The following is a 229,271-nucleotide window of genomic DNA, read 5'->3' as shown; positions in this document are numbered from 1 at the left end:
TTTGCCTCTTTTTAATGGTTACCACTGGTGCCAGGAGATTCGCAAGATTTCTCAGGTACCTATCATGTTTCTGTCTTCGAGAGATCAGGCGATGGATATTGTCATGGCGATCAATATGGGTGCGGATGATTTTATAACCAAACCTTTTGACCAGCAGGTGCTCCTTGCCAAGGTTCAGGGCTTGTTGCGCCGTTCCTATGAGTTTGGACGGGATGAAAGTCTGCTGGAGTATGCGGGTGTGATCCTCAATACCAAGTCTATGGACCTGCACTATCAGGGGGAAGTCCTGAGTTTGACCAAGAATGAATTTCAGATTTTACGCGTTTTATTTGAACATGCGGGTAATATCGTGGCGCGTGATGACCTGATGCGGGAACTCTGGAACAGCGACTTTTTCATCGATGACAATACCCTGTCTGTCAACGTTGCTCGCTTGCGCAAAAAGTTGGAGGAGCAAGGCTTGGCAGGATTTATCGAAACCAAGAAGGGAATAGGGTACGGACTGAAACATGCTTGATTGGAAACTATTTTTTCTGGCCTATCTGCGTTCTCGCAGTCGTCTTTTTGTCTATATTTTTTCATTGGGTTTTCTTGTTTTTCTCTTTCAGTTTTTATTCGCTAGTATAGGATTTTATTTCTTCTATTTTTTCCTCCTCAGTAGCTTTTTAACCCTTTTATTTTTGGTTTGGGATATTTTTGCAGAAGCTCAGATTTACCGGCAGGAAGTACTCTATGCTGAAAGAGACCCAAAGTCTCCTTTGGAATGTGTGCTAGCGGAAAAACTCGAAGAGCGTGAGTCTGAATTGTATCAAAAGAAGTCAGAAGCCCAAAGTAAACTGACGGATTTGCTTGACTACTACACCTTGTGGGTTCATCAGATAAAGACTCCTATTGCAGCGAGCCGTCTCTTGGTAGCAGAAGTATCTGATCGTGAGGTCAAGCAGCAACTGGAACAGGAAATCTTTAAGATTGACTCCTATACCAATCTGGTGTTGCAGTATCTTCGTTTGGAAAGCTTCCACGATGACTTGGTCTTTGAAAAGGTTCAAGTGGAGGATTTGGTTAAGGAAGTGGTTCGTAAGTATGCTCTTTTCTTTATCCAAAAGGGACTGACGGTCAATCTACATGACCTTGACAAAATCATCGTGACCGATAAGAAGTGGCTGTTGGTCGTCATTGAACAAATCCTCTCAAACAGCCTCAAATACACCAAGAAAGGTGGACTAGAGATTTATATGGAAGGCCAGGAGCTCTGTATCAAGGATACGGGGATTGGGATTAAAAACAGTGATGTACTCCGAGTCTTTGAACGTGGTTTTTCAGGCTACAATGGGCGTTTGACCCAGCAGTCGTCTGGACTTGGCCTCTACCTATCCAAGAAAATTTCTGAAGAACTGGGTCACCAGATTCGTATCGAGTCTGAGGTCGGAAAAGGAACGATAGTGCGGATTCAGTTTGCTCAAGTGAACTTAGTCCTTGAGTGAGAAGAGTAGATAAGAGCCCAGGATAAGACAACTGGGCTTTTCTATCTTTAACCGTGTAGCCTAGTAAATTATTTTATCTACTATAAACAAATCTCTGAGGGATATGAAGACCACGAACGAAAAGGTAGGTCTAGATCAAAAGCAGATTAAGCAAACCATTAACAAGCAAATCTTGACAGTTTTCTTCCTTCCTGTAATTTTTGCATTTCTCCATTGGCCTTTGCTTATCATATGCTTAGTTTAGTTCTCGAGGTCATTGAAGTAGTCGATGATACCATGAGGTTGACGATAACTTTCTATATCTGTTCAATTGATAGATTTCTTCAGATAAAGACTGTAAAATTTTTGATATAATATCAATGATGGACTGATGGATATTTAAAAGATAATCTTCAATAGAATGACAGATGAGGATTAAAAATATGTAAGATTGGACAGAAGTCTCTCTACCATCATCCATGCAGAAACAAAATTATATGAAATAAAAGGAGTAACCAATGATCAGAAACTATTCAACACGGGAATACCGTGAGAAATTATATGATGACCTTCATGTTCGATTAAGTAATATATTGATTTTAATGTGTTCGATTTTTATTGCCTCTATCGGCCTAAATATGAATTCAACAGCTGTCGTTATTGGAGCTATGCTGATTTCCCCTCTTATGACACCGATTGCTGGACTGGGGTTTGGTTTAGCTATTTTTGATACGCGTTTAATCGAGCAATCTCTAAAGGTTTTATTTACTCAAGTATTGGTTAGCTTGCTTGTCTCGGCTCTGTATTTCTGGATTTCTCCCTTATCTTATGCAAGTAGCCAGTTGATTGCACGAACCTCTCCAACCATTTGGGATATTCTCATTGCTATTGCGGGTGGGATAGCAGGTGTCATTGGTTCAAGGAAAAAAGAAGCAAACAATATCGTGCCAGGAGTAGCCATTGCAACAGCTCTGATGCCACCTATCTGTACTGCGGGTTATGGCTTAGCTATTGGAAATGTACGATTTTTATTTGGGGCTCTTTATCTTTTTTTGATCAACTGTGTCTTTATCATGCTAACCAACATTGTTGGAACAAAAATTATGATGAAAAAATCTGCCTTAAGTTCATTTAAAGAGCTAAACATTAAAATGAAAATTGGCTTGATATCCTTGATTGTATTATTGGTTCTTCCAGCCAGCTATTCAGCAGTCACTCTGACGATGAATGAAAAACGAAAACAAGAGATCAAACAGTTCGTAGGAAAAGAGTTCGCCAATTATACGGTCATTAATCAAGTTTACAAGTCAAAGAAAAATGAATTGGTCTTGACGGTTGTTGGAGATCCGATTTCAGAAGAAGAATTAGAAACAATTCGCCAAAAACAAGCCTCTTACGGTATTGAATCTGTTCAATTGAAAGTCAATCAAGTCAATAATTCGCAAAAATTAGATAGTGAGATGACCAAGGAATTTTATGAAACCATTGACAAGTATATCGATCAAAAACTCTCTGAAAAAGATTCACAAAAAGATCTCGTAAAAGAAAATGAGGCAGACAAGGATTGAGGATAGTCAACTTATCTAACTCATGAAAGCAAATCCCTATATCCAGCAGTTAGTGGATAGAAAGGATTGTTTATGAGGATACCATTTGTGCTGGTTTAACCAGTCACTACTAGCTCAGATTAAATAAAATATAAAAAGCAACAGCTGAAATAGTTGTTGCTTTTTCTGGCTCTGAAAAATGTTTCTCAGACTGTGATTGTTTTATTTCTCAACGCGTGATTTGTTGGCGATATCAGCTAGGATAGCTTGAACAAAGTCATCAACTGAGACAGTTTGTGTTTCTTTTTGGCCATAGCGACGAACGTTGACTGTTCCGTCTTCCATTTCCTTGTCCCCAACGATCAATTGGTAAGGAATCTTGCTAGTTTGTGAAGCACGAATCTTGAACTGCATTTTTTCATTGCGCTCATCCACATCCGCACGGACACCACGGTCACGGAGTTTCTTGGCTACTTCCCATGCGTAGTCCACGTGTTTTTCGTTAGAAACAGGGATGAGGGTCACTTGATGTGGTGCAAGCCATGTTGGGAAGGCGCCCTTGTAGTTCTCAATCAAGATAGCTGTAAAGCGTTCCATAGTTGAGATAACCCCACGGTGGATCATGACTGGACGGTGTTCCTCACCATCTGCTCCAACATATTTGAGGTCGAAGCGTTCAGGAAGCAAGAAGTCGAGCTGGATAGTAGAAAGGGTTTCTTCTTTTCCAAGGGCAGTTTTAACCTGGATATCCAATTTTGGTCCGTAGAAGGCTGCTTCACCTTCAGCTTCAAAGTAGTCCAGTTCCATATCATCCATAGCTGCCTTCAACATGCGTTGTGCATTTTCCCACATTTCATCGTTGTCAAAGTATTTGTGTTTATCTTCAGGATCGCGGTAAGACAAGCGGAAACGGTAATCTGTCAAATTAAAGTCTTCATACACGTCGATAATCAATTGAAGAATTTTCTTGAATTCTTCCTCAATTTGTTCTGGAGCTACAAAAGTATGACCATCATTTAGGGACATTTCACGTACACGTTGAAGGCCAGTAAGGGCACCAGATTTTTCATATCGGTGCATCATGCCAATCTCAGCGATACGGATTGGTAATTCACGGTATGAGTGTACATGGTGTTTATAAACTTCGATATGGTGAGGACAGTTCATTGGGCGGAGGACAAACTCTTCACCGTCTCCCATGTCCATAGTTGGGAACATATCTTCACGGTAGTGATCCCAGTGACCAGAAGTTTTATAGAGTTCCACTGAGGCAATTGGTGGAGTGTAGACGTGTTGGTAGCCTGCAGCGATTTCCTTGTCGACAATGTAGCGTTCCAATTCACGACGGATAGTCGCTCCGTTTGGTAACCAGAATGGTAAACCTTGTCCGACTTCTTGTGAAATCATGAAGAGGTCAAGCTCTTTACCGAGTTTACGGTGGTCACGTTCCTTGGCTTCTTCACGCATTTGAAGGTAGTTCTTTAAGTCTTTCTTGTCAAACCAAGCTGTACCGTAGATTCGTTGCATCATCGCGTTGTCGCTATTTCCACGCCAGTAGGCACCAGCTACGTTGAGCAGGTGGAAGATTTGGATACGACCTGTTGATGGGACGTGAGGACCACGGCAGAGGTCCACGTATTCGCCCTGACGGTAGATAGTCAAACCACCTTCGTCTTCTGAGTGTTCTTCAATCAATTCCAATTTGTAAGGGTCGTTCTTGAAGATTTCACGGGCCTCGTCTTTGGTAACTTCCTCGCGAATAGATGGGAAGTTTTCTTTGACGATTTTCTTCATTTCTTCTTCGATACGAGGAAGGTCTTCATTGGAGATTTGACCAGCAGCATTGTCCGTATCGTAGTAGAAGCCATCTTCGATAGCTGGACCAACCCCCAAGTGAATGTCTGGGAAAAGGCGACGAGCTGCTTGGGCGAACAAGTGGGCAGCTGAGTGACGCAAGATTGAAAGGGCATCTTCGTGGTCAGGTGTCACGATTTCGATGCTTCCATCCTCGGTGATAGCACGAGTCGTGTCGATGAGTTTGCCGTTGAATTTACCAGCGAGAGCTTTTTTAGCTAGGGAATTGCTGATGCTTTGCGCAATTTCAAAAGTTGTCACGCCAGATTCGAATTCACGAACAGCGCCATCTGGGAAAGTAATCTTAATCATGGTTTTCTCCTTATAAAGTTTTTATTAGCCTAGTTATGGTGAAGGTGCCCTTGAAATATAAATAGAAATTCCTTTTGATTTTTTCGTTAATAAATCAAAAAGCGACATCCTTAAAAGGACGTCGCAACGTGGTTCCACCTTCATTTATGTTCCTCAAAAAAGAGGGACACCTCAGATTGGCTTTAACGTGGCCACCGTTTTATGTTTGCATAAAAATCAGTAGAGTAGTATCAGTTTAGGCTTTCTATGCGTTTCCAGCAACCACGCACTCTCTAGTAGAAAGGGACTAAGTGACTTGTCTCTATGCATTATTATAGCATGATTGCGAGAATTTTCAAGGTTTTTGTATAATTTTTTTGTTTTTCTCTCTTTGGAAGACATGCTTGATACCCATGCCAGCAGCCAATCCAAGTAGGGCAAAGAGTTCATAGGCTAGGAAGTAAAGCAGGATGAACTCACCAAAGGTGATGATGGTAAAGCAAAAGACCAGACCAATACCGAGTAGCCACCAAAGTGAGAAACGAAATCGATAGCTATAAAGTAGCGATACGATAAAGGTTACTAGGGGAGAAAAGAGGAGGATGTTATAAATGTAAAGTCCCTTCAGCGTATAAGAATCAGATATCAGCAGTAAAAGCAACTCATAGAGGGGCCAGTAAAAGAAGAAAATGACAAGGTAGTATGGAATATACTTAAGATATTTCCGCATGGCAATAGTCCTCCAATCTACAAAAATTGAGAGATGTTGAAGACCACATAATCCTAAATGAAGGGGAACTCTCTGCTTATATTATAGCACGTCTTGGAAGCCTTTACAAGTTAATCCAGTGAGTAGTGATAGTGCTCTTTTTGAGTGTTTTCTGCTATAATACTAACAAAAGAAGTAAGAGGAAATGAGGAGAAAGAATGACCAAAATAGCAGTTCTTTCAGACATACATGGGAATACGACAGCCCTGGAAGCTGTGCTGGCTGATGCTAAAAAGGCAAATGTAGATGAGTACTGGCTTTTGGGGGATATTCTTATGCCAGGAACAGGACGTAGAAGGATCTTGGATCTTTTAGCAAGTTTGCCTATTACAGTAAGAGTTCTGGGAAATTGGGAAAATAGTCTCTGGAGAGGCTTGCATCGTAAGCTAGATTTGACAAAAGCTAGTCATCGCTACCTCCTACGTCAATGTCAGTATATATTAGAAGAAATCAGCCCTGAAGAAATCGAAGACCTCCACAATCAACCCGTGCAAGTTCATCGTCAGTTTGGTGATCTGACGGTAGGAATCACTCACCATCTCCCTGATAAAAACTGGGGTAGAGAATTGATCCATACGGGAAAACAAGAAGATTTTGATAGATTAGTGACGAATCCACACGCCTCCATCGCAGTGTATGGTCATATCCACCAACAGTTGCTTCGTTATGGGAGTGATGGACAGTTGATTCTTAATCCAGGTTCGATTGGGCAACCCTTCTTTCTAGATGCGAAGTTGCGTAAGGACCTGCGGGCCCAGTATATGATCTTAGAGTTTGATGAAGCAGGTTTGGCTGATGTTGATTTTCGTCGGGTGGATTATGATGTAGAAGCTGAATTGCAGTTGGCTAAAGATTTAAAGCTCCCTTATTTCCAGGTCTATTATGAAAGTTTGGTAAATGGGATTCACCACACTCATAACCAGGAACTTCTGTATGAGATTGCTCAAAAACAGGGGCATGATATTGAGTTGGATGCATGGTTAGATGGTAGTAATGATTGACATGACATCAAAAAGGGGTATAATGAGTATGAGAAGAGAGATGATGAGAATCTCAGGTGAAAGGAGAAGAAGATGCAAATTTCAAGCCGATTTACAATTGCGACTCATATGATGATTATTATTGCAATGCAGGATACAGATAGTAAGGTAACCAGCGATTTTCTTGCGGCCAGTGTCGGAGTCAATCCAGTCATTATCCGTAAGACTTTATCGCAACTCAAAAAAGCTGGATTGATTTCAGTTGCTCGTGGTACGGGAGGAACTGAGATAATAAAAGACCTTCAGGATATCAGTTTGTTGGATGTCTACCAAGCTGTGGAGTGTTTAGGAAAATCCGGTAAGCTCTTTAGTTTCCATGACAATCCAAATCCTAATTGCCCAATTGGTGCTAATATCCATGCAGTCTTGGACCAAAAGTTGTTCGATGTTCAAGCAGCTATGGAGAACCAACTTCGTCAGACAAGTCTGGCTCAGGTTGTAGCAGATGCTCAGAATAAACTCTCTAAGTAAGAGGACTAAGGTTCTCTTTTTCTATTGCTATAATTATGGTACAATGTAGTCATCAAAGGAGGAGACTATGTACTTTATCACAGGATTTTTTGTCTTACTTTTTCTCGTTTCGTTTTTAAGGGACAATCGCAGTCTCTGGAATCCAGCTCTCTTGCTTTTGTCTCTGCTCTTTTCTTATATGTCCATTGCCAATCTTTTTTACGAAGCTGGGCAGAAAGAAGTGCACATGGTTTTCTTTGCAGGGATTTTTCTCCTGCTGCCTCTTTTAGTTTTTCTAAGTGGTTTTTTCCTTATTTATAATGGATTTGTGTTATTGAAAAAAGAAGGAAAATCCAAGGCAAATTATTTGTCTCTAGGATTAGGGTGCGTGATTCTATTCTTTTTTGTAATCATGGCGATTCGAGTGAGCGATACTAAGGGCTTGTTCTATACCAATCATCTAGTGAATATTATCTTTTTCTTTTTGATTTATTCGTATTTGATTTTTGGTTTTGCCTTTGCAGGATTTCTGCTTTATTCTATCCTGTATCTTTTTATTCCTAAGAAAAAATATTATGATTTTATCATCATTCACGGAGCAGGCTTGTTGAATGGAGAAAGAGTCACTCCCTTACTGAAGAGTCGCATTGACAAGGCAGTAGAAGCCTATCACCAGTCTCTCAATCCCAATGTTAAAATCATCGCAAGTGGTGGTCAAGGTGGGGATGAGAAGATTTCCGAGGCTCAGGCAATTTGTAATTATTTGCTGGAAGAGACGGATGTTCCGAGAGAAGCGATTCTCCTAGAGGAAGACTCAACGACAACCTATGAGAATCTTCTCTTCTCAAAAGAAATGGGAGAGAAGCTGGTGGCCAGTCCACGTTTTCTCTTTGTGACAAATGATTACCATGTTTTTCGTACCAGTACCTATGCTCGACGTATTGGGATGAAGGGAGATGGTCTTGGTTGCCGTACAGCCGCCTACTATATCCCATCGGCCTTTATCAGAGAATATATTGCTCTATGTGTGAAGATGAGATGGCTTTTTCTCGCTTTCTATGTTTTATTGATTTTAGCTCTGATTTTCTCTTACAGAGGTATTTTATGGTAATCAGAAAGATGGAGCCTGCCCCAGTAATAGTTGAATTTAAGCCACGATACATATTTGGTCAAGCGCTTCCTAAAATAGCATCAGGTAAGCCTAAACTAATAAAGGCCAGATAGATGACTGCCAACAATAACGAAATCATTTAATTCTCCTTTTCAGATTGTTCTTCTTTTGATTCTTAGAATCTTGTTTTTTCCAATTGATTGAACTCCGTTCAGTATGAATGGGTCTATTTCAGTCAATCTTTCAAGGATTGGGTGGGATTCTTTAGGAAGATAGGTGTCGGAAATTTTTATATTTTCTTTTAAAGATGGACAATAATATGGAATAGCATCCGGAGCAATGACTGATGTTAGTGCTGTTATTTGATTTAACAAAAGAAATGTGAAGTCATTTGAACGTGATTGGAGATTTGGAGGTTTATATCCATTAATGAGATAGCCGACTTCCCCTGCAAAACCATTTCTTCCACGATACAATCTTTTATTGATGATAATATCAGAACCGGCAAAATCTGTATCTAGCTGGTAGAGAAGGGCCAGTGTTCTAAATTCTGGGTGAATACTACAATAACCAAGAGAAGCAACATTAACATCATTCTCTAATATTTGTAAGATATAGGTAGTTCCTGCCAGAGAAATCCCTGTTTGACAGGATAACTGATTCTTGGTCCATGTTCCTCCTTGATAAAAACAGGATCGTACTTTGTGAATATTTTCTTGCCTTAAATCAATTATTTTTGCCATCTTTCTACCTTTCGACACGTTTTGTCAAAAGCGTTGTAGCATATTATATTTTTGTTTGCAATAAGATATTTTTAAAAATCTTAGTTTCGCTTTCCTGATTTTAGGAGTGTCCTCTCTTATAGGAGAGAATAATGCTGTTTTTGATTCATGGCATCAATGTGCTTATGAATTTTTTTAATCCTCAATTTTGTTTGTAGTCACATATTTTCTAGAGAGAGTAGTTAATGAATAAGCACCACTTACAAAAAGTTAGGGTTAAGATGTCTAAGATTCTTAGTTTTGGGATGAGTGGTACAGATTTTAACGAGCATTTTATTATGATGGCAACTGGATGTAGCTTGCACTTGTATTATTTAGGATAAGTGGTATAATTAGTTATACAAATCATACCATAAAGGAGGTAACAGTTATGAAAGCACCAAAAGGTAAATATGCTTGGACAGCTACAGTTGGAGAAAAAGGTCAAATAGTAATACCAAAACAGGCGCGCGATGTCTTTAATATCAAACCTGGCGATACGATTCTGCTTCTTGGTGATGAAAAGCGTGGAATTGCCATACCGCCGAAGGGAGCCTTTGCACACTTGATGGAAATTGCTTTTGAAGAGAAGGAGGATGAATAAAATGAAGTATGTTTTAGTGGTAAATGATATTACAAAAAAATATTCAGCATTTGAATTGAAACCTATAAGTTTTCATATTAAATCAGGTGAGGTTATGGGATTTATCGGTAGGAATGGAGCAGGTAAGACTACAGCGATTAAATCCATTCTAAATCTTGTTCATCCAGATGCAGGGAATGTCCGTATTCTTGGAATGGATTATCTGGATAATGAAGATGAAATCAAACAACGAATTGGTTATGCAGTGGGAGGAACCAATTATTATAAAAGAAAAAAATTAAAGGATATTGTCGCCATTACTCGTATTTTTTATGATAACTGGGATGATGAATCGTATCGTCATTATCTTGATGCATTTAAGCTTGATGAAAATAAGAAAATTATGGAACTGTCTGAGGGGATGAAAGTAAAATTTTATCTTACTTTAGCTCTTTCTCATCATGCTAAGCTTTTGATTTTAGATGAGCCAACCAGTGGACTTGATCCAGTATCTAGAGATGAGATGAATGAAATCTTTCGAAAACTAGCAGAAAAAGGAGTAGCAATCTTGTTTTCTACTCATATTACTAGTGATTTAGAGAAGTGTGCAGATACTATTACTTATATAAAAAATGGTGAATTGCTTTTATCTGAGAGAAAAGAGGATTTTATCAGTCATTACACGAAAGAAATAGGGCAGAAATCCACACTTGAAGATATTATGGTGCATATTGAAAGGGAAGAGGTGAATTTGTGATGAGAAAACTTCTCTATAAAGAAATGAAACTAACAGCAAATCCTTTGAGCTATTGGTTTATAACTTTTTCAGCTATTACGATGATTCCAAGGTATCCTATTCTTGTCGGTTCCTTTTTTATCTGTCTTGGTATTTTTTATACTTATCAACAAGTTCGAGAATGTGATGACATCACCTACACGGTCATGTTGCCAGTTAGAAAACAAGATGTGGTTACGTCTAAATATTTATTTGTTTTATCTATCGAGTGCATAGCTTTCATATTATGTCTTTTTCTGACGATTATTCGGATGAGACTCTTAGGAGATGCCACACCGTATGTGACAAATCCGTTGATGAATGCAAATGCTGCATATCTTGGCTATATAATGCTTGTATTTGCAACCTTTAACAGTGTTTTTCTCGAAGGCTTTTTTAAAACAGCTTATAAGATTGGGAAGCCTTTTATCCTATTCTGCGCAGTCGCAACTGTTATAATATTCATGGGAGAGATATTACACCATATTCCTGGATTAGAAAGTTTGAATGATTCTTCAAATTTGAACGTACCACAGATAGTAATATTACTTTTTGGTGTTGCCATATTTAACTTATGCACCTGGTTTTCTTATCAGAAAGCTATAAAAGACTTCGAAAGAATTGATTTATAAAATTGAATACATTAAGTGTCCGTATTTTGTCGGAGAAAATCCAATAGAAAATGGTACTGATAAAGAATTAAAAGTTGTGGAGCTGTTAGAACAGTGTTTTATATGGAAAAAATGTATGGGAAATACCAAAATTGTAGGTATCAGAGTAGCAAAATAAATTTTTATTTCCGTTTGGTACCTATGATGGTGAAATTCCTGTTGGATTTATTATGATTGGCTATGATGTTGACGATTATTGGGACAATCCGCCTGAATGAAAATATAAAAATGTGAACGAAAAATAGACGTTCACATTTCTTTTTTTATTCTGCAGCTTGTTGCCAACGTTTTGCTAGCATATGAGACAGGCTAGAAATGGCAAAGTTAAAGATAAAGTAAATCAAGGCAATCAGGATATAAAGACTGAAGACCTGCTCTGGTTCGAAATAGCGTCCCATGAGAATTTGGCTGGCGCCAAAGAGTTCTTGTAGGGCGATAACAGAGTAGAGAAGACTGGTATCCTTGATCACAGTTACAAATTGTGAAATGATAGCTGGCAGCATTTTGCGGATCGCTTGTGGGAGAATGATATAGTAGAGGATTTGCGCAGAAGTGAATCCTTGCGACATTCCTGCTTCGTACTGACCCTTGTCCACAGCATTAAGACCACCTCGGATAATCTCAGCCAGGGCTGCTGAGGTAAAGAGGGTAAAGGCAGTAATACCAGCTGGTGTGGACTTCATCTTAAACACCAAAAAGATGGTGAAAATCCAGAGGAGGTTGGGAACGTTACGTACAAACTCGATATAAATGCTGGAGATGATCCGTAAAACAGGATTTTTCCCATTTCTCATAACAGCTAGCACAGTTCCGATAAGGGTAGAGAGAATGATAGCAATCAAAGAGATGTAAAGGGTTAAGCCAAATCCTTTAAAGATAAAGACTAGGTTATCTGGGGTCAAAACTTCTAAAATAGATTCCATAGTAACCTCCTAAAGTGAATAGGCTTTTTTGTTGGCTTGCTCCATCTTGCGACCAAACTGGGCAACAGGGAAGCATAGGGAAAAGTAGAGAAGAGCAGCACCTAAAAAGGCTGGAATATAATTTCCGTTGAGAGCAGACCAAGATTTAGTCACAAACATCAAGTCCACTCCAGAGATGATGGCAACTGTAGAGGTGTTCTTGATGAGGTTAACAATTTGGTTGGTCAATGGAGGGAGAATGATACGGAAGGCCTGAGGCAAGATAATCAAGCGCATGGCATTGATATAGGTAAAACCTTGGGACAAGGCGGCCTCCATCTGACCGCTAGGAATAGACTGAATCCCTGAACGAATCACCTCAGCGATATAGGCGCCGTGATAGAGTCCCACGCAGAGAACGGCTGTCCAATAAATGGGAATCATGATGGTGTGGTCACTGATAAGAGGCAAACCATAAAAGACGATGACAAACTGCACCAAGAGGGGAGTATTTTGGTAAAATTCGACAAAGATACGAGCCAAAACACGCAAGAATGGGCGTTTGCTGGTTGACATGGCCCCGAAGAAGATGCCCAAAAGCATGGCGAGGATAAAAGATCCAATCGCTAGGGCAAGGGTGAAGAGGAAACCATTGAAAAATTGTCCAAAATCCTGAAAATAGGCTGTCCAAGATGATAAATCTGTCATAGGGTGTCCTCCTTAATCTGCAGTATGGCTAGATGGTTTGAGCTTGTAGCGGTCATAGAGTTTCTGTAAACTACCATCCTTGCTCCATTTAGTGACCAAGGTATCAAGATAGTCGTTTAGCTCGGTATTTGCTTTCTTGGTGACGATACCGTAGTCAGATGGCTTGAAACTATCATTTAGTAGTTCTGTCCGTTTGCTGATGTAGCCAGATAGGATAGAACGGTCTACAGAAAAGGCATCAATACGGTGAGCGTGAAGGGAAGTAATCAATTCTGGGTAGGAACCAAGTTCGACGAATTTAAAGGTTAGACCTTTCTTTTTACCCAGTTCAGTAATCAGGCGTTGGGTGATGGAGCCTTGAGCAACCCCAATGGTTTTACCGTTTAGGTCCTCAATGCTTTTAATGTTGGCAGATTTATTGACCAAAAAACCAGAAGCATCCGTATAGTAGGGACTGGTGAAGTTGTATAATTTTTTACGCTCGTCTGTGATAGTGAAGGTCGCGATATCCAAATCGACCTGTTCATTGTCTAGTAGTGGACCGCGGGTTTGAGCGGTAACCGGAACGTAGCGAATCTTGACCTTGAGTTCATCTGCAATCATCTTGGCCAAGTCGGTTTCGATACCAGAATAGGTCCCTGTCTTGGGGTCCTTGTAGCCAAAATTGGGAACGTCTTGTTTCACACCGACAACTAGTTCGCCTCTTTTTTGAATATCTGCGACGCTGGTATCGGCTTGTACTGGTTTGGCAGCAGCAAGACCGAAAAGGCTAATCAATAATGCTGATAAAAAGAATTTCTTTTTCATAGGCGCCTCCTTATTTGACTTTGTCACTTTCGTGGTTGATAATTTTGCTGAGGAATTGTTGGGCACGAGGTTCGCTTGGATTGTCGAAAAAGTCGTCGACATCTGTCGTATCCACCAAAACTTCTCCGTCAGCCATAAAGATAATGCGATCTGCAACCTCTCGAGCAAATCCCATTTCGTGGGTAACGATGATCATGTTCATCCCGTCATGTGCCAGCTTCTGCATAACTGCTAGAACATCGCCGATGGTTTCAGGGTCAAGAGCCGATGTTGGCTCATCAAAGAGGAGTAGTTCCGGATGCATGGCAAGACCACGAGCAATGGCGATCCGCTGTTTTTGACCACCAGATAGCATGGCGGGATAGGAATCTTTCTTGTCCCACATATTTACAAATTCCAGATATTTTTGGGCTGTTTTTTCAGCTTCTTTTTTATCAATTCCTAGAACTTTAACGGGCGCAAGTGTCACGTTTTCTAACACTGTTTTGTGTGGATAAAGGTTAAAATGTTGGAAAACCATGCCGACTTCCTTGCGAAGAGGAACTAAATCTTTCTGACTAGCACCTGCTACTTGGTGTCCATTGACTAGGAGACTTCCTTTGTCAACAGCCTCTAAACCATTGATCGTACGGATAAGAGTGGACTTTCCAGAACCAGAAGGTCCAAGCAAGACAACGACTTGTCCTTTTTCAAAACGGAGATTGATATCGCGGAGTGCGTGGTAGTCTCCGTAATATTTTTCGACGTGTTTAAATTCTACTAAAGCCATGAGAGATCTCCTTTGTGTTAGATTTTATAACATGATTCTACATCAAAAGAATGTTCTTGTCAAATCATATCTGAAAAAATTCACTAAAATGTTATAAAAAAGCAATCTGGATAGAGAAAATGCCTAAATCATGTTATAATGAAACGATAGAATTCTTAGAAAGAGTGGATGTTTTTTTGATAACTCCTACTTATGAATGGCAGTTTGCCCCGCAGGTAGAAGATGCGGATTTTACAAAGATAGCCAAGAAGGCTGGGCTGGGTCCTGAGGTGGCTCGGTTATTATTTGAAAGAGGGATTCAGGATGAGGAAAGTCTAAAGAGGTTTTTAGAACCTTCTTTAGAGGACTTGCATGACCCCTATCTGCTCCATGATATGGACAGGGCAGTGAAAAGGATTCGTCAGGCTATTGAAGAAGGGGAGAATATTCTCGTCTATGGAGACTATGATGCGGATGGTATGACTTCAGCTTCGATTGTGAAGGAAAGTTTGGAACAGCTTGGCGCGGAGTGCCGAGTTTACTTGCCCAACCGTTTTACCGATGGCTATGGTCCAAATGCCAGTGTCTATAAATACTTTATCGAGCAAGAGGGAATTTCCCTGATTGTGACAGTGGATAATGGGGTTGCAGGTCACGAAGCCATTGAATTGGCCCAGTCTATGGGAGCGGATGTCATTGTGACTGACCATCATTCCATGCCTGAAACCCTTCCTGATGCCTATGCGATTGTTCACCCTGAGCATCCAGATGCGGACTATCCCTTCAAATGTTTAGCTGGTTGTGGAGTGGCTTTCAAGCTGGCTTGCGCCCTTTTAGAAGAAGTGCAAGTGGAATTGCTTGATTTGGTCGCTATCGGTACCATTGCAGATATGGTGAGCTTGACAGATGAAAACCGTATCATGGTTCAATATGGTCTGGAAATGCTGGGGCATACTCAGCGTATTGGCCTACAAGAAATGCTGGATATGGCTGGGATTGCTGCTAATGAAGTAACAGAAGAAACGGTTGGTTTCCAGATTGCCCCTCGTTTAAATGCCTTGGGGCGCTTGGATGATCCTAATCCTGCCATTGATTTGCTGACTGGATTTGACGACGAGGAAGCGCATGAGATTGCCCTCATGATTCACCAGAAAAACGAAGAGCGCAAGGAAATCGTTCAGTCAATCTATGAAGAAGCTAAGACCATGGTGGATCCTGCGAAGAAGGTCCAGGTTTTGGCCAAGGAAGGCTGGAATCCTGGCGTTCTGGGTATCGTTGCTGGTCGTTTGTTGGAAGAACTGGGTCAGACAGTCATCGTTCTGAATATAGAAGACGGTCGTGCCAAGGGTAGCGCTCGTAGTGTGGAAGCGGTCGATATTTTTGAAGCCTTGGATCCCCATCGCGATCTCTTCATAGCCTTTGGAGGCCATGCTGGTGCAGCAGGAATGACGCTGGAAGTGGAGAAGCTTTCAGATTTATCTCAGGTTTTGGAAGACTATATCCGTGAAAAAGGCGCAGATGCTAGTGGTAAGAACAAGTTAAATCTAGATGAAGAGCTAGATTTGGAGACACTTAGCTTGGAAACGGTTAAAAGCTTTGAACGCTTGGCACCCTTTGGGATGGATAATCAGAAACCTGTCTTTTATATCAAGGATTTTCATGTCGAAAGTGCTCGTACTATGGGAGCAGGCAATACCCACCTCAAACTAAAAATTTCCAAGGGTGAGGCGAGTTTTGAAGTGGTAGCCTTCGGACAAGGTAGATGGGCGACAGAGTTTGCTCAAACAAAAAAACTAGAATTGGCAGTCACCTTGTCTGTCAATCAATGGAATGGCCAAACTGCCCTCCAGTTGATGATGGTGGATGCGCGTGTGGAAGGTGTTCAACTCTTTAACATTCGTGGGAAGAATGCAGTCTTGCCAGAAGGGGTTCCAGTTTTGGATTTCTCTGGAGAGTTGCCAGATCTAGCGGCCAGTGAAGCGGTTGTTGTGAAGAATATTCCTGAGGATATTACCTTGCTGAAGGCCATTTTTCAGGAACAACATTTCTCTGCTGTCTATTTCAAAAATGACATTGACAAGGCCTACTATCTGACAGGTTATGGAACTAGAGAACAGTTTGCAAAATTGTACAAGACCATTTACCAGTTCCTAGAGTTTGATATTCGCTACAAGCTCAAAGATTTGGCAACTTATCTCAATATTCAACAAATCTTGCTGGTCAAGATGATCCAAGTGTTTGAAGAGCTGGACTTTGTGACGATCAAAGATGGTGTCATGACAGTCAATAAAGAAGCACCAAAAAGGGAAATTGGAGAAAGTCGGATTTACCAAAATCTCAAACAGACCGTTAAAGATCAAGAAATGATGGCGCTGGGTACGGTGCAAGATATCTATGACTTTTTAATGGAAAAAGAATAGAAGTTAGGAAAGAGTTGGGTAACCAACTCTTTTTTGAAAACAAATCTTCGTTTTGAAAATCATCAAAAAAATGGTATAATGGTAGGAAAAGATTCGGCTGAAAGTTTTAGAACTTTTAGAATAAGAGGGTAAACCTACCCTATAATCAAGATGAATTAAGTTTCGGAGGGAAAATGAGTAATATCAGTTTAACAACGCTAGGTGGTGTACGAGAAAATGGGAAAAATATGTACATCGCTGAAATCGATGAATCTATTTTTGTTTTGGATGCAGGGCTTAAATACCCTGAAAATGAACAACTAGGGGTTGATGTCGTCATTCCAAACATGGACTACCTTTTTGAGAATAGCGACCGTATCGCAGGGGTCTTCTTGACCCACGGGCATGCGGATGCCATTGGTGCCCTGCCTTATCTCTTGGCAGAGGCTAAGGTGCCTGTGTTTGGTTCTGAGTTGACCATTGAGTTGGCGAAACTCTTTGTCAAAGGAAATGATACGGTTAAGAAATTCAATGACTTCCATGTGATTGATGAAAACACGGAGATTGACTTTGGGGGAACGGTGGTTTCCTTCTTCCGTACGACTCACTCTATCCCAGAAAGCCTGGGAGTTGTGTTAAAAACACCAAAAGGGAACATTGTTTACACAGGCGACTTCAAATTTGACCAGACGGCTAGTGAATCCTATGCGACGGATTTTGCGCGTTTAGCCGAAATCGGCCGTGACGGTGTCTTGGCACTTCTCAGTGATTCTGCAAATGCAGACAGCAATATTCAGGTGGCGAGCGAGAGTGAAGTTGGGGATGAAATTACCCAAACCATCGCTGACTGGGACGGTCGTATCATCGTTGCAGCAGTTGCCAGCAACCTTTCTCGTATCCAGCAGGTTTTTGATGCAGCTGCGGAGACTGGCCGCCGAGTCGTTTTGACTGGATTTGATGTTGAAAATATCGTTCGTACAGCGATTCGTCTCAAAAAATTGTCCCTAGCTAATGAAAGCCTTTTGATTAAACCAAAAGAAATGTCTCGTTTTGAAGACCATGAGTTGATTATCCTAGAGACAGGTCGTATGGGTGAACCTATCAATGGACTTCGCAAGATGTCTGTTGGGCGCCACCGTTATGTAGAAATCAAGGATGGGGACTTGGTTTATATTGTAACAACTCCATCCACCGCCAAAGAAGCAGTTGTGGCTCGCGTTGAAAATATGATTTACCAAGCTGGTGGTGTGGTAAAACTCATTACCCAGAGTTTGCGAGTATCAGGACACGGGAATGCGCGTGATTTGCAGTTGATGATCAATCTTTTGCAACCGAAATATCTTTTCCCTGTCCAAGGGGAGTACCGTGAGTTGGATGCGCATGCCAAGGCTGCCATGGCAGTTGGAATGTTGCCAGAGCGCATTTTCATCCCTAAAAAGGGAACAATCATGTCCTATGAACATGGAGACTTCGTCCCAGCTGGCGCAGTTTCTGCAGGCGATGTCATGATTGATGGAAATGCCATTGGTGATGTTGGGAATGTCGTTCTTCGCGACCGTAAGGTCTTGTCAGAGGATGGAATCTTTATCGTGGCGATTACTGTTAACCGTCGTGAGAAGAAGATTGTGGCTAAGGCTCGTGTTCATACGCGTGGATTTATCTACCTTAAGAAAAGTCGCGACATTCTCCGTGAAAGTTCAGAATTGATTAACCAAACGGTAGAAGAGTATCTTCAAGGGGATGACTTTGACTGGGCAGATCTCAAAGGCAAAGTTCGTGACAATTTGACCAAGTACCTCTTTGATCAAACCAAGCGTCGCCCAGCAATCTTGCCAGTCGTGATGGAAGCAAAATAATAAGCAGAATACCTACAGAAAAAGTCGAAATTCGGCTTTTTCTTATAAATAGTAAAAGGAGAAAATCATGGCAGTTATGAATATTGAGTATTACTCTGAAGTTTTGGATATGGAGTGGGGTGTTACCGTACTCTATCCAGATGCTAGTCGAGTGACTGAACCAGATTGCACAGATATTCCTGTGCTTTACCTTTTGCACGGAATGTCAGGAAATCAAAATAGCTGGCTCAAACGTACCAATGTCGAACGCTTGTTGCGTGGGACCAATCTCATTGTCATCATGCCCAATACAAACAATGGCTGGTACACAGATACCCAGTACGGTTTTAACTACTTTACTGCTCTAGCAGAAGAACTCCCCCAAGTCATGAAACGTTTCTTCCCCAATATGACCAGTAAGCGAGAAAAAACCTTTATTGCAGGTCTCTCCATGGGAGGCTATGGTTCCTTCAAGCTGGCTCTCGCAACCGATCGTTTTTCTCATGCGGCTAGTTTTTCCGGTGCACTCAGTTTTCAAGAATTTTCTCCTGAAAGTCAGGATTTGGGATCACTTGCCTACTGGCGAGGAGTTTTTGGAGAGATTAAAGACTGGACAGCTAGTCCTCATTCGCTTGAAAGCATGGCTGCAAGATCCGATAAAAAGACCAAACTATGGGCTTGGTGTGGGGAACAAGACTATCTTTACTCTGCCAATAACCTCGCAGTGAAAAACCTCAAAAATCTTGGTTTTGAGGTGACCTATAGTCATAGTCCAGGTAAGCACGAGTGGTACTACTGGGAAAAACAATTGGAACGTTTTTTAGCTACTCTACCAATTGACTTTGTCTTGGAAGAACGTTTATCTTAGTTTTAGGTTTCTTTCAGCTTTCTTCAGTAAAATAGAGAATCTATCTTGATCAAGGAGAATGTGATTTCAAGATAGGTTCTTATTTTTATGAAAGGTGGGGCGTCATGTTCTGGATTATTCGATTATTCTTCCGATTTCTTTTGGGAATTTGGCGTTTCTTCTGGCGTCTGGTTTGGACTGTGGCCATTCTACTGCTTATTGCCTTTGGAGTGCTTTGGTACCTGACTGGTGATTTTCATTCTGCGGTCAATCAGGTTGAAAAAATGAGCAAGATAGGTCAAGGTGGCTGGAATCAATGGAAGGAGACGGGAACGCTGGAAGTCTTGTCTCAGACAGACAGTCACCAACATGCAGAAGGCAAGTGGGCTCAGGCCTCAGCTCGCATCTATATTGAACCTCAAATGGATGAGACCTTCCAAGGTGCCTATGCAGAAGCTATAAAAAACTGGAATCAAACGGGATCCTTTACCTTTGAGGTGGTTGCGGATCCTAGCCAGGCAGATATTGTGGCAAGTGAGATGAATGATGGATCGACCGCTGTAGCTGGTCAAGCCGAGAGTCAAACCAATTTGTTAACCAAACAATTTATATCTGTAACGGTTCGCCTGAATCACTATTATCTATCCAATCCAAACTATGGATATTCTTACGAACGGATCGTGCACACGGCAGAACATGAGCTGGGGCATGCCATCGGATTGGATCACACCAGCGAGATTTCTGTCATGCAGCCGGCAGGTTCCTATTGTGGGATTCAGCCTCGGGATGTGAAGGCTGTTCAAGAACTCTATACCAGTAGCGACTAGCTGAAGTCGGTGCAATCCGAAAAGAAATTAAAGCTCCTCCATTAAGCGGTTGGTGGGGCTTTTTGTTCGTCCTGTTACGGCCTTTTTGCTATAATGGAACTATGAATAACTTGATCAAATCAAAACTGGAGCTCTTGCCGACCAGTCCTGGATGCTACATTCACAAGGATAAAAATGGCACCATTATCTATGTAGGAAAGGCTAAAAATCTGCGCAATCGCGTGCGTTCCTATTTCCGTGGAAGTCATGATACCAAGACGGAGGCTCTGGTATCTGAGATTGTAGATTTTGAATTTATCGTTACCGAGTCTAATATCGAGGCCCTTCTGCTGGAAATCAACCTCATCAAGGAAAACAAGCCCAAGTACAATATCATGCTCAAGGATGATAAGTCCTATCCTTTTATCAAAATCACCAATGAGCGCTATCCACGGCTTATTATCACCCGTCAGGTCAAAAAGGACGGTGGTCTTTATTTTGGCCCTTATCCCGATGTGGGGGCAGCTAATGAAATCAAGCGACTACTGGATCGGATTTTCCCTTTTCGTAAGTGTACCAACCCACCCTCTAAGGTTTGTTTTTACTATCATATCGGCCAATGTATGGCCCATACCATCTGTAAAAAAGATGAGGCCTATTTCAAGTCCATGGCTCAGGAGGTTTCTGATTTTCTAAAAGGACAGGATGACAAAATCATAGATGACCTCAAGGACAAGATGGCAAAGGCAGCCAAAAGTATGGAGTTCGAACGTGCGGCTGAATACCGTGACCTGATTCAGGCGATTGGAACGCTTCGGACCAAGCAACGGGTCATGGCGAAAGATTTGCAAAATCGGGATGTCTTTGGCTACTATGTGGATAAGGGCTGGATGTGTGTCCAGGTTTTCTTTGTCCGTCAAGGCAAGCTCATTGAGCGGGATGTCAATCTCTTCCCCTACTACAATGATCCGGATGAGGACTTCTTGACCTATGTGGGACAATTCTATCAAGAAAAATCCCACCTGGTTCCCAATGAGGTGCTGATTCCGCAGGATATTGACGAAGAAGCCGTCAAGGCCTTGGTGGATACCAAGATTCTCAAACCCCAACGTGGAGAAAAAAAGCAACTGGTCAATCTAGCTATAAAAAATGCCCGTGTTAGTCTGGAGCAGAAGTTCAATCTGCTAGAGAAATCAGTTGAAAAGACCCAAGGGGCTATTGAAAATCTAGGTCGTTTACTCCAAATCCCGACTCCAGTCCGTATCGAATCCTTCGATAACTCCAATATCATGGGAACCAGTCCTGTTTCAGCCATGGTGGTCTTTGTCAACGGCAAACCAAGTAAGAAGGATTATCGTAAGTACAAAATCAAGACTGTGGTTGGACCAGACGACTATGCCAGTATGCGTGAGGTTATTCGCAGACGTTATGGTCGAGTTCAACGTGAGGGCTTAACCCCTCCAGATTTGATTGTCATTGATGGGGGACAGGGTCAAGTCAATATTGCCAAGCAGGTCATTCAAGATGAACTAGGCTTGGATATTCCAATTGCAGGTCTGCAAAAGAATGACAAGCACCAAACCCATGAATTGCTCTTTGGAGATCCGCTTGAGGTGGTCGAGCTGTCTCGCAATTCTCAGGAATTTTTCCTCCTCCAACGCATTCAGGATGAGGTGCACCGCTTTGCCATCACTTTCCACCGTCAACTGCGCTCTAAAAACTCCTTTTCATCTCAATTGGATGGGATTGAAGGTCTGGGACCTAAACGCAAGCAAAATCTAATGAAGCATTTCAAGTCTCTCACTAAAATCAAGGAAGCCAGTGTGGATGAAATTGTCGAAGTTGGTGTGCCAAGGGTAGTCGCAGAAGCTGTTCAGAGAAAGTTGAACCCGCAGGGAGAAGTGGAGTTGGCTCAAGTAGCGGAACCATTAAAAGAATTAGAATAAGTATCTAGATAGAAAGTAGAAGAAATGAATAGGATTGAGATTGACAGAGATATACTCCTTTTTTTACGATTTGCTTACTTTGGGAATTCAAAAGATTTATTTTTAGCTGCAACTACTCGAGCCTATCTTGATTTTAATCGAACCTTGCGATTTCATGGCATGCCAGATAAACAGCGCTTGGAGATGAGAAATCGGGCCTCTAAGTGTATCAAAGAAGCGATTTTAAATCTCTTGAATCGGGACAAGCTGTGTCAAACTGATTTTGATAGTTGGCATCATAGGACTTGTGATGCTCTGATAGATTGCTATCGCTCAAATGGGATTCGATTCACTTATGGTCATGCTCAAAAGTGGATTAATATGACTTTCAAGTATCTCTATATGCTTGAAGCTGTAACCCTAGACTCCGTTTTTCCTTTTTTACACGTACCGATAGATAACATCGTGTTAGAGAGGGCGAACAAACAGTTGTGTATCCCAAAACCTTCTCAAGTGTGGAGTAGTTGGGGAGATTACGCTTTCTATCTTCAATATCAAGAACATTTGAGGCAAAGAATAGGCAAGGAAGCTCCTCTTCGTTGGGAGTTTCACAATTGGCTAGATGAAATAGAAAAAGGAAAACCATCATGAACCATAAAATCGCAATTTTATCAGATATTCATGGCAATGTGACTGCACTAGAAGCAGTGATTGCAGATGCTAAAACTCAAGGAGCCAGTGAATATTGGCTTCTGGGAGATATTTTTCTACCTGGTCCAGGTGCAAATGACTTGGTCGCTCTGTTAAAGGAACTTCCTATCACAGCAAGTGTTCGAGGCAATTGGGATGATTGTGTCTTAGAGGCTTTAGATGGGCAATATGGCTTAGAAGACCCACAGGAAGTCCAGCTCTTACGTATGACCCAGTTTTTGATGGAGCGAATGGATCCTGAAACGATTGTCTGGCTACGAAACTTACCTATGCTAGAAAAGAAAGAAGTTGATGGACTGCGCTTTTCTATCTCTCATAATTTACCTGACAAAAACTATGGTGGGGATCTACTGGTTGGAAATGATACAGATAAATTTGACCAACTCCTAGATGAGGAAACGGACGTGGCAGTCTATGGTCATGTCCACAAGCAGTTGCTTCGTTATGGAAGTCAAGGGCAACAAATCATCAATCCAGGTACGATTGGCATGCCCTATTTTGATTGGGAGGCGTTAAAAAATCACCGTGCCCAGTATGCCGTGATAGAAGTAGAAGATGGGGAATTGGTAAATATTCTATTCCGAAAAGTTTCTTATGATTATGAAGCGGAGTTAGAATTGGCCAAGTCCAAGGGTCTTCCCTTTGTCGAAATGTATGAAGAACTACGCCGAGATGACAATTATCGGGGGCACAATCTGGAACTCTTAGCTAGTTTAATCGAAAAGCATGGGTATGTAGAGGATGTGAAGGATTATTTTGATTTTTTGTAAAGTTAGAAATAAAATGGACGCTCTTATTTGGAAGTGAGGTTTGTAGTCGAATTGCTTAGAAAAGATGGTTTAGCTAAAGTTTGACATTGAAATTATTTTGTTATAAAATGGACTCAATTCTTAATAAAAAGGAGAACATTATGAAGAAAATTATTACAGCCAGTATGGCTCTTTTATCTGTTGTTGTTTTAGCAGCATGTTCAGGGAAAACAACGTCTGAATCTTCGACTAAAAATTCAAGTTCTGTAGAGCAAACTTCTTCTTCAGAGATCTCATCAACAACGTCTAGTTCAAAGACAGAAAATAATGAGGTTGTTTTGATCACCGATGAAGAAATTGATAATGCTAAAACTGTTGGAGATGTGAAGAAAGTCTTTGGTAAACTAGTTGACAATTATAAAAAGCATGCAGTTGAAATTGGGGAGAAAATTCCAGAGAGTGGAAAAGAAGCATATAACGCCCAAGTTGAACCAGCGCTTAAGTCTATGGAGACTGTAAGAGAGTCATTTAACGAAAGCCTTTCAAGTATTGGTTCTGATGATACAGTAGTGCCAGAACAAACTCGTACTCTATTTGTTCAACAGTTGAAAACTGGACGTGATACAATGAAGAAAGCACTGGAGTCAGCGTATAAAGCAGTTGCTCCATACACATCTGGTCAATAATATGAGAAAGTAGGTGAATTATCACCTGCTTTTTGATTTGTTTAAATCCAAAACGATACCTACATAAAAAGCTACAAGTGGATAGTAGAGAGTCTGAAAGAAGTACTAACTCTATGAAAAATCTCTGCAAGCTCTTTCAAATTATGGTAGAATGGAAGCAGTAGAATTAGAAAAGGAAATCGATTATGAAATTTCTTGAATTAAATAAAAAACGTCATGCGACCAAGCATTTTACTGATAAACCGGTAGATCCCAAAGATGTGCGTACGGCTATCGAAATCGCAACCTTGGCCCCAAGTGCCCACAATAGCCAGCCATGGAAGTTTGTGGTTGTTCGTGAGAAAAATGCTGAATTGGCAAAATTAGCTTATGGTTCGAACTTTGAGCAGGTATCATCAGCGCCAGTGACCATTGCCTTGTTTACAGATACAGATCTTGCCAAACGTGCTCGCAAGATTGCCCGTGTTGGTGGCGCAAAGAATTTCTCAGAAGAGCAACTTCAATATTTCATGAAGAATTTGCCTGCCGAGTTTGCGCGTTACAGTGAACAACAAGTTAGCGACTACCTAGCCCTCAATGCAGGTTTGGTTGCCATGAACTTGGTTCTGGCTCTTACAGACCAAGGAATCGGTTCTAACATTATCCTTGGATTTGACAAATCAAAAGCCAACGAAGTTTTGGACATTGAAGACCGTTTCCGCCCAGAACTCTTGATTACAGTGGGTTACACAGACGAGAAATTAGAACCAAGCTACCGCTTGCCAGTAGATGAAATCATAGAGAAAAGATAGAAGGAAGAAAAAATGACAGCAATTGATTTTACAGCAGAAGTAGAAAAACGCAAAGAAGACCTCTTGGCTGACTTGTTTAGCCTTTTGGAAATCAACTCAGAACGTGATGATAGCAAGGCAGATGCGCAGCATCCCTTTGGACCTGGTCCAGTAAAAGCTTTGGAGAAATTCCTTGAAATCGCAGACCGCGATGGCTATCCAACTAAAAATGTTGATAACTACGCAGGACATTTTGAGTTTGGTGAAGGAGAAGAAGTTCTCGGAATCTTTGCTCACATGGACGTGGTGCCAGCTGGTAGCGGTTGGGACACGGACCCTTATACACCAACTATCAAAGATGGTCGCCTTTATGCGCGCGGAGCTTCAGATGACAAGGGACCTACAACAGCTTGTTACTATGGTTTGAAAATCATCAAAGAATTGGGTCTTCCAACTTCTAAGAAAGTTCGTTTTATTGTCGGAACAGACGAAGAATCAGGCTGGGCAGATATGGACTACTACTTTGAACATGTAGGACTTGCAAAACCAGACTTTGGCTTCTCTCCAGACGCTGAATTCCCTATCATCAATGGTGAAAAAGGAAATATCACAGAATACCTTCACTTTGCAGGTGAAAATGCAGGTGCTGCTCGTCTTCACAGCTTTACAGGTGGTTTGCGTGAAAACATGGTACCTGAATCAGCAACAGCAGTCGTTTCAGGTGTCTTAGCTGACTTGCAAGCTAAACTAGATGCCTTTGTTGCAGAGCACAAACTTAGAGGAGAACTCCAAGAAGAAAACGGTCAGTACAAGGTGACTGTGATTGGTAAATCTGCCCATGGTGCTATGCCTGCTTCAGGTGTCAATGGGGCTACTTACCTAGCATTCTTCCTCAGCCAATTTGACTTTGCTGGACCAGCCAAAGACTACCTCGACATTGCTGGTAAGATTCTCTTGAATGACCATGAGGGTGAAAATCTCAAGGTTGCTCATGTGGATGAAAAAATGGGTGCCCTTTCTATGAATGCGGGTGTCTTCCGCTTTGACGAAGCAAGTGCTGACAATACCATTGCCCTCAACTTCCGTTATCCAAAAGGAACAAGCCCAGAGCAAATCAAGTCAATCCTTGAAAACTTGCCAGTTGCTTCTGTTAGCCTCTCTGCCCATGGTCATACACCTCACTATGTACCGATGGAAGATCCACTTGTGCAAACCTTGTTGAATGTCTATGAAAAACAAACTGGTCTTAAAGGTCACGAGCAAGTCATCGGTGGTGGTACCTTTGGTCGCTTGCTGGAACGTGGGGTTGCCTATGGTGCGATGTTCCCGGACTCAATTGACACCATGCACCAAGCCAATGAATTTATCGCCTTGGACGATCTCTTCCGAGCAGCAGCAATCTATGCAGAAGCTATCTATGAATTGATCAAATAAAACGATAGAAGTCTGAGATTTTATGCTTGGACTTCTTTTTGGAGGGAAAACAGATGTCTCAAATCGAAAGAATCAAGCAAGCTATTATGGCGGATTCGCAGAATGCCAGCTACACAGAACGTGGAATCGAACCTCTCTTTGCGGCGCCAAAAACTGCTCGCATCAATATTGTCGGTCAAGCTCCGGGGTTTAAAACGCAAGAAGCTGGGATTTATTGGAAGGATAAGAGTGGTGATCGTCTGCGTGAGTGGCTAGGTGTAGATGAAGATACATTTTACAATTCGGGCTTGTTTGCAGTTATTCCCATGGACTTTTATTTCCCAGGACATGGCAAATCAGGCGACCTTCCACCCCGTAAAGGCTTTGCCGAAAAATGGCACCCACAACTCTTGCAAGAGTTGCCCGATATTCAATTAACTCTCTTGATTGGGCAATATGCCCAAGCCTATTATTTACAGGAGAAAGTTAGTGGCAAGGTGACAGAGCGGGTGAAACACTACAAAGACTATCTACCAGAATTTTTCCCTCTGGTGCACCCGTCACCACGTAATCAAATCTGGATGGCTAAGAATCCTTGGTTTGAGTCAGAAGTGGTGCCAGATTTGAAAAAAAGAATTAAAACGATTTTATAGTCAATGAAAATCAAAGAGCAAACTAGGAAGCTAGCCGCAGGCTGCTCAAAGTACAGCTTTGAGGTTGCAGATAAAACTGACGAAGTCAGCTCAAAACACTGTTTTGAGGTTGCAGATAAAACTGACGAAGTCAGCTCAAAACACTGTTTTGAGGTTGTGGATAGAACTGACGAAGTCAGTAACCATAACTACGGTAAGGCGACGCTGACGTGGTTTGAAGAGATTTTCGAAGAGTATTAGGAGAAAAAGAATGAAAGAAATAGCCTTCGATGAATTTTACCAGCTCTATCAGAAAGAGTCCCTTTCAGTCTTAGACGTGAGAGAAGTAGAAGAGTTCGAGGCGCTTCATTTAGAAGGTGCTCAGAACCTACCACTTGGTCAATTAGCTGATATCTTTGATCGATTGGATAAGGACCTCTTGTATTATGTCATTTGTAAATCTGGGATGAGGTCAGCGCGTGCTTGTCAATTTCTAGCTGAAAAGGGTTATGACGTTATCAATGTCCAAGGTGGAATGACGGCCTTTGAAAATCTTTAAACCTATATGGCGATAGATCCTAGTTTTCCCTTGCTCGGCTCCAACTGAGTAAGGGATTTTGTTTTTAGATAATTCTTATTTTTAAAAATATTGAAAACATTCAATATTTACTTCGTGATGCTTTTTTCATACTCTTATTCGTGATATACTAGGTCAGTATTTTAGAAATATGAAGGAGATTCTTTATGGCTAAAAAAGGTGCCCTAACAGGTTTGCTCCTGTTTGGAATATTTTTTGGTGCGGGGAACTTGATTTTTCCGCCTTCTCTAGGTGCCCTATCTGGAGAACATTTTCTTCCTGCCATTGCAGGTTTTGTCTTTTCAGGCGTCGGTATCGCCGTTTTGACTCTCATTATTGGAACACTAAACCCGAAAGGATACATTCACGAGATTTCTAAGAAAATCTCACCTTGGTTTGCGACGCTTTATCTTGCAGTCCTCTATCTATCGATTGGTCCCTTCTTTGCCATTCCACGTACTGCCACAACAGCTTATGAAGTTGGGATTAGCCCCCTCTTGTCTGAAGCAAATAAAGGCCTAGGATTGATTATCTTTACTGTGTTGTATTTTGCAGCAGCCTATCTGATTTCGCTTAATCCATCAAAAATCTTGGATCGAATCGGACGTGTTTTAACGCCAGTCTTTGCCTTGTTGATCGTTATCTTGGTTGTACTAGGTGCCTTCAAATATGGTGGAACAAGCCCTCAAGCGGCCTCAGAAGCCTATCAATCCTCTGCTTTTGGGACAGGTTTCCTAGAAGGGTATAATACCTTGGATGCCCTTGCCTCAGTTGCCTTTAGTGTGATTGCAGTTCAAACCTTGAAACAACTTGGATTCTCCAGTAAGAAAGAATACATTTCAACTATTTGGGTGGTTGGTATCGTTGTAGCTCTTGCCTTTAGCGCTCTTTATATCGGTTTAGGATTCCTTGGAAATCATTTCCCAGTACCAGCAGAAGCGATGAAGGGTGGAACACCAGGTGTTTATATCTTGTCACAAGCAACTCAGGAAATCTTTGGTTCAACAGCTCAACTCTTCCTTGCTGTTATGGTAACTGTAACCTGCTTCACAACGACAGTTGGATTGATTGTGTCGACAGCAGAGTTCTTTAACGGACGTTTCCCACAAATCAGCTACAAGGTCTATGCAACTGCCTTTACCTTGATTGGATTTGCTATTGCAAATCTTGGTCTTGATGCAATCATTAAGTATTCAGTTCCAGTACTAGTAATCTTGTACCCAATCACCATCGCCATTGTGATGATTGTGATTGTTAATAAGTTTGTCGCCCTATCAAAACCAGGTATGCAGTTAACTATTGGGCTTGTTACAGCGATTGCTCTTGCAAGCGTCCTTGGAAGTTCTTTTAAGATTGAGTTCCTAGCAAATCTCGTCAATGCTCTTCCGTTTGCAGCTGCCTCTCTACCATGGCTAGTGCCAGCTATTATCGGAATCTTGCTTTCACTGGTTTTACCAAACAAACAAGAGAGTGACGTTTTTGAGATGGAATAAAAAAATTCTTGGTCATCAACCAAGAATTTTTTGTATGAGCACGACTCATTAGTTGGTTTGTTCAGTATAACCAGCTTCTTTAAGCATTTTTTTCGAGGCAGCAAAGCTTACACGGTTTCCAATACCAGAATATTCGTTCGGCATTGCTTTTTTCAATTCGTCAAGACTCGCGACAGTCATGTCAACCTCGATGTTTTGGATAACTTTTTCGTCTTGAATTTCAACTTTTTGTGTAACCCCTTTGACCCCTTCATAACCTTTATAAGTATCGTCAACAATTTCCTTAATACCTTCCGCGGTATTATTAAGTTTTTCAGGGTCAAGTACATTATGAACAGTTTGTTTTACAACGTCATCTCCCTTCACAGTATAAGTCAAGGTAGAATGAATCCCAGGTTTGCTATTGTGGACAAATGTGTGAGTTTCTGTCTCATCTTTCTTTTCAGATGATTGTTGACTGCTTTGTTTGGTCTCGCTTGACTGAGTTGTTGTGTCTTCTTTGCTACTGCTGCTAGCAGGTGTTGATGCCTGTTTGGAACATCCGAGTAGGAGGACAAGTGAAGCCACAAGGGCTAGTGATACTTTAAAGTATGATTTCATATTTTTACTTTCCTTTCATAATCAAAGTATTTGTATTATAACATGGATCTATAGTGAAAACAACTAAACATAGTTTTTCTCCTTTTGAGAAGGAGTCTGACTAGAAAAATGTTATAATGGTAGGAAAGAGGTGAAGAAATGAATCAAACTGTAAACTATATCAAAGAATTAACCGCTATTACATCTCCAACAGGCTTTACTCGTGAGATTTCAGACTACCTAGTCCATACTTTAGAAGAGCTTGGTTACCAGCCGGTTCGTACAGCCAAGGGCGGTGTCAATGTGACCATTAAAGGTCAAAATGATAAGCAACAACGTTATGTGACTGCCCATGTGGATACGCTAGGAGCTATTGTTCGTGCAGTCAAACCAGACGGTCGTCTCAAAATGGACCGTGTCGGTGGTTTCCCTTGGAACATGATTGAAGGGGAGAACTGTACGGTTCATGTGGCTAGCACAGGTAAAAAGGTATCTGGAACCATCCTCATCCACCAGACTTCTTGTCATGTCTACAAGGATGCAGGAACTGCAGAACGCACACAGGACAATATGGAAGTGCGTTTGGATGCAAAAGTAACCAATGAAAAAGAAACTCGTGCTCTTGGGATTGAGGTCGGTGATTTTATCAGCTTTGATCCACGGACAGTCGTGACAGAGACTGGTTTTATCAAGTCCCGTCACTTGGATGATAAAGTCAGCGCAGCGATTTTGCTCAATCTTCTTCGTGTTTATAAGGAAGAGGGGATTGCATTGCCCGTAACAACTCATTTTGCCTTTTCAGTCTTTGAAGAGGTTGGTCACGGTGCAAACTCCAATATTCCAGCTCAGGTAGTGGAATATCTAGCAGTAGATATGGGAGCAATGGGAGATGACCAACAGACAGATGAGTACACAGTATCTATCTGTGTCAAGGACGCTTCAGGTCCCTATCACTACGACTTCCGTCAACATTTAGTGGCTTTGGCAAAGGAGCAAGATATTCCATTTAAGCTCGACATTTATCCATTTTACGGCTCGGATGCTTCCGCAGCTATGTCAGCAGGAGCCGAGGTCAAGCACGCCCTCCTTGGAGCTGGTATTGAATCCAGTCACTCTTACGAACGAACACACATTGATTCGGTCGTGGCGACTGAGCGTATGGTCGATGCCTATCTCAAGAGCGCATTGGTAGACTAATATGTGCTTGATTTGTCAAAGAATTGAATGGATAAAGGCAGGGAAGAATCCCTACTTTGTAAAAGAACTAGAAACAGGCTATGTTGTTATTGGAGACCACCAATACTTTAAGGGCTATACCTTATTTCTAGCAAAGGAGCATGTCACAGAACTCCACCATATGGAGACTTCTGTAAAACTTCGTTTTCTTGAGGAAATGAGTTTGGTCCAAGAAGCTGTTGCCAAAGCATTTGAGGCTGAAAAGATGAATATTGAACTCCTAGGAAATGGCGATGCCCACGCTCATTGGCATCTTTTTCCGCGAAGAGCAGGTGATATGAATGGTCATGGTCTTAATGGTCGTGGTCCAGTCTGGTGGGTGCCCTGGGAAGAAATGGCGGCAGAAGATTGCCAAGTGCAATCCCGTGAGTTGGAACAAATGATTAAAGCCTTATCCGATGAATTAGAGAAGCATGTGATTTAAGAGAGGAAGAAAAAAATGAAAAAAAGATACATCGTTTTATCCGGTTTGCTAGCAGTAACCCTAGCAGCATGTTCTCAAGAAACACCTAAAAATGAAGAGAATACTCAAAAAATGGAACAAACTAGTCAACCTGAGGGTACTGTAGGGAGCAAATCTCAAGCTTCTAGTCAGAAGAAGGCAGAAGTTGTCAATAAGGGAGATCACTATAGTATACAAGGGAAATACGATGAAATCGTCGTAGCTAATAAGCACTATCCTTTGTCAAAAGACTACAATCCAGGAGAAAATCCAACAGCCAAGGCGGAGTTGCTGAAACTCATTGCAGCAATGCAAGCAGCTGGCTACCCAATCAGCGATCATTACAGTGGCTTTAGAAGTTATGAGACTCAAACCAAACTTTATCAAGACTATGTGAATCAAGATGGCAAGGAAGAGGCAGATCGCTACTCAGCCCGCCCTGGATACAGTGAACACCAAACAGGTCTTGCTTTTGATTTGATTGGGACTAATGGAGAATTGGTGACAGAGGAGAAGGCAGCTCAGTGGCTCTTGGATCATGCGGCTGACTATGGCTTTGTTGTTCGCTATCTCAAAGGCAAGGAAAAAGAGACTGGCTACATGGCGGAAGAATGGCATCTTCGCTACGTTGGAAAAGAAGCCAAAGAAATTGCTGCAAGTGGTCTTAGTTTGGAAGAATACTATGGCTTTGAAGGCGGAGATTACGTCGATTAAAAAAGAAATTTTTCTCTTGCATTTTTAGATAAATAGTGTATAATAGAAAGGTATGCGTAAAGTGTACTTGTGGGAGGTAAAAATCTCTAATTACCGCCAAAACCACAAAGGAGGATTTAAAAATGGCTAAAAAAGTCGAAAAACTTGTAAAATTGCAAATCCCTGCTGGTAAAGCTACACCAGCTCCACCAGTTGGACCTGCTCTTGGTCAAGCTGGTATCAACATCATGGGATTCACAAAAGAGTTCAACGCTCGTACAGCTGACCAAGCTGGTATGATTATTCCAGTTGTTATCTCAGTATACGAAGACAAATCATTTACTTTCGTTACAAAAACACCACCAGCTGCTGTTCTTTTGAAAAAAGCTGCAGGTGTTGAAAAAGGATCAGGTACACCTAACAAAACTAAAGTTGCTACAGTTACTCGTGCACAAGTACAAGAAATTGCAGAAACTAAGATGCCAGATTTGAACGCAGCAAACATTGAGTCTGCAATGCGTATGATCGAAGGTACTGCTCGTTCTATGGGATTCACTGTTGTTGACTAATCAATAACACAGTAGAAAATCTCACAGCAGTCTATTAGTTGCTTTTCATACTAGGCAAGTGACTGACGCTTGTACTTGGGTACAGCAAAGGAACTGAACGAAGTAGAAAAGGAAAATAATAGACTGAAAACCCGCAAGACTTCATCATTTCGAGAAGTGACGTGGGAGATGAAAATCGATTGAACCACTTACAAGGAGAATAGAAAATGGCTAAAAAAAGCAAACAACTTCGTGCTGCTCTTGAGAAAATCGACAGCACAAAAGCATACAGTGTAGAAGAAGCTGTAGCACTTGCAAAAGAAACTAACTTTGCAAAATTTGACGCAACTGTAGAAGTTGCTTACAACTTGAACATTGACGTTAAAAAAGCTGACCAACAAATCCGTGGCGCAATGGTATTGCCAAACGGTACTGGTAAAACTTCACGCGTTCTTGTTTTCGCACGTGGTGCAAAAGCTGAAGAAGCAAAAGCTGCTGGTGCAGACTTTGTTGGTGAAGATGACCTTGTTGCGAAAATCAACGACGGTTGGTTGGACTTCGACGTAGTTATCGCTACACCTGATATGATGGCTCTTGTTGGACGTCTTGGACGTGTCCTTGGACCACGTAACTTGATGCCAAACCCTAAAACTGGTACTGTAACAATGGATGTTGCTAAAGCAGTTGAAGAGTCTAAAGGTGGTAAAATCACTTATCGTGCTGACCGTGCAGGTAACGTTCAAGCAATCATCGGTAAAGTATCATTTGAAGCTGAAAAATTGGTTGAAAACTTCAAAGCTTTCAACGAAACAATCCAAAAATCAAAACCAGCTACAGCTAAAGGAACTTACGTAACAAACTTGACAATCACAACTACTCAAGGTGTTGGTATCAAAGTTGACGTAAACTCACTTTAATCAGTAGTTTATAAAAGAGAAGACGAGTACGAAAGTGCTCGTTTTTTTGATGAGTATTACCTTTTAGAAAAATCAGTTCATTGATCAGCTTTGTAGCAATAGTGCGTTTCCTCTTCTTCTTTCACAGAAAATATGCTATAATAGAGAGTAAAAAACTTTGAAAGAAAGAAAAAGATGAATTTAAAAGATTATATCGCAACGATTGAAAATTATCCTAAGGAAGGTATTACCTTCCGTGATATCAGCCCTTTGATGGCAGATGGAAATGCTTATAGCTACGCTGTTCGTGAAATTGTTCAGTATGCAACTGATAAGAAAATCGACATGATCGTGGGCCCAGAGGCTCGCGGCTTTATCGTGGGCTGTCCTGTTGCTTTTGAGTTGGGAATTGGCTTTGCACCTGTTCGTAAACCAGGGAAATTGCCACGTGAAGTCATTTCTGCTGACTATGAGAAAGAGTACGGTATTGATACCTTGACCATGCATGCTGATGCGATTAAGCCAGGTCAACGTGTTCTCATCGTAGATGATCTTTTGGCAACAGGTGGAACTGTCAAAGCAACCATTGAGATGATTGAAAGACTTGGTGGAGTTGTAGCCGGTTGTGCCTTCTTGATTGAGTTGGATGAGCTTAAAGGCCGTGAAAAAATCGGAGATTACGATTACAAGGTACTTATGCATTATTAATGAAAAACAGTCCTTGGGGCTGTTTTCTCTTCATCTGCTATATAAACAAACTATAGCTAGTTAGAGAAAAACTATAATTGAAAACTATATCTTCTTGCAGTATAATAAAAGGACTAAGTGTTTGAAATTTGACTTCAAACACATTCAATTATTTCTAAAAGAGTACAGTTAGGAGAAGGTTATGCCGATTAGAATTGATAAAAAATTGCCAGCTGTTGAGATTTTACGGACAGAGAATATCTTTGTCATGGATGATCAACGTGCGGCCCACCAAGATATCCGTCCCTTGAAAATTTTGATTTTAAACCTAATGCCCAAAAAAGTGGTCACAGAGACCCAGTTGTTACGGCATTTAGCAAATACTCCTTTGCAATTGGACATAGACTTTCTCTATATGGAGAGCCACCGTTCCAAGACGACTCGTGCAGAGCATATGGAGACTTTTTATAAAACTTTTCCTGAAGTCAAGGACGAGTATTTTGATGGGATGATTATCACAGGGGCTCCGATTGAGCATTTACCATTTGAGGAAGTGGACTATTGGGAGGAATTCAGTCAGGTGCTTGAGTGGTCCAAGACCCATGTCTATTCGACCCTTCATATCTGCTGGGGTGCCCAAGCAGGTCTTTATGCTCGCTATGGTGTTGAAAAGCACCAGATGGATCGGAAGCTATCAGGTATTTACCCACAGGATACCTTGAAAGAAGGGCACCTTCTTTTTAGAGGTTTTGATGATCGCTATGTAGCTCCTCATTCTCGTCACACTGAGATTTTAAAAGAAGAAATCTTAAACAAGACCAATCTAGAGATTCTGTCAGAAGGTCTTGAGGTTGGTGTTTCTATCTTAGCTAGTCGAGATTTGCGTGAGATTTATAGTTTTGGTCATTTGGAGTACGATCGTGACACTTTAGCAAGAGAGTATTTTCGTGATTATGAGGCGGGGCTCGACCCTCATATCCCAGAGAACTACTTTAAAAATGATGATGTGAATGAGACACCGTGTCTCTGTTGGTCTTCATCAGCTGCCCTCTTTTTCAGCAATTGGGTGAACTATGCAGTTTATCAGGAAACCCCTTTTGACTGGAAAAAGGTAGAGGATGATGCGGCTGCATTTGGATATTTATAAGAGGAATTATGACATATTTTGACGCTTTTAAATCAGGGAACTTGGTTTTACCAAGTGCCCTGCTCTTGCATTTTAAGGAACTCTTTCCTTCCAGCGAAGATTTTCTCGTCTGGCAATTTTTCTATTTACAAAATACCACAGCCTTAGGAGATGTTTCGCCTAGCCAAATAGCTGAAATCATTGGGAAAGAAGTGGCAGATGTCAACCAATCCATTTCGAATTTGACTGAAAATGGTTTGCTACAATATCGGACCATTGAACTAAATGGGGAAATTGAGCTGATTTTTGATGCTAGTCTGGCTTTTGAACGCTTGGATAGCTTGCTAGATACCCAAGCTCCAGCTACAACTGCCCCAAACTCCAAAAATCAATTGAAGGATCTGGTTGAAACCTTTCAGCAGGAATTGGGGCGCTTGTTAACACCATTTGAAATCGAAGATCTTTCCAAGACTGTCAAAGAAGATGGAATCAAGGCGGATTTGATCAAGGAAGCTCTCCGAGAGGCGGTTTTTAATGGCAAACCAAACTGGAAGTACATTCAGGCAATCCTTCGTAACTGGCGCCATGAAGGTATCCAGTCTGTGGCTCAGGTGGAGGCCAAACGAGCAGAGCGAGAAGCGAACAATCCCAAACAAGTTCAGGCTTCAGCTGATTTCCTCGATGCCATGAATTTGTGGCAAGATTAGTCGCTTGAAAAATCTTGAAAATTAGAGTAAGATTTGCAAGCTCCTTATAAATATGATAGAATAATAGTGAATAAAATGAAAAAAGAGGTATGTGAAATGTCACGTAAACCATTTATCGCTGGTAACTGGAAAATGAACAAAAATCCAGAAGAAGCAAAAGCATTCGTTGAAGCCGTTGCATCAAAACTTCCTTCATCAGACCTTGTTGAAGCAGGTATCGCAGCTCCTGCAGTTGATTTGACAGCTGTTCTTGCTGCTGCTAAAGGTTCAAACCTTAAAGTTGCTGCTCAAAACTGCTACTTTGAAAATGCAGGTGCGTTCACTGGTGAAACTAGCCCACAAGTTTTGAAAGAAATCGGTACAGACTACGTTGTGATCGGTCACTCAGAACGTCGTGACTACTTCCATGAAACTGACGAAGATATCAACAAAAAAGCAAAAGCAATCTTTTCAAACGGTATGCTTCCAATCATCTGTTGTGGTGAGTCACTTGAAACTTACGAAGCTGGTAAAGCGGCTGAATTCGTAGGTGCTCAAGTATCTGCTGCATTGGCTGGCTTGACAGCTGAACAAGTTGCTTCAACAGTTATCGCTTACGAGCCAATCTGGGCTATCGGTACTGGTAAATCAGCTTCACAAGACGATGCACAAAAAATGTGTAAAGTCGTTCGTGACGTTGTAGCTGCAGACTTTGGTCAAGAAGTTGCGGACAAAGTTCGTGTTCAATACGGTGGTTCTGTTAAACCTGAAAACGTTGCTTCATACATGGCTTGCCCAGACGTTGACGGTGCCCTTGTTGGTGGTGCGTCACTTGAAGCTGAAAGCTTCTTGGCATTGCTTGATTTTGTAAAATAATCTCAGTTATTCCAGACAGTCTGCTAAGACTGTCTTTTTTTTAAAGACTGTATATTTTTCTTAAATTATCAGTCAATTACAACTTTTTTAATATGGGTTAATTTTCTTGCTTTTGTCTACTAGGAGTAGTATACTGAGATAGTAATCAATAAATATGGTTGCAAAAATAATATTATGAGGTGATCAATATGGTTGAATTGAAAAAAGAAGCAGTAAAAGACGTAACAACATTATCTAAAACAGCGCCAGTAGCATTGGCAAAAACAAAGGAAGTATTGAACCAAGCAGTAGCGGACTTGTATGTGGCTCACATTGCCCTTCACCAAGTTCACTGGTATATGCGTGGTCGTGGCTTCCTCGTATGGCATCCAAAAATGGATGAATACATGGACAGTCTTGATAGCTATCTTGACGAAATCAGTGAACGTTTGATTACTCTTGGTGGAAAACCTTATTCAACTTTGACAGAATTCCTTCAACACAGTGAAATCGAAGAAGAAGAAGGAGAATTCCGTAACGTTGAAGAAAGCTTGGAACGTGTTCTAGCAATTTATCGCTACCTCATCGCTCTTTTCCAAAAAGCTTTGGATGTAACTGACGAAGAAGGTGATGATGTTACAAACGATATCTTTGTTGGGGCTAAGGCTGAACTTGAGAAAACAGTTTGGATGCTTACAGCAGAACTTGGACAAGCTCCTGGTTTGTAAAATATAGTTGCTACCCCTTTTATCATGAGGCGCTTGATAAGTGCCCATGATCAATCATCTTTTAAAAGTCATGTAACTGTAAAAAGTTGCATGATTTTTTTGTCTGCTGGACTTAGGACACATTGTCAAAAGTAGGATTTTACGGTATAATAGTTGCTGTTCAATAACATATGAATTTTAAAGAATAATTGTTAGTTTAAGGAGGACTTATGAACAACTTACCAAATTGCCCAAAATGTAATTCAGAATATATCTACGAAGACGGAAGTCTCTTGGTCTGCCCAGAGTGTGCCTATGAGTGGAATCCTGCAGAAGTTGCAGAAGTAGAAGAAGGTGTTGTTGCTATCGATGCCAATGGAAATAAATTGGCTGACGGCGATACTGTAACCCTTATCAAAGACTTGAAAGTAAAAGGTGCGCCAAAGGATTTGAAACAAGGAACTCGCGTTAAAAATATCCGTATCGTAGAAGGTGACCACAACATCGACTGTAAGATTGATGGTTTTGGAGCTATGAAACTCAAGTCAGAATTTGTTAAGAAAATCTAGCCATGAAACTGAATTATAAATTTATCTTTTATAGTCGTGTCCTCTTGTTCTTAGCGGCATTTACAGGAGTTTATTTGGAGATTACCAAACACGGTGGCTTTGGTATGCTCCTTTACTATACAGTGTTGTCCAATCTTTTGGTAACGATTTTCACGGGTTATCTGCTCCGTGTGATGAGCCGTTCAGGTGAAAATTGGCAAAGTCCGACCTTGCTTCGTCTCAAGGGTGGTGTTACCATGAGTATCATGATTACCTGTGTGATTTACCATTTTATGCTTGCTCCGATTGCGACAGACTTTTACCGTGTGGAAAATTTCCTTTGCCACTATATCGTTCCACTCTGGTTTTTAGCTGACACCCTCTTCTTTGATAAACGGGGTCAATACAAGATCTGGGATCCAGTCTTATGGACCATCTTGCCCTTGGTTTATATGATTTTTGCCTTGTTTAACGGCCTGGTCTTAAAACTCAATATTCCGAATTCCAAGGACAATCCCTTCCCATATTTCTTTTTAAATGTGAACAAGGGTTGGGACGTGGTTATCAAATGGTGTTTGATCATTTTTGCAGCGTATATGGTTGCAGGCTTCATCTTCTATCTGATCAAGCAAATCAAGCGAAAATAGTCTTCCTATTAGGAAAGTTAGGACGGAGTCTCTAGTTCAATCGGGCTCCTTCTTTTCTTGCCATCTTCCTTTTAAAAGGATAAACAGTGAGAAATATACAGAAAGAAAATTCATGAAACAATATTTAGAACGGGCTAGTATTTTGGCCCTCTCCCTCGTTTTGATTACCTCCTTTTCCATCTCAAGTGCTCTGCCAGCCATGTTTGACTACTATCAAGGCTACCCCAAGGAACAAATCGAGCTCCTGGTCAGTCTCCCTTCTTTTGGAATTATGATCATGCTGGTTTTAAATGGGTTTTTGGAGCGGTTGTTTCCTGAGAGACTTCAGATTAGTCTGGGACTTCTCATCCTTTCTATCGGTGGGACAGCCCCTTTCTGGTATCAGGAGTACAACTTTGTCTTTGCGATGCGGATTTTATTTGGCTTGGGTGTTGGGATGATCAATGCCAAGGCCATTTCCATCATCAGTGAACGCTATCATGGAAAGACACGGATCCAGATGTTGGGTCTTCGCGGATCAGCAGAAGTTGTCGGGGCATCGATTTTGACTCTAGTTGTAGGTCAACTCTTATCCTTGGGATGGACAGTGACCTTCTTGGCCTACAGTGCGGGGTTTTTAGTATTGATCCTTTATCTGCTCTTTGTCCCTTATGGGAAAGAAAAGAAAGAAACAAAGAGAAAAGAGACCGAAACGACTCGTTTGACAGGACAGATGAAAGGCTTGATTTTTCTATTGGCTGTTGAAGCAGCAGTTGTTGTCTGCACCAATACAGCTATCACCATTCGTATTCCTAGTCTGATGGTGGAAAGAGGTCTAGGGGATGCCCAGTTATCGAGCTTGGTTTTAAGTATCATGCAGTTGATTGGTATCTTGGCAGGTGTGAGTTTTTCTTTCTTTATCTCTCTGTTTAAAGAAAGGTTGCTCCTTTGGTCAGGCATCACCTTTGGATTGGGGCAAATTGTGATTGCTTTGTCTCCGTCATTGGGTGTGATGGTAGTTGGAAGTGTTGTGGCAGGTTTTTCCTACAGTGTGGCCTTGACCACTGTCTTTCAGCTTCTTTCTGAAAGAATCCCAGCCAAGCTCCTCAATCAAGCAACTTCATTTGCGGTTTTAGGATGTAGTTTTGGAGCCTTCACGACACCTTTCATTCTTGGGGCGATTGGCTTGGTGACTCAAAACGGTATGTTAGTCTTCACTATTTTAGGATGTTGGTTGATTGTCACTTCTATCTTTGTTATGTACGCACTTCAAAAAAGAGCTTAGGATTGGTTTCCTAAGTTTTTCTTTTTGGGAATTTTGTACCCAGACAATTATTGGTTTTTAAACTTGTTTACACTTTTATTTCCTGATAAAATAGAAGTTATGACAAGATATAAAGCAACTATTTCTTATGATGGTTTTGCCTTTGCCGGTTTTCAGCGCCAGCCTCATGCGCGGAGCGTTCAAGAGGAAATCGAAAAAACGTTGACGAGACTCAATAAGGGGCAAGCCATCACTGTTCACGGTGCTGGTAGGACGGATAGTGGGGTTCATGCTCTTGGTCAGGTTATTCATTTTGACCTACCCTATCAGATGGATGAGGAAAAACTCCGTTTTGCTCTGGATACTCAGTCTCCTGAAGATATCGATGTGATTTCGATTGAGATCGTGGCAGATGATTTTCACTGTCGTTACGCCAAGCATAGCAAGACTTATGAATTTATCGTAGATAGGGGGCGTCCTAAAAATCCCATGCGCCGTCACTATGCTACTCACTTTCCTTATCCGCTTGATGTAGAGCGGATGCAGGAGGCTGTCAAGAAATTAGAAGGAACCCATGATTTTACCGGTTTTACAGCATCTGGGACTAGTGTAGAGGACAAGGTTCGTACCATTACAGAAGCTAGTCTTAGTGCTGATGAGACAGGCCAATTCTTGACCTTTACCTTTTCGGGAAATGGTTTCTTGTATAAACAGATTCGCAATATGGTGGGGACACTGCTCAAAATCGGAAATGATCGAATGCCAGTTGAGCAGATTGACTTGATTTTGGAGAAGAGGGACAGGCAACTTGCAGGTCCCACGGCTGCACCGAATGGCTTGTATTTAAAGGAGATTCGTTATGAAGAATAATCGTATTTTAGCCCTTTCTGGGAATGATATTTTTAGTGGTGGTGGTTTGTCAGCTGATTTGGCCACCTATACCTTAAACGGCTTGCATGGCTTTGTAGCTGTCACTTGTTTGACGGCCTTGACCGAAAAGGGCTTTGAGGTCTTTCCAACAGATGATACTATTTTCCAACATGAGTTGAATAGCTTGCGTGATGTCGAGTTTGCGGGGATTAAGATTGGCCTTCTCCCTACTGTTAGTGTGGCTGAGAAGGCCTTGGACTTTATCAAGCAACGTCCAGGAGTGCCTGTGATATTGGACCCCGTTTTGGTCTGCAAGGAAACGCACGACGTGGCTGTTAGTGAGCTCTGCCAAGAGTTGATTCGTTTTTTCCCTCATGTCAGTGTGATTACGCCAAATCTTCCTGAAGCAGAATTGTTAGCGGGTCAAGAGATCAAAACATTGGAAGACATGAAAGCTGCAGCTCAAAAATTGCATGATTTAGGAGCGCCAGCAGTTATTATCAAGGGAGGCAATCGCCTCAGTCAGGACAAGGCTGTGGATGTCTTTTATGATGGACGAACCTTTACTGTCCTAGAAAATCCCGTTATCCAAGGACAAAATGCTGGTGCAGGTTGTACTTTTGCCTCAAGCATTGCCAGTCACTTGGTTAAAGGGGATGAACTTTTCCCAGCAGTAGAGAGTTCTAAAGCTTTCGTTTACCGTGCTATTGCACAAGCAGATCAATATGGAGTAAGACAATATGAAGCAAACCAAAACAACTAAAATCGCCCTTGTATCTCTATTAACTGCCCTTTCTGTGGTTCTAGGTTATTTCTTAAAAATCCCGACACCAACAGGTATTCTAACTCTCTTAGATGCGGGTATCTTCTTTGCGGCCTTCTACTTTGGCAGTAAAGAGGGGGCTGTCGTTGGAGGTTTAGCAGGTTTCTTGATTGACCTCTTATCAGGCTACCCTCAGTGGATGTTCTTTAGCTTGATCAACCATGGCTTGCAGGGATTTTTCGCAGGATTTAAAGGGAAATCTCAGTGGTTAGGACTTATCTTGGCAACGATTGTCATGGTAGGGGGCTATGCCTTGGGTTCAACTTTGATGAATGGCTGGGCGGCAGCCCTACCAGAAATCCTACCAAATTTCCTGCAAAATATCGTGGGTATGGTTGTAGGATTTGTAGTCTTTCAGAGCGTCAAGAAGATAAAATAAAAAAGTCAGCTTCAATAGCTGACTTTTTGCTTGTCTAGATTTAATCAAAATAAAGCAAATCTTTGCTGGTGCTTGTAAAGAGGTCAAAGCCATCCTTGGTAACAACACCACAGTCTTCGATACGAACGCCGACTTTACCAGGGATATAGATACCAGGTTCAACAGAGAAGCACATGCCTTCTTCAATGACCATGTCGTTTCCTTCCATGATAGATGGAAATTCGTGGACATCCATACCGATACCGTGACCGAGACGGTGGTTGAAGTACTCACCGTAACCAGCTTTTTCAATGACTTCACGGGCAGCGCGGTCAACTTCATGTGCAGTCACACCTGGCTTGATGAAGTCAAGGGCAGCTTGTTGGGCTTCAAGGGTCAAGTTGTAAATATCTTTCTTGAATTGGTCTGGTTTGCCGACAGCGACTGTACGAGTCATATCTGATGCATAGCCATTGACCATAACACCCAGGTCAAAGAGGAGAAGGGCGTCTTTTTCGACCTTGTTTGCACCAGGAATTCCGTGTGGATTTGCAGCATTATCACCAGTCAAGACCATGGTATCAAAACTCATTTCATAGCCTTCACGCTTTAAGGCGAAGTCGATTTGGGCGATGATATCTGTCTCTGTTTTATCAAGAGAGATATTGTCAAAACCAACTTTTACAGCTTTATCAGCATAGAGACCTGCAACCATCATTTTTTGGACTTCATCGGCTGATTTGATGAGGCGCATGCGTTGGATGCGAGGAGTGAGGTTTTCAAACTCAGCCGTTTCAAAGACAGTTTTCAATCCATGGTATTTGGTCAAGATGAGATTGTCAAACTCAACAGCGACACGTTTGAAGTCGTGCTGTGGTAAGGCATTTTTGATTTTGTGCCATGGATTTTCAGAATCCACATAGCCCACAACTGGGAAGGAAACGGTGCTGGTTGCACGCTCCACTTCAAGGGCTGGGACAAAGAGGAGAGGTTCCCGATCCGCTAGAACAAAGAGGAACATTTGGCGTTCATGGGGATCACTGTAAAAGCCAGTGAGGTAATTAATAGTGACGGGGTCAGATACGACAGCGACGTCTAGTTTTTCTGATTCAAGATATGTTACGATTTGTTGTAATTTAGACATATACTACCTTCTTTCTACCCCTCTATTTTGGCAAAAAAAGAGAGAAAATGCAAGAGAGAAGGGTAAAAGGGCAGGCAAAAAGAACTCCGACAAGATAGCGGAGTTCTTTGATCTAGTTTTTCTTGGTTTAAGAAAAGTCTGCCTTGCTTTTTACGTCGCTGTATTCTTCAGCGATTTCTTGACTGAGAATGTCTTCATAGGCAGGGAGTTGGATATCCTGACCGTATTTCTTCTTGAGGGCAGTGGTGACTAGGCGATAAGCCAGATTGGCATTACGAGAGAGGATAGGTCCGTGGAAGTAGGAACCAAAGACATTCTTATAATGAACCCCTTCGCCGATCTTTTCTTCGTTATTTCCATTTCCATAGACAACCTGACCCAGCGGTTTTTGGTCATCAGAAAGGAAGGTACGGCCTTGGTGATTTTCAAATCCATAGTAGGTTTCGTCGAAGTCTTCATTATGGATCTTGATGTCACCGATAAAACGGTTATTGGTCTGGTTGAGGGTGTAGTGGCCCATGACCCCTAGCCCTTCGATACGTTTACCGGAAGCTTCAACATAATATTGCCCCAATAGTTGGAAACCACCGCAGATAGCCAGAACTACACCGTCGTTTTGGATGTAGTTGTCAATGCTCTCTTTTTTAGCAGGTAGGTCTCCTGCGATGATACTTTGTTCAAAGTCTTGACCGCCACCAAAAAAGGCAATGTCGTAATGCTTTTCATCAAAGTCATCATGGAGAGAAACGATGTCAACTGTTACATGAGCTCCGAGTTTCTCAGCCACATACTTGAGCATGAGGATGTTTCCATTGTCCCCGTAGGTATTCATGAGGTTCCCATAGAGGTGGGCGATGTTGAGCTGATAAGGGTAATTGCCAGCTTTTGAGGAAAGTGAAGTATAAACCATTAGTTCATCTCCTTTCTAACAATCTGACGACTAGCCAGCAGCTCGCGGAATTCCAGCATAGCCGTATAGGTCGCAAGGATATAAGCATGCTTGCAGTTTTGGGCTTCAATCGTGTTAAGAACTTGTTCCAGACTACTTGTTTCAGTGATTTTATCAGCTGGGTATCCTGTCACCCGTAGACGACGCGCGATTTCAGAATGACGAACACCACCAGCGTTGATTTCAGGGATATCCATGTCAGTGATTTGTTCAAAGTCAGCATCCCAGATCCAGCTAGTGTCAATTCCATCTGCATAGTTGGCATTGAGGAGGACAGATAGGCTAAATGGATAAGGAGCTAGTTTAATCATCTCGATGGCTTGAGTTGCACCGACTGGATTTTTAATCAAGACAAGGGTGCATTCCTTATCACCGATATGGAAGGTTTCCTGGCGTCCAAAGACAGCACGGCTCTTGTCAAATCCTTGCTTGATCCGTTGCGAATCAGCCCCGAGAAAACGAGCGATGGCAACCGCAGCAAGAGCATTGTAAATATTGTAGAGTCCACCGATTTGAATACCGTATTCTTGTCCGTCGATGACAAAGCGAGAGCGATTGTTGGTCAACTCAACCAGTTCTGTCAGACGGTAGTCCAAGTCAGGACGTTTACATCCACAGTTTTCGCAAATATAAGCTCCTAAATTGGCATAAGTATTAAGCTCATATTTCAAAATACCTTGACAGTCTGGGCAGAGAATCCCTTCGGTATTATAGTGAGCCAGTTTGGCAGGTCCTTTTTCCAAGTCAAAACCAAAATACTGTACTGGATTTGGAATAGCTGGCTTGTAGAAAAGGGGACTGTCACCATTTAGAAGAACAGTAGCCCTAGGCACCTTACGGATAGCATCCAAAATCATCTTATAAGTTGTGTAAATCTCACCGTAGCGGTCCATCTGATCGCGGAAGATATTGGTGATGACGAAAAGACTAGGATGGATGTAGTCACAGATACGTGAGAGACTAGCTTCATCGATTTCAAGTACTGCAATATTTTTTCCAGTTTTTGAAGATTTTGCAGTCAAGAAGGTTGTTGTAATCCCCGTAATCATGTTGGCACCACTAGGATTGGTCAGAACCTGACCATAGACCTCTTTTAAAATACCGACAGTGAGGGCAGTTGTCAGGGTTTTCCCGTTGGTTCCAGTGACCACGACAATCTCGTAGTTCTTAGCTAAATTTTGTAAAATATCTTTATCAAATTGAAGGGCAAGTTTTCCAGGGAGCGTACTTCCACGGCCAAGACGGCTCAAAACGAAGTGAGAAGAACGCCCAGCTAGGAGGCCCAAAGTAGTTTTTAATTTCATGTTTCTATTATATCATACTGCGCCCAGCAGTCCAATAACTAAAGTAACCTCTAAGATCAACTAAAGAAGTAACCTTAGAAGTGCTTTTTAGGTTCTGATTAAACCAAACCAATCAAATACAATATCTTTGGATTTGATAACTTTGGCAACTTTAAGAAATAAATCTTTCTCACTCTGAATATAAGAAAGGAGAGGACATTGATTATCCTCTACAGGTTTTAAAATTTTATTAATCCATTATAGTTGACAAAGATACCTAACTTTTGGGATTTAGATCATTTTTTGGAAAGTCTCTTTTATAATAAATTACGAATTTTTTCTTTTATAAATGCGTTAAGAGGATAGTGTTTATCAAGATATTCTAGGAGTGCCTGAGCAGATTCAGAAATTCGTTTGTAACCTTGCAAAAAGTGAGGCAATTGTTTGGCCTCGTTTGGATAACCTTTTTCAAATCTTCTGTTGCTGTTAAAAATATCTATAAAATCAGATTTAGAGGTTTTTTCCAAATTGATTAGTTCGGTCCAAAGCTTGACGGATCTGTTTTGGATGAAATCATAAGCAGCCAATTTTTCGCCTCGTTGATAGCGACCTAGTCCTATATATAGGTTGCATAAAATTTCTCCCAACAGCCATTCACGGTCTCTATTTTCTTTTGATGGCAATCTTTGTGGCTGGCAGATTGTTCCATCAAAACCGATCTCCTTCCAGATAATCTTGCCTTCAGCGAAGGGAATGTTTACTAGTTCATGCGCTTCAAAGACAGCAAATTCACAAAAAACATCATCTTCAAATAGAACTTTATGTCCGTCCACTGTATTTTGGTAGTGAAATGCAATTGGTTCTAGATTACTTAACCAAGTTAGATCCTGGATATAGGCCTGCTTGTAGCCATCTTTTACGATAACAAAAAAATCTAAATCTGAGTATTGATCCAATCGTTCTCTTTCTGCACCGCAAGAACCAAGTGCCAGTAAAGCTAGTGCTTGTCTAGAATCTTTTAGAGACTGACCAATATCATCTAGTCTTTGTAACAGTAATTCTGTTTTATTCATAATCGTTACCTCATTACTTCTTGTTTACAGACATTATATAGTTAATGTTTTCGAAAGTCAATTTCATCCCATACTAAATATATACTAATGTAATATGGGATTTCTTTCGATATTTTTTACAATGATAAAGTTTAAACATTTTGCAGGGTATTGCTCATATTTGAAAGAGTGACCTGAGACTCAATATATAATTAGGACTGCTAAGTAAAGTTTGGACATTATATCATAAAAGAGGGAAAAGACAGATTTGAGATTTCGCAGAAACAAAAACAGCCCGATGAGGGCTGTTGGTTAACGAATCAGTATCAACTTAGATCGCAAACAAGTCATTCAAGTTCTCGGCCAAGGTTGGGTGAGTGAAGATTTGTTTTGTGAAGTAAGTGTAAGGGATCTTGTTGTCCATCGCAACAGTGATGATGTTGATGATTTCTTGAGAACCTTCTGAGAAGATAGTTGCACCAATAATTTCTTTTGTTTCAGTATTGACAACAGCTTTGAAGGCCCCGCGAAGGTCTCCATTTACGTGACCACGAGGCATTGCTGCAACAGGAATTTCCTTCACTGCGTATGGAAGTTTCAACTCAGCTGCTTGGCTTTCAGTCAAGCCAACTTGAGAAAGTGCAGGTGTGATGAACATAGTGTTTGGTACATTGAGACGGTCTTCAAGAGTATAGCTACCATCTCCAGCAAGGTAACTATAGACAACACGGAAGTCATCAAGTGAAATGTAGGTAAATTGAAGTCCACCATTGACGTCTCCAACTGCAAAGACACCAGGAACATTTGTTTGGCAGTGTTTGTCGACCTTGATAGCACCACGCTCAGTTAGTTCAATATCTGTATTTTCAAGTTGAAGTGGTTCTACATTTGGTTTACGTCCAGTTGCGTAGAGAAGGGCATCGAAACGGTAAGTTTCCTTTTCAGTTACGACGAGGACTTGATCACCGTCGTTTTTGATTTCAGTAGTATGGATGTTTTGAAGCAATTCAATACCGTCTTCTTCCATGTATTGTTTAGCAAGAGCTGCGATGGAAGGTTCTGCACGAGGAAGGAATGTATCCAAGGCATCTAGGACTGTGACCTTGCTACCAAGTTTGTTGTAGAGTCCTGCAAATTCAAGACCGATGTTTCCACCACCAAGGACTCCAAGTTTTTCAGGCAATTTGTCCAAGTTTTGGATACCTGTTGAGTCAAAGACATTTTTACTTGTAGCAAGTCCTGGAATTGGCAAGACGTTTGAAACAGCACCAGTATTGATAACGATAGTTTCAGCAGTCAGTTCTTGTTTTTCATCACCAGCCTGGATCTCGATCACCTTATTTGACACGAAATGTGCCTCTGCATCAATGACATCAACGCCATTATCGGCCAACATTTTATAATTCTTAGCGTTAAGACGACCAGTCACCGCACCACGCTCTTTCATGGTATCGTCAAATGACCAACCCTTTTCAGCCGCTACAATCATAGTCTTGGTTGGGATACAAGCAATATTAATGCAAGTACCACCATACATCGCTTTACTGCGCTCGATGACAGCAACTTTTTTTCCAGCCGCATTCATCTTAGCAGCCAAAGTCTTACCAGCCTTACCAAATCCAATAACAATTAAATCGTATGTTAACATTTTTTAATCCTCCTGTTTGATTTCATTCTAGCACAAGAAAAAAACTTTTGCACAAATCTGCTACGGGAAAAAATATTGGACTAAAATAGTCTAACGAAAGCTTTCGGGAATCAAGTTCAAAAAATAGAAAAATCGTTTACATGATTTTCCTTAAAGATTCTACTATCTTTTACCCCGTTCTTGTGTTATACTAGATAGGTTGCAAAGAAACTCGTACTTTTCTTTCGTGGAAAAGAAGCAACACGGTATCTCGTTTTTTAAGAAGATACATCATGAAAAGAAAAGTATATACTAAGCGCTATAGGATGGCTTCGCACCATCTTTAGAAAGAAGAAAAACGTGAAATTTAATGAATTTAACTTGTCTGCTGATTTGTTAGCAGAGATTGAAAAAGCTGGATTTGTAGAAGCCAGTCCTATCCAAGAACAAACTATTCCCTTGGCTCTAGAAGGCAAGGACGTTATCGGTCAAGCTCAGACTGGTACAGGGAAAACAGCGGCCTTTGGCTTGCCAACCCTTGAAAAAATCCGTACAGAAGCAGCAACTATTCAAGCCTTGGTCATCGCTCCAACTCGTGAACTCGCTGTTCAAAGTCAAGAAGAACTCTTCCGCTTTGGTCGTAGCAAGGGAGTGAAAGTTCGCTCAGTATACGGTGGTTCAAGCATTGAAAAACAAATTAAAGCCCTTAAATCGGGTGCCCACATCGTGGTAGGAACACCAGGCCGTCTCTTGGACTTGATCAAACGCAAGGCCTTAAAATTACAAGATGTAGAAACCTTAATCCTCGACGAAGCGGACGAAATGCTCAACATGGGCTTCCTAGAAGACATCGAAGCTATTATCTCTCGTGTCCCTGAAAGTCGTCAAACCTTACTCTTTTCAGCAACGATGCCAGATGCTATCAAACGTATCGGTGTTCAGTTTATGAAAGAGCCTAAGCATGTGAAGACTGCTGCCAAGGAATTGACAACAGAGCTAGTGGACCAGTACTATATCCGTGTCAAGGAACAAGAAAAATTCGACACCATGACCCGTCTTATGGATGTGGAACAACCAGAACTTGCTATCGTATTTGGTCGTACCAAACGCCGTGTAGATGAATTGACTCGTGGACTGAAAATTCGTGGCTTCCGTGCAGAAGGAATTCATGGTGATTTGGACCAAAATAAACGCCTTCGTGTCCTTCGTGATTTTAAAAATGGGAATCTTGATGTTCTAGTTGCGACAGACGTGGCAGCACGTGGTTTGGATATCTCAGGTGTGACCCATGTCTACAACTACGATATTCCACAAGATCCTGAAAGTTATGTTCACCGTATCGGTCGTACAGGTCGTGCTGGTAAGTCAGGTCAGTCTATTACTTTCGTAGCTCCAAACGAAATGGGCTACCTTCAAATCATCGAAAACTTGACTAAGAAACGCATGAAAGGTCTCAAACCTGCAAGTGCAGAAGAAGCCTTCCAAGCAAAAAAACACGTAGCTCACAAGAAAATCGAACGCGATTTTGCGGATGAAACTATTCGTGGGAATTTTGAGAAATTTGCTAAAGATGCTCGTAAGTTAGCTGCTGAATTTAGTCCAGAAGAATTGGCTATGTATATCTTGAGTCTGACAGTCCAAGATCCAGACAGCCTTCCTGAAGTGGAGATTGCGCGTGAAAAACCACTGCCATTTAAACCATCAGGTAATGGCTTTGGTGGCAAAGGTAAGGGAGGTCGAGGAGGTCGTCGTGGAGACGACCGTCGAGATCGTGATCGCCGTGGCAATGGTCGCCGTGATGACTTCAAGAAAGGCAACCGTGGAAACGATCGTTTTGATAAAGACAGACGTTACCGTAATAAAGACAATAAAAAACCTCGCAACACTTCAAGCGAAAAGAAAACCGGCTTTGTTATTCGTAACAAAGGAGACAAATAGAAAAAAGCGATTCACACTGTGAATCGCTTTTATATATAAGGAGACCGATAGTAAAAGAAGATGGTGATAGTAAAGGATAGGTGAAACGGAAAGGGATTTATCATGTCATCTTCTTATAATATTATAATATCAAAAATAAAATAGGATGTCAATAAAAAATCGCTTTTTTCTAAAATATTTTTGCTGTTCAAAATTGCAATTAAATAAGCAATTTTCAGATAATAATTGAAAATTCACGCTCTTTATGTTATAATGGTAGCGATTAAATGCGAGGTAAAAAATGGCACACTTATTAGAAAAAACAAGAAAAATTACTTCTATTTTGAAACGCTCAGAGGAGCAACTTCAAGATGAACTTCCTTACAATGCGATTACACGCCAGTTGGCAGATATTATTGATTGTAACGCTTGTATTGTGAATAGCAAGGGACGCCTTTTAGGCTACTTCATGCGTTATAAAACGAATACAGATCGTGTAGAGCAGTTTTTTCAAACTAAGATTTTTCCAGATGATTATATTCAAGGTGCAAACATGATCTATGATACGGAAGCCAACCTTCCTGTTGAACATGATTTGACCATTTTCCCTGTAGAGAGCCGTGCGGATTTTCCGGATGGGTTGACAACGATTGCTCCGATTCATGTATCAGGGATTCGCCTAGGTTCGTTGATTATTTGGCGCAATGATAAGAAATTTGAAGATGAAGATTTGATCCTTGTCGAGATTGCGAGCACGGTGGTAGGGATTCAACTGTTGAACTTCCAACGTGAAGAGGATGAGAAAAATATTCGCCGTCGTACTGCTGTTACCATGGCGGTTAATACCCTTTCCTATTCAGAACTTCGTGCCGTATCAGCTATTTTAGCTGAATTGGATGGAAATGAAGGGCAGCTGACTGCATCAGTTATTGCAGATCGTATTGGCATTACGCGCTCAGTGATTGTCAATGCGCTTCGTAAATTGGAGTCGGCTGGAATTATTGAGAGCCGTTCACTCGGAATGAAGGGGACTTATCTCAAAGTTCTAATTGGTGATATTTTTGAGGAAGTGAAAAAGAGGGACTACTAATGGCAAAGGCTTTAATCTCGATTGACTATACAGAGGATTTCGTAGCAGACCATGGAAAGCTAACTGCTGGAGCACCTGCTCAAGCAATATCAAAAGCCATTGATCAGGTAACCAGACTGGCTTTTGAACGTGGGGACTATATCTTTTTCACCATTGATGCCCATGAGGAGAAGGATACATTCCACCCAGAAAGCAAGCTCTTTCCACCGCACAACATCATCGGAACTAGTGGTCGTAATCTCTATGGTCCCCTAGCTGACTTTTATGCTGAGCATGAGGCGGATAATCGCGTCTTTTGGATGGACAAGCGTCACTATTCAGCATTTTCAGGAACGGATCTTGATATTCGTTTGCGGGAACGTCGGGTTGATACTGTTATCTTAACAGGTGTTTTGACTGATATTTGTGTTCTTCATACGGCTATTGATGCTTATAATCTAGGTTATCAAATCGAGGTTGTCAAGCCTGCGGTTGCCTCTATCTGGCCAGAAAATCATCAGTTTGCTCTTGGTCATTTTAAGAACACTCTGGGAGCCAAGTTGCTGGATGAAAATCTGGCTGAAATCCAAGAATAATTCCCTTGGAAAAATGAAAAAAATCTGAAAAAAGTGTTGACAAAGATTTTGAAAGTTGATATACTAGTAAAGTAATCGACGCGGGGATGGCGGAATTGGCAGACGCGCAGGACTAAGGATCCTGTGACCGCTTTAGGTCGTGAGGGTTCAAGTCCCTCTCTCCGCATAGGGTAAGAGTTAGCTTTGGCTAGCTCTTTTTGTTATTCCAAAGAAGATTAGGGGCTGATTTTGAATGTCGAAAGATCGATATCAAAAGCTGTTATTTTATCAGAATAGTTGAATCGAGTTTCTCCATTTTCCTTATCAAGAATTTCCTCAAACACAAGTCAGGAAATTAAAAGCTGAAGAAATTAAGCAATACTTAGCTGAAAGATGATACCCATCATTTATAGAATGGTGTGGATTTTAGATTAGTAAATTGTTTGTTTATATAGGAAGAAAAGTTAGCGTTTGCTAGCTTTTTGTTTTTTAAAAAAAAGATAAATCAAAAATTTTTTTCGATTTCATAAACATTTCATATTTGGATTTTATAATAGTCTTACAAATATGGAGGTGACAAATGAATCCAATCCAAAGAGCTTGGGCTTATGTCAGCAGAAAACGACTGAGAAGTTTTATTTTATTTCTGATTTTATTTGTCCTTTTAGCAGGAATTTCAGCCTGTTTGACTCTGATGAAGTCCAACAAAACAGTAGAAACAAATCTTTACAAATCACTCAATACTTCGTTTTCTATCAAAAAGATAGAAAATGGACAGACCTTCAAATTGTCTAATCTAGCATCCGTGAGCAAGATTAAGGGGCTGGAAAATGTCTCTCCTGAACTCGAAATGGTCGCAAAACTGAAAGACAAGGAAGCGGTGAGTGGTGAGCAGAGCGTAGAACGTGATGATTTGTCGGCTGCGGACAAGAACTTGGTTAGCTTAACGGCTCTTGAAGATTCATCCAAGGATGTCACCTTTACCAGTTCGGCTTTCAATCTAAAAGAAGGGCGACACCTTCAAAAAGGAGATTCCAAGAAAATCCTGATCCACGAAGAGTTGGCTAAGAAGAACGCTCTTTCACTTCATGACAAGATTCGCTTGGACGCTGGTCAGTCAGAAGCTGGAAAAGGGCAAACAGTAGAGTTTGAGATTGTCGGCATCTTTTCTGGTAAGAAACAAGAAAAATTCACAGGCTTGTCCTCTGACTTCAGTGAAAACCAGGTCTTTACAGACTATGAAAGTAGCCAGACCCTTCTGGGAAATAGTGAACCTCAAGTCAGTGCAGCACGCTTCTATGTAGAAAATCCTAAGGAAATGGACGGACTCATGAAGCAGGTGGAAAACTTGGCTTTAGAAAGTCAAGGTTACCAAGTTGAGAAGGAAAACAAGGCCTTTGAACAAATCAAAGACTCAGTTGCAACCTTCCAAACCTTCCTCACCATCTTCCTTTATGGGATGTTGATAGCAGGAGCAGGAGCTTTGATTTTGGTCTTGTCTCTCTGGTTGAGAGAAAGAGTCTACGAAGTGGGAATTTTACTCGCACTTGGAAAAAGCAAGAGCTCGATCTTCCTACAGTTCTGTTTAGAGGTAGTGTTGGTATCTCTCGGAGCTTTGCTTCCATCCTTTATCGCTGGAAATGCCATCACATCCTATCTGCTCCAAACTGTACTAGCCAGTGGAGATCAGGCAAGCTTACAAGACACGCTGGCCAAAGCAAGCGGTCTATCAACTAGTCTCCTATCCTTTGCAGAATCCTATGTCTTTCTGCTCCTGATTGGTTGCTTGTCTGTAGCCCTTTGTTTCGTATTTCTATTTAGAAAATCACCGAAAGAAATTTTATCATCTATTAGTTAATACTCTTCGAAAATCTCTTTAGACCGTGTCGGCCTTATCTGCAACCTCAAAGCTGTGCTTTGAGCAACCTGCGGTTAGCTTTCTAGTTTAATCTTTGATTTTCATTGAGTATAAGAAGGAGAAATCATGACTTTATTACAATTGCAAGATGTTACCTACCGTTATAAGAACACTGCTGAGGCAGTTTTATATCAGATCAAGTATAATTTTGAACCCGGAAAATTTTATAGTATCATTGGTGAGTCAGGAGCAGGAAAATCCACTCTCTTGTCCCTACTGGCTGGTCTAGATAGCCCTGTTGAAGGTTCTATCCTTTTCCAAGGAGAGGACATTCGGAACAAGGGGTATTCATACCATCGCATGCACCATATTTCCCTGGTCTTTCAAAATTATAACTTGATAGATTATCTTTCTCCGCTGGAAAATATCCGCTTGGTCAACAAAAAAGCAAGCAAGGATACGCTTCTTGAGCTTGGTTTGGATGAGAGTCAGATCAAGCGGAATGTTCTCCAGTTATCAGGTGGTCAACAGCAACGTGTAGCCATCGCTCGCAGTTTAGTCTCAGAAGCTCCGGTTATTCTAGCTGATGAGCCAACAGGAAATCTGGACCCTAAAACTGCCGGAGATATTATCGAACTGCTCAAATCACTTGCCGAGAAAACAGGTAAATGTGTGATCGTCGTCACCCACAGTAAAGAAGTGGCACAAGCGTCAGATATTACACTTGAATTGAAGAATAAGAAACTAACTGAAACTCGCAATACTACAAAATAAGATGAGCTTGTTTTGATAGAATTATTAAATCAAATCTAGAAAGGGAACCTATGTTACACAACGCATTTGCCTATGTTACAAGGAAGTTTTTCAAATCGATTGTTATCTTCCTGATTATTCTCCTCATGGCGAGCTTGAGTTTGGTCGGATTGTCGATCAAGGGAGCTACAGCCAAGGCTTCTCAGGAGACCTTTAAAAATATCACCAATAGCTTCTCCATGCAAATCAATCGTCGCGTCAACCAAGGAACGCCACGTGGTGCTGGGAATATCAAGGGTGAGGATATCAAAAAAATCACCGAAAATAAGGCCATCGAGTCTTATGTTAAACGCATCAACGCTATCGGAGATTTGACTGGATACGACCTCATCGAAACGCCAGAAACCAAGAAAAATCTCACTGCAGACCGTGCCAAACGGTTTGGAAGCAGTTTGATGATTACAGGTGTCAATGACTCCTCTAAAGAAGACAAGTTTGTCTCTGGCTCATATAAGCTGGTTGAAGGTGAGCACCTAACCAACGACGACAAAGACAAGATCCTCATGCACAAGGACTTGGCAGCCAAACACGGATGGAAAGTCGGAGATAAGGTCAAACTAGACTCCAATGTTTACGATGCAGACAATGAAAAAGGTGCCAAGGAAACAGTTGAAGTGACAATCAAGGGACTCTTTGATGGTCACAATAAGACAGCAGTAACCTACTCACAAGAACTCTATGAAAATACAGCTATCACAGACATTCACACTGCTGCAAAACTTTATGGATACACAGAAGATACAGCTATTTATGGGGACGCAACCTTCTTTGTAACAGCAGACAAGAACTTGGATGACGTCATGAAAGAGTTGAATGGTATCAGTGGTATCAACTGGAAGAGCTACACACTTGTGAAGAGCTCCTCTAACTACCCAGCTCTTGAGCAATCCATCTCTGGTATGTACAAGATGGCCAACCTCCTCTTCTGGGGTAGCTTGAGCTTCTCAGTCCTTCTCCTTGCACTCTTGCTCAGCCTTTGGATCAACGCCCGTCGCAAGGAAGTGGGAATCCTCCTCTCTATCGGTCTCAAGCAGGCAAGTATCTTGGGGCAATTCATCACCGAATCGATCCTGATCGCTATCCCTGCTCTCGTTTCGGCTTACTTCCTAGCCAACTACACAGCTCGAGCAATCGGAAATACTGTTCTTGCCAATGTCACTTCAGGTGTTGCCAAGCAAGCCAGCAAGGCTGCTCAAACCTCTAACCTTGGTGGTGGTGCAGAAGTAGACGGCTTTAGCAAGACCTTGTCGAGCCTAGACATTTCCATTCAGACATCAGACTTTATCATCGTCTTTGTCCTTGCTTTGGTTCTAGTGGTTCTCGTTATGGCGCTTGCTTCAAGCAATCTCCTTAGAAAACAACCAAAAGAGCTCTTGCTCGATAGTGAATAAAAAACTTGCTACCTATTCTCTCCTAAATGGGGTATAATATAGGTAGCATTTTTATCTATTTCATCTTGATAATACTCTTCGAAAATCAAATTCAAACCACGTCAGCTTCACCTTGCCGTACTCAAGTACAGCCTGCGGCTAGCTTCCTAGTTTGCTCTTTGATTTTCATTGAGTATAAGGCCTCTTCCTATCAGGATGAAACAGAGAAGATTTACAAAAAATTTAAAGGAATGTGAAACGTTTTTTCTATGAAAATTTTAATTGTAGAAGATGAGGAGATGATTCGTGAGGGAATCAGTGACTATTTGACAGATTGTGGTTATGAAACCATTGAAGCAGCAGACGGTCAGGAAGCTCTGGAAAAATTTTCCAGCTATGAAGTTGCTCTAGTACTGCTGGATATCCAGATGCCCAAGCTTAATGGCCTCGAAGTCCTAGCTGAGATTCGTAAAAGCAGTCAAGTTCCTGTCCTGATGCTGACCGCCTTTCAGGATGAAGAATACAAGATGAGCGCCTTTGCCTCTCTGGCAGACGGCTATCTGGAAAAGCCCTTTTCTCTCTCTCTTTTAAAAGTGAGGGTAGATGCAATTTTCAAGCGCTACTACGATACGGGACGAGTCTTCTCTTATAAGGATACCAAGGTAGACTTTGAGAGTTATAGTGCAAGCCTCGCAGGTCAAGAAGTGGCTATCAATGCCAAAGAGTTGGAAATTCTGGACTATCTGGTGAAAAATGAAGGCCGGGCCTTGACTCGTTCTCAGATAATTGATGCGGTTTGGAAGGTGACAGATGAGGTTCCCTTTGACCGTGTCATTGATGTCTATATCAAGGAACTGCGGAAAAAGCTAGACTTGGATTGTATCCTCACTGTGCGCAATGTCGGTTATAAATTGGAGCGAAAATGAAACGAACAGGTCTATTTACAAAGATATTTATCTATACCTTCTCAATTTTTAGTGTTCTGGTTATTTGTCTTCATTTAGCCATTTATTTTCTCTTTCCGTCAACTTATCTGAGTCATCGTCAAGAAACCATTGGCCAGAAAGCGACAGCCATTGCCCAGTCCCTTGACGGAAAAGATAGGAAAAGTATCGAGCAAGTGTTAGATTTGTATTCCCAGACCAGTGATATCAAAGGGTCCGTTAAGGGTGAGATGACTGAGGACAAGTTAGAGGTTAAGGACAATTTTCCACTAGATACAGCTCGCCAGACAACTTCACTCTTCATTGAGGAACGCGAGGTAAAAACGCAAGATGATAGCACTATGACTCTTCAGTTTCTAGCTTCCATGGATTTGCAAAAGGAAGCAGAGCAGATCAGTCTCCAGTTTCTTCCCTATACTTTGTTGGCATCCTTTCTAATTTCCCTCTTGGTGGCCTACATCTATGCTCGGACCATTGTTGCCCCGATTTTGGAAATCAAGCGGGTGACCCGTCGGATGATGGACCTGGATGCTGAAGTACGGTTGCGTGTGGATTCTAAGGATGAGATTGGTGATCTCAAGGAACAAATCAATAGCCTTTACCAGCATCTTTTGACTGTCATTGCGGACTTGCATGACAAGAATGAAGCTATTCTCCAGCTGGAGAAGATGAAGGTTGAGTTCCTACGAGGGGCTTCTCATGAATTGAAAACACCTCTGGCTAGCTTGAAAATTCTGATTGAAAATATGAAAGAAAATGTCGGTCGTTATAAGGATAGAGACCACTATCTGGGAGTTGCCTTGGGAATTGTAGACGACCTCAGTCACCACGTTCTCCAGATACTTTCTCTCTCTTCTGTGCAGGAAATTCGAGAGGAGAAAGAAGAGGTTGACCTCCTTCAGATGACGCAAAGTCTGGTTAAGGATTATGCTTTGCTCGCCAAGGAGAGAGAACTTCAGGTAGACATTAGCCTAACCCATCAGCAGGCTTACATAAACCCATCTGTCATGAAACTAATCCTATCGAATCTCATCAGCAATGCTATCAAGCACTCCACTACAGGCGGCTTGGTCCGCATTGGCGAGAGGGAAGGGGAGCTCTTTATCGAGAATAGCTGTAGTCCTGAAGAACAAGAACAATTGGCCCAGTCTTTTTCTGGAAATGCTAGTCGCAAGGCCAAGGGTTCGGGGATGGGACTCTTTGTGGTCAAAAGTTTATTAGAACATGAGAAATTGCCTTATCGTTTTGTAAGGCAGGATGATCGCTTGACTTTCTTTATACGCTTTCCTAGAGTTAGCCAAGATTAAAAAGAAAAGGCTTACATCAATCGAATTAGAAGAAATTCAATCTAAAGTATGGGAAAAACTAGCTTTTTTTATCAAAAAGTGATAAAATGAACAATGTAAATGGGTTGACCCATAAAAATATACAGGAGGCCTGATAAAATGGCAATCGTTTCAGCAGAAAAATTTGTCCAAGCAGCTCGTGACAACGGTTATGCAGTTGGTGGATTTAACACAAACAACCTTGAGTGGACTCAAGCTATCTTGCGTGCAGCAGAAGCTAAAAAAGCTCCAGTTTTGATCCAAACTTCTATGGGTGCTGCGAAATACATGGGTGGTTACAAAGTATGTAAACTTCTCATCGAAAACCTTGTAGAATCAATGGGAATTACTGTACCAGTTGCTATTCACCTTGACCATGGTCATTATGAAGATGCACTTGAATGTATCCGAGTTGGTTATACTTCAGTTATGTTTGACGGCTCACACCTTCCAGTTGAAGAAAACCTTGAAAAAGCTCGTAAAGTTGTAGAATTTGCTCATGCAAACGGCGTATCAGTAGAAGCTGAAGTTGGTACTATCGGTGGTGAAGAAGACGGAATCATTGGTGATGGCGAATTGGCTCCAATTGAAGATGCTAAAGCAATGGTTGCAACTGGTATTGACTTCTTGGCAGCTGGTATTGGTAACATCCACGGTCCTTACCCAGCAAACTGGAAAGGTCTTCACCTTGATCACTTGCAAAAATTGACAGAAGCAGTTCCAGGCTTCCCAATCGTATTGCATGGTGGTTCAGGTATTCCTGATGACCAAATCCAAGCAGCTATCAAACTTGGTGTTGCGAAAGTTAACGTTAACACTGAATGCCAAATCGCATTTGCTAACGCAACTCGTAAATTTGTTGCTGAATACGAAGCAAACGAAGCAGAATACGATAAGAAGAAACTCTTTGACCCACGTAAATTCTTGAAACCAGGTTTCGAAGCAATTACAGAAGCTGTTGAAGAACGTATCGACGTATTCGGTTCAGAAGGTAAAGCTTAATTTAGCTGAACAATACAGATAGAACCTGCCATTGGGCAGGTTTTTTGTGTGGTAAAAATAAAATAAATGATATAGACTTTGTATTATGCCTTTGATATAATTAATTTAGATTAAAGGTAAATATCAAGTTATTTTAAAAATTTCGACTTTTAATGTGTGGTACTATATAGTTTTAAAACTTGATAAAGTTACTAGCTAGTTTTAGTATATTAGAATTATTGGAGTTTAGGTTAGAGATGAAAGATAATATTGTAAGTTTTTTTCAGTATTTTTTTTGGAAAAGAAAAATTAAAGAGGTTCATACTCACAGTGAGGATAGTGTTAGAAGAGTGTTTAGGTCTATTGCACAGAATGGATTTGATTATTATGGTGAGTCAGTACCTTATGGACGGGCTAAGTGGTTTATTGAGTCAGAAAAAGAATTTTATAATGAATTCTCTAATACTGAATTTGAATATTTTGGTTATTCTCCGGTTAGAAGTTTAAAGGAAGAAGATTTCAAAGAATATGGTTTACTCTTGACCCAGTATGGAATTTTCGAAAAAATGCAAATCAAGGATAAAGACTGGTGTAATGTACAATTTTTCCCTTTTTCAAATTTATGGAAAGTAGAGGTAGATGATAATGATCAGTTAGCATTTTACTATCCATATGGGATTATTAAGCGTTTGAATGTCTCGAATAGTTTGAACTATGTTGTTAGAGAATTGGATGAATTGATTGCTTCAGGTTATACAAATGATGTACAAGTTGAAAATTTAAACTCACAGTTATTAAAAATTGGTAAAAAGAATGTTAATTCAACTACCTTTAGAAGAGGAACTGAGATAGGAGCTGTTTCTTGGATTCTTTTAAAAACACGTACAGTATTTAAAGATATTCAATTAAATCGTATTGTTAACAATGATAAGGGAGGACATGGCTTTGCGGCTGAGTATGCCAACAATACAATTGATAAACTAAGATTTCCCTTTAAGAAAGTAGAACTGGTAGGGCAAGGAAATGAATTAAATGGAGCGGATAGAAGAGTTGGGAATCAATTAATCCAAACCAAGTATTATAAAGATGCAAGTCAGAGTGTAAATGCGGCATTTGATTCTAATAATGGAATGTACAAATATAAAGGTATGCAACTGGAAGTCCCTAGGGAACAGTATGATAGAGCGCTAGAAATATTTGCAGAAAAAATAAGACAAGGAAAAGTCGAGGGAGTCACTAACCCAAATGAAGCGAAAAATTACATTAGAAAGGGGCATATTACCCATAATGAGGCAAAGAATATTGCTCAGTCAAAAATTGTGACATCAATGAAATATGATGCAATAAATGGAGCTATTAATTCTTTACCGGGAGCAAGTATTAGTTTTGTAATTGTTTTTGCTCAAGCTAAATGGTCAGGCATTGAAACTAAGAAAGCTGCTCTAATGGCTGGTGAACAAGGGTTTCGAACACTTGTAATGGGTACAAGCATCTATTTTGCGTCACAGCAATTTGCAAGAATATTTACAAAACAAATTTATAAATATTTTGGAAAAAAAGTTACGGCTGAAGTGGTTGCAAAACGAGCTGCGCCAGTTATATCATTTGCTATTATTATAGCACCAGATGTATTTGATTCACTAGTTGGAAGAATTTCCTCACAACAACTCTTAAAAAATGTAGCAGTTGCTGGAGGTGGAATGCTTGCAGTTGCAGGTGCAGGTGCAGTTGGTGGTGCAATTGCTGGACCTTTTGGAGCAGCTGCAGGAGCAATTATTGGTGGTATTGCAGGAGGATTTGGTGTTAAACTCATTGCGGATCAATTCATAGAAGATGACCGTGTGGAAATGTTTGCTCAATTAAAAGAAGAGTTTATTGATATTGTGATGGTTATTTCGCTATCTCAGAAAGAGTTTAATAAAATCCAAGAAGATGTCTTTAATGAACAATTAGAAGGTTTATTGAAGGATATGTTCCAGAGAAAAGAAAATAGTCGAACGTATGCGAAAGAGTTTGTTGAGGAAAAAGTTAAGTCTGTCATAAAAGATAGAAAGCGGGTTGAGTTGGGGGAAATTATTGAGGCTGTCCAAGTAATAAATGATGTTCAAGCCTCATCGGAATCAGGATGGAATCAAAATAATGGTGCTTGGTACTATCTAAATAATAGCGGTTCATTAGCAAGGGGATGGATTCAAGATAATGAACATTGGTACTATCTAAGTGATGATGGCGTCCTAGTAACTGGTTGGTTAAAATATAACGATGCCTGGTATTACTTGAAAGATAATGGAGCTATGGCGACAGGTTGGATTCAAGATTCAGGAAAATGGTATTATTTAAAAGAAGACGGATCAATGGTAACTGGTTGGTACCAAATTGGCGAAAAATGGTATTATTCATATTCGTCAGGAGAACTCGCAGTTAGCACGACCATAGACGGGTATAGAGTTAATGAAAATGGGGAATGTATTGATTAAATTGAAAATTTGAGGTAAAATCATTTTTAATACAAACCTGCCCAATGGGCAGGTTTTTTGGTGTTTTAAGGAAAATATCAAACCAGAATTTTTGTTTAAAAGTATTATTTTAAGAGAGAAATCTCTAATTTCATAATCTATAGGCAAACGCTTGCATTCTAGTTTTTATTGGACTATAATAGGTTGGTATAAAGCCTTTTGTAATAATATTGAGAAGGTGTAGAAAGTAAGGATTTAGAATATTTGTAGTCAAAAATACAATGTTGCTATTCCTTGCGATAGGGAGAGATTTATGGTAATGATAGAAGTGGAACATCTTCAGAAAAATTTTGTGAAGACAGTCAAGGAACCTGGTTTGAAGGGGGCTTTGCGCTCCTTTATTCATCCTGAAAAGCAAACCTTTGAAGCGGTCAAGGATTTGACCTTCGAGGTACCCAAGGGCCAAATTTTAGGCTTTATCGGGGCAAATGGTGCTGGGAAGTCGACAACCATCAAAATGTTGACAGGGATTTTAAAGCCGACATTGGGTTATTGTCGGATCAATGGCAAGATTCCTCAGGACAATCGCCAAGATTATGTCAAGGATATCGGGGTTGTCTTTGGACAACGAACCCAGCTATGGTGGGATTTGGCACTGCAAGAGACCTACACGGTCTTGAAAGAGATTTACGATGTGCCAGACTCGCTCTTCCATAAGCGCATGGACTTTTTGAATGAAGTCTTGGATTTGAAGGAATTTATCAAGGATCCCGTGCGGACTCTTTCACTGGGTCAACGGATGCGGGCGGATATTGCGGCTTCCTTGCTCCACAATCCTAAGGTTCTCTTTTTAGATGAGCCGACCATTGGTCTGGATGTGTCAGTCAAGGATAACATTCGTCGCGCCATTACTCAGATCAATCAAGAGGAAGAGACTACCATTCTCTTGACCACTCATGACCTGAGTGATATTGAGCAACTCTGTGATCGGATTTTCATGATTGACAGGGGGCAGGAGATTTTTGATGGAACTGTTAGCCAGCTCAAGGAGACCTTTGGCAAGATGAAGACACTCTCCTTTGAACTGGTGCCAGGTCAAAGTCATCTCGTCTCTCACTATGAAGGCTTGCCCGACATGACCATTGATAGACAAGGAAATAGCCTCAACATTGAATTCGATAGTTCCCGCTACCAGTCAGCTGATATTATCAAGCAAACCCTGTCTGATTTTGAAATCCGTGATTTGAAGATGGTGGATACGGATATTGAGGATATTATCCGTCGTTTCTATCGGAAGGAGCTTTAAGATGGCCAAATTGTGGAGACGTTATAAACCCTTTATCAATGCGGGGATTCAGGAGTTGATTACCTATCGAGTCAACTTTATTCTCTATCGGATTGGTGATGTCATGGGGGCTTTTGTGGCCTTTTATCTCTGGAAGGCTGTCTTTGATTCCTCGCAAGAGCCTTTGATTCAGGGATTCAGTATGGCGGATATCACCCTCTACATCATCATGAGTTTTGTGACCAATCTGTTAACCAAGTCAGATAGCTCCTTTATGATTGGGGAGGAGGTCAAGGATGGCTCCATTATCATGCGTTTGTTGCGACCAGTGCATTTTGCGGCCTCTTATCTCTTCACCGAACTTGGTTCCAAGTGGTTGATTTTTATCTCTGTTGGACTGCCATTTTTAAGTGTCATTGTCTTGATGAAAATCTTATCTGGACAAGGGATTGTAGAAGTGCTGGGCTTAACTATCCTTTATCTCTTTAGCTTGATGCTGGCCTACCTGATTAACTTTTTCTTTAATATCTGCTTTGGATTTTCAGCCTTTGTATTTAAAAATCTATGGGGTTCCAATCTACTCAAGACTTCCATAGTGGCCTTTATGTCTGGAAGCTTGATTCCCTTGGCTTTCTTTCCTAAGGTGGTTTCAGATATTTTGTCTTTCTTGCCTTTCTCATCCTTGATCTATACTCCGGTCATGATTATCGTTGGGAAATACGATGCTAGTCGGATTCTTCATGCGCTTTTGCTTCAGTTTTTCTGGCTCTTAGTGATGGTGGGTCTGTCTCAGTTGATTTGGAAACGAGTCCAGTCCTTCATCACTATTCAGGGAGGTTAGTATGAAAAAATATCAACGCATGCATCTGATTTTCATCAGACAATACATCAAGCAAATCATGGAATACAAGGTGGATTTTGTGGTTGGTGTGCTAGGAGTTTTTTTGACCCAAGGTCTGAATCTCTTGTTTCTAAATGTCATCTTTCAACATATCCCATCACTAGAAGGTTGGACCTTTCAAGAGATTGCCTTTATCTATGGATTTTCCTTGATTCCCAAGGGACTGGATCATCTCTTTTTTGATAATCTCTGGGCACTGGGGCAGCGCTTGGTGCGAAAGGGAGAGTTTGACAAGTATCTGACCCGTCCTATCAATCCGCTCTTTCACATCCTAGTTGAGACCTTTCAGATTGATGCCTTGGGCGAACTCTTGGTCGGTGGCATTTTACTAGGGACTACGATGACTAGCATTGCTTGGACTCTTCCCAAATTCCTGCTTTTCCTAGTTTGTATTCCTTTTGCGACCTTGATTTATACTTCCTTGAAAATCGCGACTGCCAGCATCGCTTTTTGGACCAAGCAGTCAGGTGCCATGATTTACATTTTTTATATGTTTAATGACTTTGCTAAGTATCCGATTACCATTTACAATTCCCTTCTTCGTTGGTTGATTAGCTTTATCATCCCTTTCGCTTTTACGGCCTACTATCCTGCCAGCTATTTCTTGCAGGACAAGGATGGGCTCTTTAATATCGGTGGTTTGATGTTAATTTCCCTCGTCTTCTTTGTCATTTCTTTGAAACTATGGGACAAGGGCTTAGATGCCTACGAAAGTGCGGGTTCGTAAAAGGAAGAAACTCAAAGCCTTGTCTCAGGACAGGCTTTTTCTAATTAAGATGAAAATTTCTTGACATCTATTCTCAGAGTGCTATACTAAAAGGGTAATCGCCGATTTAGCTCAGTTGGTAGAGCAACGCACTCGTAACGCGTAGGTCACAGGTTCGATCCCTGCAATCGGCAGAATCAAGAAGCCTTAATTGGGCTTCTTTTTTTGTTGTCGGTAATATTCAACCACTTAGACTGAGATAGAGACCAGATAGGCAAAAGGGCTTGTTCTTGAAAAATTCCTCTGCTATAATGGTTCATGTAAGGGACGTGAGGGGTCAGTATCAGACAACTCAAGAACCTAAAAAAGAAAATGGAGACAAAAAAATGAAAAAATTATTAGGACTTGTATTTTTAGTAGCAGCAGCGCTAGTATTGTATTTCGGATCTGTTGGATGGCCAAGTTTGGATGTCAATCTCTGGTCACTCATTCCAGTAGGATTGTTCCTCTATTTTACACTAGAAAACTTTTTGAAAAAAGACTACAAGGCAAGCTTGATGTGCTTGATTATCGCCTTTATCATTGCAAATGCTATTTTTGATCTGTTGCCAATTTCAAGTGGTTTGGTGATTGGTGCCGGTGTGCTAGCTTGTGTAGGACTTGGCTACCTCTTTCCTGATAAAGATAAAAAAGAAGGCAAATAAAAAGTCTCGAGATTTCTCGAGACTTTTTTACTGACCAGCATAATATTTTTGGATCCCCTTTACGATGCCTGCGACCAGTTTATCTTGGTAGTGGCTATCTCTGATTTGTTGGTTTTCGGAGAAATTATCCATATAACCAAGCTCTAGGAGAACGGCTGGTTTGGCTGTTTCGCGTAGGACGGCATAGCTACTCTCCAACAGGCCAGCATCCTTAGCTCCTGTTTCTGCTAGAAGAGAGGAGTGGATGGCAGCGGCGAGGCGTTTGCTTTCACTCATACGATCTGGGTGATTGTGCCAGTATTGATTAATCTTACTTGGATAATCAGGTTCATCTCTATAGGAGTAGGTTTGAATACCGCTCGCTTTTGAGTAGGTATTACCAGTAGCGTTGAAGTGAATACTGATAAAAATATCAGAGTTGGTTTTATTAACCATACGAGAACGTTCGGTAACAAAGTCAACGTCAATATCACTATCACGAGAGGTGAGGACCTTGTAGCCCAGTTCCTCTAACTTAGCACGAAGTTTACGGTAAATCTGCATGTTGAGATCTTTTTCAGCTACATTGTAGTAAAAGGCACCTGAATCTTGACCACCATGCCCAGGATCTAGGAAGATAGTATTGCTGTATTGACCTTTTACAAATCCACCTTCTGTTGAAACTTCAGAAATCCATTGGCCGTATTTTTGGAACAAATGTTCCTTTCCGTCTATCTTGTAGGTCCCTGATACATAATGTCCACTATCGTCCAGATAGTAACGAGCCTTGTAATAGTCGTCGTAAATCCACTCATTCTTGGCCATATAACCGCCAGACTTGAGGTAGTATGCTCCAATCCACTCCTGATTTGCATAACGGCCATCCGCTTTTAGATAGAACCAGCTATTGTAGGATTTATCAAAAATCCACTCTTTTTCCGCCATGGCTCCACTGGCTTTTAGGTAGTAGCTTTCTTTCCATTTATTGGAAAGCATGACTCCATTTTGTTCAAAAGCATACCAATTTTCATTGATTTTCTCCCATTTGTCTTGGCTATATTTCCCATATTCATTAGCGTAATACCAATTTTCATTGATTTTCACCCAAGAGTTTTCTGCCATGGCCCCACTACCGTCTAGTAGGTAGGAACCAATGGTTGTCTGACTGAGCATCACGCCGTTTTTATCAAAGTAGTACCAAGAACCGTTGATTTTCTCCCATTTATTCTGCGAGATTTTTCCAGAAGGAGCGACATAGTACCAAATTTGGTCTAATTTAGTCCAGCCCTTTTCTGCCATAGCTCCGCTTTTTGTGAGCAGATAGCCGTCAACGGCAGTGTTGCTGAGCATACTTCCAGTTTGATCAAAATAGTACCAAGAACCATTGATTTTTTTCCAAGTGTTCAGAGCTAGTCGTCCAGAGGGATCAGCATAATACCATTGGTTGTCCAAATTGGTCCAGCTATTTTCTACCATAACCCCATCTTGGTCAAAGGCATAGCCTTTGTAGATAGTAGAATGAAGACGATTACCATCTTGATCGAAGTAGTACCATTTGCCTTGGATTTGTTTCCAGTTCAAAGCAGGTTTATCATCTTGGTAAAAACGCCAGTGGTGATTTTCTTGGTACCACCCTTCTTTTGGGGGCTTGTCTTCTTGCACATCTACTTTCGGAAGCACCTCTGATTTAGAGTTTTCCTCAACACTCGACTCTTTCTTTTCTTCTTTGGCAATTGATTCCTTGACAGCAGATGTGGATTGAGTTGTATTTTCTTCTCCTAAGACGGATGCGGGTGCTAATCCTGCGATTGAAAGGATTAAAGCACTAGTCAGTAGTATCTTTTTCACTTTCTATTTCCTAACTTTTTCGTTTTTCCTATTTATCAACTATCAAACTGAACTTCTTCTACTAAGTATTCGATAAAGCGTTCGCCCATCTTAGACAGGCTGGTTTTTTCATGCTGGATATAGACTAGTTCAATCGGGTCGTCAATGTCCAGTGGAATGGAAACGATATTGTCTCCGTTGAGGTTGCTATTCAAAATCCCTGTTGCAATGGTGTAACCATCCAAACCAATCAAGAGGTTAAAGAGGGTTGCGCGGTCACTAACCACGATGGATTTCTTGTGGTGCTCTTGTGAAAGAATCTCCTCTGAAAAGTAGAAGGAGTTGTGCGTCCCCTGGTCATAACTGAGGTAAGGAAAATCTTCCAAATCAGCCAGTTTGACCTTGTCTTTTTTAGCCAGAGGGTTGGTCTTGCTGACAAAGATATGGGGTTGGGCTGTGAAGAGGTGGTGCGCTAGCAGGTGATTGTCATCTAGCATTTTCGTTAAAACATCACGGTTGTAGCTGTTTAAAAAGAGGACACCGACCTCACTGCGGAAGTTCTTGACGTCATCGATAATCTCCCAGGTCCGAGTTTCACGTAGAAAAAGCTCGTATTTTTCCATATCACTTTTCTTGAGCAGGGAGACAAAGGCATTGACCACAAAGGCGTAGTGCTGAGAGGAAACGCTGAAAAGTTCGCGGTGGGCGACAGGATTTTTATAGCGCTCCTCCAGAAGTTGGGTCTGCTCAACGACCTGACGGGCATAGGAGAGAAACTCCATCCCATCACGGGTCAAGGTAATGCCCTTGGGATTGCGGATAAAGATTTCAATGCCCATTTCATTTTCCAAGTCTCGAACAGCATTAGAGAGACTGGGTTGGGTGATAAAGAGTTGCTTGGCTGCCTCATTCATAGAGCCAGTTTCGACGATTTTGATAATATAGTGTAGTTGTTGAATTCTCATGTTTTTATTGTACCACACTTGCGGAAGAATGGGCAATGAAGACGAAGAAAATAGGGGGAAAGAGCCGGTCCAGTATTGAAAAAAAGTCTAGAATCTGCTAAAATGGAAGCTATGAAAACATTCTATGATGTGCAGCAATTTCTCAAACAGTTTGGCATTATTGTTTACATGGGGAAGCGCTTGTATGATATTGAACTGATGAAGCTTGAACTCTCTCGGATCTATGATGCCGGTCTGATGGACAAGCTAGATTACCTAGAAGCGGAAGCTGTTCTCCGCAGGGAGCACAAGATAGAATTAGACTACATAGAGAAAAATGGAGATAAGAACTTATGACAATTTGGATTGTTTGGGGAATCGTATTGGCAATGGTGGCATGGATGGGTTATAACTACCTTCGTATTCGTCGTGCGGCTAAGATTGTGGACAATGCAGAATTTGAAGCCTTGATTCGGAAAGGGCAATTGATTGATGTCCGTGAACCAGCAGAATTTCACAGAAAACATATCCTCGGAGCTCGCAATATTCCTTCAAATCAGTTGAAGTCAAGCCTTGCAGCCCTTCGCAAGGATAAACCTATCCTTCTCTACGAAAACCAACGTGGACAACGAGTGACCAATGCAGCACTTTATCTGAAAAAACAAGGTTTTTCTGAGATTTATATCCTTTCTTATGGGTTGGATTCTTGGAAAGGGAAAGTGAAGACTAGCTAAGATTCTTTAAAAAACTGTCGAATGATAGATAAAGCTAGTATCTTAAGGTATCATCATTTATAATAAATTTAAGGAGATTTTATAATATGAATTCACAACAAAAGAAAAAACCTTCACTTATTTTAGGTATCTTATCTATCGTCCTTGGTTTGCTATTTCCAATAGTAGGTCTGATTTTGGGGATCATAGGATTGGTCTTGGCTTTTTCATACCAAAAAGAATCTGGACTAGACTATAAAACAGAAAAAATTCTCAATATCGTAGGACTTGTGGTTTCTGTACTTAACTGGATTGTAACTGTCGCAGTATTTTTTAGAATTGTAGCTGTCGCAGTATTTTTTAGATAAGCAATAAACAAAAAAGCTTTAAATTTAAAGCTTTTTTTCTTTTATCCACTTTTTTCTAAGTATTTTTTAATCATCTCTAATTCTTCTTGGTTTAAGAATCGGTATTGCCCTTCTGCAAGTTCTGAATCTAACGTAAAATCACCGAACTGAACTCGTTTGAGAGAGACCACCTTGACACCGACTGAGAGGAACATCTTTTTGACCTGATGAAATTTTCCTTCTGAGATGGTGATGGAGGCATGGCTCTCTGTTGGGCCTGCGGATAGAATATCTAGTTTTGCAGGTTTACAAGTGGTTCCGTCTAAAAAGACAATCCCCTCTTTGAATGACTGGATATGGTCTGGTGTGAGCAGACCGTTGACCACCACTTGATAGGATTTATCGACATGGTACTGGGGATGAAGGAGCTGAAAACCAAGAGGTCCATTGTCTGTCAGAAGGAGCAGTCCCGTCGTGTCACGGTCTAATCTGCCGACAGCATAGAGCTGGTCAGACTGGATGTCAGGTGGAAGGAGGTCCATGACGGTTGGTAGGTCCTTATCCTGACTGGCTGTCACCACTCCACCTGGTTTATGAAGCATGAGGTAGGTGTGCTCGTATCCTTGAATCTGCCGTCCTTGAAAGACTAGTTTCTGCAATCCAGTGTCGACATTTTGAGCGAGGGAGTTGGCTGGACAATCATCTACTAGGATTTCTTTTTTCAGAAGTGCCTGTTTCATAGCCTTGCGACTGATCATTTCTTGGGCTAATAATCTATCTAAACGCATACCAGCTTATCTTATCATAAGTCTCTGACTTTGAAAAGAGTTGCCTTGACTAGAAAAGCAGAGTGAAAACATTTACACTTAGCTGAACTGTGATTTTTGAATGAGACTGTGGTATAATTGTTCAGTTAGAAATAAAAATTTAAATATTAGAGGAAATCATGACAAAATTAAGAGAAGATATCCGTAACATTGCGATTATCGCCCACGTTGACCACGGTAAAACAACCCTCGTTGATGAATTGTTGAAACAATCTGAAACTCTTGATGCACGTACTGAATTGGCAGAGCGCGCTATGGACTCAAACGATATCGAAAAAGAGCGTGGAATTACCATCCTTGCTAAAAATACAGCCGTTGCTTACAACGGAACTCGTATCAACATCATGGACACACCAGGACACGCGGACTTCGGTGGAGAAGTTGAGCGTATCATGAAAATGGTTGACGGTGTTGTCTTGGTCGTAGATGCCTACGAAGGAACCATGCCACAAACTCGTTTCGTATTGAAAAAAGCCTTGGAACAAGACCTTGTTCCAATCGTGGTTGTAAATAAAATCGACAAACCATCAGCTCGTCCAGCAGAAGTAGTAGACGAAGTATTGGAACTCTTCATTGAGCTTGGTGCAGACGATGACCAGCTTGATTTCCCAGTTGTTTATGCATCAGCGATCAACGGAACATCTTCCTTGTCAGATGATCCAGCTGATCAAGAAAAAACAATGGCGCCAATCTTTGACACCATTATCGACCATATCCCAGCTCCAGTAGACAACTCAGATGAGCCTTTGCAGTTCCAAGTGTCACTTTTGGACTACAATGACTTCGTAGGTCGTATCGGTATCGGTCGTGTCTTCCGTGGTAGTGTGAAAGTTGGGGACCAAGTTACCCTTTCTAAACTAGATGGTACAACGAAGAACTTCCGTGTCACAAAACTCTTCGGTTTCTTTGGTTTGGAACGTCGTGAAATTCAAGAAGCCAAAGCGGGTGACTTGATTGCTGTTTCCGGTATGGAAGATATCTTTGTTGGTGAAACTATTACTCCGACGGATGCCATTGAACCACTTCCAATCCTACACATCGATGAGCCAACTCTTCAAATGACTTTCTTGGTCAACAACTCACCATTTGCTGGTAAAGAAGGTAAATGGGTGACTTCTCGTAAGGTAGAAGAACGCTTGCAAGCAGAATTGCAAACAGACGTTTCCCTTCGTGTTGACCCAACGGACTCACCAGATAAATGGACTGTTTCAGGACGTGGAGAATTGCACTTGTCAATCCTGATCGAAACCATGCGTCGTGAGGGTTATGAACTTCAAGTATCTCGTCCAGAAGTTATCGTAAAAGAGATTGATGGTGTTAAATGTGAGCCATTTGAACGTGTTCAAATCGATACTCCAGAAGAATACCAAGGTTCTGTTATCCAAAGCCTTTCTGAACGTAAGGGTGAAATGTTGGATATGATTTCAACTGGTAATGGTCAAACTCGTTTGGTCTTCCTTGTTCCAGCGCGTGGTTTGATTGGGTACTCAACTGAGTTCTTGTCAATGACTCGTGGTTACGGTATCATGAACCATACCTTCGACCAATACTTGCCATTGATTCCAGGGGAAATTGGGGGACGTCACCGTGGTGCCCTTGTTTCCATCGATGCTGGTAAGGCTACAACATACTCAATCATGTCTATCGAAGAGCGTGGTACAATCTTTGTCAACCCAGGTACTGAGGTTTACGAAGGAATGATCATCGGTGAAAACTCTCGTGAAAACGACTTGACAGTTAACATCACTAAGGCCAAACAAATGACCAACGTTCGTTCAGCTACTAAGGACCAAACAGCGGTTATCAAAACTCCTCGTATCTTGACGCTTGAAGAGTCTCTTGAGTTCTTGAATGACGATGAGTATATGGAAGTAACACCTGAGTCAATCCGTTTGCGTAAGCAAATCCTCAACAAGGCAGAGCGCGAGAAAGCCAACAAAAAGAAAAAATCAGCTGAATAAGAGCTAGAAAGAGATAAAGATGGTCTATTTAATCATAGGGATACTCTTATTACTACTCTATGTATTTGCGACACCCCAAAGTATCAAAGGAACAGTCAACATCGTTATCTTGGTCTTTGTAGTTGTTGCGCTCTTGATTTTGCTGATGTTGTCCATCTTGCAAATCTTCCAATTACCGACAGAATTCTTTGTCACAATAGCCATGCTGGCCCTAGCCTACTTTAGCTTGAGAGACATTACGCTCATGCCTGTAAAAAAGAGCAGAAGAAGATAAATAGAAAGAGAGCTACGGCTCTCTTTTTCTATGCTAGAATGAGGACTAGAGCATTTTCGTTTAGTATTATTTCCATAAAAATGGTAAAATAGTAGAAGTAGAAATGGAGTTTGAGACATGAAAGTAATAGATCAATTTAAAAATAAGAAAGTACTTGTTTTAGGTTTGGCTAAGTCTGGTGAGTCTGCGGCCCGTTTGTTGGACAAGCTAGGTGCCATTGTGACAGTAAATGACGGCAAGCCTTTTGAGGAAAATCCTGCTGCTCAAAGCTTGCTAGAAGAGGGAATCAAGGTTGTCACTGGTGGGCATCCTTTGGAATTATTGGATGAAGATTTTGCTCTGATGGTGAAAAATCCAGGTATCCCGTATAGCAATCCCATGATTGAGAAGGCTTTGGCAAAGGGGATTCCAGTCTTGACTGAGGTGGAGTTGGCTTATTTGATTTCAGATGCACCAATTATCGGTATTACTGGTTCAAATGGGAAAACAACCACAACGACGATGATTGGGGAAGTTTTAACTGCTGCTGGTCAACATGGTCTCTTATCAGGGAATATTGGCTATCCTGCTAGTCAAGTGGCTCAAACTGCGACAGCCAAGGACACGCTCGTCATGGAACTTTCTTCTTTCCAACTGATGGGTGTCCAAGAATTCCATCCTGAGATTGCGGTTATTACCAACCTCATGCCAACTCATATTGACTATCATGGTTCTTTTGAAGAGTATGTGGCAGCTAAGTGGAATATCCAGAACAAGATGACAGCGGATGATTTCCTTGTCTTGAACTTTAACCAAGACTTGGCAAAAGAATTGGCTAGCAAAACACAAGCTACCGTTGTTCCATTTTCAACACAGGAAAAGGTTGATGGAGCTTATCTAGAAGATGGTCAACTCTACTTCCGTGGAGAAGTGGTCATGATAGCTAGTGAAATTGGTGTTCTAGGTAGCCACAATGTAGAAAATGCCCTTGCGACCATTGCAGTAGCCAAGCTACGTGGTGTAGATAACCAAATCATCAAGGAAACCCTTTCAGCCTTTGGTGGTGTCAAACACCGTCTCCAGTTTGTGGATGAAATCAAGGGGGTCAAATTCTATAACGATAGCAAGTCAACCAATATCTTGGCGACTCAAAAAGCCTTGTCAGGATTTGACAATAGTAAGGTCATTTTGATTGCAGGTGGTTTGGACCGGGGCAATGAGTTTGATGAATTGGTGCCAGATATTACTGGACTCAAGAAGATGGTCATCCTTGGTCAATCTGCTGAGCGTGTCAAACGGGCAGCGGATAAGGCTGGTGTGGCTTATGTGGATGCCACTGATATTGCAGATGCGACCCGCAAGGCCTATGAGCTTGCGACTCAAGGAGATGTGGTTCTCCTCAGTCCTGCCAATGCTAGCTGGGATATGTATGCTAACTTTGAAGTACGTGGCGACCTCTTTATCGACACAGTAGCGGAGTTAAAGGAATAATATGAAAAAAATTGTCTTTACAGGTGGGGGGACGGTTGGACATGTCACCCTCAATCTTTTGTTAATGCCTAAGTTCATCGAAGATGGCTGGGAAGTTCACTACATTGGTGATAAACACGGAATCGAACACCAAGAAATCCTCAAGTCAGGCTTGAATGTTACTTTCCATTCTATTGCGACTGGGAAGTTGCGTCGCTATTTTTCTTGGCAAAATATGCTGGATGTCTTCAAAGTTGGTTGGGGAATTGTCCAATCCCTCTTTATCATGTTACGACTGCGTCCACAGGCTCTTTTTTCTAAGGGAGGATTTGTGTCTGTGCCACCGGTTATCGCAGCGCGTGTGTCAGGGGTACCTGTCTTTATTCACGAATCGGACCTGTCTATGGGCTTGGCCAATAAAATTGCCTATAAATTCGCAACCAAGATGTATTCAACATTTGAGCAGGCTGCTGGTCTCGCAAAAGTCGAGCATGTGGGAGCAGTAACAAAGGTTTCGGAGCAAAAAACTTCAGAACCAGATGAATTGGTGGATATCCAAACCCACTTTAATCCTAAATTGCCAACGGTATTGTTTGTTGGTGGTTCTGCAGGAGCTCATGTATTTAACCAATTGGTGACAGATCATAAGCAAGAACTGACAGAGCGCTACAATATTATCAATCTCACTGGAGATTCAAATCTCAATGAGTTGAGTCAAAATCTCTTTCGTGTTGATTATGTGACAGATCTCTATCAACCCTTGATGGAGATGGCAGATGTGGTGGTGACCCGTGGTGGTGCCAATACGATTTTTGAGCTCTTGGCCATGGCGAAACTCCATCTCATCGTACCATTGGGTCGTGAAGCAAGTCGAGGAGACCAGATTGAAAATGCTGCCTACTTTGTTAAGAAAGGCTATGCAGAAGAACTTCAAGAAAGTGACTTGACCTTGAAAAGCTTGGAGGCGAAACTCAGTCACTTGCTTAGTCACAAGGATCAGTACCAAGCTAACATGAAGGCATCAACCGAATTGAAATCTCTTGCGGATTTTTACGATCTATTAAGAAAAGACCTATCATAAGGAATATCAATGTCAAAGGATAAGAACAAAGAATCAAACCAGAAGCAAGAATTGTCTGAATGGCAGAAACGAAACCAGGAATACCTGAAGAAGAAGGCTGAGGAAGAAGCTGCCCTAGCTGAGGAGAAGGAAAAGGAAAAACAAGCTCGAATGGGGAAAAACTCTAAGGCATTAGAGGAAAGTAAGAAGTCATCAAGTGATTCCGACCAGAACGAAACTGTTCCAGACGAAGAATCATCCGAAAAAGAAGAAAAATTTCAAAAGGATGATTCTAAAGTCAAAGAAGAAAAAGAGAAGAAAAAAGAAAAACCAGAGAAACCAGCCAAACCTAAAATTGCGCCTGTTCATATTTGGCGAGCTGTGAGTATCTTGGTACCCAGTGTCCTGGTCCTCCTTCTTTCAGTCTATCTGTTGACTCCACTTTCGACCATCAAAAATATCGAGGTTAAGGGAAATAGGAACACCCAGGCGGATGACATCAAACAGGCTTCTGGAATTCAAGATAGCGACTATACCTTAGCTCTATTGTTGGATAAGGAAACATACGCTGAGCGAATCAAGTCCAATCATTGGATAGAATCGGCGAAGATTAACTATCAATTTCCGACTAACTTTACGATTGAGGTTAAGGAGTTTGATATTGTCGGTTATTATGTGTCTGGTGAAGAGTATTATCCAATTCTTTCTAGTGGTGCGGTTGAGTCAACTCCTGTAAATCGCTTAAACTTGCCTGAGACTTATCTGACAGTTACCTTTAATGATGAGCAGCAGGTGAAAGAGCTGATCACAGGATTATCTACTATCAGTGAGGATATCAAGAGTCAAATCCAGAAAATCGAATTAGCTCCGAGCAAGGCAACAGCAGATCTTTTAAAAATTACTATGCTGGACACAGATGAGATTTTGGTTCCCTTGTCAGAATTGAGCAAGAAATTGCCTTATTACAGCAAAATCAAGCCACAATTGACAGAACCGAGTGTAGTCGATATGGAGGCTGGAGCATACAGCTATACCATAGCGGATAAATTGATAGAAGAGGCTGAGGAAAAAGCCAAACAAGAGGCCAAGGAAGCTGAGAAGAAAAAACAGGAAGAAGAAAAGAAAAAACAAGAAGAACAGGGAAGTCAAACGAGCCAGCAATCACAGAGTCGTTAGACTAACTTTTCCTCTTGATTTTGAATGGTATAGAAGTCCAGTTTCGAGTTTTTGCTTGACAAGTCCTACTATAAATAATAGAATAGAAAAAAACCTTTAAAGCAGTCCAGAGAGGCAGCTAAGGTTAGACGGTGAAAGGGTGGAGACTACCCATTTTTCGTGGAACCTTGCTGTTGGCAGGTTCCTTTTTTCGTGGTTTGTTTTTGACCATACTCTCTTGCTCGCAAAGGTAAAAGGAGAAAAGTATGCGTGAACATCGTCCAGTTATTGCTCTTGATTTTCCTAGTTTTGAGGCGGTCAAGGAATTTTTATCTCTTTTCCAGGCAGAAGAAAGTCTTTATCTAAAAGTAGGGATGGAGCTTTATTATGCGGAAGGTCCGGAAGTTGTCCGTTATTTGAAGTCACTGGGGCATAGTGTCTTTTTGGACCTCAAGCTACATGACATTCCAAATACAGTCAAATCTGCCATGAAGGTCTTATCTCAGCTTGGTGTAGACATGGCCAATGTTCATGCTGCTGGTGGTGTGGAGATGATGAAGGCTGCGCGTGAAGGTCTTGGGACACAAGCCAAATTGATCGCTGTGACCCAGCTTACATCAACGTCGGAAAGCCAGATGCAGGATTTTCAAAATATCCAAACCAGTCTGCAAGAGTCTGTGATTCACTATGCTAAGAAGACAGCTGAAGCGGGCTTGGACGGTGTCGTTTGCTCGGCTCAGGAAGTGCAACTCATCAAGCAGGCCACCAATCCAGATTTTATCTGTCTGACACCTGGTATTCGTCCAGCTGGAGCTGCGGTTGGAGACCAAAAACGCGTCATGACGCCAGCGGATGCTTATCAAATCGGTAGTGACTATATCGTAGTAGGACGTCCCATTACCCAAGCTGAGGATCCTGTTGCAGCTTATCATGCTATCAAGGATGAATGGAACCAAGACAGAAATTAAAGAAATAGATTATAAAAACAAAAGGAGAATACTATGACACTTGCTAAAGATATCGCTAGCCACCTCTTGAAAATCCAAGCTGTTTACCTCAAACCAGAGGAGCCTTTCACTTGGGCATCTGGTATCAAATCGCCGATTTATACTGACAACCGTGTGACGCTTGCCTATCCTGAAACTCGTAGCTTGATTGAAAATGGTTTTGTGGAAGCTATTAAAGCAGAATTTCCAGAAGTAGAAGTGATTGCAGGAACTGCGACAGCAGGAATTCCACACGGAGCTATTATCGCTGACAAGATGAACTTGCCTTTTGCCTACATCCGTAGCAAACCAAAAGACCACGGAGCTGGTAACCAAATCGAAGGTCGTGTAGCTCAGGGGCAAAAGATGGTTGTTGTTGAAGACCTCATTTCAACGGGTGGGTCTGTTCTTGAAGCCGTAGCAGCAGCCAAACGTGAAGGGGCAGATGTTCTTGGTGTCGTAGCAATCTTCAGTTATCAATTGCCAAAAGCAGATAAGAACTTTGCGGATGCTGATGTGAAATTGGTGACACTTTCTAACTACAGTGAACTGATCCACCTAGCCCAAGAAGAAGGCTATATCACACCAGAAGGACTCGACCTTCTAAAACGCTTTAAAGAAGACCAAGAAAATTGGCAAAATTCTTAAAACATAGAAAATCAGGTAGTCGCTAGGATTACCTGATTTTGTTTTTAATACTAAAGTTGAGCGATAACTTCCTCAGTTGTCAAAACTTGGTTGGCAATGTAGCCGTAGTTTGTTAGTGCAGCTTGGTAGGCTTCTTCACCTGGAGCACCGACAGCATCGTTAACAACAATGACATTGTAGCCTAATTCTATGAGTTCACGCATGTGTGAATCCACGCAGAGATTAGCATTCATACCAGCCAAGATGACGGTGTCGATACCATTTTTGCGGAGTTGAAGGTTAAGGTCGTTGCTTTCTGGGCCAAAGATTTTATGTCCGTTGACAACAATAGTATCTTCATCCAAAAATGGTTTAATCTCTTCAATCATATCTGCTCCAGAGCCTTCTGGAATTGCTGAATACTGGCTATCACGCCAAAACATTTCGTTTTCAATCATCATCGTTTCACCAGCAGCTTTAAATTGCCACTTGTGATCGTGTGGATAGAAGTAGTGCGGTGAGATAAAACGCTTGTAGCCACGCTCTTTAGCAAGAGCGAAAAGCTTTGTCAGATTTTCAATAGTATTAACTTTTTCAAGAACATCTTTAGTTGCTCCGAATCCTTTACCAGTAGATTTTAAGAATTCAACTTGCGGGTCTGTGATAACAAATGCGACATTTTTCTGATTGAACATGAGGTTCCTCCTAATATGATTTGATTAACAGCCAATAGGAATTTAGACTGTTAGTTTGATGATTTTCCAAATGGTAGTTTTAGTTACATACTGACCGTTCGGTACAATTATAATAACATCTAGAATTGAATTTGTAAATCAATTTGCTCAGAACAAAAATTTTAATGATAAAACAGTGGCAAAAGGAGGTGGTTTCAATTGTTTGGTCTCAGGCTCTGAATCTGCTATAATAGGAAAAAAGAGAGGTGAGCAGATGAGCGTTAAAGAGCGTATTTTACAAAGTGCTGAGGAATTGATTTATCAGAAGGGTTATGATGCCACCTCCATCAGTGACATCATGGAGGTGGCTGATGTTGGCAAGGGGCAGCTTTATTATTATTTCAAATCTAAGAAGGAAATTGGTTTGACGGTCATTCAAGATATTTTAGCAAAGTGGCGAAAAGAGCTTTTTGAAGATATTTTTGAAGCAGACAAGTCTTACAGTGACAAGTTTTCGGATATGATTGACTGGGTTTGTCAATTTCATGAAAGTCAGACAGTCTTTTATGGTTGCCCAATTGGTAATCTGATTGTGGAATTGTCCACAGAAGATGAGAACTTCCGCTGTCCTCTCAATGATTTTATGACCCAGTGGACAGAGAAGTTAGCCAGCCTCTTGCAAGACCTGCATGCTGACTGGTCAGAAGAACGGTCGCAGTTGCAGGCCCGTCAAGTCATCTCCAGTATTCAAGGCAGCATTGTCATTCTCAAAGTCAGCCAAGACATCCAAGTTTTGGAAAATAATATGACGGATTTGAAAAAGAATTATTGTTAATTTATGGATTGTGGTTAAGAGGTAAGAATGACAACAGATATTAAAACTGAAATTGGTCATAGAGTAAGACAGAAACGTGAACGTCACAAATTGACGAGAGAAGAGGTCTGTGGACAGAAGCTGACTTAATAATCAAACAGCTGATGCGTACTGAGCTTGGGCAATCCTTGCCAACAATTACTAAGTTACAATATTTATCTAAGCGATTAGAAGTTCCGATAGATACTTTTCTTGAAAATAAAGAACTAGCTCTTCCTGAGAAATACTTTAAGATAAAGTACCGTATCATGAAGTCTCCAGTATAGTATATGGAGATTCCAAGCGTATTACGGAAAAACTAACTTTAATTGAGGAAGTTTATAATTGTTACGGTGACATCCTTCCTGAAGAAGAGTTGCTGAGTCTAGACTTGATTGAAAGAATATTAGGCTTGATAAGAACAGGGACAGGTAGTTTCGCTGAAGATATTTTTGATGATTATTTTAAGCAAGTAACACTAAAGCAAGTTTACACATTCAATGATTTACTATTAATTGATTATTTTGCTATGCAATGTCAAGACTTGATTTATAGAAGAGAGCATTAGATGATTTTCGGATTAAGTTGTTGAAACAGCAATTAGTTAGTGATGAAATGTATAATGTAGAGCTACTATCAGTTCTTTGTGCCATAGCGGTTGTTTATGTTGTTCATAATGACTATAAACATATGATATCTCTAGTAAAAAAGATGAATGAAATTTTATCAGTAACAACGTTGCAAGTCTATAAACCTGGAATTTCAGTATTTGAAGCTAAGTGCTATCTTTATTTTGAAAATGATAAAAATAAAGCAAAGGAACTTTATCACTCAGCAACTATACTAGCTGAACAATTTGATGATAAAGTATTAGAAAATGAAAAGATTATTTGAATTTCCATAACTTAAGAAAGTTCATCATTTTTAATTATCGCTGTAAAATGATTGAAAGTATGAAATTTCCAAACAAAATATTTGAAAAATTTTGAAAAAAGAGTTAGAATATTTTTTGTAATATACAAAGTAAACGCTTACTTATCAAGGAGGACATTTTATGTCATACAAAACAAGCAATGCAGAAGGTCATGTAGATTTCATCAATACCTATGATTTGGAGCCAATGGCGCAACAAGTTATTCCTAAAGCAGCATTTGGTTATATCGCTAGTGGGGCGGAAGATACTTTTACTTTACGTGAGAATATTCGCGCCTTTAACCACAAACTCATCGTTCCTCATACTCTTTGTGATGTTGAAAATCCAAGTACAGAGATTGAATTTGCAGGTGAAAAATTGTCTTCACCAATCATTATGGCGCCTGTTGCGGCTCATAAATTGGCAAATGAACAGGGTGAAGTGGCGACTGCGCGTGGTGTACATGAGTTCGGTTCCCTCTATACAACTAGCTCTTACTCAACTGTAGACCTTCCAGAAATTACGGAAGCCCTTCAAGGGACACCTCACTGGTTCCAATTCTACTTTAGTAAGGATGACGGTATCAACCGCCACATCATGGATCGTGTCAAGGCTGAAGGCTACAAAGCGATTGTCTTGACGGCGGATGCAACTGTAGGAGGGAATCGTGAGGTTGATAAACGCAATGGTTTTGTCTTCCCAGTTGGCATGCCGATTGTTGAAGAATACCTGCCAGAAGGTGCTGGTAAATCAATGGACTTTGTTTACAAATCAGCTAAACAACGCTTGTCTCCACGCGATGTAGAATTTATCGCTGCATACTCAGGTCTTCCTGTCTATGTCAAGGGGCCACAATGCCATGAGGACGTTGAACGTTCGCTTGCTGCAGGTGCCTCTGGTATCTGGGTAACCAACCATGGTGGTCGCCAAATCGACGGTGGACCAGCTGCCTTTGACTCGCTTCAAGAAGTCGCTGAAGCAGTTGATAAACGTGTGCCAATTGTTTTTGACTCTGGTGTTCGTCGCGGTCAGCATGTCTTTAAAGCCTTGGCTTCAGGAGCGGACCTAGTGGCTATTGGTCGCCCTGTAATCTATGGCTTGGCTCTTGGTGGTAGTGTGGGTGTGTGTCAAGTCTTTGAACACTTGAATGCAGAATTGAAGACAGTCATGCAGTTGTCCGGGACTCAGACTATTGAGGATGTCAAACACTTCAAACTCCGTCACAACCCATACAATCCAACCTTCCCAGTTGACCCACGTGACTTGAAATTGTATTGATAAGTAAGACGGCCTCCACCTGATGTGGGGGTTTTTCTTCGTGTATAGAAAGATTAAATCGTTATCAGAAACTATATAAATATATTTTCCAGTCAAATATCTTGCTAGGGCTTTCAAATTCTGTTATACTGGTCCAGTAATTAAATAATAAAGACATTTGGGGTGCTTTAGGCTGAGATGATACCCATTGAACCTGATACAGTTAAGACTGGCGAAGGGAAATGTGAAAAGGTTTTTTTCGTATGTCGAAAAGAACTGTCTAATCTTGTAAGGTAAACTCTAATTTTTAATTGTAATTGGAGTTTTTTTGTTTATCAAAAGAGGATAAGCTTGACGGCAAGCCGTTCGGTAGCTCTCCTTGAATGCCCCACTTTTCTTTAAAAAGGTCAAGTAAAACTAGGATTTTCTTGGTATTTTGTTGATTACGAACGAGTAAAGAGAGGAAAAGTAATATGGAAACACAAGACTATGCATTTCAGCCAGGTTTGACCGTTGGAGAATTATTAAAAAGCAGTCAGAAGGATTGGCAGGCTGCAATCAATCATCGTTTTGTTAAGGAACTTTTTGCGGGGACAATTGAGAATAAGGTCTTAAAAGACTACCTGATTCAAGATTATCATTTTTTTGATGCCTTCTTATCCATGCTGGGTGCTTGTGTAGCTCACGCAGACCAGCTTGAATCCAAACTTCGTTTTGCCAAGCAACTAGGCTTTCTTGAAGCAGATGAAGATGGTTACTTCCAAAAGGCTTTCAAAGAGTTAAAGGTAGCAGAGAATGACTATCTAGAAGTGAGCTTGCACCCTGTAACAAAAGCGTTTCAGGAGCTAATGTATTCTGCTGTAGCTTCATCAGACTATGCTCATCTTTTGGTCATGCTGGTCATTGCAGAAGGTCTCTATTTAGACTGGGGTTCTAAAGATTTGGCTCTACCTGAAGCCTATATTCATTTGGAATGGATCAATCTCCACAGAGGTCCTTTCTTTACAGAGTGGGTTCAATTTCTGGTTGACGAACTCAATCGTGTCGGGAAAGGTAGAGAAGATTTGACAGAACTTCAGCAACGCTGGAATCAAGCAGTTGCTTTAGAATTAGCCTTTTTTGATATTGGTTATGAATTATAGGACAGATGCAATACTTTTATGTAGATTAAAAGAATGAACAAACAAACTATATAAATATATTTTCCAATCAAATATCTTGCTAGGGCTTTCAATTTCTGTTATACTGGTCCAGTAATAAAATAATAAAGACATTTGGGGTGCTTTAGGCTGAGATGATACCCATTGAACCTGATACAGTTAAGACTGGCGAAGGGAAATGTGAAAAGGTTTTTTTCCTATGTCGAAAAGAACTGTCTAATCTTGTAAGGTAAACTCTAATTCTCGTTTGTAATTGGAGTTTTTTTGTTTATCAAAAGAGGATAGGCTTGACGGCAAGCCTTTTGGTAGCTCACCTCCTTGAATGCCCCACTTTTCTTTAAAAAAGGAGTTTTTTATGTTGAAAAAATGGCAATTAAAAGATGTTATCTTGCTTGCTTTCTTGTCTATCTTTTTTGGTGGCGTTTTTGTGGGTTCAGGCTATCTATTTGATATCCTCACCCTGATTTTAGCCCCTCTTGGTTTACAGGCCTTTGCCAATGAAATCCTCTTTGGTCTCTGGTGTATGGCTGCGCCTATTACGGCCATCTTTGTTCCAAGAGTCGGAAGTGCGACGATTGGAGAAGTGCTCGCTGCGCTTGCTGAAGTTCTTTATGGTAGCCAATTCGGCCTAGGCGCCCTATTGTCTGGCTTGGTTCAAGGTTTGGGAAGTGAATTTGGTTTTATCGTAACCAAGAATCGCTATGAAAGTTGGCTCTCTCTAATTGCTAATAGTATTGGGATTACGCTTTTTAGCTTTGTCTATGAATACATTAAATTAGGTTACTATGCCTTCTCCCTTCCTTTTGTCCTTTCCTTGCTTGTGGTGCGTTTTATTTCCGTCTTTTTCTTCTGTACCATCTTGGTTCGTGCCATTGTCAAACTCTATCATCAGTTTGCAGCTGGAGGAAAGGCATAGATGGGCCTGGAATTAAGAGGGATTCAATCCCCAATCTTTTCGGAACCGATTGATTTTACTTTTCATGAGCAAGCTTTTACCTTGTTAGTTGGGAGCAGTGGTTCAGGAAAATCCAGCCTCTTTCAAGTCATTGCTCAAGTCAGTTCTCTTCCCTATAGTGGTCAAGTCCTGATAGATGGGAGCGAAGTCAGTCAGCTTTCAATCGTTGAACGTGTTCAGACGGTCGGCATTCTCTTTCAAAATCCCAATCACCAATTTACCATGGAGAACTTGTTTGAGGAGCTGATTTTTACCTTGGAGAATATCGGGCATCCCCTCCAAGAGATTGATACTAAAATAGCTGAGGTAGTCCGGCAATGTCGCTGCGAGGCAATCTTGAACCGTCCCATCCATCACCTATCAGGTGGGGAAAAGCAGAAAGCTGCTTTGGCTGTTCTCTTTGCTATGAATCCTAGGGTCTATCTTTTGGATGAGCCCTTCGCTTCCATTGATCGAAAAAGTAGGCTGGAGATCCTAGAGATTCTAAAAGAGTTGGCCTCTAATGGGAAGACAGTCATCCTGTGTGACCATGATCTATCGGACTATGAAGCCTATATCGACCATATGGTGGAGCTAAGAGACGGTCAACTAAGGGAAGTGTTTCAAATTCCTTCCTCTGAGATGACACAGGTTTCTTCAAAGGAAGTTGCTTCTAGTCCAGAACTATTCCATATGGATCGTGTGACTTGTGAGCTGGATCATCGCCCCCTCTTTTCGATTGCTGATTTTACTATCTACCAAGGAATTTCCTGTATCTTGGGTGACAATGGTGTCGGGAAATCAACCCTCTTTCGCTCTATTCTTCAATTTCAAAAGTATAAAGGGCTCATTACATGGAAGGGGAAAGTCCTGAAAAAGAAAAAGAGTCTGTATCGTGACCTGACGGGTGTTGTTCAGGAAGCTGAGAAGCAGTTTATCCGAGTCAGTCTGCGAGAAGAGCTTCAATTAGATGGACCTGATTCTGAAAGAAATCAGCGAATTTTCCAAGCTTTACAATATTTTGATCTGGAGCAGGCTCTTGATAAGAGTCCCTATCAATTAAGTGGTGGCCAGCAAAAGATTCTTCAGCTCTTGACCATCTTGACTAGTAAGGCCTCTGTGATCTTGCTAGATGAACCTTTTGCAGGTTTGGATGATAGAGCTTGCCATTATTTTTGTCAGTGGATTGTGGAGGAGAGAAATCAAGGAAGAAGTTTTCTGATCATTAGCCATCGTTTAGATCCCTTGATCTCTGTGGTTGATTATTGGATTGAGATGACTAGTCAGGGTCTCAGTCATGTGAAAGAAGTGACAATTACCAAACCACTCATATCTCAGAGTAGCAATATTCAAGGGGAGGTAAGATAGTATGATCAAAGTAGCAACCCAGACACCGATTATCAGTCTCTTCTTGCTGATTTTATCCTTGGAAACATCTTTCATTCCTTCGATTGCTCTGAATCTTTCGGTAGTCGCATTTTGTATTCTCTTTATGCTCTATTACCGTCGATTTAAGATGTTGGCTTGGATGATTCTACTCGCCATTTTGCCATCTTTGGCCAACTACTGGGCAGTTCAGTTACACGGAGATGCTTCGCAGGCAGTGATGCTTGGAACGAGGGCCTTTGTGACCGTTTGTATTGGTCTTGTCTTTGTTTCCTCTATTTCCCTAAAAGAGCTTCTTTTGTACTTAGCTCAAAAGGGGTTATCACGGTCTTGGGCTTATGCTTTGATTGTGGTATTTAATTCCTTTCCCCTTATTCAGAAAGAAATCAAGTCCCTCAAAGAAGCTTGCCTATTACGTGGTCAAGAACTGCATGTTTGGTCTCCCTTGATTTACAGCAAGGTTCTGATGACGGTCTTTAGATGGCGCCATCTTTACCTGAGAGCTCTGTCTGCACATGGATATGACGAACATGCTCATTTGGAGAATCGCTATCGGACTTTTTATATTTCACAGAGGACAAAATTGATCTACCTACTTTTCTTTTTATTGCTTCAAACCAGTTTATTTCTATAAAGGAGTTATTATGGAATTTACAGATATTGCGATGGAATTATCCAGAGAAGCTTGGCAGGCTTCCTTTCAGCATCCCTTTGTTTTACAGTTACAAGAGGGAACGTTAGAACCTTCTATTTTCCGCTATTACCTGATTCAGGATGCCTACTATCTGAAGTCTTTTTCAGAAGCCTATCACCTCTTGGCTGATAAGACTTCAAACCAAGAGATGAAAAGGCTCTTGAAACAAAATGCCCAGAGTCTAGTGGAGGGTGAATTATTTATCCGTCAACAATTTTTCAAGGAATTAGGAATCAGTGACCAGGAAATGGAGGAGCAACCGATTGCTCCAACCTGTTATCATTACATTTCTCATATTTATCGACAGTTTGCAGAGCCAAACTTGGGCATTGCTTTTGCTAGTTTGCTCCCATGTCCTTGGTTATACCATGATTTGGGCAAGGCACTTAATCGCAAACCATCCCCGAATCCTCTTTATCAGCAGTGGATTGAGACCTATATCACCGATGAATTAGAACAACAGATTAAAGAGGAAGAAGCGCTGGTCAATCAACTCTATCGCGAAAGTGATGAGACAGACAAGAAAAAAATGTTAGATGCCTTCCACATCAGTGTTCACATGGAAGCCAAGTTTTGGGAGATGGCTTACCAACATCAAACCTGGACGAGTGATTTGCAGTCCTTAGAAAAAGAGAAGAAATAGAAAATGAGAAAGCACCAACTTCAAGTTCACAAATTAACCATTTTATCCATGATGATTGCCCTTGACGTAGTTCTTACACCCATCTTCCGAATCGAGGGAATGGCACCAATGTCTAGTGTAGTCAACATTCTTGCAGGAATTTTGATGGGGCCTGTTTATGCCTTGGTCATGGCAACAGTCACAGCCTTTATCCGTATGTCTACTCAAGGCATTCCGCCCTTGGCCCTCACTGGAGCTACCTTTGGAGCCCTCCTTGCAGGTCTCTTTTATAAGTACGGTCGAAAATTTCACTTCTCTGCCCTAGGAGAAATCCTGGGAACAGGGATTATCGGTTCTATTGTTTCCTATCCTGTCATGGTTCTCTTTACGGGATCTGCGGCCAAGCTCAGCTGGTTTATCTACACTCCTCGATTTTTCGGAGCGACCTTGATCGGTACAGCCATAGCTTTTCTTGCCTTTCGATTTTTAATCAAGCAGGAATTCTTTAAAAAAGTACAAGGATATTTCTTTGGAGAAAGGATAGACTGATGCAGAAATTGACAAATCCTTTCCCTCTGGCAACCAGTTCCTTGATTCACTGCATTACCAATGAGATTTCTTGTGAGATGCTGGCTAATGGCATTTTGGCTCTGGGATGCAAACCAGTCATGGCAGATGACCCTTGTGAGGTTCTTGATTTTACTAAGCAAAGCCAGGCTCTTTTCATAAATTTGGGGCATTTGTCAGCCGAGAAGGAGAAAGCAATTCGTATGGCAGCTTCTTATGCAAACCAAGCTTGTCTCCCAATGGTGGTAGATGCGGTTGGCGTAGCGGCATCTCCCATTCGTAAGGGACTAGTTAGAGATCTTTTAGGATACAAGCCCACGGTCCTTAAAGGAAATATGTCGGAAATCCGGAGTCTTGTTGGTTTAAAGCACCACGGAGTTGGGGTTGATGCTAGTGCTAAAGATCAAGAAACTGAGGATCTGCTTCAAGCCTTGAAGGACTGGTGTCAGCTTTATCCTGGTATGTCATTCTTAGTCACGGGTCCCAAGGACCTCATCGTTTCAGAAAATCAAGTTGCTGTATTGAGGAATGGCTGTGCAGAATTGGACTGGATAACAGGGACAGGAGACTTGGTTGGTGCCTTGACAGCCGTTTTTCTCAGCCAAGGAAGGACTGCCTTTGAAGCTTCTTGCCTAGCGGTCTCTTATCTCAATATCTCTGCTGAGAAAATATTTGTTCAAGGAATGGGATTGGAAGATTTTCGTTACCAAGTTCTCAATCAACTCTCTCTCCTAAGAAGAGACGAAAATTGGCTAGAAGCCATCAAAGGAGACTTTTATGAATAGAAAAGTACTTAAACTGTATCTAGTAACCAATCGCTACCAAGATTCCTTGGAAAGCTTTCTTGAAAAAGTTGAGACAGCCTGCCGTTCAGGTGTTACCATCATCCAACTACGAGAAAAAAATCTCACCACCAATCAATACTATCAACTGGCAAAACAAGTCAAGGAAATTACAGATGCCTATCAGGTCCCCTTGATTATCGATGATCGTTTGGATGTTTGTCTAGCAGTCGATGCTGCAGGTTTGCATATTGGCGACGATGAACTACCAGTTTCGGTTGCCCGCAAAGTCTTGGGTCCTGAAAAGATCCTCGGTGTCACTGCTAAAACAGTTAAAAGAGCTCTCGAAGCAGAAACATCGGGTGCGGATTACTTGGGAACAGGAGCCATTTTCCCGACTACGACCAAAGAAAATGCTCCTATCACTCTGATTTCAACCTTGAAAACAATTTGCCAAACGGTCGCCATTCCAGTAGTTGCTATCGGAGGCTTGACGTCAGAGAATATTGACCAACTTATCGGCACGGGTATAGCTGGAGTAGCTGTCGTACGTGATTTGATGCAGGCAGAAGATATTGAGGCAAAAACACAAGCCTTTTTAACAAAGCTAGATGACATTGTTTCCTAATCAAAAACTCTCTAATTCCCTTAAAGTAGGAGCTAGAGAGTTTTTTTCTTAATCTTTAAAAGTTGTATGATTGACTGGCCCAGAACCATGTCCGAGTTGAGGAGCGTCTTGGATGGCTTTTGTGATAAAGGCCTTGGCCTTATCCACTGCCTGGTAAATACTTCTGCCCTTGGCTAGTTCAGCCGTAATCACAGCAGCAAAGGTACATCCGGTACCATGGGTGTGACAGGTTTGAATTCTTGGACTTTCCCAGACAAATTGCTCCTCCTTGGTAAAAAGGAAATCCTTGGCACCACCTTCCAGATGACCACCTTTGATAACAACGGACTGAGGACCAAATTCTTTTAAAATCAGGCGACCAGCACGCTGCATGTCTTCTGGGTCATGAATCGAAAAACCAACAATCTCTTCTGCTTCAGGAAGATTGGGAGTGATAATGGTTGCAAGGGGAAGCAGATTTGTTTTTAGGTAGTCTCTGGCACTGGAATCAATCAGGGTGTCCCCACTCGTAGCGACCATAACAGGGTCAAGCACATAGGGACAGTCTAGCTTTTTAAGGTAGGGTTGGATGATCTCCATGATCTCAGTAGTTGCCAACATCCCAGTTTTTACAGCCTGAGGCTTGATATCTGAAAAGACACTATCCAATTGAGCTTCCAGCATTTGGTTGGAGACGTGCTCTATTAGCTGAACGCCTCTGGTATTTTGAGCGACAAGACTGGTCACAACGGCCATTCCATAGACATCTCTAGCTTGGAATGACTTTAAATCAGCCATAATGCCAGCACCGCCACTAGGGTCAGTCCCTGCAATAGTTAGAGCAACGGGTAAATAAGTCATCTAAAACCTCCCAACCAACTGAAGTTTGTATTCTTAAGAACAAGCTAGTCTGTTTCAGGAAAGCAATAGAAGACCAGCTAGTCCTCATTATCATTTCCACTTCCATCAGCTAGCATTACCTAGATTGAGTCAAAGGGATCTAACAGTCGTTAATCTCAGCTTTACGCACCCCTAGTGGTTGTTTTCTTTTTTCTTCAGTATAGCATATTTTTATAGTTTATATAGTAAAATTTGACTGCAAATCTCTCGTTACATGATTAGAATTCTATTTTTCGAAAAAATAATAAAAATTATAGTTGACAAATGTAGATTTTGGAGGTATACTGATAATTGTAATTGACAAATGTAGATTTTGGAGGTGTGCTGATGCAGATTTCAGATGCAGAATGGCAGGTCATGAAGATTATTTGGATGCAGGGGGAGCAGACCAGTAGGGATTTGATCAGGGTTTTGGCGGAGCGGTTTGACTGGTCCAAGTCCACGGTTCAGACTCTTTTGGCTCGCTTAGTAGAGAAAGAGTGCCTGACTAGGAAAAAAGAGGGCAAGTCCTTTGTCTATTCAGCCCTTTTAACTTTAGACCAAAGCCGAGACTTGCTTGTCCAAGATATCAAGGACAAGGTTTGTTCTCGTAGGATTAAGAACTTGTTGGCTGATTTGATTGCTGAATGTGATTTTACTCAGGCTGACTTGGAAGACTTAGAAGCTGTGATTTCTGAGAAGAAATCAAGCGCTGTAACAGAAGTAAAATGTAATTGTATGTAAAGGAGACGTCATGTTAAATAGTATTGTAACCATTATTTGTATTGCCCTTATCGCGTTTATCTTGATTTGGTTTTTCAAAAAGCCTGAAAAATCTGGACAAAAGGCTCAGCAAAAAAAGGGCTACCAAGAGATTCGAGTGGAAGTCAAAGGGGGATATACGCCTGAGTTGATTATTCTTAAGAAATCAGTGCCAGCTCGTATTATCTTTGATCGTAAGGATCCTTCACCCTGTCTGGATCAAATTGTTTTTCCAGATTTTGGAGTACATGCGGACCTGCCTATGGGAGAAGAGTATGTAGTGGAAATCACACCTGAACAGGCTGGAGAGTTTGGCTTTGCATGTGGCATGAATATGATGCACGGCAAGATGATTGTAGAATAGGAGAATGATATGACTGAAATTGTAAAAGCAAGTCTTGAACATGGTGTTCAAAAAATCCGTATCACGGCAGACAAAGGCTACCATCCAGCCCATATCCAGCTTCAAAAAGGAATTCCCGCTGAAATTACCTTTCATCGTGCCACCCCTTCAAACTGTTACAAGGAAATTCTTTTTGAAGAAGAAGGCATCTTGGAACCAATCGGAGTAGACGAGGAAAAGGTCATTCGTTTTACACCTCAAGAGTTGGGGAAACATGAATTCTCATGTGGAATGAAGATGCAAAAGGGAAGTTATACCGTAGTTGAGAAGACTCGAAAATCTTTATCACTTTTACAGCGTTTTTGGATTACCAGTATCTTTACTGTGCCTCTTGTGATTCTCATGATTGGGATGTTGACAGGCAGCATTAGTCACCAAGTCATGCATTGGGGAACCTTTCTAGCCACAACGCCTATTATGTTAGTAGCAGGTGGTCCTTATATCCAAAGCGCTTGGGCCAGCTTTAAAAAACACAATGCCAATATGGATACCTTGGTTGCTTTGGGAACTCTAGTGGCTTATCTCTATAGTCTAGTTGCCCTCTTTGCTGGTCTCCCTGTCTACTTTGAAAGTGCTGGATTTATCCTCTTCTTCGTTCTTTTGGGGGCAGTTTTTGAAGAGAAAATGAGGAAAAATACTTCCCAAGCTGTGGAGAAACTACTGGATTTGCAGGCTAAAACAGCGGAAGTCTTGCGTGATGATAGCTATGTTCAAGTTCCCTTGGACCAAGTCAAGGTAGGCGACCTGGTTCGAGTGCGTCCAGGTGAAAAGATTGCAGTTGATGGTGTCGTAGTGGAAGGTGTGTCCAGCATAGATGAATCCATGGTGACAGGTGAGAGCCTGCCAGTGGACAAGACAGTTGGAGATACTGTCATTGGCTCAACTATCAATAATAGCGGAACGCTTATTTTTAGGGCAGAAAAGGTTGGCTCAGAGACTGTTTTGGCACAGATTGTAGACTTTGTAAAGAAAGCTCAGACTAGCCGCGCACCGATTCAGGACTTGACGGATAAGATTTCAGGGATTTTTGTCCCAGCAGTTGTCATTTTAGGAATCGTGACCTTTTGGGTTTGGTTCGTTTTGCTCAGGGATAGTGTAGTCGTGCTTGGAGCTAGCTTTGTGTCTTCTCTTCTCTATGGAGTTGCGGTTTTGATTATTGCCTGCCCTTGTGCCTTGGGTCTTGCAACACCGACAGCTCTTATGGTAGGGACAGGACGCAGTGCCAAGATGGGGGTTCTTCTCAAAAATGGAACAGTCTTACAGGAAATTCAGAAAGTCCAAACTATTGTGTTTGATAAGACAGGGACTTTGACGGAAGGAAAACCAGTGGTCACTGATATCATTGGCGATGAGACAGAAGTGCTCGGCTTAGCTGCCTCCTTGGAAGAAGCTTCTCAACACCCACTGGCTGAGGCTGTTGTCAAGAGAGCAAGTGAAGCTGGACTTGAGTTTCAAACTGTCGAAAATTTCCAAGCCTTGCACGGAAAAGGTGTTTCAGGGCAAATAGCTGGGAAACAAGTCTTACTTGGAAATGCTAAAATGCTAGATAGTATGGATATTTCCAGCGCTTATCAGGAAAAACTAGAAGAACTAGAAAAAGAAGCTAAGACAGTTGTTTTCTTGGCTGTTGATAATGAAATCAAAGGCTTGCTTGCTTTGCAAGATATTCCCAAGGAAAATGCTAAGCTAGCCATCAGTCAGTTGAAAAAACGTGGTCTTAAAACAGTCATGCTGACAGGAGATAATGCTGGTGTGGCGCGTGCTATTGCAGATCAAATCGGAATCGAAGAGGTCATTGCAGGCGTCCTACCAGAAGAAAAAGCCCATGAAATCCATAAACTACAAGCAGCTGGGAAAGTAGCCTTTGTTGGTGATGGCATCAATGATGCTCCTGCCCTCAGTGTAGCAGATGTGGGGATTGCTATGGGAGCTGGAACGGATATCGCCATCGAGTCAGCAGATTTAGTGTTGACAACTAATAACCTCCTAGGAGTGGTTCGTGCCTTTGACATGAGTAAGAAAACCTTTAACCGTATTCTGCTCAATCTTTTCTGGGCCTTTATCTACAATGTCGTCGGAATTCCGATTGCAGCAGGAATCTTTTCTGGTGTTGGATTGGCCCTCAATCCAGAACTGGCAGGTCTAGCCATGGCCTTTAGTTCTGTATCTGTTCTGACCAGTTCACTCTTACTAAACTTTAGTAAAATAGACTAAAAGCGAGCTTGCTCGCTTTTTATTATAAAACAGTCACATAAAACGTTTTCAAACTGTACTGTAATAGAGAATAAAAATTTCTGAGCACATTCTTAGGAGACCCAAAACAAATGTGGTAAAGTAGTAGAGTAAAAATTTGCTGAAACGTTTCCAAATAATATATGAAAACGGATGAATCAAGTTTTAAAAATATTTGAAGGAGAGTTATCATTATGACTCAAGGGAAAATTACTGCATCTGCAGCAATGCTTAATGTATTGAAAACATGGGGCGTAGATACAATCTACGGTATCCCATCAGGAACACTCAGCTCATTGATGGATGCTTTGGCTGAAGACAAAGATATCCGCTTCTTGCAAGTTCGCCACGAAGAAACAGGTGCTCTTGCAGCGGTAATGCAAGCTAAATTCGGCGGCTCAATCGGGGTTGCTGTTGGTTCAGGTGGTCCAGGTGCGACTCACTTGATTAACGGTGTTTACGATGCAGCTATGGATAACACTCCATTCCTTGCTATCCTTGGATCACGTCCAGTTAACGAACTCAACATGGATGCCTTCCAAGAATTGAACCAAAACCCAATGTACAACGGTATCGCTGTCTACAACAAACGTGTAGCTTACGCTGAGCAATTGCCAAAAGTAATTGACGAAGCTTGCCGTGCTGCAGTTTCTAAAAAAGGTCCAGCTGTTGTTGAAATCCCAGTAAACTTCGGTTTCCAAGAAATCGACGAAAACTCATACTACGGATCAGGTTCTTACGAACGTCGCTTCATCGCTCCTGCTTTGAACGAAGTTGAAATTGACAAAGCAGTTGAGATCTTGAACAATGCGGAACGTCCAGTTATCTACGCTGGTTTCGGTGGAGTTGGTGCTGGTGATGTCATCACTGAATTGTCACGTAAGATCAAAGCACCAATCATCACAACTGGTAAAAACTTCGAAGCCTTTGAATGGGACTACGAAGGTTTGACAGGTTCTGCTTACCGTGTTGGTTGGAAACCAGCCAACGAAGTGGTCTTTGAAGCAGACACCGTTCTTTTCCTTGGTTCAAACTTCCCATTTGCTGAAGTTTACGAAGCCTTCAAGAACACTGAAAAATTCATCCAAGTTGATATTGACCCTTACAAACTTGGTAAACGTCATGCCCTTGATGCTTCTATCCTTGGTGATGCAGGTCAAGCAGCGAAAGCAATCCTTGACAAAGTAAACCCAGTAGAATCTACTCCATGGTGGCGTGCAAACGTTAAGAACAACCAAAACTGGCGTGATTACATGAACAAACTCGAAGGTAAAACTGAGGGTGAATTGCAATTGTACCAAGTTTACAATGCTATCAATAAACATGCTGATCAAGACGCTATCTACTCAATCGACGTAGGTGACACTACTCAAACATCTACTCGTCACCTTCACATGACACCTAAGAACATGTGGCGTACATCTCCACTCTTTGCGACAATGGGTATTGCCCTTCCTGGTGGTATCGCTGCTAAAAAAGACAATCCAGATCGCCAAGTATGGAACATCATGGGTGACGGTGCATTCAACATGTGCTACCCAGACGTGATCACAAACGTTCAATACGACCTTCCAGTTATCAACGTTATCTTCTCAAATGGTAAATATGCCTTCATCAAGGACAAATACGAAGACACAAATAAACACTTGTTTGGTTGTGACTTCACAAACGCTGACTACGCAAAAATTGCTGAAGCACAAGGTGCTGTTGGATTTACAGTTGATCGTATCGAAGACATCGACGCAGTTGTTGCAGAAGCTGTGAAACTCAACAAAGAAGGTAAAACTGTTGTTATCGATGCTCGCATCACGCAACACCGTCCACTTCCAGTAGAAGTACTTGAATTGGATCCAAAACTTCACTCAGAAGAAGCAATCAAAGCCTTCAAGGAAAAATACGAAGCAGAAGAACTCGTACCATTCCGCCTCTTCTTGGAAGAAGAAGGATTGCAATCACGCGCAATCAAATAATTTCTCTCATCGAAAATCAAAGGTAAACTTTGTAGATTTTATTCTTTGATTTTCTTAGAGCAGAACTTGAAAAGATCGGAGCAATCCGGTCTTTTTCTGGAGGATAGTAAATGAATTTAAATCAATTAGATATCATCGTTTCAAATGTTCCTCAAGTCTGTGCCGACTTGGAGCGTATTTTGGATAAAAAAGCCGATTATGTTGACGACAGTTTTGCACAGTTCACGATTGGCAGTCACTGCCTCATGTTGTCTCAAAATCATTTGATTCCTTTGGAAAACTTTCAGTCAGGAATCATTCTTCATATCGAGGTTGAGGATGTAGATCAGAACTACCAACGGTTGAAAGAGCTTGGTATCCAGGTTTTAAACGGTCCAGTTGTAACCGATTGGGGAACCGAAAGCCTGTTAGTTGGAGGCCCTTCCGGACTAGTGCTTGATTTTTATCGTATGAAATAAGGGCATAGTAGAGTTTGAACGCCAACAAAAGTTATAGCATATGAGGGGATTTCTTCACTATTTTTATAAAATCTTCTCCCTAATTTATAAGATATGAAAAAGAGTTCTAATGGAACTCTTTTTTTGCTATAATGAAAGGAGAAAACAGACAGGAGATCGACATGTCAGAACCATTATTTTTAAAATCAGTTATGCAAGAAAAAATCTGGGGTGGAACCAAGCTACGTGATGAGTTTGGCTACGACATCCCGAGTGAAAAAATAGGAGAATACTGGGCTATTTCAGCCCACCCAAATGGTGTTTCTAAAGTTGCCAATGGTCGTTTTGAGGGAACAGACCTAGCTACATTGTATGCAGAACATCGTGAATTGTTTGGAAATCGTCCAGAGCCTGTATTTCCTCTCTTAACTAAAATTCTCGATGCCAACGACTGGCTCAGTGTCCAAGTTCATCCAGACGATGCTTACGGGCTAGAGCATGAAGGCGAACTTGGAAAAACAGAATGCTGGTACATCATCGCAGCAGACGAAGGATCAGAGATTATCTATGGCCATAATGCTAAGTCAAAAGAAGAACTCCGCCAGCAAATTGAGGATAAGAACTGGGATGCGCTGTTGACAAAAGTGCCAGTTAAAGCAGGAGATTTCTTCTACGTACCAAGTGGTACTATGCATGCCATTGGTGCGGGTATCTTGATTCTTGAAACCCAGCAGTCTAGTGACACTACCTACCGTGTCTATGACTTTGACCGCAAGGATGATAATGGTAACTTGCGTGAGCTTCATCTTGAAAAATCCATCGATGTTCTAAATATTGGGGAGCCTGCTAATAGCCGTCCTGTGACTGTCAAAGCTGATGACCTGCGTTCTACACTCCTCGTTTCTAGCGAGTTCTTCGCAGTTTACAAGTGGGAAATCACTGGAAAAGTTGACTTTAAAAAGACAGCAGACTACAGTTTGTTTAGTGTCTTAGCTGGTCAAGGTCAGCTTACTATTGACGGGAAAAACTATCCAATCCAAAAAGGTAGCCACTTTATCCTACCAAGTGATGTTGAAGCTTGGACCCTAGAAGGGCAAGGTTTGGAATTGATTGTTAGCCATCCATAAAAAAAGAAAGGGCCTGAGTTTACTGCTCAAGTCCTTTTTGATTACATAAATTGGGCGATAAAAACCACAATGATGATAATAGGAATGATGAAACGAAGGAGGAAAAGCCAGACTTGGAAAAGTCCTTGTTTCCATGCTCTTTCATCAAGATGGAGTTCCTCCTTAGCATGAGCCTTCTTAAAGATGTAGCCTGTAAAAAGTGACAGGCAGAGAGCTCCAAATGGCATGAGGAGATTGGAAACCAAGAAATCCATAGCATCAAAGAAGGTCTTACCAAAGATGTGAACATCCGCCATGACCCCATAGGATAGAGCTGAAGGAATTCCAAAGACAAAAGTCAAGATTCCTAAAATAGCACTCCATTTAGCACGCTTGCGATTGTCCTGATTGGTGATATTGCCCACATTGATTTCCAGCATAACGACAGAAGAAGTGACCGTCGCAAAGAGGAAAAGCAAGAGGAAAAGGATGTAGAAAATGGTTCCAAAAGGCATCTTGTCAAAGAGTTGAGGCAAGACGATAAAGAGCAGGCTTGGTCCCCCTTCCGACTGGATATTGAAAGCTGACATGGCTGGAAAAATGGCTAGACCTGCCATGATGGATACTGAGATATTCATGGCTACGATGGAAATACCTGACTGGACCAGATTGGTTTTCTTGTCCAAGTAGGAAGCATAGGTCAGCATAGCTGTAACCCCTAGTGAGAGGGCAAAGAAAGATTGACCCAGAGCATAGAGGAGCCCAGTACTGGTTAGTTTTGAAAAGTCTGGTTTGAGGAAGTAAAGAACCCCTTCCATGGCATTTGGTAAGCTGAGAGAGCGCCCAATGATCACGACAAAGATGATAAAGAGCAGGGGCATCATGACTTTCGAAGCTCTTTCAATCCCTTTTTGAACCCCACGTGATACAATAAAGATATTCAACAAGATAAAGGCTGCTTGAGCTCCTAGGGCAATGGCTGGATTTGAAATGATTGAAGTAAATAACTGAGCATAATCACCCGTTCCGCTAAACTGGAACAATTTTCCAAACTCAATACCCAGATAGACTAAAATCCATCCTCCAATAACACTGTAAAAGGATAGGAGGATAAAGAGGGCAAAGGCACCAATCCAACCGATAAAATTGTATTTGCTATTCTTGCCCAGTTTTCCAAAGGTTTTGATAGCAGAAACACCAGCACTACGGCCAAGGGCAAACTCAGCCAGCAGGAGCGGGAAACCAATTAAAATAGTGGAAATGAGAAAGACTAGTAAAAAGCCCCCACCGCCATTAGCGGCAGTCATGTAGGGAAATTTCCAAACGGCTCCAAGTCCGATGGCTGAACCAGCAGATGCTAGGATAAAGCCCAGTTTAGAACCCCATTGCGATTTTTCTGACATAGTTGAAACTCCAATCTCGTTTTTTAAAATAAGAAAAGGCTACTTGAGTAGTCAAATAGCCTTCTCTCAATGGCTCTTTATGAGCCTTCTGTTTGATTGATAGACTTGACTATCCTATCATGTTTTCTAAGGTCTGTCAAGAAAACCATTTTCAAGTTTTCACACCTTTCTCAAAAAGTTAAAAATTTTTCTCAAAAACGCTTGACTCTGACCTAAGGGGAGGGGTTATACTATTTCTTGTAAGGAGGAAATCATGTACCATATAAAAGAAGCTGCGCAGCTTTCAGGTGTCTCTGTCAAGACCCTGCACCACTACGATAAGATAGGGCTCTTGGTTCCCTTAAAGTCGGAAAACGGCTATCGAACCTACAGTCAGGAGGATTTGGAACGCCTTCAGGTTATTCTGTATTACAAATATCTAGGTTTTTCTTTAGAAAAAATAGCAGAGCTGTTAAAGGAAGAAAGGACAGATTTATTACCCCATTTGACCAGGCAGTTGGACTATCTAACTCGAGAAAGGCAACATCTGGATACCTTGATTTCCACCTTGCAAAAAACCATTCAAGAACAAAAAGGAGAAAGAAAAATGACGATTGAGGAAAAATTCACTGGATTTAGCTATCAAGACAATCAAAAATACCACCAAGAAGCGGTAGAGAAATATGGGCAAGAAGTCATGGATCAGGCCCTCGAACGCCAAAAGGGTCGTGAAGATGAGGCTACGGCTGCCTTTAACCAAGTTTTTCAAGCTTTGGCTCATAACCTTAAAAATGGGCTAGCTGCAACAGCAGCTGAAAACAAAGAGCAAGCAGCTAAGCTCTTGCAAGCCATTCGCACTTATGGATTTGACTGCTCCGTTGAAGTATTCGGTCATATCGGTAAAGGCTACGTCTACAACCCAGAGTTTAAGGAAAACATTGACAAATTTGGACCTGGAACAGCCCAGTACACATCAGATGTCATATCGGCTTACGTCCAGACAAATGCAGAATAAATAGGCTAGGAATTTCCTAGCCTATTTTTTACTTCAAGTCATAAAGCCAGTCGTCACCGTCTTTGTAGTAAAAGAATTCACTGAGATTCTCTTCTAAAAAAACACGAAGCATATCAGACATATCATCAGTAGCAAGTTTTAGATGAGACAGATTGTCAAAATCCTCCCACCAAACTTTCCCTTCGTCTGAAGACTGGAGTTCACCAGTAAAGTATTCTGTCTTGTAAAAAAGGACGACATAACGATAATCCTTGTCATCGTACCAGTTTTTGATACCACAGAGTTGGGGTTTGGAAATGGTCAGACCAGTTTCTTCTTTCACTTCACGAATGACAGCATCGACAAAGGATTCGCCACGTTCAACATGACCACCAGGAAAAGTAATGCCTGGCCAGTCAGGGCTAACTCTGTCTTGGACCAGAACCTTGTCCCCATTTTTAATCAAGCACATGTTGACAAATTCAACTGATTCTCTTCTATTCATTTTTTACAACCTTTGATATTTAATCATAATGTAGACTTCCTGCTACCCATCCGGTGCAGAGGGCAGAAGTAATGTTAAAGCCACCCGTATGGGCATTGATATCTAGTACCTCGCCAGCAAAGTGGAGGCCAGGAACGAGCTTGCTTTCCAGGGTTTTAGGGTTGATTTCCTTAAGACTGACGCCTCCTTTGGTGACAAAGGACTTAGCCAATGACATTTTGCCAGTCACAGGGATTTTGAGGGACTTGATAGACTGGATAAGTTGGTCTCGTTCTTTTTCAGTCAGCTGTTTGACTTTTTCAGGATAGCCTTGCACAAGAAATTCTGCCAAGCGTTCTGGAAGTAAAGTTTTTAAAGCATTTTTCAAGGATTTTTCCCGATTTTCTTCTAGAAATGCCACCAAGTCGCTCTCAGAAAGTTGAGGCAAAACATCGAGCGAGAGAACCTCTCCACCCTTGACAAAGCTAGACATACGCAGAGCAGCAGGACCCGACAAACCAAAGTGGGTAAAGAGCAGATCGTGAGTGATGACATGCTTGCCATAGCTCAAGGTCACATCATCTAGTGAAATCCCCTGAAGCGCTTTGTGTGGAAAATCAGTCAACAATGGGCTCTCAGCAGCTTCAAGCTCAGTAATGGAGTGTTTAAAATGACGGGCAATCTCGTGGCCAAAACCAGTAGAACCAGTCGAAGGATAAGACTTACCACCTGTTGTGACAATGAGTTTATCACAAGTGAAGGTTTGGTCTGCGGACTTGAGGACAAACTGGTCGTCTATCTTTTTAACCGAAACAATCTCCGTTTGAGTAGCAACTTGACCACCGAGTTCAGTGATTTTCTTTTCTAGCGCCTCGATAATAGTCCGAGACTTGTCACTAGCAGGAAAGACGCGTCCATGGTCTTCGACCTTGAGTTTAACACCATTTTCCGTAAAAAAGTTGATGATATCATGGTTATCAAACTGGGAGAAGACACTGTAAAGAAAACGCCCATTTCCCGGGATGCCAGCTAGTAGGTCGTCCAAGCTACCATTGTTGGTCACATTACAACGACCACCGCCCGTTCCAGCTAATTTTTTGCCAAGTTTTCGATTTTTTTCGATGAGAAGAGTTTTTTGACCATAAAAGCTACTGGAAATTGTAGCCATCATGCCAGCAGGTCCACCACCGATGACAATAGTATCAAAATGTTTCATAGCTCTATTGTACCACAAAAAACAAGAGATGCTTGGCATCTCTTGTTGCTCATAATCTTAGTTAATTTCATATCCCATCAACAAACCGCCATCTTCTGCATAGAAACTGCAGAGACCAGACGTCGGGATGATTTTGATATCCGCTTGCGGGAAGGTTTCTAGCAAGCGTTCTGACAATTGCTGACAGAATTTTTCATTACTGCGATGAGCCATGACAATTCGACCACCAGCGTAGCCAGCCTTGATGAGTTCTTCATAGGCTGCTTGAAGGGATTTTTTTGGTCCACGCGCTTTTTGGAGTAGTTCTAGGGTTCCAGTTTCACTTGCTTCCCCAACCATACGGATGTTGAGAAGGCCAACAACTGTACCGATAAGCTTACTCAAACGGCCATTTTTTACCAAGTTATCGACCTTAGCGAGGACAAAGAGCAACTTCGTTTTTTCTTGGTAGGCTGTAATAGCTTTAACAATTTCCTCATAAGAAAGTCCTTGATCAATCAAACTATTGATTTTATCGACAATCAAGTCAACCTCACCACCTGCAGACAATGTATCGATCACATGAATCTGAGTGTCAGGATGTTCTTCAAGGTGGATATTCTTAGCGAGTTGTGCACTATTATGGCTACCTGAAAGAGTACCAGTGATAGTAACGACAAAGATATGCTTAGCACCTTCAAATGCACGCAAGTAATCATCAGGGCTAGGACAAGCTGATTTTGAAGCCTCAGAAGTCGCATACATTGTTTCCATCATGTGGTCAATGTTAAGATTGGCATCATCGATAAAGACCTGATCAGCTACTTGAATGGTTAAAGGAACACTAACAAATTCCGTATCAATAGCAGGAGTTGCCAGTTGACGATAATCACAACCAGAGTCAGCTACAATCTTCCAAGTCATAGAAATTCTCCATCTTTGTCACTTATACATTGACAAAGGTTCTGTCTTTTTTTACAATTATATCATGAAAGCCCTTGAAACAAAAGTACCACCTCTCTGTTGTCACAAGTAGAAAGAAATTGTTATGTCTGAACGTAAAATATCTGAAAAATCTCTTGAAAATCTCAGAAAATCAAATCAAGAATCCAATTTTTTAACCAGAGAAGCAATCGAGACGGCTCTTTTGCAACTTCTAGAGAAAAAAGACTTGGCCAAGATCAGTATTTCGGAGCTGGTCAAACGGGCGGGCGTCTCTCGTGCTGCCTTCTATCGTAACTATGACTCCAAAGAAGAGATTTTGGAAAGTGTTTTTAAACGCAGTGTCCATAATATTATGGAACAGTTGAGCCACTACGATGTCAAAACCGATCTTTATCTAGTCTGGGTACACCTTTTCCGCGCAGCCAAGAAAGAAGCCAAGGTTATTCAACTTGCTCTGGACTACCATTTGGAAAAGATTTTTGTCCAAGCCATGCAGGAATTTCTAGAAAAATATCACGGAAAATCAAAAGGCGTTAGTAGCTACCTTCATTCCTTTTGGAGTTCTGCCATCGTATCGGTTCTGCTCAAATGGATCAAGGATGGCATGAAGGTTCCAGCTGAAAAGATTGCAGATTTACGCTTGCCATTTTTCAAAAAATAGGGGATAAGGAGAAGACTTATGACAGAAAAAAGACTGGCTTGGGATGAGTACTTTGCAGCCCAGGCTTTACTGATTGCCAATCGTTCGACCTGCAAACGTGCCAAGGTGGGAGCTGTCTTAGTCAAAGACAATAAAGTCATTTCAACTGGCTATAATGGTTCCGTATCAGGAACGGAGCACTGTATTGACCACGAATGTCTGGTCATTGAAGGTCACTGTGTTCGAACCCTTCACGCCGAGGTTAATGCTATTCTCCAAGGGGCTGAGCGAGGGGTTCCCAGAGGATTTACAGCCTATGTGACCCATTTCCCTTGTCTGAACTGCACCAAACAACTGCTTCAAGTTGGTTGCAAGCGCGTGGTTTATATCAACCAGTACCGAATGGATGACTATGCCCAGTACCTTTATCAAGAAAAAGGCACCGAGTTGACCCATTTACCATTAGAGACTGTTCAGACAGCTCTTCAAGAGGCAGATTTGATTTAAAAATTAATAAAAATAAATGGTTTAGAAAGCTTTTTAAACCGTTTTTTGATATAATAAGAAGAATAAATTGAAAGAAGGAACTCAGAAAATGGGAAAAATTGAAGTCATTAATCATCCACTCATTCAACACAAATTGTCAATCTTGCGACGTACAGATACTTCTACAAAAGCTTTTCGTGAGCTAGTAGATGAGATTGCGATGTTGATGGGATATGAAGTACTTCGTGATCTTCCACTTGAAGACGTGGAAATCGAAACACCTATCACAAAGACAGTTCAAAAACAATTGGCTGGGAAAAAATTGGCTATTGTCCCAATCTTGCGTGCAGGTATCGGGATGGTAGATGGCCTCTTGAGCTTGGTTCCAGCAGCCAAAGTTGGTCATATCGGTATGTACCGTGATGAAGAAACCCTTCAACCAGTTGAATATTTGGTGAAATTGCCTGAAGATATTGACCAACGTCAAATCTTTGTCGTTGATCCAATGTTGGCAACAGGTGGCTCAGCAATCTTGGCAGTAGATTCCCTTAAAAAACGTGGTGCTTCAAATATCAAGTTTGTCTGCCTAGTATCTGCTCCAGAAGGAGTGAAAGCCCTTCAAGAAGCACACCCAGATGTAGAAATTTTTACTGCGGCCTTGGATGAACGCTTGAACGAACACGGTTATATTGTTCCAGGTCTAGGAGATGCTGGAGACCGCTTGTTTGGTACTAAATAAAATTCCAAATTAAATATTGAAACTAGAAGTTCGTTTTTGACTTGAAAGGAGGTTGAGTTTTTGTTTCTGTTTAGAGAATAGAGCAAAAATTTGACCTTTTTTGACCAAAAAGATATAATAGTTCTGTATTGAGTCGTAAGACTAAGAAAATTCAACATTAAAAGGAGAAATGAATGATTCCTGTAGTTATTGAACAAACAAGCCGTGGAGAACGTTCCTATGATATTTACTCTCGTCTTCTGAAAGACCGCATCATCATGCTAACAGGTCCAGTTGAAGACAACATGGCCAACTCCGTTATCGCCCAATTACTCTTCTTGGATGCCCAAGACAGCACAAAAGATATTTACCTTTATGTCAATACACCTGGGGGCTCTGTTTCAGCTGGTTTGGCAATCGTTGATACAATGAACTTTATCAAGGCGGATGTCCAAACAATCGTTATGGGGATGGCTGCATCCATGGGGACTGTCATTGCATCAAGTGGCGCAAAAGGCAAACGTTTCATGCTTCCAAATGCAGAGTACATGATTCACCAACCAATGGGTGGTACAGGTGGTGGTACCCAACAGACAGATATGGCAATCGCTGCAGAGCACTTGCTTAAAACTCGTAAGACTTTGGAGCAAATTCTTGCAGATAACTCTGGTAAAACAGTTGAGCAAATTCATGTAGACGCAGAACGTGATTACTGGATGAGCGCCCAAGAAACACTTGAGTATGGTTTTATTGATGAAATCATGGTCAATAATTCTTTGAGCTAACCAAGCTAAAAAGCAAACTCGACGGGGTTTGCTTTTTTTGATATAATAGGAGAAGATTTCTTAGAAAGAGGATTTATCATGTTTGAAAAGGTCAATCGATCAGGATTAATCATCTATCTTTACTATAATCGGGATGCAAAGAAACTTCAGGAATACGGTGACATCTGTTACCATTCTAAGAAGCATCGTTACTTGCAGCTCTATGTTCCAACTGAGGAGTTAGATGACTTAGTAGAGAGATTAGGTAAGGAAAGATTTATCAAGAAAATTAGACGGTGTCACATTCAAGAGTTAGAAACTCCCTTCGTTGGCAATCTCTATCGAAACGAAGAAAACGTTATCATTTAAAAAAGTGAATAAAAAGGTTGACAATTTTCTGATAATTCGGTATATTCTTAACATACTATTTTGGAACAATATTATAAGGAGATAAAAAATGAAGAAAAAATTTGCCCTATCTTTTGTGGCCCTTGCTAGCGTAGCCCTTCTCGCCGCTTGTGGAGAGGTCAAATCAGGAGCCTCAAACGCTGCTGGTAACTCAGTCGATGAAAAGACAATTAAAATCGGATTTAACTTTGAAGAAACAGGTGCCGTAGCAGCCTACGGAACATCTGAACAAAAAGGAGCTCAACTTGCCGTTGATGAAATCAATGCAGCAGGTGGTATCGATGGAAAACAAATCGAAGTTGTAGACAAAGACAACAAGTCAGAAACTGCTGAAGCAGCTTCTGTTACAACGAACCTTGTAACCCAATCAAAAGTAGCAGCTATTGTAGGACCTGCAACATCTGGTGCAACTGCCGCAGCTGTAGCTAACGCTACCAAAGCTGGAGTGCCATTGATCTCACCAAGTGCTACTCAAGATGGATTGACAAAAGGTCAAGATTACCTATTTATCGGAACATTCCAAGATAGCTTCCAAGGGAAGATTATTTCTAACTATGTAACAAACAAGTTGAATGCTAAGAAGGTTGTTCTTTATACTGACAATGCTAGTGACTATGCTAAAGGTATTGCTAAATCTTTCCGTGAAGCCTACAAGGGTGAGATTGTAGCAGATGAAACGTTTGTAGCAGGTGATACAGACTTTCAAGCAGCCCTTACTAAAATGAAAGGGAAAGACTTTGACGCTATCGTTGTTCCAGGTTACTACACAGAAGCAGGTAAAATTGTAAACCAAGCTCGTGGTATGGGAATTGATAAACCAATCGTTGGTGGTGATGGATTTAACGGTGAAGAATTTGTTCAACAAGCAACAGCTGAAAAAGCATCAAACATTTACTTCATCTCAGGATTCTCAACTACAGTTGATGTTTCTGAAAAAGCTAAAGCCTTCCTTGAGGCATATCGTGCTAAATACAATGAAGAACCTTCAACCTTCTCAGCCTTGGCTTATGACTCAGTTTACCTAGTAGCCAATGCTGCAAAAGGTGCTAAAAACTCAGGTGAAATCAAGGATAACCTTGCTAAAACAAAAGATTTTGATGGTGTAACTGGTCAAACGAGCTTTGATGCTGACCACAATACAGTGAAAACTGCTTACATGATGACCATGAACAATGGTAAAGTAGAAGCAGCAGAAGTTGTAAAACCATGACATTAGAATAGTAGTTGAAATAGGGAATGAGCCGTTGACTCACTCCCTGTTTCGGTGTTTATGAACTTGTGAAAATGATGAAAATTTTCTAAAAAATAACAATAGAAAAGAGTGAATGCTATGCTCCAACAGCTTGTGAATGGTTTAATTCTGGGTAGTGTTTATGCACTTTTGGCTCTGGGTTATACCATGGTTTATGGAATTATCAAACTCATCAACTTCGCCCACGGTGATATTTATATGATAGGTGCCTTTATTGGTTACTTTTTGATTAATTCCTTCCAAATGGATTTCTTTTTAGCTTTGATTATTTCAATGGCAGGAACCGCACTACTTGGTGTTGTAATTGAATTTCTTGCCTACCGTCCTTTGCGACACTCTACACGTATTGCCGTATTGATTACTGCCATCGGAGTGTCCTTCTTACTAGAATACGGAATGGTTTATCTAGTAGGTGCCAATACTCGCGCCTTTCCTCAAGTCATTCAAACAGTTCGCTATGATTTTGGGCCAATTAGCTTGACAAATGTTCAATTGATGATTTTAGCAGTTTCTATATTGTTAATGGTTCTATTGCAATTGATCGTCCAAAAAACAAAAATGGGGAAAGCCATGCGTGCGGTATCCGTAGATAGCGATGCAGCTCAATTGATGGGAATTAATGTAAATCGTACAATCAGCTTTACCTTTGCTTTGGGTTCAGCTCTTGCTGGTGCAGCAGGTGTCCTCATTGCCCTTTACTACAACTCCCTTGACCCTTTGATGGGTGTGACTCCAGGTCTAAAATCATTCGTTGCAGCTGTACTCGGTGGTATCGGGATTATTCCTGGTGCGGCTCTTGGTGGCTTTGTAATTGGTCTATTGGAAACCTTTGCGACAGCCTTTGGGATGTCAGACTTCCGTGATGCCATTGTTTATGGAATCTTGTTGTTAATTTTGATTGTCCGCCCTGCAGGTATCCTTGGTAAGAATGTGAAAGAGAAGGTGTAAACAATGAAGACAAATCTTAAAGTAAATATTCTCTGGTTATTCCTTCTATTAGCGGGTTATGGATTGATTAGTGTACTAGTTTCTGCTGGTGTTCTCAATCTATTCCATGTCCAAATTTTAGAACAAATTGGGATTAATATCATCCTTGCAGTAGGTTTGAACTTAATTGTTGGTTTTTCAGGACAATTCTCACTTGGACATGCTGGTTTTATGGCGATTGGGGCTTATGCAGCAGCGATTATTGGCTCAAAATCACCAACCTATGGTGCTTTCTTTGGAGCAATGGTCTTGGGGGCCTTGATTTCTGGTGCAGTAGCTTTGCTCGTTGGAATTCCAACTCTACGTTTGAAGGGGGACTATCTGGCCGTCGCGACACTAGGTGTTTCAGAAATCATTCGTATCTTTATCATTAATGGTGGAAGTTTGACCAACGGTGCTGCTGGTATCTTGGGTATCCCTAACTTCACAACTTGGCAAATGGTTTACCTTTTTGTGATTATCACAACTATTGCAACCCTCAACTTCTTACGTAGTCCGATTGGACGCTCTACTCTATCTGTTCGTGAGGATGAGATTGCTGCGGAGTCCGTTGGGGTAAATACCACAAAGATCAAAATAATCGCTTTTGTCTTTGGTGCCATTACAGCAAGTATTGCTGGTTCACTTCAGGCTGGTTTTATCGGATCTGTTGTACCAAAAGATTACACCTTTATTAATTCTATCAATGTGTTGATTATCGTAGTATTTGGTGGACTTGGGTCTATTACTGGTACAATTGTTTCTGCGATTGTTTTGGGAATTTTAAATATGCTCCTTCAAGATGTGGCTAGCGTACGTATGATCATATATGCTTTAGCTCTTGTATTGGTGATGATTTTCAGACCAGGTGGACTTCTTGGAACATGGGAATTGAGTCTATCACGTTTCTTTAAAAAATCTAAGAAGGATGGACAAAACTAATGGCATTACTTGAAGTTAAACAGTTAACCAAACATTTTGGCGGTCTAACAGCTGTTGGAGATGTCACTCTTGAATTGAACGAGGGAGAATTGGTTGGTCTGATTGGACCAAACGGGGCTGGTAAAACAACCCTTTTTAATCTCTTGACCGGTGTTTATGAACCAAGCGAAGGTACTGTCACATTAGATGGTCACCTCCTAAATGGGAAAACTCCCTATAAGATTGCTTCGCTGGGACTCAGTCGTACTTTCCAAAATATTCGTTTGTTCAAGGACTTGACAGTTTTGGAAAATGTTTTGATTGCATTTAGTAATCATCATAAGCAACATGTCCTTGCGAGCTTTCTACGCCTACCAGCTTTTTATAAGAATGAGGAAGAATTAAAAAGCAAAGCTTTGGATTTGCTGAAGATTTTTGATTTGGATGGCGACGCAGATACTCTTGCTAAGAATCTGGCCTATGGCCAACAACGTCGATTAGAAATCGTTCGTGCTCTGGCAACTGAACCTAAAATTCTCTTTTTGGACGAACCTGCAGCTGGTATGAATCCACAAGAAACAGCTGAATTGACAGAATTGATCCGTCGTATCAAAGACGAATTTAAAATTACCATCATGCTCATCGAACACGACATGAATTTGGTTATGGAAGTCACTGAGCGTATCTATGTGCTTGAGTATGGTCGCTTGATTGCTCAAGGAACTCCAGACGAAATCAAGAACAACAAACGCGTAATCGAAGCTTATCTAGGAGGTGAAGCTTAATGCCTATGTTAAAAGTTGAAAACCTCTCTGTACATTACGGTATGATCCAAGCAGTTCGTGATGTGAGTTTCGAGGTTAATGAAGGAGAAGTTGTTTCCCTTATCGGCGCCAATGGTGCTGGTAAAACAACCATTCTTCGTACCCTTTCAGGTTTGGTTCGCCCAAGTGCTGGTAAAATTCAGTTTTTAGGAAAAGAAATTCAAAAGTTACCAGCGCAAAAAATTGTGGCAGGTGGCCTTTCACAAGTCCCTGAAGGACGCCATGTTTTTCCAGGTTTGACTGTTATGGAAAACTTAGAAATGGGAGCCTTTTTAAAGAAAGATCGTGAAGAAAATCAAGCCAACTTGAAAAAAGTCTTTTCACGTTTCCCTCGTCTGGAAGAACGTAAAAATCAAGATGCGGCAACTCTTTCAGGCGGTGAACAGCAGATGTTGGCTATGGGACGGGCGCTCATGTCTACACCTAAGCTCCTTCTCTTGGATGAACCGTCAATGGGACTTGCCCCAATCTTTATCCAAGAAATTTTTGATATCATTCAAGATATTCAGAAGCAAGGAACAACCGTCCTTTTGATTGAACAGAACGCTAACAGGGCCCTCGCTATCTCTGATCGTGGTTATGTACTTGAAACAGGAAAGATTGTCCTATCAGGAACAGGAAAAGAACTCGCCTCATCAGAAGAAGTCAGAAAAGCATATCTAGGTGGCTAAACTAGTCTGGAAGACTAGTTTAGGTTGTGGATGAGAGTTGCGAAAGCAATTTCCCTATAGACCCGGGGGCATTTCAATCGTTAGATGAAGATGGCCAAACAATCATCCTATAACAGGGGCTTACTTTCCTAATCATCAGATGATAAAATGTTCTGGAGCTCCAACTTAGGAGCTTTTTCGTTTATAGTTGGATTTTGGAAATAGATGAAATGGTGCCTTAATTTTAACTAGATGATTTCGTGTTTGAATTGGCAGTCATTTTTGTTCATATTATAATATGGATAAGTGGAAATTGAACAGGAGGACTAATGAATGGTGACAGAAAAACAATTTAAACTTTTGCAGTTTATGTTGATACATAAAGAAAAGACCTTTACTCAGAGACAGTTAGCTGAAGAGTTAGGTCTATCTGTAGGGACAGTTAACACACTATTGAAAAAACTGAAAGAAGAGAAGTGGCTTGATGAGGAGCTTCACTTAACAGAACTAGGTCAGAAAGTTTTAGAACCCTATCGAGTAGAAAATGCTATTATAATGGCTGCTGGCATGAGTAGTCGTTTTGCTCCTTTGTCTTATGAGATTCCAAAAGGATTGCTTCAAGTCAAGGGGGAACGCTTGATAGAGAGGGAAATCAGACAGCTGCAAGAAGCAGGAATAGAAGATATAACCATTATCGTAGGCTATCTTCAAGAAAAAATGTTCTATCTTGCAGAGAAGTTTGGTGTGAAAATTGTAGTGAATAATGATTACTACAAATACAATAACTGTTCGTCTCTTATGTTGGTTAAAGATAAACTTTCCAACACTTATATTTGTTCATCAGATAATTATTTTGTGGAAAATCCGTTTGAGCAATATATTTATAGAGGTTACTACTCGACGATTTTTGTAGAAGGTCAAACGGACGAATATTGTGCTATAGAGAATTCAAATCACACTATCGTTGATATCCAGATTGGTGGAGAAAATACTTGGGCTATGGTGGGGCACGTTTATTTTGACCGTGCATTTAGCGAGAAATTTAAGGAAATTTTAGAAACCGAGTTTAAGCACGAACCTTATCGGGAACAGCTTTGGGAGGATTATTATAGTCGGCATGTCAAGGAACTCCTTTTAGAAGCTCGTCACTATTCAGCGGATATTGTTAAAGAATTTGATTCACTAGATGAACTCCGTCAATTTGATGAACGTTATTTGGTAAATGCAGATTCGGCCATTATTGATAATATCTGTAAGACATTAAAGTGTGTGGCTTCAGATATTGTCAATATCAAACCTCTAAAAGATGGGTTAACCAACACATCATTTTCATTTGATTGTCTAGGAAAAAGATATGTTTACCGTCATCCGGGCAGGGGAACGGAAAATTATATCGACCGAGCTAGTGAAGCAGCTTCTATGGAAATTGCTGCAAAATTAAAGATTGACCGTACCTTCGTAGCTATGAACAAGGATGAGGGCTGGAAAATTTCAGAATTTATTCCCAATGCTAAGCAACTGGATTATGATAATTGGGATGATGTGGCACAAGCAATGGACCTCTTGAGACGGTTACACCAATCTGGAGAAAGAACGGAACATTCCTTTGACCAATTTGAGGGAATTGATGATTTTAAAGAAAAATTGAAGGCTAGAAATCGATTTGAATTTGATGGCCTCGAGGAATTGGATGAAACTGTTTCAATTCTCAAAAATTATTTACAGAATGATCCGAAACAGGTTGTCCTTTGTCATGGAGATTCCTATAGTCCTAATTTCTTGTTGAATGAAGCAGGCGAAATGAGCTTGATTGATTGGGAATATTCTGGAATGGGAGAGCCAGCAGGAGATTTGAGCACCTTTATCGCGTGTTCCAATTATACTGTAGAGGATGCTGAAAAAGTACTGGAACTGTATCTACAAGAAGTACCAGATAAGAAAACCAAACGTCACTATTTGGCTTATGTAGCAGTGACTTCATATTATTGGTTCTTGTGGGCTTTGTTACAGGAGAGTGTCGGAAAACCAGTCGGTGAGTTCCTCTACATCTGGTATCGCTATACCAAACAATATGGACAACTGGCCCTTGATTTGTATTTGGAGGAGAACTGAGATGAAAACGACATCCGAAATTGAAGATTTAGTAGCAACTGAAACAAAGAGAAGATTGGAAGAAATGGAGTCGCCAAACTATGAGTTTGTTCAACCCTTTCTAAAAAGTGATTTCATTTTAATCATCTCCATAGTCCTAATCAACCTTGTTTTGATTATCTTAGCAATGACGGGAGGAATTCAATAACATGTCTAAAATGAATGACTATATCCAACAAGAAACCATAACCGGAATTGTTCCCATGACCAATAAGGATCGTCAGTATTCTTTCTGGGATCTCTTTCTATCGACAAGTGGTTTTGCCATTGCTACTTGGTGTTATACCCAAGGGGCTTATGTAGCTCAATATTTGACCTTTAATCAAATGTTGATAAATATTTTTAGCTTTAACATTATCTGGGTCTTTATTGAATGTCTCCCTATTTTGTTTGCGGTTAAATATGGAATTGATTTGTGGATCTGGTTGAGAGCTGTTCTAGGAAAAAGAGGTGTAGCCCTGTTATCAACTATTATTAGCTTGGATAACTTTGGCTGGTATGCCGTTGCGGCCAATCTTTTTGCTAGTTCCATGATCCATTTGGCAAATAACTTTGGTCTTGGTTTGGACAAGGGAATATGGGCGCCAATTCTTGGTACCCTCTGTGTTCTCCTTGGGACTCTCATTGCTCTTGGAGGTCCAGAAGTGATTAAATGGACCAATCGCTTCTTGGTTATCGCCTTGTTGATTGTCGGTCTCATTATCGTTGGAATCTGCTTTGTCGCCGTTCCTATAACTGATATTATGAATATCCAACCAGCCACTCAAGGAGATTTGACGCCATTAGAACGCTTCATGCTTTCTGGAGAAGGAAATGTTGCCTTTGCCTTTTCTTGGTCTACACAAGCATTGGTTTTACCGCGTTTAGCAAAATCAGAACGCAGCGGTTATTGGGCTACAGCCTTATCATACGGAGTTGTGGCTCCATTCTTCGTTGCGACAGGTGGAGTCATGGCTCTAGCCATGTTTGTCAAAACAGGTGTTTATGAAAGTGATCCAACAACCATGCTATCAACTCTAAGCACCCCAGCCTTTGCTCTCTTAAGTCTACTATTAGTAGCCTTTGCCAATATTGGAACCCAGGGGACAGGATCGTACGTGAACTGTATGATTGTTAAAAGTGGGATGCCCAAAGTAAGCTATAAACTAATGGTTTGGATTGCCATGGTTTACGTGAGTCTACTCACTATCTGGGGAGGAGTAGAAGAGTATTTCGGATCCTTCATCTCCCTAGCCGCCTATATTCAGGGGCCAATTATTGGTATGATTGTTGTCGACTATTTTATCTTAAGAAAACGAAAACTCGACTTGCGTTCAGCCTATTTCCTTGAAGGGCATAACGCCTACGAATTTACTAAAGGATTTAACTTAGTTGGCTTGTCTTGCGTATTTATCTCCTTATTGGTAGCGGTACTATTTGTCTACAACCCTGTAACTGCACAAATTCAAAGTCCAATCTTTTTAATCACAACGGGTAGCGGATTTACTGCGCTATTCGGTGGACTACTATACTGGCTAGCTAGTCTTAGCCCACTGAAACGTTATATGATAAAAGATCGAGACACTGTTACGATTTAAGAAGAGAGGGGACTTCGGTTCCCTTTTAACTTACACTGGCATTTTATGCAAATTTCTCAGATTGTTCAAAATCTTGAAAAAGAGATGAAAGCGTTTGATAGATTTTCTAAGAAAGTGTATAATAAAAGTAGCAATATAGAAGGAGAAGTCCCATGGCAGTTAAAGATTTCATGACCCGTAAGGTAGTTTATATCAGTCCAGATACAACTGTGGCACACGCAGCAGATTTGATGCGCGAGCAAGGTTTGCACCGTTTACCTGTTATCGAAAATGATCAATTAGTCGGATTGGTAACAGAAGGAACCATCGCGGAAGCCAGCCCATCTAAAGCAACCAGTCTCTCTATCTATGAGATGAATTATCTTCTAAATAAAACCAAAGTAAAAGATGTAATGATTCGAGATGTCGTGACTGTTTCTGGCTATGCTAGTCTAGAGGATGCGACCTACCTGATGCTGAAAAATAAAATAGGGATCTTACCAGTCGTAGACAATCATCAGGTCTACGGCGTCATTACAGACCGCGATGTTTTTCAGGCTTTCTTGGAAATCGCCGGATACGGAGAAGAGGGGATTCGGGTTCGTTTCATTACAGAAAATGAAGTCGGAGTACTGGGGAAAATTGTAGCTTTAATTGTAGAAGAGGATTTAAATATTTCCCATACTGTAAACATTCCACGTAAGGATGGCAAGGTCGTCATCGAAGTTCAAATTGATGGAAAAATCGATTTGACTGCATTAAAGGAAAAGTTTGAAAAAGAAGGAATTCAAGTGGAGGAAATCACTCAGACCTCTGCCAAAGTCCTTTAAACCAGAGGCTTTCGGGCCTCTTTTCTTCTGCCACAAAAGCGATGAAAAGCAAAATATGGAAAGAAATAAGAGATTATGGTATAATAAAACGATATGAAAAGGAGTATCTATGGACATTTCAGAAATTCGTCAAAAAATTGACGCAAATCGTGAAAAATTAGCTTCTTTCAGGGGGTCTCTTTGACCTCGAAGGCTTAGAGGAAGAGATTGCCATCTTGGAGAACAAGATGACAGAACCTGATTTTTGGAACGATAATATCGCGGCCCAAAAAACGTCGCAAGAATTAAATGAATTAAAAAACACCTACAACACCTTCCGTAAAATGGAAGAGTTGCAGGATGAAGTTGAGATTTTATTGGACTTTTTAGCAGAAGACGAGTCAGTCCATGATGAACTGGTCGAGCAGCTAACCGAGTTGGATAAGATGATGACCAACTACGAGATGACCCTTCTCTTGTCAGAACCTTATGACCATAATAATGCCGTCTTGGAAATCCATCCAGGATCTGGTGGTACTGAGGCTCAGGACTGGGGCGATATGTTGCTCCGCATGTACACTCGTTATGGAAATGCCAAAGGCTTTAAAGTAGAAGTCTTGGATTACCAGGCTGGTGATGAAGCGGGTATCAAGTCTGTGACCTTGTCTTTTGAAGGTCCCAATGCATACGGACTACTTAAATCAGAAATGGGTGTTCACCGTTTGGTCCGTATTTCACCATTTGACTCTGCCAAACGTCGCCATACTTCATTTACATCCGTAGAGGTTATGCCTGAGCTGGATGATACTATCGAAGTGGAAATTCGTGAAGATGATATCAAAATGGATACCTTCCGTTCAGGTGGTGCTGGTGGACAAAACGTCAATAAAGTTTCAACAGGTGTGCGTTTGACACACATTCCTACAGGAACTGTCGTCCAATCAACGGTCGATCGTACCCAGTATGGAAATAGAGATCGTGCCATGAAGATGTTGCAGGCTAAACTCTATCAGATGGAGCAAGAAAAGAAAGCTGCGGAAGTTGATTCCCTCAAAGGTGAGAAAAAAGAAATTACATGGGGAAGTCAGATTCGTTCTTATGTCTTCACACCTTATACTATGGTAAAAGATCACCGTACAAGCTTTGAAGTTTCCCAAGTAGATAAGGTCATGGATGGAGACCTTGATGGTTTCATCGATGCCTACCTCAAGTGGCGAATTAGCTAAGAAAGAAAGGAACTCATATGTCAATCATTGAAATGAGAGATGTTGTCAAAAAGTATGACAATGGAACGACTGCCCTGCGTGGTGTCTCTGTCACCATTGAACCAGGAGAGTTTGCCTATATCGTAGGACCTTCTGGGGCAGGTAAGTCAACCTTTATTCGAGCTTTATACCGAGAAGTAAAGATCGAAAAAGGAAGCCTATCAGTTGCAGGCTTTAATCTAGTTAAAATCAAGAAGAAAGATATCCCGCTTCTACGTCGTAGTGTCGGGGTTGTCTTTCAAGATTACAAACTCTTGCCTAAGAAAACGGTTTATGAGAATATTGCCTACGCAATGGAAGTTATCGGAGAGAATCGCCGTAACATCAAAAAACGTGTTATGGAAGTATTGGACCTAGTAGGTTTAAAACACAAGGTTCGTTCTTTCCCGAATGAACTCTCAGGTGGAGAACAGCAACGGATTGCGATTGCCCGTGCGATTGTCAACAATCCTAAAGTATTGATTGCTGATGAACCAACAGGAAACTTGGACCCAGATAATTCGTGGGAAATTATGAATCTGTTGGAACGCATCAATCTTCAAGGTACAACTGTTTTGATGGCGACCCACAACAGCCAAATCGTAAATACCTTGCGCCACCGTGTCATTGCCATTGAAAACGGCCGTGTCGTTCGTGACGAAGCTAAAGGAGAATATGGATACGATGATTAGTAGATTTTTTCGCCATTTATTTGAATCATTAAAAAGTTTAAAACGAAATGGCTGGATGACAGTAGCAGCAGTGAGTTCGGTTATGATTACCTTAACACTCGTTGCCCTGTTTGCATCTGTAATTTTTAATACAGCAAAACTGGCTACCGATATTGAAAACAACGTTCGTGTTATGGTCTACATTCGTAAGGATGTAGCAGATAACAGTGAAACGATTGAAAAAGAAGGTCAGACAGTTACCAATAATGACTACCACAAGGTCTATGATGCTTTGAAGGCGATGCCTGCTGTAAAAAGTGTTACCTTCTCAAGTAAAGAAGAACAATACGAGAAACTGACGGAAACAATGGGTGACGATTGGAAGGTCTTTGAAGGGGATGCAAATCCTCTCTATGATGCCTATATCGTCGATACAAATTCTCCAAGTGATGTTAAAACAGTAGCTGAAGAAGCGAAGAAAATTGAGGGAGTATCAGAGGTTCAAGATGGTGGAGCCAACACTCAACGGCTTTTTGAACTAGCTTCCTTTATCCGTGTTTGGGGATTGGTTATTGCAGGGCTCTTGATTTTTATTGCAGTCTTCCTCATTTCCAATACCATCCGTATTACCATTATTTCACGTAGTCGTGAGATTCAGATCATGCGTCTTGTTGGAGCGAGAAATGGTTATATCCGTGGCCCATTCTTGCTAGAAGGTGCTTTTATTGGCTTGCTTGGCGCAGCGATTCCCTCAGTTCTTGTATTCTTTGTTTACAATATCGTTTATCAATCGGTCAATAAATCCTTGGTAGGTCAAAACTTATCAATGATTACGCCAGATGTGTTTGTCCCTTTGATGACAGTTCTACTATTTGTAATCGGAATTTTCATTGGTTCAATTGGTTCAGGAATTTCGATGCGTCGATTCTTGAAAATCTAATTGGATATAAATGCAAATTGCAGAACAAATCAGAAAAATGATACATTTTTAAAAGAGAAGTTTTCGTAAACTTCTCTTTTTTCTTCTAAAAACTAAAAAAAAGTAGACAATTTTTTTATAAAAGCCTTTACAAAAAAAAATAAAGTGGTATAATTGAATTATAAATAAGTGCAAACGTTTTCGTAAAACGTTTGCCTAAAAAATATAAAGGAGATTTGAATGATGAAAGATACATTCAAAAATGTCTTGTCTTTCGAATTTTGGCAAAAATTCGGTAAGGCATTGATGGTGGTTATCGCTGTTATGCCAGCGGCTGGATTGATGATTTCAATCGGTAAGTCGCTTGCATTGATTGACCCAAATCTTGCCCCACTTGTTATTACAGGTGGAATTCTTGAGCAAATCGGTTGGGGAGTTATCGGTAACCTTCATATTTTGTTTGCTCTTGCTATCGGTGGTAGCTGGGCTAAAGAACGTGCAGGCGGTGCATTTGCAGCAGGACTTGCCTTTATCTTAATCAACCGTATCACTGGTACTATCTTTGGAGTTACAAGTGATATGCTGAAAAACCCTGAGGCTATGGTCACTACCCTCTTTGGAGGCTCAATCAAAGTTTCTGATTACTTCATCAGTGTTCTTGAAGCACCAGCATTGAACATGGGTGTTTTTGTAGGGATTATCTCTGGTTTTGTAGGGGCAACCGCCTTTAACAAATACTACAACTACCGTAAACTTCCTGATGCGCTTTCATTCTTCAATGGGAAACGCTTCGTACCATTCGTTGTCATCCTTCGTTCAGCTATTGCAGCAATTGTACTTGCAGCTTTCTGGCCAGTTGTTCAAACAGGTATCAACAACTTTGGTATCTGGATTGCCAATTCACAAGAAACAGCACCTGTTCTTGCACCATTCTTGTATGGTACTTTGGAACGTTTGCTCTTGCCATTTGGTCTTCACCACATGTTGACTATCCCAATGAACTATACAGCTCTTGGTGGTACTTATGACATTTTAACTGGTGCAGCTAAAGGTACTCAAGTATTCGGTCAAGACCCACTATGGCTTGCATGGGTAACAGACCTTGTAAACCTTAAAGGTACTGATGCTAGTCAATACCAACACTTGTTAGATACTGTTCACCCAGCTCGTTTCAAAGTTGGACAAATGATTGGTTCATTTGGTATCTTGATGGGTGTCATCGTTGCTATCTACCGTAATGTTGATGCTGATAAGAAACACCAATACAAGGGTATGATGATTGCGACAGCCCTTGCAACATTCTTGACAGGTGTTACTGAACCTATCGAGTATATGTTTATGTTCATCGCAACACCTCTTTACCTTGTTTATTCAGTAGTTCAAGGTGCTGCCTTTGCTATGGCTGATATTGTTCACCTTCGTGTGCACTCATTCGGTTCAATCGAATTCTTGACTCGTACTCCACTAGCTATCAATGCTGGTCTTGGTATGGATGTCATTAACTTTATCTGGGTAACTGTCCTCTTTGCAGTCATCATGTACTTCATTGCCAACTTCATGATTCAAAAATTCAACTATGCCACTCCAGGACGTAACGGAAACTATGAAACTGCTGAAGGAGCATCAGAAGATGCAGCTCCAGGAGAAACAAAAGTTGCAGCAGCTTCTCAAGCTGTAAATATCATTAACCTTCTTGGTGGTCGTGCAAACATCGTAGATGTAGATGCATGTATGACTCGTCTTCGTGTAACTGTTAAGGATGCAGATCGTGTTGGTACTGAGGAACAATGGAAAGCAGAAGGCGCTATGGGTCTTGTCATGAAAGGACAAGGTGTCCAAGCTATCTACGGACCAAAAGCTGACGTATTGAAATCTGATATCCAAGATATCCTTGACTCAGGTGAAGTAATTCCTGAAACTCTTCCAAGTCAAATGACAGAAGCTCAAAAAAATACTGTACATTTTAAAGGTGTAACTGAGGAAGTTTACTCAGTAGCTGACGGTCAAGTTATTGCCTTGGAACAAGTGAAAGATCCAGTCTTTGCTCAAAAAATGATGGGTGATGGTTTTGCAGTAGAACCAGCAAATGGAAACATTGTATCTCCAGTTTCAGGTACTGTATCAAGTATCTTCCCAACAAAACATGCACTTGGACTTGTTACTGAATCAGGTCTTGAAGTACTTGTTCATATTGGTTTGGATACTGTAAGTCTTGAAGGAAAACCATTTACTGTTCACGTTTCTGAAGGACAAAAGGTTGCAGCAGGTGATCTTCTTGTGACAGCTGACTTGGATGCTATCCGAGCAGCAGGTCGTGAAACATCAACAGTGGTTGTCTTTACAAATGGTGATGCTATCAAATCAGTTAAATTAGAACAAACAGGTTCTCTTGCAGCTAAAACAGCAGTTGCTAAAGTAGAATTGTAATATACTCGAGGTTGGAAGCTGTTTTCCAACCTCTTGTTTTAGGAGAAAAGCATGAAATTTTTAACACTCAATACTCATAGTTGGATGGAAAAAGAAGCAGAGGGAAAATTCCAGCTCTTGCTCCAAGATATTCTTGACAAAGATTATGATTTGATCTGTTTTCAAGAAATTAATCAAGAAATGACTTCGCCGGAGGTAGAGGTTAACAATCACTATCAAGCTTTGCCATCAGCAGAACCCATTCATCAGGATCACTATGTACGGCTCCTAATTGAAAAATTGGCTGAGAAAGGGAAAAACTACTACTGGACTTGGGCTTACAATCATATCGGCTATGACCGCTACCATGAAGGTGTAGCCATCTTATCCAAAACACCGATTAAGGCGCGTGAAATTTTAGTGTCAGATGTAGATGATCCAACGGACTACCATACTCGCCGTGTTGCCTCGGCTGAGACAGAGGTTGAAGGCAAGGAACTTGCTCTTGCAAGCGTCCATCTCTCTTGGTGGGATAAAGGTTTCCAAGAAGAATGGGCACGATTTGAGGCTGTATTAAAAGAGTTGAACAAACCTCTGATTTTAGCAGGTGATTTTAATAATCCAGCTGGTCAGGAAGGCTATCAAGCGATTTTAGCTAGTCCATTAGGATTACAAGACGCGTTTGAAGTTGCGAAAGAAAGAAGTGGTAGCTATACCGTTCCACCAGAAATTGATGGCTGGAAAGGCAATACCGAGCCGCTACGAATCGACTATGTCTTTACGACAAAAGACTTAGAAGTAGAAAGTTTGCATGTAGTTTTTGATGGAAAAAATAGTCCACAAGTCAGTGACCACTATGGTTTGAATGCTATTTTAAACTGGAAATAAAAATGAAAGGAATTACTTCCTTTCATTTTTTGATTCTCGAACTGGACTACTGAAAATGTTCAAAATATGGTATAATGGTTAGATGAATAGAATCGAGGATAATATGTCATTTACGAAATTTCAGTTTAAAAACTATATAGAAAAGGCATTGGAGGAGTTGAAGTTTACGACTCCTACCGAAGTTCAGGAAAAGTTGATTCCTATTGTCTTGGCAGGTCGTGACTTGGTCGGTGAGTCAAAAACAGGTTCAGGAAAGACCCACACTTTCTTACTACCCATTTTTCAGCAATTAGATGAAACTAGCGATAGTGTTCAAGCGGTCATTACTGCACCAAGTCGTGAGTTGGCCACTCAAATATACCAAGCAGCCCGTCAAATCGCAGCCCACTCAGATGTCGAAGTTCGTGTGGTTAATTATGTAGGTGGTACGGATAAGGCGCGTCAGATTGAAAAACTTGCCAGCAACCAACCACATATCGTTATTGGAACGCCAGGTCGCATCTATGACTTGGTCAAATCTGGTGATTTAGCCATTCATAAGGCCAAGACATTTGTAGTTGATGAAGCCGATATGACCTTGGATATGGGATTCTTGGAAACCGTTGATAAGATTGCAGGAAGACTTCCAAAAGACTTGCAATTCATGGTTTTTTCAGCGACGATTCCACAAAAATTGCAACCGTTCTTGAAAAAATACTTGTCAAATCCTGTTATGGAGAAAATCAAAACAAAAACAGTCATCTCTGATACGATTGATAACTGGTTGATTTCAACCAAGGGACGAGATAAGAATGCTCAGATTTACCAACTGACTCAGTTGATGCAACCTTATTTGGCAATGATCTTTGTTAACACAAAAACGCGTGCTGATGAATTGCATGCCTACTTGACTGCCCAAGGATTGAAGGTAGCAAAGATTCATGGAGATATTGCCCCTCGTGAACGCAAGCGGATCATGAATCAGGTGAAAAATCTGGATTTTGAGTACATTGTCGCAACGGACTTGGCAGCGCGTGGAATTGACATTGAAGGTGTCAGCCATGTTATCAATGACGCCATTCCGCAAGACTTGTCCTTCTTTGTTCACCGAGTTGGACGGACTGGGCGCAACGGTCTGCCTGGTACAGCTATTACCCTTTACCAGCCTAGTGATGACTCGGATATCCGTGAGTTGGAGAAATTAGGGATCAAGTTTACTCCTAAGATGGTCAAAGATGGAGAGTTTCAAGACACCTATGACCGTGATCGTCGTGCTAATCGTGAAAAGAAGCAGGATAAGCTTGATATTGAAATGATTGGATTGGTTAAAAAGAAAAAGAAAAAAGTCAAGCCAGGCTATAAGAAGAAGATTCAATGGGCGGTGGATGAAAAACGTCGCAAAACCAAGCGTGCTGAAAATCGTGCTCGTGGCCGTGCCGAGCGTAAAGCCAAACGCCAAACATTTTAAGAACAAAATTGGAGCTGAATGGCTCCTTTTTGTACCTTCGTTTTATAAATTTTCGAAAAGAATGCAAAAATGAGTAAAAAGTGGTATAATGATAAGGTTATATAGTCCCGATAAGATGGTAGAAATTTCTATCAGTACTTTGTAACTCTATAACAATATTTTTTAAGGGGGGACATTTTTATGTCAGAACGTAAATTATTCACGTCTGAATCTGTATCTGAGGGGCATCCGGATAAGATTGCAGACCAAATTTCAGATGCGATTTTGGATGCTATTTTAGCAAAGGATCCAGAGGCGCACGTTGCTGCTGAGACAGCTGTATACACTGGTTCTGTCCATGTTTTTGGTGAAATTTCTACAAATGCTTATGTGGATATCAACCGTGTGGTTCGTGATACCATTGCAGAGATTGGTTATACGAATGCAGAATATGGTTTTTCTGCGGAAACAGTTGGAGTTCATCCATCGCTTGTTGAGCAGTCGCCGGATATCGCCCAAGGTGTTAACGAAGCCTTGGAAGTCCGTGGAAGTGCAGATCAAGATCCGCTTGACTTGATTGGTGCTGGTGACCAAGGTCTCATGTTTGGATTTGCAGTGGATGAGACAGAAGAACTCATGCCATTGCCAATCTCACTCAGCCACAAGTTGGTTCGTCGTTTGGCAGAACTTCGTAAGTCTGGTGAAATCAGTTATCTTCGTCCAGATGCCAAATCACAAGTTACAGTTGAGTACGATGAAAATGATCGTCCAGTACGTGTGGACACAGTCGTTATTTCAACTCAGCACGATCCAGAAGCTACTAATGAACAAATCCATCAAGATGTGATTAACAAGGTTATCAAAGAAGTTATTCCAGCTTCTTACTTGGATGAGCAAACAAAATTCTTCATCAATCCGACTGGCCGCTTTGTAATCGGTGGACCTCAAGGAGACTCAGGTTTGACTGGTCGTAAGATCATCGTGGATACCTATGGTGGCTATTCTCGTCATGGTGGCGGTGCCTTCTCTGGTAAGGATGCGACTAAGGTGGATCGTTCTGCGTCATATGCAGCTCGCTACATTGCCAAGAATATCGTGGCAGCAGGTCTTGCTAAGAAAGTAGAAGTGCAATTGGCCTATGCCATCGGTGTGGCACAGCCTGTTTCTGTTCGTATCGATACTTTCGGTACAGGAACAGTAGCTGAAAGCAAACTTGAAAAAGCAGCGCGTCAAACCTTTGATCTTCGCCCTGCAGGAATTATCCAAATGCTGGATCTTAAACGTCCAATTTACCGTCAAACAGCGGCTTATGGACACATGGGACGTACAGATATTGACCTTCCATGGGAACGTTTGGACAAGGTAGAGGCTTTGAAAGAAGCTGTGAAATAAAATAAAAAAGATTGGTAGTACACAACTACCAATCTTTTTTGCAAGTGAAAACCAGCTTAAAAGCTGGTCTTCTTATTTTATAGGGATTGAGATCTCAATCAATTTATCCGAATAGAGGGTTTTGATATTTGCTTCATCGATACTTTCTTTGTCGATTTTACGTTTCAAGAAGAAGTCTTGGATGGTTTCAATTTCGGGTTCACGAATAGCACGGTGTTTGTTCGAAATGAGGATTTCATAGTGAAGCGGGGCTTGTGTGAAAACCACATCTGTATTTCCGGCCGAATAGACCTCAACAAGAGTTGCGTCAGTACTTTCTAATTGGCTTTTAACAAGTTGCGAGTGTGAATTAGTCGTGTTGATAAGCTTCATAACAGTTCCTCCGATTTTCTAACTCTATTATAGTACTTTTTGGATAAAATCGTGCAATTTAGTCAATTCCATGCTGGATTTTCCAAGCTTCAATTCCCCATTTATGGCTACCACGTTTGAGTTTTTCAATTGCTTCATCAATAGGAAACCAAGCAATATGATTAAAATCTTCCAATGGTTTTTGTACTTCTTGGAAAGAAGTAGCTTCATAGAGATAAGCTGGGTTGTAGTAGTAGGCATCACGGTGGCGAGAGTAGAAATACTCATCAGCTTGCCCATAATAGGTTCCAATCTCAGCTGTAAAGCCAAGTTCTTCGATTAGTTCTCTCTTCAGTGCATCTTGATGATCTTCGCCTGCTTCAATTTCTCCACCTGGCAAGAACCAAGCACCATTGGGAGCTTGAACTAGGACAATTTGTTTTTTTTCTGCATCAGGAATAACTGCGTACACGCCATAGCGGGGCTGGTAGGTCACATTCTCTTTTTTATCACCAAAAGTTGGGTTTGCCATTGAACTTTCCTCATTCTCTAGTATCTTTATTATTATCATAATGGACGAGGGGCTAGCTGTCAAGGTTTTTCATTTATTTTAGTAAAAAAGGTGCAGAAAATGATAGACTTTCTGCACTTGTTATATAGATTTATTCTTCTCTTTCAGAAGTATTTTCTTTGATTTTTTCAGTTTTTTTGGTAGATTTGATTTGAATCTTACCATTGCTTGTCATGACTGCCTTGAGGTCTTTTTCGCTTGGATTTTCAAGGTAGTAGTCTGTAATAGCATCCTCGATATGGTCTTGAATGGTACGACGGAGTGGGCGTGCTCCCATTTTGGGATCATAACCTAGGTCAACCAACTTTTCCTTGACCTTGTCTGTCACATCGAGGTGGATGTTGTTGCTAGAGAGGCGTTTGTTGACATCCGCTAGCATGAGTTCGACGATTTGGAGGAGGTTGTCCTTGCTGAGAGGTTTAAATTCGATGATGCCGTCAAAACGGTTCATAAACTCAGGACTAAAGAAGTTGCCGAGTTCACCGAGAACAGAGTTGGTTCGACCTTCACGAGCAGCTCCAAAACCAACACTGGCTTCGGCCTTACCGGTACCGGCATTTGAGGTCATGATAATGATAGCATCCTTAAAGCTAACTGTTCGTCCTTGTCCGTCTGTCAAACGGCCATCGTCTAAGACTTGAAGGAACATGTGCATCACATCTGGATGGGCTTTTTCGACTTCATCGAGAAGGATGAGTGAGTAAGGATTACGACGAACTTTTTCCGTTAACTGACCCGCTTCATCGTAGCCAACATAACCTGGAGGGGCTCCGACTAATTTAGCCACACTGTGTTTTTCCATGTATTCACTCATATCAAAGCGAATCATGCTGTCAGCAGAACCAAAGAGTTCAATGGCTAGTTGTTTGGACAGTTCTGTCTTACCGACACCAGTTGGTCCGACAAAGAGGAAACTTCCGATTGGGCGGTTAGGAGTTCCAAGACCAACACGATTACGACGGATGGCTTTGGCAATCTTATCGACAGCTTCATCTTGACCAATGACATGAGCTTTGAGGTCGTCTGCTAGATGGATAAGCTGAGACTGTTCTTTTTCTTTGAGTTCTCCGACAGGAATATTGGTTTTCTGCTCAATGATATGCTCAATGGTTTTCTCGCTAATGATAGGAGTATCCTGGTCAGTCACCTTGTTTTTCTGCATTTCCTTGTACTTGGCAATCTGATCGCGGAAATAGGCAGCCTTTTCAAAGTCTTCCTCTCGAGTAGCTTGAGCCTTGAGATTCTCAGCTTCAATTAAACGCTGATCAATCACTTTAGGATCAACAAAGTTCAGCGTCAGATTCATCTTAGAACCAGCTTCATCTAACAGGTCAATAGCCTTGTCTGGCAAGAAGCGGTCTTGGATATAGCGATTGGAAAGATTTGCAGCAGCTTCGATAGCAGTGTCTGTGTACTTGACGTGATGGTAGTCTTCGTATTTCTTTTGAACCCCTTTGAGGATGATAATGGTTTCTTCGACAGTTGGTTCATCAACTTTGACAGGCTGCATACGACGTTCCAAAGCAGCATCTTTTTCAATGATACGGTATTCATTGAGAGTAGTAGCGCCAACCAATTGCAATTCACCACGGGCAAGGGCAGGTTTCAGGATATTACCTGCATCCATATTGCCATCACCTGCTGACCCTGCACCAACAATTTCATGGATTTCGTCGATAAAGAGGATGATGTCCTCGCGTTTGCGTATCTCTTCCATGAGCTTTTGCATACGCTCTTCAAATTGACCTCGAATCCCTGTTCCTTGAACTAGACTAACCACATCCAGACGGATGACCTGCTTGCCTTGGAGTTTATGGGGAACATCACCATCGACAATCTTCTGAGCTAAACCTTCGACAACAGCTGTTTTACCAACACCTGGTTCTCCGATAAGGACAGGATTGTTTTTGGTTCGACGGTTGAGGATTTCGATAACGCGGATAATCTCCTCGTCTCGGCCGATAACAGGGTCAATATCTCCTCGACGAGCTATTTCAGTCACGTTGATACCATATTCCTCTAGGAGCCCTCTTTCTTGGCTAGGAGGAGGTGTTTGAACAGGTCCGCGGTTTTGAGGTCCATAACCACCGTTTCCTCCATATCCTCCACCAGATTGAGTTGGAGGGACGTTATTAGAAGAAGGTTTGAAATTGTTCAAATCATTGAAAAAGTCGCCGAAAGGATCAAAGTCATGATTGTTTAAGTCAGTCATTCCTTTAAAGAGGGTATTATTTGGATCTGTTTTGATAATTTTATAGCAATTTTGACAGAGATCAATTTGCTTTTGCTGTCCATTGATATTGGTATACAGATGAATTGTTGAGTCGTTAATTTTACAGTTTTGACAGAGCATACATCTACCTCATTTCATTCTTATTCTTGGTCTAAGAAAAAGGTCAAGAATAGTCAAAGTTTTATACTCTCATTATAGCATGATTAAGGTGTAAAGCAAGTAAAAAGATTGGGAAGTGGTCGTTTTTAAAAGAGGGATTTATGAAGAATCCAGCGACATTGAAGGTAAGAAAAAATCCCATTTGTGGTGACAAAAAGGATTCTCATTTATCGGGCCCTACTGCCCGTTGTTTTTATATTAGTAAAGGAGTTCGTAGATCTCCATTGCAATCAAATCAATGCTATCAAATGTATAAGTTTCACGAGCTTCTACATCGCGAAGGGTGAAGAGTGATCCGTTTTCTTCGTCATGGCTGTATGCAACTTCTGCGACAACAACACCTTCACGTTCAAAATTACGTTTTAGATTTCCACCATCTTTTGTCATTGCTTCTAGGCGGTTAATGATTCTAACCAAATGTGATTCCATTTTGATTCTCCTCCATTTCTTATCGTTTCTATTTTACCATAAACAAGAGGTAGTTGACTAGAAAAAAACTGTGATTTCTCTCTATTTCTCTATTCTATCAAGTTAATTGTTAAAATCAGGGGAAAAAGGATTGCATTTTAATTCAATTCATGTTATAATCATACAATCTAATACATAGAAAGTTGATTGAATATGAATTTTTCTTTTTTACCAAAGTATTTACCATATTTTAACTATGGTGCTCTGATTACCGTATTGATTTCCATCCTTGTTGTCTGCTTAGGGACCATTATAGGTGTGTTACTGGCCTTTGCTCAACGTTCACACTTTAAACCGCTCGTTTGGTTTGCAAATGTGTATGTTTGGATCTTCCGTGGAACTCCGATGATGGTTCAAATAATGATTGCCTTTGCTCTTATGCATATCAATGCTCCGACTATCCAAGTGGGAATTTTAGGAGTTGATCTTTCTCGTTTGATTCCTGGTATTCTGATTATTTCTATGAATAGTGGAGCTTACGTTTCAGAAACTGTTCGTGCTGGGATCAATGCGGTTCCTAAAGGGCAGTTAGAGGCTGCTTACTCTCTTGGTATTCGTCCGAAAAATGCCATGCGTTATGTCATTTTGCCACAAGCTATCAAGAATATTCTTCCGGCTCTGGGAAATGAATTTATCACCATTATCAAGGATAGTTCTCTCTTGTCTGCGATTGGGGTGATGGAGTTGTGGAATGGTGCAACGACAGTAGCAACAACAACTTATTTACCGTTGACTCCCCTTTTATTTGCAGCCTTTTACTATTTGATTATGACCTCTGTTTTGACAGTGGCGTTGAAAGCATTTGAAAAACATATTGAACAAGGAGACAAGAAATAATGACAGAAACCTTGATTAAAATTGAAGAACTACATAAGTCTTTTGGGAAAAATGAAGTTTTAAAAGGCATCAACCTTGAGATTAAACGAGGAGAAGTTGTGGTTATTATCGGTCCGTCAGGGAGCGGGAAATCAACCCTCCTTCGTTCGATGAATCTCCTTGAAGAAGCAAGTAAAGGTAAGGTTATCTTTGAAGGAGTTGATATCACAGATAAGAAAAATGACCTTTTTGCCATGCGTGAAAAGATGGGCATGGTATTCCAACAATTCAACCTCTTTCCCAATATGACAGTGATGGAAAATATCACTTTGTCACCAATTAAAACCAAAGGTGAAAGCAAGGAAGTTGCGGAGAAAAGAGCACAGGAACTGTTAGAAAAAGTTGGCTTGCCAGATAAGGCGACGGCTTATCCACAGAGTTTGTCAGGTGGTCAGCAGCAACGGATTGCCATTGCACGTGGACTTGCTATGGAACCAGATGTTTTGCTCTTTGATGAGCCGACTTCAGCCCTAGACCCGGAGATGGTTGGAGAAGTTCTAGCTGTTATGCAAGACCTTGCCAAGTCAGGGATGACTATGGTGATTGTGACTCATGAAATGGGCTTTGCGCGTGAGGTAGCAGACCGTGTTATCTTTATGGCAGATGGGGTTGTTGTCGAAGATGGAACACCAGAAGAGATTTTCGATCAAACAAAAGAACAACGGACCAAGGAATTTTTGAGTAAGGTTTTGTAAGACCTCATTTTTAGAAGAAATGGAGTAGGTATCATGGCTTCCAGTAAAGAATATTTAAACTTTATTCTCGAACAGCTATCAGAGCTAGAGGAGATGAGTTATCGTCCAATGATGGGAGAGTATATTCTTTATTATCGTGGAAAGATTATTGGAGGAATCTATGATAATCGTCTGTTACTGAAGCCTGTGAAGATGGTCTTGGATCAACTGGGACAGACTAGGCTTGAACGTCCTTATGAAGGAGCTAAGGAGATGATTTTGATAGAAGACATTGAAGATAAATCATTTCTAATGAAATTAATCAAGGAGATGTATGAAGTCTTACCGGCTCCAAAAGTCAAAAAGAAAGCATGACAGATTTACCTAGTATAAATAGGCATAAAAGCTCGACAAGGGCTTTTTCTTATAGTTTCAGACTATAAGGTCCATTAGGCAAGAAGTGTTAGGATGGCGAGTTATTTTTTGATATAATAGAGGATATTTGATAGAAAAGAGAAGAGATATGGCTCAGATTATTGATGGGAAGGCTCTTGCGGCTAAGTTACAAGGACAGTTGGCTGAAAAGACGGCCAAACTAAAAGAAGAAACAGGTCTAGTTCCAGGATTGGTAGTGATTTTGGTGGGGGACAATCCTGCCAGCCAAGTCTACGTTCGCAATAAGGAACGGTCAGCTCTCGCTGCTGGCTTCCGTAGTGAAGTAGTGCGAGTTCCAGAGGCCATTACCCAGGCGGAATTGTTAGACTTGATTGCCAAATACAATCAAGATCCAGCTTGGCATGGGATTTTGGTTCAATTACCTTTGCCAAAACATATTGACGAAGAGGCAGTTTTATTAGCTATTGACCCCGAAAAAGATGTGGATGGTTTCCACCCGCTAAACATGGGGCGTCTCTGGTCTGGTCATCCAGTTATGATTCCTTCGACACCTGCAGGAATTATGGAAATGTTTCATGAGTATGGGATTGACTTGGAAGGTAAAAATGCGGTTGTTATCGGTCGTTCAAATATTGTTGGAAAACCGATGGCTCAGCTTCTTTTAGCTAAGAATGCGACTGTGACCTTGACCCACTCACGCACCCATCATCTTGCCAAGGTGGCTGCTAAGGCGGATATCCTTGTCGTAGCTATTGGTCGCGCCAAGTTTGTGACTGCTGACTTTGTCAAACCAGGAGCGGTTGTCATTGACGTTGGGATGAACCGAGATGAAAATGGCAAGCTTTGTGGAGATGTTGATTATGATGCTGTTGCACCACTTGCTAGTCACATCACACCTGTACCTGGTGGAGTTGGACCTATGACGATTACCATGCTAATGGAGCAAACCTATCAGGCAGCGCTTCGAACACTAAACAAGGACTAGGAAGATGAAATTCGTATTTGACCTGGATGGAACGCTATCTTTTGACTACATGACCATAGATGAGGAGATTCAGCAGGTTCTTTTAAAGGCTGAAGATTATGGGCATGAGCTTGTGTTTGCCTCAGCCCGCTCTTATCGGGATTGTTTGGGTTTATTAGGTTCTGAACTCAGTCAGCGCTTAGTCATAGGTTTGAATGGTGGCGTAGCCTATCATTTAGGGAAGGCTATCTTCGAAAGGAATCTTGATGCTAGAGTTTATCAGGCGCTAGTGGATTATTGCCAGACTTATAATCTCCCTTTCTTTGTAGATGATTGCTTTGACTACAGTGGTCAGATTGTAGAGAAGATTCCATTTATTTCCAGTGTGGATCCCCTAAAGGTGGCTCGTCATCAGAAACTTGAGAACTTAGGGACTCCGATTAAGGTAGTCGTTTATATGGGTGACCATGAGGAGTTGCTTGATGATCTGCTTGGTCAGCTAGAAAGACTAGGCCAGGCTCATCTCTCCTATCATGCGCATGAAAAGTGCCTTTATGTTAATCCCTTGGATACTCATAAGGCGACAACTGTTGAAAAGTTATGCGGGGAGAACTTCATCGCTTTTGGAAATGACCAAAACGATATTGAATTGTTTAAAACGTCTCTTTATTCAGTCCAGATAGGAGACTTTGCTGGCCTTACTCCATATGCAGATGACACGTTAGAGCTAAAAGGAGAACCTTCTCCAGCAGTGGCAGCTAAAATCTTACAGACCTTTGCGGAATTTAAGGGAAAATAGTGTAGAAGGAGGTTTGCCCCTCCTTTTGTAGTATAATGGAGTGAGAGGAAAAATCGATGAAAGTGATTGATCAAACTTTATTAGAAAAAGTTATTATTGAACGGTCTCGTCACAGCCATAAGGGAGATTACGGTCGCCTGCTCTTGCTGGGAGGAACCTATCCTTATGGGGGAGCTATCATCATGTCCGCCATTGCAGCAGTTAAAAGTGGGGCAGGTTTGGTGACTGTTGGCACAGATAGGGAAAATATCCTTGCTCTGCACAGCCATTTACCTGAGGCCATGGCTTTTTCTCTTCAAGACCAGCAATTGTTAAAAGAACAGTTGGAAAAGGCTAAAGTTATCTTGTTAGGTCCGGGTTTGCGAGAGGATGCATTCGGAGAAGAACTCGTAAAACGGGTCTGTGAGAGCCTTAGAAAAGACCAGATTTTGATTGCAGACGGCGGTGCTTTGGGCATCTTAGCAAACGGCCAGTTACCATTTCCTTCCAGTCAGCTCATCCTAACTCCCCACCAAAAGGAGTGGGAAAGACTGTCTGGTATAGTTCTTGACCATCAAAATACAGAGGCGACTGCTAGTGCTCTTTCAGCGTTTCCTCAAGGAACGATTCTAGTTGAGAAAGGTCCAGCGACTCGTATCTGGCAAGCTGGGCAGCCTGAATATTATCAATTAGAAGTCGGAGGCCCTTATCAAGCAACTGGTGGGATGGGAGATACACTTGCTGGGATGATTGCAGGTTTTGCAGGTCAGTTTCATCAAGTCAGTCTCTATGAGAGAGTGGTGGTAGCGACCTATCTTCATTCAGCTATCGCGCAAGAACTAGCTCAAGAAAACTACCTTGTCTTGCCAACAGAAATTAGCAAGGCTCTTCCGAAAACAATGAAAAAAATATCTCAAAAAGGCAGCTAATACCTTGGTTGCCTTTTTATGTTGATGTAGCTTTGTTGATAAGGTTTTTAAATACCTCAAAACCAGCGACCAACTGCTTAACTTGCGTGAAATTCTCACTTCTAAGGTCTTGATTTTTACTCAAACTCAAAAGGAAAGTGAGATTGTTATCAAAGTTGAGGGGTGTCAAATCATGCTTTTTTTGATATAATTTTTAATGATGAATGCGAGAAATGATCGGTATGTGGTCGTTGATTTAGAGGCGACCAGCACTGGAAGCAAGGCAAAAATTATTCAAGTAGGCATTGTGGTGATTGAGAATGGTGAAATCATCGATCAGTATGCGACCGATGTCAATCCCCATGAACCCTTGGATTCTCATATCAAAGAATTAACGGGTCTAACCGATCAGCGTTTGGCTGCGGCACCAGAGTTTTCTCAGGTGGCCGGAAAAATTTTTGAATTGGTTAAGGACGGTATTTTTGTTGCGCACAATGTACAATTTGATGCCAACCTCCTTGCAGAATTCCTCTTTTTTGAAGGATATGAATTGCGCACCCCGCGGGTGGATACTGTTGAGTTAGCCCAAGTTCTATATCCTCAATTTGAAAAGTACAATCTAGGTATTCTTTGTCAAGAGTTGGGCATTGAGCTGGAACATGCCCATACTGCCCTGTCAGATGCTCAAGCAACAGCTGAACTCTTGCTTTACATGCGTCAAAAACTTTTTGAGCTACCTAAAGGGCTTTTAGAAAGCTTATTAAACCTTGCAGACAACCTTCTCTATGAAAGTTATCTGGTGATTGAGGAGGTCTATCAGCAACAATCTCTCTTGTCTTCGCCAGACTTGATGGAACTTCATGGGCTTTTCCTCAAAAAGGAAAGCAAAGCCTTAGTCCCACGAAAGTTATCCAAAGATTTTGCTAAAAATATTTCTTTATTGGGGCTGGAGGAGCGACCGCAACAGTTGGAATTTGCGGAGAAGATTGAGCAATTATTGGAAGAACACCAGACTTCCTTTATCCAAGCTCAAACGGGACTGGGCAAGACTTATGGTTATCTCCTCCCAGTTTTGAACTTGGAGAGTCAAGCAGGTATCCTAGTGAGTGTTCCGACCAAAATTCTTCAAAATCAAATCATGCAAGAAGAAGGTCAGCGATTAAAAGAGGTTTTCCATATGGAGATTCATAGTCTCAAGGGGCCTCAAAATTACTTGAAATTGGATGCTTTTCACCAAGTCCTCCATCGGCCGGAGTCCAATCGTCTATTTACTCGATTTAAAATGCAACTGCTTATCTGGCTAACAGAGACAGAGATAGGTGACTTGGACGAAATCGGTCAACTTTATCGCTATCAGCATTTTCTACCAGAACTAGTCCACGATGGCAAGCTTTCAAAGAAAAGTTTATTTGCTACAGAGGATTTTTGGAAACGAGGGCAGGAAAAGGCCAAGACCAGTCGTGTTCTTCTGACCAATCATGCCTATCTGGTCACTCGTTTGGAAGACAATCCAGAGTTTGTCGACAATCGTTTGGTGATTTTGGATGAAGCTCAAAAAATGCTGTTAGCTCTCGAAAATCTAGCCCAGCAGGCTTATCGCCTTGAGGAACTTGTAACCCAAATTGAAAAGTCCTTGGAGTCAGAGGAAGATTTGGTTCAGAAACGTTTGCTTGAGAGTATCGGCTTTGAATGTCGTTACTTGATGGAGCACTATCAGTCAGGTCTGAAGAATGGAAAGTGGTTGGATTCTCTCGAACACTTGCGCCAGCATTTTTCGGAGTTAGCTCTCCCAGAGTATCGAGAACTTGCAAACTTTTTCACCTCGGACCGTGAATTTTGGCTTGCTACAGCAGAGAAATCGAGCAAGGATGTCTTGATTTGTTCAAGTAAAAAAGGCCGCTTTATACTAGCGGACTTATTGCCAGAAGATTGCAGGCTCCTAGGAGTATCGGCTACTCTTGAAATCAGCAATCGGGTTTCCTTAGCAGATTTATTGGGATTTCCGGATGCTCCACTTGTTAGGCTTGATGTAGCAAAACAGGAGCAACAAGAAGTCTTTCTAGTCAATGATTTTCCTCTTGTGACAGAAGTTTCGCCTGTTGACTATGCTAGTGAAGTGGCTTCTGTTATCCGAAGGTTACAAGCCTTTCAAAAACCCATACTGGTCTTGTTTACCTCAAAAGAGATGTTGCTGGCAGTTTCAGACCTGCTCGACCAACCGCATCTAGCTCAGTATAAAAATGGGGAACCTAGCCAACTGAAAAAACGTTTTGAAAAAGGCGAACGTCAGATCTTGCTTGGAACAGGTAGTTTCTGGGAAGGGGTTGATTTTTCAACCCATCCTTGCGTGATTCAAGTGATTCCGAGATTGCCTTTCCAAAACCCCCAAGAACCCTTAACCAAAAAATTAAACCAAGAACTGCGTCAAGAAGGAAAAAATCCTTTCTATGATTATCAGTTGCCGATGACTATCATTCGGCTAAAACAAGCCCTGGGTCGTACTGTTAGACGGCCCAACCAAGGTTCGGTTGCTGTAATCTTAGACAGTCGTGTTGTCAGCAAGCGTTACGGCAAACAAATCGCTCAGACCTTGTCAAAAGAAAGGACTGTTCAGGTTCTTTCTAGAGACCAGCTAGAGTCTGCTGTAGCTGATTTTCTCCAATCCCGTCGCAATAGAATGAAAGAAAAATCCAAGAAAGAGAAGAGGTAAAAAATATGAAACGTTCCTTCGACTCTCGAGTCGATTATAGCCTTCTCCTACCAGTGTTTTGTTTACTGGTGATTGGAGTAGTGGCCATTTATATAGCAGTTAGTCATGACTATCCAAATAATGTACTTCCAATACTAGGCCAGCAAATCGCTTGGATTTCCTTGGGCCTTGTCATTGGTTTTGTGGTCATGTTCTTCAATACCGAGTTTTTATGGAAGGTGACTCCTTATCTCTATGGTTTAGGCCTAGCCTTGATGGTCCTCCCTCTTGTTTTCTACAATCCAAATCTTGTAGCGTCAACAGGTGCCAAGAACTGGGTATCGATTGGTGGAACGACACTCTTTCAGCCATCGGAGTTCATGAAGATTTCCTATATCTTGATGTTAGCTCGAGTCATCGTACAATTCACTCAAAAACACAAGGAATGGCGACGAACTATTCCCTTGGATTTCCTATTGATTGGTTGGATGATCGCCTTTACCATCCCAGTCTTGATCCTCTTAGCCCTACAAAGTGACTTGGGGACTGCCTTGGTCTTTGTGGCTATTTTTGCAGGTATGGTTCTCCTTTCAGGTGTTTCGTGGAAGATTATCATTCCTGTTTTTGCGACAGGAGTGACTGCAGTTGCAGGCTTCATGGTCATCTTTATAAGCAAGGATGGACGTGCCTTCTTGCATCAGATTGGGATGCCAACCTACCAGATCAACCGCATCTTGGCTTGGCTCAATCCCTTTGACTTCGCGCAAACAACGACTTACCAACAGGCGCAGGGACAAATTGCGATTGGAAGTGGTGGCTTGTTTGGGCAAGGTTTCAATGTGTCCAATCTCCTCATTCCAGTACGTGAGAGTGATATGATTTTTACAGTGATTGCTGAAGATTTTGGCTTTATTGGTTCGGTCTTTGTCGTTGCCTTGTACTTGCTTCTTATTTACCGGATGTTGAAGATTACGCTCAGGTCAAATAACCAGTTCTACACCTACATTTCGACTGGTTTTATCATGATGTTGCTTTTCCATATCTTTGAAAATATCGGTGCCGTGACAGGCTTACTTCCTTTGACAGGGATTCCTCTGCCTTTCATCTCTCAAGGGGGTTCCGCAATTATTAGCAACCTCATTGGTGTCGGTCTCCTCTTATCTATGAGTTACCAGACCAACCTAGCGGAGGAGAAAAGTGGAAAAGTTCCATTCAAACGAAAGAAAGTCGTCCTAAAACAAATCAAATAAGGAGGCCACTATGGCAAAAGTAGCAGTTATTTTAGCCCAGGGTTTTGAAGAAATTGAAGCCTTGACAGTAGTTGATGTCTTGCGTCGAGCAAACATTTCATGTGATATGGTAGGATTTGAAGAACAGGTGACAGGATCGCATGACATTCAGGTAAAAGCCGACCGTATCTTTGATGGTGATTTGTCTGACTATGACTTGGTCGTTCTTCCAGGTGGCATGCCAGGCTCAGCTCACCTACGGGATAATCAAGCCCTCATTTCACAGATTAAAGCCTTTAATCAAGCAGGAAAGAAAATTGCTGCCATCTGTGCAGCTCCAATCGCCCTCCATCAAGCAGGTATCCTGAAAGACAAGCGCTTCACCTGTTATGACGGTGTTCAGGAGAACATCAGTGATGGAATTTATCAAAAGCAAACAGTGGTTGTGGATGGCAATCTAACAACTAGCCGAGGACCGTCAACCGCACTTGCCTTTGCCTATGAGTTGGTAGAGCAGTTGGGAGGGGATGCTGAAAGTTTACGAGTCGGCATGCTCTATCGAGATGTCTTTGGAAATTAACAGTAAGACGAGAGTTCGGCTCTCGTTTTTACTTGGAAAAATCTAGGAAATCATCGCTTTTTTCATAAAAAAATGGTATAATGAAGGGTATGAAATATCACGACTACATATGGGATTTAGGTGGCACCCTATTGGATAATTATGAGACTTCTACAGCAGCCTTTGTAGAGACCTTAGCCCAATACGGAATAGAGCAAGAACACGACCGTGTTTACGAAGCCTTAAAGGTTTCGACAGCTTTTGCCATTGAGAAGTTTGCCCCAGACATCGAGAATTTTTTAGAAAACTACAAAGATAATGAAGCGCGTGAGCTAGAGTATCCAGTTTTGTTTGAAGGGATTCCAGAACTACTCAAAGACATTTCTGACAAGGGTGGCCGTCATTTCTTAGTTTCTCATCGAAATGACCAAGTTCTAGAACTTCTTGCAAAGACTCAGATAGCTGACTATTTCACAGAAGTCGTGACTGCCAGTTCCGGTTTCAAACGAAAACCAGATCCTGAGTCCATGATTTATTTACGTGATAAATATCATATCTCATCCGGTTTGGTCATTGGAGACAGGAATATTGATGTAGAAGCAGGGAAAGCTGCCGGCTTAGATGCCTATCTTTTTAAAAACGTTGTGACACTGAGACAAGCAATAGACATGTAAGAAAAGGGAAAAAATGACAGAAGAAATCAAAAATCAACAGGCACAGGATTATGATGCCAGCCAAATTCAAGTTTTGGAGGGGTTGGAGGCCGTTCGTATGCGTCCAGGTATGTATATTGGGTCGACTTCAAAAGAAGGCCTTCACCATCTAGTCTGGGAAATCGTTGATAATTCAATTGATGAAGCCCTAGCAGGATTTGCCAGTCATATCCAAGTCCTTATTGAACCAGATAATTCCATCACCGTTGTGGATGATGGACGTGGTATTCCTGTTGATATTCAGGAAAAAACAGGACGTCCCGCTGTTGAGACCGTCTTTACAGTTCTTCACGCTGGAGGAAAATTCGGCGGTGGCGGATACAAGGTTTCAGGTGGATTGCACGGTGTAGGTTCATCAGTAGTAAACGCTCTTTCAACTCAACTAGATGTTCATGTCCATAAAAACGGTAAGATTCATTACCAAGAATACCGTCGTGGTCATGTTGTTGCTGATCTTGAGGTGGTTGGAGATACGGATAAAACGGGAACAACAGTTCACTTCACACCAGATCCAGAGATTTTTACAGAAACAACAACTTTTGACTTTGAAAAATTAAACAAACGTATTCAAGAACTAGCCTTTTTGAACCGAGGTCTTCAAATCTCCATCACAGATAAGCGTGAAGGTCTCGAACAGACTAAACATTACCACTATGAGGGTGGGATTGCTAGCTACGTTGAATATATCAACGAGAACAAGGATGTTATCTTTGATACACCAATCTACACAGACGGTGAGATGGATGATATCACAGTTGAAGTAGCCATGCAGTACACAACCGGTTACCACGAAAACGTCATGAGTTTCGCCAATAACATTCACACCCATGAAGGTGGTACGCATGAGCAAGGTTTCCGTACAGCGCTGACACGTGTTATCAATGATTATGCTCGCAAGAATAAACTGCTAAAAGACAATGAAGATAACCTAACAGGGGAAGATGTCCGTGAAGGCTTGACTGCAGTTATCTCAGTTAAGCATCCAAACCCGCAGTTTGAAGGACAAACCAAGACCAAACTGGGGAATAGTGAAGTAGTCAAGATTACCAATCGCCTCTTCAGCGATGCCTTCTCTGATTTCCTCATGGAAAATCCACAGATCGCCAAGCGTATCGTGGAAAAAGGGATTTTGGCTGCCAAGGCTCGTGTAGCTGCCAAGCGTGCGCGTGAAGTCACTCGCAAGAAATCTGGTTTGGAAATTTCCAATTTGCCAGGAAAACTAGCAGACTGTTCTTCAAACAACCCAGCTGAAACCGAACTCTTCATCGTTGAAGGAGACTCAGCTGGTGGATCAGCCAAATCTGGTCGTAACCGTGAGTTTCAGGCTATCCTTCCAATTCGTGGTAAGATCTTGAACGTTGAAAAAGCTAGCATGGATAAAATCCTTGCCAACGAAGAAATTCGAAGCCTTTTCACAGCCATGGGAACAGGATTTGGTGCAGAATTTGATGTCACTAAGGCTCGTTACCAAAAACTCGTTTTGATGACCGATGCCGATGTTGATGGAGCCCACATTCGAACACTCCTGCTAACCTTGATTTATCGCTATATGAAACCAATCTTAGAGGCTGGTTATGTCTACATTGCCCAACCACCGATTTATGGGGTTAAAGTTGGAAGTGAGATTAAAGAATACATTCAACCTGGTGCAGATCAAGAAATTAAACTCCAAGAAGCCTTAGCACGTCACAGTGAAGGGCGTTCAAAACCAACCATCCAACGTTATAAAGGTTTGGGAGAAATGGATGACCACCAATTGTGGGAAACAACCATGGATCCTGAACATCGCTTGATGGCGCGTGTTTCGGTAGATGATGCTGCCGAAGCAGATAAAATCTTTGATATGTTGATGGGAGATCGAGTAGAACCTCGTCGCGAATTTATCGAAGAAAACGCTGTTTACAGTACACTTGACGTCTAAAAAATGTGGGAAATAGTTCCCTTGGTTTAAAAAATATGATATAATCATTACGATTGTTTCTAGTATAAAAGGAGTTTGATATGTCTAATGGACAACTAATTTATCTAATGGTTGCGATTGCGATCATTTTGATTTTAGCTTATGTAACAGCCATTTTTCTACGTAAGCGTAATGTAAGCAGATTAACGGCGCTTGAAGAAAGAAAAGAAGAACTCTACAATCTTCCTGTAAATGATGAGGTTGAAGCCGTTAAAAATATGCACTTGATTGGTCAAAGTCAGGTAACCTTTCGTGAATGGAATCAAAAATGGGTTGATTTATCTCTGAACTCATTTGCAGACATCGAAAATCACCTCTTTGAAGCTGAAAACTACAATAATTCTTTCCGTTTCTTTAAAGCAGCTCACAAGATTGATCAAATTGAAAGCCAGATTAGTTTGATTGAAGAGGATATTGCAGCTATTCGCAATGCCCTTTCTGAACTTGAAAAGCAAGAATCTAAGAATAGTGGTCGTGTCCTACATGCTTTGGACTTGTTTGAAACCCTTCAACATACCGTTGCAGAAGACTCAGAGAAATATGGAAAAGCTCTTCCTGAGATTGAGAAACAATTGGAAAACATCCAATCGGAATTCTCTCAATTCGTTACCCTTAACTCATCAGGTGACCCAGTTGAAGCTGCAGCAATCTTAGATGATACTGAAAATCATATTCTTGCTCTAACGCATATTGTTGATCGGATTCCAGCTCTTGTTGAAACCTTGACAAAGGAATTACCAGATCAATTAGAAGATTTGGAAGAAGGCTATCGCAAGTTGTTGGATGCCAACTACCACTTTACTGAAACAGATATTGAGTCACGTTTCCAACTTTTGCATGAATCTTTGAAGAATAATCAAGAAAACATTCGTCAGTTGGAGTTGGACAATGCAGAGTATGAAAATAATCGCATTCAAGAAGAAATCAACGCACTTTATGATATTTTCACTCGTGAAATTGAGGCTCAAAAAGTCGTTGAGAATCTCCTCTCAACACTTCCAACCTATCTCAACCACTTGAAAGAAAATAACCAGGTGCTTGTTCAGGATCTTGAACGCCTGAATAAAACTTACCTTCTTCCAGAAAGTGATGGAAATCATGTTCGCCGACTTCAAGAAGAATTAGCTGCACTTGATACCGCTATTTTAGAAGTAACAGAGGATCAAAGAGAATCTGCTCAAGCCTATTCTGTTCTTGAAGAACAGTTGGAAATGCTTCAAAGCAATCTCAAAGATATTGAAGATGAGCAAATTTCTGTGAGCGAACGACTTGCGCAAATTGAAAAAGACGACCTCAATGCTCGCCAAAAAGCAAATGTCTATGTGAATCGTTTGCACACCATCAAACGTTACATGGAAAAGCGAAACTTACCAGGAATCCCTCAAAGTTTCTTGAAACTCTTCTTTACTGCAAGTCATAACACTGAAGATTTGATGGCGGAGCTAGAACAACCGCAGGTTAATATTGAATCTGTTAAGCGAATTCTTGAAATTGCAACGAATGATATGGTAGTACTTGAGACAGAAACATACGATATTGTTCAGTATGCAACTTTGACAGAGCAACTTCTCCAATACTCAAATCGTTACCGTTCATTTGATGAACGCATCCAAGAGGCTTTCAACGAAGCACTTGAAATTTTTGAGAAAGAGTTTGACTATCGGGCATCATTTGAGAAGATTTCTCAAGCCTTGGAAGTTGCAGAACCAGGAGTTACAAATCGTTTTGTGACTTCATATGAAAAAACACGTGAAGCAATTCGCTTTTAAAATAGAAGCTTAGAGAACTCTAAGCTTTTTCTTTATTTTTGAAATGGAGCTAGATTACCTGTTTATCATTGAAATAATAGCTTTGATTTGATATGATGGAAATATGAAGAAAAATATGAACCGTGTTTCTCACGATAAAAAGAGAAGGTTATTGCTTTCCTTTGTTGGGATCTTAGGAATCGCTATGATTCTTTTGGGAAGTGCCATTGGCTACAAGGTTCTACAAAAGCAATCTTATGAACAAAAAATTGAAGCGTTAAAAAGCGAAAAGGATCAGCAATTCAACTCAGGTAGTCAGAGGGACAATTTCCGAAAAGGGCAAGCGGAGGTGATTGCCTACTACCCTCTGCAAGGAGAGGAAGTTATTGCGTCTATTAGAGAAAAAATCAACCAAGACATCAAAGAAAATCTAGAAGATAAAGAGGATCTGGTCTTTTATTATACTGAACAGCTGGATCCTGTCTTAAAGGGAGTTGTTGCTCGTAATATCAGCAAGCAAGTCTACGATTTGTCTGCATCAAAGGTTGAAGAAAAAGAAAAGACTTCTTTAGGAAAAATTTTCTTGACTGAAGATGGGAAAGATTTTGACCTCAGTAAACTTTTTAAAGATGCAAGCAAGGCTAAGGAACTCTTACTAAGTCAAATCAAATCAACTCTAGAAGATAAGAAACTTGACCAGGCAAAAATTGATCAGGTTGTCAAAAACTTCACAGATCAGGATTTGGCATCTTGGAGTTTTGATTATAAAGATAGTCAAATTATCCTTTATCCTGCTAATCCTGGAGAGACTGTTGAAGAAATTGCTTTACCAATATCCAGTTTCTTTGATGTCATTGATTCCTCTTATTTACTAGAAAAAGATGCTGAACTTTATCAAGCTTACTTTGCCAAGAAAAATAAAAAGGTTGTAGCCTTGACCTTTGATGATGGTCCAAATCCGACTACAACTCCACAAGCCTTGGATACCTTGGCTAAGTATGGTGTAAAAGCAACCTTCTTTGTACTTGGAAAAAACGTAGCAGGAAATGAGGATCTTCTGAAACGAATGAAATCGGAAGGTCATGTTGTGGGAAATCATAGCTGGGATCACCCTATCCTTTCTAAATTATCCCTCGAAGATGCTAAAAAGCAAATCACTGATACAGAAGATTTGTTGACTCAAGTTTTAGGATCAAGCTCTAAACTGATGCGTCCACCTTATGGTGCCATCACTGATGATATTCGAAATAGTCTTGACTTGAGTTTTATCATGTGGGATGTGGATAGTTTGGACTGGAAGAGTAAGAATGAAGCTGCTATTTTGACAGAAATTCAACACCAAGTTCGTAATGGTTCTATCATTCTCATGCATGATATCCATGGTCCTTCTGTTAATTCTCTACCAAGTGTCATTGAGTATTTAAAGGGTGAAGGGTATACATTTGTGACTGTTCCTGAATTGCTCAATTCTCGCTTGAAGGCTCACGAGATCTATTACGATCGTGATCAATAATTGTTAAAATCTAAAGGAGCAAGTGTTCTGATAATCAGGATTTTGTTTCTTTAGATTTTCTTCACATAGAAAGGAAAAACGATGAAATCTTACACCCTTAATAATGGAGTTTCCATTCCTGTACTAGGATTTGGAACATGGAAAGCTGAAAATGGAGAGGTAGCCTATCAAGCCGTTTTAGAAGCCTTAAAGGCTGGTTATCGTCATATCGATACTGCAGCTATCTATAAAAATGAGGAAAGTGTTGGTCGTGCTATTCGAGATAGCGGTATTCCACGACAAGAAATCTTTGTAACGACCAAACTCTGGAATACCAATCACAGCTATGAAGAAACTCGCCAAGCATTTGAAGAATCAATGGAAAAACTGGGATTGGATTATCTAGATTTGTACCTTATCCATTGGCCAAATCCAAAACCTTTAAGAGAAAATGACGAATGGAAAACTCGTAATGCTGAAGTCTGGAGAGCGATGGAGGACCTTTACCAAGAAGGCAAAATCCGTGCTATCGGCGTTAGTAATTTCCTTCCTCATCATTTGGATGCCTTGCTTGAGACAGCAAGAATCATCCCGGCGGTCAATCAGGTACGCTTGGCACCAGGAGTTTATCAAGAGGAAGTGGTTGACTACTGTAGAGAGAAAGGCATTCTTCTAGAGGCATGGGGACCTTTTGGCCAAGGAGAGTTGTTTGAACAGAAAGAAGTCCAAGAAATTGCTGCTAAGCATGGGAAATCAGTGGCTCAAATCGCCTTGGCTTGGAGTTTGGCAGAAGGTTTCTTACCTCTACCTAAGTCCGTAACAGCCTCTCGCATCCAGAGCAATCTTGATTGTTTTGGAATTGAACTCAGCAAATACGAGCAAGAAGTCTTAAAGACAATTTCAGTGACTTCGGGCGCACCACGTGTGGATGAGATGGATTTTTAATTTTTAAAATCGATTTATACCGAAATAACAAAGACTAGGAATTTTAAATCCTAGTCTTTTTATGTATAAAAAACTAGATTGTTTGTATAATGAAATAATTTTATGAATTGAAATATAGGAACGAACTCAGAAAATATTGGTTTGATAGAGAAAATAACGCGAATGATAAAATTAAACAAGCAAAATATATACGTAAATATTACATTTTTGTGACAATTCAGATTTTTATGAAAATTTATGATTATTTGCGTTATAATAGGTATACTTTAAAGAAAAAGGAGATTGTTTATGAATAGACGACAACGTTTTTCATTACGGAAATACAAATTTGGTCTTGCTTCAGTTTTATTGGGAACTGCATTGTTTTTTGGAGCAAGTCAAGTTAATGCCAATGAGCAGAGTACAGGTGAAAATCAAGCTCAAACTCAGGAAATCAAGACAGAGCTAAAAGACGATAAACACTCAAGCTCTTCAACTGACCAAACCAATACTAATGTGATAGCTCCAGTAGCTGGAGAGAAACAGGAAGTTGAAACTTCTAAAGAGGATGCTAGTAAACAAGATGCTAGGGTAGAAGCCCCAGTTGATAAAACTGTCGAATCTCAAGAATCAGGAAAAGATAGCGCAGTTGCAAATGAAGGAAATCAAGGTGTCGTCCAAAAAGAAACAACAGTCAATACGAGTATCGCGTCTGCCACTGAGAAGGTCTCTACCATAGAGAAAAAAGAGGCTCAAGCAACGACAGTTCCTAAAACTACTGGACAAACAGCAAGTACTGAAAAAGAACAAGAAAAAGCTGAGTCTGCAAAACCCAATAGTCTTTCAAGCAATGATATCATCACAGTGCCGAAAACTTGGAAGGCTGGTTACAAGGGGACAGGGACCGTTGTTGCCATAATTGACTCTGGGCTTGATTTGAATCATGAGGTTCTTCGAATTTCGGATCCGTCAAAAGCAAAATTTAAAAACAAGGAAGCCATCGAAGCAGCTAAAAAGGCTGCTGGGATCGACTACGGTAAATGGTATAGTGATAAGGTTGTCTATGCCTATGACTACTTTGACGGAACAGATAAGATTAAAGAAGCAGAAAGAACTTCTCATGGAATGCACGTAACAGGGATTGCTGCTGGAAACCCTGATAAAGAAGCACCGAATGGTGAAAAGGTCTATGGTGTTGCACCAGAAGCCCAAGTCACGTTTATGCGTGTCTTTTCAGATCGCCAAAAAACGACAAGTTCGGCCCTTTATGTAAAGGCGATTGATGACGCAGTTGCCTTGGGAGCAGATGCCATTAATATGAGTTTGGGATCTAGCACTGGTTCTATGGTAGATGCTGGTTCTGATATTGTGGATGCTATCAAACGGGCTCGTGCCAAGGGAGTTTCTGTTCTTATCTCAGCAGGAAATAGCAATACATTCGGAAATGGTTATTCAAAACCGCTAGCCGAAAACCCAGACTATGGCTTGGTTGGAAATCCATCCACTGTTGAGGATTCGATTTCAGTTGCTTCTGTCAACAACAAAACATTGACAACAGCGGTTTTTGAAGTCAAAGGTCTAGAGGGAAATGCCGGCCTTCATAACGGAAAATTTGATTATAATCAACCTGAGGCAGATAAGGACTTTGAAAAAGGAAAAGAGTATGAATATGTCGAAGCAGGCTTAGGTCGTGAAGAAGACTTTGCTAAGTTGGATTTAACTGGGAAACTGGCCCTCATTCAGCGTGGAGTCATGAACTTTTCAGAGAAGATCAAAAATGCACGAAAACACGGTGCAGTTGGTGCCTTGATCTACAATAATGTAGAAGGCGCAAACATCAATATGTCTATTGATGATGAAGCAAAGAAAATTCCTTCTGTATTTATTTCTAAACAGTATGGTGAAGCCTTAAAATCAGGAAACTATAAGATTGTTTTTAATGGTAAGATGGATAATCGCCCTTCCGATGTAGCCAATCAGCTATCTGACTTTTCAAGTTGGGGGGTGACTACTGATGGACAATTGAAACCAGACGTAACAGCTCCTGGTGGCAATATCTACTCATCCTTTAATGACAATACCTATGGAAGTATTAGTGGCACCAGTATGGCGGCTCCTCACGTTACGGGTGTTGCCGTTCTGGTTAAGGAATACCTTCAAAAACACCATCCAGAATTGACTCCTGAGCAAGTATCAGAGACTGTCAAGGCCTTGATCATGTCAACTGCAAAACCACATGTTAATAAGGATACAGGCACTTATACCTCTCCTCGTCAGCAAGGTTCTGGGATTGTGGATACTGCTGCTGCAGTGTCAACAGACCTCTATGTAACGGGTGAAAATGGCTATCCAAGTGTGACTTTAGGAAATGTTGGAGATCAATTTACTTTTAAGGTCACTGTACACAATATATCAGATACTGACCGTACTCTCAAGATGGTGGTGAATACCAATACAGACGATGTCCAAGATGGGAAATTTACCCTTCGACCTCGAAAATTAACAGAGACAGTCTGGCCAGAAGTGACGGTCAAATCCCACAGCAGTCAAACAGTCACTGTTAAAGTGGATGCTCGAAAATTTGCTGCTGAACTCAGCAAACAAATGCCAAATGGCTATTTCCTAGAAGGGTTTGTTCGCTTTGTAGATCCAGCAGATGATGGGGATATTGTTAGTCTTGCATTTATGGGCTTCCGAGGTGAATTCCAAAATCTTCCCGCTGTCGAAAAACCAATTTACAACCTTGTTCGAGAAGGGAAAAATGGATTTTACACAGAGGTAGACAAGGAAAATCCTGCCGTTAACTACTCTAATGATGCCACCTATCTCGCAACCTTGCAAAATGACCTTCTAGTTTCTCAAGGTCAACGCCAAGGACGACGAATTACCGTTCTTGGAATCGAACAAAATGCTGAAGGTAAGCATGTTCTTCAGTTGGACGAAAAAGGGAATGTCCGTATTGCTATTTCTCCAAATGATGATGGAAACAAAGACCTAGTTGAATACAAAACGGTTGCTTTGAGAAATCTTGTAAATCTTCGTGCTACAGTTTATGCGGCTACGGATACCAAGCATGAACATCCTATTTGGGAGGGCGATGCAAAGGATCTTCGTAAGAATTACTTTGATGGTGACAGTAGAAATCTGAAGAGTTATATTCTAGATAATACTGCTTGGAGAGGCCAGGATTTTGATGGCAATACTGTTGCGGATGGTTTATATGACTATGTTATCAGTTATACACCAGACGTTCCAGGAGCTAAAGAACAACACACGACCTTCAAAATTCAAATTGATACTCAAAAACCTGTCATCACAAGTGGATATATTCGTTTTAAAGATGGAAACCAAGAATTCGTAGCTCGCAAACCCAAAGATGTGGGTCAAGGCGGTATCCTTTCAGAAAAAGTCTTCTACCTCACACCATTTGACCAGAAAGGGACCATGGTTCTAACTGGGAAAGACCAGTCTGGAACTCGTGCGCTTGAGAACACCCATCTGATTAAGGCCAATGCTGACGGTAGTTATACACTTCCTAAGGATGTTGACAAGGCTAATATTTACTATCTTGTTGAGGACTATGCAGGAAATGTAGACTATATCTCACTTGCTGAACTTGTGCGCGATCAAAATAGTGGTCGAGTGAAAATTGCCTTGAAGAATGCAAAAACAAAACAAGATATTGATACCCTCTACGTCTATCGAATCAAAAATAGCAAGGGGCAATATGTTGATGTTGACAAGACAAAAGCGATTCATTTCTTACAGTTTGGTCATTATACAGCAGAAATTTTCAGTTATGACCGAACAGAATTGAAATTTATCAGTGCCTTATCCCAAGAGTTTGACTTGACGGAAGAAAATAGTTTCCAAACCATTACCTTCCTAGCAAATCTCCTAGAATATGCACCTGTGTCTGTTTCCTTCAATCGAGCAGTTCCAAAGACGACTACAGTAGTTTTGAAAGGAGAAGATGGGACAAGTATCACTCTTCCTGCTGAAAAATACGGTCAATACGCCTTTGGTAAGAAAGTTGCTACAGGTCGTTATACTGTACAAGTCACCTTGCCAACTGGATATGAACTCCTTGAAGATCTCGTTTCCTTGCTCGTTCAGCCAGGTCGAAATAATGCTTTGCGTCTATCTGTTGTGTCTAAGTTGGCCTTAATTGCTGCGGTAAATCAACAAAAAGAACTGGTAGAAACGTCTCGTTACTTTAATAGTAGTGCAGATAAGAGAAAAGCTTATGACCAAGCTTTCCAAGTGGCGCAGTCAGCCTTATCAAGCAAGTTGAAGCAAGAATTGATTGATGGCGTTCTCGCTAGTATTGAGGCTGCTGGTAAAGCTTTGGATGGAAAAGATTCGAACGTTACAGCCTTGAAAGAAGCTATGAAAGCTTACTATGCAACGACTAAAACTGGACGATATGCTAATGCCAAGGAAAAAGTACGTCGTGCTTATGATCGTGCCTTCCAAGAAATTGCTTTACTCGCTGTGGACCCTAAAGTCAAACAAGATCAAATTGACCAATCTCTTATTGCCCTAGCTACAGCTAAAAGTAAACTAAATGGCAAGGCCACAGACTTCTCTAGTCTAAAGAAACTGGTCAAGGATGAACGTCTTTTCCAAGAAAAGAACGCGAGATTTATCTATGCAGACAAGAAAGAAAAAGCAGCTTATCTTCTAACTTTTAAAGAGGCACAGGAACTCCTTAAAGATCCAGGAGCGAGCCAAGAAGATGTCAAAGATGCCATTACAGCCTTGAAACAAGCCAAGAGAAATCTACATGGCAAAAAACCAAAAGCGAAAAGACATCCTTAAACAGGACTTTCTGAAGCTTTACTATTAAATGAGTCTGGAACTTTGTTTTCAGACTCATTTTTGGTTTACACTGGCTAGAAAATCTGCTATAATACTAGCTAGGAAAGAAAGTCTTATGGCGTTCTTCAGCGAGCTTGGGGTAGTGGGAGCCAAGTAGAACAAGGTAAGAAACTGGCGCTTTCTGTCGTATTTTTAAAAACAATGAAGTAATAAATTAGGGTGGAACCGCGTTTCAGACGCCCCTAGGTCACAGACTTAGGAGCAAAGACACGGTTCTTTTTGTATCCAAAGTCACAAAAATTTATAATAAAGGAGTAAATAATGTCTAAAAAATTGACTTTCCACTGCGTCAGTGGCAGAGACCTCCTTACAGTCGGACTGCCCCACGCTCAGCACTAGAGTGCCTGAGCTAGACGCAGTACTAACTCGTCTTGCCTCGTATAATCGACAAGGCAGACTCGTGTCGCAAAAAATCATTTTTTATTAAGGAGTATTCAATGTCTAAGAAATTAACATTTCAAGAAATTATTTTGACTTTGCAACAATTTTGGAATGACCAAGGTTGTATGCTTATGCAGGCTTATGATAATGAAAAAGGTGCGGGGACGATGAGTCCTTACACTTTCCTTCGTGCTATCGGACCTGAGCCATGGAATGCGGCTTATGTGGAGCCATCACGCCGTCCTGCTGATGGTCGTTATGGAGAAAATCCTAACCGTCTCTACCAACACCACCAATTCCAAGTGGTCATGAAGCCTTCTCCATCAAATATCCAAGAACTTTACCTTGAGTCTTTAGAAAAATTGGGAATCAACCCTTTGGAACACGATATTCGTTTCGTTGAGGACAACTGGGAAAACCCTTCTACTGGTTCAGCTGGTCTTGGATGGGAAGTTTGGCTTGATGGGATGGAAATCACTCAGTTCACTTATTTCCAACAAGTTGGTGGATTGGCAACTGGCCCTGTGACTTCGGAAGTTACCTATGGTTTGGAACGTTTGGCTTCTTACATTCAAGAAGTGGACTCTGTCTATGATATCGAGTGGGCCGATGGCGTAAAATATGGAGAAATTTTCATCCAGCCTGAGTACGAGCATTCAAAATATTCATTTGAAATTTCGGACCAAGAAATGTTGCTTGAAAACTTTGATAAGTTTGAAAAAGAAGCTGGTCGTGCATTAAAAGAAGGCTTGGTTCACCCTGCCTATGACTATGTTCTCAAATGTTCACATACCTTTAACCTGCTTGATGCGCGTGGTGCCGTATCCGTAACCGAGCGCGCTGGCTATATCGCTCGTATCCGTAACTTGGCCCGTGTCGTAGCCAAAACCTTTGTCGCAGAACGCAAACGCCTAGGCTACCCACTTTTGGATGAAGCAACACGAGCTAAACTCTTAGCAAAAGACGCAGAATAAAGAGAGTGACAGTTTACGAAAATGGGCGAACAGAGTGAGCCTTGAGCCAGTTGCCGCAGTGATGAAGGTATCCTTAGTGAAGCTAAGGATACTAGGCAAAATTGGAGACTTTCGGCTCCAATTTTAGCAATGAAACAACGAAGTTGGTTGCTTGCGTGCCAATCACATAAGGCAAACTGGAAAATAAAAAGATACTTTTCGGAGAAAAAACATGACAAAAAACTTATTAGTAGAACTCGGTCTTGAAGAGTTACCAGCCTATGTAGTAACTCCAAGTGAAAAACAACTAGGTGAAAAAATGGCAGCCTTCCTCAAAGAAAATCGTCTTTCCTTTGAAGCCATTCAAACCTTCTCAACACCACGCCGTTTGGCTGTTCGTGTGACTGGTCTTGCAGACAAACAGTCTGATTTGACAGAAGATTTCAAGGGACCAGCAAAGAAAATTGCCTTGGATGGTGATGGAAACTTCACCAAAGCAGCTCAAGGATTTGTCCGTGGGAAAGGCTTGACGGTTGAAGATATCGAATTCCGTGAAATCAAGGGTGAAGAATATGTCTATGTCACCAAGGAAGAAATAGGCCAACCAGTTGAAGCCATTGTTCCAGGTGTAGTAGACGTCTTGAAGTCACTGACTTTCCCTGTCAGCATGCACTGGGCTAACAACACTTTTGAATATATCCGCCCTGTACACACTTTGACTGTTCTTTTAGATGAAGAAGAGTTTGACTTGGATTTTCTTGATATTAAGGGCGGTCGTGTGAGTCGTGGTCATCGTTTCTTGGGACAAGAAACTAAGATTCAGTCAGCATTGAGCTATGAAGAAGACCTTCGTAAACAGTTTGTAATCGCGGATCCTCGTGAACGTGAGCAAATGATAGTTGACCAAATCAAGGCAATCGAAGCTGAACATGGTGTACGTATCGAAATTGATGCTGACTTACTGAACGAAGTCTTGAACTTGGTTGAATACCCAACTGCCTTCATGGGAAGTTTTGATGCCAAATACCTTGAAGTTCCAGAAGAAGTCTTGGTGACTTCGATGAAGGAACACCAACGTTACTTTGTTGTTCGTGATCAGGATGGTAAACTCTTGCCAAACTTCATTTCTGTTCGTAATGGAAACGCAGAGCATTTGGAAAATGTCATCAAGGGTAATGAAAAAGTCTTAGTTGCCCGCTTGGAAGACGGAGAATTCTTCTGGCGTGAAGACCAAAAATTGGTCATTTCAGATCTTGTTGAAAAATTGAACCAGGTGACCTTCCATGAAAAGATTGGTTCCCTTCGTGAACACATGATTCGTACAGGTCAGATTGCCGTCCTTTTAGCGGAAAAAGCTGGTTTATCAGTGGATGAAACGATTGATCTTGCCCGCGCAGCATCCATTTATAAGTTTGACTTGTTGACAGGGATGGTTGGTGAGTTTGATGAACTCCAAGGAATTATGGGTGAGAAATATGCCCTTCTTGCTAGGGAAGCTCCAGCAGTTGCGGCTGCCATTCGTGAACACTACATGCCTACATCAGCGGACGGAGCTCTCCCAGAGAGCAAGATTGGAGCCATTCTAGCCATTGCAGACAAATTGGATACGATTTTGAGTTTCTTCTCAGTAGGCTTGATTCCATCAGGTTCTAACGATCCTTATGCCCTTCGTCGTGCAACGCAAGGTGTAGTTCGTATCTTGGATGCTTTTGGTTGGCACATTGCTATGGATGAGTTGATTGATAGCCTTTATGCTTTGAAATTTGACAGCTTGACTTATGGAAATAAAGCAGAGGTCATGGACTTTATCAAGGCTCGTGTTGATAAGATGATGGGTTCTACTCCAAAAGACATTAAGGAAGCGGTCCTTGCAAGTTCGAACTTTGTCGTGGCGGATATGTTGGAAGCAGCAAGTGCTCTCGTCGAAGCAAGCAAGGAAGAAAACTTCAAACCGTCTGTAGAATCTCTTTCACGTGCTTTCAACTTGGCTGAGAAAGCAGAAGGATCTGAAACAGTTGATCCTGCTCTCTTTGAAAATGAAGAAGAGAAAGCCTTGGCGGAAGCAGTAGAATCACTCGTTTTATCAGGGACTGCAAGTCAGCAATTAGAACAACTCTTTGCGCTTAGTCCAGTTATTGATGCTTTCTTTGAGAATACTATGGTAATGACCGATGATCAAGATATTCGTCAAAATCGATTGGCTGTTTTGTCGCAATTAACCAAGAAAGCAGCTAAACTTGCACGCTTTAACCAAATCAATACCAAGTAGACTCTCTATTAAACGAACTGTATCTTTTTACAAAGGAGATAAACATGGATTCAAAAAAAATCGCTCGTATCAACGAGCTCGCTAAAAAGAAAAAAACAGAAGGCTTAACTTCTGCTGAAAAAGTAGAACAAGCTAAACTTCGTGAGGAATACATCGAAGGCTATCGTCGTGCTGTTCGTCACCATATTGAAGGAATTAAGATTGTTGATGAAGAGGGAAATGACGTCACACCAGAAAAACTACGCCAAGTGCAACGTGAAAAAGGTTTACACGGTCGCAGTTTAGATGATCCTAACTCATAAAATGAAAGGGGGCTGTAGATGATTTACAAGCCCTTTTTCTGTTGTAATAACAAAAGGAGCCAAATGGCTCCTTTTTGGTTTCTTAGTTGCTTGCACCAGAAGTAGCGTCTGCGCCACCACCGTGGCCTCCAGCATCACCTGAATCAGAAGCGCCAGAAGTAGCATCAGCGTCTCCATGACCTCCAGCAGCAGGAGCAAATGGTCCGCTACCACCTACCAAACGTTGACCCGTTTCTTTTAGGTACCAGTCAAGCCATGGTTGGAAGTTAAAGACAATTTCATTGATACCAGCGTATGATCCGTCAGGATAGTACATCGCTTGGTAGTTGTGAGTATTGATGACGCCTGCAGGAGAACCTGGAACGATCGTACGGACGTATTCTTGGTTTCCGTTACGAAGTGTTCCGATAACCCACTCTACATTCTTCATACGTGCTGGTGGAAGAGAATTGTGAACAGTCGACATACGGTTACCTGATTGAGGTGGTACACGTTTGGCAAACATGGTGTCTGGATCTTGGTGAGCGTTGTTGTAGTAGAGGAATTGGTTGTTGTCATCAGCGTATGTCAATTCAAATGGCATAGCTTTCAAGAACATATCAATTTGGTTAACCGTCAAGATACCGTGGTCCAATTTGACATAGGTATCACCAGAAACAGCTCCAGTGATTGCAGCAACTTTTTCTACCCATTCTGGATCGTCAGGATCAACTTCTGTAATGGTTGTAGCGATTGGTTTTCCACAATCCAAGTCTTCTGGTTCAATTGGTTTTGGTTTTTTCAATTTTGAAACGACTCCTACGTATTTTACAAAGTTATCTAAGCAAGTTTCAAGGAATTTAACAGTTCCTTCATTAGTGATATTTCCGTCGTTATCAAAAGCTTCCTTAGCTTTACCAAGAAGGAATTCATTACCTGGAAGCGTGTAGGCATTAACACCTGGAGCGTCAAGGATTTTACGAAGGTGAACTTGGGCACGTGATGTTCCTTGGTCATAGTATGATGCACCCACAATCATAACAGGCTTGTTTTCAAATGGATGAACTTCGTATGAAAGCCATTCGAGTACAGATTTGAGTGAAGCTGAGATAGTGTGGTTGTGCTCAGGAGTAGCGATAATGACACCATCAGCACGTGTAATCTTGTTATACAAGAAACGCAATTGGAAGCTTTCGTCCCATTTTTCGTCTTGGTTAAACATTGGAACTTCGTCAATTTCAAGAACTTCTAATTCAAATTTGAATTTGAAATTACGACGGATAAATTCCAAGAGTTTGCGGTTATATGATTGATCGTAGTTTGATCCAACAAGTCCAACAAATTTCATTCTTTCGGTCTCCTATCTTACAAATTTTCCCAGTCAAATTCTTCTGCATCTTTACGAAGCAATTCTTGTGCGTTGCGCAATTTTTCAGTAATTTTCACGAAGATACGGAAGTCATCAAAAATAGCATCCAATTTCTTGATGACATCAAGGTCAACCAAGTCACCACTTGGGTTAAATGCTTGAAGAGAGTGTGAGAGCAAGAATTCATCTGGAAGAACATTTGCCTTGATTTCAGGAGCATTCAAGATTTGACGAAGTTGCAATTGGGCACGAGATGAACCAAGTGTGCCGTATGAAGCACCAGTAATCATGATTGGTTTGTTCAAAAGTGGGTAGATACCGTAAGATAGCCAAGCAAGAGCGCTCATCAAAACTGCAGGGATAGAGTGGTCGTACTCAGGAGTACCGATAATCACACCGTCAGATGCTTCAATTTTAGCTGCAATCTCAAGAATTTCAGCTGGAAGTTGCTTATCTGCTGGTTTGTTGAAAACAGGGATATCCTTGATTTCAACGAGTTCAATTTCAGATTTATCAGCAAAGTGTTTTTGCATGTATTGGAGCAATTGGCGGTTTGTAGAACGTTTAGAGTTCGTTCCAACAATGGCAATAAGTTTTAGCATGAGATTTCCTTTCTCTTTTTACATAATACAATTTTGAAGGCCTGAAGAACATGCAAGGCGTCCCTCTTTGTCGATGAGAATGGCTTCGATACCATCTATACTTTCGACTTGCCAGAGGATAGAAGCGCTACGTTCTCCAAATAGGCGGGTTGTCCAAATCTCACCATCAACGGATTTATCAGAGATAATCGTTAGGCTAGCAAGATCGGTTTCGACAGGGAATCCTGTCTCACTATCAAAGATATGGTGATAGTCTTTTCCATCTACTGTCAGGTGGCGTTCATAGATACCTGAAGTGACAACGGATTTGTTAGAAGCAGGAATGGTTAGGAGATGGTTGCCACGAGGATTTCGCGGATCTTGAATCCCAATCTGCCAGGCTTTCCCTTCTTTGGCTTGGTTATCCCCGATGGTGAGGATATTTCCTCCGAGATTGATCAGTGCAGAGGTGACACCGTGTTCTTTCAAATACTGGGCAACCTTATCTGCACTATAGCCCTTGGCTAAACAACCTAAATCAAGCTTCATTCCTTTCTTCTTTAAAAAAACAGTAGAGTTAGTCGGATCCAACTTGATAAAATGCGGGTCAACTAGAGGCAAGACAGCTTCGATTTCTTTAGAGTCTGGAAGCCGTGCATCTGCAAATCCGATTCGCCAGGTTTGAATCAAGGGACCGATACTGATATTTAGATGGCTAGAGGGAGCTAGGCTGTGCTCTAGTCCAAGAGCAATCAGTTCAAATAGGTCAGGATGAACCTTAACAGGTGCGATTCCAGCCTTGTAGTTGATTTCCATCAGTTCGGATTCTTGACTATTGGCGTTGAAGCGGTATTCGAGCTCCTTGAGCAAGTCAAAAGCGCCCTGAAGCAGGATTTCTGCCCGCTCATCTACTAATGAAATCGTGATAGTTGTTCCCATTAGCCGTTCAGAACGTGAATGAAGAGACAAGCTACCAGCTCCTTTCTCTTTATAGGAAATCATTCAATATAAGGTCGTTAAAGAAAAATTAAACCCCTTACATTTTCTTTCCATGTAACTAGCATACCATAAAGTCAGCGTTTTCACAAATGGATTTTGACAAAAAGTCAAGAAATATGCTCAAAATTAGCATGAAAACGATAGAAAAATTGGATTTATCAATGTTAAGTGTATTTTTTTCTGAAAAAAAGAGAATTCTGAGCAAATGTCTTGTAAACGCTAACAGTAAATGATATACTAGGAAGGTAAATCAAAAATTAAAGGTAGGAATTTTTCTATGAGTAAAATCGTTGTAGTTGGTGCTAACCACGCTGGTACAGCTTGTATTAATACGATGTTGGATAACTTTGGTCATGAGAACGAAATCGTAGTATTTGACCAAAACTCAAATATTTCATTCCTTGGTTGTGGAATGGCGCTTTGGATTGGGGAACAAATTGATGGCCCAGAAGGTCTCTTCTACTCTGATAAAGAAAAATTGGAAGCAAAAGGTGCTAAAATTTACATGAACTCACCAGTTCTTTCAATTGACTACGATAACAAAGTTGTGACTGCAGAAGTTGAAGGAAAAGAGCACAAAGAGTCTTATGATAAATTGATCTTTGCGACAGGTTCAACTCCTATTTTGCCTCCAATCGAAGGTGTAGAAATCGTTAAAGGTAACCGCGAATTCAAAGCAACACTTGAAAATGTTCAATTTGTTAAGTTGTACCAAAATGCAGAAGAAGTTATCGAAAAACTTGCTGACAAGAGCAAACACCTTGAGCGCATTGCCGTTGTTGGTGGTGGTTACATCGGTGTTGAGCTGGCTGAAGCTTTCGAACGTCTTGGAAAAGAAGTGGTGCTTGTTGATATCGTAGACACTGTTTTGAACGGCTACTATGACAAAGACTTCACCCAAATGATGGCGAAGAACTTGGAAGACCACAACATCCGCTTGGCGCTTGGTCAAACAGTTAAAGCCATCCAAGGTGACGGTAAAGTTGAACGCTTGGTAACAGACAAAGAAACATTTGATGTGGATATGGTGGTTCTTGCAGTTGGTTTCCGTCCAAACACAGCTCTTGCTGACGGTAAGATTGAACTCTTCCGTAACGGTGCCTTCCTTGTAGATAAGAAACAAGAAACATCTATCCCAGGTGTATACGCTGTTGGTGACTGTGCGACTGTTTATGACAATGCTCGTAAAGACACTAGCTACATCGCTCTTGCATCTAACGCTGTACGTACTGGTATCGTTGGTGCTTACAATGCTTGTGGACATGAATTGGAAGGAATCGGTGTGCAAGGATCAAACGGTATTTCAATCTATGGTCTTCACATGGTTTCAACTGGTTTGACTCTTGAAAAAGCCAAAGCTGCAGGCTATAATGCAACTGAAACTGGCTTTAACGATCTTCAAAAACCAGAATTTATGAAGCATGACAACCACGAAGTTGCCATCAAGATTGTCTTTGATAAAGACAGTCGCGAAATCCTTGGTGCACAAATGGTTTCACATGATGCTGCAATTAGTATGGGAATCCACATGTTCTCACTTGCTATCCAAGAGCATGTGACAATTGATAAATTGGCTTTGACAGACCTATTCTTCTTGCCACATTTCAACAAACCATACAACTACATTACAATGGCTGCACTTACAGCTGAAAAATAACAATAGCTGAGCTATCTGGCCTTAAGTTAAGGTCAGATAGTTTTTTTAATCCATCTGTACCCAGACAATTATTATTTTTCTATCTTGTACTTCATTCTAATCTGGCTTAAAATGAAATGGTAGCTACCAATACAAATGATGAGGATTAAGAAATGACTGAAAATCGTTATGAACTAAATAAAAACTTGGCACAGATGCTCAAAGGTGGGGTTATCATGGACGTTCAGAACCCTGAACAGGCTCGTATCGCAGAGGCTGCTGGTGCGGCAGCTGTTATGGCCTTGGAGCGGATTCCAGCTGATATTCGTGCAGCTGGTGGAGTTTCTCGTATGAGTGATCCAAAGATGATTAAGGAAATCCAAGAAGCGGTCAGTATTCCAGTGATGGCCAAGGTCAGAATCGGGCATTTTGTTGAAGCTCAGATTTTAGAGGCTATTGAGATTGACTATATCGATGAGAGTGAAGTGCTGTCTCCAGCAGACGATCGTTTCCATGTGGACAAGAAAGAATTCCAAGTTCCTTTTGTCTGTGGAGCTAAGGATTTGGGTGAAGCCTTGCGTCGTATCGCTGAGGGAGCTTCCATGATTCGGACAAAAGGAGAACCGGGTACAGGAGATATCGTCCAAGCCGTTCGCCATATGCGTATGATGAATCAAGAAATTCGCCGCATTCAAAACCTCCGTGAAGATGAACTTTATGTGGCAGCAAAAGAACTCCAAGTCCCTGTAGAATTGGTCCAATACGTTCATGAACATGGAAAATTACCAGTTGTTAACTTCGCAGCCGGAGGTGTGGCAACACCAGCAGATGCTGCGCTGATGATGCAATTGGGAGCAGAGGGCGTCTTTGTCGGTTCAGGTATTTTCAAGTCAGGAGATCCTGTTAAACGAGCAAGTGCTATTGTTAAGGCCGTAACCAACTACCAAAATCCTCAAATTCTGGCTCAAATCTCTGAAGACCTAGGGGAAGCCATGGTTGGTATCAATGAGAATGAAATCCAAATTCTCATGGCTGAGCGAGGAAAATAGATGAAAATTGGAATATTGGCCTTGCAAGGTGCCTTTGCAGAACATGCAAAAGTGCTAGATAAACTAGGAGTCTCTAGTGTCGAAATCAGAAATTTAGAGGATTTTCAACAACATCAGAGTGACTTGGTGGGTTTGATATTACCTGGCGGTGAGTCTACAACCATGGGCAAGCTCTTGCGCGACCAGAACATGCTGCTTCCCATCCGAGAAGCCATTCTATCTGGATTACCCGTTTTTGGGACCTGTGCGGGCTTGATTTTGCTGGCTAAGGAAATCACTTCTCAGGAAGAAAGTCATCTTGGAACCATGGATATAGTGGTTGAGCGCAATGCTTATGGGCGCCAACTAGGAAGCTTCTATACAGAGGCAGAATGTAAGGGAGTTGGCAAGATTCCCATGACCTTTATCCGTGGACCGATTATCAGTAGTGTTGGAGAGGGTGTAGAAATTTTAGCAACAGTAGACGATCAAATCGTTGCAGCTCAAGAAGAGAATATGCTGGTGACCTCTTTTCATCCTGAGTTAACAGATGATGCTCGCTTGCACCAGTATTTTATCAATATGTGTAAAGAAAAAAGTTGAGAAAAGATTCTCAACTTTTTTACATGTAATAAACAATAGCGATGTACTGAAGTGCAGATGCTGCTAGGATAAAGAGATGCCAAATCATGTGGAAATAAGGTTTTTTCTTAGCGTAAAATCCAGCTCCAACTGTATAACAGAGCCCACCAGTTACCATGAGACTCCAGAAAATTGGTGTTGTTTGACTGATAATGGCAGGAATGATAGCCAGAACCAACCAGCCCATGATCAGGTAAAGGGCAAGGCTGAATTTCTCATTGACCTTTTTAGCAAAGATTTTATAAAGGATGCCAAAGATGGTCGTTCCCCACTGAATGGCAATGATCAGATAGCCAAACCAGTTATTCATCAAAGTCAATACGACCGGCGTATAAGAGCCCGCGATAGCCACGTAAATCATAGAATGGTCGATGATTCGCAAGACGTATTTGTGGGTCGAACCATAGGCCATAGAGTGGTAAATGGTTGACGAGAGGAACATGAGAAAGAGACTGATAACAAAGATAGAAACGCCAAAAGATGATAAAAATCCGTGTGCTTCATAACTATAGGTGGATGAAATGGGGAGTAGGATGAGCATGATAACGGCACCCACAGCATGGGTCACGCTATTAGCAATTTCCTCTCCAAAACTGAGTTTTTTACTGAGTTTTAGACTGGTATTCATTGGATTTCCTCCTCTTCTTTGATAAGGATTAAGTCTAGAGTTTGATGATAGAGTTTAACCGTTTGACAGCTAGTTTGGATAATAGGATTTTCTGGATCAATCCCATGGTTCATGTAGTCTACAAAAGCATCGTAGAGCTGGTCTGAGCTCGCTTGAGTTTGCAGAGTATTAAGGGTCTGAGCGATTTCTTGGATCGAAAAGACAGACTTGAGAGTGGTGATGGCAATCAAACGGGCGATCTGTTTGCGTTGGTATTTTTTCTTGTCTGGCTTTGTCAGGTAACCATGTTTGACATAGTTATTGACCATAGATGCTGTTAGTCCCTTGTCCTTATCTGGAGAGATAGGGGCACAGACCTGATTGACATAAAGTAAAACCTGATCCAGATAGAGGTCAATGTTTGGAATGTCTTCCCATTTTGGGTAGGAAAAGTTAGAATTCATTTCCAACTCCTTTTTATCTAGTTTCGATAACTAGATTATAAAATAATAAAAAACAAAAGTCAAGTTTCAACTGCTTGTAGAAAGCTTTAAATTATGCTATGATGAGAGAAAATAGTTAGAAATGAGGGGAAAAGATGGAGATTCGTTTAGCTTTCCCAAACGAAGTGGATGCGATTATGCAGGTGATGGAGGATGCCAAAAAGTGCTTAGCAAAGTCTGGTAGCGACCAGTGGCAAAATGGCTATCCAAATGCAGATATCATTATTGATGATATCATCTCAGGCCAAGCCTATGTGGCCTTGGAAGAAGGAGAACTGCTAGCTTATGCTACTGTAACCAAGAGTCCAGAGGAAGCCTATGAAGCCATTTATGAAGGAAGTTGGCAGGGGGAAGAATCAGAATATCTGGTCTTTCACCGTATCGCTGTGGCAGCAGATGTCCAAGGACAAGGTGTTGCTCAGACTTTCCTAGAAGGCTTGATTGAAGGTTTTGATTATCTAGATTTTCGCTCAGATACGCATGCAGAAAACAAGGCCATGCAGCATATCTTTGAAAAGCTAGGCTTCCAACAGGTTGGTAAGGTTCCAGTTGATGGGGAACGTTTGGCCTATCAGAAATTAAAAAAATGAAGCAGAAAAAGTACGCAAAGATGCTCTACCCGTCGCCAATTGGAACTTTATCCTTAGTTGCTGACGAGCAATATTTGTATGGAATTTGGGTACAGGACCAAACTCATTTTGAGAGGGGATTAGGAGATGAAACGATAGAAGAAGTTGCTAGCCATCCTGTATTAGAGCAAGTTATTTCCTATTTAGATACCTATTTCGAAGGCAGTGTTCAGGATCTATCTGACTTACCTTTAGCTCCCATTGGAACAGATTTTGAAAAGCGGGTTTGGGATTACTTACAGGCCATTCCTTATGGTCAAACAGTAACTTACGGACAAATAGCTCAAGACCTGCAAGTGGCTTCTGCTCAAGCGATTGGAGGAGCAGTGGGGCGCAATCCTTGGTCCATACTTGTTCCCTGTCATCGGGTGCTGGGGTCAGGCAATCGCTTGACAGGCTATGCATCTGGAGTCGAAAAGAAAGCCTGGCTCTTGCAACATGAAGGTGCAGCATTTCAAGAAAATAAAAAATAGAAAGAAAAGAAGATGTTAGAATTTATCGAATACCCAAAATGTTCAACTTGTAAGAAAGCAAAAAATGAATTGGATCAACTTGGACTGGACTACAAAGCTGTCCACATCGTAGAAGAAACACCAAGTGAAGACGTGATTTTGAAGTGGTTGGAAACTTCCGGTTTTGAAGTGAAACAATTTTTCAATACTAGCGGGATCAAATACCGCGAACTGGGCCTAAAAGATAAGGTGGGAAGTTTGTCAAAACAAGAAGCAGCCAAGCTTCTAGCGAGTGATGGTATGTTATTGAAACGTCCAATTTTGGTGGAGAATGGTGCTGTTAAACAAATCGGCTATAGAAAACCCTATGAGAACTTAGGTTTGAGATAGTTTTTATTTATCTCCTTGATAGGTAAAATATATAGCCTCCCTGTTTTAAAGTGTGATAAACTAGAAGATAGACAAAGTCTGAGTAGCCCGTAGCAAATAATTTGCTTGCGAGCAGAAGTATGATAGAATGAATCATTATCAGGAGAGGATGTTTTTATGACTGTTACAACATTTTTAGCATCAGATTGGTACCAAAGTTTGATGCAACTCATTCCGGATGGTAAACTCTTTAGTTTGCGTTCGGTCTTTGATGGAATTCCAAGGATTGTCCAACAACTGCCTACAACCTTGATGTTGACACTTGGAGGTGCACTCTTTGGTTTGCTACTTGCCTTGATTTTTGCCATTGTTAAGATCAATCGTGTTAAAATTCTATATCCCTTGCAGGCCTTTTTCGTTAGCTTCTTAAAAGGTACTCCAATCCTAGTTCAACTTATGTTGACCTACTACGGAATTCCTTTGGCACTGAAAGCTATCAACCAACAATGGGGCACTGGTTTCAATATCAATGCGATTCCAGCAGCGCTTTTTGCGATTGTGGCCTTTGCTTTTAATGAGGCGGCTTATGCAAGTGAAACGATTCGTGCAGCCATCCTTTCTGTTAATCCAGGTGAAATTGAGGCGGCGCGTAGTCTGGGTATGACTCGTGCTCAAGTTTATCGTCGCGTGATTATTCCAAATGCGGCGGTGGTAGCGACACCGACTTTGATTAACTCTCTTATCGGTTTGACCAAGGGAACTTCTCTAGCCTTTAGTGCGGGTGTTGTCGAAGTTTTTGCTCAAGCTCAGATTTTGGGTGGAGCAGATTATCGTTACTTTGAGCGTTTCATCTCCGTAGCCCTTGTTTATTGGGTAGTCAATATCGGAATTGAAAGCCTCGGTCGTTTCATCGAGAGAAAAATGGCTATTTCTGCACCTGATACAGTGCAAACAGATGTGAAAGGAGACCTTCGTTAATGATTAAGATTTCGAATTTAAGCAAATCCTTTTCAGGACAAACTGTCTTGGATCATCTGGACTTGGATATCCAAAAAGGGGAGGTAGTGGCCTTGATTGGTTCATCTGGAGCTGGGAAATCAACCTTTCTTCGTAGTTTGAACTATCTTGAAACTCCAGATAGTGGAACGATTCAGATTGACAATTTTAAAGTTGATTTTTCTCAGATTAGCCAAGAAGAAATCCTAACCCTTCGTCGCAAGTTGTCTATGGTTTTCCAACAGTTTAATTTGTTTGAACGCCGAACTGCTCTTGACAATGTTAAGGAAGGTTTGGTTGTTGTCAAGAAATTATCGGATGAGGAAGCAACAAAAATCGCCAAGGAAGAGTTGGCTAAAGTTGGTCTTTCTGACCGTGAAAACCATTACCCTCGCCACTTATCAGGTGGACAAAAGCAACGGGTTGCCCTCGCGCGTGCGCTTGCTATGAAACCAGATGTCTTGCTCTTGGATGAGCCCACTTCAGCCCTTGACCCAGAGTTGGTCGGTGAAGTAGAAAAGTCTATTGCAGACGCTGCCAAGTCAGGTCAGACCATGATTTTGGTCAGTCACGATATGTCTTTTGTAACCCAAGTGGCAGATAAGGTTTTATTCCTAGATAAAGGGAAAATCATCGAGTCTGGCACACCGGATGAAATCATCAATCATCCAAAAGAAGAACGGACAAAAGAATTCTTCGCTAGTTACAAACGGACTTATATTTGATATAATAGAAAAAGGAAAACTCAGTTAGTTGGACTAGCTGAGTTTACTCTTTAAAAAAGATAGAAACGAGAGAGATCATGCTGCTGCAACTGTTTTCTTTATATTTCGAGAGTTTGATCTTAACGACCATCCTTGTCGTGATTTTTCTGGGGATTTGGATTGGATTGAGAGCCATGTCTGGTGTGGACAAGACAGCCAAGGCTCGTCAAGCTCATCTCTATGATATGATTATGATTGGAGTTTTGGTCGTTCCGGTGTTATCCTTTGCCGTCATGAGTTTGCTCTTGGTTTTCAAGGCATAATCCTTGCGTGACTAGCAAGAATAAGTTAGAATAAAGATAGTTACAACAAGAAAGAAGGAATCGAAATGTACGATACGATTATTATCGGTGCTGGACCTGCGGGAATGACCGCTGCCTTATATGCTGCTCGAAGCAATCTGAAAGTAGGCTTGATTGAAGGTGGTCTGCCAGGCGGGCAAATGAATAACACATCTGATATCGAAAACTATCCAGGTTATGCCAATATCAGTGGACCTGAATTGGCTGAAAAGATGTTTGAACCACTTGAAAACCTTGGAGTAGAGCATCTTTATGGCTATGTTGAAAATATTGAAGACAAGGGTGACTATAAGAAGGTAATCACTGATGATCAAGTTTACGAAACCCGTACTGTCATCGTGGCAACTGGGTCAAAACACCGTCTTTTGGGAGTTCCCGGAGAAGAAGAACTGAACAGTCGTGGTGTTTCTTACTGTGCAGTCTGTGATGGAGCTTTCTTCCGTGACCAAGACTTGCTCGTAGTCGGTGGTGGAGATTCAGCGGTAGAAGAAGCCCTCTTCTTGACTCGCTTTGCCAAGACTGTTACCATTGTTCACCGTCGCGACCAACTTCGTGCCCAAAAGGTGTTGCAAGACCGTGCCTTTGCTAATGAGAAAGTCAACTTTATCTGGGACTCTGTCGTCAAGGAAATCAAAGGTGAAAACCGAGTAGAATCTGTCGTATTTGAAAATGTAAAAACAGGTCAAATAACAGAGCAAGCCTTTGGTGGTGTCTTTATCTATGTTGGTTTGGATCCCGTTAGCGATTTTGTCAAAGATTTGAATATTCAAGATCAGGCTGGCTGGATTGTGACAGATAACCACATGAAAACTGCCGTTGACGGTATCTTTGCGGTTGGAGATGTTCGCCAGAAAGACCTTCGCCAAGTAACAACAGCAGTTGGAGATGGGGCTATCGCTGGTCAAGAAGCTTACAAATTTATTACAGAACATAGTTAATACACTTCGAAAATCTCTTCAAACCACGTCAGCTTCGCCTTGCCGTAGGTATGGGTACTGACTTCGTCAGTTCTATCCACAACCTCAAAGCAGTGCTTTGAGCTGTCTTAAGCTAGCTTCCTAGTTTGCTCTTTGATTTTCATTGAGTATAATCATAAAAAAGTTTCCAATCAGATGACTGGAAACTTTTTTTATAGTCTATTTCGGAAAACTTCGTACATGAGAATGGCTGCAGCAACACTGGCATTGAGGCTTTGAACATGTCCATTCATGGGAATGGTAATCATCTCATCAACCTGTTTTTTGATGTTGCTAGAGATGCCTTTTCCTTCATTTCCGATGATGAGGGCGATTTTTCCTTTTGTATTCCACTTGTGGCAAGGAGTACCGTTCATATCCGTTCCAAAGGTCCAGAAGCCTTCATCCTTGAGTTTGTCTAGAGTTTGACTGAGGTTGGTCACTCGCGCAATCGGTACATGCTCAATAGCACCTGTGGCCGTTTTGGCAACGACAGGAGTCACTCCGACGGCACGGTGCTTGGGAATGATGACACCTGAAACATTGGTCGCATCAGCAGTCCTTAAGATAGAACCTAAGTTGTGAGGGTCAGTTAGACCATCCAGAATCAACAGAAGTGGATTTTCTTCTTGGCGTGTTTTTGCAAGGATGTGATCCAGCTCGCTATAGGCAAATTCGGAAACTCGTAGAACAAAACCTTGGTGAACAGCGCCTTCGGTCATCTCAGACAGGGATTTTTTTGAAGTCCAAGAGATGGAGACCTTTTTCTCAGCAGCCAGTTCCTTGACTTTCTCAACATTCTTACCTCGGAGATCATCTTGGAGGTAGAGTTTGTTTCCTGTATTTGCAAGGAGGGCTTCGGTAACGGCATGGACGCCATAGACAATATCATTTGTTTTCATGCCTCTATTATAACACAAAACCCCGTCTTGCAACGGGATTTTCTTTATTCGAGGATGAGGAGTCCATCTTTGATAGCAAATGGGTCTTTCTCATTGATACGATCGTAGAACATGATTCCGTTGATGTGGTCAATTTCATGTTGGACAACGATAGAGTTGTATCCTTTAAGCTTGATGCGGTGTTTTTCTCCGTCCTTGTCAAAGTAATCAACAGTGACGCGGGCATGACGAACAACATAGCCTGGAACTACACGGTCGACAGATAGGCACCCTTCTCCTTCACCGAGGGCGGCGTCCTGAACAGAGTGGGATACGATTTTTGGATTGTACATAACAGCTTGCAGGTCGTAGGCTTCCTGAGGAGTTTCACCTTCTTCCACAATATTTGGCACTAAAACAGCGATAATGCGTTTTGAGATATCTAACTGAGGAGCGGCCAATCCAACCCCACCGCGGAGTCCCATCTTTTCAGCCATAACAGGATCCTGAGAATTTTTGAGGAATTGCATCATCTTTTCTCCAAGGATGATTTCCTGGTCAGACAGTGGGAAAGTGACCTCCTCAGCAACCGCGCGTAAAGTTGGGTTCCCCTCACGGATAATATCGTTCATATTAATTAAATGAGCAGCTTTTGTAATACGTTCTATAGCAGACATTTTCTCTCCTTTCATTACCTCTACATGATAACACAAAATAGGCGAGAAAGAAAGTCACAGAAGTTCCTAAAAAATAATATAATAAACGGTATTCCTCTTTTGTCTGTGGTATAATAAAAGAAAAGACTTGCAGTAAAAGCAAGGGGGGAATAAAGATGGAAAAGCGACAAGATAGATGGTCTCATGGTCCTATTTTTGGATTGTTGAAGAGTAGTATTGGTTTCTTTAGGAATTATAAATCTTGGACAAATGCCCAGTTTATTACGGTGCTGTTGCTTGCAGTTTCCTTGTCTATGGGGCTGAACTTGTTGACCCAAGCAGTACAAGGGAACAAGGGAACAAGTCCGAGTGGTCAAACAGTTGATTCTGCTCAGACGTCTAGTCAGTCTAAGGAAAATCAGTCTGCCGAAACGACAGCTCGTATCATGGCAAATGGTGACCTTCTCTACCATATTCCTATCTACCGAACAGCTCTGAAAGAAGATGGAACCTATGATTTCCATGAAAATTTTGAGTATGTAAAACCCTGGCTCAAACAAGCGGATTTAGTGCTTGGTGACTTTGAAGGAACGGTGAACAAGGACCACTACTTGGCAGGCTATCCTCTCTTTAATGCACCAGGGGAAGTCATGGATGCGATCAAGGATGCAGGCTACCAAGTTCTAGACTTGGCTCATAATCACATCTTGGATTCTCAAATTGAGGGAGTGGTTTCGACAGCAGAAGCTATTGAAAAGGCAGGGATGACACCCATAGGAGTCTACACACATGAATCCCGTGACCAAGCTCCACTAGTTATCAAGGAAGTCAATGGTATCAAGGTAGCTCTCCTAGCCTATTCTTACGGTTTTAATGGCATTGAGCAGTATATCTCTCAAGAGGATTATAATCGCTATCTTTCTGACCTGAATGAAGATAAGATGAAGGCGGAAATCGAACGAGCTGAGCAAGAGGCGGATATTACTGTCATCATGCCTCAGATGGGAATTGAGTACCAGCTAGAACCGACGGAAGAACAGAAAACACTGTACCATAAGATGATTGACTGGGGAGCTGATATTATCTTTGGAGGGCATCCTCATGTCGTTGAACCTGCTGAAACCGTTGAAAAAGATGGTGACAAAAAATTGATCATCTATTCCATGGGAAATTTCCTCTCAAACCAACGCATTGAAACCATGCAAGACGAGGAAAATGCCAAGTGGACGGAGCGAGGAGTTCTCATGGATGTGACCATTAAGAAAAAAGATGGCAAGACAAGGATTGAAACTGCTAAAGCACATCCAACTTGGGTTAATCGAACTCCAAAAGGAACTTACTCTCCAGAAGGCTATCCGCTCTTCCTCTATCAGACCTATATCCTAGAGGACTTCATTGAGGGAGGCAGTTACCGTGACAAGTTGGATGAGGCGACCAAGGAACGAATTGACACGGCCTATAAAGAAATGAATGAACATGTAGGGTTGAAGTGGTAGACGCTCGCCCTAAAGGAGATAGGATGACGATTAAATTAATTGCAACAGACATGGATGGAACCTTGCTAGACCCGAGGGGGCAGCTGGATCTGCCCCGCTTGGAAAAGATTTTAGATCAGTTGGATCAAAGGGATATCCGTTTTGTCATTGCGACGGGGAATGAAGTTCACCGTATGAGGCAATTGCTTAAACATTTGGCGAGTAGAGTTGTCCTAGTCGTTGCCAATGGGGCGCGTATTTTTGAAAATAATAAACTGATTCAAGCGCAGACCTGGGATGATGCTATGGTTGACAAGGCTTTAGTTCATTTTAAAGGGAGGGAGTGCCGAGATCAATTTGTTGTCACTAGTATGAACGGGAGTTTTGTCAAGAAAGGAACTGTTTTTACAGAACTTGATAAATTTATGACTCCTGAGATGATTGAAAAACTCTATCGGCATACAAACTTTGTTGAAGAGCTCAGATCGGATCTCTTCGGTGGGGTGCTAAAGATGAGTATGGTCGTTGGTGAAGAACGCTCTAGTTCTGTTTTGCAGGAAATCAATGACCTCTTTGATGGGCATGTAAGAGCCGTTTCCAGTGGTTATGGTTGTATCGATATCCTACAGGCTGGTGTTCACAAGGCTTGGGGATTGGAAGAATTACTCAAGCGCTGGGATTTGAAATCGGAACAAGTCATGGCTTTTGGTGATAGTGAAAATGATATCGAAATGCTAGAACTGGCTGGAATTGCCTATGCGATGGAAAACGCAGATGATGAGGTCAAGGCAGTTGCGACTGCTCTAGCTCCGGCTAACAGCCAGGCGGGTGTTTATCAAGTCCTAGAAAACTGGTTAGAGAAAGAGGGATAAGGTGGCAGTACAGTTATTAGAGAATTGGCTCTTAAAAGAGCAGGAAAAAATTCAAACCAAGTATCGTGAATTGAATCAAATTTCTGTCCTAGAGCCAGATATCATTTTTATTGGTGATTCGATTGTGGAATATTACCCTCTGCAAGAGTTGTTTGGGACTGCCAAGACGATTGTCAATCGTGGCATCCGAGGCTACCAGACGAAACTGTTATTAGAGAATCTAGATGCCCATCTTTATGGTGATGCTGTGGATCAAATTGTTCTCCTAATTGGGACAAATGATATCGGAAAAGATATTCCTATAAATGAAGCCTTGGATAATCTTGAGCGAGTGATCCAATCAATTGCCCGAGATTATCCGTTGTCACAAATAAAGCTCCTATCCATTTTGCCAGTCAATGAGGGAGAGAAATACAAGCAGACTGTTTATATCCGAACCAATGAAAAGATTAGAGAATGGAATCAAGCCTATGAGGCTCTAGTATCCGCCTATATGCAGGTAGATTTTGTGCCGATTTATGATAGTTTGACAGATTCAAAAGGACAACTTCAATCAGCCTATACAACGGATGGCCTCCATCTAAGTGTAGCCGGTTATCAAGCTTTATCAGATGCTTTGAAAACGTATCTGTTCTAAAGAATTGGCTTGATTTTGCATTTTTTTTGAAGATAGGTTATAATAGTTCTAACATCCTGGGGTCGTTACGGATTCGACAGGCATTATGAGGCATATTTTGCAACCCGTGTGGCGACGTAAACGCTCAGTTAAATATAACTGCAAAAAATAACACTTCTTACGCTCTAGCTGCCTAAAAACCAGCAGGCGTGACCTGATTTGGATTGCTCGTGTTCAATGACAGGTCTTATGATTAGCGAGATACGATCAAGCCTTGTCTAGTGGTTTGATAAGAGATTAATAGACTCGCAGTTCCTAGGCTTGAGTTATGTGTCGAGGGACTGTTAAAACAATACATAACCTATGGTTGTAGACAAATATGTTGGCAGGTGTTTGGACGTGGGTTCGACTCCCACCGGCTCCATTATTCTTTCGCTAAACTTGGAAAAACGTTGTTAAATCAACGTTTTTTGTTTTTGCCTTTTGTATTCCTTGGTATTCTTTTGCTAAAAAAGGATACAACATTTTTGTCGTATCCTAGAAATCTATATCCTTTTGTTTTATGAAATCATATAGTGTTTGTATTATTTGATTTTTAAATACTTGTGATAAAAAAACTGCACCGAAATGCAGTTTTTGTTTTTCTACGGAAGACATGGGATTCGAACCCACGCACGCTGTTACACGCCTACCGCGTTTCCAACACGGCCTCTTAAGCCTCTTGAGTAATCTTCCAATACTTACTCAAATAGTCTACCATAAAGGACTTTATCTTGCAATAAAAATTTTGGAAATAAGAAAAATGATAGAATTTGAAAGAAAATGATAAAAAATGCTTGACTTTGGTAGATAATGTGCTAGAATGAATAGTGTAAACGATAACAGGAGGTGGTTTGGTGTTAAAAACTGAGCGGAAGCAACTGATTTTAGAGGAGTTAAATCAACATCATGTAGTTTCCCTAGAAAAATTGGTTAGTCTATTAGAAACATCAGAATCGACAGTACGAAGAGATTTGGATGAGTTGGAGGCGGAAAATAAACTTCGCCGTGTGCATGGTGGAGCAGAATTGCCCCACTCCTTGCAGGAAGAAGAAACCATCCAAGAAAAATCTGTCAAAAACCTTCAAGAGAAGAAGCTACTGGCTCAAAAAGCAGCATCTCTTATTAAGGAACAAGATGTTATCTTTATCGATGCTGGCACAACAACTGCTTTTTTAATCAAGGAATTGGTTAATAAGAATATCACAGTTGTGACCAACTCCATTCATCATGCGGTTCAGTTGGTTGAAAAACAGATTCCAACTGTCATGGTTGGAGGAAGTGTCAAGATGGCAACAGATGCATGTATTGGCGGTGTTGCTCTTAACCAAATCAATCAATTGCACTTTGACCGTGCCTTTATTGGGATGAATGGTGTGGACGATGGTTATTATACGACTCCTGATATGGAGGAGGGAGCCGTTAAGCGTGCTATTTTAGAGAATGCCAAACAAACCTATGTCTTGGTTGATTCGTCAAAGATTGGTCAAACTTGCTTTGCCAAGGTAGCACCTCTCAAACGCGCTATTGTCATCACAAGTCAAGGGCATAAGCTCTTGCAGGCTATTAAGAAGAAAACGGAGGTAATAGAAGTATGATTTATACAGTCACACTCAATCCATCCATTGACTATATCGTGCGCTTGGACCAAGTTCAAGTCGGCAGTGTCAATCGTATGGACAGTGATGATAAGTTTGCTGGTGGGAAAGGAATCAATGTTAGCCGTGTTTTGAAGCGCTTGGATATTCCTAATACTGCGACTGGATTTATTGGAGGATTTACTGGTAAATTTATCACAGATACTTTGGCAGAAGAGGAAATCGAAACGCGTTTTGTCCAAGTAGCAGAAGATACTCGTATCAATGTCAAGATTAAAGCAGACCAAGAAACAGAAATCAATGGAACAGGTCCAAATGTGGAACCAGCTCAGCTAGAAGAATTGAAAGCTATTTTGTCTAGTCTGACAGCAGATGATACGGTTGTGTTTGCAGGTTCAAGTGCTAAGAACCTAGGCAATGTTATCTATAAGGATTTGATTGCCTTGACACGCCAGACTGGTGCGCAAGTGGTTTGTGACTTTGAAGGACAGACCTTGATTGATAGTTTAGACTACCAGCCACTTTTGGTTAAACCAAACAATCACGAGCTTGGAGCTATCTTTGGAGTGAAACTCGAAAGTTTAGATGAAATCGAGAACTATGCTCGTCAGTTACTGTCCAAAGGAGCTCAAAACGTCATTATCTCCATGGCTGGGGACGGTGCACTTCTTGTCACATCTGAGGGAGCTTACTTCGCAAAACCTATCAAGGGAACAGTCAAAAATTCAGTGGGAGCTGGTGACTCTATGGTTGCTGGGTTTACAGGTGAATTTGTCAAATCTAAAGATGCAGTAGAGGCCTTCAAATGGGGAGTAGCTTGTGGAACAGCAACTACCTTCTCGGATGACTTGGCAACAGCGGAATTTATTAAAGAAACATATGAAAAAGTTGAGGTAGAAAAACGATGAAAATTCAAGACCTATTGAGAAAAGATGTCATGTTGCTGGATTTGCAGGCGACTGAAAAAACAGCAGCTATCGAAGAGATGATTCATAGCTTGGTAGATCATGGTTATGTGACGGATTTTGAAACCTTTAAAGAAGGAATCTTAGCGCGTGAAGCTCTCACTTCCACTGGTTTGGGTGACGGAATTGCTATGCCTCACAGCAAAAATTCTGCTGTCAAAGAAGCAACGGTTCTCTTTGCTAAGTCAAACAAGGGTGTTGACTATGAGAGCTTGGATGGGCAACCAACAGACCTCTTCTTCATGATTGCAGCTCCAGAAGGTGCCAATGATACTCACTTAGCAGCCTTGGCAGAATTGTCTCAATACTTGATGAAAGATGGTTTCGCTGACAAACTTCGTCAAGTAACATCTGCAGATCAAGTTATCGAACTTTTTGACCAAGCTTCAGAAAAAGCTGAGGAGCCTGTTCAAGCACCTGCTAATGACTCTGGTGACTTTATCGTAGCTGTTACAGCTTGTACGACAGGTATTGCCCACACATACATGGCCCAAGAGGCCCTTCAAAAAGTGGCTGCTGAAATGGGTGTTGGGATCAAGGTCGAAACCAACGGTGCCAGCGGTGTTGGGAATCAATTGACTGCAGAGGACATCCGTAAGGCTAAAGCTGTTATCATCGCTGCAGACAAGGCTGTTGAGATGGATCGTTTCGATGGCAAGCCATTGATCAACCGCCCAGTTGCAGACGGTATCCGTAAGACAGAAGAATTGATCAACTTGGCTCTTTCTGGGGATGCTGAAGTTTATCGTGCTGCTAATGGAGCAAAAACTGCAACAGCATCTAATGAAAAACAAAGCCTTGGTGGTGCCTTCTACAAACACTTGATGAGTGGTGTATCTCAAATGTTGCCATTCGTTATCGGTGGTGGTATCATGATTGCCCTTGCTTTCTTGATTGATGGTGCTATGGGTGTGCCACAAGATAGTCTTGGCAATCTAGGATCCTACCATGAGCTAGCTTCCATGTTCATGAAAATCGGTGGTGCAGCCTTTGGCTTGATGCTCCCAGTCTTTGCAGGATATGTTGCCTACTCTATCGCTGAAAAACCAGGTTTGGTAGCTGGTTTTGTGGCTGGTGCAATTGCCAAAGAAGGTTTTGCCTTTGGTAAAATCCCTTATGCAGCAGGTGGTGAAGCAACTTCAACTCTTGCAGGTGTCTCATCCGGTTTCCTAGGTGCCCTTGTTGGTGGATTTATCGCAGGTGCTTTAGTTCTTGCTATCAAGAAATACGTTAAAGTTCCTCGTTCACTTGAAGGTGCTAAATCAATCCTTCTCTTGCCACTTCTTGGAACAATCTTAACAGGATTTGTCATGCTAGCTGTTAACATCCCGATGGCAGCAATCAACACTGCGATGAATGACTTCTTAGGCGGTCTTGGAGGCGGTTCAGCTGTCCTTCTTGGTATCGTTCTTGGTGGAATGATGGCTGTTGATATGGGTGGTCCAGTTAATAAAGCGGCCTATGTCTTTGGTACAGGTACGCTTGCAGCAACTGTTTCTTCAGGTGGTTCTGTAGCCATGGCAGCAGTTATGGCTGGAGGAATGGTGCCACCACTTGCTATCTTTGTCGCAACCCTTCTTTTCAAAGATAAATTCACCAAGGAAGAACGCAACTCTGGTTTGACAAACATCATCATGGGCTTGTCATTTATCACTGAGGGAGCGATTCCATTTGGTGCCGCTGACCCAGCTCGTGCTATCCCAAGCTTCATCTTTGGTTCTGCAGTAGCAGGCGGACTCGTTGGTCTTGCTGGAATTAAACTCATGGCGCCACACGGAGGAATCTTCGTTATCGCCCTCACTTCAAATGCCCTTCTCTACCTTGCCTGTGTCTTGGTTGGCGCAATTGTAAGTGGTGTGGTTTATGGTTACCTACGTAAACCATTAGAAAAATAATCATAAATACTCAAATGACTGAACACGAAAGTGGGCAGTCATTTTTTGATGATGGAGTTAGGGAGAACGGTCTTTAAAGTGATATAATAGAGGTAAATCTTAGAGAATTTAAATGATAGAATGCTGAAGTTCTACAAATATCTTAGAGGAGATAAGTGTCATGAGTGATTCTAGAAAAGAAGGAATCGACAAACTAGAAAAGGAACAGTTCGGTCGCAAAAGTCTTACAAAAGAAGCGTTACAAGGAACCTATGCCAGCTTGGTGGAGGAAGATTTTCCTGATTCTAAACGAATTCATTTTATAGCTGATTTAGGTAGGAGCCCAGAAATTGCCTTTCATTTTGAACTCATTTGCAACGATTGGGAGGAAGGAACTGACCTAAATTTTGAAGCAAGTTTTGACCAGCATGGGCAGGAGGGAATAGACTATCTTTTGGAAACTCTCAATCAAGAGGAAGATGAGAGTCAACGCATTTTGATTGTTTATTTTCTAGCGAAAATTCTTTTCAAAGTAAGACATAGAGATTTTTATGCATCTTCTTGCAAGCAAGTACTTCCTGTTCTAATCTCTCTTTTACCTAGTTCAGAAGCTTCGAATCGTAGAAAGCTAATCATTGCCCTAGGTTGGATTGGTTCAATAAGTGAGATAGAAATCTTAGGGCAACATCTCTTGACTGACCCAGATGCACTTTGTCGTGCCTGGTCTGCCAGTAGTTTGATGCAATTATCTTTTCATCAAATTGAAAAAGAAGTCTTGATGGAGAAAACGAAGGATTTGTTTCGAGAGGCGATTCCAGAAGAAAAGGACTTTCTGGCTTGTGCTCTGATGATAGAAGCAGCTCAAGTTTTATTTGGGAAAAAATGGATTCCTACATCTGCTGTAGAGAAGTTGGAAATCGAAAAGATTGAGAAGGCAAGAAAATCAGCAATTAGATTTTTGAAGAAGTAGTGAGACAAGGTTGTTGAAAAATCATATAGAATAGAAAATTCAGAAATATCAACGAAAGATGATTGTGTCTAGTAGATGCAGTCATTTTTTTGATTTCTCTAGATGTTTCTGAAATATGGTATAATAGAAATATGGCAAACAAAAATACAAGTAAAACAAGACGGAGACCGTCTAAAGCAGAACTCGAAAGAAAACAGGCTATCCAGAGGATGTTGATTTCCTTAGGAATTGCCTTATTGTTGATTATTGCAGCCCTCAAACTCGGCGCGGCAGGTGTCACACTTTACAATCTCATTCGACTGGTGGTCGGAAGTTTGGCCTATGTGGCTATTGGTGCCCTTCTCATTTATCTTTTTCTATTTAAATGGATACGAAAGCAAGAGGGACTTCTGTCAGGATTTCTTTGTATCTTCGCTGGCTTGCTCTTGATTTTTGAGGCCTATCTTGTCTGGAAGTTTGGTTTGGAGCAGTCGGTTCTAAAAGGGACCTTGGCTCAAGTTATAACGGATCTGACTGGTATGCGGGTGACTAGCTTCGCTGGTGGAGGTTTGCTTGGTGTTGGGCTCTATATCCCCATTGCCTTTCTTTTCTCCAATATCGGATCGTACTTTATTGGAGTTCTCTTGATTCTAGTTGGGGCACTCTTGGTTAGTCCTTGGTCTATTTATGATGTTGCAGCCTTTATTGGAGCTCAGTTCAAATCCTTCATGGAAAAGCAGGAACAGAGAAAACAAGAACGCTTCATCAAGAGAGAAGAAGAGAAGGCTCGTCAAGAAGCTGAAGAAGCAGCCAGAATTCAGAGAGAGCAAGAAGAACAGGATGCGCTACCGCTTCCTCCTGTAGATCCTGAAACGGGAGAAATCTTATCAGAAGTTCCAGACTATAATCTTTCGCCAATTCCTGAGGAAGAATGTGTGGAACCTGAGATTATCCTCCCTCAAGCTGACGTTGAAGTTCCAGATGAGGAAGAAGACTGTGAGAATGAAGAGGTACAGGTTGATTTTTCTGCCAAGGAAGCCCTCGAATACAAGCTACCAAGCTTGCAACTCTTTGCGCCAGATAAACCCAAAGATCAGTCCAAGGAAAAGAAGATTGTTCGAGAAAATATCAAAATCTTAGAAGAAACCTTTGCCAGCTTTGGTATCAAGGTGACGGTAGAACGGGCTGAAATTGGGCCATCAGTTACCAAGTATGAAGTCAAGCCAGCAGTTGGTGTACGGGTTAACCGCATTTCCAATCTGGCAGACGACTTAGCGCTAGCTCTGGCGGCCAAGGATGTTCGGATAGAGGCTCCAATCCCTGGTAAATCCTTAGTCGGAATTGAGGTTCCTAACTCTGAGATCGCGACTGTTTCCTTCCGTGAACTCTGGGAACAGTCTCAGACTAAACCAGAAAATCTCCTCGAAATTCCTCTAGGGAAGGCTGTCAATGGAACTGCTCGCACCTTTGACCTTTCCAAGATGCCCCACCTACTGGTTGCAGGTTCGACGGGATCAGGGAAATCAGTCGCAGTTAACGGTATTATCGCTAGCATTCTGATGAAAGCAAGACCAGACCAGGTCAAGTTTATGATGGTGGATCCAAAGATGGTTGAGCTATCGGTTTACAATGACATTCCTCACCTCTTGATTCCAGTTGTGACCAATCCACGCAAGGCCAGCAAGGCCCTGCAAAAGGTTGTGGATGAGATGGAAAACCGTTATGAACTCTTTGCTAAGGTTGGTGTGCGAAATATCGCTGGTTACAATGCCAAGGTCGAGGAATTTAATAGCCAGTCTGAGTACAAACAAGTACCGCTTCCTTTGATTGTTGTCATTGTAGACGAGTTAGCAGACCTCATGATGGTGGCCAGCAAGGAAGTGGAAGATGCCATTATTCGTCTCGGACAGAAGGCACGTGCCGCAGGGATTCACATGATTCTCGCAACGCAACGTCCATCAGTTGATGTTATCTCTGGTCTCATCAAGGCCAATGTCCCATCTCGTGTAGCTTTTGCAGTTTCATCAGGTACAGACTCACGAACCATCTTGGATGAGAATGGAGCAGAAAAACTGCTTGGTCGAGGAGACATGCTCTTTAAACCAATCGATGAAAATCACCCAGTCCGTCTACAAGGATCCTTCATCTCAGATGATGATGTCGAACGCATTGTAAACTTCATCAAGGCTCAGGCGGATGCGGACTACGATGAGAGTTTTGATCCAGGTGAGGTTTCTGAAAATGAAGGAGAATTTTCAGATGGTGAAGCTGGCGGCGATCCGCTTTTTGAAGAAGCTAAGGCTTTGGTTATCGAAACCCAGAAAGCCAGCGCTTCGATGATTCAGCGTCGTTTGTCGGTTGGATTTAACCGTGCGACCCGCCTGATGGAAGAACTCGAAATGGCAGGTGTCATCGGTCCAGCTGAAGGAACCAAACCACGAAAAGTATTGCAACAATAAAAAATAGCTTCTTTCCAAAGCTGGAAGGAAGCTATTTTAGTGGTTATTGATTGCTTTTGTTTTCGGAACTAGTCGTTTTGGACGAGTTTCCACTATCAGTTGTTTCTTTTGTTGAGGAAGGTGTAGAAGAATCCTGAGTTGTTGTTTTCTTCTCTTCTTTTTGCTCTTCCTTTTTATTGGATTGAGGAGTTTCTTCCTGCGGGGTATTTTCTTTAGTAGAAGTGTTGTCCTTGTTAGGTGTAGTATTTTCCTGAGGGGATTCCTTTTGAATCTCCTTGACAACAGTTGTTTGAGTTGTCGTTGGTTCTTTTTTGTTATTCTTGTTATTATCCATAGCGTTCATGATGGTAATAGTAGCGGTGATTAGACCAAGGATACTACCGATGGTAGCAATCGTTTTTTGAAAGACAGTAAATCCCTTTTTGATGTGTTCTGTTTTTGGTTTTGAAGTTCTATGATAGTTAGACATGATACTCTCCTTTAATTATGATTTATTATACCTCATTTCTTTAAAAAAATCTTAAAAAAAGAGAACTTGTCCTTTCTTGTCGCAAGCTTCGTTTCATGATACAATAGAAGAAGTGATTTTAGAAAGCGTGAGAAAACATGATCTACTTTGATAATTCGGCAACGACCAAGCCTTATCCTGAAGCACTTGAAACCTATACTCAGGTCGCTTCGAAAATTGTAGGAAATCCATCCAGTCTCCATCGTTTGGGAGACCAGGCGACACGAATTTTAGATGCTTCCCGTCAGCAAATTGCAGATTTGATTGGCAAGAAGAGTGATGAAATCTTCTTTACTTCTGGAGGAACAGAAGGGGATAACTGGGTCATCAAAGGTGTGGCCTTCGAAAAAGCCCAGTTTGGCAAGCACATCATCGTATCAGCCATTGAACATCCAGCAGTCAAGGAATCAGCCCTCTGGCTGAAAAGTCAAGGTTTTGAGGTGGATTTTGCTCCAGTTGATAGCAGAGGGTTTGTGGATGTTGAGGCTCTAGGAGCTTTGATACGACCTGATACGACCCTCATCTCCATTATGGCAGTAAACAATGAAATTGGGTCTATTCAGCCTATTGAGGCTATCTCAGAACTTTTGGCAGACAAGCCAACTATTTCCTTCCACGTTGATGCAGTTCAGGCACTCGCTAAGATTCCGACTGAAAAATATCTGACAGATCGAGTGGATTTTGCGACCTTCTCAAGTCATAAATTTCATGGTGTCCGAGGTGTTGGCTTTGTCTATATCAAGTCTGGTAAGAAAATTACGCCTCTTTTGACAGGTGGTGGTCAAGAGCGTGATTATCGTTCAACAACTGAAAATGTAGCAGGGATTGCTGCAACAGCCAAGGCCCTTCGTTTGTCTATGGAAAAGTTAGCTATCTTTACTAATAAGGCAGGGCAGATGAAATCAGTCATTCGCCAAGTGCTTTTGGACTATCCAGATGTTTTTATCTTTTCAGCTGAGAAAGACTTTGCCCCTCATATCCTGACTTTTGGAATTAAGGGTGTTCGTGGTGAAGTCATTGTTCACGCATTTGAAGACTATGATATTTTCATTTCCACAACCTCGGCTTGTTCATCTAAGGCAGGAAAACCTGCAGGTACCTTGATTGCTATGGGAGTGGACAAAGATAAGGCCCAGTCAGCTGTGCGTCTTAGCCTAGATCTTGAAAATGATATGAGTCAGGTCGAGCAATTCTTGACCAAACTAAAATTAATTTACAATCAAACTAGAAAAGTAAGATAGGAGCATTCATGCAGTATTCAGAAATTATGATTCGCTACGGAGAGTTATCAACCAAGGGCAAAAACCGCATGCGTTTCATCAATAAACTTCGCAATAATATTTCGGACGTTTTGTCCATCTATCCCCAAGTTAAGGTAACTGCGGATCGCGACCGTGCCCACGCTTACCTGAATGGAACCGACTACACAACAGTTGCAGAATCTCTCAAACAAGTCTTCGGGATTCAGAATTTTTCTCCAGTATATAAGGTCGAAAAGTCTGTAGAAGTTCTGAAGTCTTCTGTCCAAGAGATTATGAAAGATATCTACAAGGAAGGCATGACCTTTAAGATTTCTAGTAAGCGCAGCGACCACAACTTTGAACTCGACAGTCGTGAACTCAACCAAACACTTGGTGGAGCTGTATTCGAAGCTATTCCAAATGTCCAAGCTCAAATGAAAAATCCCGATATCAATCTTCAGGTGGAGATTCGTGAGGAAGCAGCTTATCTTTCTTATAAAACTATTCGGGGAGCAGGTGGATTGCCAGTGGGGACTTCTGGTAAGGGCATGCTCATGTTGTCAGGAGGGATTGACTCGCCTGTAGCAGGTTATCTAGCCCTTAAACGTGGAGTAGATATTGAGGCCGTTCACTTTGCCAGCCCGCCTTACACAAGTCCTGGTGCCCTTAAAAAAGCTCAAGATTTGACCCGTAAATTAACCAAGTTTGGCGGAAATATCCAGTTTATTGAAGTGCCTTTCACTGAGATTCAAGAGGAAATCAAGGCAAAGGCGCCAGAAGCCTACCTCATGACCTTGACCCGTCGTTTTATGATGCGAATTACCGACCGTATCCGTGAGGTACGAAATGGTTTGGTTATCATCAATGGGGAAAGTCTTGGTCAGGTGGCAAGCCAAACCCTGGAGAGCATGCAGGCTATCAACGCTGTGACCAACACTCCTATCATTCGACCTGTGGTTACGATGGACAAGTTGGAAATCATTGACATTGCCCAGGAAATTGATACTTTTGAAATTTCTATCCAGCCGTTTGAGGACTGCTGTACTATTTTTGCACCTGATCGTCCTAAGACCAATCCTAAGATTAAGAATGCGGAGCAGTATGAAGAACGCATGGATGTTGAAGGTTTGGTTGAGCGAGCAGTAGCTGGGATCATGATTACTGAGATTACACCTCAAGCTGAAAAAGATGAAGTGGATAACTTGATTGACAATCTCCTCTAATCAGAAAATCCAGAAGAATTTAGAATATCAAATGAGAAAAGTTAGTTATTTATCCTTAAAATGGACATTTACTGACTTTTTTCTATTTTTATGGTATAATAAGATAAAATTTTGAATATAGAGAGTTTTCTGACAATGAATCATTCCTACTTTTACTTAAAAATGAAAGAACACAAACTCAAGGTTCCTTATACAGGAAAGGAGCGTCGTGTGCGTGTGCTCCTGCCAAAGGACTACGAGAAGGACACAGACCGTTTTTACCCTGTTGTTTATTTTCATGACGGGCAAAATGTCTTTTACAGCAAGGAGTCTTATATCGGACATTCTTGGAAGATTATTCCAGCCATTAAACGAAATCCAGACATCAGTCGCATGATTATTGTTGCTATTGATAATGATGGAATGGGACGGATGAATGAGTATGCGGCTTGGAAGTTCCAAGAATCTCCTATACCAGGTCAGCAGTTTGGCGGTAAGGGCGTGGAGTATGCTGAGTTTGTCATGGAAGTGGTCAAGCCTTTTATCGATGAAACCTACCGTACCAAAGCTGATCGGCAGCATACGGCTATGATTGGTTCTTCACTAGGAGGTAATATTACCCAGTTTATCGGACTAGAGTACCAAGAAAGAATTGGTTGTCTAGGTGTCTTCTCATCTGCTAACTGGCTCCACCAAGAAGCCTTTAATCGCTATATCGAGCGTAAGAAACTGTCGCCTGAACAACGCATTTTTATCTATGTTGGAACGGAAGAAGCGGATGATACGGACAAGACCCTGATGGCTGGCAATATCAAGCAAGCCTATATCGACTCATCGCTTCGCTATTACCATGATTTGATTGCAGGTGGAGTACACTTGGATAATCTTGTCTTGAAAGTTCAGTCTGGTGCTATCCATAGTGAAATCCCTTGGTCGGAAAATTTACCAGACTGTCTCCGATTTTTTGCAGAGAAATGGTAAGTTAAGAAAGGAGAAAGCCAATGCATATTGAAAACCTCAGCCACTGGAGTGGCAATCTCAACCGTGAAATGTACCTCAACCGTTATGGACATGCTGGGATTCCAGTTGTTGTTTTTGCTTCATCAGGAGGTAGTCACAATGAATACTATGATTTTGGCATGATTGACGCCTGCGCTTCCTTTATCGAGGAAGGTCGTGTCCAGTTCTTTACTTTATCCAGTGTGGACAGTGAGAGCTGGTTGGCTACTTGGAAAAATGGTCATGACCAGGCGGAGATGCACCGCGCCTACGAACGCTATGTGATTGAAGAGGCCATTCCTTTTATCAAGCATAAGACAGGTTGGTTTGATGGCATGATGACGACAGGTTGCTCGATGGGGGCCTACCATGCACTTAACTTCTTCCTCCAGCATCCAGATGTCTTTACCAAGGTGATTGCCCTCAGTGGAGTTTACGATGCACGTTTCTTTGTTGGCGATTACTACAATGATGATGCTATTTACCAAAATTCGCCAGTAGATTATATCTGGAATCAAAATGACGGCTGGTTTATCGATCGTTACCGTCAGGCAGAAATCGTCGTCTGTACGGGTCTAGGTGCTTGGGAACAAGATGGTCTACCATCTTTCTATAAGCTCAAAGAAGCCTTTGACCAGAAACAAATTCCAGCCTGGTTTGCTGAATGGGGACACGATGTCGCCCACGACTGGGAATGGTGGCGTAAACAAATGCCCTATTTTCTTGGACACCTGTATCTATAAAAGGAGTTGCCTATGAATTACCTTGTTATTTCTCCCTACTATCCACAAAACTTTCAACAATTTACCATCGAGCTAGCTAATAAAGGCATTACAGTTTTGGGAATTGGTCAGGAGCCTTACGAACAACTAGATGAACCTTTGCGAAATAGCCTAACCGAGTATTTCCGTGTAGATAATCTTGAGAATATAGACGAAGTCAAACGTGCAGTAGCTTTTCTTTTCTACAAGCATGGCCCAATCGACCGCATCGAGTCCCACAATGAATACTGGCTTGAGCTGGACGCAGCCCTTCGTGAGCAATTCAATGTCTTTGGTGCCAAACCAGAGGATCTCAAAAAGACCAAATATAAGTCTGAAATGAAGAAACTTTTCAAAAAAGCAGGTGTCCCTGTGGTACCTGGAGCTGTTATCCAGACGGAAGCAGATGTGGACCAAGCAGTTGAGACGATTGGCCTACCAATGATTGCCAAACCTGACAATGGAGTGGGAGCGGCAGCCACCTTTAAGTTGGAAAGTCAGGAAGATGTGGACCGGTTCAAAGAAGAATGGGACCATTCAACCGTTTATTTCTTTGAAAAATTTGTCACTTCTAGCGAAATCTGTACCTTTGACGGGCTTGTAGACAAGGATGGCAACATCGTCTTTTCAACGACTTTCGATTATGCCCATACACCACTTGATCTCATGATTTATAAGATGGACAATTCCTACTATGTACTCAAGGATATGGATCCCAAACTGCGCAAGTATGGCGAGGCCATTGTCAAGGAATTTGGTATGAAAGAACGCTTTTTCCATATCGAGTTTTTCCGTGAAGGGGACGACTACATTGCCATTGAGTACAATAATCGTCCTGCAGGTGGCTTTACCATTGACGTTTATAACTTTGCTCATTCCTTGGACCTCTATCGTGGCTATGCAGCGATTGTCGCAGGAGAAGAGTTCCCAGCATCAGAGTTTGAACCTCAATACTGTTTAGCTACATCACGTCGTGCAAATGCCAACTATGTCTATTCAGAAGAAGACTTGCTTGCTAAATACAGTCAGCAATTCAAGGTCAAAAAAATCATGCCAGCAGCCTTTGCAGAGTTACAAGGAGATATCCTCTATATGTTGACAACTCCAAGTCGTGAGGAGCTGGATCAGATGTTAGCAGACTTTGGTCAACGTCAAGATTAATGAAAAGGATGAAAGGAGTTTGACTTCTTTTGTCCTTTTCTTAAAGATAGATTAAATAAAGCGTTTTCCAGAGATTCTTTTAGAAAATCTGTTGCTAAAAGGCCTAAAAATTGATAGAATAAGGATTGTCTAAAAAAATTGAAGGAGAATCTATCAAATGGATTTTACATGGGCTATTAAATATGCCACTGAATTCTTGGGAACTGCTATTTTGATCATTCTTGGTAATGGTGCAGTTGCTAACGTTGAACTTAAAGGTACGAAAGGTCACCAAAGTGGCTGGCTCGTTATCGCTGTTGGTTATGGTATGGGGGTTATGATTCCGGCCTTGATGTTTGGTAATGTATCTGGTAACCACATCAACCCAGCTTTCACTCTTGGTCTTGCAGTTAGCGGACTTTTCCCTTGGGCTCAAGTAGTGCCATACATTATCGCACAAGTTTTGGGAGCAATCTTCGGACAAGCTTTGGTTGTTGCAACTCATCGTCCTTACTACTTGAAAACAGAAAATCCAAATAATATCTTGGGAACTTTCTCAACTATTTCAAATGTTGACCAAGGAACAAAAGAATCACACTTTGCAGCATCTGTTAACGGGTTTATCAACGAGTTTGTTGGTTCGTTCGTTCTCTTTTTTGCAGCACTAGGTATGACTAAAAACTTTTTTGGTGCAGAAGTAATGCAATACATGAAACAAATGGCAACGCAGGCTAATCAAACAGTTGACTTTTCTGAATTAGCTATCAAAGCTCAAATAGCACCACACACAACAGCAGGTCTTTCAGTAGCTCATTTAGGACTTGGTTTCCTAGTAATGGCCTTGGTAACTTCACTCGGTGGACCTACTGGACCTGCTTTGAACCCAGCTCGTGACTTTGGACCACGTCTCCTTCACGCTGTTCTTCCAAAATCGGTTCTTGGTCAACACAAGGGTGATTCAAAATGGTGGTATGCTTGGGTTCCAGTTGCAGCTCCAATTGCAGCGGGTATTGCAGCAGTAGCACTATTCAAACTACTTTACCTATAAAAAACGAAACTGGGGAAACCCAGTTTTTTTCTTGGAAAATTTTCTAATTTAAACAAATATGGCTTGTAAAATATTCTAAAATCCTTTAAAATAAAAGAGTTGGGGGAATTTATGGATGTGAATAAGATTGTTCGGATCATTCCGACTTTGAAAGTTAATAATCGAAAATTAAATGAGACATTTTACATTGAAACTCTAGGAATGAAACCCTTACTAGAAGAGTCTGCCTTTCTTTCATTAGGTGACCAGACGGGTACGGAGAGATTGATTTTAGAAGAAGCTCCAAGCATGCGAACTCGTAGAGTTGAAGGACTTAAGAAGCTAGCTAGACTCTTGATAAAGGTTGAGGATCCTTCTGAAATCGAGGCCCTTCTTTCTCAAATGAAGTCTCTTCCTCGCTTATTTAAAGGAAGCCGTGGATATGCTTTTGAGATTGTTTCTCCTGAAGAGGATGTGATCCTTGTTCATGCAGAAAATGATATAAGAAATTTGGTTCCACTGGAAACTGTTCCTGAATTTTATTCAAATACAAGTATAAAATACGTGAGCCAATTTGATGTTTCTATGGAGTTGCGTTTGCCTGAGGGGACAGAGAGTTTACTTGATTCTGAAGGAGTAGCGTCAGCAATCACCTTTACTAAAGGGCAAGGGCCAGATTTGGCTGTTGAAAACAATGTTACTTGGGACCTGACGATGTTGAAATTTTTAGTAAAGAATTTTGATCTAACCAGTCTTCGTCAAAAATTTGAAAAGACAGGCTACTTTGTCCCTAAGTCTGAAAAATTCTTCCTTGGTAAAGATACCAATAACATTGAATTGTGGTTTGAAGAAGCATGAAGTTGGAAAAAATTCTAAGAAAAATAGAAAATCAAATCGAGGCAGGGATTTATCCCGGGGCCTCTTTTGCGTATTATAAGGATGGTGAATGGAAAGAGTCTTATCTAGGATTGAGTGATCCAGAAAGGGGCTTGAAAACAGAGAGCGGTTTGGTCTATGATCTGGCCAGTGTGAGTAAAGTTGTGGGAGTGGGGACGGTTCTCATCTTCTTGTGGCTGCAGGGCATATTAGATATTGATCGATCGGTGACGGATTTTTTACCGGAGTGTGATTATTCTGATATCACTATACGGCAACTTCTGACCCATGCCACAGACTTGGACCCCTTTATTCCCAATCGAGACAAGTTAAGTGCAGAGGAATTAAGAGAAGCCATGTTTCACCTCAATAGACGAAATCAGCCAGCCTTCCTATACTCGGATGTTCATTTTTTACTCTTGGGCTTTCTTTTGGAAAAAATCTTTAACCAAGACTTGGATCAGATTATAGAAGAACAAGTTTTGAAACCATGGGGGATGAAGGAAACGATGTTTGGTCCCGTTGAGGTTGCTGTACCAACAGTGAGAGGAGTGGAGGCCGGAATCATTCACGATCCTAAAGCCCGTCTATTAGGAAGACACGCTGGTAGTGCAGGTTTGTTTTCGACTGTTAAGGATTTGCAGATCTTTCTGGAACATTACTTGAAAGATGATTTTGCTGCAGAATTGAGCCGAAATTTTTCTCCTTTAGATGATAAGGAGCGGTCTCTAGCCTGGAATCTGGAGGGAGCTTGGCTCGACCATACGGGCTATACGGGTACCTTTATCATGTGGAATCGAGAGAAGCAGGAGGCGGCTATCTTTTTATCCAATCGAACGTATGAGAAGGATGAGCGTGCCCAGTGGATAGTCGATCGAAATCAAGTGATGGAAATGATTCGTCAAGAGGAGTAGGGAGAAGCATGTCAAAAATCGTAAAAGGAACTCTGTATACAGTAGTGGCAGGGATTGCTTGGGGCTTGTCTGGAACCAGTGGCCAATACCTGATGGCACACGGGATTTCTGCTCTAGTCTTGACCAATTTGCGACTTATTATTGCAGGCTTGGCACTGGTAGCCTTATCCTATATGACTGCAAAGGATAAACTCTATGCTTTTTTTAAAGACAGAAAAAGCCTTTTATCTCTGCTGTTATTTGCAGTTTTCGGGCTTTTCTTAAACCAGTTTGCCTATCTTTCTGCCATTCAGGAAACCAATGCTGGAACGGCGACAGTTCTCCAGTATGTATGCCCCGTTGGGATCTTGATTTATACTTGTATCAAGGACAAGGTGGCGCCTACTCTGGCTGAGATTATTTCGATTGGTTTAGCAATTGGAGGAACGTTTCTGATCGCGACGCATGGGAAAGTCGACCAGTTGTCTGTCACACCCCTAGGTCTGTTCTGGGGCCTCTTTTCAGCCTTGACCTATGCCCTCTATATCATCCTTCCTATTGCTTTGATTAAGAAGTGGGGCAGTATTTTGGTGATTGGTGTCGGGATGGTTATTTCTGGTGTAGTGGCTATTCCTTTCACAGGAGTCTTACAGGCCAGCATACCGACTAGCCTAGATTTTCTCTTTGCATTTGCTGGGATTATCATCATCGGAACGGTCTTTGCCTATACAGCTTTCCTAAAAGGAGCTAGTCTGATAGGCCCTGTTAAGTCTAGTTTATTGGCTTCTATAGAGCCAATTTCTGCCGTTTTCTTTGCCTTTCTGATTATGAAGGAACAGTTTTATGCGATTGATTTTGTCGGTATGGCTATGATTTTACTAGCCGTGACCATTATTTCATTGAAAGATTTACTGTTGGAAATAAAGAGTAAGTAATTAAAAAATCCACTCAATCGAGTGGATTTTGTGTGTATAGATGATTAGTCTTTATTTTCGTGTGGCAAAATCAAGTTCAAGATAATTCCTGTCATGGCTGATAGAGCAGTACCTGAAAGTGTAACTGGGCCAAGTTTGAGGATAGCCCCACCAAGTCCAAGTACTAACATGGCACTTGCGATGATGAGATTACGCATTTGACTGAAGTCAACGCGCTCTTTAATCAAAACTTTTAGACCGTTGCTGGCGATAACTCCGTAGAGAAGGATGGACATGCCACCAAGCACAGCATTTGGAATGGTTGAAATCAAGGCAGTGAACTTGCCTAGGAAGCTAAGAGCAATGGCGATGAAGGCCGCGTTACGGATAACAGAGACAGAAGCGATACGAGTCATCCCGATAACCCCTGTATTTTCTCCGTAAGTCGTGTTAGCTGGTCCACCGAGGAAAGCAGATACAGATGTCGCGATACCGTCACCGAGAAGCGTACGGTGAAGTCCTGGTTCTTTTAGGAATTGACGGCCACAGATTTGGCTCAAAACAGTGTGGTCTCCGATGTGTTCTGAAATTGTTACGATTGCAATTGGCAAGATAGCAATTGTTTCAGGACCGAAGTACAAGTTGTACTCTTTAAAGGCACCACCAGTGCTAAATGGCAAGTAGAAACCAGGAATTTCAAACCAGTTGGCTTGAAGGACTGGGGTAAAGTCAACCAAACCAAGCATCATAGCGAAGATATACCCACCGATGATGGCAAAGAGGAAAGGAATGATACGGAGGAACCCTTTTCCTTTTGTATTGATAAAGGCCGCAATCAAGAACGTAACAACGGCTACAAGAGCGTTCTTCCAGTTTCCGTCTGCTACAAGTCCAGCATTCGTTACAGCAGAACCAGCAAGACCAAGACCGATAACGATAATCATAGGTCCGATAATGATTGGGGGCAAGAGTTTGTCAATCCATTTCGTACCTGCAAAACGAACACTTGCTGCTACAAGGACATAGACCAAACCAGTCAAGATGACCCCAGTTTGAGCAGCAGATACATCGCCTCCCATTTCTTTCATGGCTAGAGACATAGCTGTGATAAAGGCGAATGAAGAACCTAGGTAAACTGGAACCTTAAAGCCAGTAGAAATCATATAGATAAGTGTTCCAATACCGGATGCAAAGAGAGCAACCGATACGGGCATTCCCAAAATTAAGGGAACGAGAATGGTTGCACCAAACATGGCAAATACGTGCTGGAAGCTTAGAAGAATACCTTTACCAGCAGAAGGACGTTGATCAACGTCTAGTAACAAGTCAACAGTTGATTCCTGTTTCATAAAAACCTCACTTTTGGGCACCAAAAAAGAGCCCATTATTTTGCAGCAATAGGCCCTCAGAGTAAGACTTTTTAAAAAATAGCTATCTTTTAAAAATTTATATAAATCTGCGCCTTCGTCACCTCACAGGATGACATTAAAAACCTTTGCTTGTGATAGTATAGCAGAAAAAAATGATTTTGTAAATCATTTTTTCCCGAGCCCGGAAATGCGAGAGCGAGGTATGATTTTGTAAATCTTTTTTTCCCGAGCCTAGAAATGTGAGAGCGAGGTTGATTTTGTAAATTGTTTAAAGTGGGCGTTTGTTGGGCATGCCAGCCTTACGTGGATATTTGTTTGGGGTTTCCTTTTTCTTTTCAACCACAGTGATGTAGCGCGGATCTCCATTTGGTAGAGCGTAGCTGAGATTGTCTTTGACCTTACTGAAGAGGAGGTTGAGAGCGTTCTTGGCTTCTAGCAATTCCTCAGGAGCATTGCTGGCCTTGAGTGCCAATAGTTTTCCTCCGACTTTAAGATAGGGAATGGTCAGCTCAGACAAGACCTGCATACGGGCAACCGCACGAGCCGTCACCACATCAAACTGGGCACGGAAGTTCTTGTCTTGAGCAAAGTCTTCAGCGCGTCCATGGTAGAAGTGAACACCATCCAAATCCAACTCCTGAGCCAAAAGCTGAAGGAAGTTGATGCGCTTATTGAGCGAATCAATGATGGTCACATCTAGCTGAGGATAGAGAATTTTCATGGGTAGACTAGGAAATCCTGCCCCCGCTCCGATATCAAGAAGTTTGATATCTTCATTGGGAATCAAACCCTGCAGGATGGGAGCAATCGAATCATAAAAATGTTTGAGATAAACTTCTTCCTTGTCTGTAATAGCCGTCAAATTAATCTTTTCATTCCACTCGACCAAGAGCTCAAAATAACGTTCAAATTGGTTCTTTTGCTGGTCAGAAAGTGGAAGATTTTGCTCAGCTAGTAGTCTGTAAAATGTTTCTGGTTTCATAGTAGTTTCCTTCTCTAGTATCATCTTATTTTACCACAATCATTAAAATTTTGATATACTGGTAGTAATCTAAAAGCAGAAAGGAATAAGATTATGACTTGGATTATTCTTGGAGTTTTGGCTCTGATTGTTATTTTTGTGATTGTTAGTTATAACGGTTTGGTTAAAAATCGTATGCAGACCAAGGAGGCTTGGAGCCAGATAGATGTTCAGTTGAAGCGTCGTAATGATCTCCTCCCAAACTTGATTGAAACAGTCAAAGGCTATGCGAAATATGAAGGTTCTACCTTGGAAAAAGTAACAGAACTTCGTAGACAAGTATCTACAGCAACTTCACCAGCAGAAGCTATGAAGGCCAGTGATGCCCTTACTCGCCAGATTTCTGGTATCTTTGCAGTAGCGGAGAATTACCCAGACTTGAAAGCTAGTGCTAACTTTATCAAATTGCAAGAAGAGTTGACCAATACAGAAAATAAAATTTCATACTCACGCCAACTCTACAACAGTGTTGTCAGCAACTACAATGTAAAACTTGAAAGCTTCCCAAGTAACATCATCGCAGGACTATTTGGCTTTAAAGCTGCAGACTTCCTTCAAACACCTGAAGAGGAAAAGGCAGTTCCTAAAGTTGACTTTAGCGGATTAGGTGACTAAGATGTTGTTTGATCAAATTGCGAGCAATAAACGAAAAACCTGGATTTTGTTGCTGGTTTTCTTCCTACTCTTGGCCTTGGTTGGTTATGCGGTTGGCTATCTCTTCATGCGCTCAGGTCTTGGTGGCATGATTATTGCCTTGATTATTGGTCTTATCTACGCTCTGACCATGATCTTTCAATCGACAGAGATTGTCATGTCCATGAATGGGGCGCGTGAGGTTGATGAGCAAACAGCACCAGACCTCTACCATGTAGTAGAAGATATGGCCATGGTGGCTCAGATTCCTATGCCGCGTGTTTTCATTATTGAGGATTCTTCTTTAAATGCCTTTGCAACAGGTTCCAACCCGCAGAATGCAGCAGTCGCAGCCACTTCGGGTCTTCTGGCTATCATGAATCGTGAGGAGCTAGAAGCTGTTATGGGTCATGAAGTCAGTCATATCCGAAACTACGATATCCGCATTTCGACCATTGCTGTCGCCCTCGCCAGTGCCATTACCCTTCTGTCTAGTATGGCAGGACGGATGATGTGGTGGGGAGGCGCTGGTCGCAGACGGAGTGATAATGATCGCGATGGAAATGGTTTGGAGATTATCATGCTTGTTATCTCTCTCTTAGCCATTGTTCTAGCACCTCTCGCAGCAACCTTGGTGCAATTAGCCATTTCCCGTCAGAGGGAATTTCTGGCGGATGCATCCAGTGTGGAGCTGACTCGTAATCCTCAAGGGATGATCAATGCCTTGCGTAAGTTGGAAAATAGCGAGCCGATGCATCACCATGTTGACGATGCCAGCAGCGCTCTTTATATCAATGATCCGAAGAAAGGTGGGGGACTTCAAAAACTCTTTTATACCCACCCACCTATCTCAGAACGAATCGAACGCTTGAAACAGATGTAAAAAAATCCAGAGATGACCTCTGGATTTTTGCTTTTAGTATCTCGCTTTTAACTTGTTATCTCTCCAAAAAATAGTATAATATATGTAATTCTATATAATTGAGGTGAATGATGTATAAGCGCTGGATGACGTTTTTCTTGATTTTGATTTTTATGCCGATTCATTTGAGTATAGCAGAGAAAATCATGCGAATAAATTCATTACCGCTATCAATCCTTTTTACACTTGTTGAACTTGCATTATTTTTATATGTAGGAAAAAAGTATGACTTGTTTCACATTCGGCAAATCAGCCTAAAAGATATTCTTAAATGTTTTCTTTCATACGCCTTGCTTTTCCTGTTTTATATTATGGTCAATTTTTTAGGCCCTACCCAATCAGACACAACTCAAACTGTGCAAAGTTTATCACTTTCATGGTCTGTACTTTTTGTGGACCTCTGTGTTTTGGCACCTGTCACGGAAGAAATCTTTATGCGAGGTATGTTACAGGGGATAGTATTTAAGAATACCTATTTTGGATTGTTTGCCACATCGCTTCTTTTTGCTTATCTTCATGGTCCCTATACTATTCCTAGCTTTATCAGCTATTTAGGTATGGGATTTGCATTTGGGGTAAGGTATAAGACTTCTGACAACCTATGGAATTCCATTCTTTTGCATGTCCTCAATAATCTGGTTGCATTTTGCTTTTTGTACATGAGATAATGCTACATTAGAATGCTTTGAGCTGTAAGATAGTAAAAAATGATTTCTAGCTTATACAATTTAAACAAAAGCCAGAGCATAATCTGTCACGTCGATGATGCCAGCAGCGATCTTTATATCAATGTTCCCAAGAGCGACGTATGTAAAAAGAATCCAGAGAAGTCTCTGGATTTTTGCTATGTTCAAAAATTATAAATCTTGTAAATCAACAACTTCCAAACCATTTTCTGTCAAACGATAGATACTCGTACAGACCTCTTTTAAGAAGCGTCTGTCATGCGAAACAGTGATCAGACCGCCGGGATAGGAGGCAAAGAGTTTTCTGATTTCGGGTTGAGAAGTGGGAGAAAAATTACGTGTAGGCTCATCCAGAAGGAGAAAGTTTGGTTTGTGCAACACTAAATCCAAAAGTAGGAGTTTGCCTTGTTGCCCGCCAGATAGGGAGCGGATTTGGTGGTGCATCTCTAGATAGCTGAAATTGAGACTGGCTAGGTGAGATTGGATTTTCTGTAGTTCTTCTTTTTGTCCAGTGTGGCTGAGGTAGGCTACTGGAGATAAATCCAATTGCAGTTTTTTATGGTAATCTTGTGGCATAAAACCAAGCGAAATCTCTCTTCTGGCGCTGAGCAGTTGTTGAAACTTGGCTAACAGAGTTGATTTCCCAACACCATTTGGCCCGATGATACCGATTTTATCTTGGCCACGGACCGTTAGTCGTAACTCCTGAGTTAAAATGCGCTCGCCAATAGACAAATTTTCTTTTTTCAGTTGGACTAAGACTTTAGAAGCCGGTAATGGTTGGATGTCTGAAAAGAAAAGTTGGATTTGTTCCTCTTCAAGTGGCATTTGGGCCATGGACTGAGCTTCCTTTTCAAAGCGTTTTTCTTGAGAGAGAACAGTTTTCATCTTTTTAGCCAATAGGCGACCGGCAGTACTGTCTTTGGTAGCTCGAAGTGCAGTTTCTACATTTTGCTTAACTCGGCGATGTTTTTCTATGGTTTTATCATAGGCTCTCTGGTCGTTAGCAGCTTGCTGACTTTGTCTGGCAAAATTAGCCTTTCTCTGCTCATTATAGCGATCATAGTCTAAATGCTCGACTAGCGTTTCCGCTTCTTTCCGATGCTTGACCAGTCGCAAGTGGACAATAGTATCAGCCGTATGAGAAAGAAAGTCTTCATCATGGGAAATGAAAATAACTGTTTGCTTCATCTTCTGTATCTGCCTTTTTAGCCAATCAACCGTCTCAAGGTCCAGGTCATTTGAAGGTTCATCTAAAAATAGAATCTCAAAAGGTTTTGCTAACTCGTGAATGAGCTGAATTTTCAAAGCTTCGCCCCCTGATAGACTGCCAATTTCTTGGTCGCTAGCAAAACGATCGCTATCAAAATGCAACTCCTCAGCCAAACGATAGAGGATACCGTAGTCTAAATCAGTGGAATCAAAAAAGAAGTAGTCGTGTAGAGTTCTATTTTTTAGCTCCTCAGCTAACTTTTGAGGAATGTAGGCTAGTGACTGAAGGTCAGACTGGATGTCTCCCTTGATAGTGAAATCAGGCAATTTTTCCCCCATTAAAGCTCGTAGCAAGGTTGATTTGCCATTTCCTTCTTCACCAATAATAGCAACCTTTTCCCCGTTTTGGATAGTCATGGTTAGGTCAGATACAAGGTCTCGTAGATCTTTGTTTTGCGTGATAGTTAGATGATTGATTTTTATCATATTGTTGCCCTTTCTAGAATGTCGATAGTGCATAACAAAAAGCTCTACTTTATCTAGTAGAGCCCAAAGTCACTGTCAAAACTCTATTATCCTCGTTGAAAAACTCGTCAAACTAGCTTGGAGTTGCCTAACCCAACCCAAGAGGAGCATAGCTTTCTAGTTTTTTGATTTTCAATGGGGACAAGATACTAGAAAATCTAGTATAAAAAGAGCACACAAAAAAGAGACAAAAACAAGATCTACTAAATAAAGATTCTTTATTTGATAGACTTAGTTGTTCATGTCTCCCTTACCTCCGAGTATTAGTACCTCTATCCTATACTTTTGAGGAAATTTTGTCAATAGAAAACAGGAAATTCTAGTTTTTATACTCAATGAAAATCAAAGAGCAAACTAGGAAGCGACCCAAAGACTGCTCAAAGCACAGCTTTGAGGTTGCAGATAGAGCTGACGAAGTCAGTAACCCATACTAACGGCAAGGCGAAGCTGACGTGGTTTGAAGAGATTTTCGAAAAGTATCAGAATCCGAAAACAGGTCCATAGAGAGTCAGTACGTGTTTGACATGTTCGTAGTGGAACTTGTCATAGTTGCGCCAAGCAGCACGAGCTTGATCATTCAGTTTTAGGCTACCCAGTCCAATCAGTAGACTGGTACGTTGGTAAAATTTCTCAAGGTCGATTAAGATACTGTTGTCAATCTTTTCCGCTTTTTTTAGTTCCTTAAGAGTGGTGTTCAGCAGTTCTTGTAGACGAAAATCATCGGCTGTACCTTGTTTGCAATTTTGGAAACTTTGATTTAACTCGGAAAGTAGTTGGTAAGCTTCAGTGATGAGTGCTTTGTCTTCCATATGAGCATCCTCCTTGCTCTGATGTATTCTTGCCTATAGTATAGCACTAATCAGAAAATATGCCATAGTAAATATGTTAAAAAATGAAATTTTAATATCAAAGTTTGGGAGGCTGACTTATAGCCTTTTCATGGTATAATCAAGTGAGTACATCTTTATGGAGGAAATATGAAGTTACATATTCAAGAAATTAGTAAGCGGCCTGAAGGTCTACACTTTGAACAAGCTTTAGACCTGGCAGCAGACTTGCGTAAACGAAATCAAGAAATTTTAGATGTCAAAGATATCCTTGCTGTTGGGAAGGTGCAGTACGAAGACCGTCTGTATTTCTTAGACTATCAGTTGTCATATACCATTGTTCTTGCTTCAAGTCGTAGTATGGAGCCAGTTGAGTTAGATGAATCTTATCCAGTCACAGAAGTTTTCATGGAAGGAGAGACCAACCAACTGGACCAGGAAGTTCTAGACGATGACTTAGTCTTGCCTATCGAAAATGGGGAAATTGACCTTGCTGAGAGCGTAGCAGATAATATTCTGCTCAATATTCCTATCAAAGTCTTGACGGCAGAAGAAGAGGCGGGCCAAGGTTTTGTGTCAGGAAATGACTGGCAAATCATGACTGAGGAAGAATACCAAGCCCAACAAGCAGTCAAGAAAGAAGAAAACAGTCCATTTGCTGGCTTGCAAGGACTATTTAATGGAGACGAGTAGATGGTTTTATCCAAGAAACGTGCCCGTCATGTCATAGAGGAAATCATTGCCCTTTTTCCAGATGCTAAGCCTAGTCTTGATTTTACCAATCATTTTGAACTCTTGGTTGCGGTGATGTTGTCAGCTCAGACGACAGATGCAGCGGTAAATAAGGCCACACCAGGTCTCTTCGCTGCCTTTCCAACACCACAAGCCATGTCTGTCGCGACTGAAAGTGAAATTGCTTCACACATTTCTCGTCTGGGACTGTATCGAAATAAGGCTAAATTCCTTAAAAAATGTGCCCAACAGTTACTAGACGATTTTGATGGTCAAGTGCCTCAGACTCGAGAGGAATTAGAAAGTCTAGCTGGTGTTGGTCGTAAAACAGCAAATGTAGTATTGAGTGTGGGCTTTGGAATTCCTGCTTTTGCAGTGGACACTCATGTGGAGCGTATCTGTAAGCATCACGATATCGTTAAAAAATCAGCTACGCCACTTGAAGTAGAAAAACGTGTCATGGATGTCCTACCACCAGAAGAGTGGTTAGCAGCCCACCAGGCCATGATTTACTTTGGACGAGCTATCTGTCATCCCAAAAATCCAGAATGCGATCACTATCCCCAATTATATGATTTTAGTAATGTTTAAGAGGACTCTGAAAAAAGTTTTTGCTTGATTTTAAGGGTGCTTTGTGCTATAGTAAATGGTAACTAAATAGTCCTTTAAACCTGTCCCGTGAGGCAGGCAAGGAGCGCGATAAAGTAGAAGGGTGAAGTCTATACTGTTTATAGTAGGGCTCGCTTGGCTATACATTTCAAGTCTCCTTGTAGAAGGAGACTTTTCTTTTTGGAGGTTTGTCATGAAGACAAAAGAAGTTGTAGACGAATTGACTGTCAAACGAGCGATTACGCGAATTACTTATGAGATTATTGAGCGCAATAAAGATTTGAATAAAATTATCCTAGCGGGGATAAAAACGCGTGGTGTTTTCATCGCTCATCGTATCAAAGAACGCTTGGAGCAGTTGGAAAATATCACTGTTCCTGTTGTGGAATTGGACACCAAGCCTTTCCGTGACGATGTTAAAAGCGGAGAAGATACTTCTTTGATTTCTGTTGATGTGACAGACCGTGAAGTTATCTTGGTGGATGATGTACTCTATACAGGCCGTACTATCCGTGCTGCTATTGATAATATTGTTGGCCATGGTCGTCCTGCGCGCGTGAGTCTTGCGGTGCTAGTTGACCGTGGACATAGAGAATTGCCTATCCGTCCAGATTACGTTGGGAAAAATATCCCAACCAGTCGTTCTGAAGAAATCATCGTAGAGATGACAGAACTTGATGGCCAAGATAGAGTTCTGATTACTGAAGAAGCTTAGAAAGCTGAAGGAGTAGCTATGTCAGAAAATCAACAAGCATTGAACCATGTGGTTTCTATGGAAGACCTCACTGTCGATCAAGTGATGAAATTGATTAAGCGAGGAATTGAGTTTAAAAATGGAGCCCAGCTTCCTTATGAAGACCATCCGATTGTTTCAAATCTTTTCTTTGAGGATTCTACACGGACACATAAGTCCTTTGAAGTGGCAGAGATTAAGCTAGGGCTGGAGCGGCTTGACTTTGATGTGAAGACCAGCTCAGTAAATAAGGGCGAGACACTTTATGATACCATCTTAACCTTGTCTGCGCTTGGTGTAGATGTCTGTGTGATTCGTCACCCAGAGGTCGATTATTATAAAGAACTGATTGCGAGTCCAACCATTACGACTTCCATTATCAATGGTGGTGATGGTTCGGGACAACATCCTAGTCAGAGCTTGCTTGATTTGATGACTATTTATGAGGAATTTGGGCACTTTGAGGGTCTTAAGGTTGCTATTGCAGGCGACTTGGACCACTCACGCGTTGCCAAATCAAATATGCAGATTTTGAAACGCTTGGGAGCTGAACTGTTCTTTGCAGGACCTGAGGAATGGAGAAGTCAAGAGTTTGCGGACTATGGACAGTTTGTAACTATTGATGAGATTGTTGATCAGGTGGATGTTTTGATGTTACTCCGAGTTCAACATGAACGCCACGAAAGTGGAGCGGTCTTTTCAAAAGAAGACTACCATGCTCAACACGGTTTGAACCAAGAACGCTATAATCGCTTAAAAGAAACAGCAATCATTATGCATCCGGCCCCAGTGAATCGAGATGTGGAAATTGCTGACCACTTGGTTGAAGCGCCAAAATCACGCATTGTCCAACAAATGACCAATGGTGTCTTTGTTCGGATGGCAATCTTAGAATCCGTATTGGCGAGTAGAAATGCCAACTAAAACACAAGACGTTAAAAGACGCCAGAGAGCGTCCACGAGAGGTGAAAATATGACAAAAAGACTTCTAGTATTAGAAGATGGCACAGTTTTTGAAGGCAAGGCCTTCGGAGCAGACATTGATGTAACAGGCGAAATCGTCTTTAACACAGGGATGACTGGTTACCAAGAATCCATTACAGATCAGTCTTATAATGGACAAATCTTGACCTTCACTTATCCTTTGGTGGGAAATTATGGAATTAACCGTGATGATTACGAATCCATCATTCCAACTTGTAAGGGAGTCGTTGTTTTTGAAGAGGCACGTAGAGCTAGCAACTGGCGGAATCAAATGACCTTAGATGAATTTTTGAAAGCTAAGAAAATTCCAGGTATTTCAGGGATTGATACGCGTGCCCTTACCAAGATTATCCGTAAGCACGGTACTATGCGTGCAACCTTGACCCACGTTGGGGACAGCATGGACCATGTGACGGATCAGCTCCAAGCAACAGTCTTGCCGACAGACAATATCAAGCAGGTTTCTACTAAAACTTCCTACCCAGCTCCTGGAGTTGGTTTGAGTGTGGTCTTAGTAGACTTTGGGCTCAAGCACTCAATCCTACGTGAACTTTCTAAGCGCAACTGTAACGTTACGGTTGTTCCTTATTCAACAACAGCAGAAGAAATTCTCCACCTCAATCCTGATGGAGTTATGTTGTCAAATGGCCCAGGTAACCCAGAAGACGTTCCAGAAGCACTGGACATGATTCGTGGTGTGCAAGGAAAAATTCCAATCTTCGGAATTTGTATGGGACACCAACTCTTTGCCATGGCAAACGGGGCTAAGACATATAAGATGAAGTTTGGTCACCGTGGATTTAACCACGCGGTACGTGAGATTGCAACAGGACGCGTAGACTTTACCAGCCAAAACCATGGTTATGCAGTCAGCCGTGAGGACTTGCCAGAGCATTTGATCATTACCCACGAAGAAATCAATGACAAGTCAGTTGAAGGAGTTCGCCACAGATACCAACCAGGTTTTTCTGTACAATTCCACCCAGATGCAGCTCCTGGTCCACACGACGCAAGTTACCTATTTGATGAATTTATCGAGATGATGGAAGCTTTTAAACAAGCAAACTAAGAACGAGTAAAAGCTCGTCGGAGAATTTATTTAACTGAACACGGACGGAAAGCTCGGAATTTAGAGAAACCAACCTGGATTGTCAATCCTTCCTTGGTTTCCTAAAATTCAATCGCTTTCTATTCGTCCTTTGTATCTTATTTAATGTCGCTCTGTGAGGCGACGAATAGAAAGGCAGGTCGTTTCTTTTAGTCGCTATTGGGCGAACTAAAAACTCCCTGCACTAGATTTTTTATCGAAAAATATCGTTTCTCTAAAAAATCGTCGGAGAATTTATTTAATGGCAACCCGAGAGTTGCCAAATAGAAAGGAGAAGGGTGGTCCGTATTTGCTGAACTGAATACGGGCTACGGACGGTGCTAAAAAGATAGTTATTCCTAGAACTGATAGTTCTTCGTCATAACTCCTATTTTAGCTTTGTCCGCTTGACGCCCTTAATATCTTATAAATGCCTAAACGTACTGATATTCAAAAAATTATGGTGATTGGTTCTGGTCCGATTATTATTGGTCAGGCTGCTGAGTTTGACTACGCGGGGACCCAGGCCTGCTTGTCTTTGAAAGAGGAAGGTTATGAAGTTGTCTTGGTGAACTCAAACCCTGCCACTATCATGACGGACAAGGAGATTGCGGACAAGGTCTACATTGAACCGATTACACTCGAGTTTGTGACACGTATTCTCCGTAAGGAACGTCCAGATGCCTTGCTTCCAACTCTCGGTGGCCAGACAGGACTCAATATGGCCATGGAATTGTCTAAAAACGGTATCTTAGATGAGCTCGGTGTCGAACTTCTGGGAACTAAATTATCTGCCATCGACCAAGCCGAGGACCGTGACCTCTTTAAACAATTGATGGAAGAGCTTGAGCAACCAATTCCTGAATCTGAAATTGTCAACACAGTGGAAGAAGCTGTTGCCTTTGCAGCATCAATCGGCTACCCTGTTATCGTTCGTCCAGCCTTTACCCTTGGTGGTACTGGTGGTGGTATGTGTGCCAACGAAGAAGAATTGCGTGAAATAGCTGAAAATGGCTTGAAATTGTCACCTGTTACCCAATGTTTGATTGAACGTTCAATCGCAGGTTTCAAGGAAATCGAGTACGAAGTCATGCGCGATTCAGCTGACAATGCCCTCGTTGTTTGTAACATGGAAAACTTTGACCCAGTTGGGATCCATACAGGAGATTCCATTGTCTTTGCCCCCGCGCAGACCATGTCAGACTATGAAAACCAAATGCTACGTGACGCGAGCTTGAGCATTATCCGCGCTCTCAAGATTGAAGGTGGGTGTAACGTTCAGCTGGCCCTTGATCCCCACAGCTTCAAGTACTATGTTATCGAAGTAAACCCTCGTGTATCGCGTTCGTCAGCCCTTGCTTCTAAGGCAACTGGTTACCCAATTGCCAAATTGGCAGCTAAGATTGCTGTCGGTTTGACCTTGGATGAGGTCATCAACCCAGTCACAGGTTCAACCTATGCCATGTTTGAGCCGGCCCTTGACTACGTCGTTGCTAAGATTCCACGTTTCCCATTTGACAAGTTTGAAAAAGGTGAGCGTCGTCTCGGAACTCAGATGAAAGCGACTGGGGAAGTCATGGCCATTGGTCGTAACATCGAGGAATCTCTTCTAAAAGCCTGTCGTTCACTTGAAATTGGGGTTCACCACAATGAAATGCCGGAGCTTGCAGCGGTTTCAGATGATGCCTTGATTGAAAAAGTTGTCAAGGCCCAAGATGATCGTCTCTTCTACGTATCAGAGGCTATTCGCCGTGGTTACACACCAGAAGAAATTGCTGAATTGACCAAGATTGATATCTTTTACCTTGATAAACTCTTGCACATCTTTGAAATTGAGCAAGAATTAGGTGCCCATCCACAAGATCTAGAAGTCTTGAAAACAGCTAAACTCAATGGATTTTCAGACCGCAAGATTGCGGAACTCTGGAAAACGACAGCTGACCAAGTTCGCCAACTTCGCTTGGAAAACAAGATTGTTCCAGTCTATAAGATGGTCGATACCTGTGCGGCAGAATTTGACTCTGAAACACCATACTTCTATTCAACCTATGGATGGGAAAATGAATCTATCAAGTCTGATAAGGAATCCGTCCTAGTTCTAGGTTCAGGTCCAATCCGTATCGGACAAGGGGTTGAGTTTGACTACGCAACAGTTCACTCTGTTAAGGCGATTCAAGCAGCTGGCTATGAAGCGATCATCATGAACTCAAACCCAGAGACCGTTTCTACAGACTTCTCGGTATCTGACAAGCTCTACTTTGAACCATTGACTTTCGAAGATGTTATGAATGTTATCGACTTGGAGCAACCAAAAGGTGTTATCGTTCAGTTTGGTGGTCAAACAGCCATCAATCTTGCAGAGCCTCTGGCAAAAGCAGGTGTGACCATCCTTGGTACGCAAGTCGCTGACTTAGACCGTGCCGAAGACCGTGACCTCTTCGAGCAAGCCCTTAAAGACTTGGATATTCCACAGCCACCAGGACAAACGGCTACCAATGAAGAAGAAGCCGTGCTTGCAGCTCGCAAGATTGGTTTCCCAGTCCTTGTTCGCCCATCTTATGTCTTGGGGGGACGTGCCATGGAAATCGTTGAAAACGAAGAAGACCTCCGTTCTTACATGCGTACCGCTGTTAAGGCTAGTCCAGACCACCCAGTTCTTGTTGACTCTTACATCGTTGGGCAAGAGTGTGAAGTGGATGCCATCTCAGACGGAGAAAATGTCCTTATCCCTGGTATCATGGAGCATATCGAACGTGCCGGTGTCCACTCAGGTGACTCAATGGCCGTTTATCCTCCACAAACCTTGTCGCAAAAGGTACAGGAAACCATCGCAGACTACACCAAACGCCTAGCAATTGGTCTCAACTGTCTTGGTATGATGAACATTCAGTTTGTTATCAAGGATGAGAAAGTCTATGTTATCGAGGTCAACCCACGTGCCAGCCGTACGGTTCCATTCCTTTCTAAGGTAACCAATATCCCTATGGCTCAGGTAGCGACTAAGTTGATTCTTGGTCAAAGTCTCGAAGAACTTGGTTACCAAGATGGACTTTACCCTGAAAGCACACGAGTTCATATCAAAGCGCCAGTCTTCTCCTTTACCAAGCTAGCGAAAGTAGACAGCTTGCTCGGTCCTGAAATGAAATCGACAGGGGAAGTCATGGGTTCTGATACAACTCTTGAAAAAGCGCTCTATAAAGCTTTTGAAGCTTCATACCTTCACTTGCCTACTTTTGGTAATGTTGTCTTTACCATCGCTGATGATGCAAAAGAAGAAGCTTTAGATTTAGCTCGTCGTTTCCAAAACATTGGTTACGGAATCCTTGCAACTGCAGGAACAGCGGAGTTCTTTGCAAATCATGGACTTCAAGCTCAACTAGTTGGGAAAATCGGTGATGACGAACATGATATTCCTAGCTACGTCCGTAAAGGAAAAATCCAAGCTATCATCAATACTGTCGGAACCAAACGAACTGCTGACGAAGATGGTGAGCAAATCCGTCGTTCAGCCATTGAACACGGAGTGCCACTCTTTACAGCTCTAGATACAGCTAATGCCATGCTCAAGGTGCTAGAAAGCCGTAGTTTTGTCACAGAAGCGATCTAGTTGAGAAAGATTTTTCACAGTTTTAAAGCCAGCGTTTTCTGACGCTGGCTTTTACAATACTGATATTGCTTATTTCAACTATCATTTCTTTTATTAGGAATCATTCTAAAATGTGATATAATAAGGGTGAATTGGAAATAGGTAAACTATTTTCATCATTCTTTCAAAAAATATTCTATTAAGAAGTATGTAAAGACAGATTAGAAAGTGGGAAATCCCTATGTCCTCTTATGAAAAAGTCTCTCTTTCTGAGATCAATCAATCTATTGAGACTCCAAATAACAATCATTTTTGGCAAAATCTAAAAGCATTCTTAGGACCTGGTGCACTTGTGGCAGTTGGCTACATGGATCCTGGAAATTGGATCACCAGTGTGGTTGGTGGTGCCTCCTACAAGTACAGCCTTTTATTTGTTATTTTAATTTCATCCATCATCGCCATGCAGCTACAACAGATGGCTGGTAAGCTCGGTATCGTGACTAGGATGGACCTAGCACAGGCAACAGCTCATCATGCTCCCAAGTGGCTTCGCTATAGTTTGTGGGTGATTTTAGAATTAGCTTTAATGGCGACAGACTTGGCTGAGGTTCTAGGTTCAGCGATTGCCTTAAATCTTTTGTTTAAAATACCGATTATGGTCGCTATCCTCCTAACCGTTTTAGATGTGTTTCTTTTGTTGTTGTTGATGAAATTTGGTTTCAAAAAAATTGAATCTATTGTTACGACCCTTATTTTAACCATATTAGCCATCTTTACCTATCTTGTGGCCTTATCCAATCCAAGTATCCAGGGGATCATTGGTGGTTATTTGCCAACTTCAACTTTATTTGAAACACCGTTACCGGGTCATGAAAGTCAATTGACCTTGGCTCTAGGGATTGTAGGAGCGACAGTCATGCCTCATAATCTCTATCTCCATTCCTCTCTATCCCAAACAAGGAAAATCAATCACAAAGATAAGAAGGATGTTCGAAAAGCCGTGCGTTTTATGACCTGGGATTCAAATCTTCAGTTGTCCCTAGCCTTTATTGTCAATTCCTTACTTCTCATTTTAGGTGCCTCCCTCTTTTTTGGTCATGCATCTGAAATTTCAGCTTTCTCCCAAATGTACAATGCTTTACAGGATTCGACAATAGCAGGAGCGATAGCCAGCTCAACTCTGTCAACTTTATTTGCTCTAGCTCTCTTAGCAAGTGGTCAAAATTCGACCATTACAGGCACTTTGACAGGACAGATTGTCATGGAAGGCTTCTTACATCTAAGATTGCCTCAGTGGCTTATCCGTATCGGTACCCGTATTTTTGCCTTGCTACCTGTGATTATAGTCGCCGTTTTGTTTGGATATCAAGAAAAAACCTTGGATCAGTTATTGGTCTATTCACAGGTCTTTCTGTCAATCGCTCTTCCGTTCTCAATCTTTCCCTTAATCTATCTGACCTCTAAGAAGTCACTGATGGGAGAATTCACTAATGCCAAGTGGAACACCATCCTAGGTTACGCAGTTTCAATCATCTTGACCATTCTCAATATCAAGCTTCTTTTCGATATTTTTTAACCTCGTTTGAAATCAATCATAGTGTCAGCGTGAAGCTTGACAAAGAGAAAGTAGTAGTGGTTGGTTCATAAAAATAAGTACAAAAAAAGAACAGTTGAAACTGTTCTTTTTATGATTATTTGAGACCGTATTTTTTGTTGAAACGATCCACACGTCCATCTGCTTGAGTGAACTTTTGACGTCCAGTGTAGAATGGGTGTGAGTCTGATGAAATTTCCACACGGATCAATGGGTAAGTTTCGCCTTCGAACTCAACAGTTTCGTTAGAGCGTTTTGTTGAACCGCTAAGGAATTTGTAACCAGTAGTTGTGTCCATGAAGACAACTGGGCGATATTCTGGATGGATATCTTTTTTCATTTTGCAATATTTCCTTTCTGCCATGGTCTCTTTGTGAGCCATAGATTGTTACCTTACTAGTCTATCAGATTCTGATAAGTTTGGCAAGTATTTTATCAGTTTTTAAGCAAGTTTTTTAACTTTTGATAGATGATTTCGTTTTCTTCTAGACTATAGGAATTGGCGCCACTAGCTAATGGATGTCCTCCTCCGTCGTGTTCTTTGGCAATTTCATTGATAGGGGTAATTTTACTGCGCATACGCACACGGAAGTGACCATCAGCTTGCTCAACAAAGATAGCCCAAGCCTTAACGGTATCAATTCGGCCAGGTGCTCCGACAATTGCAGCTGTTTCAGCATCCGTAACCTTATATTCTTTCAGGATTTCTTGAGTAAGCAGAACGCGTGCAGCCCCGTTTTCATCAACTTCTAAATGATCATAGACAAAGCCTTGCAGTTTTGCAATCTTGAAGCTCATGGTATCCATTTGACGAGACAATCCAGCAAAGTCAAAATCAATTTCTCGGAGCTGGCCAGCTATTCTAAAGGTACGGGCACTAGTTGACGGGTAGAGAAAACGCCCTGTGTCCCCGACAATTCCTGCATAGAGAAGTCGTGCTGCTTCGCTAGACAAAGCCAGCTGATTTTCTTGAGCAAATAGGGCAATCATCTCACTGGCACTGCTTGAACTTGTATCCACCCAAGATAGGTCACCATAAATATCATCATTTGGATGGTGATCGATTTTGATGGTGAAAGCAGCTTGTTCGTATCGTTTATCATCGATACGAGGACGATTCGCTGTATCACAAATAATAGCAAGAGCTCCTTGGTAGTCACTGTCTTGAACAGTATCCATTTCCGCCATCCAAGTTAGAGTGGGTTCGTTAAAACCGACTGCTTTAATGGTCTTTTCTGGAAAATGGTGAGTGAGAAGAGCTTTCAAACCTACCTGACTCCCTAAGGCATCAGGATCTGGTTTCATATGACGATGAATGATAATGGTATCGTATTCTTTGATTTTCTCTAATATTTGCTGGCAAATTTCCATAAATAACCTCAATTCTTTCTCATTTCATTGTAGCACAAGAATTTTTATTTTTAAAATGAAAAAGATATGATATAATGGAGAAAGATAAATTGAGGAGGACGATATGGCATTAGCAAAAATTGTATTTGCCAGTATGACCGGTAATACCGAAGAAATTGCAGATATTGTAGCAGATAAATTGCGTGACTTGGGCTTGGATGTCGATGTGGATGAATGTACGACTGTTGACGCTTCAGACTTCTTGGAGGCGGACATCGCAATCGTTGCGACTTATACTTACGGAGACGGAGAATTGCCAGATGAGATGATGGACTTCTATGAAGATCTAGCAGATCTCAACTTGAATGGCAAAATCTACGGAGTGGTCGGTTCAGGAGATACTTTCTACGACGAATTCTGTAAGGCTGTTGATGACTTTGATCGTGTTTTTGTAGCGACAGGAGCAGAAAAAGGTTCAGAGTGTGTTAAAGTTGATCTTTCTGCTGAAGAAGAAGACATCGAACGTTTGGAACAATTCGCAGAAGAATTGGCTGCAAAAGTAGGATAAGAATCAAACTGCGCTGACTGGAAGAAGTCAGTGCGTTTTTTTATTAGTTTTTTGGGGATTTTACTAGCCTATTTAGAGGGTTTTTGATACAATAATTCAAATAAAGGAGGAGACTGTATGAACTTAGATATGATTCGGCAAGAAATTGATCAAATCGACGACCAAATCGTCAAGCTCTTGGAAGAACGGATGCATTTGGTTGAGGGAGTAGTTGCCTATAAGAAAGCCTCAAGAAAACCTATTTTAGATTCTAAGAGAGAAGCGGTTATTTTTGAAAAGGTTAGAAGTCGTGTAGAGGACAAGCGCTATCAGGAGACTATTGTTGCGACTTTTTCTGACATACTCAAACGTTCGCGTGATTATCAGGATCAAAATATCAAATGAAAAAAGAACAATTTTATCCGCTTGGAATTTTTCTGGCTGCAATGGTGGGAGGCCTTATCCGCTACTTTGTATCTAGTCAGTTGCCAGCCAGTCCTGAATTTCCTTGGGGAACCCTTCTCGTCAATTATCTGGGAATATTCTGCCTAGTCTATCTGGTGAAAGGCTATTTGGTCTATAAGAGAACTAGTAAAGGCTTAATTTTGGCGCTGGGGACGGGTTTTTGCGGTGGCCTGACAACCTTTTCTAGCCTAATGCTTGATGCAGTAAAACTGCTTGATACCGGGCGTTATCTTAGCTTAATCATCTATCTGCTTTTGAGTATTGGAGGAGGTCTACTCTTGGCTTATGTTCTAGGGAGGAAGAAATGGTAATCGTTTATCTTGCAATCGCCTGCGGGTTCGGAGCCCTGGTGCGTTATTTCTTTTCCCGCTATAATCAAGCTTCAAAATTACCTCTAGGAACTCTCCTTGCCAATCTTCTAGGATGTTTTTTAATTGGCCTACTCTACAATCATGTGGAGTCCAAGGAAATCTATGCTATCCTAGCGACAGGTTTTTGTGGAGGGTTGACGACCTTTTCAACCTTGAATGACGAGCTGCAAAGACTATTAAGTGACAAGAAGGTATTTTATAGCTATTTTCTCTTAACTTACATAGGCGGCTTAGTGGCGATTTTTTTAGGAATTCTGCTATAAATTTCTTTACTTTTAGGTAGAAATTTGGTAAACTATATCCTGTGTGTAATGGACGCACAAAAATACAGTTTATCCGCTGAGGAAGGTTCCTCAAGATTGACAAAGATAGGAGAATAAAATGAATCCATTAATCCAAAGCTTGACTGAAGGTCAACTTCGTACAGATATCCCATCATTCCGTCCTGGTGACACTGTTCGTGTACACGCGAAAGTTGTCGAAGGTAACCGTGAACGTATCCAGATTTTTGAAGGTGTTGTTATTGCACGTAAAGGTGCAGGCATCTCAGAAAACTACACAGTTCGTAAAATCTCTAACGGTGTAGGTGTTGAGCGTATCTTCCCAATCCACACTCCACGTGTTGAAAAGATCGAAGTTGTTCGTTACGGTAAAGTACGTCGTGCGAAATTGTACTACTTGCGTGCTCTTCAAGGTAAAGCAGCTCGTATCAAAGAAATCCGTCGTTAATTCGACTAAAAAACTCTGCTTACCCAGCAGGGTTTTTCTCTAGCTCCCTTAGTTCAATGGATATAACAACTCCCTCCTAAGGAGTAGTTGCAGGTTCGATTCCTGCAGGGGGCATTTTTAGTAATGTAAAGAAAGACAAAGAAAATTCAAAGTGTTAGTTTAAAGGCAATCATCACAAGTTTGTTTTTTAAAATAACTTAGTATTTTTGGAATTTTTGACCAAAGTGTGACCAAAAGTCAATGAATATAGAATAAAGTAGATCAGGAAACTGGTCTATTTATTTTGTAATTATTAATGAACAGTATTTTTTAAGTTTATAATATTCAGTTTAAGTTAAATAGTTGTAATTATAGTATATAAGTTTTTCTTTGTTAATGGTATAATATAAAGTATATAGAGCTATTTTTCGAGGTGCGGATTTGGCAAATAATAGACAAATTGAGACATTAGGTGTTTCATATCTGACAACATTCATAAATAGACATAGTTTACTTCAGACTTATTTTGATAGTAATGATAAAACTCCAGTCTGGGATGGTGAGATTCATGTTCTTAAATCTTCTAGTGAGAAAAAAAGTGAAATATTTGGTAAAGTACCTGTTCAAATTAAAGCTACAAGGCAACAGAAGAATAAATTGAAATCCTTCTTGTTAGACATAAGTGATTTAGAATTATATTCAAAAAATGGTGGTGTAGTTTTATTCGTAGTTTGGTTAAGTGAGAATGGTGATTTAAGAAATATCTACTATAAATCATTACCTCCTCTTTCTATAAAAAAACTAATCAAAAAAAATAATTTAAAAAATAAAACAACAAGCAATAAGAAACTTTCTGTACAGATTCATGAATTAGACGAACAAAAACTGTACCCCATGCTAGTCGATTTTATAACAAATAGTCGTAAGCAATATAGCTTCATAAATGTTGATGGTATTTCAGTTGAAGATATCTCTGATGATAGTAACCTTAAATTCTATTTTTATGGTCAAGGAAAGGGAGAAATCTTTAACTACCAGGAAGAAAATGATCTCTTCATTTATTATAAAGATCCTTTAACTGGTATTGAAGTACCACTTGAAAATACAATAAAGGTTGTCGAAACTTACGAGGAAACAGATTTAATTATTACAGTTGGAGATACTATTTTTCAAGATGTAAAAAGACATCGATTCCCTGATGGGAGTGTACAACTACATTTTGGTGAATGCTTTAAAATGTCCTTTGATGTAAATAAAAAAATATTTAAATTTAATTATACAAGGTCTAATATGCTCTCAAAAGCCATAGAGTGTACGGAGGTACTTCAAGAGCTAGGAAGAGTAGGATATTTTAATCTCAATGGAAATAAAATAGAACTAGATAATCAGTCAATATCGGATATTACTTCACGGAATTTAGATAGCGATATAAAGGATTTGAGACAGATTTCTAACTTCTTGGAAAATATGGGTGTACAAAAGGATCTTGATCTAAACTACTTTGATAAACAATCTCAAAAAAATCTAAATATCCTTAATTCAGGTCTTGTTCTAAAGAAGAAGGATGCCTTTGATTATAATGAATCTAAATTACTTCATCTAAGAATTGCTAATATCCATATTATTGCCTTATATGATTTTACAATAGATAAGAACGGAACTATGATTGATATCTTTACTGAAATTCCCTGGTGTAGGAGAGGTGAGGGGAAGGATTCTTCAGATATTTCAATTTTTGAAGTTTTTGAACCTAACGATTGGCTAAAAATAGATAATTGTAATTTTGATTCGGTTATTGCCTCATATCAAAGATTAGTTGATAATGACTTGAAATTTGAAGATGCTAACAACACTATTATAAAAATAGTTATTGCTGCTGACATGGCAGAAGATGCTTCTAGAAGAGAGTTATTGCTTAATTGGGCATAATGTCTTTCTAATTGGAACTTAAAATACTCCCAAAATAGTGAGATAGCTATAATAAATGACCTTCAAATAAAATCTAGAGTTCGTAAATTAAACAGCAAAGAAATGGAGATTCTGAGCAATATTTTAGTAAATAGTAATGATAACTATGAACTTTGTTTCGGTTCATCAGTGTTATTAAAATCGAAACCACAAGCTGATTTGTTTTGGAATAAACTGGATAATGAGACAAAAGAAAGATATAAAGACTTTCCTATTTATACTTTGTATATGAAATTATCGTAAAATTAAAAGAGATTATAAAGAGATAACATATAGAAATAGAGAGTGATTTATTACAATTCAGTACCACAAATTAAGGAAGCAATGCCTATTTTTTGTACTCTCAAGATTTAAGTAACTGTACAACACGTACATGAAAAAATTACATGTAGGGAGAGTTTTTGTACTCTCAAGATTTAAGTAACTGTACAACACCTCATGCTTGAAGATGGCCGATTGGCTGAAAAAGAAAGTTTCAACATCGAGCCTGACGGATTGATCACTACAAAATAATTTTTTAAAAATAGAAAGGAAATTTTCTAAAATATTGTTCGAATTGTAACCGCAGGCTCAGGCTTGCGGGCTTTTTTGTTTGCAATAATAAAAGCAGTGACGGAAATCACTGCTTATCAGCTGTAGCAAATTCATAAAGTTTTTCTGCTGTGAGAAGTGCCATTTTGTCCATGCTTGTTTTTCCTTTTCTGAGGTCAGAAACGGTAGTCCATGGCACACCGGCACCTTGTGAAATAGCAGATGTAGAAATAGAACTATTAAGTAATTCTTGAATAATTTTTCTCATATTTTTCTTTACCTCAATTTTTATCTTAATCATATTATATAACGGAGAACCGAGATGTCAAGTGTTTTGATAAATTATTTCTAATTCTAAGATGAAATAGATAAAACCCGCTCAGTTGAGCGGGTTTCGTCTATTCTTACTTTTTTACAATACCCACGTACGGATGGCATGGGCAACGCCAGATTCATCATTTGTTTTAGTGATGTATTTGGCGATTTTTTTGAGTTCTGGATTTCCGTTTTCCATGACTACAGGGTTGCCAACGACTTCCAGCATGGTACGGTCATTTTCTTCGTCTCCGATTGCCATGGTTTCATCTGTGGTCAATCCGAGTTTTTCAGCTAGGTGAGTGATGGCTGAACCCTTGTCTACATTCTTTTTAAGGAGTTCGAGGTAGAAAGGAGCAGATTTGTTGATGGAGTAGCGTTCGTAAAATTCTGCTGGTATCTTTTCAATCGCAACGTCGAGAATTTTCGGTTCATCGATAAACATACACTTGACGATTTCCTTGTCAGCCATTTCTTCAGGAGTGCGGTAAAAGATAGGCATGTTGACGAGGGTTGATTCGTGCACTGTGTATTTTCCGATATTGCGATTGGCAGTATAGATACCGTCCTTGGTAATAGCGTGCATGTGGACACCGAGTTTGCGACTGAGAAATTCCATATCGAGATAGTCCTCATAGGCTAAAGATTCGCTGATAATCTCATGGCCAGTAGCAGTTTCTTGGACAAGGGCACCGTTGAAGGTTACCACATAGTCACCCTTGTCTCTCAACTGCAAGTCGTCCAGAAGTTTAGCAACACCTGCGATAGGGCGGCCAGTTGCAATCACGACTTTGACGCCAGCTTGTTTGGCATCTTGGATGGCAGAAAAGACTTCAGGAGTGATTTCCTTTTTACTGTTAACCAGGGTACCATCGATATCGACAGCGATTAGTTTAATACTCATAAATTTCCTCTTCTAGTTTTTATTTGGGGTAAAATGATCGTTCTCAATCAAGTGTAAAAATTGCTGGGTGATACTTGCGAATATGCTATTTTGATCCAACATTTCTTTTGGAAAATAGAAACGATTGTCACCGTGGCGGCTGCCAGCAAGGGATTGGACGATAGGGGACAGGCTAGATAGTTCTGCCAGTTCACCATTTTTTTGTAAAATCTCAATCTGTGTCCTTGGATTTTCAGATTCGGGTCGATAGATATCATAAGGTAGGTCAAAGTTCTTATGAATAGCAGTATAGTAGTCTGGATCAAAACCGATATCTTCAACCAGTTGTCTCATGGTTGCGAGTTGGTCTTGGTCTTTTTCTGAAAAAGTAATGGATTTAAAGACCTTGCGGTTGACAAAGCGTTGCGACAAGTCGGCTAGTATCTTGTCAGGACTGGTCATCCAGAGTTGGAAGTAGGTATTCATCACGCCATCATCCAGAGCTAGATAGTCAGACAAGGTCACATTTTTTTCAAAGAAAGGAAGGAGATGTGGAGAAGTTCGTGCAAAGAAATCTTTGTCTTCAGGATAGAGTTCCTTAGCGCGTTTGAGGAGATTCTGTAGAAGAACTTCCATGGCGCGTGTTGCTGGGTGGAAATAAACCTGCATATACATCTGATAGCGACTGAGCACGTAGTCTTCGATGGCATGCATGCCGTTGCGCTGAAAGGCGATCCCATTTTCGACAGGACGAATGACTCGGAGGATGCGAGTCAGGTCAAATTCCCCATAAGATGCTCCTGTAAAATAGGAGTCGCGCAAGAGATAGTCCATGCGGTCCGCATCGATCTGACTGGAAATGAGCTGTACGACCTGCTTGTTAGGGTAGGTATGGTCGATGACACTAGCCACCTTTTCAGGAAAATCGGGCGCCACTTGTAACAGGACTTGGTGAATCTCTGTATCAGGACTTTGGATGATTTCCTGAGTAATGGCCTCATGATCTGTATCAAAAAGATGTTCAAAAGTATGAGAGTAGGCACCATGCCCAAGGTCATGGAGGAGCGCAGCAGTCATGGTCAAAAGAGACTCAGCAGGATCCCATTCTTCAGGATATTTTTCTTCAAAAATCTCTGTGATGCGTCGTGCAATCTCATAGACTCCTAGACAGTGGGAAAAGCGACTGTGCTCCCCACCATGGAAGGTATAGCTGGAAGTTCCTAGCTGTTTGATACGACGCAGACGTTGAAATTCTTTTGTATTGATCAAGTCATAGATGACTTGATTATTGACATGGATATAGTTGTGAACTGGGTCACGGAATACTTTTTCGTTCATATGATCATTATAGCAAAATCCTGCTCTTTTTGGTAAAATAGTAGGACAAGAGACAAGAAAGAGGACCTGATGTGAAGATTCGGATGCGAAATACGATTCAGTTTGATGAGCAGTTGGAAGTGATTGACCAGCTTTATGACGTTGAAGTGCATGAAAAAGGGGATTTTAGCTATTTACTCTTTTATAATGAGGAAAAAGAAAAAGTAGTCATTAAATTCCATGGTCAAGAACTGGTGATGACCCGTTTCTCGAGTCCCAAAACCATCATGCGTTTTCTAAAGGATAGTGATAGTTTGGCCTATATTCCGACACCAATGGGGATGCAGGAGTTTATCATACAAACGAATTACTATGAACTGGATGGGCAAAAGATTGAATTAGCCTATCAACTGCAAAACCAAGAGGGACACCCCTTTGCCAGCTATCAATTAGAAATTACTTGGGGATAAGAAAAAGGTTGGCAAGAGCCAACCTTATTTGATATAGAGTTCTTGGTTTTTTAGGACAATTTCACGTACACTTGCGAACTTCTTGAGCTTTTTCAGTTCTTCAGGATGGGTTACCAGAGTGATAACATAGCCCTCTTTGCCCATGCGACCTGTACGGCCAGCACGGTGGGTGTATGTTTCGATGTCTCTAGGAACATCAAAGTTTACGACACATTCTAGGCTATCGATATCAATTCCACGAGCCAGAAGGTCAGTTGCAAGAAGCAGGGTTAGTTGCTTATCTTTAAACTTTTCTAAGATGACTTTTCGAAATTTAACATTGACATCGCTAGCGAGGGAAACAGCCAAAATATCGCGATACTGTAATTTTTCCTCAGCACTTCCAAGGTCTGATAGGCTGTTAAAGAAGACTAGTCCGCGAAAATCCTCTACATGAGCCAGTTTTCGTAGCATATCCACTCGGTGACGTTGGTCTACCTGCATGTAGAAATGTTGAATGTTGTCCAGTTTTTGATCAGAGAGATCAATAGTGCGCGTGTTTGCCGCAATCTTTTCTTGGTCAAACTTGGTCGTCGCACTCATGTAGACGAGTTGGTGGTCACGAGGTGCGTAGTGAGTGATTTTCTCGACAAAGTGAATCTGAGAATCATCGAGCAATTGGTCAAATTCATCCAGGATGATAGTTTCCACATTCATCATCTTGATTTTTTTCAATTTAATCAACTCAAAGATACGGCCAGGAGTTCCAATCAGAATTTCTGGTCCTTTTTTGAGGCGTTCAATCTGGCGTTTCTGACTTGAACCTGATAGGAAGAGTTGAGCTGTTAAACCAATAGCTTCAGCCCAGGTTTTACACACGTCAAAAATCTGTCCAGCTAGTTCTGTATTTGGTGCTAGAATCAAGAGTTGCTGGGCTTTTTTCTTTTGTAGTCTGAGAAGACTTGGGAGTAAATAAGCTAGCGTCTTACCAGTTCCTGTTGGGCTCACTCCCAGAAGGTTTTCTCCAGCAAGTATAGGCTCAAATAGTTGAGTTTGAATGGGAGTAAATTCTTGGAAACCGAGTTGGTCGCTCAGTTTTTGCCATTCAGTGGGGAGTTTGGTTTTCATTTTTCTGCCTCAAATCTAATGCCAGCAGTCTGGCGCATGGTATAGAGTAAATCATGAACAGAGCCTGCATCATCCAGCCAGTTCTGGTAAAGCGTCTGGTCTGGTTGCTGGATCATGTGTGCAAATGCAGCGACTTCCTCAGTCATCGTATGAGGAGCCTGTTGGATAGGGAGCTGAACTTGATTTCCTTGGTGGTTGGTAAAAATAGCTGAGCGGACATGCTCAATCGTGTTGAGGGTCAAGGTTCCATCTGCTGTGTATATCTCACAAGGAAGATTGGAAGTGATGTTTTTCCCAGCCTTGATATGAACTTGAAAGTCAGGGTAGAAGAGGATACCGTCTCCATTCAGGTCAATGCTATTGTCAAGCTGTTGAGCTTGATAAGTCGCGACCTGAGCCTTTCCAAAGAGGCGAACGGCAGCATAGAGAGGATAAATCCCCAAGTCCATAAGGGCTCCACCAGCAAAACGATCTGAAAAGACATTTGGCATCTCCCCAGCCAACAAGTCCGGCATCTTGGAAGAATACTTGGCATAGTTGAAATCAGCTCCCAATACTTGCTTGTCTGCCAAAAAAATCTTGATAGTAGTAAAAGCTTCCTCGTGGTAATTACGAGCAGCTTCAAAGATAAAACAGTGATTTTTCTCAGCTGTTTGCCTCAAATCTAGCCATTCTTGTGGCTGAGTGACAGCTGGCTTTTCAAGAATGACGTGCTTACCAGTAGACAAGGCAGCCTTGACTTGAACAAAATGCAAGGAGTTTGGACTAGCAATATAGACTACATCAAAGGAAGACTTAAAGAAGTCTTCTAATTGATCAAAGAGTTGGACATTTTGATAGCGGGAAGCAAAGGTTGCGGCAGTTTCTAGTTTTCTAGAATAGACTGCGACCAGTTGGTATTCTCCACTAGCATGGGCTGCTTCTATGAAATGATGGCTGATAGCGCCTGTTCCGATGACACCTAATTTAAGCATAGATACTCCTTTTCCGATTTTAAATCCTTCCTTCATTATAACACAGAAAAGAAGGACTATCCAACCGATGGTAAAAATTTTCAAATGGACTACGCATTTCTTGGAGAAAGTGGTACAATATTCAGATAGGTAGATAAAATGAAAAGGGGGAGAAAATGAGATTATTACCAATAAGAAAAATATCACGTCAGTCTAAGAGGCTAGCGCTTTTTTTGACTTTTTGCGCAGGATATGTAGATGCCTATACCTTTATCGTGCGAGGAAATACTCTTGTGGCAGGACAGACTGGGAATGTGGTTTTTCTATCAGTAGGACTCATTCAACACAATGTGTCAGATGCCAGTGCCAAAGTAATGACATTGCTAGCTTTTATGATGGGGGTCCTTTTATTAACTGTCTATAAGGAAAAATTGAGAATTGTTAAAAAGCCAATTTTGTCTGTAATTCCACTTGCAGTCTTGTCCCTAATTATTGGCTTTGTGCCGCAAACTGTAGAGAATATCTATCTCGTACCGCCCTTGGCCTTCTGTATGGGACTGGTGACAACTGCTTTTGGAGAAGTGTCTGGTATTGCCTATAATAATGCTTTTATGACCGGGAATATCAAACGAACCATGTTAGCTTTTGGAGATTATTTTCGGACCAAGCATACGCCTTTCCTACGAGAGGGCTTGATTTTTGTTAGCTTGCTTAGCAGTTTTGTCTTCGGAGTTGTTTTTTCAGCTTATTTGACGATTTACTATCAGGAGAAGACAATTCTAGGTGTTCCTCTTATGATGAGTATCTTTTACTTCAGCATGCTTTTTGCTTCTTGGAGAAAAAAAGGGAAAGAAAAAGCTTAATTTTAATTGATTTTACTTGTAAGAAAAAAGAAGATATGCTATAATCGAAGAGTTGACTATGCACAGTCCTGTGCAACCGCACGAACATCGTTGCTCATCGTATACAAAATTTAAACTTTGTTATACTTAGAGCTCTTCTTTTAAGTGGTTCGTCCCACGATGCTAGGCGAGTCTTCACAAAAATACGGGGAAACCCTAAAAATCATAGGAGGTGCATAATGAGCACATACGCAATTATCAAAACTGGCGGAAAACAAGTTAAAGTTGAAGTTGGTCAAGCAGTTTACGTTGAAAAATTGAACGTTGAAGCTGGTCAAGAAGTTACTTTTAACGAAGTTGTTCTTGTTGGTGGTGAAAACACTGTTGTCGGAACTCCACTTGTTGCTGGAGCTACTGTAGTTGGAACTGTTGAAAAACAAGGAAAACAAAAGAAAGTTGTTACTTACAAGTACAAACCTAAGAAAGGTAGCCACCGCAAACAAGGTCACCGTCAACCATATACAAAAGTTGTCATCAACGCGATCAACGCTTAATTTTTAAGGAGAACACATGATACAAGCAGTCTTTGAGAGAGCCGAAGATGGCGAGCTGAGGAGTGCGGAAATTACTGGACACGCCGAAAGTGGCGAATACGGCTTAGATGTCGTGTGTGCATCGGTTTCTACGCTTGCCATTAACTTTATCAATTCCATTGAGAAATTTGCAGGCTACGAACCAATCCTAGAATTAAACGAAGATGAAGGTGGTTATCTAAAGGTTGAAATACCAGAGGATCTTCCTTCGCACCAGAGAGAAATGACCCAGTTATTCTTTGAATCATTTTTCTTAGGTATGGCAAACTTATCGGAGAACTCTTCTGAGTTCGTCCAAACCAGAGTTATCACAGAAAACTAACACGGAGGAAAACATTATGTTAAAAATGACTCTTAACAACTTGCAACTTTTCGCCCACAAAAAAGGTGGAGGTTCTACATCAAACGGACGCGATTCACAAGCGAAACGTCTTGGAGCTAAAGCGGCTGACGGACAAACTGTAACAGGTGGATCAATCCTTTACCGTCAACGTGGTACACATATCTATCCAGGTGTAAACGTTGGACGTGGTGGGGACGATACTTTGTTCGCTAAAGTTGAAGGCGTAGTACGCTTTGAACGTAAAGGACGCGATAAAAAACAAGTTTCTGTTTACCCAATCGCTAAATAAAAAGGTTCAGTGAACCTTTTTATCCCGAGCCTTGAAATGAAAGGCGAGGAAGCTAGAAGTAGCATAAAATAAGGCTTTCCGAGTTTTCGGAGAGCCTTTTTTTTGTTTTGATACCCACAATTTTTTGTTACTAGTGTAGATGAATTTTGTGAGCGACATTATTTTTCCTAGGTGGAAAACTTCTAAAATATGGTATAATGAACAGATAGAGAAGTTGGGGGTAAAAGATGAACATTCAACAATTACGCTATGTTGTGGCCATTGCCAATAGTGGTACTTTCCGTGAAGCTGCTGAAAAGATGTATGTTAGTCAGCCAAGTCTGTCTATTTCTGTGCGCGATTTGGAAAAAGAGCTGGGGTTTAAGATTTTCCGTCGGACGAGTTCGGGAACGTTTTTGACCCGTCGTGGTATGGAATTTTATGAAAAAGCGCAGGAGTTGGTCAAAGGATTTGATGTTTTTCAAAATCAGTATGCCAATCCTGAGGAAGAAAAGGATGAATTTTCCATTGCCAGTCAGCACTATGACTTCTTACCACCAACGATTACGGCCTTTTCAGAACGTTATCCTGATTATAAGAACTTTCGTATTTTTGAGTCTACCACAGTTCAAATATTAGACGAAGTAGCTCAAGGACACAGTGAGATTGGGATTATCTACCTCAACAATCAAAATAAAAAGGGCATCATGCAACGGGTTGAAAAGCTTGGTTTAGAAGTTATTGAACTAATTCCTTTCCAGACTCACATTTATCTTCGTGAAGGACATCCTTTAGCACAGAAAGAGGAATTGGTTATGGAGGATTTAGCGGATCTACCAACAGTTCGTTTCACCCAGGAAAAGGATGAGTACCTATACTATTCAGAGAACTTTGTCGACACCAGCGCGAGCTCCCAGATGTTTAATGTGACCGACCGTGCCACTTTGAATGGTATTTTGGAGCGGACAGATGCCTATGCGACAGGTTCAGGATTTTTAGATAGTGACAGTGTTAATGGGATCACAGTTATTCGTCTCAAGGATAATCTAGATAACCGCATGGTCTACGTCAAACGTGAGGAAGTGGAGCTTAGCCAAGCTGGGACTCTCTTCGTAGAAGTCATGCAAGAATATTTTGATCAAAAGAGGAAATCATGAAAAAAAGAGGAATAGTAGCAGTCATTATACTGCTTTTGATTGGGTTGGATCAGTTGGTCAAAAATTATGTTGTCCAGCAGATTCCACTGGGTGAAGTGCGTTCGTGGATCCCCAATTTCGTTAGCTTGACCTACCTGCAAAATAGAGGAGCAGCCTTCTCCATGCTGCAAGATCAGCAGTGGTTATTTGCTGTTATTACACTGGTCGTCATGGTAGGAGCCATTTGGTATCTACATAAACATATGGAGGATTCTCTCTGGTCGGTTTTTGGACTGACTTTGATAATCGCGGGAGGTTTGGGCAACTTTATTGACAGAATGAGTCAAGGTTTTGTGGTGGATATGTTTCACCTAGACTTTATCAACTTTGCGATTTTCAATGTTGCTGACAGCTATTTGACAGTTGGTGTCATTATTCTATTGATTGCAATGCTTAAAGAGGAAGTAAATGGAAATAAAAATTGAAACTGGTGGGCAACGACTAGACAAGGCTCTGTCGGACCTGACAGAATTGTCACGCAGTCTCGCGAATGAACAAATCAAGGCTGGACAAGTCTTGGTCAATGGTCAAGTCAAGAAAGCCAAATACACTGTCCAAGAGGGGGATATCGTCACCTACCATGTGCCAGAACCAGAGGTTTTAGAGTATGTGGCTGAGAATCTGCCGCTCGAGATCATCTACCAAGATGAGGATGTAGCTGTTGTCAACAAACCTCAAGGGATGGTGGTTCATCCGAGCGCCGGCCATACCAGTGGAACCTTGGTCAATGCCCTCATGTACCATATCAAGGACTTGTCAGGTATCAATGGGGTTCTGCGTCCAGGAATTGTTCACCGTATTGATAAGGACACGTCTGGCCTCCTTATGATTGCTAAGAATGACGAGGCACACTTGGCACTTGCCCAAGAACTCAAGGATAAGAAGTCTCTCCGCAAATATTGGGCGATTGTTCATGGCAATCTTCCCAATGATCGTGGTGTGATTGAAGCGCCGATTGGTCGTAGTGAAAAAGACCGTAAGAAACAGGCTGTAACTGCTAAAGGGAAGCCGGCAGTGACACGTTTCCACGTTTTGGAACGCTTTGGAGATTATAGTTTGCTAGAGTTGCAACTGGAAACAGGACGTACCCACCAAATCCGTGTTCATATGGCTTATATTGGCCATCCAGTCGCTGGGGATGAGGTCTATGGTCCTCGTAAAACCCTGAAAGGACATGGACAGTTTCTCCATGCCAAGACTCTAGGTTTTACTCATCCGAGAACAGGTGAGACCTTGGAGTTCACAGCAGATATTCCAGAGATTTTTAAAGAAACGCTGGAAAGATTGCGTAAAACTGAGAATAGATAAAAGAGTTGAGATACCTTGTCTCAACCTTTTTTATTTCAAGTCTTTTCTATTTTAAAGTATTCATGTTATAATGGATAAATATGAAGAATCGGAGTGAGAATATGAAGTACAAACGAATCGTCTTTAAGGTGGGGACCTCCTCCTTGACAAATGAAGACGGGAGTTTATCAAGAAGTAAAGTAAAGGCAATTACCCAACAATTAGCTATGCTGCATGAGGCTGGGCATGAGTTGATTTTAGTCTCATCTGGGGCAGTAGCGGCTGGATTTGGTGCTTTGGGTTTTAAAAAACGTCCGACCAAGATTGCAGATAAACAAGCTTCGGCTGCAGTTGGTCAGGGACTTTTGTTGGAGGAATACACAGCCAACCTCCTCATGCGCCAAATCGTTTCTGCGCAAATTTTGCTGACCCAGGATGATTTTGTAGATAAACGTCGCTATAAGAATGCCCATCAAGCCTTGTCAGTATTGCTTCATCGTGGTGCAATTCCCATCATCAACGAGAATGACAGTGTCGTCATTGATGAACTCAAGGTTGGGGATAATGACACTCTGAGTGCCCAGGTAGCAGCTATGGTTCAAGCGGATCTTTTGGTTCTCTTGACTGATGTGGACGGCCTCTATACTGGCAATCCCAACTCAGATCCAACAGCTAAACGCTTGGACAAAATTGAGACTATCAATCGTGAGATTATTGATATGGCTGGTGGAGCAGGTTCGTCAAACGGTACTGGGGGTATGCTGACCAAAATCAAGGCTGCTACGATTGCTACGGAGTCAGGTGTGCCAGTCTATATCTGCTCTTCCTTGAAATCAGATGCCTTGATCGAAGCAGCGGAGGAGACTAGGGATGGTTCCTTCTTTGTTGCGCAAGAGAAGGGACTTCGTACCCAGAAACAATGGCTGGCCTTCTATGCTCAAAGTCAGGGAACGATTTGGGTAGATGGTGGAGCTGCAGAGGCACTTTCAAAAAACGGGAAAAGTCTCCTTTTATCGGGTGTTGTAGAAGTGGAAGGAAACTTCTCTTACCACGATATTGTCACAGTAGCAGATAAAGAAACAGGTCAATCTCTTGGAAAGGGACGTGTCCAATTTGGTGTCTCAGCCCTAGAAGATATGCTCCGTTCTCAAAAAGCTAAGGGAGTCTTGATTCACCGTGATGACTGGATTTCCATCACTCCTGAAATCCAGCTGCTCTTTACAGAATTTTAGAGGTGAACGATGGTAAGTACACAAGAACAATTTGAACAGGTACAGGCTGTTAAGAAATCAATCAATACTGCTAGTGAAGCAGTGAAAAACCAAGCCTTGCTAGCTATGGCTGATCACTTAGTGGCTGCTACTGAGGAGATTTTAGCGGCCAATGCCCTCGATATGGAAGCGGCCAAGGGGAAAATCTCAGATGTTATGCTAGATCGTCTTTATTTGGATGCGGGACGTATAGAAGCGATGGCAAATGGGATTCGTGAAGTGGTTGCTTTACCAGATCCTATTGGTGAAGTCCTAGAAACAAGTCAGCTTGAAAATGGCTTGGTTATTACTAAGAAGCGTGTGGCTATGGGGATCATCGGTATTATCTATGAAAGTCGTCCAAATGTGACATCTGATGCGGCTGCTTTGGCACTCAAGAGTGGGAATGCGGTTGTTCTTCGTAGTGGGAAGGACGCCTATCAAACTGCCCATGCTATTGTCACAGCTTTAAAGAAGGGCTTGGAGACGACTACCATTCATCCAGAGGTGATTCAACTGGTAGAAGATACCAGTCGTGAAAGTAGCTATGCTATGATGAAGGCTAAGGGCTATTTAGATCTTCTCATTCCTCGTGGAGGGGCTGGTTTGATCAATGCTGTGGTTGAAAATGCTATCGTGCCCGTTATCGAGACAGGAACTGGAATTGTCCATGTCTATGTGGATAAGGATGCCGATGAAGACAAGGCTCTGTCTATCATCAACAATGCTAAAACCAGTCGTCCTTCTGTCTGCAATGCTATGGAGGTCTTGCTGGTTCATGAAGACAAGGCAGCAAGCTTCCTTCCTCGCTTGGAGCAAGTGCTGGTTGCAGATCGAAAAGAAGCTGAGTTGGAACCAATTCAATTTCGTTTGGATAGCACAGCAAGTCAGTTTGTTTCAGGTCGAGCAGCTGAGGCTCAAGACTTTGATACCGAGTTTTTAGACTATGTCCTAGCTGTTAAGGTTGTGAGCAGTTTAGAAGAAGCGGTTGCGCATATTGAAGCCCACAGTACCCATCATTCGGATGCGATTGTGACGGAAAATGCTGAAGCTGCAGCTTACTTTACAGATCAAGTGGACTCTGCCGCGGTTTATGTCAATGCCTCGACTCGTTTCACTGATGGTGGCCAGTTTGGTCTTGGATGTGAGATGGGGATTTCTACTCAGAAACTGCATGCGCGTGGGCCTATGGGCTTGAAAGAGTTGACCAGCTACAAGTATGTGGTTACTGGTGATGGACAGATAAGGGAGTAAGAGATGAAGATTGGATTTATCGGTTTGGGGAATATGGGAGCTAGCTTGGCTAAGGCTGTTGTGCAGGCCAAGACGGGTGCTCAGATTCTCCTTGCCAATCGTAGTCAAGCAAAAGTAGATGCTTTCATTGCCAACTTTGGTGGTCAGGCTTCCAGCAATGACGAAATCTTCGCAGAAGCAGATGTGATTTTTCTAGGTGTTAAGCCTGCTCAGTTCTCAGACTTGCTTTCTCAATACCAGACCATCCTTGAAAAGAGAGAAAGTCTTCTTTTGATTTCCATGGCGGCTGGATTGACCTTGGAAAAACTGGCAAGTCTTCTGCCAAGTCAACACCGAATTATTCGCATCATGCCCAATACACCAGTGGCTATCGGCCAAGGAGTGATTAGTTACGCTTTATCAGAAAACTGTTGTGCTGAGGACAGGGAGCTCTTTTGTCAGCTTTTAGCCAAGGCTGGTCTCTTGGTTGAGCTGGGGGATGGCTTAATCGATGCTGCGACAGGTCTTGCAGGTTGTGGACCAGCCTTTGTCTACCTTTTTATCGAGGCTTTAGCAGATGCGGGTGTGCAGACAGGATTGCCCCGAGAAAGGGCCTTGAAAATGGCAGCCCAAACAGTAGTCGGCGCTGGGCAAATGGTTCTCGAAAGCCAGCAACATCCTGGAGTTTTGAAAGACCAAGTTTGTAGTCCAGGTGGTTCGACTATCGCTGGTGTAGCGAGTTTAGAAGCGCATGCTTTTCGAGGAACAGTCATGGATGCAGTTCAGCAAGCCTATAAACGAACACAAGAATTAGGTAAATAAGAGGTGGCTTTGACTGCCTCTTTTATAGTGCATGGAATAAGAAGACAAAAAGATTGTCACAAACCCCTATTTTTTTGATAGAATAGAAGTAGTAAAAAAGAAATGAGTTAGACATGTTAAAAGGATTTTTAGTCTCTCTTGAGGGACCAGAGGGAGCAGGCAAGACCAGTGTTTTAGAGGCTCTGCTCCCAATTTTAGAGGAAAAAGGAGTAGAGGTGCTGACGACCCGTGAACCTGGCGGAGTCTTGATTGGGGAGAAAATTCGTCAAGTGATTTTGGATCCAAGTCATACTCAGATGGATCCTAAAACGGAACTCCTTCTCTATATTGCCAGTCGCAGACAGCACTTGGTGGAAAAAGTTCTCCCAGCACTTGCAGCTGGCAAGTTGGTCATTATGGACCGCTTCATCGATAGTTCCCTTGCTTATCAGGGATTTGGCCGAGGCTTGGATATTGATGCCATTGATTGGCTCAATCACTTTGCGACAGATGGCCTCAAACCCGATTTGACACTCTATTTTGACATTGAGGTGGAAGAGGGGCTGGCTCGCATTGCTGCCAATAGTGATCGCGAGGTCAATCGTTTGGACTTGGAAGGCTTAGACTTGCACAAAAAAGTCCGTCAAGGTTATCTTTCTCTTCTGGACAAAGATGGAAATCGCATTGTCAAGATTGATGCGAGTCTTCCTTTGGAGCAAGTTGTGGAAACAACTAAGGCTGTCTTATTTGACAGAATGGGCTTGGATAAATGAAACAAGATCAACTAAAGGCTTGGCAACCAGACCAGTTTGACCGCTTTGTCCGTATCCTAGAACAAGACCAGCTCAATCACGCCTATCTTTTTTCAGGTTTCTTTGGAAGCTTGGAAATGGCGCAGTTTTTGGCTAAGAGCCTCTTTTGTAGGGATAAAGTAGGCGTTCTACCATGTGAGAAATGCCGAAACTGCAAGCTGATTGAGCAGGAAGAATTTCCCGATGTTACCTTGATTAAGCCAGTCAATCAGGTCATCAAGACAGAACGCATTCGGGAATTGGTGGGTCAGTTTTCCCAAGCAGGGATTGAAAGTCAGCAACAGGTCTTTATTATCGAGCAGGCGGAGAAAATGCATCCCAACGCGGCTAATTCTCTGCTCAAGGTCATCGAAGAACCCCAGAGTGAGGTTTATATTTTCTTCTTGACTAGCGATGAGGAAAAGATTTTACCAACTATCCGAAGTCGGACCCAAATTTTCCACTTTAAAAAGCAAGAAGAAAAGCTCATTCATCAATTAGAACAAGCAGGTCTCGTTAAGAAAAAAGCGACTCTTTTAGCACAGTTTAGTCAATCGCGTGCTGAAGCAGAAAAGCTGGCCAATCAAGCCAGTTTTTGGAATTTGGTGGATGAGAGTGAACGTCTGCTGACCTGGTTATTAACTAAGAAAAAAGAAAGTTATCTCCAAGTTGCTAAATTAGCCAACTTGGCAGATGACAAGGAAAAACAGGATCAGGTCTTGCGAATCCTCGAAGTGCTCTGTGGACAGGATCTCTTGCAAGCAAGGATTCGACAGATTCTACAAGATTTGCTAGAAGCTAGAAAAATGTGGCAAGCCAATGTTAGCTTTCAAAATGCCATGGAATATCTGGTCTTGAAAGAAATATAAACTCAATGAAGGATAAAGAAAGGAAAGGGCTGGTTTATGGATAAGAAAGAATTATTTGATGCGCTGGACGATTTTTCCCAACAGTTATTGGTGACCTTGGCCGATGTGGAAGCCATTAAGAAAAATCTCAAGAGCTTGGTAGAGGAAAATACAGCTCTTCGTTTGGAAAATAGTAAGTTGCGCGAACGCTTAGGCGAGGTGGAAGCAGATGCTCCCGTCAAGGCCAAGCATGTTCGTGAAAGCGTCCGACGAATCTATAAAGATGGTTTTCACGTTTGTAATGATTTTTATGGGCAACGCCGAGAGCAGGACGAGGAATGTATGTTCTGTGACGAGTTGTTGTACAGGGAGTAAGCATGCAGATTCAAAAAAGTTTTAAGGGGCAATCTCCCTATGGCAAGCTTTACCTAGTGGCAACGCCGATTGGCAATCTAGATGATATGACTTTTCGTGCCATTCAGACCTTGAAAGAGGTGGACTGGATTGCTGCGGAGGACACGCGCAATACGGGTCTTTTGCTCAAGCATTTTGACATTCCGACCAAACAGATCAGTTTTCATGAGCACAATGCCAAGGAAAAAATTCCTGATTTGATCGGTTTATTGAAGGCGGGGCAAAGTATTGCTCAGGTTTCTGATGCGGGTCTGCCTAGCATCTCGGACCCTGGTCACGATTTGGTCAAGGCAGCCATCGAAGAAGATATTGCTGTTGTCACAGTTCCAGGTGCCTCTGCAGGGATTTCTGCCTTGATTGCTAGCGGATTGGCGCCACAGCCACATATCTTTTACGGTTTCTTACCGAGAAAATCAGGTCAGCAAAAGCAATTTTTCGACTTGAAAAAAGATTATCCAGAAACTCAGATTTTCTATGAATCGCCCCACCGTGTAGCGGATACGTTAGAAAATATGCTAGAAGTCTACGGCGACCGCTCGGTGGTCTTGGTGAGAGAATTGACTAAAATCTATGAAGAATACCAACGAGGTACCATTTCTGAGTTATTAGAAAACATAGCTGAAACGCCACTCAAGGGTGAATGCCTTCTCATCGTTGAAGGCGTCAGTCAGGATGTGGAAGAAAAGGACGAGGAAGACTTGTTCTTAGAAATCCAAGCTCGTATCCAGCAAGGTATGAAGAAAAATCAAGCCATAAAGGAAGTTGCGAAACTCTACCAGTGGAATAAAAGCCAGCTCTATGCTGCCTACCACGACTGGGAAGAAAATTAAGAAAATGACTAAACAGGGAAGTTTGCCTTCTTCCCTTTTTTTGTTATACTAGTAAAAGAAAATTTAGAAAGATTTGTGGGTGTCAAACAGTCTAGTAGCTTGTTTTGATATGAACTTAGGTTCCACCCAAAGAGGTATTAGTGTCGTGTCTCAATCTTATATCAATGTTATCGGAGCAGGTTTGGCAGGTTCTGAAGCAGCTTATCAAATTGCAGAACGTGGTATTCCAGTTAAACTTTTTGAAATGCGTGGTGTAAAGCCTACACCCCAGCACAAAACAGACAATTTTGCAGAGTTGGTTTGTTCCAATTCCTTACGTGGGGATGCTTTGACCAATGCTGTCGGTCTTCTCAAGGAAGAAATGCGTCGCTTGGGTTCTGTCATATTGGAATCTGCTGAAGCTACACGTGTTCCTGCAGGCGGTGCCCTTGCGGTGGACCGTGATGGTTTCTCCCAAATGGTGACCGAAAAAGTGGCCAACCACCCCTTGATTGAAGTGGTTCGTGATGAAATTACAGAATTGCCGACTGATGTTATTACAGTTGTCGCTACTGGTCCTTTGACCAGTGATGCCCTAGCTGAAAAGATTCATGCCCTTAATGACGGTGATGGTTTCTATTTCTACGACGCGGCGGCGCCGATTATCGACGTTAACACCATCGATATGAGTAAGGTCTATCTCAAGTCTCGTTATGACAAGGGAGAGGCGGCCTACCTTAATGCGCCTATGACTAAAAAAGAATTTATGGATTTCCATGAAGCCTTGGTCGATGCGGAAGAAGCACCGCTCAATTCGTTTGAAAAAGAAAAGTACTTTGAAGGATGTATGCCAATCGAAGTCATGGCCAAACGTGGCATTAAAACCATGCTCTATGGTCCTATGAAGCCAGTCGGTTTGGAGTATCCAGAAGATTACACAGGACCTCGTGATGGCGAATTCAAAACCCCTTATGCAGTTGTTCAACTTCGTCAGGACAATGCGGCTGGTAGCCTCTACAATATCGTCGGTTTCCAAACCCACCTCAAATGGGGAGAACAAAAGCGTGTTTTCCAAATGATTCCAGGTCTTGAAAATGCTGAGTTTGTCCGTTATGGGGTCATGCACCGCAATTCTTATATGGATTCACCCAATCTTCTTGAACAGACTTACCGTTCTAAGAAACAGCCCAACCTCTTCTTTGCTGGTCAAATGACGGGTGTGGAAGGCTATGTTGAGTCAGCAGCTTCAGGCTTAGTTGCGGGTATTAACGCGGCTCGTCTCTTCAAGGGTGAAAGTGAGGCTATCTTCCCAGAGACCACAGCGATTGGAAGTCTGGCTCATTACATCACTCATGCAGATAGCAAGCATTTCCAACCGATGAATGTCAATTTTGGGATTATAAAGGAGTTAGAAGGCGAGCGTATCCGTGATAAGAAGGCTCGTTATGAAAAAATTGCAGAGCGTGCTCTTACCGACTTAGAGGAATTTTTAACGGTCTAATTTTTTTCAAAGAATTGCTCATGATACTATAAAAATCTTAGAAATTGTGATAAAATAGGTAGGATAAAAAAAGGAGAGTAAAAATGGCGAATCCCAAGTATAAACGTATTTTAATCAAGTTATCAGGTGAAGCCCTTGCCGGTGAACGTGGCGTAGGGATTGATATCCAAACAGTTCAAACAATCGCAAAAGAGATTCAAGAAGTTCATAGCTTAGGTATCGAAATTGCCCTTGTTATTGGTGGAGGAAATCTCTGGCGTGGTGAACCTGCTGCAGAAGCAGGAATGGACCGCGTTCAGGCAGATTACACTGGAATGCTTGGGACCGTGATGAATGCTCTTGTGATGGCAGATTCATTGCAACAAGTTGGTGTCGATACGCGTGTACAAACAGCCATTGCGATGCAACAAGTGGCAGAGCCGTACGTACGTGGACGTGCCCTTCGTCATCTTGAAAAAGGCCGCATCGTTATCTTTGGTGCTGGTATTGGTTCACCTTACTTCTCAACAGATACAACAGCAGCCCTTCGTGCAGCTGAAATCGAAGCGGATGCCATCCTTATGGCTAAAAATGGCGTAGACGGTGTTTACAATGCCGATCCTAAGAAAGACAAGACAGCTGTTAAGTTTGAAGAATTGACCCACCGTGATGTTATCAATAAAGGTCTTCGTATCATGGATTCAACTGCCTCAACCCTCTCTATGGACAACGACATTGACTTGGTTGTCTTCAACATGAACCAACCAGGCAACATCAAACGTGTCGTATTTGGTGAAAATATCGGAACAACAGTTTCAAACAATATCGAAGAAAAGGAATAAGAAAATTATGGCTAATGCAATTGTAGAAAAAGCTAAAGAGAGAATGACCCAGTCTCACCAATCACTTGCTCGTGAATTTGGTGGTATCCGTGCCGGTCGTGCCAACGCAAGCTTGCTAGACCGTATCCACGTAGAATACTACGGAGTCGAAACTCCTCTTAACCAAATCGCTTCAATTACCATTCCAGAAGCGCGTGTCTTGTTGGTAACACCATTTGACAAGTCTTCATTGAAAGACATCGAACGTGCCTTGAACGCTTCTGACCTTGGTATCACACCAGCTAATGACGGCTCTGTGATCCGCTTGGTTATCCCTGCTCTTACAGAAGAAACTCGTCGTGACCTTGCTAAAGAAGTGAAGAAGGTCGGTGAAAATGCCAAAGTAGCTATTCGTAACATCCGTCGTGATGCTATGGACGAAGCTAAGAAACAAGAAAAAGCAAAAGAAATCACTGAAGATGAATTGAAGACCCTTGAAAAGGATATTCAAAAAGTAACAGACGATGCTGTGAAACACATCGACGATATGACTGCCAATAAGGAAAAAGAACTTTTGGAAGTCTAAGAAATAAACAGAAAAACTCAGTTGGCATTGCTGGCTGAGTTTTATTCGAAAGAAGGAAATATGAATACAAATCTTGCAAGTTTTATCGTTGGACTTATCATCGATGAAAATGACCGTTTTTACTTTGTGCAAAAGGATGGTCAGACCTATGCTCTTGCCAAGGAAGAAGGTCAACATACAGTAGGGGATACGGTCAAAGGTTTTGCCTACACGGACATGAAGCAAAAACTTCGCCTGACAACCTTAGAAGTGACTGCGACTCAGGACCAATTTGGTTGGGGAACCGTAACAGAAGTTCGTAAGGACTTGGGTGTCTTTGTGGATACCGGTCTGCCTGATAAGGAAATCGTTGTGTCACTCGATATCCTCCCTGAACTCAAGGAACTCTGGCCAAAGAAGGGGGATAAACTCTACATCCGTCTTGAAGTGGACAAGAAAGACCGAATCTGGGGACTCTTGGCTTATCAGGAAGACTTCCAACGTCTGGCTCGTCCTGCCTACAACAACATGCAGAACCAAAACTGGCCAGCCATTGTATATCGTCTCAAGCTGTCAGGAACCTTTGTCTATCTACCAGAGAATAACATGCTTGGTTTTATCCATCCCAGCGAGCGCTATGCAGAGCCACGTTTGGGACAAGTCCTAGATGCGCGTGTCATCGGTTTCCGTGAAGTGGATCGTACTTTGAACCTATCCCTCAAACCACGTTCCTTTGAGATGTTGGAAAATGATGCCCAGATGATTTTGACCTACTTGGAAAGCAATGGCGGTTTCATGACCTTGAATGATAAGTCATCCCCTGAGGACATCAAAGCAACCTTTGGCATTTCTAAAGGTCAGTTCAAGAAAGCACTCGGTGGTTTGATGAAGGCTGGCAAAATCAAGCAAGACCAGTTTGGTACAGAGTTGATTTAGGTCTTATAGACATGATAAAGAAACTTGAAGAAATGAGTTTAGAGGAACTCTGGCAACTTTTTCCTATTTTTCTAGTAGAGCACAGGTCAGAGTGGAAAGACTGGTATGAATCGGAAAAAACAAGTCTGAAAAAAATATTGGGTGCAAATGTTATTAAAAGAATAGAACATATCGGTAGCACTGCTATCCCTAATATTTGGGCCAAAAATATCGTTGATATTCTGTTAGAAGTAGGTAGAATAGAGGATTTAGCAAGAGTTAGGGATTTATTGGTGAAGAATGGTTGGCTACTGATGTCGGAGAGTCCTAACAGGATTTCGCTAAATAAAGGATACACAGAGCAGGGATTTGCTGAGAAAGTTTTTCATTTACATTTGCGAATGACGGGAGATCATGACGAGATTTATTTTAGAGATTATCTCTGCCAGCATCCAGATATTGCCCAAGCGTATCAGGAATTAAAACTAAGTTTGTGGAAAAAATTTGAACACAATCGAGACGCCTATACAGATGCGAAAACAGATTTTATAAACCACTACGTTTCAGAGGCTAAGTCCAGTAATTTTCAAGAATCAGAAAAATTTCATCAAAAAAGTTTTGATAGGAGAAAGAATTGAGAAAATCATTTTACACTTGGCTCATGACCGAGCGCAATCCGAAAAGTAATAGCCCAAAAGCCATCTTGGCAGACCTCGCTTTTGAAGAGTCATCCTTTCCAAAACATACAGATGATTTTGATGAGGTGAGTCGCTTTTTGGAGGAGCATGCCAGTTTCTCTTTTAACCTAGGAGATTTTGATGCCATCTGGCAAGAGTATTTAGAACACTAAAGACAATGAGATGAGGCTAGTATTTTATTGTTCTCTTTGCTATAATATAAAGAAATAAACGGATTAGAGAGGTTCTTTATTTGAAGGAACATTCAATAGACATTCAACTAAGTCACCCAGATGACTTGTTCCATCTTTTTGGTTCCAATGAGCGCCATCTTCGTTTGATGGAAGAAGAGCTTGATGTGGTGATTCATGCCCGTACGGAGATTGTCCAGGTTTTGGGCGAAGAGACTGCCTGTGAAGAAACCCGTCAGGTTATCCAAGCCTTGATGGTTTTGGTGAATCGGGGGATGACGGTTGGGACACCAGATGTGGTGACTGCGATTAGCATGGTCAAAAACGATGAAATCGACAAGTTTGTCGCCCTTTACGAAGAAGAAATTATCAAGGACAATACTGGGAAACCGATTCGTGTCAAAACCTTAGGTCAAAAACTTTATGTGGACAGTGTCAAACAGCATGATGTGACCTTTGGAATCGGACCAGCAGGGACAGGGAAGACCTTTCTTGCAGTGACTTTGGCCGTGACTGCTCTTAAACGTGGGCAGGTTAAGCGGATTATCCTAACTCGTCCAGCAGTTGAGGCAGGAGAGAGTTTAGGTTTTCTTCCGGGTGATCTCAAGGAAAAGGTGGATCCTTACCTTCGACCAGTTTATGATGCCTTGTATCAGATTCTAGGCAAAGACCAAACGACTCGTCTCATGGAGCGTGAAATCATTGAGATTGCACCCCTTGCCTACATGCGTGGACGGACCTTGGATGATGCCTTTGTCATTCTCGATGAGGCACAAAATACGACTATCATGCAAATGAAGATGTTCTTGACGCGTTTAGGTTTTAATTCTAAGATGATTGTCAATGGAGATATCAGTCAGATTGACCTGCCGCGTAATGTCAAGTCCGGTTTGATTGATGCCCAAGAAAAGCTTAAGAACATTCACCAAATCGACTTTGTTCATTTTTCAGCTAAGGATGTGGTTCGTCATCCAGTTGTCGCTCAGATTATCCGAGCTTATGAACCAGCTCCAGTTAAGGTTGAAGAAAAGAACCAAGAAACAGAATAGCAAAAAAAGCAGTTCATTTTGAACTGCACCCCAAAAGTTAGACAGAAAGAATCTAACTTTTGGGGTGTTTTATTATGAAATTGAGTTATGAAGATAAAGTTCAAATCTATGGACTAAGAAAACAAGGATATAGCTTAGAGAAGCTTTCAAATAAATTTGGGATAAACAATTCTAATCTTAGGTACATGATTAAATTGATTGATCGTTACGGAATAGAGTTCGTCAAAAAAGGGAAAAACCGTTATTACTCTCCTGAATTAAAGCAAGAAATCATCAATAATGTTTTGATTGAAGGTCGTTCCCAACTAAGCGTATCTCTGGATTATGCTCTCCCAAGTAGTGGATTACTTTCGAATTGGCTGGAACAATACAGGAAAAACGGGTATACTATTGTTGAGAAAACAAGAGGGAGACCGTCTAAAATGGGACGTAAGCCAAAGAAGAGACCTGAAGAAATGACAGAATTAGAACGTCTTCAAGCAGAAAATGAGTACCTGAGAGCGGAGAATGCCATTCTAAAAAAGTTGAGAGAACTCCGATTGAAGGAGGAAAAAGAGAAAGAAGAAAAACGGAAATTGTCCGAGGATTGGTAACAGAGTTTTCTTTAAATATTCTTCTAAAGATTATTAAGCTTGCCCGTTCAACCTATTATTACCACTTAAAACAGCTATATAAACCAGATAAGAATCAAGATATTAAAATTGAAATTCAGTCAATTTATCGTGAGCATAAAGGAAATTATGGTTATCGTCGGATTCACTTAGAACTAAGAAATCGTGGTTATTCGGTCAATCATAAAAAAGTCCAACGTCTGATGAAAGTCCTTGGTTTAGTGGCTCGAATTCGTCGGAAACGGAAGTATTCTTCCTACCAAGGAGAGATTGGCAAGAAGGCAGAGAATCTTATTCAACGCCAATTTGAAGCAGCCAAACCGATGGAAAAGTGCTACACAGATGTGACAGAATTTGCCATTCCAGCAAGTGCTCGCAAGCTTTACTTATCACCAGTTTTAGATGGCTTTAACAGCGAAATTATTGCTTTTAATCTTTCTTGTTCGCCTAATTTAGAACAAGTACAAACGATGTTAGAACAGGCATTCACAGAGGAGCATTACGAAAATACAATTCTCCATAGCGATCAAGGCTGGCAATACCAACACGATTCTTATCATCGGTTCCTAGAGAGTAAGGGAATTCAAGCATCTATGTCCCGCAAGGGCAACAGCCCAGACAATGGGATGATGGAGTCCTTCTTTGGCATTTTGAAATCCGAAATGTTTTACGGCTATGAGAAGTCGTTTCAGTCGCTTAAGCAATTGGAACAAGCCATTGTAGACTATATCAATTACTACAACAATAAAAGAATTAAAGTCAAACTAAAAGGACTTAGTCCTGTGCAGTACAGAACTAAATCCTTTCAATAATTATTTGTCTAACTTTTTGGGGTCAGTACA

The 229,271-nt window shown here is 41.4% G+C and carries 230 protein-coding genes, 4 tRNA genes, 1 other RNA gene, 4 pseudogenes, 3 riboswitches and 1 other annotated feature (1 of these 243 running past the window's edge); of the genes and pseudogenes, 192 read left to right on the top strand and 47 right to left on the bottom strand.

What is annotated here, in order from left to right:
• The 4 genes and pseudogenes from DB729_RS01235 to DB729_RS01215 all read left to right on the top strand — a co-directional run.
• Nucleotides 1-517, top strand: the 3' portion of a protein-coding gene (locus tag DB729_RS01235) for a response regulator transcription factor (RefSeq protein ID WP_000548985.1). It extends 161 nt beyond the left edge of the window; only the last 517 of its 678 coding nucleotides appear in the window; its start codon lies off the left edge, out of view; the stop codon is at nt 515-517.
• Nucleotides 510-1,484, top strand: coding sequence for a sensor histidine kinase (locus DB729_RS01230; protein ID WP_109289715.1), 975 nt, complete (start codon nt 510-512; stop codon nt 1,482-1,484). Before DB729_RS01235 ends, DB729_RS01230 begins: the two co-directional genes overlap by 8 nt.
• Nucleotides 1,485-1,559: 75 nt before the next feature.
• Nucleotides 1,560-1,838, top strand: a pseudogene (locus DB729_RS01225) (ABC transporter permease); the annotation flags it as partial.
• A gap of 143 nt (nt 1,839-1,981) precedes the next feature.
• Nucleotides 1,982-3,031, top strand: a complete 1,050-nt coding sequence (locus tag DB729_RS01215; RefSeq protein ID WP_109289717.1) for a TIGR00341 family protein — start codon at nt 1,982-1,984, stop codon at nt 3,029-3,031.
• Nucleotides 3,032-3,232: 201 nt separating this feature from the next.
• On the opposite strand, the gene thrS is transcribed toward DB729_RS01215, so the two are convergent.
• On the bottom strand, nt 3,233-5,176 hold the full coding sequence (thrS, locus tag DB729_RS01210; protein WP_109289718.1) for a threonine--tRNA ligase: 1,944 nt from the start codon (nt 5,174-5,176) through the stop codon (nt 3,233-3,235).
• A gap of 334 nt (nt 5,177-5,510) precedes the next feature.
• Nucleotides 5,511-5,885, bottom strand: a complete 375-nt coding sequence (locus tag DB729_RS01205) for a hypothetical protein (protein WP_001233900.1) — start codon at nt 5,883-5,885, stop codon at nt 5,511-5,513.
• Nucleotides 5,886-6,082: 197 nt separating this feature from the next.
• On the opposite strand from DB729_RS01205, the gene DB729_RS01200 reads away from it, so the two are divergent.
• The 3 genes from DB729_RS01200 to DB729_RS01190 all read left to right on the top strand — a co-directional run bounded on the left by DB729_RS01200 (nt 6,083) and on the right by DB729_RS01190 (nt 8,525).
• The gene (locus DB729_RS01200) at nt 6,083-6,925 is read left to right on the top strand and encodes a metallophosphoesterase family protein (protein WP_109289719.1); all 843 of its coding nucleotides are present in this window, start codon (nt 6,083-6,085) and stop codon (nt 6,923-6,925) included.
• A gap of 72 nt (nt 6,926-6,997) precedes the next feature.
• Nucleotides 6,998-7,435, top strand: coding sequence for an Rrf2 family transcriptional regulator (locus tag DB729_RS01195; protein ID WP_049490302.1), 438 nt, complete (start codon nt 6,998-7,000; stop codon nt 7,433-7,435).
• A gap of 67 nt (nt 7,436-7,502) precedes the next feature.
• On the top strand, nt 7,503-8,525 hold the full coding sequence (locus tag DB729_RS01190) for a YdcF family protein (protein ID WP_084852596.1): 1,023 nt from the start codon (nt 7,503-7,505) through the stop codon (nt 8,523-8,525).
• Nucleotides 8,526-8,677: 152 nt separating this feature from the next.
• On the opposite strand, the gene DB729_RS01180 is transcribed toward DB729_RS01190, so the two are convergent.
• Nucleotides 8,678-9,268 carry an ROK family protein gene (locus tag DB729_RS01180; protein ID WP_109289720.1) on the bottom strand — a complete coding sequence of 197 codons (591 nt, stop codon included), beginning with the start codon at nt 9,266-9,268 and terminating at the stop codon, nt 8,678-8,680.
• Nucleotides 9,269-9,677: 409 nt separating this feature from the next.
• Between DB729_RS01180 and DB729_RS01175 the strand changes: the two genes are divergently transcribed.
• Genes DB729_RS01175 through DB729_RS01165 form a run of 3 tightly spaced genes read left to right on the top strand, consistent with a single transcriptional unit; the run spans nt 9,678 to nt 11,276 of the window.
• On the top strand, nt 9,678-9,890 hold the full coding sequence (locus DB729_RS01175; protein WP_000646903.1) for an AbrB/MazE/SpoVT family DNA-binding domain-containing protein: 213 nt from the start codon (nt 9,678-9,680) through the stop codon (nt 9,888-9,890).
• A 1-nt stretch (nt 9,891) separates the two neighbouring features.
• The gene (locus DB729_RS01170; RefSeq protein ID WP_109289721.1) at nt 9,892-10,626 is read left to right on the top strand and encodes an ABC transporter ATP-binding protein; all 735 of its coding nucleotides are present in this window, start codon (nt 9,892-9,894) and stop codon (nt 10,624-10,626) included.
• Complete coding sequence (locus tag DB729_RS01165) at nt 10,626-11,276, top strand: ABC-2 transporter permease (protein WP_084872653.1); 651 nt, start codon at nt 10,626-10,628, stop codon at nt 11,274-11,276. The genes DB729_RS01170 and DB729_RS01165 overlap by 1 nt, the downstream gene beginning before the upstream one ends.
• Nucleotides 11,277-11,578: 302 nt before the next feature.
• Here the strand turns inward: DB729_RS01165 and DB729_RS01160 are convergent, their stop codons facing one another.
• The 4 genes from DB729_RS01160 to DB729_RS01145 are packed head-to-tail and all read right to left on the bottom strand — an operon-like array spanning nt 11,579 to nt 14,501.
• Complete coding sequence (locus DB729_RS01160) at nt 11,579-12,238, bottom strand: amino acid ABC transporter permease (RefSeq protein WP_109289722.1); 660 nt, start codon at nt 12,236-12,238, stop codon at nt 11,579-11,581.
• Nucleotides 12,239-12,247: 9 nt separating this feature from the next.
• On the bottom strand, nt 12,248-12,925 hold the full coding sequence (locus DB729_RS01155) for an amino acid ABC transporter permease (RefSeq protein ID WP_109289723.1): 678 nt from the start codon (nt 12,923-12,925) through the stop codon (nt 12,248-12,250).
• A gap of 12 nt (nt 12,926-12,937) precedes the next feature.
• Nucleotides 12,938-13,732, bottom strand: coding sequence for a transporter substrate-binding domain-containing protein (locus tag DB729_RS01150; protein ID WP_109289724.1), 795 nt, complete (start codon nt 13,730-13,732; stop codon nt 12,938-12,940).
• Between the two features lie 10 nt (nt 13,733-13,742).
• On the bottom strand, nt 13,743-14,501 hold the full coding sequence (locus DB729_RS01145; protein ID WP_001229578.1) for an amino acid ABC transporter ATP-binding protein: 759 nt from the start codon (nt 14,499-14,501) through the stop codon (nt 13,743-13,745).
• Nucleotides 14,502-14,677: 176 nt separating this feature from the next.
• Between DB729_RS01145 and recJ the strand changes: the two genes are divergently transcribed.
• The 14 genes from recJ to brnQ all read left to right on the top strand — a co-directional run bounded on the left by recJ (nt 14,678) and on the right by brnQ (nt 29,323).
• A complete protein-coding gene (recJ, locus tag DB729_RS01140; RefSeq protein ID WP_165442235.1) occupies nt 14,678-16,900 on the top strand; it encodes a single-stranded-DNA-specific exonuclease RecJ in 2,223 nt (740 codons plus the stop codon).
• Nucleotides 16,901-17,073: 173 nt separating this feature from the next.
• Nucleotides 17,074-18,735, top strand: coding sequence for a ribonuclease J (locus DB729_RS01135; protein WP_033583469.1), 1,662 nt, complete (start codon nt 17,074-17,076; stop codon nt 18,733-18,735).
• Between the two features lie 67 nt (nt 18,736-18,802).
• Entirely contained in the window at nt 18,803-19,582 is a 780-nt protein-coding gene (locus DB729_RS01130; protein WP_033583471.1) for an alpha/beta hydrolase, read from the top strand.
• 104 nt (nt 19,583-19,686) lie between these two features.
• The gene (locus DB729_RS01125; RefSeq protein WP_109289725.1) at nt 19,687-20,388 is read left to right on the top strand and encodes a M57 family metalloprotease; all 702 of its coding nucleotides are present in this window, start codon (nt 19,687-19,689) and stop codon (nt 20,386-20,388) included.
• 101 nt (nt 20,389-20,489) lie between these two features.
• Nucleotides 20,490-22,313, top strand: a complete 1,824-nt coding sequence (gene uvrC, locus DB729_RS01120) for an excinuclease ABC subunit UvrC (protein WP_109289726.1) — start codon at nt 20,490-20,492, stop codon at nt 22,311-22,313.
• 24 nt (nt 22,314-22,337) lie between these two features.
• Entirely contained in the window at nt 22,338-22,943 is a 606-nt protein-coding gene (locus DB729_RS01115; RefSeq protein ID WP_109289727.1) for a hypothetical protein, read from the top strand.
• The gene (locus DB729_RS01110) at nt 22,940-23,773 is read left to right on the top strand and encodes a metallophosphoesterase family protein (RefSeq protein ID WP_109289728.1); all 834 of its coding nucleotides are present in this window, start codon (nt 22,940-22,942) and stop codon (nt 23,771-23,773) included. Before DB729_RS01115 ends, DB729_RS01110 begins: the two co-directional genes overlap by 4 nt.
• Before the next feature lie 140 nt (nt 23,774-23,913).
• Nucleotides 23,914-24,438 (top strand): hypothetical protein, encoded by a 525-nt coding sequence (locus DB729_RS01105; RefSeq protein WP_109289729.1) that lies wholly within the window; start codon nt 23,914-23,916, stop codon nt 24,436-24,438.
• A gap of 185 nt (nt 24,439-24,623) precedes the next feature.
• Nucleotides 24,624-25,229: a nitroreductase family protein gene (locus tag DB729_RS01100; RefSeq protein WP_000670152.1), complete on the top strand. Its 606-nt coding sequence runs from the start codon at nt 24,624-24,626 to the stop codon at nt 25,227-25,229.
• A 12-nt stretch (nt 25,230-25,241) separates the two neighbouring features.
• Entirely contained in the window at nt 25,242-26,642 is a 1,401-nt protein-coding gene (gene pepV / locus DB729_RS01095; RefSeq protein ID WP_000125051.1) for a dipeptidase PepV, read from the top strand.
• A gap of 53 nt (nt 26,643-26,695) precedes the next feature.
• Entirely contained in the window at nt 26,696-27,274 is a 579-nt protein-coding gene (locus tag DB729_RS01090) for a uracil-DNA glycosylase family protein (RefSeq protein ID WP_109289730.1), read from the top strand.
• A 3-nt stretch (nt 27,275-27,277) separates the two neighbouring features.
• The gene (locus tag DB729_RS09480; protein WP_109289731.1) at nt 27,278-27,514 is read left to right on the top strand and encodes a hypothetical protein; all 237 of its coding nucleotides are present in this window, start codon (nt 27,278-27,280) and stop codon (nt 27,512-27,514) included.
• Nucleotides 27,515-27,524: 10 nt separating this feature from the next.
• Nucleotides 27,525-27,812 (top strand): rhodanese-like domain-containing protein, encoded by a 288-nt coding sequence (locus DB729_RS01080; protein ID WP_109289732.1) that lies wholly within the window; start codon nt 27,525-27,527, stop codon nt 27,810-27,812.
• A gap of 185 nt (nt 27,813-27,997) precedes the next feature.
• On the top strand, nt 27,998-29,323 hold the full coding sequence (brnQ, locus tag DB729_RS01075; RefSeq protein ID WP_084852584.1) for a branched-chain amino acid transport system II carrier protein: 1,326 nt from the start codon (nt 27,998-28,000) through the stop codon (nt 29,321-29,323).
• A 48-nt stretch (nt 29,324-29,371) separates the two neighbouring features.
• Here the strand turns inward: brnQ and DB729_RS01070 are convergent, their stop codons facing one another.
• Nucleotides 29,372-29,923, bottom strand: coding sequence for a DUF1307 domain-containing protein (locus tag DB729_RS01070; RefSeq protein ID WP_109289733.1), 552 nt, complete (start codon nt 29,921-29,923; stop codon nt 29,372-29,374).
• 138 nt (nt 29,924-30,061) lie between these two features.
• Here DB729_RS01070 and DB729_RS01065 point away from each other — a divergent pair, with 138 nt between their 5' ends.
• The 16 genes from DB729_RS01065 to DB729_RS00985 all read left to right on the top strand — a co-directional run bounded on the left by DB729_RS01065 (nt 30,062) and on the right by DB729_RS00985 (nt 42,288).
• Nucleotides 30,062-31,099, top strand: a complete 1,038-nt coding sequence (locus tag DB729_RS01065) for a M42 family metallopeptidase (protein ID WP_109289734.1) — start codon at nt 30,062-30,064, stop codon at nt 31,097-31,099.
• Nucleotide 31,100: 1 nt separating this feature from the next.
• The gene (locus DB729_RS01060) at nt 31,101-31,562 is read left to right on the top strand and encodes an HIT family protein (RefSeq protein WP_109289735.1); all 462 of its coding nucleotides are present in this window, start codon (nt 31,101-31,103) and stop codon (nt 31,560-31,562) included.
• Between the two features lie 15 nt (nt 31,563-31,577).
• Complete coding sequence (gene ldcB / locus DB729_RS01055; RefSeq protein ID WP_000747746.1) at nt 31,578-32,294, top strand: LD-carboxypeptidase LdcB/DacB; 717 nt, start codon at nt 31,578-31,580, stop codon at nt 32,292-32,294.
• Between the two features lie 122 nt (nt 32,295-32,416).
• Nucleotides 32,417-32,842, top strand: a complete 426-nt coding sequence (gene rplK, locus DB729_RS01050) for a 50S ribosomal protein L11 (protein WP_001085808.1) — start codon at nt 32,417-32,419, stop codon at nt 32,840-32,842.
• Between the two features lie 206 nt (nt 32,843-33,048).
• On the top strand, nt 33,049-33,738 hold the full coding sequence (gene rplA / locus DB729_RS01040; protein WP_001085676.1) for a 50S ribosomal protein L1: 690 nt from the start codon (nt 33,049-33,051) through the stop codon (nt 33,736-33,738).
• Nucleotides 33,739-33,912: 174 nt separating this feature from the next.
• Nucleotides 33,913-34,425, top strand: coding sequence for an adenine phosphoribosyltransferase (locus tag DB729_RS01035; RefSeq protein WP_001049316.1), 513 nt, complete (start codon nt 33,913-33,915; stop codon nt 34,423-34,425).
• A 181-nt stretch (nt 34,426-34,606) separates the two neighbouring features.
• A complete protein-coding gene (gene metA / locus DB729_RS01030; RefSeq protein WP_109289736.1) occupies nt 34,607-35,551 on the top strand; it encodes a homoserine O-acetyltransferase MetA in 945 nt (314 codons plus the stop codon).
• A gap of 8 nt (nt 35,552-35,559) precedes the next feature.
• Nucleotides 35,560-36,237, top strand: coding sequence for a DnaD domain-containing protein (locus DB729_RS01025; protein ID WP_084910785.1), 678 nt, complete (start codon nt 35,560-35,562; stop codon nt 36,235-36,237).
• Nucleotides 36,238-36,333: 96 nt separating this feature from the next.
• The gene (gene tpiA, locus DB729_RS01020; protein ID WP_000087901.1) at nt 36,334-37,092 is read left to right on the top strand and encodes a triose-phosphate isomerase; all 759 of its coding nucleotides are present in this window, start codon (nt 36,334-36,336) and stop codon (nt 37,090-37,092) included.
• A 188-nt stretch (nt 37,093-37,280) separates the two neighbouring features.
• Nucleotides 37,281-37,799 carry a Dps family protein gene (locus DB729_RS01015; protein WP_000229895.1) on the top strand — a complete coding sequence of 173 codons (519 nt, stop codon included), beginning with the start codon at nt 37,281-37,283 and terminating at the stop codon, nt 37,797-37,799.
• A 209-nt stretch (nt 37,800-38,008) separates the two neighbouring features.
• Nucleotides 38,009-38,347, top strand: a complete 339-nt coding sequence (locus DB729_RS01010) for a zinc ribbon domain-containing protein YjdM (protein WP_001061581.1) — start codon at nt 38,009-38,011, stop codon at nt 38,345-38,347.
• Between the two features lie 2 nt (nt 38,348-38,349).
• Nucleotides 38,350-38,973: a Pr6Pr family membrane protein gene (locus DB729_RS01005; RefSeq protein ID WP_000775204.1), complete on the top strand. Its 624-nt coding sequence runs from the start codon at nt 38,350-38,352 to the stop codon at nt 38,971-38,973.
• Between the two features lie 112 nt (nt 38,974-39,085).
• Nucleotides 39,086-40,237 carry an MFS transporter gene (locus tag DB729_RS01000; protein WP_000816261.1) on the top strand — a complete coding sequence of 384 codons (1,152 nt, stop codon included), beginning with the start codon at nt 39,086-39,088 and terminating at the stop codon, nt 40,235-40,237.
• A 99-nt stretch (nt 40,238-40,336) separates the two neighbouring features.
• Complete coding sequence (gene truA, locus DB729_RS00995) at nt 40,337-41,086, top strand: tRNA pseudouridine(38-40) synthase TruA (RefSeq protein ID WP_109289737.1); 750 nt, start codon at nt 40,337-40,339, stop codon at nt 41,084-41,086.
• Nucleotides 41,076-41,849 carry a bifunctional hydroxymethylpyrimidine kinase/phosphomethylpyrimidine kinase gene (locus tag DB729_RS00990; protein ID WP_109289738.1) on the top strand — a complete coding sequence of 258 codons (774 nt, stop codon included), beginning with the start codon at nt 41,076-41,078 and terminating at the stop codon, nt 41,847-41,849. Before truA ends, DB729_RS00990 begins: the two co-directional genes overlap by 11 nt.
• A complete protein-coding gene (locus DB729_RS00985) occupies nt 41,827-42,288 on the top strand; it encodes an ECF transporter S component (RefSeq protein ID WP_109289739.1) in 462 nt (153 codons plus the stop codon). Before DB729_RS00990 ends, DB729_RS00985 begins: the two co-directional genes overlap by 23 nt.
• A 40-nt stretch (nt 42,289-42,328) precedes the next feature.
• Here DB729_RS00985 and DB729_RS00980 read toward each other — a convergent pair whose 3' ends face one another.
• The 5 genes from DB729_RS00980 to DB729_RS00960 all read right to left on the bottom strand — a co-directional run bounded on the left by DB729_RS00980 (nt 42,329) and on the right by DB729_RS00960 (nt 48,343).
• Entirely contained in the window at nt 42,329-43,411 is a 1,083-nt protein-coding gene (locus DB729_RS00980) for a M24 family metallopeptidase (protein WP_109289740.1), read from the bottom strand.
• 127 nt (nt 43,412-43,538) lie between these two features.
• The gene (gene gatD / locus DB729_RS00975; protein ID WP_084857079.1) at nt 43,539-44,321 is read right to left on the bottom strand and encodes a lipid II isoglutaminyl synthase subunit GatD; all 783 of its coding nucleotides are present in this window, start codon (nt 44,319-44,321) and stop codon (nt 43,539-43,541) included.
• A complete protein-coding gene (gene murT / locus DB729_RS00970; RefSeq protein ID WP_109289741.1) occupies nt 44,321-45,664 on the bottom strand; it encodes a lipid II isoglutaminyl synthase subunit MurT in 1,344 nt (447 codons plus the stop codon). Before murT ends, gatD begins: the two co-directional genes overlap by 1 nt.
• A gap of 296 nt (nt 45,665-45,960) precedes the next feature.
• Complete coding sequence (locus tag DB729_RS00965; protein WP_084853754.1) at nt 45,961-46,716, bottom strand: hypothetical protein; 756 nt, start codon at nt 46,714-46,716, stop codon at nt 45,961-45,963.
• A gap of 310 nt (nt 46,717-47,026) precedes the next feature.
• Nucleotides 47,027-48,343 (bottom strand): FAD-containing oxidoreductase, encoded by a 1,317-nt coding sequence (locus DB729_RS00960; protein ID WP_109289742.1) that lies wholly within the window; start codon nt 48,341-48,343, stop codon nt 47,027-47,029.
• Nucleotides 48,344-48,682: 339 nt separating this feature from the next.
• Here DB729_RS00960 and cshA point away from each other — a divergent pair, with 339 nt between their 5' ends.
• From cshA to DB729_RS00870, 16 genes are all read left to right on the top strand, one after another.
• Nucleotides 48,683-50,260: a degradosome RNA helicase CshA gene (cshA, locus tag DB729_RS00955; RefSeq protein ID WP_109289743.1), complete on the top strand. Its 1,578-nt coding sequence runs from the start codon at nt 48,683-48,685 to the stop codon at nt 50,258-50,260.
• Nucleotides 50,261-50,540: 280 nt separating this feature from the next.
• Complete coding sequence (gene codY, locus DB729_RS00950) at nt 50,541-51,329, top strand: GTP-sensing pleiotropic transcriptional regulator CodY (protein WP_000940727.1); 789 nt, start codon at nt 50,541-50,543, stop codon at nt 51,327-51,329.
• Nucleotides 51,329-51,904, top strand: coding sequence for a cysteine hydrolase family protein (locus DB729_RS00945; protein ID WP_109289744.1), 576 nt, complete (start codon nt 51,329-51,331; stop codon nt 51,902-51,904). Before codY ends, DB729_RS00945 begins: the two co-directional genes overlap by 1 nt.
• A gap of 80 nt (nt 51,905-51,984) precedes the next feature.
• Nucleotides 51,985-52,070: transfer RNA gene (locus DB729_RS00940), tRNA-Leu, on the top strand.
• Nucleotides 52,071-52,463: 393 nt separating this feature from the next.
• Nucleotides 52,464-53,741, top strand: a complete 1,278-nt coding sequence (locus DB729_RS00935; RefSeq protein ID WP_109289745.1) for an ABC transporter permease — start codon at nt 52,464-52,466, stop codon at nt 53,739-53,741.
• 126 nt (nt 53,742-53,867) lie between these two features.
• Nucleotides 53,868-54,515 carry an ABC transporter ATP-binding subunit Vex2 gene (gene vex2 / locus DB729_RS00930; RefSeq protein ID WP_000173736.1) on the top strand — a complete coding sequence of 216 codons (648 nt, stop codon included), beginning with the start codon at nt 53,868-53,870 and terminating at the stop codon, nt 54,513-54,515.
• Between the two features lie 50 nt (nt 54,516-54,565).
• Nucleotides 54,566-55,945, top strand: coding sequence for an ABC transporter permease subunit Vex3 (gene vex3, locus DB729_RS00925; protein WP_109289746.1), 1,380 nt, complete (start codon nt 54,566-54,568; stop codon nt 55,943-55,945).
• A 248-nt stretch (nt 55,946-56,193) separates the two neighbouring features.
• Nucleotides 56,194-56,850: a response regulator transcription factor VncR gene (gene vncR / locus DB729_RS00915; protein ID WP_000697936.1), complete on the top strand. Its 657-nt coding sequence runs from the start codon at nt 56,194-56,196 to the stop codon at nt 56,848-56,850.
• Complete coding sequence (vncS, locus tag DB729_RS00910) at nt 56,847-58,175, top strand: sensor histidine kinase VncS (RefSeq protein ID WP_109289747.1); 1,329 nt, start codon at nt 56,847-56,849, stop codon at nt 58,173-58,175. Before vncR ends, vncS begins: the two co-directional genes overlap by 4 nt.
• A 138-nt stretch (nt 58,176-58,313) precedes the next feature.
• Nucleotides 58,314-59,195 (top strand): class II fructose-bisphosphate aldolase, encoded by an 882-nt coding sequence (locus tag DB729_RS00905; protein WP_001019007.1) that lies wholly within the window; start codon nt 58,314-58,316, stop codon nt 59,193-59,195.
• Nucleotides 59,196-59,431: 236 nt separating this feature from the next.
• Entirely contained in the window at nt 59,432-61,651 is a 2,220-nt protein-coding gene (locus DB729_RS09520) for an N-acetylmuramoyl-L-alanine amidase family protein (RefSeq protein ID WP_109289748.1), read from the top strand.
• A gap of 292 nt (nt 61,652-61,943) precedes the next feature.
• Nucleotides 61,944-62,936, top strand: coding sequence for an ABC transporter ATP-binding protein (locus DB729_RS00890; protein WP_109289750.1), 993 nt, complete (start codon nt 61,944-61,946; stop codon nt 62,934-62,936).
• A 1-nt stretch (nt 62,937) separates the two neighbouring features.
• Entirely contained in the window at nt 62,938-63,756 is an 819-nt protein-coding gene (locus tag DB729_RS00885; RefSeq protein WP_109289751.1) for an ABC transporter permease, read from the top strand.
• Nucleotide 63,757: 1 nt separating this feature from the next.
• Nucleotides 63,758-64,543, top strand: coding sequence for an ABC transporter permease (locus tag DB729_RS00880; protein WP_109289752.1), 786 nt, complete (start codon nt 63,758-63,760; stop codon nt 64,541-64,543).
• 100 nt (nt 64,544-64,643) lie between these two features.
• A tRNA-Thr gene (locus tag DB729_RS00875) sits at nt 64,644-64,716 on the top strand.
• Nucleotides 64,717-64,908: 192 nt separating this feature from the next.
• Complete coding sequence (locus DB729_RS00870) at nt 64,909-65,226, top strand: hypothetical protein (RefSeq protein WP_000734660.1); 318 nt, start codon at nt 64,909-64,911, stop codon at nt 65,224-65,226.
• A 27-nt stretch (nt 65,227-65,253) separates the two neighbouring features.
• Here the strand turns inward: DB729_RS00870 and DB729_RS00865 are convergent, their stop codons facing one another.
• Together DB729_RS00865 and DB729_RS00860 are read right to left on the bottom strand one after the other, a co-directional pair.
• Nucleotides 65,254-67,053 (bottom strand): N-acetylmuramoyl-L-alanine amidase, encoded by a 1,800-nt coding sequence (locus DB729_RS00865; RefSeq protein ID WP_109289753.1) that lies wholly within the window; start codon nt 67,051-67,053, stop codon nt 65,254-65,256.
• A 35-nt stretch (nt 67,054-67,088) separates the two neighbouring features.
• Entirely contained in the window at nt 67,089-67,997 is a 909-nt protein-coding gene (locus tag DB729_RS00860) for a LysR family transcriptional regulator (RefSeq protein WP_001222586.1), read from the bottom strand.
• A gap of 102 nt (nt 67,998-68,099) precedes the next feature.
• Here DB729_RS00860 and DB729_RS00855 point away from each other — a divergent pair, with 102 nt between their 5' ends.
• From DB729_RS00855 to DB729_RS00845, 3 genes are all read left to right on the top strand, one after another.
• Nucleotides 68,100-68,333 carry a YqgQ family protein gene (locus DB729_RS00855; RefSeq protein WP_044135604.1) on the top strand — a complete coding sequence of 78 codons (234 nt, stop codon included), beginning with the start codon at nt 68,100-68,102 and terminating at the stop codon, nt 68,331-68,333.
• Nucleotides 68,330-68,710 (top strand): rhodanese-like domain-containing protein, encoded by a 381-nt coding sequence (locus tag DB729_RS00850; protein ID WP_109289754.1) that lies wholly within the window; start codon nt 68,330-68,332, stop codon nt 68,708-68,710. Before DB729_RS00855 ends, DB729_RS00850 begins: the two co-directional genes overlap by 4 nt.
• Nucleotides 68,711-68,796: 86 nt before the next feature.
• Nucleotides 68,797-69,057, top strand: coding sequence for a hypothetical protein (locus DB729_RS00845; protein ID WP_001088136.1), 261 nt, complete (start codon nt 68,797-68,799; stop codon nt 69,055-69,057).
• 41 nt (nt 69,058-69,098) lie between these two features.
• Here the strand turns inward: DB729_RS00845 and DB729_RS00840 are convergent, their stop codons facing one another.
• Nucleotides 69,099-69,824 carry a 16S rRNA pseudouridine(516) synthase gene (locus DB729_RS00840; protein ID WP_109289755.1) on the bottom strand — a complete coding sequence of 242 codons (726 nt, stop codon included), beginning with the start codon at nt 69,822-69,824 and terminating at the stop codon, nt 69,099-69,101.
• 158 nt (nt 69,825-69,982) lie between these two features.
• Here DB729_RS00840 and typA point away from each other — a divergent pair, with 158 nt between their 5' ends.
• The 7 genes from typA to pyrE all read left to right on the top strand — a co-directional run bounded on the left by typA (nt 69,983) and on the right by pyrE (nt 77,396).
• The gene (gene typA, locus DB729_RS00835; RefSeq protein WP_000164115.1) at nt 69,983-71,824 is read left to right on the top strand and encodes a translational GTPase TypA; all 1,842 of its coding nucleotides are present in this window, start codon (nt 69,983-69,985) and stop codon (nt 71,822-71,824) included.
• A 19-nt stretch (nt 71,825-71,843) separates the two neighbouring features.
• Nucleotides 71,844-72,098 (top strand): DUF3165 family protein, encoded by a 255-nt coding sequence (locus DB729_RS00830; protein WP_000262661.1) that lies wholly within the window; start codon nt 71,844-71,846, stop codon nt 72,096-72,098.
• Nucleotides 72,099-72,215: 117 nt separating this feature from the next.
• Nucleotides 72,216-73,568: a UDP-N-acetylmuramoyl-L-alanine--D-glutamate ligase gene (murD, locus tag DB729_RS00825; RefSeq protein ID WP_109289756.1), complete on the top strand. Its 1,353-nt coding sequence runs from the start codon at nt 72,216-72,218 to the stop codon at nt 73,566-73,568.
• Nucleotide 73,569: 1 nt separating this feature from the next.
• Nucleotides 73,570-74,628: a UDP-N-acetylglucosamine--N-acetylmuramyl-(pentapeptide) pyrophosphoryl-undecaprenol N-acetylglucosamine transferase gene (locus DB729_RS00820; RefSeq protein WP_109289757.1), complete on the top strand. Its 1,059-nt coding sequence runs from the start codon at nt 73,570-73,572 to the stop codon at nt 74,626-74,628.
• 9 nt (nt 74,629-74,637) lie between these two features.
• The gene (locus DB729_RS00815; protein WP_109289758.1) at nt 74,638-75,783 is read left to right on the top strand and encodes a cell division protein FtsQ/DivIB; all 1,146 of its coding nucleotides are present in this window, start codon (nt 74,638-74,640) and stop codon (nt 75,781-75,783) included.
• 245 nt (nt 75,784-76,028) lie between these two features.
• Nucleotides 76,029-76,730: an orotidine-5'-phosphate decarboxylase gene (gene pyrF / locus DB729_RS00810; protein WP_109289759.1), complete on the top strand. Its 702-nt coding sequence runs from the start codon at nt 76,029-76,031 to the stop codon at nt 76,728-76,730.
• 33 nt (nt 76,731-76,763) lie between these two features.
• Nucleotides 76,764-77,396 carry an orotate phosphoribosyltransferase gene (gene pyrE, locus DB729_RS00805; protein WP_109289760.1) on the top strand — a complete coding sequence of 211 codons (633 nt, stop codon included), beginning with the start codon at nt 76,764-76,766 and terminating at the stop codon, nt 77,394-77,396.
• A 50-nt stretch (nt 77,397-77,446) separates the two neighbouring features.
• On the opposite strand, the gene DB729_RS00800 is transcribed toward pyrE, so the two are convergent.
• Nucleotides 77,447-78,070: a cysteine hydrolase family protein gene (locus DB729_RS00800; RefSeq protein WP_000483067.1), complete on the bottom strand. Its 624-nt coding sequence runs from the start codon at nt 78,068-78,070 to the stop codon at nt 77,447-77,449.
• A 253-nt stretch (nt 78,071-78,323) separates the two neighbouring features.
• On the opposite strand from DB729_RS00800, the gene DB729_RS00795 reads away from it, so the two are divergent.
• From DB729_RS00795 to thiE, 12 genes and pseudogenes are all read left to right on the top strand, one after another.
• A complete protein-coding gene (locus DB729_RS00795; protein ID WP_061600461.1) occupies nt 78,324-78,884 on the top strand; it encodes a TetR/AcrR family transcriptional regulator in 561 nt (186 codons plus the stop codon).
• A 301-nt stretch (nt 78,885-79,185) separates the two neighbouring features.
• On the top strand, nt 79,186-79,470 hold the full coding sequence (locus tag DB729_RS09515; RefSeq protein WP_158077646.1) for a hypothetical protein: 285 nt from the start codon (nt 79,186-79,188) through the stop codon (nt 79,468-79,470).
• 5 nt (nt 79,471-79,475) lie between these two features.
• A pseudogene (locus DB729_RS09510) lies at nt 79,476-79,796 on the top strand (helix-turn-helix domain-containing protein); the annotation flags it as partial.
• Between the two features lie 160 nt (nt 79,797-79,956).
• Nucleotides 79,957-81,093, top strand: a complete 1,137-nt coding sequence (lctO, locus tag DB729_RS00780; protein ID WP_109289761.1) for an L-lactate oxidase — start codon at nt 79,957-79,959, stop codon at nt 81,091-81,093.
• A 148-nt stretch (nt 81,094-81,241) separates the two neighbouring features.
• Nucleotides 81,242-81,330: riboswitch (TPP riboswitch) on the top strand.
• Nucleotides 81,331-81,545: 215 nt separating this feature from the next.
• Nucleotides 81,546-82,214, top strand: a complete 669-nt coding sequence (locus DB729_RS00775) for a TenA family protein (RefSeq protein ID WP_033583520.1) — start codon at nt 81,546-81,548, stop codon at nt 82,212-82,214.
• Nucleotides 82,215-82,337: 123 nt separating this feature from the next.
• Nucleotides 82,338-82,426, top strand: a riboswitch (TPP riboswitch).
• Nucleotides 82,427-82,587: 161 nt separating this feature from the next.
• The gene (locus DB729_RS00770) at nt 82,588-83,148 is read left to right on the top strand and encodes an ECF transporter S component (protein WP_165442211.1); all 561 of its coding nucleotides are present in this window, start codon (nt 82,588-82,590) and stop codon (nt 83,146-83,148) included.
• Nucleotides 83,149-84,534 (top strand): ATP-binding cassette domain-containing protein, encoded by a 1,386-nt coding sequence (locus DB729_RS00765; protein WP_109289763.1) that lies wholly within the window; start codon nt 83,149-83,151, stop codon nt 84,532-84,534.
• 1 nt (nt 84,535) lies between these two features.
• A complete protein-coding gene (locus DB729_RS00760) occupies nt 84,536-85,186 on the top strand; it encodes an energy-coupling factor transporter transmembrane component T (protein ID WP_109289764.1) in 651 nt (216 codons plus the stop codon).
• 10 nt (nt 85,187-85,196) lie between these two features.
• Nucleotides 85,197-85,889 carry a thiaminase II gene (gene tenA / locus DB729_RS00755; protein WP_109289765.1) on the top strand — a complete coding sequence of 231 codons (693 nt, stop codon included), beginning with the start codon at nt 85,197-85,199 and terminating at the stop codon, nt 85,887-85,889.
• Nucleotides 85,890-85,892: 3 nt separating this feature from the next.
• Nucleotides 85,893-86,417 carry an energy coupling factor transporter S component ThiW gene (thiW, locus tag DB729_RS00750; protein WP_109289766.1) on the top strand — a complete coding sequence of 175 codons (525 nt, stop codon included), beginning with the start codon at nt 85,893-85,895 and terminating at the stop codon, nt 86,415-86,417.
• Nucleotides 86,417-87,220 carry a hydroxyethylthiazole kinase gene (gene thiM, locus DB729_RS00745; protein WP_109289767.1) on the top strand — a complete coding sequence of 268 codons (804 nt, stop codon included), beginning with the start codon at nt 86,417-86,419 and terminating at the stop codon, nt 87,218-87,220. Before thiW ends, thiM begins: the two co-directional genes overlap by 1 nt.
• Entirely contained in the window at nt 87,213-87,845 is a 633-nt protein-coding gene (thiE, locus tag DB729_RS00740) for a thiamine phosphate synthase (RefSeq protein WP_045617465.1), read from the top strand. Before thiM ends, thiE begins: the two co-directional genes overlap by 8 nt.
• 48 nt (nt 87,846-87,893) lie before the next feature.
• Here thiE and thiD read toward each other — a convergent pair whose 3' ends face one another.
• Nucleotides 87,894-88,685: a bifunctional hydroxymethylpyrimidine kinase/phosphomethylpyrimidine kinase gene (gene thiD, locus DB729_RS00735; protein WP_000221719.1), complete on the bottom strand. Its 792-nt coding sequence runs from the start codon at nt 88,683-88,685 to the stop codon at nt 87,894-87,896.
• Nucleotides 88,686-88,769: 84 nt separating this feature from the next.
• Nucleotides 88,770-88,868, bottom strand: a riboswitch (TPP riboswitch).
• Nucleotides 88,869-89,051: 183 nt separating this feature from the next.
• Here thiD and DB729_RS00730 point away from each other — a divergent pair.
• The 6 genes from DB729_RS00730 to manA all read left to right on the top strand — a co-directional run bounded on the left by DB729_RS00730 (nt 89,052) and on the right by manA (nt 95,634).
• The gene (locus DB729_RS00730) at nt 89,052-89,447 is read left to right on the top strand and encodes a CopY/TcrY family copper transport repressor (protein ID WP_109289768.1); all 396 of its coding nucleotides are present in this window, start codon (nt 89,052-89,054) and stop codon (nt 89,445-89,447) included.
• Nucleotides 89,448-89,457: 10 nt separating this feature from the next.
• Complete coding sequence (locus DB729_RS00725; protein ID WP_109289769.1) at nt 89,458-89,829, top strand: cupredoxin domain-containing protein; 372 nt, start codon at nt 89,458-89,460, stop codon at nt 89,827-89,829.
• 9 nt (nt 89,830-89,838) lie between these two features.
• Nucleotides 89,839-92,082 carry a heavy metal translocating P-type ATPase gene (locus DB729_RS00720; RefSeq protein ID WP_109289770.1) on the top strand — a complete coding sequence of 748 codons (2,244 nt, stop codon included), beginning with the start codon at nt 89,839-89,841 and terminating at the stop codon, nt 92,080-92,082.
• A 212-nt stretch (nt 92,083-92,294) separates the two neighbouring features.
• Nucleotides 92,295-94,070: a pyruvate oxidase gene (gene spxB / locus DB729_RS00715; protein WP_000191796.1), complete on the top strand. Its 1,776-nt coding sequence runs from the start codon at nt 92,295-92,297 to the stop codon at nt 94,068-94,070.
• 110 nt (nt 94,071-94,180) lie between these two features.
• Nucleotides 94,181-94,528, top strand: a complete 348-nt coding sequence (locus DB729_RS00710) for a VOC family protein (protein WP_084921436.1) — start codon at nt 94,181-94,183, stop codon at nt 94,526-94,528.
• Between the two features lie 161 nt (nt 94,529-94,689).
• Entirely contained in the window at nt 94,690-95,634 is a 945-nt protein-coding gene (gene manA, locus DB729_RS00705) for a mannose-6-phosphate isomerase, class I (protein WP_109289834.1), read from the top strand.
• A gap of 41 nt (nt 95,635-95,675) precedes the next feature.
• On the opposite strand, the gene DB729_RS00700 is transcribed toward manA, so the two are convergent.
• Complete coding sequence (locus DB729_RS00700; RefSeq protein ID WP_049490322.1) at nt 95,676-97,016, bottom strand: sodium-dependent transporter; 1,341 nt, start codon at nt 97,014-97,016, stop codon at nt 95,676-95,678.
• Nucleotides 97,017-97,269: 253 nt separating this feature from the next.
• On the opposite strand from DB729_RS00700, the gene DB729_RS00690 reads away from it, so the two are divergent.
• Complete coding sequence (locus DB729_RS00690) at nt 97,270-98,010, top strand: MerR family transcriptional regulator (protein ID WP_049490321.1); 741 nt, start codon at nt 97,270-97,272, stop codon at nt 98,008-98,010.
• Nucleotides 98,011-98,038: 28 nt separating this feature from the next.
• Here the strand turns inward: DB729_RS00690 and DB729_RS00685 are convergent, their stop codons facing one another.
• Genes DB729_RS00685 through DB729_RS00675 form a run of 3 tightly spaced genes read right to left on the bottom strand, consistent with a single transcriptional unit; the run spans nt 98,039 to nt 100,592 of the window.
• Entirely contained in the window at nt 98,039-98,494 is a 456-nt protein-coding gene (locus DB729_RS00685; protein WP_049490320.1) for an 8-oxo-dGTP diphosphatase, read from the bottom strand.
• A gap of 19 nt (nt 98,495-98,513) precedes the next feature.
• Nucleotides 98,514-99,689, bottom strand: coding sequence for an aminoacetone oxidase (aao, locus tag DB729_RS00680; protein WP_109289771.1), 1,176 nt, complete (start codon nt 99,687-99,689; stop codon nt 98,514-98,516).
• Between the two features lie 57 nt (nt 99,690-99,746).
• Nucleotides 99,747-100,592 carry a DegV family protein gene (locus DB729_RS00675; RefSeq protein ID WP_071851368.1) on the bottom strand — a complete coding sequence of 282 codons (846 nt, stop codon included), beginning with the start codon at nt 100,590-100,592 and terminating at the stop codon, nt 99,747-99,749.
• A 124-nt stretch (nt 100,593-100,716) separates the two neighbouring features.
• Here DB729_RS00675 and DB729_RS00670 point away from each other — a divergent pair, with 124 nt between their 5' ends.
• The 21 genes from DB729_RS00670 (at nt 100,717) to metK (ending at nt 121,704) form a co-directional block, all read left to right on the top strand.
• Nucleotides 100,717-101,274 (top strand): TetR/AcrR family transcriptional regulator, encoded by a 558-nt coding sequence (locus DB729_RS00670; protein WP_000003897.1) that lies wholly within the window; start codon nt 100,717-100,719, stop codon nt 101,272-101,274.
• 18 nt (nt 101,275-101,292) lie between these two features.
• Nucleotides 101,293-101,760, top strand: coding sequence for a deoxycytidylate deaminase (locus tag DB729_RS00665; RefSeq protein WP_000136994.1), 468 nt, complete (start codon nt 101,293-101,295; stop codon nt 101,758-101,760).
• A gap of 88 nt (nt 101,761-101,848) precedes the next feature.
• The gene (gene upp / locus DB729_RS00660; RefSeq protein WP_000515974.1) at nt 101,849-102,478 is read left to right on the top strand and encodes a uracil phosphoribosyltransferase; all 630 of its coding nucleotides are present in this window, start codon (nt 101,849-101,851) and stop codon (nt 102,476-102,478) included.
• A 173-nt stretch (nt 102,479-102,651) separates the two neighbouring features.
• On the top strand, nt 102,652-103,242 hold the full coding sequence (locus DB729_RS00655; RefSeq protein WP_109289772.1) for an ATP-dependent Clp protease proteolytic subunit: 591 nt from the start codon (nt 102,652-102,654) through the stop codon (nt 103,240-103,242).
• A gap of 78 nt (nt 103,243-103,320) precedes the next feature.
• The gene (locus DB729_RS00645; RefSeq protein ID WP_000462130.1) at nt 103,321-103,590 is read left to right on the top strand and encodes a YlbG family protein; all 270 of its coding nucleotides are present in this window, start codon (nt 103,321-103,323) and stop codon (nt 103,588-103,590) included.
• An 88-nt stretch (nt 103,591-103,678) separates the two neighbouring features.
• Nucleotides 103,679-104,839 (top strand): ABC transporter substrate-binding protein, encoded by a 1,161-nt coding sequence (locus DB729_RS00640; RefSeq protein WP_061588313.1) that lies wholly within the window; start codon nt 103,679-103,681, stop codon nt 104,837-104,839.
• 120 nt (nt 104,840-104,959) lie between these two features.
• The gene (locus tag DB729_RS00635) at nt 104,960-105,829 is read left to right on the top strand and encodes a branched-chain amino acid ABC transporter permease (RefSeq protein WP_061588312.1); all 870 of its coding nucleotides are present in this window, start codon (nt 104,960-104,962) and stop codon (nt 105,827-105,829) included.
• 3 nt (nt 105,830-105,832) lie between these two features.
• Nucleotides 105,833-106,789: a branched-chain amino acid ABC transporter permease gene (locus tag DB729_RS00630; protein WP_109289773.1), complete on the top strand. Its 957-nt coding sequence runs from the start codon at nt 105,833-105,835 to the stop codon at nt 106,787-106,789.
• Nucleotides 106,789-107,553 (top strand): ABC transporter ATP-binding protein, encoded by a 765-nt coding sequence (locus DB729_RS00625; protein WP_001186015.1) that lies wholly within the window; start codon nt 106,789-106,791, stop codon nt 107,551-107,553. The genes DB729_RS00630 and DB729_RS00625 overlap by 1 nt, the downstream gene beginning before the upstream one ends.
• Nucleotides 107,553-108,263: an ABC transporter ATP-binding protein gene (locus tag DB729_RS00620; protein ID WP_109289774.1), complete on the top strand. Its 711-nt coding sequence runs from the start codon at nt 107,553-107,555 to the stop codon at nt 108,261-108,263. Before DB729_RS00625 ends, DB729_RS00620 begins: the two co-directional genes overlap by 1 nt.
• 312 nt (nt 108,264-108,575) lie before the next feature.
• Nucleotides 108,576-110,354 (top strand): phosphotransferase, encoded by a 1,779-nt coding sequence (locus DB729_RS00615; protein WP_109289775.1) that lies wholly within the window; start codon nt 108,576-108,578, stop codon nt 110,352-110,354.
• Nucleotide 110,355: 1 nt separating this feature from the next.
• A complete protein-coding gene (locus tag DB729_RS00610) occupies nt 110,356-110,541 on the top strand; it encodes a hypothetical protein (RefSeq protein WP_000859100.1) in 186 nt (61 codons plus the stop codon).
• A 1-nt stretch (nt 110,542) separates the two neighbouring features.
• Nucleotides 110,543-111,970 (top strand): cytosine permease, encoded by a 1,428-nt coding sequence (locus tag DB729_RS00605; protein WP_109289776.1) that lies wholly within the window; start codon nt 110,543-110,545, stop codon nt 111,968-111,970.
• A 152-nt stretch (nt 111,971-112,122) separates the two neighbouring features.
• Entirely contained in the window at nt 112,123-112,779 is a 657-nt protein-coding gene (locus DB729_RS00600; protein ID WP_033605910.1) for a CBS domain-containing protein, read from the top strand.
• A 109-nt stretch (nt 112,780-112,888) separates the two neighbouring features.
• A protein-coding gene (gene prfB / locus DB729_RS00590) for a peptide chain release factor 2 (protein WP_109289777.1) occupies nt 112,889-113,984 on the top strand; the annotation gives its coding sequence in 2 pieces (ribosomal slippage) (nt 112,889-112,960 and nt 112,962-113,984; 1,095 coding nt in all).
• A 17-nt stretch (nt 113,985-114,001) separates the two neighbouring features.
• Nucleotides 114,002-114,694: a cell division ATP-binding protein FtsE gene (gene ftsE, locus DB729_RS00585; protein ID WP_000022271.1), complete on the top strand. Its 693-nt coding sequence runs from the start codon at nt 114,002-114,004 to the stop codon at nt 114,692-114,694.
• Entirely contained in the window at nt 114,687-115,613 is a 927-nt protein-coding gene (gene ftsX / locus DB729_RS00580) for a permease-like cell division protein FtsX (RefSeq protein ID WP_000625557.1), read from the top strand. The genes ftsE and ftsX overlap by 8 nt, the downstream gene beginning before the upstream one ends.
• A 219-nt stretch (nt 115,614-115,832) precedes the next feature.
• Nucleotides 115,833-118,019 carry a PTS transporter subunit IIBC gene (locus tag DB729_RS00575; protein ID WP_109289778.1) on the top strand — a complete coding sequence of 729 codons (2,187 nt, stop codon included), beginning with the start codon at nt 115,833-115,835 and terminating at the stop codon, nt 118,017-118,019.
• A 51-nt stretch (nt 118,020-118,070) separates the two neighbouring features.
• Nucleotides 118,071-118,886: an endonuclease/exonuclease/phosphatase family protein gene (locus tag DB729_RS00570; RefSeq protein WP_109289779.1), complete on the top strand. Its 816-nt coding sequence runs from the start codon at nt 118,071-118,073 to the stop codon at nt 118,884-118,886.
• Between the two features lie 103 nt (nt 118,887-118,989).
• On the top strand, nt 118,990-120,333 hold the full coding sequence (locus DB729_RS00565; protein ID WP_109289780.1) for a DEAD/DEAH box helicase: 1,344 nt from the start codon (nt 118,990-118,992) through the stop codon (nt 120,331-120,333).
• Nucleotides 120,334-120,513: 180 nt separating this feature from the next.
• Entirely contained in the window at nt 120,514-121,704 is a 1,191-nt protein-coding gene (gene metK / locus DB729_RS00560; RefSeq protein WP_000003926.1) for a methionine adenosyltransferase, read from the top strand.
• Between the two features lie 72 nt (nt 121,705-121,776).
• Here metK and DB729_RS00555 read toward each other — a convergent pair whose 3' ends face one another.
• The 4 genes from DB729_RS00555 to DB729_RS00540 form a co-directional block, all read right to left on the bottom strand.
• A complete protein-coding gene (locus DB729_RS00555; RefSeq protein ID WP_000767203.1) occupies nt 121,777-122,076 on the bottom strand; it encodes a DUF1827 family protein in 300 nt (99 codons plus the stop codon).
• Between the two features lie 58 nt (nt 122,077-122,134).
• On the bottom strand, nt 122,135-122,587 hold the full coding sequence (locus DB729_RS00550; RefSeq protein ID WP_109289781.1) for an NUDIX hydrolase: 453 nt from the start codon (nt 122,585-122,587) through the stop codon (nt 122,135-122,137).
• Nucleotides 122,588-122,717: 130 nt separating this feature from the next.
• Nucleotides 122,718-124,979: an ATP-dependent Clp protease ATP-binding subunit gene (locus tag DB729_RS00545; protein ID WP_109289782.1), complete on the bottom strand. Its 2,262-nt coding sequence runs from the start codon at nt 124,977-124,979 to the stop codon at nt 122,718-122,720.
• Nucleotides 124,980-125,216: 237 nt separating this feature from the next.
• Nucleotides 125,217-125,447, bottom strand: coding sequence for a DUF1797 family protein (locus DB729_RS00540; protein WP_000443577.1), 231 nt, complete (start codon nt 125,445-125,447; stop codon nt 125,217-125,219).
• A 192-nt stretch (nt 125,448-125,639) separates the two neighbouring features.
• Here DB729_RS00540 and DB729_RS00535 point away from each other — a divergent pair, with 192 nt between their 5' ends.
• The 18 genes from DB729_RS00535 (at nt 125,640) to DB729_RS00450 (ending at nt 150,182) form a co-directional block, all read left to right on the top strand.
• Entirely contained in the window at nt 125,640-126,323 is a 684-nt protein-coding gene (locus DB729_RS00535) for an amino acid ABC transporter permease (RefSeq protein WP_049490309.1), read from the top strand.
• A complete protein-coding gene (locus DB729_RS00530; protein WP_000140925.1) occupies nt 126,323-127,057 on the top strand; it encodes an amino acid ABC transporter ATP-binding protein in 735 nt (244 codons plus the stop codon). Before DB729_RS00535 ends, DB729_RS00530 begins: the two co-directional genes overlap by 1 nt.
• A gap of 33 nt (nt 127,058-127,090) precedes the next feature.
• Nucleotides 127,091-127,411 (top strand): TfoX/Sxy family protein, encoded by a 321-nt coding sequence (locus DB729_RS00525; protein WP_109289783.1) that lies wholly within the window; start codon nt 127,091-127,093, stop codon nt 127,409-127,411.
• 148 nt (nt 127,412-127,559) lie between these two features.
• Nucleotides 127,560-128,417 (top strand): bifunctional methylenetetrahydrofolate dehydrogenase/methenyltetrahydrofolate cyclohydrolase, encoded by an 858-nt coding sequence (locus DB729_RS00520; protein ID WP_049549837.1) that lies wholly within the window; start codon nt 127,560-127,562, stop codon nt 128,415-128,417.
• 4 nt (nt 128,418-128,421) lie between these two features.
• A complete protein-coding gene (locus DB729_RS00515; RefSeq protein WP_109289784.1) occupies nt 128,422-129,195 on the top strand; it encodes an HAD hydrolase family protein in 774 nt (257 codons plus the stop codon).
• Nucleotides 129,196-129,251: 56 nt separating this feature from the next.
• Complete coding sequence (locus DB729_RS00510; protein WP_109289785.1) at nt 129,252-130,103, top strand: NAD(P)H-hydrate dehydratase; 852 nt, start codon at nt 129,252-129,254, stop codon at nt 130,101-130,103.
• A gap of 199 nt (nt 130,104-130,302) precedes the next feature.
• Nucleotides 130,303-132,792, top strand: a complete 2,490-nt coding sequence (locus DB729_RS00505; protein WP_165442233.1) for a bifunctional DnaQ family exonuclease/ATP-dependent helicase — start codon at nt 130,303-130,305, stop codon at nt 132,790-132,792.
• A 5-nt stretch (nt 132,793-132,797) separates the two neighbouring features.
• Nucleotides 132,798-134,021 (top strand): FtsW/RodA/SpoVE family cell cycle protein, encoded by a 1,224-nt coding sequence (locus tag DB729_RS00500; protein ID WP_109289787.1) that lies wholly within the window; start codon nt 132,798-132,800, stop codon nt 134,019-134,021.
• 10 nt (nt 134,022-134,031) lie between these two features.
• A complete protein-coding gene (locus DB729_RS00495) occupies nt 134,032-134,580 on the top strand; it encodes a DJ-1 family glyoxalase III (protein WP_109289788.1) in 549 nt (182 codons plus the stop codon).
• A gap of 89 nt (nt 134,581-134,669) precedes the next feature.
• On the top strand, nt 134,670-135,233 hold the full coding sequence (locus DB729_RS00490; RefSeq protein ID WP_279586244.1) for an HAD-IA family hydrolase: 564 nt from the start codon (nt 134,670-134,672) through the stop codon (nt 135,231-135,233).
• Nucleotides 135,234-135,246: 13 nt separating this feature from the next.
• Nucleotides 135,247-137,193 carry a DNA topoisomerase (ATP-hydrolyzing) subunit B gene (gene gyrB / locus DB729_RS00485; RefSeq protein ID WP_109289790.1) on the top strand — a complete coding sequence of 649 codons (1,947 nt, stop codon included), beginning with the start codon at nt 135,247-135,249 and terminating at the stop codon, nt 137,191-137,193.
• 80 nt (nt 137,194-137,273) lie between these two features.
• Complete coding sequence (gene ezrA, locus DB729_RS00480) at nt 137,274-139,001, top strand: septation ring formation regulator EzrA (protein ID WP_109289791.1); 1,728 nt, start codon at nt 137,274-137,276, stop codon at nt 138,999-139,001.
• A gap of 103 nt (nt 139,002-139,104) precedes the next feature.
• Nucleotides 139,105-140,493, top strand: a complete 1,389-nt coding sequence (gene pgdA, locus DB729_RS00475) for a peptidoglycan-N-acetylglucosamine deacetylase PgdA (protein WP_109289792.1) — start codon at nt 139,105-139,107, stop codon at nt 140,491-140,493.
• Nucleotides 140,494-140,574: 81 nt separating this feature from the next.
• The gene (locus DB729_RS00470) at nt 140,575-141,417 is read left to right on the top strand and encodes an aldo/keto reductase (RefSeq protein WP_109289793.1); all 843 of its coding nucleotides are present in this window, start codon (nt 140,575-140,577) and stop codon (nt 141,415-141,417) included.
• A gap of 288 nt (nt 141,418-141,705) precedes the next feature.
• Nucleotides 141,706-146,217 (top strand): S8 family serine peptidase, encoded by a 4,512-nt coding sequence (locus DB729_RS00465; protein ID WP_109289795.1) that lies wholly within the window; start codon nt 141,706-141,708, stop codon nt 146,215-146,217.
• Between the two features lie 497 nt (nt 146,218-146,714).
• A complete protein-coding gene (gene glyQ, locus DB729_RS00460) occupies nt 146,715-147,632 on the top strand; it encodes a glycine--tRNA ligase subunit alpha (protein WP_109289796.1) in 918 nt (305 codons plus the stop codon).
• A gap of 211 nt (nt 147,633-147,843) precedes the next feature.
• Nucleotides 147,844-149,880 (top strand): glycine--tRNA ligase subunit beta, encoded by a 2,037-nt coding sequence (gene glyS / locus DB729_RS00455; RefSeq protein ID WP_109289797.1) that lies wholly within the window; start codon nt 147,844-147,846, stop codon nt 149,878-149,880.
• 44 nt (nt 149,881-149,924) lie between these two features.
• The gene (locus DB729_RS00450; protein ID WP_000377481.1) at nt 149,925-150,182 is read left to right on the top strand and encodes a DUF896 family protein; all 258 of its coding nucleotides are present in this window, start codon (nt 149,925-149,927) and stop codon (nt 150,180-150,182) included.
• 82 nt (nt 150,183-150,264) lie between these two features.
• On the opposite strand, the gene DB729_RS00445 is transcribed toward DB729_RS00450, so the two are convergent.
• The 3 genes from DB729_RS00445 to DB729_RS00435 are packed head-to-tail and all read right to left on the bottom strand — an operon-like array spanning nt 150,265 to nt 153,080.
• Complete coding sequence (locus DB729_RS00445) at nt 150,265-151,509, bottom strand: NAD(P)H-dependent oxidoreductase (protein ID WP_000673667.1); 1,245 nt, start codon at nt 151,507-151,509, stop codon at nt 150,265-150,267.
• Between the two features lie 17 nt (nt 151,510-151,526).
• On the bottom strand, nt 151,527-152,132 hold the full coding sequence (locus DB729_RS00440; protein ID WP_109289798.1) for an NADPH-dependent FMN reductase: 606 nt from the start codon (nt 152,130-152,132) through the stop codon (nt 151,527-151,529).
• An 18-nt stretch (nt 152,133-152,150) separates the two neighbouring features.
• Nucleotides 152,151-153,080, bottom strand: a complete 930-nt coding sequence (locus DB729_RS00435) for an FAD:protein FMN transferase (protein WP_109289835.1) — start codon at nt 153,078-153,080, stop codon at nt 152,151-152,153.
• Nucleotides 153,081-153,387: 307 nt separating this feature from the next.
• Here DB729_RS00435 and nox point away from each other — a divergent pair, with 307 nt between their 5' ends.
• From nox to pdxT, 3 genes are all read left to right on the top strand, one after another.
• Nucleotides 153,388-154,767 (top strand): H2O-forming NADH oxidase, encoded by a 1,380-nt coding sequence (nox, locus tag DB729_RS00430; protein ID WP_000036760.1) that lies wholly within the window; start codon nt 153,388-153,390, stop codon nt 154,765-154,767.
• Nucleotides 154,768-154,919: 152 nt separating this feature from the next.
• Nucleotides 154,920-155,795, top strand: coding sequence for a pyridoxal 5'-phosphate synthase lyase subunit PdxS (pdxS, locus tag DB729_RS00425; protein ID WP_045616888.1), 876 nt, complete (start codon nt 154,920-154,922; stop codon nt 155,793-155,795).
• Complete coding sequence (pdxT, locus tag DB729_RS00420) at nt 155,796-156,377, top strand: pyridoxal 5'-phosphate synthase glutaminase subunit PdxT (protein ID WP_045616889.1); 582 nt, start codon at nt 155,796-155,798, stop codon at nt 156,375-156,377.
• Nucleotides 156,378-156,396: 19 nt separating this feature from the next.
• Here the strand turns inward: pdxT and trhA are convergent, their stop codons facing one another.
• On the bottom strand, nt 156,397-157,044 hold the full coding sequence (gene trhA, locus DB729_RS00415) for a PAQR family membrane homeostasis protein TrhA (protein WP_001097972.1): 648 nt from the start codon (nt 157,042-157,044) through the stop codon (nt 156,397-156,399).
• Entirely contained in the window at nt 157,041-157,487 is a 447-nt protein-coding gene (locus DB729_RS00410; protein WP_001087578.1) for a DUF1836 domain-containing protein, read from the bottom strand. Before DB729_RS00410 ends, trhA begins: the two co-directional genes overlap by 4 nt.
• A gap of 134 nt (nt 157,488-157,621) precedes the next feature.
• Between DB729_RS00410 and DB729_RS00405 the strand changes: the two genes are divergently transcribed.
• The 7 genes from DB729_RS00405 (at nt 157,622) to trxB (ending at nt 161,976) form a co-directional block, all read left to right on the top strand.
• Nucleotides 157,622-158,116 carry a GNAT family N-acetyltransferase gene (locus DB729_RS00405; protein ID WP_033584992.1) on the top strand — a complete coding sequence of 165 codons (495 nt, stop codon included), beginning with the start codon at nt 157,622-157,624 and terminating at the stop codon, nt 158,114-158,116.
• Nucleotides 158,113-158,628 carry a methylated-DNA--[protein]-cysteine S-methyltransferase gene (locus DB729_RS00400; protein ID WP_084851636.1) on the top strand — a complete coding sequence of 172 codons (516 nt, stop codon included), beginning with the start codon at nt 158,113-158,115 and terminating at the stop codon, nt 158,626-158,628. Before DB729_RS00405 ends, DB729_RS00400 begins: the two co-directional genes overlap by 4 nt.
• Before the next feature lie 12 nt (nt 158,629-158,640).
• Entirely contained in the window at nt 158,641-158,997 is a 357-nt protein-coding gene (locus DB729_RS00395; RefSeq protein ID WP_057488562.1) for an arsenate reductase family protein, read from the top strand.
• A gap of 156 nt (nt 158,998-159,153) precedes the next feature.
• Nucleotides 159,154-159,954 carry an amino acid ABC transporter permease gene (locus DB729_RS00390; protein WP_000219161.1) on the top strand — a complete coding sequence of 267 codons (801 nt, stop codon included), beginning with the start codon at nt 159,154-159,156 and terminating at the stop codon, nt 159,952-159,954.
• Nucleotides 159,954-160,697, top strand: a complete 744-nt coding sequence (locus tag DB729_RS00385; RefSeq protein WP_000590976.1) for an amino acid ABC transporter ATP-binding protein — start codon at nt 159,954-159,956, stop codon at nt 160,695-160,697. The genes DB729_RS00390 and DB729_RS00385 overlap by 1 nt, the downstream gene beginning before the upstream one ends.
• Nucleotides 160,698-160,774: 77 nt before the next feature.
• A complete protein-coding gene (locus DB729_RS00380) occupies nt 160,775-160,999 on the top strand; it encodes a DUF4059 family protein (protein ID WP_000926603.1) in 225 nt (74 codons plus the stop codon).
• A gap of 65 nt (nt 161,000-161,064) precedes the next feature.
• Nucleotides 161,065-161,976: a thioredoxin-disulfide reductase gene (gene trxB, locus DB729_RS00375; protein WP_000272337.1), complete on the top strand. Its 912-nt coding sequence runs from the start codon at nt 161,065-161,067 to the stop codon at nt 161,974-161,976.
• 191 nt (nt 161,977-162,167) lie between these two features.
• Here trxB and rlmB read toward each other — a convergent pair whose 3' ends face one another.
• Nucleotides 162,168-162,896 (bottom strand): 23S rRNA (guanosine(2251)-2'-O)-methyltransferase RlmB, encoded by a 729-nt coding sequence (gene rlmB, locus DB729_RS00370; protein ID WP_007517462.1) that lies wholly within the window; start codon nt 162,894-162,896, stop codon nt 162,168-162,170.
• Between the two features lie 44 nt (nt 162,897-162,940).
• Nucleotides 162,941-163,552 (bottom strand): peptide deformylase, encoded by a 612-nt coding sequence (def, locus tag DB729_RS00365; RefSeq protein ID WP_001272963.1) that lies wholly within the window; start codon nt 163,550-163,552, stop codon nt 162,941-162,943.
• A 155-nt stretch (nt 163,553-163,707) separates the two neighbouring features.
• On the opposite strand from def, the gene DB729_RS00360 reads away from it, so the two are divergent.
• The 4 genes from DB729_RS00360 (at nt 163,708) to ssrA (ending at nt 166,921) form a co-directional block, all read left to right on the top strand.
• Nucleotides 163,708-165,027 (top strand): CapA family protein, encoded by a 1,320-nt coding sequence (locus DB729_RS00360; protein WP_009729974.1) that lies wholly within the window; start codon nt 163,708-163,710, stop codon nt 165,025-165,027.
• Between the two features lie 23 nt (nt 165,028-165,050).
• A complete protein-coding gene (locus DB729_RS00355; protein ID WP_109289799.1) occupies nt 165,051-165,878 on the top strand; it encodes a Cof-type HAD-IIB family hydrolase in 828 nt (275 codons plus the stop codon).
• Nucleotide 165,879: 1 nt separating this feature from the next.
• Nucleotides 165,880-166,515: an SGNH/GDSL hydrolase family protein gene (locus DB729_RS00350; protein WP_109289800.1), complete on the top strand. Its 636-nt coding sequence runs from the start codon at nt 165,880-165,882 to the stop codon at nt 166,513-166,515.
• A gap of 58 nt (nt 166,516-166,573) precedes the next feature.
• Nucleotides 166,574-166,921, top strand: a transfer-messenger RNA (tmRNA) gene (gene ssrA / locus DB729_RS00345).
• Nucleotides 166,922-167,141: 220 nt separating this feature from the next.
• Here the strand turns inward: ssrA and DB729_RS00340 are convergent.
• A tRNA-Ser gene (locus DB729_RS00340) sits at nt 167,142-167,229 on the bottom strand.
• A 161-nt stretch (nt 167,230-167,390) separates the two neighbouring features.
• Here DB729_RS00340 and DB729_RS00335 point away from each other — a divergent pair.
• The 5 genes from DB729_RS00335 to DB729_RS00315 all read left to right on the top strand — a co-directional run bounded on the left by DB729_RS00335 (nt 167,391) and on the right by DB729_RS00315 (nt 174,378).
• Entirely contained in the window at nt 167,391-168,131 is a 741-nt protein-coding gene (locus DB729_RS00335; RefSeq protein ID WP_109289801.1) for a DeoR/GlpR family DNA-binding transcription regulator, read from the top strand.
• On the top strand, nt 168,128-169,039 hold the full coding sequence (pfkB, locus tag DB729_RS00330; protein ID WP_109289802.1) for a 1-phosphofructokinase: 912 nt from the start codon (nt 168,128-168,130) through the stop codon (nt 169,037-169,039). The genes DB729_RS00335 and pfkB overlap by 4 nt, the downstream gene beginning before the upstream one ends.
• Nucleotides 169,036-170,991 (top strand): PTS fructose transporter subunit IIABC, encoded by a 1,956-nt coding sequence (locus tag DB729_RS00325; RefSeq protein ID WP_109289803.1) that lies wholly within the window; start codon nt 169,036-169,038, stop codon nt 170,989-170,991. The genes pfkB and DB729_RS00325 overlap by 4 nt, the downstream gene beginning before the upstream one ends.
• 160 nt (nt 170,992-171,151) lie before the next feature.
• Nucleotides 171,152-171,940, top strand: a complete 789-nt coding sequence (locus DB729_RS00320) for a HEAT repeat domain-containing protein (protein WP_057488555.1) — start codon at nt 171,152-171,154, stop codon at nt 171,938-171,940.
• 131 nt (nt 171,941-172,071) lie between these two features.
• Nucleotides 172,072-174,378, top strand: coding sequence for a DNA translocase FtsK (locus DB729_RS00315; protein WP_109289804.1), 2,307 nt, complete (start codon nt 172,072-172,074; stop codon nt 174,376-174,378).
• A gap of 43 nt (nt 174,379-174,421) precedes the next feature.
• Here DB729_RS00315 and DB729_RS00310 read toward each other — a convergent pair whose 3' ends face one another.
• Complete coding sequence (locus DB729_RS00310) at nt 174,422-174,847, bottom strand: DUF6556 family protein (protein ID WP_000073837.1); 426 nt, start codon at nt 174,845-174,847, stop codon at nt 174,422-174,424.
• Nucleotides 174,848-174,984: 137 nt separating this feature from the next.
• Between DB729_RS00310 and DB729_RS00305 the strand changes: the two genes are divergently transcribed.
• The 9 genes from DB729_RS00305 to DB729_RS00265 all read left to right on the top strand — a co-directional run bounded on the left by DB729_RS00305 (nt 174,985) and on the right by DB729_RS00265 (nt 183,960).
• Nucleotides 174,985-176,127 (top strand): cysteine desulfurase family protein, encoded by a 1,143-nt coding sequence (locus DB729_RS00305; protein ID WP_109289805.1) that lies wholly within the window; start codon nt 174,985-174,987, stop codon nt 176,125-176,127.
• An 8-nt stretch (nt 176,128-176,135) separates the two neighbouring features.
• Nucleotides 176,136-177,350, top strand: a complete 1,215-nt coding sequence (gene thiI, locus DB729_RS00300; protein ID WP_109289806.1) for a tRNA uracil 4-sulfurtransferase ThiI — start codon at nt 176,136-176,138, stop codon at nt 177,348-177,350.
• 135 nt (nt 177,351-177,485) lie between these two features.
• Nucleotides 177,486-178,310 (top strand): alpha/beta hydrolase, encoded by an 825-nt coding sequence (locus tag DB729_RS00295; protein ID WP_033585021.1) that lies wholly within the window; start codon nt 177,486-177,488, stop codon nt 178,308-178,310.
• A 20-nt stretch (nt 178,311-178,330) separates the two neighbouring features.
• Entirely contained in the window at nt 178,331-179,071 is a 741-nt protein-coding gene (locus DB729_RS00290) for an esterase family protein (RefSeq protein WP_000546816.1), read from the top strand.
• Between the two features lie 12 nt (nt 179,072-179,083).
• A complete protein-coding gene (locus tag DB729_RS00285; protein WP_109289807.1) occupies nt 179,084-180,250 on the top strand; it encodes an ATP-grasp domain-containing protein in 1,167 nt (388 codons plus the stop codon).
• A 157-nt stretch (nt 180,251-180,407) separates the two neighbouring features.
• A complete protein-coding gene (gene gla, locus DB729_RS00280) occupies nt 180,408-181,277 on the top strand; it encodes an aquaglyceroporin Gla (RefSeq protein ID WP_109289808.1) in 870 nt (289 codons plus the stop codon).
• A gap of 111 nt (nt 181,278-181,388) precedes the next feature.
• Nucleotides 181,389-182,114, top strand: coding sequence for a CppA N-terminal domain-containing protein (locus DB729_RS00275; RefSeq protein ID WP_109289809.1), 726 nt, complete (start codon nt 181,389-181,391; stop codon nt 182,112-182,114).
• Complete coding sequence (locus DB729_RS00270; protein ID WP_109289810.1) at nt 182,111-183,046, top strand: serine hydrolase domain-containing protein; 936 nt, start codon at nt 182,111-182,113, stop codon at nt 183,044-183,046. The genes DB729_RS00275 and DB729_RS00270 overlap by 4 nt, the downstream gene beginning before the upstream one ends.
• Nucleotides 183,047-183,054: 8 nt before the next feature.
• On the top strand, nt 183,055-183,960 hold the full coding sequence (locus DB729_RS00265) for a DMT family transporter (RefSeq protein ID WP_109289811.1): 906 nt from the start codon (nt 183,055-183,057) through the stop codon (nt 183,958-183,960).
• Nucleotides 183,961-184,004: 44 nt separating this feature from the next.
• Here the strand turns inward: DB729_RS00265 and DB729_RS00260 are convergent, their stop codons facing one another.
• A complete protein-coding gene (locus DB729_RS00260; protein WP_000808282.1) occupies nt 184,005-185,288 on the bottom strand; it encodes a uracil-xanthine permease family protein in 1,284 nt (427 codons plus the stop codon).
• A gap of 289 nt (nt 185,289-185,577) precedes the next feature.
• Nucleotides 185,578-186,291: a 16S rRNA (guanine(527)-N(7))-methyltransferase RsmG gene (rsmG, locus tag DB729_RS00255; RefSeq protein ID WP_109289812.1), complete on the bottom strand. Its 714-nt coding sequence runs from the start codon at nt 186,289-186,291 to the stop codon at nt 185,578-185,580.
• Nucleotides 186,292-186,384: 93 nt separating this feature from the next.
• Here rsmG and DB729_RS00250 point away from each other — a divergent pair, with 93 nt between their 5' ends.
• From DB729_RS00250 to DB729_RS00240, 3 genes are all read left to right on the top strand, one after another.
• The gene (locus tag DB729_RS00250; protein ID WP_109289813.1) at nt 186,385-186,945 is read left to right on the top strand and encodes a LemA family protein; all 561 of its coding nucleotides are present in this window, start codon (nt 186,385-186,387) and stop codon (nt 186,943-186,945) included.
• A 1-nt stretch (nt 186,946) separates the two neighbouring features.
• Nucleotides 186,947-187,846: a zinc metalloprotease HtpX gene (gene htpX, locus DB729_RS00245; RefSeq protein ID WP_049501339.1), complete on the top strand. Its 900-nt coding sequence runs from the start codon at nt 186,947-186,949 to the stop codon at nt 187,844-187,846.
• A 107-nt stretch (nt 187,847-187,953) separates the two neighbouring features.
• Nucleotides 187,954-188,553, top strand: a complete 600-nt coding sequence (locus tag DB729_RS00240) for a CPBP family intramembrane glutamic endopeptidase (RefSeq protein WP_223326387.1) — start codon at nt 187,954-187,956, stop codon at nt 188,551-188,553.
• Between the two features lie 189 nt (nt 188,554-188,742).
• Here the strand turns inward: DB729_RS00240 and DB729_RS00235 are convergent, their stop codons facing one another.
• Nucleotides 188,743-190,302, bottom strand: coding sequence for an ATP-binding cassette domain-containing protein (locus DB729_RS00235; protein ID WP_109289814.1), 1,560 nt, complete (start codon nt 190,300-190,302; stop codon nt 188,743-188,745).
• A gap of 485 nt (nt 190,303-190,787) precedes the next feature.
• A complete protein-coding gene (locus DB729_RS00230) occupies nt 190,788-191,117 on the bottom strand; it encodes a helicase BlpT (RefSeq protein ID WP_109289815.1) in 330 nt (109 codons plus the stop codon).
• Nucleotides 191,118-191,285: 168 nt separating this feature from the next.
• Between DB729_RS00230 and DB729_RS00225 the strand changes: the two genes are divergently transcribed.
• From DB729_RS00225 to DB729_RS00195, 7 genes are all read left to right on the top strand, one after another.
• A complete protein-coding gene (locus DB729_RS00225) occupies nt 191,286-191,828 on the top strand; it encodes a YceD family protein (protein ID WP_109289816.1) in 543 nt (180 codons plus the stop codon).
• Nucleotides 191,829-192,458 carry an endonuclease III gene (gene nth, locus DB729_RS00220; protein WP_000244435.1) on the top strand — a complete coding sequence of 210 codons (630 nt, stop codon included), beginning with the start codon at nt 191,829-191,831 and terminating at the stop codon, nt 192,456-192,458.
• Nucleotides 192,459-192,669: 211 nt separating this feature from the next.
• Nucleotides 192,670-193,191, top strand: a complete 522-nt coding sequence (pyrR, locus tag DB729_RS00215) for a bifunctional pyr operon transcriptional regulator/uracil phosphoribosyltransferase PyrR (protein ID WP_000850018.1) — start codon at nt 192,670-192,672, stop codon at nt 193,189-193,191.
• An 18-nt stretch (nt 193,192-193,209) separates the two neighbouring features.
• Entirely contained in the window at nt 193,210-194,133 is a 924-nt protein-coding gene (locus DB729_RS00210) for an aspartate carbamoyltransferase catalytic subunit (protein WP_007521513.1), read from the top strand.
• A 49-nt stretch (nt 194,134-194,182) separates the two neighbouring features.
• Nucleotides 194,183-195,262 (top strand): carbamoyl phosphate synthase small subunit, encoded by a 1,080-nt coding sequence (locus DB729_RS00205; RefSeq protein ID WP_000166847.1) that lies wholly within the window; start codon nt 194,183-194,185, stop codon nt 195,260-195,262.
• Nucleotides 195,263-195,710: 448 nt separating this feature from the next.
• Nucleotides 195,711-198,887: a carbamoyl-phosphate synthase large subunit gene (gene carB, locus DB729_RS00200; protein WP_033583991.1), complete on the top strand. Its 3,177-nt coding sequence runs from the start codon at nt 195,711-195,713 to the stop codon at nt 198,885-198,887.
• A 220-nt stretch (nt 198,888-199,107) separates the two neighbouring features.
• Nucleotides 199,108-200,442: an Nramp family divalent metal transporter gene (locus DB729_RS00195; RefSeq protein ID WP_084875465.1), complete on the top strand. Its 1,335-nt coding sequence runs from the start codon at nt 199,108-199,110 to the stop codon at nt 200,440-200,442.
• Between the two features lie 115 nt (nt 200,443-200,557).
• Here DB729_RS00195 and DB729_RS00190 read toward each other — a convergent pair whose 3' ends face one another.
• Nucleotides 200,558-200,800, bottom strand: a complete 243-nt coding sequence (locus DB729_RS00190) for a type B 50S ribosomal protein L31 (RefSeq protein WP_000710762.1) — start codon at nt 200,798-200,800, stop codon at nt 200,558-200,560.
• 95 nt (nt 200,801-200,895) lie between these two features.
• On the bottom strand, nt 200,896-201,831 hold the full coding sequence (locus DB729_RS00185) for a DHH family phosphoesterase (RefSeq protein ID WP_109289817.1): 936 nt from the start codon (nt 201,829-201,831) through the stop codon (nt 200,896-200,898).
• A gap of 103 nt (nt 201,832-201,934) precedes the next feature.
• Here DB729_RS00185 and DB729_RS00180 point away from each other — a divergent pair, with 103 nt between their 5' ends.
• The 7 genes and pseudogenes from DB729_RS00180 to DB729_RS00150 all read left to right on the top strand — a co-directional run bounded on the left by DB729_RS00180 (nt 201,935) and on the right by DB729_RS00150 (nt 206,112).
• On the top strand, nt 201,935-202,378 hold the full coding sequence (locus tag DB729_RS00180) for a flavodoxin (protein WP_001162125.1): 444 nt from the start codon (nt 201,935-201,937) through the stop codon (nt 202,376-202,378).
• Nucleotides 202,379-202,495: 117 nt separating this feature from the next.
• A complete protein-coding gene (locus DB729_RS00175; RefSeq protein ID WP_033583996.1) occupies nt 202,496-202,762 on the top strand; it encodes a chorismate mutase in 267 nt (88 codons plus the stop codon).
• Entirely contained in the window at nt 202,759-203,133 is a 375-nt protein-coding gene (crcB, locus tag DB729_RS00170) for a fluoride efflux transporter CrcB (RefSeq protein ID WP_000712109.1), read from the top strand. The genes DB729_RS00175 and crcB (DB729_RS00170) overlap by 4 nt, the downstream gene beginning before the upstream one ends.
• Complete coding sequence (crcB, locus tag DB729_RS00165) at nt 203,127-203,456, top strand: fluoride efflux transporter CrcB (protein WP_033583998.1); 330 nt, start codon at nt 203,127-203,129, stop codon at nt 203,454-203,456. Before crcB (DB729_RS00170) ends, crcB (DB729_RS00165) begins: the two co-directional genes overlap by 7 nt.
• Before the next feature lie 118 nt (nt 203,457-203,574).
• Nucleotides 203,575-203,922 (top strand): 50S ribosomal protein L19, encoded by a 348-nt coding sequence (gene rplS / locus DB729_RS00160; protein ID WP_001068669.1) that lies wholly within the window; start codon nt 203,575-203,577, stop codon nt 203,920-203,922.
• A 42-nt stretch (nt 203,923-203,964) separates the two neighbouring features.
• Nucleotides 203,965-204,036 (top strand) — tRNA-Arg (locus DB729_RS00155).
• Between the two features lie 306 nt (nt 204,037-204,342).
• A pseudogene (locus tag DB729_RS00150) lies at nt 204,343-206,112 on the top strand (DUF4365 domain-containing protein).
• Between the two features lie 376 nt (nt 206,113-206,488).
• Here DB729_RS00150 and DB729_RS00145 read toward each other — a convergent pair.
• From DB729_RS00145 to DB729_RS00135, 3 genes are all read right to left on the bottom strand, one after another.
• A complete protein-coding gene (locus DB729_RS00145) occupies nt 206,489-206,668 on the bottom strand; it encodes a hypothetical protein (protein WP_033584002.1) in 180 nt (59 codons plus the stop codon).
• Between the two features lie 144 nt (nt 206,669-206,812).
• Nucleotides 206,813-207,619, bottom strand: a complete 807-nt coding sequence (gene yidA, locus DB729_RS00140) for a sugar-phosphatase (RefSeq protein ID WP_033605702.1) — start codon at nt 207,617-207,619, stop codon at nt 206,813-206,815.
• Between the two features lie 12 nt (nt 207,620-207,631).
• Nucleotides 207,632-208,936, bottom strand: coding sequence for an HD domain-containing protein (locus tag DB729_RS00135; RefSeq protein ID WP_109289818.1), 1,305 nt, complete (start codon nt 208,934-208,936; stop codon nt 207,632-207,634).
• A 71-nt stretch (nt 208,937-209,007) separates the two neighbouring features.
• Between DB729_RS00135 and DB729_RS00130 the strand changes: the two genes are divergently transcribed.
• Nucleotides 209,008-209,385 carry a YwiB family protein gene (locus tag DB729_RS00130; protein ID WP_109289819.1) on the top strand — a complete coding sequence of 126 codons (378 nt, stop codon included), beginning with the start codon at nt 209,008-209,010 and terminating at the stop codon, nt 209,383-209,385.
• Between the two features lie 24 nt (nt 209,386-209,409).
• Here DB729_RS00130 and DB729_RS00125 read toward each other — a convergent pair whose 3' ends face one another.
• A complete protein-coding gene (locus DB729_RS00125) occupies nt 209,410-210,492 on the bottom strand; it encodes a DEAD/DEAH box helicase (RefSeq protein ID WP_109289820.1) in 1,083 nt (360 codons plus the stop codon).
• Nucleotides 210,489-211,466 carry a Gfo/Idh/MocA family protein gene (locus tag DB729_RS00120; protein ID WP_109289821.1) on the bottom strand — a complete coding sequence of 326 codons (978 nt, stop codon included), beginning with the start codon at nt 211,464-211,466 and terminating at the stop codon, nt 210,489-210,491. Before DB729_RS00120 ends, DB729_RS00125 begins: the two co-directional genes overlap by 4 nt.
• Nucleotides 211,467-211,621: 155 nt before the next feature.
• Here DB729_RS00120 and DB729_RS00115 point away from each other — a divergent pair, with 155 nt between their 5' ends.
• From DB729_RS00115 to rpmA, 4 genes are all read left to right on the top strand, one after another.
• Complete coding sequence (locus DB729_RS00115) at nt 211,622-212,308, top strand: YoaK family protein (protein WP_033584012.1); 687 nt, start codon at nt 211,622-211,624, stop codon at nt 212,306-212,308.
• Between the two features lie 64 nt (nt 212,309-212,372).
• Nucleotides 212,373-212,492: a sequence feature (ribosomal protein L21 leader region), on the top strand.
• 34 nt (nt 212,493-212,526) lie between these two features.
• Entirely contained in the window at nt 212,527-212,841 is a 315-nt protein-coding gene (rplU, locus tag DB729_RS00105) for a 50S ribosomal protein L21 (protein WP_000109141.1), read from the top strand.
• 16 nt (nt 212,842-212,857) lie between these two features.
• Nucleotides 212,858-213,202, top strand: coding sequence for a ribosomal-processing cysteine protease Prp (locus DB729_RS00100; RefSeq protein ID WP_033584014.1), 345 nt, complete (start codon nt 212,858-212,860; stop codon nt 213,200-213,202).
• A gap of 16 nt (nt 213,203-213,218) precedes the next feature.
• Nucleotides 213,219-213,512 carry a 50S ribosomal protein L27 gene (gene rpmA, locus DB729_RS00095; RefSeq protein WP_000916509.1) on the top strand — a complete coding sequence of 98 codons (294 nt, stop codon included), beginning with the start codon at nt 213,219-213,221 and terminating at the stop codon, nt 213,510-213,512.
• A 163-nt stretch (nt 213,513-213,675) separates the two neighbouring features.
• Here the strand turns inward: rpmA and DB729_RS09465 are convergent.
• Nucleotides 213,676-213,747, bottom strand: a pseudogene (locus DB729_RS09465) (AraC family transcriptional regulator); the annotation flags it as partial.
• Here DB729_RS09465 and DB729_RS00090 point away from each other — a divergent pair.
• The 18 genes from DB729_RS00090 (at nt 213,740) to DB729_RS00005 (ending at nt 229,241) form a co-directional block, all read left to right on the top strand.
• On the top strand, nt 213,740-214,648 hold the full coding sequence (locus DB729_RS00090) for a LysR family transcriptional regulator (protein WP_001025717.1): 909 nt from the start codon (nt 213,740-213,742) through the stop codon (nt 214,646-214,648). The pseudogene DB729_RS09465 and the gene DB729_RS00090 sit on opposite strands and share 8 nt — an antisense overlap.
• Nucleotides 214,645-215,112, top strand: a complete 468-nt coding sequence (gene lspA, locus DB729_RS00085; protein WP_109289822.1) for a signal peptidase II — start codon at nt 214,645-214,647, stop codon at nt 215,110-215,112. The genes DB729_RS00090 and lspA overlap by 4 nt, the downstream gene beginning before the upstream one ends.
• Nucleotides 215,096-215,995 (top strand): RluA family pseudouridine synthase, encoded by a 900-nt coding sequence (locus DB729_RS00080; protein WP_109289823.1) that lies wholly within the window; start codon nt 215,096-215,098, stop codon nt 215,993-215,995. Before lspA ends, DB729_RS00080 begins: the two co-directional genes overlap by 17 nt.
• Nucleotides 215,996-216,096: 101 nt before the next feature.
• A complete protein-coding gene (gene proB, locus DB729_RS00075; RefSeq protein ID WP_244201067.1) occupies nt 216,097-217,206 on the top strand; it encodes a glutamate 5-kinase in 1,110 nt (369 codons plus the stop codon).
• A 9-nt stretch (nt 217,207-217,215) separates the two neighbouring features.
• Nucleotides 217,216-218,478 (top strand): glutamate-5-semialdehyde dehydrogenase, encoded by a 1,263-nt coding sequence (locus DB729_RS00070; RefSeq protein WP_109289825.1) that lies wholly within the window; start codon nt 217,216-217,218, stop codon nt 218,476-218,478.
• A gap of 3 nt (nt 218,479-218,481) precedes the next feature.
• A complete protein-coding gene (gene proC / locus DB729_RS00065; RefSeq protein WP_033584022.1) occupies nt 218,482-219,279 on the top strand; it encodes a pyrroline-5-carboxylate reductase in 798 nt (265 codons plus the stop codon).
• 113 nt (nt 219,280-219,392) lie between these two features.
• Nucleotides 219,393-220,031, top strand: a complete 639-nt coding sequence (tmk, locus tag DB729_RS00060; RefSeq protein WP_033584024.1) for a dTMP kinase — start codon at nt 219,393-219,395, stop codon at nt 220,029-220,031.
• Entirely contained in the window at nt 220,028-220,918 is an 891-nt protein-coding gene (locus tag DB729_RS00055) for a DNA polymerase III subunit delta' (protein ID WP_033584026.1), read from the top strand. The genes tmk and DB729_RS00055 overlap by 4 nt, the downstream gene beginning before the upstream one ends.
• A gap of 36 nt (nt 220,919-220,954) precedes the next feature.
• On the top strand, nt 220,955-221,272 hold the full coding sequence (yabA, locus tag DB729_RS00050) for a DNA replication initiation control protein YabA (RefSeq protein WP_000358227.1): 318 nt from the start codon (nt 220,955-220,957) through the stop codon (nt 221,270-221,272).
• Between the two features lie 2 nt (nt 221,273-221,274).
• Entirely contained in the window at nt 221,275-222,141 is an 867-nt protein-coding gene (rsmI, locus tag DB729_RS00045; RefSeq protein WP_033584028.1) for a 16S rRNA (cytidine(1402)-2'-O)-methyltransferase, read from the top strand.
• A gap of 145 nt (nt 222,142-222,286) precedes the next feature.
• Nucleotides 222,287-223,621: a methylenetetrahydrofolate--tRNA-(uracil(54)-C(5))-methyltransferase (FADH(2)-oxidizing) TrmFO gene (gene trmFO / locus DB729_RS00040; RefSeq protein WP_033584030.1), complete on the top strand. Its 1,335-nt coding sequence runs from the start codon at nt 222,287-222,289 to the stop codon at nt 223,619-223,621.
• Nucleotides 223,622-223,704: 83 nt separating this feature from the next.
• Nucleotides 223,705-224,442 carry a UMP kinase gene (gene pyrH / locus DB729_RS00035; RefSeq protein WP_000002996.1) on the top strand — a complete coding sequence of 246 codons (738 nt, stop codon included), beginning with the start codon at nt 223,705-223,707 and terminating at the stop codon, nt 224,440-224,442.
• Nucleotides 224,443-224,449: 7 nt separating this feature from the next.
• Nucleotides 224,450-225,007, top strand: a complete 558-nt coding sequence (gene frr, locus DB729_RS00030) for a ribosome recycling factor (RefSeq protein ID WP_001262234.1) — start codon at nt 224,450-224,452, stop codon at nt 225,005-225,007.
• Nucleotides 225,008-225,067: 60 nt separating this feature from the next.
• A complete protein-coding gene (gene cvfB, locus DB729_RS00025) occupies nt 225,068-225,922 on the top strand; it encodes an RNA-binding virulence regulatory protein CvfB (protein WP_001095457.1) in 855 nt (284 codons plus the stop codon).
• A gap of 11 nt (nt 225,923-225,933) precedes the next feature.
• Nucleotides 225,934-226,539 (top strand): GrpB family protein, encoded by a 606-nt coding sequence (locus tag DB729_RS00020; protein WP_109289826.1) that lies wholly within the window; start codon nt 225,934-225,936, stop codon nt 226,537-226,539.
• A complete protein-coding gene (locus tag DB729_RS00015; protein ID WP_001232089.1) occupies nt 226,536-226,751 on the top strand; it encodes a YozE family protein in 216 nt (71 codons plus the stop codon). Before DB729_RS00020 ends, DB729_RS00015 begins: the two co-directional genes overlap by 4 nt.
• An 80-nt stretch (nt 226,752-226,831) precedes the next feature.
• Complete coding sequence (locus DB729_RS00010; protein ID WP_084872901.1) at nt 226,832-227,818, top strand: PhoH family protein; 987 nt, start codon at nt 226,832-226,834, stop codon at nt 227,816-227,818.
• A gap of 74 nt (nt 227,819-227,892) precedes the next feature.
• Nucleotides 227,893-229,241, top strand: a protein-coding gene (locus DB729_RS00005) for an IS3 family transposase (RefSeq protein WP_109289924.1) whose coding sequence is annotated in 2 segments (ribosomal slippage) — nt 227,893-228,334 and nt 228,334-229,241 — 1,350 coding nt in all. Because the reading frame shifts where the segments join, the coding sequence is not laid out codon by codon here.
• Nucleotides 229,242-229,271: the final 30 nt, after the last annotated feature.

The sequence above is a fragment of the Streptococcus halitosis genome (assembly GCF_003143695.2).
Classification (GTDB): Bacteria; Bacillota; Bacilli; order Lactobacillales; family Streptococcaceae; genus Streptococcus; species Streptococcus halitosis.
Note: the sequence above shows the minus strand (reverse complement) of the source record. Positions and strands in the feature narration are given on the sequence as shown.

What these genes read in the sequence shown, in the direction of transcription:
- DB729_RS00600 (WP_033605910.1), top strand. Translation starts at nt 112,123, where the DNA reads ATGGCAGTTAAAGATTTCATGACCCGTAAGGTAGTTTATATCAGTCCA.
- DB729_RS01035 (WP_001049316.1), top strand. Translation starts at nt 33,913, where the DNA reads ATGAATTTAAAAGATTATATCGCAACGATTGAAAATTATCCTAAGGAA.
- metK (WP_000003926.1), top strand. Translation starts at nt 120,514, where the DNA reads ATGTCAGAACGTAAATTATTCACGTCTGAATCTGTATCTGAGGGGCAT.
- DB729_RS00850 (WP_109289754.1), top strand. Translation starts at nt 68,330, where the DNA reads ATGACAATTTGGATTGTTTGGGGAATCGTATTGGCAATGGTGGCATGG.
- DB729_RS00205 (WP_000166847.1), top strand. Translation starts at nt 194,183, where the DNA reads ATGACAAAAAGACTTCTAGTATTAGAAGATGGCACAGTTTTTGAAGGC.
- DB729_RS00250 (WP_109289813.1), top strand. Translation starts at nt 186,385, where the DNA reads ATGACTTGGATTATTCTTGGAGTTTTGGCTCTGATTGTTATTTTTGTG.
- DB729_RS00530 (WP_000140925.1), top strand. Translation starts at nt 126,323, where the DNA reads ATGACAGAAACCTTGATTAAAATTGAAGAACTACATAAGTCTTTTGGG.
- DB729_RS01180 (WP_109289720.1), bottom strand. Translation starts at nt 9,268, where the DNA reads ATGGCAAAAATAATTGATTTAAGGCAAGAAAATATTCACAAAGTACGA.
- DB729_RS00820 (WP_109289757.1), top strand. Translation starts at nt 73,570, where the DNA reads ATGAAAAAAATTGTCTTTACAGGTGGGGGGACGGTTGGACATGTCACC.
- DB729_RS00945 (WP_109289744.1), top strand. Translation starts at nt 51,329, where the DNA reads ATGGCAAAGGCTTTAATCTCGATTGACTATACAGAGGATTTCGTAGCA.
- DB729_RS00960 (WP_109289742.1), bottom strand. Translation starts at nt 48,343, where the DNA reads ATGTTAACATACGATTTAATTGTTATTGGATTTGGTAAGGCTGGTAAG.
- DB729_RS00515 (WP_109289784.1), top strand. Translation starts at nt 128,422, where the DNA reads ATGAAATTCGTATTTGACCTGGATGGAACGCTATCTTTTGACTACATG.
- spxB (WP_000191796.1), top strand. Translation starts at nt 92,295, where the DNA reads ATGACTCAAGGGAAAATTACTGCATCTGCAGCAATGCTTAATGTATTG.
- DB729_RS00845 (WP_001088136.1), top strand. Translation starts at nt 68,797, where the DNA reads ATGAATTCACAACAAAAGAAAAAACCTTCACTTATTTTAGGTATCTTA.
- DB729_RS00935 (WP_109289745.1), top strand. Translation starts at nt 52,464, where the DNA reads ATGAATCCAATCCAAAGAGCTTGGGCTTATGTCAGCAGAAAACGACTG.
- DB729_RS00055 (WP_033584026.1), top strand. Translation starts at nt 220,028, where the DNA reads ATGAAACAAGATCAACTAAAGGCTTGGCAACCAGACCAGTTTGACCGC.
- DB729_RS01000 (WP_000816261.1), top strand. Translation starts at nt 39,086, where the DNA reads ATGAAACAATATTTAGAACGGGCTAGTATTTTGGCCCTCTCCCTCGTT.
- pdxT (WP_045616889.1), top strand. Translation starts at nt 155,796, where the DNA reads ATGAAAATTGGAATATTGGCCTTGCAAGGTGCCTTTGCAGAACATGCA.
- DB729_RS00190 (WP_000710762.1), bottom strand. Translation starts at nt 200,800, where the DNA reads ATGAAAAAAGATATCCATCCAGAATATCGCCCAGTTGTCTTCATGGAC.
- DB729_RS00390 (WP_000219161.1), top strand. Translation starts at nt 159,154, where the DNA reads ATGACTGTTACAACATTTTTAGCATCAGATTGGTACCAAAGTTTGATG.
- rlmB (WP_007517462.1), bottom strand. Translation starts at nt 162,896, where the DNA reads ATGAAAACAAATGATATTGTCTATGGCGTCCATGCCGTTACCGAAGCC.
- DB729_RS00360 (WP_009729974.1), top strand. Translation starts at nt 163,708, where the DNA reads ATGGAAAAGCGACAAGATAGATGGTCTCATGGTCCTATTTTTGGATTG.
- thiE (WP_045617465.1), top strand. Translation starts at nt 87,213, where the DNA reads ATGAATAGAAAAGTACTTAAACTGTATCTAGTAACCAATCGCTACCAA.
- DB729_RS00400 (WP_084851636.1), top strand. Translation starts at nt 158,113, where the DNA reads ATGAAGCAGAAAAAGTACGCAAAGATGCTCTACCCGTCGCCAATTGGA.
- DB729_RS00500 (WP_109289787.1), top strand. Translation starts at nt 132,798, where the DNA reads ATGAAACGTTCCTTCGACTCTCGAGTCGATTATAGCCTTCTCCTACCA.
- DB729_RS00325 (WP_109289803.1), top strand. Translation starts at nt 169,036, where the DNA reads ATGAAAATTCAAGACCTATTGAGAAAAGATGTCATGTTGCTGGATTTG.
- DB729_RS00295 (WP_033585021.1), top strand. Translation starts at nt 177,486, where the DNA reads ATGAATCATTCCTACTTTTACTTAAAAATGAAAGAACACAAACTCAAG.
- DB729_RS00195 (WP_084875465.1), top strand. Translation starts at nt 199,108, where the DNA reads ATGTCCTCTTATGAAAAAGTCTCTCTTTCTGAGATCAATCAATCTATT.
- pepV (WP_000125051.1), top strand. Translation starts at nt 25,242, where the DNA reads ATGACAGCAATTGATTTTACAGCAGAAGTAGAAAAACGCAAAGAAGAC.
- DB729_RS00670 (WP_000003897.1), top strand. Translation starts at nt 100,717, where the DNA reads ATGTCTGAACGTAAAATATCTGAAAAATCTCTTGAAAATCTCAGAAAA.
- DB729_RS00855 (WP_044135604.1), top strand. Translation starts at nt 68,100, where the DNA reads ATGGAAGCTATGAAAACATTCTATGATGTGCAGCAATTTCTCAAACAG.
- DB729_RS00725 (WP_109289769.1), top strand. Translation starts at nt 89,458, where the DNA reads ATGTTAAATAGTATTGTAACCATTATTTGTATTGCCCTTATCGCGTTT.
- DB729_RS01130 (WP_033583471.1), top strand. Translation starts at nt 18,803, where the DNA reads ATGGCAGTTATGAATATTGAGTATTACTCTGAAGTTTTGGATATGGAG.
- DB729_RS01135 (WP_033583469.1), top strand. Translation starts at nt 17,074, where the DNA reads ATGAGTAATATCAGTTTAACAACGCTAGGTGGTGTACGAGAAAATGGG.
- DB729_RS00610 (WP_000859100.1), top strand. Translation starts at nt 110,356, where the DNA reads ATGAAAACGACATCCGAAATTGAAGATTTAGTAGCAACTGAAACAAAG.
- murD (WP_109289756.1), top strand. Translation starts at nt 72,216, where the DNA reads ATGAAAGTAATAGATCAATTTAAAAATAAGAAAGTACTTGTTTTAGGT.
- pyrE (WP_109289760.1), top strand. Translation starts at nt 76,764, where the DNA reads ATGACACTTGCTAAAGATATCGCTAGCCACCTCTTGAAAATCCAAGCT.
- gatD (WP_084857079.1), bottom strand. Translation starts at nt 44,321, where the DNA reads ATGGTTTATACTTCACTTTCCTCAAAAGCTGGCAATTACCCTTATCAG.
- DB729_RS00260 (WP_000808282.1), bottom strand. Translation starts at nt 185,288, where the DNA reads ATGAAACAGGAATCAACTGTTGACTTGTTACTAGACGTTGATCAACGT.
- rsmG (WP_109289812.1), bottom strand. Translation starts at nt 186,291, where the DNA reads ATGAAACCAGAAACATTTTACAGACTACTAGCTGAGCAAAATCTTCCA.
- DB729_RS00520 (WP_049549837.1), top strand. Translation starts at nt 127,560, where the DNA reads ATGGCTCAGATTATTGATGGGAAGGCTCTTGCGGCTAAGTTACAAGGA.
- pyrH (WP_000002996.1), top strand. Translation starts at nt 223,705, where the DNA reads ATGGCGAATCCCAAGTATAAACGTATTTTAATCAAGTTATCAGGTGAA.
- trhA (WP_001097972.1), bottom strand. Translation starts at nt 157,044, where the DNA reads ATGAATACCAGTCTAAAACTCAGTAAAAAACTCAGTTTTGGAGAGGAA.
- def (WP_001272963.1), bottom strand. Translation starts at nt 163,552, where the DNA reads ATGTCTGCTATAGAACGTATTACAAAAGCTGCTCATTTAATTAATATG.
- DB729_RS00870 (WP_000734660.1), top strand. Translation starts at nt 64,909, where the DNA reads ATGAAAAAATTATTAGGACTTGTATTTTTAGTAGCAGCAGCGCTAGTA.
- truA (WP_109289737.1), top strand. Translation starts at nt 40,337, where the DNA reads ATGACAAGATATAAAGCAACTATTTCTTATGATGGTTTTGCCTTTGCC.
- ezrA (WP_109289791.1), top strand. Translation starts at nt 137,274, where the DNA reads ATGTCTAATGGACAACTAATTTATCTAATGGTTGCGATTGCGATCATT.
- gla (WP_109289808.1), top strand. Translation starts at nt 180,408, where the DNA reads ATGGATTTTACATGGGCTATTAAATATGCCACTGAATTCTTGGGAACT.
- DB729_RS00100 (WP_033584014.1), top strand. Translation starts at nt 212,858, where the DNA reads ATGATACAAGCAGTCTTTGAGAGAGCCGAAGATGGCGAGCTGAGGAGT.
- DB729_RS01200 (WP_109289719.1), top strand. Translation starts at nt 6,083, where the DNA reads ATGACCAAAATAGCAGTTCTTTCAGACATACATGGGAATACGACAGCC.
- DB729_RS01065 (WP_109289734.1), top strand. Translation starts at nt 30,062, where the DNA reads ATGAATCAAACTGTAAACTATATCAAAGAATTAACCGCTATTACATCT.
- yidA (WP_033605702.1), bottom strand. Translation starts at nt 207,619, where the DNA reads ATGAGTATTAAACTAATCGCTGTCGATATCGATGGTACCCTGGTTAAC.
- DB729_RS00655 (WP_109289772.1), top strand. Translation starts at nt 102,652, where the DNA reads ATGATTCCTGTAGTTATTGAACAAACAAGCCGTGGAGAACGTTCCTAT.
- DB729_RS00310 (WP_000073837.1), bottom strand. Translation starts at nt 174,847, where the DNA reads ATGTCTAACTATCATAGAACTTCAAAACCAAAAACAGAACACATCAAA.
- DB729_RS01125 (WP_109289725.1), top strand. Translation starts at nt 19,687, where the DNA reads ATGTTCTGGATTATTCGATTATTCTTCCGATTTCTTTTGGGAATTTGG.
- DB729_RS00385 (WP_000590976.1), top strand. Translation starts at nt 159,954, where the DNA reads ATGATTAAGATTTCGAATTTAAGCAAATCCTTTTCAGGACAAACTGTC.
- proB (WP_244201067.1), top strand. Translation starts at nt 216,097, where the DNA reads ATGAAGTACAAACGAATCGTCTTTAAGGTGGGGACCTCCTCCTTGACA.
- rsmI (WP_033584028.1), top strand. Translation starts at nt 221,275, where the DNA reads ATGCAGATTCAAAAAAGTTTTAAGGGGCAATCTCCCTATGGCAAGCTT.
- DB729_RS01215 (WP_109289717.1), top strand. Translation starts at nt 1,982, where the DNA reads ATGATCAGAAACTATTCAACACGGGAATACCGTGAGAAATTATATGAT.
- DB729_RS00550 (WP_109289781.1), bottom strand. Translation starts at nt 122,587, where the DNA reads ATGGCAAACCCAACTTTTGGTGATAAAAAAGAGAATGTGACCTACCAG.
- DB729_RS01025 (WP_084910785.1), top strand. Translation starts at nt 35,560, where the DNA reads ATGACATATTTTGACGCTTTTAAATCAGGGAACTTGGTTTTACCAAGT.
- DB729_RS00175 (WP_033583996.1), top strand. Translation starts at nt 202,496, where the DNA reads ATGAACTTAGATATGATTCGGCAAGAAATTGATCAAATCGACGACCAA.
- DB729_RS00445 (WP_000673667.1), bottom strand. Translation starts at nt 151,509, where the DNA reads ATGAAATTTGTTGGACTTGTTGGATCAAACTACGATCAATCATATAAC.
- DB729_RS01005 (WP_000775204.1), top strand. Translation starts at nt 38,350, where the DNA reads ATGAAACTGAATTATAAATTTATCTTTTATAGTCGTGTCCTCTTGTTC.
- aao (WP_109289771.1), bottom strand. Translation starts at nt 99,689, where the DNA reads ATGAAACATTTTGATACTATTGTCATCGGTGGTGGACCTGCTGGCATG.
- DB729_RS01115 (WP_109289727.1), top strand. Translation starts at nt 22,338, where the DNA reads ATGAATAGGATTGAGATTGACAGAGATATACTCCTTTTTTTACGATTT.
- upp (WP_000515974.1), top strand. Translation starts at nt 101,849, where the DNA reads ATGGGAAAAATTGAAGTCATTAATCATCCACTCATTCAACACAAATTG.
- DB729_RS00320 (WP_057488555.1), top strand. Translation starts at nt 171,152, where the DNA reads ATGAGTGATTCTAGAAAAGAAGGAATCGACAAACTAGAAAAGGAACAG.
- DB729_RS00275 (WP_109289809.1), top strand. Translation starts at nt 181,389, where the DNA reads ATGGATGTGAATAAGATTGTTCGGATCATTCCGACTTTGAAAGTTAAT.
- DB729_RS00505 (WP_165442233.1), top strand. Translation starts at nt 130,303, where the DNA reads ATGAATGCGAGAAATGATCGGTATGTGGTCGTTGATTTAGAGGCGACC.
- pfkB (WP_109289802.1), top strand. Translation starts at nt 168,128, where the DNA reads ATGATTTATACAGTCACACTCAATCCATCCATTGACTATATCGTGCGC.
- crcB (WP_033583998.1), top strand. Translation starts at nt 203,127, where the DNA reads ATGGTAATCGTTTATCTTGCAATCGCCTGCGGGTTCGGAGCCCTGGTG.
- DB729_RS01170 (WP_109289721.1), top strand. Translation starts at nt 9,892, where the DNA reads ATGAAGTATGTTTTAGTGGTAAATGATATTACAAAAAAATATTCAGCA.
- DB729_RS00570 (WP_109289779.1), top strand. Translation starts at nt 118,071, where the DNA reads ATGAAATTTTTAACACTCAATACTCATAGTTGGATGGAAAAAGAAGCA.
- DB729_RS01060 (WP_109289735.1), top strand. Translation starts at nt 31,101, where the DNA reads ATGTGCTTGATTTGTCAAAGAATTGAATGGATAAAGGCAGGGAAGAAT.
- DB729_RS00135 (WP_109289818.1), bottom strand. Translation starts at nt 208,936, where the DNA reads ATGAACGAAAAAGTATTCCGTGACCCAGTTCACAACTATATCCATGTC.
- vncS (WP_109289747.1), top strand. Translation starts at nt 56,847, where the DNA reads ATGAAACGAACAGGTCTATTTACAAAGATATTTATCTATACCTTCTCA.
- yabA (WP_000358227.1), top strand. Translation starts at nt 220,955, where the DNA reads ATGGATAAGAAAGAATTATTTGATGCGCTGGACGATTTTTCCCAACAG.
- pyrR (WP_000850018.1), top strand. Translation starts at nt 192,670, where the DNA reads ATGAAGACAAAAGAAGTTGTAGACGAATTGACTGTCAAACGAGCGATT.
- ftsX (WP_000625557.1), top strand. Translation starts at nt 114,687, where the DNA reads ATGATTAGTAGATTTTTTCGCCATTTATTTGAATCATTAAAAAGTTTA.
- ldcB (WP_000747746.1), top strand. Translation starts at nt 31,578, where the DNA reads ATGAAAAAAAGATACATCGTTTTATCCGGTTTGCTAGCAGTAACCCTA.
- DB729_RS01110 (WP_109289728.1), top strand. Translation starts at nt 22,940, where the DNA reads ATGAACCATAAAATCGCAATTTTATCAGATATTCATGGCAATGTGACT.
- cvfB (WP_001095457.1), top strand. Translation starts at nt 225,068, where the DNA reads ATGAATACAAATCTTGCAAGTTTTATCGTTGGACTTATCATCGATGAA.
- carB (WP_033583991.1), top strand. Translation starts at nt 195,711, where the DNA reads ATGCCTAAACGTACTGATATTCAAAAAATTATGGTGATTGGTTCTGGT.
- DB729_RS00885 (WP_109289751.1), top strand. Translation starts at nt 62,938, where the DNA reads ATGGCCAAATTGTGGAGACGTTATAAACCCTTTATCAATGCGGGGATT.
- DB729_RS00490 (WP_279586244.1), top strand. Translation starts at nt 134,670, where the DNA reads ATGAAATATCACGACTACATATGGGATTTAGGTGGCACCCTATTGGAT.
- DB729_RS01160 (WP_109289722.1), bottom strand. Translation starts at nt 12,238, where the DNA reads ATGGAATCTATTTTAGAAGTTTTGACCCCAGATAACCTAGTCTTTATC.
- DB729_RS00555 (WP_000767203.1), bottom strand. Translation starts at nt 122,076, where the DNA reads ATGAAGCTTATCAACACGACTAATTCACACTCGCAACTTGTTAAAAGC.
- vex3 (WP_109289746.1), top strand. Translation starts at nt 54,566, where the DNA reads ATGTTACACAACGCATTTGCCTATGTTACAAGGAAGTTTTTCAAATCG.
- tpiA (WP_000087901.1), top strand. Translation starts at nt 36,334, where the DNA reads ATGTCACGTAAACCATTTATCGCTGGTAACTGGAAAATGAACAAAAAT.
- pgdA (WP_109289792.1), top strand. Translation starts at nt 139,105, where the DNA reads ATGAAGAAAAATATGAACCGTGTTTCTCACGATAAAAAGAGAAGGTTA.
- DB729_RS00675 (WP_071851368.1), bottom strand. Translation starts at nt 100,592, where the DNA reads ATGACTTGGAAGATTGTAGCTGACTCTGGTTGTGATTATCGTCAACTG.
- nox (WP_000036760.1), top strand. Translation starts at nt 153,388, where the DNA reads ATGAGTAAAATCGTTGTAGTTGGTGCTAACCACGCTGGTACAGCTTGT.
- uvrC (WP_109289726.1), top strand. Translation starts at nt 20,490, where the DNA reads ATGAATAACTTGATCAAATCAAAACTGGAGCTCTTGCCGACCAGTCCT.
- DB729_RS01010 (WP_001061581.1), top strand. Translation starts at nt 38,009, where the DNA reads ATGAACAACTTACCAAATTGCCCAAAATGTAATTCAGAATATATCTAC.
- DB729_RS01015 (WP_000229895.1), top strand. Translation starts at nt 37,281, where the DNA reads ATGGTTGAATTGAAAAAAGAAGCAGTAAAAGACGTAACAACATTATCT.
- lspA (WP_109289822.1), top strand. Translation starts at nt 214,645, where the DNA reads ATGAAAAAAAGAGGAATAGTAGCAGTCATTATACTGCTTTTGATTGGG.
- trxB (WP_000272337.1), top strand. Translation starts at nt 161,065, where the DNA reads ATGTACGATACGATTATTATCGGTGCTGGACCTGCGGGAATGACCGCT.
- thrS (WP_109289718.1), bottom strand. Translation starts at nt 5,176, where the DNA reads ATGATTAAGATTACTTTCCCAGATGGCGCTGTTCGTGAATTCGAATCT.
- DB729_RS00525 (WP_109289783.1), top strand. Translation starts at nt 127,091, where the DNA reads ATGGCTTCCAGTAAAGAATATTTAAACTTTATTCTCGAACAGCTATCA.
- DB729_RS01145 (WP_001229578.1), bottom strand. Translation starts at nt 14,501, where the DNA reads ATGGCTTTAGTAGAATTTAAACACGTCGAAAAATATTACGGAGACTAC.
- DB729_RS00815 (WP_109289758.1), top strand. Translation starts at nt 74,638, where the DNA reads ATGTCAAAGGATAAGAACAAAGAATCAAACCAGAAGCAAGAATTGTCT.
- DB729_RS00985 (WP_109289739.1), top strand. Translation starts at nt 41,827, where the DNA reads ATGAAGCAAACCAAAACAACTAAAATCGCCCTTGTATCTCTATTAACT.
- DB729_RS00380 (WP_000926603.1), top strand. Translation starts at nt 160,775, where the DNA reads ATGCTGCTGCAACTGTTTTCTTTATATTTCGAGAGTTTGATCTTAACG.
- DB729_RS00765 (WP_109289763.1), top strand. Translation starts at nt 83,149, where the DNA reads ATGGGCCTGGAATTAAGAGGGATTCAATCCCCAATCTTTTCGGAACCG.
- DB729_RS00405 (WP_033584992.1), top strand. Translation starts at nt 157,622, where the DNA reads ATGGAGATTCGTTTAGCTTTCCCAAACGAAGTGGATGCGATTATGCAG.
- DB729_RS00830 (WP_000262661.1), top strand. Translation starts at nt 71,844, where the DNA reads ATGGTCTATTTAATCATAGGGATACTCTTATTACTACTCTATGTATTT.
- DB729_RS00410 (WP_001087578.1), bottom strand. Translation starts at nt 157,487, where the DNA reads ATGAATTCTAACTTTTCCTACCCAAAATGGGAAGACATTCCAAACATT.
- DB729_RS00510 (WP_109289785.1), top strand. Translation starts at nt 129,252, where the DNA reads ATGAAAGTGATTGATCAAACTTTATTAGAAAAAGTTATTATTGAACGG.
- manA (WP_109289834.1), top strand. Translation starts at nt 94,690, where the DNA reads ATGTCAGAACCATTATTTTTAAAATCAGTTATGCAAGAAAAAATCTGG.
- rplU (WP_000109141.1), top strand. Translation starts at nt 212,527, where the DNA reads ATGAGCACATACGCAATTATCAAAACTGGCGGAAAACAAGTTAAAGTT.
- thiW (WP_109289766.1), top strand. Translation starts at nt 85,893, where the DNA reads ATGAGAAAGCACCAACTTCAAGTTCACAAATTAACCATTTTATCCATG.
- typA (WP_000164115.1), top strand. Translation starts at nt 69,983, where the DNA reads ATGACAAAATTAAGAGAAGATATCCGTAACATTGCGATTATCGCCCAC.
- DB729_RS00690 (WP_049490321.1), top strand. Translation starts at nt 97,270, where the DNA reads ATGTACCATATAAAAGAAGCTGCGCAGCTTTCAGGTGTCTCTGTCAAG.
- metA (WP_109289736.1), top strand. Translation starts at nt 34,607, where the DNA reads ATGCCGATTAGAATTGATAAAAAATTGCCAGCTGTTGAGATTTTACGG.
- DB729_RS00235 (WP_109289814.1), bottom strand. Translation starts at nt 190,302, where the DNA reads ATGCACTATCGACATTCTAGAAAGGGCAACAATATGATAAAAATCAAT.
- tenA (WP_109289765.1), top strand. Translation starts at nt 85,197, where the DNA reads ATGGAATTTACAGATATTGCGATGGAATTATCCAGAGAAGCTTGGCAG.
- thiI (WP_109289806.1), top strand. Translation starts at nt 176,136, where the DNA reads ATGCAGTATTCAGAAATTATGATTCGCTACGGAGAGTTATCAACCAAG.
- DB729_RS00265 (WP_109289811.1), top strand. Translation starts at nt 183,055, where the DNA reads ATGTCAAAAATCGTAAAAGGAACTCTGTATACAGTAGTGGCAGGGATT.
- DB729_RS01155 (WP_109289723.1), bottom strand. Translation starts at nt 12,925, where the DNA reads ATGACAGATTTATCATCTTGGACAGCCTATTTTCAGGATTTTGGACAA.
- DB729_RS00640 (WP_061588313.1), top strand. Translation starts at nt 103,679, where the DNA reads ATGAAGAAAAAATTTGCCCTATCTTTTGTGGCCCTTGCTAGCGTAGCC.
- proC (WP_033584022.1), top strand. Translation starts at nt 218,482, where the DNA reads ATGAAGATTGGATTTATCGGTTTGGGGAATATGGGAGCTAGCTTGGCT.
- DB729_RS00210 (WP_007521513.1), top strand. Translation starts at nt 193,210, where the DNA reads ATGTCAGAAAATCAACAAGCATTGAACCATGTGGTTTCTATGGAAGAC.
- DB729_RS00565 (WP_109289780.1), top strand. Translation starts at nt 118,990, where the DNA reads ATGTCATTTACGAAATTTCAGTTTAAAAACTATATAGAAAAGGCATTG.
- DB729_RS00575 (WP_109289778.1), top strand. Translation starts at nt 115,833, where the DNA reads ATGATGAAAGATACATTCAAAAATGTCTTGTCTTTCGAATTTTGGCAA.
- DB729_RS00230 (WP_109289815.1), bottom strand. Translation starts at nt 191,117, where the DNA reads ATGGAAGACAAAGCACTCATCACTGAAGCTTACCAACTACTTTCCGAG.
- DB729_RS00665 (WP_000136994.1), top strand. Translation starts at nt 101,293, where the DNA reads ATGACAGAAAAAAGACTGGCTTGGGATGAGTACTTTGCAGCCCAGGCT.
- DB729_RS00980 (WP_109289740.1), bottom strand. Translation starts at nt 43,411, where the DNA reads ATGTCTAAATTACAACAAATCGTAACATATCTTGAATCAGAAAAACTA.
- rplA (WP_001085676.1), top strand. Translation starts at nt 33,049, where the DNA reads ATGGCTAAAAAAAGCAAACAACTTCGTGCTGCTCTTGAGAAAATCGAC.
- DB729_RS01205 (WP_001233900.1), bottom strand. Translation starts at nt 5,885, where the DNA reads ATGCGGAAATATCTTAAGTATATTCCATACTACCTTGTCATTTTCTTC.
- codY (WP_000940727.1), top strand. Translation starts at nt 50,541, where the DNA reads ATGGCACACTTATTAGAAAAAACAAGAAAAATTACTTCTATTTTGAAA.
- DB729_RS01090 (WP_109289730.1), top strand. Translation starts at nt 26,696, where the DNA reads ATGTCTCAAATCGAAAGAATCAAGCAAGCTATTATGGCGGATTCGCAG.
- pdxS (WP_045616888.1), top strand. Translation starts at nt 154,920, where the DNA reads ATGACTGAAAATCGTTATGAACTAAATAAAAACTTGGCACAGATGCTC.
- thiM (WP_109289767.1), top strand. Translation starts at nt 86,417, where the DNA reads ATGCAGAAATTGACAAATCCTTTCCCTCTGGCAACCAGTTCCTTGATT.
- DB729_RS00800 (WP_000483067.1), bottom strand. Translation starts at nt 78,070, where the DNA reads ATGTTCAATCAGAAAAATGTCGCATTTGTTATCACAGACCCGCAAGTT.
- DB729_RS01175 (WP_000646903.1), top strand. Translation starts at nt 9,678, where the DNA reads ATGAAAGCACCAAAAGGTAAATATGCTTGGACAGCTACAGTTGGAGAA.
- glyQ (WP_109289796.1), top strand. Translation starts at nt 146,715, where the DNA reads ATGTCTAAGAAATTAACATTTCAAGAAATTATTTTGACTTTGCAACAA.
- DB729_RS00700 (WP_049490322.1), bottom strand. Translation starts at nt 97,016, where the DNA reads ATGTCAGAAAAATCGCAATGGGGTTCTAAACTGGGCTTTATCCTAGCA.
- DB729_RS00540 (WP_000443577.1), bottom strand. Translation starts at nt 125,447, where the DNA reads ATGGAATCACATTTGGTTAGAATCATTAACCGCCTAGAAGCAATGACA.
- DB729_RS00775 (WP_033583520.1), top strand. Translation starts at nt 81,546, where the DNA reads ATGGAAACACAAGACTATGCATTTCAGCCAGGTTTGACCGTTGGAGAA.
- DB729_RS00615 (WP_109289775.1), top strand. Translation starts at nt 108,576, where the DNA reads ATGGTGACAGAAAAACAATTTAAACTTTTGCAGTTTATGTTGATACAT.
- DB729_RS00860 (WP_001222586.1), bottom strand. Translation starts at nt 67,997, where the DNA reads ATGAGAATTCAACAACTACACTATATTATCAAAATCGTCGAAACTGGC.
- DB729_RS00315 (WP_109289804.1), top strand. Translation starts at nt 172,072, where the DNA reads ATGGCAAACAAAAATACAAGTAAAACAAGACGGAGACCGTCTAAAGCA.
- DB729_RS01190 (WP_084852596.1), top strand. Translation starts at nt 7,503, where the DNA reads ATGTACTTTATCACAGGATTTTTTGTCTTACTTTTTCTCGTTTCGTTT.
- DB729_RS00020 (WP_109289826.1), top strand. Translation starts at nt 225,934, where the DNA reads ATGATAAAGAAACTTGAAGAAATGAGTTTAGAGGAACTCTGGCAACTT.
- DB729_RS00795 (WP_061600461.1), top strand. Translation starts at nt 78,324, where the DNA reads ATGAGCGTTAAAGAGCGTATTTTACAAAGTGCTGAGGAATTGATTTAT.
- murT (WP_109289741.1), bottom strand. Translation starts at nt 45,664, where the DNA reads ATGAAATTAAAAACTACTTTGGGCCTCCTAGCTGGGCGTTCTTCTCAC.
- DB729_RS00080 (WP_109289823.1), top strand. Translation starts at nt 215,096, where the DNA reads ATGGAAATAAAAATTGAAACTGGTGGGCAACGACTAGACAAGGCTCTG.
- DB729_RS01165 (WP_084872653.1), top strand. Translation starts at nt 10,626, where the DNA reads ATGAGAAAACTTCTCTATAAAGAAATGAAACTAACAGCAAATCCTTTG.
- DB729_RS00620 (WP_109289774.1), top strand. Translation starts at nt 107,553, where the DNA reads ATGCCTATGTTAAAAGTTGAAAACCTCTCTGTACATTACGGTATGATC.
- DB729_RS00545 (WP_109289782.1), bottom strand. Translation starts at nt 124,979, where the DNA reads ATGCTCTGTCAAAACTGTAAAATTAACGACTCAACAATTCATCTGTAT.
- DB729_RS00470 (WP_109289793.1), top strand. Translation starts at nt 140,575, where the DNA reads ATGAAATCTTACACCCTTAATAATGGAGTTTCCATTCCTGTACTAGGA.
- DB729_RS00760 (WP_109289764.1), top strand. Translation starts at nt 84,536, where the DNA reads ATGATCAAAGTAGCAACCCAGACACCGATTATCAGTCTCTTCTTGCTG.
- DB729_RS00535 (WP_049490309.1), top strand. Translation starts at nt 125,640, where the DNA reads ATGAATTTTTCTTTTTTACCAAAGTATTTACCATATTTTAACTATGGT.
- DB729_RS01195 (WP_049490302.1), top strand. Translation starts at nt 6,998, where the DNA reads ATGCAAATTTCAAGCCGATTTACAATTGCGACTCATATGATGATTATT.
- DB729_RS00965 (WP_084853754.1), bottom strand. Translation starts at nt 46,716, where the DNA reads ATGAATAAAACAGAATTACTGTTACAAAGACTAGATGATATTGGTCAG.
- DB729_RS00270 (WP_109289810.1), top strand. Translation starts at nt 182,111, where the DNA reads ATGAAGTTGGAAAAAATTCTAAGAAAAATAGAAAATCAAATCGAGGCA.
- DB729_RS00770 (WP_165442211.1), top strand. Translation starts at nt 82,588, where the DNA reads ATGTTGAAAAAATGGCAATTAAAAGATGTTATCTTGCTTGCTTTCTTG.
- rplS (WP_001068669.1), top strand. Translation starts at nt 203,575, where the DNA reads ATGAATCCATTAATCCAAAGCTTGACTGAAGGTCAACTTCGTACAGAT.
- DB729_RS00880 (WP_109289752.1), top strand. Translation starts at nt 63,758, where the DNA reads ATGAAAAAATATCAACGCATGCATCTGATTTTCATCAGACAATACATC.
- rplK (WP_001085808.1), top strand. Translation starts at nt 32,417, where the DNA reads ATGGCTAAAAAAGTCGAAAAACTTGTAAAATTGCAAATCCCTGCTGGT.
- DB729_RS00465 (WP_109289795.1), top strand. Translation starts at nt 141,706, where the DNA reads ATGAATAGACGACAACGTTTTTCATTACGGAAATACAAATTTGGTCTT.
- DB729_RS00840 (WP_109289755.1), bottom strand. Translation starts at nt 69,824, where the DNA reads ATGCGTTTAGATAGATTATTAGCCCAAGAAATGATCAGTCGCAAGGCT.
- DB729_RS00285 (WP_109289807.1), top strand. Translation starts at nt 179,084, where the DNA reads ATGAATTACCTTGTTATTTCTCCCTACTATCCACAAAACTTTCAACAA.
- vex2 (WP_000173736.1), top strand. Translation starts at nt 53,868, where the DNA reads ATGACTTTATTACAATTGCAAGATGTTACCTACCGTTATAAGAACACT.
- gyrB (WP_109289790.1), top strand. Translation starts at nt 135,247, where the DNA reads ATGACAGAAGAAATCAAAAATCAACAGGCACAGGATTATGATGCCAGC.
- DB729_RS00450 (WP_000377481.1), top strand. Translation starts at nt 149,925, where the DNA reads ATGGATTCAAAAAAAATCGCTCGTATCAACGAGCTCGCTAAAAAGAAA.
- DB729_RS00720 (WP_109289770.1), top strand. Translation starts at nt 89,839, where the DNA reads ATGACTGAAATTGTAAAAGCAAGTCTTGAACATGGTGTTCAAAAAATC.
- DB729_RS00440 (WP_109289798.1), bottom strand. Translation starts at nt 152,132, where the DNA reads ATGCTAAAACTTATTGCCATTGTTGGAACGAACTCTAAACGTTCTACA.
- brnQ (WP_084852584.1), top strand. Translation starts at nt 27,998, where the DNA reads ATGGCTAAAAAAGGTGCCCTAACAGGTTTGCTCCTGTTTGGAATATTT.
- ftsE (WP_000022271.1), top strand. Translation starts at nt 114,002, where the DNA reads ATGTCAATCATTGAAATGAGAGATGTTGTCAAAAAGTATGACAATGGA.
- DB729_RS00685 (WP_049490320.1), bottom strand. Translation starts at nt 98,494, where the DNA reads ATGAATAGAAGAGAATCAGTTGAATTTGTCAACATGTGCTTGATTAAA.
- DB729_RS00905 (WP_001019007.1), top strand. Translation starts at nt 58,314, where the DNA reads ATGGCAATCGTTTCAGCAGAAAAATTTGTCCAAGCAGCTCGTGACAAC.
- DB729_RS00115 (WP_033584012.1), top strand. Translation starts at nt 211,622, where the DNA reads ATGAGATTATTACCAATAAGAAAAATATCACGTCAGTCTAAGAGGCTA.
- htpX (WP_049501339.1), top strand. Translation starts at nt 186,947, where the DNA reads ATGTTGTTTGATCAAATTGCGAGCAATAAACGAAAAACCTGGATTTTG.
- vncR (WP_000697936.1), top strand. Translation starts at nt 56,194, where the DNA reads ATGAAAATTTTAATTGTAGAAGATGAGGAGATGATTCGTGAGGGAATC.
- DB729_RS09480 (WP_109289731.1), top strand. Translation starts at nt 27,278, where the DNA reads ATGAAAATCAAAGAGCAAACTAGGAAGCTAGCCGCAGGCTGCTCAAAG.
- pyrF (WP_109289759.1), top strand. Translation starts at nt 76,029, where the DNA reads ATGCGTGAACATCGTCCAGTTATTGCTCTTGATTTTCCTAGTTTTGAG.
- DB729_RS00395 (WP_057488562.1), top strand. Translation starts at nt 158,641, where the DNA reads ATGTTAGAATTTATCGAATACCCAAAATGTTCAACTTGTAAGAAAGCA.
- DB729_RS01070 (WP_109289733.1), bottom strand. Translation starts at nt 29,923, where the DNA reads ATGAAATCATACTTTAAAGTATCACTAGCCCTTGTGGCTTCACTTGTC.
- DB729_RS00090 (WP_001025717.1), top strand. Translation starts at nt 213,740, where the DNA reads ATGAACATTCAACAATTACGCTATGTTGTGGCCATTGCCAATAGTGGT.
- DB729_RS00635 (WP_061588312.1), top strand. Translation starts at nt 104,960, where the DNA reads ATGCTCCAACAGCTTGTGAATGGTTTAATTCTGGGTAGTGTTTATGCA.
- tmk (WP_033584024.1), top strand. Translation starts at nt 219,393, where the DNA reads ATGTTAAAAGGATTTTTAGTCTCTCTTGAGGGACCAGAGGGAGCAGGC.
- DB729_RS00355 (WP_109289799.1), top strand. Translation starts at nt 165,051, where the DNA reads ATGACGATTAAATTAATTGCAACAGACATGGATGGAACCTTGCTAGAC.
- thiD (WP_000221719.1), bottom strand. Translation starts at nt 88,685, where the DNA reads ATGACTTATTTACCCGTTGCTCTAACTATTGCAGGGACTGACCCTAGT.
- DB729_RS09520 (WP_109289748.1), top strand. Translation starts at nt 59,432, where the DNA reads ATGAAAGATAATATTGTAAGTTTTTTTCAGTATTTTTTTTGGAAAAGA.
- DB729_RS01230 (WP_109289715.1), top strand. Translation starts at nt 510, where the DNA reads ATGCTTGATTGGAAACTATTTTTTCTGGCCTATCTGCGTTCTCGCAGT.
- DB729_RS00125 (WP_109289820.1), bottom strand. Translation starts at nt 210,492, where the DNA reads ATGAAAACCAAACTCCCCACTGAATGGCAAAAACTGAGCGACCAACTC.
- DB729_RS00890 (WP_109289750.1), top strand. Translation starts at nt 61,944, where the DNA reads ATGGTAATGATAGAAGTGGAACATCTTCAGAAAAATTTTGTGAAGACA.
- frr (WP_001262234.1), top strand. Translation starts at nt 224,450, where the DNA reads ATGGCTAATGCAATTGTAGAAAAAGCTAAAGAGAGAATGACCCAGTCT.
- DB729_RS00185 (WP_109289817.1), bottom strand. Translation starts at nt 201,831, where the DNA reads ATGGAAATTTGCCAGCAAATATTAGAGAAAATCAAAGAATACGATACC.
- DB729_RS00605 (WP_109289776.1), top strand. Translation starts at nt 110,543, where the DNA reads ATGTCTAAAATGAATGACTATATCCAACAAGAAACCATAACCGGAATT.
- DB729_RS00145 (WP_033584002.1), bottom strand. Translation starts at nt 206,668, where the DNA reads ATGAGAAAAATTATTCAAGAATTACTTAATAGTTCTATTTCTACATCT.
- DB729_RS00180 (WP_001162125.1), top strand. Translation starts at nt 201,935, where the DNA reads ATGGCATTAGCAAAAATTGTATTTGCCAGTATGACCGGTAATACCGAA.
- DB729_RS01105 (WP_109289729.1), top strand. Translation starts at nt 23,914, where the DNA reads ATGAAGAAAATTATTACAGCCAGTATGGCTCTTTTATCTGTTGTTGTT.
- nth (WP_000244435.1), top strand. Translation starts at nt 191,829, where the DNA reads ATGGTTTTATCCAAGAAACGTGCCCGTCATGTCATAGAGGAAATCATT.
- DB729_RS01100 (WP_000670152.1), top strand. Translation starts at nt 24,624, where the DNA reads ATGAAATTTCTTGAATTAAATAAAAAACGTCATGCGACCAAGCATTTT.
- DB729_RS00240 (WP_223326387.1), top strand. Translation starts at nt 187,954, where the DNA reads ATGATGTATAAGCGCTGGATGACGTTTTTCTTGATTTTGATTTTTATG.
- DB729_RS00225 (WP_109289816.1), top strand. Translation starts at nt 191,286, where the DNA reads ATGAAGTTACATATTCAAGAAATTAGTAAGCGGCCTGAAGGTCTACAC.
- lctO (WP_109289761.1), top strand. Translation starts at nt 79,957, where the DNA reads ATGTCATACAAAACAAGCAATGCAGAAGGTCATGTAGATTTCATCAAT.
- DB729_RS00990 (WP_109289738.1), top strand. Translation starts at nt 41,076, where the DNA reads ATGAAGAATAATCGTATTTTAGCCCTTTCTGGGAATGATATTTTTAGT.
- DB729_RS00120 (WP_109289821.1), bottom strand. Translation starts at nt 211,466, where the DNA reads ATGCTTAAATTAGGTGTCATCGGAACAGGCGCTATCAGCCATCATTTC.
- DB729_RS00070 (WP_109289825.1), top strand. Translation starts at nt 217,216, where the DNA reads ATGGTAAGTACACAAGAACAATTTGAACAGGTACAGGCTGTTAAGAAA.
- crcB (WP_000712109.1), top strand. Translation starts at nt 202,759, where the DNA reads ATGAAAAAAGAACAATTTTATCCGCTTGGAATTTTTCTGGCTGCAATG.
- DB729_RS00625 (WP_001186015.1), top strand. Translation starts at nt 106,789, where the DNA reads ATGGCATTACTTGAAGTTAAACAGTTAACCAAACATTTTGGCGGTCTA.
- DB729_RS00730 (WP_109289768.1), top strand. Translation starts at nt 89,052, where the DNA reads ATGCAGATTTCAGATGCAGAATGGCAGGTCATGAAGATTATTTGGATG.
- DB729_RS01080 (WP_109289732.1), top strand. Translation starts at nt 27,525, where the DNA reads ATGAAAGAAATAGCCTTCGATGAATTTTACCAGCTCTATCAGAAAGAG.
- DB729_RS00710 (WP_084921436.1), top strand. Translation starts at nt 94,181, where the DNA reads ATGAATTTAAATCAATTAGATATCATCGTTTCAAATGTTCCTCAAGTC.
- DB729_RS01150 (WP_109289724.1), bottom strand. Translation starts at nt 13,732, where the DNA reads ATGAAAAAGAAATTCTTTTTATCAGCATTATTGATTAGCCTTTTCGGT.
- DB729_RS00645 (WP_000462130.1), top strand. Translation starts at nt 103,321, where the DNA reads ATGTTTGAAAAGGTCAATCGATCAGGATTAATCATCTATCTTTACTAT.
- DB729_RS00630 (WP_109289773.1), top strand. Translation starts at nt 105,833, where the DNA reads ATGAAGACAAATCTTAAAGTAAATATTCTCTGGTTATTCCTTCTATTA.
- glyS (WP_109289797.1), top strand. Translation starts at nt 147,844, where the DNA reads ATGACAAAAAACTTATTAGTAGAACTCGGTCTTGAAGAGTTACCAGCC.
- DB729_RS00495 (WP_109289788.1), top strand. Translation starts at nt 134,032, where the DNA reads ATGGCAAAAGTAGCAGTTATTTTAGCCCAGGGTTTTGAAGAAATTGAA.
- DB729_RS00305 (WP_109289805.1), top strand. Translation starts at nt 174,985, where the DNA reads ATGATCTACTTTGATAATTCGGCAACGACCAAGCCTTATCCTGAAGCA.
- DB729_RS00290 (WP_000546816.1), top strand. Translation starts at nt 178,331, where the DNA reads ATGCATATTGAAAACCTCAGCCACTGGAGTGGCAATCTCAACCGTGAA.
- rpmA (WP_000916509.1), top strand. Translation starts at nt 213,219, where the DNA reads ATGTTAAAAATGACTCTTAACAACTTGCAACTTTTCGCCCACAAAAAA.